At 62.7% G+C, this 230,686-nt stretch carries 202 protein-coding genes, 4 tRNA genes and 2 pseudogenes (1 of these 208 only partly in view); 87 read left to right on the top strand and 121 right to left on the bottom strand.

Annotated features, from left to right (window positions below; all coding sequences use genetic code 11):
• From DFR51_RS04505 to DFR51_RS04495, 3 genes are all read right to left on the bottom strand, one after another.
• Nucleotides 1-1,086, bottom strand: partial view of an RtcB family protein gene (locus DFR51_RS04505; RefSeq protein ID WP_121047804.1) — the 5' portion only. 144 nt of this gene lie to the left of the window's left edge; the window shows 1,086 of its 1,230 coding nt (coding positions 1-1,086); the start codon lies at nt 1,084-1,086; the stop codon falls past the left edge of the window.
• A 438-nt stretch (nt 1,087-1,524) separates the two neighbouring features.
• Nucleotides 1,525-3,072, bottom strand: a complete 1,548-nt coding sequence (locus DFR51_RS04500) for a vWA domain-containing protein (protein WP_121047803.1) — start codon at nt 3,070-3,072, stop codon at nt 1,525-1,527.
• Nucleotides 3,073-3,088: 16 nt separating this feature from the next.
• Nucleotides 3,089-3,165, bottom strand: a tRNA-OTHER gene (locus DFR51_RS04495).
• A 245-nt stretch (nt 3,166-3,410) separates the two neighbouring features.
• Here DFR51_RS04495 and rtcR point away from each other — a divergent pair.
• The 3 genes from rtcR to DFR51_RS04480 all read left to right on the top strand — a co-directional run bounded on the left by rtcR (nt 3,411) and on the right by DFR51_RS04480 (nt 6,575).
• A complete protein-coding gene (gene rtcR / locus DFR51_RS04490; protein WP_121047802.1) occupies nt 3,411-5,006 on the top strand; it encodes an RNA repair transcriptional activator RtcR in 1,596 nt (531 codons plus the stop codon).
• 432 nt (nt 5,007-5,438) lie between these two features.
• Complete coding sequence (locus DFR51_RS04485; protein ID WP_126494688.1) at nt 5,439-5,957, top strand: DUF5946 family protein; 519 nt, start codon at nt 5,439-5,441, stop codon at nt 5,955-5,957.
• A gap of 426 nt (nt 5,958-6,383) precedes the next feature.
• Nucleotides 6,384-6,575, top strand: a complete 192-nt coding sequence (locus DFR51_RS04480; protein ID WP_121049777.1) for a DUF736 family protein — start codon at nt 6,384-6,386, stop codon at nt 6,573-6,575.
• On the opposite strand, the gene DFR51_RS04475 is transcribed toward DFR51_RS04480, so the two are convergent.
• The 7 genes from DFR51_RS04475 to DFR51_RS04445 form a co-directional block, all read right to left on the bottom strand.
• A tRNA-Glu gene (locus DFR51_RS04475) sits at nt 6,535-6,610 on the bottom strand. The genes DFR51_RS04480 and DFR51_RS04475 overlap by 41 nt on opposite strands.
• 63 nt (nt 6,611-6,673) lie before the next feature.
• Nucleotides 6,674-8,254: an alkyl hydroperoxide reductase subunit F gene (gene ahpF / locus DFR51_RS04470; RefSeq protein ID WP_121047800.1), complete on the bottom strand. Its 1,581-nt coding sequence runs from the start codon at nt 8,252-8,254 to the stop codon at nt 6,674-6,676.
• 95 nt (nt 8,255-8,349) lie between these two features.
• Nucleotides 8,350-8,913 carry an alkyl hydroperoxide reductase subunit C gene (gene ahpC, locus DFR51_RS04465; RefSeq protein ID WP_121047799.1) on the bottom strand — a complete coding sequence of 188 codons (564 nt, stop codon included), beginning with the start codon at nt 8,911-8,913 and terminating at the stop codon, nt 8,350-8,352.
• Nucleotides 8,914-9,016: 103 nt separating this feature from the next.
• Complete coding sequence (gene recJ / locus DFR51_RS04460; RefSeq protein WP_243445375.1) at nt 9,017-10,807, bottom strand: single-stranded-DNA-specific exonuclease RecJ; 1,791 nt, start codon at nt 10,805-10,807, stop codon at nt 9,017-9,019.
• Nucleotides 10,779-11,756: a class II fructose-bisphosphatase gene (glpX, locus tag DFR51_RS04455; protein ID WP_121047798.1), complete on the bottom strand. Its 978-nt coding sequence runs from the start codon at nt 11,754-11,756 to the stop codon at nt 10,779-10,781. The genes recJ and glpX overlap by 29 nt, the downstream gene beginning before the upstream one ends.
• A 55-nt stretch (nt 11,757-11,811) precedes the next feature.
• On the bottom strand, nt 11,812-13,104 hold the full coding sequence (locus DFR51_RS04450; protein ID WP_121047797.1) for a homoserine dehydrogenase: 1,293 nt from the start codon (nt 13,102-13,104) through the stop codon (nt 11,812-11,814).
• 37 nt (nt 13,105-13,141) lie between these two features.
• On the bottom strand, nt 13,142-14,356 hold the full coding sequence (locus tag DFR51_RS04445; protein WP_121047796.1) for an LL-diaminopimelate aminotransferase: 1,215 nt from the start codon (nt 14,354-14,356) through the stop codon (nt 13,142-13,144).
• Nucleotides 14,357-14,486: 130 nt separating this feature from the next.
• On the opposite strand from DFR51_RS04445, the gene DFR51_RS04440 reads away from it, so the two are divergent.
• Entirely contained in the window at nt 14,487-16,259 is a 1,773-nt protein-coding gene (locus DFR51_RS04440; RefSeq protein ID WP_121047795.1) for a PHA/PHB synthase family protein, read from the top strand.
• A gap of 30 nt (nt 16,260-16,289) precedes the next feature.
• On the top strand, nt 16,290-17,276 hold the full coding sequence (locus DFR51_RS04435; RefSeq protein WP_121047794.1) for an SEC-C metal-binding domain-containing protein: 987 nt from the start codon (nt 16,290-16,292) through the stop codon (nt 17,274-17,276).
• Between the two features lie 255 nt (nt 17,277-17,531).
• Here the strand turns inward: DFR51_RS04435 and DFR51_RS04430 are convergent, their stop codons facing one another.
• Complete coding sequence (locus DFR51_RS04430) at nt 17,532-18,128, bottom strand: GcrA family cell cycle regulator (RefSeq protein ID WP_121047793.1); 597 nt, start codon at nt 18,126-18,128, stop codon at nt 17,532-17,534.
• Nucleotides 18,129-18,206: 78 nt separating this feature from the next.
• Here DFR51_RS04430 and DFR51_RS04425 point away from each other — a divergent pair, with 78 nt between their 5' ends.
• The 4 genes from DFR51_RS04425 (at nt 18,207) to DFR51_RS04410 (ending at nt 21,505) form a co-directional block, all read left to right on the top strand.
• Nucleotides 18,207-19,073 (top strand): ABC transporter permease, encoded by an 867-nt coding sequence (locus DFR51_RS04425; RefSeq protein ID WP_121047792.1) that lies wholly within the window; start codon nt 18,207-18,209, stop codon nt 19,071-19,073.
• A 124-nt stretch (nt 19,074-19,197) separates the two neighbouring features.
• Nucleotides 19,198-20,127, top strand: coding sequence for an ornithine carbamoyltransferase (gene argF, locus DFR51_RS04420; RefSeq protein WP_121047791.1), 930 nt, complete (start codon nt 19,198-19,200; stop codon nt 20,125-20,127).
• Nucleotides 20,106-21,032 (top strand): Hsp33 family molecular chaperone HslO, encoded by a 927-nt coding sequence (locus DFR51_RS04415; RefSeq protein WP_243445374.1) that lies wholly within the window; start codon nt 20,106-20,108, stop codon nt 21,030-21,032. The genes argF and DFR51_RS04415 overlap by 22 nt, the downstream gene beginning before the upstream one ends.
• An 86-nt stretch (nt 21,033-21,118) precedes the next feature.
• The gene (locus tag DFR51_RS04410; RefSeq protein ID WP_121047790.1) at nt 21,119-21,505 is read left to right on the top strand and encodes a hypothetical protein; all 387 of its coding nucleotides are present in this window, start codon (nt 21,119-21,121) and stop codon (nt 21,503-21,505) included.
• A 1-nt stretch (nt 21,506) separates the two neighbouring features.
• On the opposite strand, the gene apaG is transcribed toward DFR51_RS04410, so the two are convergent.
• Together apaG and metZ are read right to left on the bottom strand one after the other, a co-directional pair.
• Nucleotides 21,507-21,914 carry a Co2+/Mg2+ efflux protein ApaG gene (gene apaG, locus DFR51_RS04405; protein WP_121047789.1) on the bottom strand — a complete coding sequence of 136 codons (408 nt, stop codon included), beginning with the start codon at nt 21,912-21,914 and terminating at the stop codon, nt 21,507-21,509.
• Nucleotides 21,911-23,119 (bottom strand): O-succinylhomoserine sulfhydrylase, encoded by a 1,209-nt coding sequence (gene metZ, locus DFR51_RS04400; RefSeq protein ID WP_121049768.1) that lies wholly within the window; start codon nt 23,117-23,119, stop codon nt 21,911-21,913. The genes apaG and metZ overlap by 4 nt, the downstream gene beginning before the upstream one ends.
• 78 nt (nt 23,120-23,197) lie before the next feature.
• On the opposite strand from metZ, the gene DFR51_RS04395 reads away from it, so the two are divergent.
• From DFR51_RS04395 to DFR51_RS04385, 3 genes are all read left to right on the top strand, one after another.
• A tRNA-Gly gene (locus DFR51_RS04395) sits at nt 23,198-23,271 on the top strand.
• Nucleotides 23,272-23,318: 47 nt separating this feature from the next.
• The gene (locus DFR51_RS04390; RefSeq protein WP_121047788.1) at nt 23,319-24,641 is read left to right on the top strand and encodes a dicarboxylate/amino acid:cation symporter; all 1,323 of its coding nucleotides are present in this window, start codon (nt 23,319-23,321) and stop codon (nt 24,639-24,641) included.
• An 88-nt stretch (nt 24,642-24,729) separates the two neighbouring features.
• Nucleotides 24,730-25,707 (top strand): NAD(P)H-dependent flavin oxidoreductase, encoded by a 978-nt coding sequence (locus DFR51_RS04385; protein WP_121047787.1) that lies wholly within the window; start codon nt 24,730-24,732, stop codon nt 25,705-25,707.
• Nucleotides 25,708-25,770: 63 nt separating this feature from the next.
• Here DFR51_RS04385 and DFR51_RS04380 read toward each other — a convergent pair whose 3' ends face one another.
• The gene (locus DFR51_RS04380; RefSeq protein ID WP_121047786.1) at nt 25,771-27,033 is read right to left on the bottom strand and encodes an SAM-dependent methyltransferase; all 1,263 of its coding nucleotides are present in this window, start codon (nt 27,031-27,033) and stop codon (nt 25,771-25,773) included.
• A gap of 50 nt (nt 27,034-27,083) precedes the next feature.
• Nucleotides 27,084-28,454, bottom strand: a complete 1,371-nt coding sequence (locus DFR51_RS04375) for a cryptochrome/photolyase family protein (RefSeq protein WP_121047785.1) — start codon at nt 28,452-28,454, stop codon at nt 27,084-27,086.
• A gap of 85 nt (nt 28,455-28,539) precedes the next feature.
• On the opposite strand from DFR51_RS04375, the gene DFR51_RS04370 reads away from it, so the two are divergent.
• Nucleotides 28,540-29,409, top strand: a complete 870-nt coding sequence (locus DFR51_RS04370; RefSeq protein ID WP_121047784.1) for a D-amino-acid transaminase — start codon at nt 28,540-28,542, stop codon at nt 29,407-29,409.
• A gap of 10 nt (nt 29,410-29,419) precedes the next feature.
• Here the strand turns inward: DFR51_RS04370 and DFR51_RS04365 are convergent, their stop codons facing one another.
• The 7 genes from DFR51_RS04365 to DFR51_RS04335 form a co-directional block, all read right to left on the bottom strand.
• On the bottom strand, nt 29,420-30,046 hold the full coding sequence (locus DFR51_RS04365; protein ID WP_121047783.1) for a periplasmic heavy metal sensor: 627 nt from the start codon (nt 30,044-30,046) through the stop codon (nt 29,420-29,422).
• The gene (locus DFR51_RS04360; protein ID WP_121047782.1) at nt 30,043-30,525 is read right to left on the bottom strand and encodes a hypothetical protein; all 483 of its coding nucleotides are present in this window, start codon (nt 30,523-30,525) and stop codon (nt 30,043-30,045) included. The genes DFR51_RS04365 and DFR51_RS04360 overlap by 4 nt, the downstream gene beginning before the upstream one ends.
• Nucleotides 30,525-31,052, bottom strand: coding sequence for an RNA polymerase sigma factor (locus DFR51_RS04355; protein WP_160119161.1), 528 nt, complete (start codon nt 31,050-31,052; stop codon nt 30,525-30,527). Before DFR51_RS04355 ends, DFR51_RS04360 begins: the two co-directional genes overlap by 1 nt.
• A gap of 126 nt (nt 31,053-31,178) precedes the next feature.
• Nucleotides 31,179-31,985 (bottom strand): hypothetical protein, encoded by an 807-nt coding sequence (locus tag DFR51_RS04350; RefSeq protein ID WP_121047780.1) that lies wholly within the window; start codon nt 31,983-31,985, stop codon nt 31,179-31,181.
• 573 nt (nt 31,986-32,558) lie between these two features.
• Nucleotides 32,559-32,735 (bottom strand): DUF4169 family protein, encoded by a 177-nt coding sequence (locus DFR51_RS04345; protein ID WP_121047779.1) that lies wholly within the window; start codon nt 32,733-32,735, stop codon nt 32,559-32,561.
• Nucleotides 32,736-32,763: 28 nt separating this feature from the next.
• Nucleotides 32,764-33,786 (bottom strand): 2-oxoacid:ferredoxin oxidoreductase subunit beta, encoded by a 1,023-nt coding sequence (locus DFR51_RS04340; RefSeq protein WP_121047778.1) that lies wholly within the window; start codon nt 33,784-33,786, stop codon nt 32,764-32,766.
• Nucleotides 33,783-35,657: a 2-oxoacid:acceptor oxidoreductase subunit alpha gene (locus tag DFR51_RS04335; RefSeq protein ID WP_121047777.1), complete on the bottom strand. Its 1,875-nt coding sequence runs from the start codon at nt 35,655-35,657 to the stop codon at nt 33,783-33,785. Before DFR51_RS04335 ends, DFR51_RS04340 begins: the two co-directional genes overlap by 4 nt.
• Before the next feature lie 190 nt (nt 35,658-35,847).
• Here DFR51_RS04335 and DFR51_RS19120 point away from each other — a divergent pair, with 190 nt between their 5' ends.
• From DFR51_RS19120 to DFR51_RS04325, 3 genes are all read left to right on the top strand, one after another.
• Nucleotides 35,848-36,834: an alpha/beta hydrolase gene (locus tag DFR51_RS19120; RefSeq protein ID WP_197723595.1), complete on the top strand. Its 987-nt coding sequence runs from the start codon at nt 35,848-35,850 to the stop codon at nt 36,832-36,834.
• A complete protein-coding gene (locus DFR51_RS19115; protein ID WP_276330556.1) occupies nt 36,831-37,313 on the top strand; it encodes an RNA pyrophosphohydrolase in 483 nt (160 codons plus the stop codon). Before DFR51_RS19120 ends, DFR51_RS19115 begins: the two co-directional genes overlap by 4 nt.
• Nucleotides 37,314-37,411: 98 nt before the next feature.
• Nucleotides 37,412-39,193: a tetratricopeptide repeat protein gene (locus DFR51_RS04325; protein WP_121049762.1), complete on the top strand. Its 1,782-nt coding sequence runs from the start codon at nt 37,412-37,414 to the stop codon at nt 39,191-39,193.
• A 45-nt stretch (nt 39,194-39,238) separates the two neighbouring features.
• Here DFR51_RS04325 and DFR51_RS04320 read toward each other — a convergent pair whose 3' ends face one another.
• From DFR51_RS04320 to thiS, 3 genes are all read right to left on the bottom strand, one after another.
• A complete protein-coding gene (locus tag DFR51_RS04320; protein ID WP_121049759.1) occupies nt 39,239-39,649 on the bottom strand; it encodes a VOC family protein in 411 nt (136 codons plus the stop codon).
• Nucleotides 39,650-39,740: 91 nt separating this feature from the next.
• Nucleotides 39,741-39,923, bottom strand: a complete 183-nt coding sequence (locus tag DFR51_RS04315) for a CsbD family protein (protein ID WP_121049755.1) — start codon at nt 39,921-39,923, stop codon at nt 39,741-39,743.
• 93 nt (nt 39,924-40,016) lie between these two features.
• The gene (gene thiS, locus DFR51_RS04310; protein ID WP_121047776.1) at nt 40,017-41,006 is read right to left on the bottom strand and encodes a sulfur carrier protein ThiS; all 990 of its coding nucleotides are present in this window, start codon (nt 41,004-41,006) and stop codon (nt 40,017-40,019) included.
• A gap of 95 nt (nt 41,007-41,101) precedes the next feature.
• Between thiS and aroQ the strand changes: the two genes are divergently transcribed.
• The 7 genes from aroQ (at nt 41,102) to DFR51_RS04275 (ending at nt 48,182) form a co-directional block, all read left to right on the top strand.
• On the top strand, nt 41,102-41,542 hold the full coding sequence (gene aroQ, locus DFR51_RS04305) for a type II 3-dehydroquinate dehydratase (protein WP_121047775.1): 441 nt from the start codon (nt 41,102-41,104) through the stop codon (nt 41,540-41,542).
• Nucleotides 41,543-41,596: 54 nt separating this feature from the next.
• The gene (gene accB / locus DFR51_RS04300; protein ID WP_121047774.1) at nt 41,597-42,049 is read left to right on the top strand and encodes an acetyl-CoA carboxylase biotin carboxyl carrier protein; all 453 of its coding nucleotides are present in this window, start codon (nt 41,597-41,599) and stop codon (nt 42,047-42,049) included.
• Nucleotides 42,050-42,051: 2 nt separating this feature from the next.
• Nucleotides 42,052-43,401, top strand: a complete 1,350-nt coding sequence (gene accC / locus DFR51_RS04295) for an acetyl-CoA carboxylase biotin carboxylase subunit (protein ID WP_121047773.1) — start codon at nt 42,052-42,054, stop codon at nt 43,399-43,401.
• Nucleotides 43,402-43,484: 83 nt separating this feature from the next.
• Nucleotides 43,485-44,978: an amidase gene (locus DFR51_RS04290; protein ID WP_121047772.1), complete on the top strand. Its 1,494-nt coding sequence runs from the start codon at nt 43,485-43,487 to the stop codon at nt 44,976-44,978.
• A 16-nt stretch (nt 44,979-44,994) separates the two neighbouring features.
• Nucleotides 44,995-45,378, top strand: coding sequence for an arsenate reductase family protein (locus DFR51_RS04285; RefSeq protein ID WP_121049752.1), 384 nt, complete (start codon nt 44,995-44,997; stop codon nt 45,376-45,378).
• Between the two features lie 36 nt (nt 45,379-45,414).
• Nucleotides 45,415-47,997 carry a type I DNA topoisomerase gene (gene topA, locus DFR51_RS04280; RefSeq protein WP_121047771.1) on the top strand — a complete coding sequence of 861 codons (2,583 nt, stop codon included), beginning with the start codon at nt 45,415-45,417 and terminating at the stop codon, nt 47,995-47,997.
• A 5-nt stretch (nt 47,998-48,002) separates the two neighbouring features.
• On the top strand, nt 48,003-48,182 hold the full coding sequence (locus tag DFR51_RS04275) for a hypothetical protein (RefSeq protein ID WP_121047770.1): 180 nt from the start codon (nt 48,003-48,005) through the stop codon (nt 48,180-48,182).
• Nucleotides 48,183-48,189: 7 nt separating this feature from the next.
• On the opposite strand, the gene DFR51_RS04270 is transcribed toward DFR51_RS04275, so the two are convergent.
• Both DFR51_RS04270 and DFR51_RS04265 read right to left on the bottom strand, forming a co-directional pair.
• Nucleotides 48,190-48,555, bottom strand: a complete 366-nt coding sequence (locus DFR51_RS04270) for a type II toxin-antitoxin system RelE/ParE family toxin (RefSeq protein WP_197723593.1) — start codon at nt 48,553-48,555, stop codon at nt 48,190-48,192.
• Entirely contained in the window at nt 48,545-48,790 is a 246-nt protein-coding gene (locus DFR51_RS04265) for a type II toxin-antitoxin system ParD family antitoxin (RefSeq protein WP_121047768.1), read from the bottom strand. Before DFR51_RS04265 ends, DFR51_RS04270 begins: the two co-directional genes overlap by 11 nt.
• A gap of 160 nt (nt 48,791-48,950) precedes the next feature.
• On the opposite strand from DFR51_RS04265, the gene DFR51_RS04260 reads away from it, so the two are divergent.
• Nucleotides 48,951-49,268: a DMT family transporter gene (locus DFR51_RS04260; protein ID WP_121047767.1), complete on the top strand. Its 318-nt coding sequence runs from the start codon at nt 48,951-48,953 to the stop codon at nt 49,266-49,268.
• A 40-nt stretch (nt 49,269-49,308) separates the two neighbouring features.
• Nucleotides 49,309-51,519, top strand: coding sequence for a ribonuclease R (gene rnr, locus DFR51_RS04255; RefSeq protein WP_121047766.1), 2,211 nt, complete (start codon nt 49,309-49,311; stop codon nt 51,517-51,519).
• A gap of 3 nt (nt 51,520-51,522) precedes the next feature.
• Here the strand turns inward: rnr and DFR51_RS04250 are convergent, their stop codons facing one another.
• A complete protein-coding gene (locus DFR51_RS04250) occupies nt 51,523-51,771 on the bottom strand; it encodes an Hpt domain-containing protein (RefSeq protein WP_121047765.1) in 249 nt (82 codons plus the stop codon).
• A gap of 299 nt (nt 51,772-52,070) precedes the next feature.
• On the opposite strand from DFR51_RS04250, the gene rpmG reads away from it, so the two are divergent.
• Nucleotides 52,071-52,238, top strand: coding sequence for a 50S ribosomal protein L33 (gene rpmG / locus DFR51_RS04245; protein ID WP_121047764.1), 168 nt, complete (start codon nt 52,071-52,073; stop codon nt 52,236-52,238).
• Between the two features lie 36 nt (nt 52,239-52,274).
• On the opposite strand, the gene DFR51_RS04240 is transcribed toward rpmG, so the two are convergent.
• Complete coding sequence (locus DFR51_RS04240; RefSeq protein ID WP_121047763.1) at nt 52,275-52,637, bottom strand: response regulator; 363 nt, start codon at nt 52,635-52,637, stop codon at nt 52,275-52,277.
• Between the two features lie 104 nt (nt 52,638-52,741).
• Here DFR51_RS04240 and DFR51_RS04235 point away from each other — a divergent pair, with 104 nt between their 5' ends.
• The 5 genes and pseudogenes from DFR51_RS04235 (at nt 52,742) to DFR51_RS04215 (ending at nt 56,018) form a co-directional block, all read left to right on the top strand.
• On the top strand, nt 52,742-53,020 hold the full coding sequence (locus DFR51_RS04235; protein ID WP_121047762.1) for a DUF3572 domain-containing protein: 279 nt from the start codon (nt 52,742-52,744) through the stop codon (nt 53,018-53,020).
• Nucleotides 53,017-53,628, top strand: coding sequence for an HAD family hydrolase (locus DFR51_RS04230; RefSeq protein ID WP_121047761.1), 612 nt, complete (start codon nt 53,017-53,019; stop codon nt 53,626-53,628). The genes DFR51_RS04235 and DFR51_RS04230 overlap by 4 nt, the downstream gene beginning before the upstream one ends.
• Nucleotides 53,629-53,661: 33 nt before the next feature.
• Nucleotides 53,662-54,123 carry a RidA family protein gene (locus DFR51_RS04225; RefSeq protein WP_121047760.1) on the top strand — a complete coding sequence of 154 codons (462 nt, stop codon included), beginning with the start codon at nt 53,662-53,664 and terminating at the stop codon, nt 54,121-54,123.
• A gap of 10 nt (nt 54,124-54,133) precedes the next feature.
• Nucleotides 54,134-54,880: a glycerophosphodiester phosphodiesterase family protein gene (locus DFR51_RS04220; RefSeq protein ID WP_121047759.1), complete on the top strand. Its 747-nt coding sequence runs from the start codon at nt 54,134-54,136 to the stop codon at nt 54,878-54,880.
• A pseudogene (locus DFR51_RS04215) lies at nt 54,877-56,018 on the top strand (GNAT family N-acetyltransferase). The gene DFR51_RS04220 and the pseudogene DFR51_RS04215 overlap by 4 nt, the downstream one beginning before the upstream one ends.
• Here the strand turns inward: DFR51_RS04215 and DFR51_RS04210 are convergent.
• From DFR51_RS04210 to panC, 4 genes are all read right to left on the bottom strand, one after another.
• Nucleotides 56,000-57,301 (bottom strand): GGDEF domain-containing protein, encoded by a 1,302-nt coding sequence (locus DFR51_RS04210; protein ID WP_147423394.1) that lies wholly within the window; start codon nt 57,299-57,301, stop codon nt 56,000-56,002. The pseudogene DFR51_RS04215 and the gene DFR51_RS04210 overlap by 19 nt on opposite strands.
• A gap of 195 nt (nt 57,302-57,496) precedes the next feature.
• A complete protein-coding gene (locus DFR51_RS04205; RefSeq protein ID WP_121047757.1) occupies nt 57,497-57,784 on the bottom strand; it encodes an SEL1-like repeat protein in 288 nt (95 codons plus the stop codon).
• Between the two features lie 87 nt (nt 57,785-57,871).
• Nucleotides 57,872-58,885 carry a sensor histidine kinase gene (locus DFR51_RS04200; RefSeq protein ID WP_121047756.1) on the bottom strand — a complete coding sequence of 338 codons (1,014 nt, stop codon included), beginning with the start codon at nt 58,883-58,885 and terminating at the stop codon, nt 57,872-57,874.
• Between the two features lie 127 nt (nt 58,886-59,012).
• A complete protein-coding gene (gene panC, locus DFR51_RS04195; protein ID WP_121047755.1) occupies nt 59,013-59,858 on the bottom strand; it encodes a pantoate--beta-alanine ligase in 846 nt (281 codons plus the stop codon).
• Between the two features lie 89 nt (nt 59,859-59,947).
• Between panC and DFR51_RS04190 the strand changes: the two genes are divergently transcribed.
• The 10 genes from DFR51_RS04190 to DFR51_RS04145 all read left to right on the top strand — a co-directional run bounded on the left by DFR51_RS04190 (nt 59,948) and on the right by DFR51_RS04145 (nt 68,596).
• The gene (locus DFR51_RS04190) at nt 59,948-60,745 is read left to right on the top strand and encodes a division plane positioning ATPase MipZ (RefSeq protein ID WP_121047754.1); all 798 of its coding nucleotides are present in this window, start codon (nt 59,948-59,950) and stop codon (nt 60,743-60,745) included.
• Nucleotides 60,745-61,149 (top strand): J domain-containing protein, encoded by a 405-nt coding sequence (locus DFR51_RS04185; RefSeq protein WP_121047753.1) that lies wholly within the window; start codon nt 60,745-60,747, stop codon nt 61,147-61,149. Before DFR51_RS04190 ends, DFR51_RS04185 begins: the two co-directional genes overlap by 1 nt.
• Nucleotides 61,150-61,187: 38 nt before the next feature.
• Nucleotides 61,188-62,570, top strand: coding sequence for a phosphoglucomutase/phosphomannomutase PgmG (gene pgmG / locus DFR51_RS04180; protein ID WP_121047752.1), 1,383 nt, complete (start codon nt 61,188-61,190; stop codon nt 62,568-62,570).
• Nucleotides 62,571-62,692: 122 nt separating this feature from the next.
• Nucleotides 62,693-63,490 (top strand): phasin family protein, encoded by a 798-nt coding sequence (locus DFR51_RS19110; protein WP_160119159.1) that lies wholly within the window; start codon nt 62,693-62,695, stop codon nt 63,488-63,490.
• 128 nt (nt 63,491-63,618) lie between these two features.
• Nucleotides 63,619-63,951 carry an ATP-dependent Clp protease adapter ClpS gene (gene clpS, locus DFR51_RS04170; protein WP_121047750.1) on the top strand — a complete coding sequence of 111 codons (333 nt, stop codon included), beginning with the start codon at nt 63,619-63,621 and terminating at the stop codon, nt 63,949-63,951.
• 101 nt (nt 63,952-64,052) lie between these two features.
• A complete protein-coding gene (locus tag DFR51_RS04165) occupies nt 64,053-64,532 on the top strand; it encodes a Dps family protein (protein WP_121049749.1) in 480 nt (159 codons plus the stop codon).
• A gap of 60 nt (nt 64,533-64,592) precedes the next feature.
• A complete protein-coding gene (locus tag DFR51_RS04160; RefSeq protein ID WP_121047749.1) occupies nt 64,593-65,936 on the top strand; it encodes a flavin-containing monooxygenase in 1,344 nt (447 codons plus the stop codon).
• A 10-nt stretch (nt 65,937-65,946) separates the two neighbouring features.
• On the top strand, nt 65,947-67,140 hold the full coding sequence (locus DFR51_RS04155; RefSeq protein ID WP_121047748.1) for an acyl-CoA dehydrogenase family protein: 1,194 nt from the start codon (nt 65,947-65,949) through the stop codon (nt 67,138-67,140).
• 10 nt (nt 67,141-67,150) lie between these two features.
• Nucleotides 67,151-68,269 carry an acyl-CoA dehydrogenase family protein gene (locus DFR51_RS04150; protein WP_121047747.1) on the top strand — a complete coding sequence of 373 codons (1,119 nt, stop codon included), beginning with the start codon at nt 67,151-67,153 and terminating at the stop codon, nt 68,267-68,269.
• A 54-nt stretch (nt 68,270-68,323) separates the two neighbouring features.
• A complete protein-coding gene (locus DFR51_RS04145) occupies nt 68,324-68,596 on the top strand; it encodes a hypothetical protein (protein ID WP_126494680.1) in 273 nt (90 codons plus the stop codon).
• 25 nt (nt 68,597-68,621) lie between these two features.
• On the opposite strand, the gene DFR51_RS04140 is transcribed toward DFR51_RS04145, so the two are convergent.
• The gene (locus DFR51_RS04140) at nt 68,622-69,848 is read right to left on the bottom strand and encodes a serine hydrolase domain-containing protein (RefSeq protein ID WP_338068289.1); all 1,227 of its coding nucleotides are present in this window, start codon (nt 69,846-69,848) and stop codon (nt 68,622-68,624) included.
• A 119-nt stretch (nt 69,849-69,967) separates the two neighbouring features.
• Here DFR51_RS04140 and DFR51_RS04135 point away from each other — a divergent pair, with 119 nt between their 5' ends.
• The gene (locus DFR51_RS04135; protein WP_121049747.1) at nt 69,968-71,344 is read left to right on the top strand and encodes an MATE family efflux transporter; all 1,377 of its coding nucleotides are present in this window, start codon (nt 69,968-69,970) and stop codon (nt 71,342-71,344) included.
• On the opposite strand, the gene DFR51_RS04130 is transcribed toward DFR51_RS04135, so the two are convergent.
• From DFR51_RS04130 to cysD, 3 genes are all read right to left on the bottom strand, one after another.
• Nucleotides 71,303-71,734: an acyl-CoA thioesterase gene (locus DFR51_RS04130; RefSeq protein WP_121047744.1), complete on the bottom strand. Its 432-nt coding sequence runs from the start codon at nt 71,732-71,734 to the stop codon at nt 71,303-71,305. The genes DFR51_RS04135 and DFR51_RS04130 overlap by 42 nt on opposite strands.
• An 89-nt stretch (nt 71,735-71,823) precedes the next feature.
• Nucleotides 71,824-73,728: a sulfate adenylyltransferase subunit CysN gene (gene cysN / locus DFR51_RS04125; RefSeq protein ID WP_121047743.1), complete on the bottom strand. Its 1,905-nt coding sequence runs from the start codon at nt 73,726-73,728 to the stop codon at nt 71,824-71,826.
• Complete coding sequence (cysD, locus tag DFR51_RS04120) at nt 73,728-74,630, bottom strand: sulfate adenylyltransferase subunit CysD (RefSeq protein WP_121047742.1); 903 nt, start codon at nt 74,628-74,630, stop codon at nt 73,728-73,730. The genes cysN and cysD overlap by 1 nt, the downstream gene beginning before the upstream one ends.
• A 217-nt stretch (nt 74,631-74,847) precedes the next feature.
• Here cysD and DFR51_RS04115 point away from each other — a divergent pair, with 217 nt between their 5' ends.
• Nucleotides 74,848-75,210 carry a hypothetical protein gene (locus DFR51_RS04115; RefSeq protein WP_121047741.1) on the top strand — a complete coding sequence of 121 codons (363 nt, stop codon included), beginning with the start codon at nt 74,848-74,850 and terminating at the stop codon, nt 75,208-75,210.
• A 6-nt stretch (nt 75,211-75,216) separates the two neighbouring features.
• Here the strand turns inward: DFR51_RS04115 and DFR51_RS04110 are convergent, their stop codons facing one another.
• From DFR51_RS04110 to DFR51_RS04045, 14 genes are all read right to left on the bottom strand, one after another.
• Nucleotides 75,217-75,681 (bottom strand): hypothetical protein, encoded by a 465-nt coding sequence (locus DFR51_RS04110; protein WP_121047740.1) that lies wholly within the window; start codon nt 75,679-75,681, stop codon nt 75,217-75,219.
• Nucleotides 75,678-76,385, bottom strand: coding sequence for a type II secretion system protein N (gene gspN / locus DFR51_RS04105; RefSeq protein ID WP_121047739.1), 708 nt, complete (start codon nt 76,383-76,385; stop codon nt 75,678-75,680). The genes DFR51_RS04110 and gspN overlap by 4 nt, the downstream gene beginning before the upstream one ends.
• On the bottom strand, nt 76,382-76,858 hold the full coding sequence (gene gspM, locus DFR51_RS04100) for a type II secretion system protein GspM (protein WP_121047738.1): 477 nt from the start codon (nt 76,856-76,858) through the stop codon (nt 76,382-76,384). Before gspM ends, gspN begins: the two co-directional genes overlap by 4 nt.
• Nucleotides 76,858-77,949 (bottom strand): type II secretion system protein GspL, encoded by a 1,092-nt coding sequence (gspL, locus tag DFR51_RS04095; protein WP_121047737.1) that lies wholly within the window; start codon nt 77,947-77,949, stop codon nt 76,858-76,860. Before gspL ends, gspM begins: the two co-directional genes overlap by 1 nt.
• The gene (gene gspK, locus DFR51_RS04090) at nt 77,946-78,941 is read right to left on the bottom strand and encodes a type II secretion system minor pseudopilin GspK (RefSeq protein ID WP_243446537.1); all 996 of its coding nucleotides are present in this window, start codon (nt 78,939-78,941) and stop codon (nt 77,946-77,948) included. Before gspK ends, gspL begins: the two co-directional genes overlap by 4 nt.
• On the bottom strand, nt 78,938-79,546 hold the full coding sequence (gspJ, locus tag DFR51_RS04085; protein WP_121047736.1) for a type II secretion system minor pseudopilin GspJ: 609 nt from the start codon (nt 79,544-79,546) through the stop codon (nt 78,938-78,940). The genes gspK and gspJ overlap by 4 nt, the downstream gene beginning before the upstream one ends.
• Entirely contained in the window at nt 79,543-79,908 is a 366-nt protein-coding gene (gene gspI, locus DFR51_RS04080) for a type II secretion system minor pseudopilin GspI (protein ID WP_121047735.1), read from the bottom strand. Before gspI ends, gspJ begins: the two co-directional genes overlap by 4 nt.
• Nucleotides 79,895-80,365, bottom strand: a complete 471-nt coding sequence (locus DFR51_RS04075; RefSeq protein WP_160119303.1) for a GspH/FimT family pseudopilin — start codon at nt 80,363-80,365, stop codon at nt 79,895-79,897. Before DFR51_RS04075 ends, gspI begins: the two co-directional genes overlap by 14 nt.
• A complete protein-coding gene (gspG, locus tag DFR51_RS04070; protein ID WP_174234223.1) occupies nt 80,337-80,780 on the bottom strand; it encodes a type II secretion system major pseudopilin GspG in 444 nt (147 codons plus the stop codon). The genes DFR51_RS04075 and gspG overlap by 29 nt, the downstream gene beginning before the upstream one ends.
• A gap of 8 nt (nt 80,781-80,788) precedes the next feature.
• Entirely contained in the window at nt 80,789-82,015 is a 1,227-nt protein-coding gene (gene gspF, locus DFR51_RS04065) for a type II secretion system inner membrane protein GspF (RefSeq protein WP_121047732.1), read from the bottom strand.
• The gene (gspE, locus tag DFR51_RS04060) at nt 82,002-83,522 is read right to left on the bottom strand and encodes a type II secretion system ATPase GspE (RefSeq protein ID WP_121049741.1); all 1,521 of its coding nucleotides are present in this window, start codon (nt 83,520-83,522) and stop codon (nt 82,002-82,004) included. Before gspE ends, gspF begins: the two co-directional genes overlap by 14 nt.
• 4 nt (nt 83,523-83,526) lie before the next feature.
• Nucleotides 83,527-85,599, bottom strand: a complete 2,073-nt coding sequence (gspD, locus tag DFR51_RS04055; RefSeq protein ID WP_121047731.1) for a type II secretion system secretin GspD — start codon at nt 85,597-85,599, stop codon at nt 83,527-83,529.
• Nucleotides 85,596-86,381, bottom strand: a complete 786-nt coding sequence (locus tag DFR51_RS04050; protein ID WP_121047730.1) for a type II secretion system protein N — start codon at nt 86,379-86,381, stop codon at nt 85,596-85,598. Before DFR51_RS04050 ends, gspD begins: the two co-directional genes overlap by 4 nt.
• 95 nt (nt 86,382-86,476) lie before the next feature.
• Nucleotides 86,477-87,265, bottom strand: coding sequence for a prepilin peptidase (locus tag DFR51_RS04045; RefSeq protein ID WP_243445615.1), 789 nt, complete (start codon nt 87,263-87,265; stop codon nt 86,477-86,479).
• A 59-nt stretch (nt 87,266-87,324) separates the two neighbouring features.
• On the opposite strand from DFR51_RS04045, the gene DFR51_RS04040 reads away from it, so the two are divergent.
• The 3 genes from DFR51_RS04040 (at nt 87,325) to DFR51_RS04025 (ending at nt 92,596) form a co-directional block, all read left to right on the top strand.
• Nucleotides 87,325-88,101 (top strand): PDZ domain-containing protein, encoded by a 777-nt coding sequence (locus tag DFR51_RS04040; protein ID WP_121047729.1) that lies wholly within the window; start codon nt 87,325-87,327, stop codon nt 88,099-88,101.
• Nucleotides 88,102-88,306: 205 nt separating this feature from the next.
• Nucleotides 88,307-89,830 carry a hypothetical protein gene (locus DFR51_RS04030; protein WP_160119157.1) on the top strand — a complete coding sequence of 508 codons (1,524 nt, stop codon included), beginning with the start codon at nt 88,307-88,309 and terminating at the stop codon, nt 89,828-89,830.
• 81 nt (nt 89,831-89,911) lie between these two features.
• Nucleotides 89,912-92,596 (top strand): TonB-dependent receptor domain-containing protein, encoded by a 2,685-nt coding sequence (locus tag DFR51_RS04025; RefSeq protein ID WP_121047726.1) that lies wholly within the window; start codon nt 89,912-89,914, stop codon nt 92,594-92,596.
• Nucleotides 92,597-92,644: 48 nt separating this feature from the next.
• On the opposite strand, the gene DFR51_RS04020 is transcribed toward DFR51_RS04025, so the two are convergent.
• The 4 genes from DFR51_RS04020 to DFR51_RS04005 form a co-directional block, all read right to left on the bottom strand.
• Complete coding sequence (locus DFR51_RS04020) at nt 92,645-93,268, bottom strand: prolyl hydroxylase family protein (protein WP_121047725.1); 624 nt, start codon at nt 93,266-93,268, stop codon at nt 92,645-92,647.
• A complete protein-coding gene (locus tag DFR51_RS04015; protein WP_121049735.1) occupies nt 93,243-93,485 on the bottom strand; it encodes a DUF3297 family protein in 243 nt (80 codons plus the stop codon). Before DFR51_RS04015 ends, DFR51_RS04020 begins: the two co-directional genes overlap by 26 nt.
• A 133-nt stretch (nt 93,486-93,618) precedes the next feature.
• Complete coding sequence (locus tag DFR51_RS04010; RefSeq protein WP_121047724.1) at nt 93,619-94,143, bottom strand: glycine zipper 2TM domain-containing protein; 525 nt, start codon at nt 94,141-94,143, stop codon at nt 93,619-93,621.
• 176 nt (nt 94,144-94,319) lie between these two features.
• Nucleotides 94,320-94,640, bottom strand: a complete 321-nt coding sequence (locus DFR51_RS04005; protein WP_160119156.1) for a UrcA family protein — start codon at nt 94,638-94,640, stop codon at nt 94,320-94,322.
• Between the two features lie 121 nt (nt 94,641-94,761).
• On the opposite strand from DFR51_RS04005, the gene DFR51_RS04000 reads away from it, so the two are divergent.
• Nucleotides 94,762-95,649, top strand: a complete 888-nt coding sequence (locus DFR51_RS04000) for a LysR family transcriptional regulator (RefSeq protein ID WP_121047722.1) — start codon at nt 94,762-94,764, stop codon at nt 95,647-95,649.
• A 558-nt stretch (nt 95,650-96,207) separates the two neighbouring features.
• Here the strand turns inward: DFR51_RS04000 and cobT are convergent.
• From cobT to DFR51_RS19285, 3 genes are read right to left on the bottom strand one after another with little or no spacing between them, the layout of a single operon-like run.
• Entirely contained in the window at nt 96,208-98,067 is a 1,860-nt protein-coding gene (gene cobT / locus DFR51_RS03995) for a cobaltochelatase subunit CobT (protein ID WP_121047721.1), read from the bottom strand.
• Nucleotides 98,064-99,008, bottom strand: a complete 945-nt coding sequence (cobS, locus tag DFR51_RS03990) for a cobaltochelatase subunit CobS (RefSeq protein WP_121049732.1) — start codon at nt 99,006-99,008, stop codon at nt 98,064-98,066. The genes cobT and cobS overlap by 4 nt, the downstream gene beginning before the upstream one ends.
• 42 nt (nt 99,009-99,050) lie before the next feature.
• Nucleotides 99,051-99,419 carry a J domain-containing protein gene (locus tag DFR51_RS19285; RefSeq protein WP_243445614.1) on the bottom strand — a complete coding sequence of 123 codons (369 nt, stop codon included), beginning with the start codon at nt 99,417-99,419 and terminating at the stop codon, nt 99,051-99,053.
• 342 nt (nt 99,420-99,761) lie between these two features.
• Between DFR51_RS19285 and DFR51_RS03980 the strand changes: the two genes are divergently transcribed.
• From DFR51_RS03980 to DFR51_RS03970, 3 genes are all read left to right on the top strand, one after another.
• Nucleotides 99,762-100,613: a CPBP family intramembrane glutamic endopeptidase gene (locus DFR51_RS03980; RefSeq protein WP_121047720.1), complete on the top strand. Its 852-nt coding sequence runs from the start codon at nt 99,762-99,764 to the stop codon at nt 100,611-100,613.
• 30 nt (nt 100,614-100,643) lie between these two features.
• Complete coding sequence (locus tag DFR51_RS03975; RefSeq protein ID WP_121047719.1) at nt 100,644-100,922, top strand: BolA family protein; 279 nt, start codon at nt 100,644-100,646, stop codon at nt 100,920-100,922.
• 43 nt (nt 100,923-100,965) lie between these two features.
• A tRNA-Thr gene (locus DFR51_RS03970) sits at nt 100,966-101,041 on the top strand.
• 302 nt (nt 101,042-101,343) lie between these two features.
• Here the strand turns inward: DFR51_RS03970 and DFR51_RS03965 are convergent.
• The 14 genes from DFR51_RS03965 to DFR51_RS03895 form a co-directional block, all read right to left on the bottom strand.
• Nucleotides 101,344-102,348 (bottom strand): dipeptidase, encoded by a 1,005-nt coding sequence (locus DFR51_RS03965; RefSeq protein ID WP_121047718.1) that lies wholly within the window; start codon nt 102,346-102,348, stop codon nt 101,344-101,346.
• Nucleotides 102,349-102,831: 483 nt separating this feature from the next.
• A complete protein-coding gene (locus tag DFR51_RS03955; RefSeq protein ID WP_121047716.1) occupies nt 102,832-104,010 on the bottom strand; it encodes a DmpA family aminopeptidase in 1,179 nt (392 codons plus the stop codon).
• Nucleotides 104,011-104,102: 92 nt separating this feature from the next.
• Nucleotides 104,103-105,785, bottom strand: coding sequence for a DUF885 domain-containing protein (locus tag DFR51_RS03950; protein WP_121047715.1), 1,683 nt, complete (start codon nt 105,783-105,785; stop codon nt 104,103-104,105).
• Nucleotides 105,782-107,260, bottom strand: coding sequence for a M81 family metallopeptidase (locus DFR51_RS03945; RefSeq protein ID WP_207790671.1), 1,479 nt, complete (start codon nt 107,258-107,260; stop codon nt 105,782-105,784). Before DFR51_RS03945 ends, DFR51_RS03950 begins: the two co-directional genes overlap by 4 nt.
• A gap of 13 nt (nt 107,261-107,273) precedes the next feature.
• Nucleotides 107,274-107,774 (bottom strand): hypothetical protein, encoded by a 501-nt coding sequence (locus DFR51_RS03940; RefSeq protein ID WP_121047714.1) that lies wholly within the window; start codon nt 107,772-107,774, stop codon nt 107,274-107,276.
• Between the two features lie 12 nt (nt 107,775-107,786).
• Nucleotides 107,787-109,232, bottom strand: coding sequence for an amidohydrolase family protein (locus DFR51_RS03935; protein WP_160119154.1), 1,446 nt, complete (start codon nt 109,230-109,232; stop codon nt 107,787-107,789).
• 40 nt (nt 109,233-109,272) lie between these two features.
• A complete protein-coding gene (locus DFR51_RS03930; protein ID WP_121047712.1) occupies nt 109,273-110,256 on the bottom strand; it encodes a dipeptidase in 984 nt (327 codons plus the stop codon).
• A 14-nt stretch (nt 110,257-110,270) separates the two neighbouring features.
• On the bottom strand, nt 110,271-111,653 hold the full coding sequence (locus DFR51_RS03925) for an MFS transporter (protein ID WP_121047711.1): 1,383 nt from the start codon (nt 111,651-111,653) through the stop codon (nt 110,271-110,273).
• A 63-nt stretch (nt 111,654-111,716) separates the two neighbouring features.
• The gene (locus DFR51_RS03920) at nt 111,717-113,975 is read right to left on the bottom strand and encodes a S9 family peptidase (RefSeq protein WP_160119153.1); all 2,259 of its coding nucleotides are present in this window, start codon (nt 113,973-113,975) and stop codon (nt 111,717-111,719) included.
• Between the two features lie 185 nt (nt 113,976-114,160).
• Complete coding sequence (locus DFR51_RS03915) at nt 114,161-116,809, bottom strand: TonB-dependent receptor (protein ID WP_121047709.1); 2,649 nt, start codon at nt 116,807-116,809, stop codon at nt 114,161-114,163.
• Nucleotides 116,810-116,935: 126 nt separating this feature from the next.
• Entirely contained in the window at nt 116,936-118,048 is a 1,113-nt protein-coding gene (locus tag DFR51_RS03910; RefSeq protein WP_160119152.1) for a membrane dipeptidase, read from the bottom strand.
• A gap of 2 nt (nt 118,049-118,050) precedes the next feature.
• Nucleotides 118,051-120,033, bottom strand: a complete 1,983-nt coding sequence (locus DFR51_RS03905; protein ID WP_121047707.1) for a S9 family peptidase — start codon at nt 120,031-120,033, stop codon at nt 118,051-118,053.
• A gap of 213 nt (nt 120,034-120,246) precedes the next feature.
• Nucleotides 120,247-121,215 (bottom strand): FecR family protein, encoded by a 969-nt coding sequence (locus DFR51_RS03900; protein ID WP_121047706.1) that lies wholly within the window; start codon nt 121,213-121,215, stop codon nt 120,247-120,249.
• Entirely contained in the window at nt 121,212-121,820 is a 609-nt protein-coding gene (locus DFR51_RS03895) for an RNA polymerase sigma factor (RefSeq protein WP_243446536.1), read from the bottom strand. The genes DFR51_RS03900 and DFR51_RS03895 overlap by 4 nt, the downstream gene beginning before the upstream one ends.
• Before the next feature lie 187 nt (nt 121,821-122,007).
• Between DFR51_RS03895 and DFR51_RS19590 the strand changes: the two are divergent.
• A pseudogene (locus tag DFR51_RS19590) lies at nt 122,008-122,225 on the top strand (IS5/IS1182 family transposase); the annotation flags it as partial.
• Nucleotides 122,226-123,047: 822 nt separating this feature from the next.
• On the opposite strand, the gene DFR51_RS03885 reads toward DFR51_RS19590, so the two are convergent.
• Nucleotides 123,048-123,479 carry a cupin domain-containing protein gene (locus tag DFR51_RS03885; protein WP_160119151.1) on the bottom strand — a complete coding sequence of 144 codons (432 nt, stop codon included), beginning with the start codon at nt 123,477-123,479 and terminating at the stop codon, nt 123,048-123,050.
• A 790-nt stretch (nt 123,480-124,269) separates the two neighbouring features.
• Here DFR51_RS03885 and DFR51_RS03880 point away from each other — a divergent pair.
• Entirely contained in the window at nt 124,270-125,265 is a 996-nt protein-coding gene (locus tag DFR51_RS03880) for a helix-turn-helix transcriptional regulator (protein WP_243446535.1), read from the top strand.
• A gap of 19 nt (nt 125,266-125,284) precedes the next feature.
• Here the strand turns inward: DFR51_RS03880 and DFR51_RS03875 are convergent, their stop codons facing one another.
• The 6 genes from DFR51_RS03875 to DFR51_RS03850 form a co-directional block, all read right to left on the bottom strand.
• A complete protein-coding gene (locus DFR51_RS03875; RefSeq protein WP_121047704.1) occupies nt 125,285-125,827 on the bottom strand; it encodes a sarcosine oxidase subunit gamma in 543 nt (180 codons plus the stop codon).
• A complete protein-coding gene (locus DFR51_RS03870; protein ID WP_121047703.1) occupies nt 125,820-128,798 on the bottom strand; it encodes a sarcosine oxidase subunit alpha family protein in 2,979 nt (992 codons plus the stop codon). The genes DFR51_RS03875 and DFR51_RS03870 overlap by 8 nt, the downstream gene beginning before the upstream one ends.
• Nucleotides 128,795-129,079 carry a sarcosine oxidase subunit delta gene (locus DFR51_RS03865; protein WP_121047702.1) on the bottom strand — a complete coding sequence of 95 codons (285 nt, stop codon included), beginning with the start codon at nt 129,077-129,079 and terminating at the stop codon, nt 128,795-128,797. Before DFR51_RS03865 ends, DFR51_RS03870 begins: the two co-directional genes overlap by 4 nt.
• A gap of 8 nt (nt 129,080-129,087) precedes the next feature.
• Nucleotides 129,088-130,341: a sarcosine oxidase subunit beta family protein gene (locus tag DFR51_RS03860; protein ID WP_121047701.1), complete on the bottom strand. Its 1,254-nt coding sequence runs from the start codon at nt 130,339-130,341 to the stop codon at nt 129,088-129,090.
• Between the two features lie 26 nt (nt 130,342-130,367).
• Nucleotides 130,368-131,678 carry a serine hydroxymethyltransferase gene (glyA, locus tag DFR51_RS03855; protein WP_197723712.1) on the bottom strand — a complete coding sequence of 437 codons (1,311 nt, stop codon included), beginning with the start codon at nt 131,676-131,678 and terminating at the stop codon, nt 130,368-130,370.
• A gap of 187 nt (nt 131,679-131,865) precedes the next feature.
• Nucleotides 131,866-132,906 (bottom strand): dipeptidase, encoded by a 1,041-nt coding sequence (locus tag DFR51_RS03850; protein ID WP_160119150.1) that lies wholly within the window; start codon nt 132,904-132,906, stop codon nt 131,866-131,868.
• Between the two features lie 82 nt (nt 132,907-132,988).
• On the opposite strand from DFR51_RS03850, the gene DFR51_RS03845 reads away from it, so the two are divergent.
• Nucleotides 132,989-134,113: a GlxA family transcriptional regulator gene (locus DFR51_RS03845; RefSeq protein WP_207790670.1), complete on the top strand. Its 1,125-nt coding sequence runs from the start codon at nt 132,989-132,991 to the stop codon at nt 134,111-134,113.
• Here the strand turns inward: DFR51_RS03845 and DFR51_RS03840 are convergent.
• From DFR51_RS03840 to DFR51_RS03750, 19 genes are all read right to left on the bottom strand, one after another.
• Nucleotides 134,060-136,162, bottom strand: a complete 2,103-nt coding sequence (locus tag DFR51_RS03840; protein ID WP_121047697.1) for a serine hydrolase domain-containing protein — start codon at nt 136,160-136,162, stop codon at nt 134,060-134,062. The genes DFR51_RS03845 and DFR51_RS03840 overlap by 54 nt on opposite strands.
• 52 nt (nt 136,163-136,214) lie before the next feature.
• Nucleotides 136,215-138,026 (bottom strand): CocE/NonD family hydrolase, encoded by a 1,812-nt coding sequence (locus DFR51_RS03835; RefSeq protein ID WP_243445613.1) that lies wholly within the window; start codon nt 138,024-138,026, stop codon nt 136,215-136,217.
• Nucleotides 138,027-138,058: 32 nt separating this feature from the next.
• The gene (locus DFR51_RS03830) at nt 138,059-140,497 is read right to left on the bottom strand and encodes a GcvT family protein (protein ID WP_121047695.1); all 2,439 of its coding nucleotides are present in this window, start codon (nt 140,495-140,497) and stop codon (nt 138,059-138,061) included.
• Nucleotides 140,498-140,825: 328 nt separating this feature from the next.
• Complete coding sequence (locus DFR51_RS03825) at nt 140,826-143,102, bottom strand: TonB-dependent receptor (RefSeq protein WP_121047694.1); 2,277 nt, start codon at nt 143,100-143,102, stop codon at nt 140,826-140,828.
• Between the two features lie 693 nt (nt 143,103-143,795).
• Nucleotides 143,796-144,047 (bottom strand): DUF4240 domain-containing protein, encoded by a 252-nt coding sequence (locus tag DFR51_RS19585; RefSeq protein WP_420853154.1) that lies wholly within the window; start codon nt 144,045-144,047, stop codon nt 143,796-143,798.
• A 213-nt stretch (nt 144,048-144,260) separates the two neighbouring features.
• Entirely contained in the window at nt 144,261-145,361 is a 1,101-nt protein-coding gene (locus DFR51_RS03815; protein ID WP_160119149.1) for an alpha/beta hydrolase, read from the bottom strand.
• Between the two features lie 49 nt (nt 145,362-145,410).
• Nucleotides 145,411-147,903, bottom strand: coding sequence for a TonB-dependent receptor (locus DFR51_RS03810; protein WP_170151742.1), 2,493 nt, complete (start codon nt 147,901-147,903; stop codon nt 145,411-145,413).
• Between the two features lie 187 nt (nt 147,904-148,090).
• Nucleotides 148,091-149,071, bottom strand: a complete 981-nt coding sequence (locus tag DFR51_RS03805; RefSeq protein ID WP_121047690.1) for a FecR family protein — start codon at nt 149,069-149,071, stop codon at nt 148,091-148,093.
• A complete protein-coding gene (locus DFR51_RS03800) occupies nt 149,068-149,637 on the bottom strand; it encodes an RNA polymerase sigma factor (protein ID WP_121047689.1) in 570 nt (189 codons plus the stop codon). The genes DFR51_RS03805 and DFR51_RS03800 overlap by 4 nt, the downstream gene beginning before the upstream one ends.
• A 372-nt stretch (nt 149,638-150,009) precedes the next feature.
• Complete coding sequence (locus DFR51_RS03795; protein ID WP_121049714.1) at nt 150,010-151,167, bottom strand: alpha/beta hydrolase family protein; 1,158 nt, start codon at nt 151,165-151,167, stop codon at nt 150,010-150,012.
• Nucleotides 151,168-151,177: 10 nt separating this feature from the next.
• Nucleotides 151,178-152,212, bottom strand: coding sequence for an aromatic ring-hydroxylating oxygenase subunit alpha (locus DFR51_RS03790; RefSeq protein ID WP_121047688.1), 1,035 nt, complete (start codon nt 152,210-152,212; stop codon nt 151,178-151,180).
• On the bottom strand, nt 152,209-153,267 hold the full coding sequence (locus DFR51_RS03785) for an SMP-30/gluconolactonase/LRE family protein (RefSeq protein ID WP_121047687.1): 1,059 nt from the start codon (nt 153,265-153,267) through the stop codon (nt 152,209-152,211). Before DFR51_RS03785 ends, DFR51_RS03790 begins: the two co-directional genes overlap by 4 nt.
• Nucleotide 153,268: 1 nt before the next feature.
• On the bottom strand, nt 153,269-154,045 hold the full coding sequence (locus DFR51_RS03780) for a cyclase family protein (protein ID WP_121047686.1): 777 nt from the start codon (nt 154,043-154,045) through the stop codon (nt 153,269-153,271).
• Nucleotides 154,046-154,047: 2 nt separating this feature from the next.
• The gene (gene kce / locus DFR51_RS03775; RefSeq protein ID WP_121047685.1) at nt 154,048-154,974 is read right to left on the bottom strand and encodes a 3,5-dioxohexanoate:acetyl-CoA acetone transferase; all 927 of its coding nucleotides are present in this window, start codon (nt 154,972-154,974) and stop codon (nt 154,048-154,050) included.
• The gene (locus DFR51_RS03770; RefSeq protein ID WP_121047684.1) at nt 154,974-156,002 is read right to left on the bottom strand and encodes an aromatic ring-hydroxylating oxygenase subunit alpha; all 1,029 of its coding nucleotides are present in this window, start codon (nt 156,000-156,002) and stop codon (nt 154,974-154,976) included. The genes kce and DFR51_RS03770 overlap by 1 nt, the downstream gene beginning before the upstream one ends.
• Before the next feature lie 10 nt (nt 156,003-156,012).
• Nucleotides 156,013-157,152 carry an FAD-dependent oxidoreductase gene (locus DFR51_RS03765; protein WP_121047683.1) on the bottom strand — a complete coding sequence of 380 codons (1,140 nt, stop codon included), beginning with the start codon at nt 157,150-157,152 and terminating at the stop codon, nt 156,013-156,015.
• Nucleotides 157,152-158,144, bottom strand: coding sequence for a VOC family protein (locus DFR51_RS03760; protein WP_121047682.1), 993 nt, complete (start codon nt 158,142-158,144; stop codon nt 157,152-157,154). The genes DFR51_RS03765 and DFR51_RS03760 overlap by 1 nt, the downstream gene beginning before the upstream one ends.
• Before the next feature lie 7 nt (nt 158,145-158,151).
• Nucleotides 158,152-160,185: a TonB-dependent receptor gene (locus DFR51_RS03755; protein WP_170151741.1), complete on the bottom strand. Its 2,034-nt coding sequence runs from the start codon at nt 160,183-160,185 to the stop codon at nt 158,152-158,154.
• 207 nt (nt 160,186-160,392) lie between these two features.
• A complete protein-coding gene (locus DFR51_RS03750) occupies nt 160,393-161,343 on the bottom strand; it encodes a LysR family transcriptional regulator (protein ID WP_121047680.1) in 951 nt (316 codons plus the stop codon).
• 321 nt (nt 161,344-161,664) lie between these two features.
• Between DFR51_RS03750 and DFR51_RS03745 the strand changes: the two genes are divergently transcribed.
• Nucleotides 161,665-162,408, top strand: a complete 744-nt coding sequence (locus tag DFR51_RS03745) for a 2OG-Fe dioxygenase family protein (protein WP_243445612.1) — start codon at nt 161,665-161,667, stop codon at nt 162,406-162,408.
• A gap of 174 nt (nt 162,409-162,582) precedes the next feature.
• Nucleotides 162,583-162,993: a hypothetical protein gene (locus DFR51_RS03740; RefSeq protein WP_121047679.1), complete on the top strand. Its 411-nt coding sequence runs from the start codon at nt 162,583-162,585 to the stop codon at nt 162,991-162,993.
• A 4-nt stretch (nt 162,994-162,997) separates the two neighbouring features.
• On the opposite strand, the gene DFR51_RS03735 is transcribed toward DFR51_RS03740, so the two are convergent.
• The 4 genes from DFR51_RS03735 to DFR51_RS18700 form a co-directional block, all read right to left on the bottom strand.
• Nucleotides 162,998-164,350 carry a sensor histidine kinase gene (locus tag DFR51_RS03735; protein WP_121047678.1) on the bottom strand — a complete coding sequence of 451 codons (1,353 nt, stop codon included), beginning with the start codon at nt 164,348-164,350 and terminating at the stop codon, nt 162,998-163,000.
• A gap of 9 nt (nt 164,351-164,359) precedes the next feature.
• Nucleotides 164,360-165,046: a response regulator transcription factor gene (locus tag DFR51_RS03730; RefSeq protein WP_121047677.1), complete on the bottom strand. Its 687-nt coding sequence runs from the start codon at nt 165,044-165,046 to the stop codon at nt 164,360-164,362.
• Nucleotides 165,021-165,422, bottom strand: coding sequence for a PDZ domain-containing protein (locus tag DFR51_RS03725; RefSeq protein ID WP_121047676.1), 402 nt, complete (start codon nt 165,420-165,422; stop codon nt 165,021-165,023). Before DFR51_RS03725 ends, DFR51_RS03730 begins: the two co-directional genes overlap by 26 nt.
• Before the next feature lie 93 nt (nt 165,423-165,515).
• The gene (locus DFR51_RS18700; RefSeq protein ID WP_126494674.1) at nt 165,516-165,728 is read right to left on the bottom strand and encodes a hypothetical protein; all 213 of its coding nucleotides are present in this window, start codon (nt 165,726-165,728) and stop codon (nt 165,516-165,518) included.
• 252 nt (nt 165,729-165,980) lie between these two features.
• Here DFR51_RS18700 and DFR51_RS03715 point away from each other — a divergent pair, with 252 nt between their 5' ends.
• From DFR51_RS03715 to mprF, 3 genes are all read left to right on the top strand, one after another.
• The gene (locus tag DFR51_RS03715) at nt 165,981-167,387 is read left to right on the top strand and encodes a virulence factor family protein (protein ID WP_160119148.1); all 1,407 of its coding nucleotides are present in this window, start codon (nt 165,981-165,983) and stop codon (nt 167,385-167,387) included.
• On the top strand, nt 167,384-167,914 hold the full coding sequence (locus tag DFR51_RS19480; RefSeq protein ID WP_276330554.1) for an AcvB/VirJ family lysyl-phosphatidylglycerol hydrolase: 531 nt from the start codon (nt 167,384-167,386) through the stop codon (nt 167,912-167,914). The genes DFR51_RS03715 and DFR51_RS19480 overlap by 4 nt, the downstream gene beginning before the upstream one ends.
• Before the next feature lie 270 nt (nt 167,915-168,184).
• Complete coding sequence (gene mprF, locus DFR51_RS03705) at nt 168,185-170,710, top strand: bifunctional lysylphosphatidylglycerol flippase/synthetase MprF (RefSeq protein ID WP_121047673.1); 2,526 nt, start codon at nt 168,185-168,187, stop codon at nt 170,708-170,710.
• On the opposite strand, the gene DFR51_RS18695 is transcribed toward mprF, so the two are convergent.
• Nucleotides 170,685-170,951 (bottom strand): hypothetical protein, encoded by a 267-nt coding sequence (locus DFR51_RS18695; protein ID WP_145987964.1) that lies wholly within the window; start codon nt 170,949-170,951, stop codon nt 170,685-170,687. The genes mprF and DFR51_RS18695 overlap by 26 nt on opposite strands.
• Nucleotides 170,952-171,366: 415 nt before the next feature.
• Between DFR51_RS18695 and DFR51_RS03695 the strand changes: the two genes are divergently transcribed.
• From DFR51_RS03695 to DFR51_RS03620, 17 genes are all read left to right on the top strand, one after another.
• Nucleotides 171,367-172,332 carry a LysR family transcriptional regulator gene (locus DFR51_RS03695; RefSeq protein WP_160119147.1) on the top strand — a complete coding sequence of 322 codons (966 nt, stop codon included), beginning with the start codon at nt 171,367-171,369 and terminating at the stop codon, nt 172,330-172,332.
• A 263-nt stretch (nt 172,333-172,595) separates the two neighbouring features.
• On the top strand, nt 172,596-174,947 hold the full coding sequence (locus DFR51_RS03690) for a TonB-dependent siderophore receptor (RefSeq protein ID WP_121047670.1): 2,352 nt from the start codon (nt 172,596-172,598) through the stop codon (nt 174,945-174,947).
• A gap of 18 nt (nt 174,948-174,965) precedes the next feature.
• A complete protein-coding gene (locus tag DFR51_RS03685) occupies nt 174,966-176,759 on the top strand; it encodes an ABC transporter ATP-binding protein/permease (RefSeq protein WP_121047669.1) in 1,794 nt (597 codons plus the stop codon).
• The gene (locus DFR51_RS03680; protein WP_121047668.1) at nt 176,756-178,105 is read left to right on the top strand and encodes a TldD/PmbA family protein; all 1,350 of its coding nucleotides are present in this window, start codon (nt 176,756-176,758) and stop codon (nt 178,103-178,105) included. The genes DFR51_RS03685 and DFR51_RS03680 overlap by 4 nt, the downstream gene beginning before the upstream one ends.
• The gene (locus DFR51_RS03675) at nt 178,102-179,559 is read left to right on the top strand and encodes a metallopeptidase TldD-related protein (protein WP_121047667.1); all 1,458 of its coding nucleotides are present in this window, start codon (nt 178,102-178,104) and stop codon (nt 179,557-179,559) included. Before DFR51_RS03680 ends, DFR51_RS03675 begins: the two co-directional genes overlap by 4 nt.
• Complete coding sequence (gene trxA / locus DFR51_RS03670) at nt 179,556-179,927, top strand: thioredoxin (RefSeq protein ID WP_276330553.1); 372 nt, start codon at nt 179,556-179,558, stop codon at nt 179,925-179,927. Before DFR51_RS03675 ends, trxA begins: the two co-directional genes overlap by 4 nt.
• Nucleotides 179,924-180,814: a hypothetical protein gene (locus DFR51_RS19275; protein ID WP_243445609.1), complete on the top strand. Its 891-nt coding sequence runs from the start codon at nt 179,924-179,926 to the stop codon at nt 180,812-180,814. Before trxA ends, DFR51_RS19275 begins: the two co-directional genes overlap by 4 nt.
• Nucleotides 180,815-180,830: 16 nt before the next feature.
• Nucleotides 180,831-181,799 (top strand): thioredoxin-disulfide reductase, encoded by a 969-nt coding sequence (trxB, locus tag DFR51_RS03665; protein WP_243445608.1) that lies wholly within the window; start codon nt 180,831-180,833, stop codon nt 181,797-181,799.
• 1 nt (nt 181,800) lies between these two features.
• Complete coding sequence (locus DFR51_RS03660; protein ID WP_121047664.1) at nt 181,801-183,858, top strand: M3 family metallopeptidase; 2,058 nt, start codon at nt 181,801-181,803, stop codon at nt 183,856-183,858.
• The gene (locus tag DFR51_RS03655; protein ID WP_121047663.1) at nt 183,858-184,388 is read left to right on the top strand and encodes a GNAT family N-acetyltransferase; all 531 of its coding nucleotides are present in this window, start codon (nt 183,858-183,860) and stop codon (nt 184,386-184,388) included. The genes DFR51_RS03660 and DFR51_RS03655 overlap by 1 nt, the downstream gene beginning before the upstream one ends.
• Nucleotides 184,375-185,454: a PLP-dependent cysteine synthase family protein gene (locus DFR51_RS03650; protein WP_121047662.1), complete on the top strand. Its 1,080-nt coding sequence runs from the start codon at nt 184,375-184,377 to the stop codon at nt 185,452-185,454. The genes DFR51_RS03655 and DFR51_RS03650 overlap by 14 nt, the downstream gene beginning before the upstream one ends.
• Before the next feature lie 387 nt (nt 185,455-185,841).
• Entirely contained in the window at nt 185,842-188,058 is a 2,217-nt protein-coding gene (locus tag DFR51_RS03645; protein ID WP_243446534.1) for a TonB-dependent receptor, read from the top strand.
• 25 nt (nt 188,059-188,083) lie between these two features.
• Nucleotides 188,084-189,712, top strand: coding sequence for a carboxylesterase/lipase family protein (locus DFR51_RS03640; protein ID WP_121047660.1), 1,629 nt, complete (start codon nt 188,084-188,086; stop codon nt 189,710-189,712).
• Nucleotides 189,709-191,274 carry an AMP-binding protein gene (locus DFR51_RS03635; protein WP_121047659.1) on the top strand — a complete coding sequence of 522 codons (1,566 nt, stop codon included), beginning with the start codon at nt 189,709-189,711 and terminating at the stop codon, nt 191,272-191,274. Before DFR51_RS03640 ends, DFR51_RS03635 begins: the two co-directional genes overlap by 4 nt.
• Before the next feature lie 111 nt (nt 191,275-191,385).
• Complete coding sequence (locus DFR51_RS03630; protein ID WP_197723710.1) at nt 191,386-192,018, top strand: TetR/AcrR family transcriptional regulator; 633 nt, start codon at nt 191,386-191,388, stop codon at nt 192,016-192,018.
• 83 nt (nt 192,019-192,101) lie between these two features.
• A complete protein-coding gene (locus DFR51_RS03625; RefSeq protein WP_121049708.1) occupies nt 192,102-192,995 on the top strand; it encodes an SDR family NAD(P)-dependent oxidoreductase in 894 nt (297 codons plus the stop codon).
• Between the two features lie 60 nt (nt 192,996-193,055).
• Nucleotides 193,056-194,723: an MFS transporter gene (locus DFR51_RS03620; protein ID WP_121047657.1), complete on the top strand. Its 1,668-nt coding sequence runs from the start codon at nt 193,056-193,058 to the stop codon at nt 194,721-194,723.
• A 5-nt stretch (nt 194,724-194,728) separates the two neighbouring features.
• Here the strand turns inward: DFR51_RS03620 and DFR51_RS03615 are convergent, their stop codons facing one another.
• On the bottom strand, nt 194,729-195,895 hold the full coding sequence (locus tag DFR51_RS03615; RefSeq protein ID WP_243446533.1) for a hypothetical protein: 1,167 nt from the start codon (nt 195,893-195,895) through the stop codon (nt 194,729-194,731).
• A gap of 210 nt (nt 195,896-196,105) precedes the next feature.
• Here DFR51_RS03615 and DFR51_RS03610 point away from each other — a divergent pair, with 210 nt between their 5' ends.
• The 5 genes from DFR51_RS03610 to DFR51_RS03585 all read left to right on the top strand — a co-directional run bounded on the left by DFR51_RS03610 (nt 196,106) and on the right by DFR51_RS03585 (nt 201,856).
• Nucleotides 196,106-197,749 carry a carboxylesterase/lipase family protein gene (locus tag DFR51_RS03610; protein ID WP_243445606.1) on the top strand — a complete coding sequence of 548 codons (1,644 nt, stop codon included), beginning with the start codon at nt 196,106-196,108 and terminating at the stop codon, nt 197,747-197,749.
• A gap of 258 nt (nt 197,750-198,007) precedes the next feature.
• A complete protein-coding gene (locus DFR51_RS03605) occupies nt 198,008-198,520 on the top strand; it encodes a hemerythrin domain-containing protein (protein ID WP_121047656.1) in 513 nt (170 codons plus the stop codon).
• 155 nt (nt 198,521-198,675) lie between these two features.
• Entirely contained in the window at nt 198,676-200,043 is a 1,368-nt protein-coding gene (locus DFR51_RS03595) for an NAD(P)/FAD-dependent oxidoreductase (RefSeq protein ID WP_160119146.1), read from the top strand.
• A gap of 219 nt (nt 200,044-200,262) precedes the next feature.
• Nucleotides 200,263-201,234, top strand: a complete 972-nt coding sequence (gene trhO, locus DFR51_RS03590) for an oxygen-dependent tRNA uridine(34) hydroxylase TrhO (protein ID WP_121047653.1) — start codon at nt 200,263-200,265, stop codon at nt 201,232-201,234.
• Nucleotides 201,224-201,856: a glutathione S-transferase gene (locus DFR51_RS03585; protein WP_276330551.1), complete on the top strand. Its 633-nt coding sequence runs from the start codon at nt 201,224-201,226 to the stop codon at nt 201,854-201,856. The genes trhO and DFR51_RS03585 overlap by 11 nt, the downstream gene beginning before the upstream one ends.
• 10 nt (nt 201,857-201,866) lie before the next feature.
• Here DFR51_RS03585 and DFR51_RS03580 read toward each other — a convergent pair whose 3' ends face one another.
• From DFR51_RS03580 to DFR51_RS03535, 10 genes are all read right to left on the bottom strand, one after another.
• Nucleotides 201,867-202,070, bottom strand: coding sequence for a hypothetical protein (locus DFR51_RS03580; protein WP_121049699.1), 204 nt, complete (start codon nt 202,068-202,070; stop codon nt 201,867-201,869).
• Between the two features lie 118 nt (nt 202,071-202,188).
• On the bottom strand, nt 202,189-203,370 hold the full coding sequence (locus DFR51_RS03575) for a CaiB/BaiF CoA transferase family protein (RefSeq protein WP_174234237.1): 1,182 nt from the start codon (nt 203,368-203,370) through the stop codon (nt 202,189-202,191).
• 75 nt (nt 203,371-203,445) lie between these two features.
• On the bottom strand, nt 203,446-205,980 hold the full coding sequence (locus DFR51_RS03570) for a TonB-dependent receptor (protein ID WP_121047650.1): 2,535 nt from the start codon (nt 205,978-205,980) through the stop codon (nt 203,446-203,448).
• Between the two features lie 74 nt (nt 205,981-206,054).
• A complete protein-coding gene (locus DFR51_RS03565; protein ID WP_121047649.1) occupies nt 206,055-207,227 on the bottom strand; it encodes an acyl-CoA dehydrogenase family protein in 1,173 nt (390 codons plus the stop codon).
• Nucleotides 207,228-207,238: 11 nt separating this feature from the next.
• Nucleotides 207,239-207,748, bottom strand: a complete 510-nt coding sequence (locus DFR51_RS03560; RefSeq protein WP_121047648.1) for a MaoC family dehydratase — start codon at nt 207,746-207,748, stop codon at nt 207,239-207,241.
• A complete protein-coding gene (locus DFR51_RS03555; protein ID WP_121047647.1) occupies nt 207,741-208,559 on the bottom strand; it encodes an HpcH/HpaI aldolase/citrate lyase family protein in 819 nt (272 codons plus the stop codon). The genes DFR51_RS03560 and DFR51_RS03555 overlap by 8 nt, the downstream gene beginning before the upstream one ends.
• 3 nt (nt 208,560-208,562) lie before the next feature.
• The gene (locus DFR51_RS03550; protein WP_160119145.1) at nt 208,563-209,369 is read right to left on the bottom strand and encodes an alpha/beta fold hydrolase; all 807 of its coding nucleotides are present in this window, start codon (nt 209,367-209,369) and stop codon (nt 208,563-208,565) included.
• Nucleotides 209,362-209,988: an isochorismatase family protein gene (locus tag DFR51_RS03545; RefSeq protein ID WP_121047645.1), complete on the bottom strand. Its 627-nt coding sequence runs from the start codon at nt 209,986-209,988 to the stop codon at nt 209,362-209,364. The genes DFR51_RS03550 and DFR51_RS03545 overlap by 8 nt, the downstream gene beginning before the upstream one ends.
• A gap of 3 nt (nt 209,989-209,991) precedes the next feature.
• Nucleotides 209,992-211,914: a hydantoinase B/oxoprolinase family protein gene (locus DFR51_RS03540; RefSeq protein ID WP_121047644.1), complete on the bottom strand. Its 1,923-nt coding sequence runs from the start codon at nt 211,912-211,914 to the stop codon at nt 209,992-209,994.
• Nucleotides 211,915-211,930: 16 nt separating this feature from the next.
• A complete protein-coding gene (locus tag DFR51_RS03535) occupies nt 211,931-213,988 on the bottom strand; it encodes a hydantoinase/oxoprolinase family protein (RefSeq protein ID WP_121047643.1) in 2,058 nt (685 codons plus the stop codon).
• Between the two features lie 224 nt (nt 213,989-214,212).
• Here DFR51_RS03535 and DFR51_RS03530 point away from each other — a divergent pair, with 224 nt between their 5' ends.
• Entirely contained in the window at nt 214,213-214,950 is a 738-nt protein-coding gene (locus DFR51_RS03530; RefSeq protein WP_160119144.1) for a GntR family transcriptional regulator, read from the top strand.
• A gap of 3 nt (nt 214,951-214,953) precedes the next feature.
• Here DFR51_RS03530 and DFR51_RS03525 read toward each other — a convergent pair whose 3' ends face one another.
• The 5 genes from DFR51_RS03525 to DFR51_RS03505 all read right to left on the bottom strand — a co-directional run bounded on the left by DFR51_RS03525 (nt 214,954) and on the right by DFR51_RS03505 (nt 220,124).
• On the bottom strand, nt 214,954-216,078 hold the full coding sequence (locus DFR51_RS03525; RefSeq protein WP_121047641.1) for a CaiB/BaiF CoA transferase family protein: 1,125 nt from the start codon (nt 216,076-216,078) through the stop codon (nt 214,954-214,956).
• Nucleotides 216,079-216,089: 11 nt separating this feature from the next.
• The gene (locus tag DFR51_RS03520; protein WP_121047640.1) at nt 216,090-217,244 is read right to left on the bottom strand and encodes a CaiB/BaiF CoA transferase family protein; all 1,155 of its coding nucleotides are present in this window, start codon (nt 217,242-217,244) and stop codon (nt 216,090-216,092) included.
• A 70-nt stretch (nt 217,245-217,314) separates the two neighbouring features.
• Nucleotides 217,315-218,631, bottom strand: a complete 1,317-nt coding sequence (locus DFR51_RS03515; protein ID WP_197723709.1) for an amidase — start codon at nt 218,629-218,631, stop codon at nt 217,315-217,317.
• A 586-nt stretch (nt 218,632-219,217) separates the two neighbouring features.
• Nucleotides 219,218-219,628: a VOC family protein gene (locus DFR51_RS03510; protein ID WP_121047638.1), complete on the bottom strand. Its 411-nt coding sequence runs from the start codon at nt 219,626-219,628 to the stop codon at nt 219,218-219,220.
• On the bottom strand, nt 219,618-220,124 hold the full coding sequence (locus DFR51_RS03505; protein WP_420853149.1) for a pyridoxamine 5'-phosphate oxidase family protein: 507 nt from the start codon (nt 220,122-220,124) through the stop codon (nt 219,618-219,620). The genes DFR51_RS03510 and DFR51_RS03505 overlap by 11 nt, the downstream gene beginning before the upstream one ends.
• A gap of 184 nt (nt 220,125-220,308) precedes the next feature.
• On the opposite strand from DFR51_RS03505, the gene DFR51_RS03500 reads away from it, so the two are divergent.
• Together DFR51_RS03500 and DFR51_RS03495 are read left to right on the top strand one after the other, a co-directional pair.
• Nucleotides 220,309-221,202 (top strand): LysR family transcriptional regulator, encoded by an 894-nt coding sequence (locus DFR51_RS03500; protein WP_121047636.1) that lies wholly within the window; start codon nt 220,309-220,311, stop codon nt 221,200-221,202.
• A gap of 489 nt (nt 221,203-221,691) precedes the next feature.
• Complete coding sequence (locus DFR51_RS03495; RefSeq protein ID WP_170151739.1) at nt 221,692-224,526, top strand: TonB-dependent receptor; 2,835 nt, start codon at nt 221,692-221,694, stop codon at nt 224,524-224,526.
• Between the two features lie 142 nt (nt 224,527-224,668).
• On the opposite strand, the gene DFR51_RS03490 is transcribed toward DFR51_RS03495, so the two are convergent.
• The gene (locus DFR51_RS03490) at nt 224,669-225,115 is read right to left on the bottom strand and encodes an Lrp/AsnC family transcriptional regulator (protein ID WP_121047634.1); all 447 of its coding nucleotides are present in this window, start codon (nt 225,113-225,115) and stop codon (nt 224,669-224,671) included.
• A 118-nt stretch (nt 225,116-225,233) separates the two neighbouring features.
• Between DFR51_RS03490 and alr the strand changes: the two genes are divergently transcribed.
• From alr to dinB, 4 genes are all read left to right on the top strand, one after another.
• A complete protein-coding gene (gene alr, locus DFR51_RS03485; RefSeq protein ID WP_121047633.1) occupies nt 225,234-226,385 on the top strand; it encodes an alanine racemase in 1,152 nt (383 codons plus the stop codon).
• A complete protein-coding gene (locus DFR51_RS03480) occupies nt 226,382-227,638 on the top strand; it encodes a D-amino acid dehydrogenase (protein WP_121047632.1) in 1,257 nt (418 codons plus the stop codon). The genes alr and DFR51_RS03480 overlap by 4 nt, the downstream gene beginning before the upstream one ends.
• Nucleotides 227,639-227,663: 25 nt before the next feature.
• Nucleotides 227,664-228,011: a RidA family protein gene (locus tag DFR51_RS03475; RefSeq protein WP_121047631.1), complete on the top strand. Its 348-nt coding sequence runs from the start codon at nt 227,664-227,666 to the stop codon at nt 228,009-228,011.
• A gap of 179 nt (nt 228,012-228,190) precedes the next feature.
• On the top strand, nt 228,191-229,303 hold the full coding sequence (dinB, locus tag DFR51_RS03470; RefSeq protein WP_121049696.1) for a DNA polymerase IV: 1,113 nt from the start codon (nt 228,191-228,193) through the stop codon (nt 229,301-229,303).
• A gap of 437 nt (nt 229,304-229,740) precedes the next feature.
• On the opposite strand, the gene DFR51_RS03465 is transcribed toward dinB, so the two are convergent.
• Nucleotides 229,741-230,686, bottom strand: a 946-nt coding sequence (locus tag DFR51_RS03465; protein WP_147423397.1) for a dipeptidase, incomplete at its 5' end; no start/stop codon positions are given.

Genomic DNA, 230,686 nt, shown 5'->3' with positions numbered 1-230,686 from the left:
CGTATCGGCGATATGCTCGTCGAGCGAGACCAGCTTCTTGGCCTGGGTGCGTGACATCACACGCCCCGCGCCATGGCTGCAGCTCTCGAACGATTCCGCATTGCCGAGACCGCGCACGATGAACGATTTCGCGCCCATCGAACCCGGGATGATGCCCATCGCGCCCTTCGCCGCGCGCACTGCGCCTTTGCGGGTCACGAGCACATTCTCGCCGAAATGGTTCTCGCGCGTCACATAATTGTGATGGCAGTTCACCGCTTCCAGCTCTGCGTCGAAAGGCTTAGCGATCTGGCCGCGCAGCGCCCGGATCACGTTCGTCATCATCATCCGGCGGTTCAGCGCGGCGAAGTCCTGCGCCCACTCGACCGCTTCGACATAGTCGTCGAAATGGTCCGTCCCTTCCGGGAAGTAAGCCATATCCTCGTCAGGCAGGTTGATGAACCACTTGCGCATGTCCTGCTTGGCCAGCTCAATGAAGAACGTGCCGATTGCATTCCCCACACCGCGCGATCCCGAGTGGAGCATGATCCACACGCGCTGCTCGGTATCGAGACAGAGCTCGATGAAGTGGTTGCCCGTTCCCAGCGTGCCGAGATGGGTCAACTGGTTCGTGTTCTTGAACCGCGGGTACTTTTCCGTGATCCGGTCGAAACGCTCGATGAGCGTCGCCCAGGCCGCCACAATCTCGGCCGGCGGATCACCCCACGAGCCGGTATCGCGCTTGTTCCGGTTGACGCTGCGCCCATGCGGCACGGCGCGCTCTATCGCCAAGCGTACGCCCTCCAGATTGTCCGGAAGATCGCTTGCCGTGAGCGACGTGCGCGCGGCCATCATGCCGCAGCCGATATCGACCCCGACCGCTGCTGGAATGACGGCACCCTTGGTCGGGATCACCGAGCCAACGGTCGCACCTATGCCGACATGCACATCCGGCATCGCCGCCACATGTTTGAACACAAAGGGCATCTGCGCCGCCTTGCGGAGCTGCTCATGCGCCTTCTCGTCAACTGGCACACCGCGCGTCCACAGCTTGATCGGCTTGCCGCCTTCGACGTGTTGAATGTCGTAGGTTTTACTCTCGGTCATCTCGACCTCCTTACATGGTCATGGTGCCGGCGACGAGTTTTGGCGAGACATCCCGGATTGCTCCGGGGCGGATTCGAACCGCTCGGCCTTTCGACCTCAACCGTGTAGTCCCACCGGCATTCGCCAGCTTCAATCGGTGCCATGGCGACAAGGGGGTCGTGAAACAGTTTCATGCTCTATCCACTGAGCTACGGGATGCACCCGGACGGATTCGAACCGTCGACCCTGAAATCCATGTAGTTCCACAGGCATTCGCCATGATATTCTGGTCGGGTCGTGGCGACGAGGGACGGCAAGACGCGGCCCTTAAGCTACGTGTCGGCGGCGGGGTTCGAACCCGCATCTCCCTTCCGGCACAACTGCCTTTCGGGCGCTTTACTCGTCGGGCCTCCTCTGGTGACATGTAGTCCTGCCAGCATTCGCCACGACCCTGTTCGTTCAGACCTCCACTTGTTCGACGATGCTCACCCAGTCGTGCGTCTCGCCGGAGACGAAACGCGCGATGGTGACGAACACCGCGTCGGAGAAGCCTCCGACGTTCAATATATCCCGCCGGCTCGCTGCCTGCGTCGTGCCGTAAGGCGCGATGTCGATGCAGACGAGTTTTGCCTGCGGATTGCGCTTCGCCAGCTTCGTCCACTCCTGCATCGTCGCAGTTGAACCGCCCCGCGTCGCATCGACCCAGGACTCGTTGTCCGAGACGATAATGACGAGATCGACCGCCGCCTTCTCCTTGTTGAGGAGAGCGAGAGGCGCAGAGACATTCGTCCCGCCACCGCCGACTGCAGCCAGTGTCGCAGCATTCACCGCGACCCGGTCAGTCGCCCTCAGCATCACCGGCACAATGGCCTGCTCGAATGGGATAACCCGCGCCTGGCCGTTGGACCGCAGCATCGCCGCCGTGACGAGAGCCGCGACATCAATGCAGCGCACCTTCGACGAAGCGCCCCTGCGGTAGCCCGTTACCGGCGATTTCATCGACCCGGACACGTCGGGACAGACGACCACGCGGCCCGGCACCTGTGGTACGCTCCGGAGCGAGAGCTCCAGCGCGTCCTCGAGCGCTGCATGCACCTTGAGCGGCACGCCGTCACTCACCTGCCCCAGCGCCAGCATCAACTGATAGGGCATGGGCCGCACGGCAAGGAGCGCATTGCGGTCGGCAAGCCGACCCGCGACCTTCTCGGTGAACCCCTCCACCCCAAACGCGCCTGCGCGCGCGAGGGCGTTGAGGTTCATCCGCAGCGCCTGCCAGCCCATGCGACCGGCGAGCTCCGCCCACTGCTCCGCGCCCAGCGGATAAGCAGTCAGCCACTCGAACGGAACCTGTGGCAGCGGCAGCGTGCGATCCTGTTTCCAGGTCTCGAACGCAGCGATCTCGGCGGGCAGAGCGGTAACGTCATAGGGACGACCGATCAGCCAGCCATAGAAAGCCTTGCGCTGCGCATCAGCGGGACGCGGGTGGACCATCTTTACGATGTCCGCCAGGCTCGGCGCATTGCCGGTCGCGGCCTGCATCAGGTCACGCATCGATGCCTGCTCCAGCCACTGCTGGACCAGCCGCTTCGGCCGCGTGCCAAGCGACGTACGCCCGACCTGCCCCGACCGCATGATTTGTACGAAGCTGCGCAGCATGCGACCGCTGTTCACGACCTGGCCGAAGACCCTGACCGCAAGGTCAGGATCGGCAACCGTCAGATATGCTGCCAGCAAAGCCGGCATATCCTTCATCGCGCCGGAGGTGCGGGCATAGATCGCAGTCTGGGCAACAAAGTACGGATCGACAACGCGAGCAGCATCCAGCACATCGGCAAGCTGCGTCTCCGCCGCGCCGTAGAAATTGTCGGCCAGCGTGCCTGTCGCCGCGAGTTGGGCGAGCTTGGCCTTCGGTCTATAGGCATAGGCCGGCGCGCCCTCCCGGTTCAGCGTATCGGTGCGCGGCAGCAGCTTCGCCACGGCGCTCGCAAATAGTCCCTTGTTGGCCATCGTCCAACTCCTCATCTGGTCAGGGCGGCAGGATTTGAACCTGCGGCCTCCTGCTCAAAGGCAGGCGCTCTGCGCAGACTGAGCTACGCCCTGTGAATTTCCGGTCCTTGGGGCGGCCAGCCCATTCCGACCGCCCCAGTTCCGCCTGCCGACCGAACAATCAGCTCGACCGACGAAAATCCATATCGCAGGAGGCGTGCCAACTTGCTGGCAAGAAACCATAAAATTCTCATTCCATTGATATGGAACGGTTTATTTTTTGGACGCGCGCCATATCTCGCTGGACGACGATTAAATTCTTTATCGCAACAGATACGATTTTATCCTACAATATAAAAATGAAACCCCTCACCGTCATTGGATTCATTGGCTCTACACTCGATGCGAGCAAATTCGGGCCATCACGCTGGAACAAGTGGCGGCCGACGGTCGCGCTCACGATGCATGAGGATTTGCGGATCGATCGATTGGTGCTGCTCCACAGCACAGCCCACCGGCGCCTAGCTGAATATGTCGCCGAAGACATCGCTTCGGTCTCGCCCGAGACCCAGGTCGACATGCGAGTCCTTGATTTCCGCGACGCTTGGGACTTCGAGGAGGTCTATGGAAAGCTGCTCGACTTCGCGCGCGCCGAGCCGTTCGATCCGGACGAGCAGGATTATCTCCTCCACATCACCACTGGCACGCACGTCGCGCAAATATGCCTCTTCCTGCTGACCGAGGCGCGCTATTTGCCGGGGCGCCTGCTCCAGACCCAGCCGGCCAAACGTGCCGAGGATGGCGGGGCGCCCGGCCGCTGGAGCATCATCGACCTCGACCTGTCGCGCTATGACAGCATCGCCACCCGTTTTGCCGTTGCGAGCGCGGAGAGCACATCTTACCTCAAGTCCGGCATCGACACGCGCAATGCCGCCTTCAACCGCATGATCGATGAGATCGAGCAGGTTGCGCTGCGGTCCCGCGCGCCAGTGCTGCTGATGGGGCCGACTGGCGCGGGCAAAAGCCAGCTTGCGCGAAGAATCTACGAATTGAAAAAAGCCAAACACCAGATCGCCGGGTCATTCGTAGAGGTGAATTGTGCGACGCTGAAGGGCGACAGTGCGACGTCGGCTTTGTTCGGCCATCGCAAGGGCGCCTTCACGGGTGCCGTCGCCGATCGGCCGGGTCTGCTCCGGTCTGCCGACAAAGGCATGCTGTTCCTCGACGAGATTGGCGAACTTGGTGTCGACGAACAGGCGATGATCCTCCGTGCTATTGAAGACAAACGCTTCCTGCCTGTCGGCGCCGACAAAGAGGTCGCATCTGATTTCCAGCTCATCGCCGGCACCAATCGAGACCTGGGTGAAGCGGTAGGCGCCGGCGCCTTCCGCGACGACCTTTATGCGCGCCTGAACCTTTGGACTTTCAGTTTGCCCGGCCTTGCTGACCGGCGTGAGGATATAGCGCCCAATCTCGACTATGAACTCGACCGCTTCGCCGAACGCGAGGGAAATCAGGCGAGCTTCAACAAGGAAGCACGCCAGCGCTATCTTGCGTTCGCGACGTCAGGCGAAGCACGCTGGCCGGGGAATTTTCGTGACCTTGCGGCAAGCGTGACACGCATGTCCACGCTCAGCCCGAAAGGCCGTATTGATGTGGACTGCGTCGACAAGGAAATCGAGCGGCTGCGGCGCCTTTGGTCGGGGCAGACCGACAATCCTGCCGGCATTCTTTCCCAAGTATTGGGCGACGACAGAATTGCCAATCTCGACCTGTTCGATCGCGTGCAACTTGCCGAAACGATCCGTATATGTCGCTCCAGCCGATCGCTCTCGGAAGCGGGGCGAACCCTGTTCAACGCCTCACGAGCGCGCCGCAACAGCTCGAACGATGCCGACCGGCTAAGAAAGTATCTCGCTCGCTTTGGATTGGATTGGGCATCACTAGGTCCGTGATCGCCGACATAGCTGACGTCCAGGGACTCAGATTGGGTCGCCGAAAGCTGCCACTGGTTAAGGTGCATGCTGAAGGCAGAGATTGGGCCGATTCCAGTCTGTCTCCTTCTGGCAGAGAATCGTGCGAAGCGGTCGTTCGGCTTCCGCCCCAATCGCGGTCGTTCAGCAGACCGGCGCGGAACCCGAAAACCGGCCATTCCGTGACCCGCGAGATTCCCGTTTCTCCATGTCCCACGGACCGTTTCGGGAAAACGCAATCGGGAACAGATTTTGGGAAAACAACCTAACTCGGAGACATTCCGAGCCCGATCTTGCCTTGGCCGTCCCGTCACAGGTTCCCAATCGGGAAAGCTGATCCTTCGCCACTCTGGTGGCGTTGATTGCGGCGCGCCGTGGCAAAGGATATTCGTCGTGTCGATACGGAGACGTGATGTGGCCACAGACAGCGTTATCGAAACCTCTTTGCAGAAATGCTTTGGCTGTGGAGGCCTATTTCCCGAAATGTCAGGCACGACGCATAAATATATGCTGTCCACCGCAGGTTGCTGGTCCTCATACGGCGATCTGCTGGCGCGGGAATATGAAAATCCGGTGCTTTTCGGGGCCGTTCATAGACTTACTGTTGACGCTTATGCGCTACAGCATCCGGGCGATACCAACGACCGTCGAGCTGTCCAGTCGGTGTGGGTGCATTATGCGGCCCTCCAATTAGCTTTCGAGCATAAACGTCCGCTCGCGGATATCCCGCCCGTCATGCAGAAGTTAGCGGGGGGTAGCTTCCCGCCCTTGCCGACGATCCCCGGGCGATTTGCGGTTACTCACGCCGACGTGATCGCTCGGCCAATCGACAACCATTCCGCTTTGGTGCGTGATTGGGCGCATTGCGCTTATGACGCTTGGAGCCATCTAAATCAGCCAACCAAGGAGCTTCTCAATCAGATAGGGCTCTGATCGCACTACGGTCGCGACTTTCCCGATATTCGATCGTTTTTTGGGACGGCAGCTATCTCAATCTGTCTTCCATAACCCGCCATTCCGGTTCCCACCCACTTCCTGCCGACCGTGCGATCGCTTGGCAATGTCGGCTTTCGGGACGAAGTTCGAGACGGTCGAATGGCTGATTATGGGGCGCTTTGCTGACACTGGTGTCGATCACTTGGAACGGCAGCTTATGCCTCTTCGCGTTCCGTAAGCCGCCTTTCCGGATCGTCCCAAACAGCCGACATTACCCGCGAAGGAATAAATCGGAAAATTCTATCCCCGTCTCCGGTCCTCCGCGTTCGCTGCGGCCTTACAGGTCCGGCAAGGGCGCTGACGCCGTTCCTCAGGCTGGCCATCGCCCGCGAATGGTCGCCGTCGAGACACAGGAGAGAAATTATGTCTGCAATCGGCTACGTCACCCGCGAAGGCGACAGCTTCAAGGGCCAGCTTCGCACCCTCACGATCCGCGCCGCGATCGAGATCACGCCCAACCCGTCCAAGGCCAACGACAGCCATCCCGACTACCGGGTGTCGTCCGAAGGCTTCGTGGTGACCCCAACGGGACTCGAACCCGTGTTTTCGCCGTGAAAGGGCGACGTCCTAGACCGCTAGACGATGGGGCCAGCGCCGGTTGAGGCGCCTCCACTAATGGGGACGCCCCGGTCGGTCAAGCAGCATATGAAGCTTTACGCTGCCTGCGTTTCTTCCGCAGGCACGGTGCGGATCAGATAGTCGAATGCGGAAAGCGCTGCCTTCGACCCCTCGCCCATTGCGATCACGATCTGCTTGTAGGGCACGGTGGTGCAATCGCCGGCCGCAAGTATGCCCGGCTGGCTCGTTTCGCCGCGGTGATCGACCTCGATCTCGCCGCGCGGAGAGAGCGCAACCGCGTCCTTCAGCCACTCCGTGTTGGGCACGAGGCCGATCTGCACGAAAATGCCTTCCAGCTCGATCTGGTGCAGATCGTCGCTATTCCGGTCCTTGTAGGTGAGCGCCGTCACCTTTTCGCCGTCGCCCAGCACTTCGGTGGTCAGAGCGGACGTGATGACCTTCACGTTCGGCAGGCTGGCGAGCTTGCGCTGCAACACCGCGTCCGCGCGGAGCTGGCTGTCGAACTCGATCAGCGTGACATGCGCGACGATCCCCGCGAGGTCGATCGCAGCTTCCACGCCCGAGTTGCCGCCGCCGATCACCGCGACGCGCTTGCCCTTGAACAGCGGCCCGTCGCAGTGCGGGCAATAGGCCACGCCCTTGTTGCGATAGTCGTTCTCGCCCGGCACGTTCATCTGCCGCCAGCGCGCACCGGTGGCGAGCACAACCGTTCGCGCTTTCAGCGATGCGCCGTTCTCCAGCCGGACTTCGTGCAGCCCGCCCGCCGCGCGTGCCGGGATCAGCTTTTCGGCCTTCTGAAGGTTCATGATGTCGACGTCATAGTCCTTCACGTGCTGCTCAAGCTGAGCCGCGAGCTTGGGGCCTTCGGTGTGCTGCACGGAAATGAAGTTCTCGATGCCCATTGTGTCGAGCACCTGTCCGCCGAAACGCTCGGCCGCCACACCCACACGGATGCCCTTGCGCGCGGCATAGATCGCCGCCGCCGCACCGCCGGGGCCGCCGCCGACGACGAGCACGTCGAACGGCGCCTTGCCGTTGATCTTCTCCGCCGCGCGCGCCTGCGCGCCCGTGTCGATCTTCGCGACGATCTGCTCCAGCTCCATGCGGCCCGAAGCGAACGGCTCGCCGTTCAGGAACACCGTCGGCACCGCCATCACCTTGCGCTCGTCGACCTCGTCCTTGAAGAGCGCGCCATCTATCGCGGTGTGTTTGATGCGGGGATTGAGCACCGCCATCAGGTTCAGCGCTTGCACCACGTCCGGGCAATTCTGGCACGACAGCGAGAAATAGGTTTCGAACACGAAGTCGCCGTCCAGCGCCTTCACCTGTTCGATCACGTCCTGCGCGGCCTTCGACGGATGTCCGCCGACCTGCAGCAGCGCGAGCACAAGCGAGGTGAACTCGTGGCCCATGGGGAGGCCTGCGAAGCGCACGCCGATATCTGTGCCGACACGGCGGATCATGAAGCTGGGCCGCCGCTTGTCGTCATCCTTGCGAGCGACGCTTACCTTTTCCGAAAGCGCTGCGATTTCTTCGAGGAGCGTGTTCATCTCCGCGGATTTCGCACTGTCATTCAGCGACGCCACCAGCTCGATCGGCTGCGTGATGTTCTGCAGATAGGCTTTCAGCTGCTGTTTCAGGTTGTCGTCCAACATGGATACGCTCCGGAAAATTCAGTTTTTTGGCCGCGAGCCCCCGGGGAGGCGGCGCAAACCGCCGCCCCGGGAAACCCCTGCGACCCAGGGGGTCCTTAGATCTTGCCGACGAGGTCCAGCGAAGGAGCAAGCGTCTTCTCGCCCTCTTCCCACTTCGCCGGGCACACTTCACCCGGATGGCTCACCCAGTACTGAAGCGCCTTGATCTTGCGCAAAAGCTCGGCTGCGTTGCGGCCCACGCCTTCCGGCGTGATCTCGACGAGCTGGATCACGCCCTCGGGATCGACAACGAACGTGCCGCGATCGGCAAGGCCGACGCCCGCGCGCAGGATCTCGAAGTTGTTCGAGATGTCGTGGTTCTGGTCGCCCAGCATGTAGTAGTTGATCTTGCCGATCGCGGGCGACGTGTCGTGCCACGCCTTGTGGCAGAAGTGCGTGTCGGTGGAGACGGAATACACTTCGACGCCGATGCTCTGCAGCGTCGGGTAGATGTCGGCGAGGTCTTCAAGCTCGGTCGGGCACACGAAGGTGAAGTCGGCCGGGTAGAAGAAGAAGATCGACCATTTTCCCTTCACATCCGCTTCCGTCACTTCGACGAACTTGCCCTGCTTGAAGGCCTGCGCTTTGAACGGCTTGATCGGGGTATTTACGAGGGACATGTACGCTCCATTGCTGTGGGTTACTGGGGGATGGCGACCCTTTAGCAACGCACGGAGCAAAGGCGAAATTACTTTTTTGAGACAGACAGATTGATTTTATCGATCAGTCGGCCCACGCGGCATCGTCGAGATGCAGCTCCGCGCGCGGCGTCGAGCCCCAATCGTCCTGGCTGACACGCCCCGACACCCAGAGCCTGCGTCCGCCGGCCTGCATCAGCGCCGCGCCAAGCGGTGTATCGACGCTGCGGAATGCCACCGCTTTCACGCGCGCGCCGTCGGCGCCCGCCAGAATCACCCTCACGTGTCCGGTGCCGACGATGTCGGCCTTCACAACCGAAACCGGCCCAGCCGCGACCCGGGGCCCCGGCCAACCTGCTCCATAGGGTCCCGCGGCTTCCAGGGCCTCGGCGAGCGACACCGTAACCCCCGCCGGCGCCAGCGCGAGGTCGAAGGAGAGCGCATCGACAGCGCGTGCGCGCGCCACATCTCCTTCCAGTCGCTCGCAGAGGAAACGCGCGAGGTCGTCGACACGCTCGCGCGCCACCGTGACACCCGCCGCCATGGCGTGGCCGCCGCCCGCGCTGATGAGCCCCGCGTCGCGCGCCGCCAGCACCGCCGCGCCGAGATCGACACCGGGGATCGAGCGGCCCGAACCTTTGCCGGTGCCCGCCTCGTCGATGCCGATCACGAGCGCGGGCACACCGAAGCGGTCCTTGAGGCGGCTGGCAGCGATGCCGATGACTCCGGGATGCCACCCGTCACCCGCGATCACCGCAATCGGCGCGTTGCCCGCGCGCTCGCACGCCGCGATTGCAGCTTCCGTCACCATCGCCTCGATGGCGCGGCGTTCGTCGTTAAGCCGGTTGAGCTCATCCGCGAGGGCAGTGAGTTCGCCTCCCTCCCCGGTCAGCAGCCGCACGCCGAGATCCGCCTGCCCCACGCGGCCACCGGCATTGATGCGCGGTCCGAGCGCGAAGCCGAGGTCGGACGCACGCGGCGCGCGTTCCAGCCGCGCTGCGGTGGCAAGCGCGGCAAGGCCCGCGTTGCGCCGCGTCGCCATCACCTTGAGGCCTTGCGAGACATAAGCGCGGTTGAGGCCCGTAAGCGGCACAACGTCCGCTACCGTGCCAAGCGCGACGAGATCGAGCAGTTCGGTGAGCTTCGGCTCAGGACGGTCCGCGAACCAGCCCCGCCGTCGGAGTTCACGGTTCACCGCGACGGCGACGAGGAATGCCATGCCGACCGCCGCGAGATGCCCGAACGCGGCACCTTCGTCTTCATCGATGCGGTTGGGGTTCACGATGGCGACGGCGGGCGGCAGCAGTGTCGAAGCCTTGTGGTGATCGACGACGATCACGTCGAGCCCCGCATTCTTCGCCGCCTCCAGCGCTTCGAAGCCCTGTGTGCCGCAATCGACGCACACGACAAGCTCCGCGCCCGCACGCTTCAGCGCCACCAGCGCCTCCGCCGAGGGGCCGTAGCCTTCGAGCAGCCGGTCCGGGATGTAATGCGAAACCGTGCCGCCGACGGCGCGCAGGAAGCGGATCAGCACGGCAGCGCTCGTCGCCCCGTCGACGTCATAGTCGCCGAAGATCACCACGGCCTCACCGCGCGTCACCGCGTCCGCCATGCGCGACGCAGCCGTGTCCATGTCGCGGAAGATGGAAGGGTCGGGCAGCAGATCGCGGATGGTCGGCTGCGCGAGGGCGGCGATGTCCTCAACCCGCACGCCGCGCGCCGTGAACAGGCGCGCGGTCACGTCACTGATGCCGAGCCTCAGCGCGTCGGCGGCATCACCCGGCGGGCCGCCCCGCCAGCGCCACTGCCGCCCGGAGACCGAGCGGCTGACGCCGAAGACAAAGGCGTCAGGCGTCGGAACGGCGATGCTCGCCACGCACCCACCTGACCGTGCCCGAAGACGCGCGCATCACGACCGATTCCGTCGTCACCAGCCCGCCCTTGAGGCGCTTCACGCCGTCGAGCAGCGAACCGTCCGTCACGCCGGTCGCCGCGAAGATCACGTCGCCCTTGGCCATGTCCTCGGTGTCGTAGATGCGGTCGAGGTCGGTGATGCCCCACTTCGCCGCGCGCCGCCGCTCGTCGTCGTTGCGGAACACGAGCCGGCCCTGGATCTGGCCGCCGACACAGCGCAGCGCCGCCGCCGCGAGCACGCCTTCCGGCGCGCCGCCCTGGCCGAAGTAAATGTCGACAGTGGTCTCAGGGTTCGTCACCGCGATCACGCCCGCCACGTCGCCGTCCGGGATCAGCACAACGCCGCAGCCGATCGCGCGCAGTTCGGCGATCAGCTTCTCGTGGCGCGGGCGATCGAGCACGCAGGCGATGATCTCGTTGGGCTTCACGCCCTTCGCCTTGGCAAGCGCTTCGACGTTCTCGGTGACGCTCTTGTCGAGGCTGACAAGGTCCTTCGCGTAGCCCGGCCCGATCGCCAGCTTTTCCATGTAAACGTCGGGCGCATTGAGAAGGCAGCCTTCTTCGGCGATCGCGAGCACGGCAAGCGCGTTCGGCCCGGCCTTGGCGGTGATCGTCGTGCCTTCCAGCGGATCGAGCGCGATGTCGATCTTGGGACCGGTGCCGATCGCGGCGCCGACCTTTTCACCAATGTAGAGCATCGGCGCCTCGTCGCGCTCGCCCTCGCCGATCACGATCGTGCCGTCGAACGCGAGTTCATTGAGCGCATCGCGCATCGCATCGACGGCGGCGGCGTCTGCCGCCTTCTCGTCGCCGCGTCCCACGAGGTGCGAAGCTGCCATCGCGGCGCATTCCGTCACGCGCACCATTTCCAGAACGAGCACGCGGTCGAGCACGTCGCTGCGGTTCACCATCGGCCTTGAACTCCCATTGATTCGAATATGCGCTAAGGCTGGTAGCCCCCTCGCCTCAAAAGTCCAGAATATGCATCAGCATCGGCTCGCCGAGCACGCTGCTGCTCGCGCGCATCGCCTCGATGGCTTTGCGGACTGCACTTTCGTCGGTTTCGTGCGAAACGATGGCGATGAAGACACCCCCCGCATCGGCCTGACCGCGCTGGATGAGGCTATCGATTGAAACACCTGCATCGCGCAGCATTGCCGCAAGCTCTGCAAGCACGCCCGTTTCATCGGCGACCGACAGGCGCAGGTAATAGCGTCCGCGGCGGTCGCCCGCCTCGCCCGCGCCGATCGGCTCCAGATGGTGCGAAGGCATTGCGAACGCAGGCCCCGCCTCGCCGCGCGCGATGTCGATGAGGTCGGCAACGACGGCGCTTGCCGTCGGCCCCTCGCCCGCGCCGCGCCCTTCGAAGAACAGCCGCCCGACGAAGTTGCCTTCCGCGACCACGGCGTTCAGCGAACCCGTGACCTTGGAGAGCGGGTTGGTGAGCGGGACGAGGCACGGGTGCACGCGCTGGTGGATGCGGTCCCCGACCACCTCTGCGAGCCCGACGAGCCGCACGCGGAAACCAAGCTCGGCCGCGTGCGCGATGTCGGTCGCCGCCACGGCGCGGATGCCGGTGGTGCGCACGCTCGCGAAGTCGATCTCGCTGCCGAACGCAAGGCTCGCAAGAATGGCGAGCTTGTGCGCGGCGTCGATGCCGTCGATGTCGAAGGTGGGATCGGCCTCCGCATAGCCCAGCCGCTGCGCCTCGCCGAGCACGTCGGCGAACGCCGTGCCCTTCTCCTCCATCTCGGTGAGGATGTAGTTACAGGTGCCGTTGAGGATGCCGTAAACGCGGTCGATGCGGTTCGCCGCCGCGCCTTCGCGGATCGCCTTGATGATCGGGATGCCGCCCGCGACCGCCGCTTCGTATTTGAGCGCAGTTCCTGCCTTCTCGGCAGCGGCGGCGAGTTCGAGGCCGTGGTGCGCCATCATCGCCTTGTTCGCGGTGACGACACCTTTCCCCTGCGCGATCGCGCTGCGGACCAGCGCCACCGCCGGCCCGTCCGACCCGCCGATCAGTTCGACGACGACATCAACGTCGTCCCGGTCGGCAAGCGACGACGTGTCGTCGACCCATTCGAATCGGCCGAGATCGATGCCCCGGTCCCGCATCCGGTCCCGCGCGGAAACCAACACGATCTCGATCGGCCGCCCCGAACGGCGCGCGATCAGGTCGCGGTTCTCGTCCAGAAGTTTGACAACGCCGGCGCCGACCGTACCGAGCCCGGCAAGCGCGATGCGCAAGGGAGAGTTCACTGCTTAACCCCGATTCTCAAGACATTCCGACAGGCGCTTATTCGCCGATGGCCTTCTGCTGGGCCGGCGTGTTTACACCCATCGATTGAAGATAGCGTTTCACGTTGCGCGCCGCCTGGCGGATGCGCTGCTCGTTTTCCACCATCGCGATGCGCACGAAGCCCTCGCCCTCCTCGCCGTAGCCGACACCCGGCGCCACCGCGACGCCCGCGTGCGTGAGGAGCTGCTTCGAGAACTCGAGGCTGCCGAGGTGCGCGAGCGCGGGCGGCAGCGGCGCCCAGCAGAACATCGATGCGCGCGGGCTCGGAATGTCCCACCCGGCGCGGGCGAAGCTCTCCACCAGCACATCGCGGCGACGCTTGTAGAGCTCGCGGTTCTTCTCGACGATGTCCTGCGGGCCGTTGATCGCCGCGACGGCCGCCGCCTGGATCGGCGTGAAGGCGCCGTAATCGAGGTACGATTTCACGCGCGTCAGCGCAGCGATCAGCGTCTTGTTGCCGACCGCGAAGCCCATGCGCCATCCGGCCATCGAATAGGTTTTGGACATGGAGGTGAACTCCACCGCCACGTCCTTCGCGCCCGGCACCTGCAGGATGGAGGGCGTCGGCACGCCGTCGTAGTAAAGCTCCGAATAGGCGAGGTCCGAGAGGATCCACAGCCCATGCTCCTTCGCGAACGCGACGACGCGCTCGTAGAAGGCGAGGTCCACGACCTCCGCCGTGGGGTTCGAAGGATAGCCCATCACCAGCACCGAAGGCTTCGGTACGGTGAACTTCACCGCGCGCTCCAGCGCTTCGAAATAGCGCTCGTCAGGCGTCGTCGGCACGCTGCGGATCGTCGCGCCCGCAATGATGAAGCCGAAGGTGTGGATCGGGTAGCTCGGGTTCGGCGCCAGCACGACGTCGCCGGGCGCCGTGATCGCCTGCGCGAGGTTCGCGAGCCCTTCCTTGGAGCCGAGCGTCACCACGACCTCGCTCTCCGGGTCCAGCTCCACGCCAAAGCGCCGCGCGTAATAGCCCGCCTGCGCCTTCCGCAGCCCCGGAATGCCCTTCGATGCCGAATAGCCGTGCGCATCGGGTTTCCGCGCCACTTCGCACAATTTGTCGATCACGTGCTGCGGCGGCGGCAGGTCGGGGTTGCCCATGCCGAGGTCGATGATGTCCTCGCCTGCCGCACGTGCCGCTGCCCGCATCGCGTTCACTTCGGCGATCACATAGGGCGGCAGGCGCTTGATGCGGTAGAAGTCTGACATTGTCTCCTCTTCGGGTCTTTCCCGTGTATGGGCCGCTGGATCGCGGCGGCGCCGTTATAGCGACCGCCCTTGGCGCTTGGCGAGCGCTTGTTTATCGTCGGCTTCAGTTGCTGCTCCCGGGGAGATCGTCATGGTTGCCGCCGCCGACATTGAAGGTCTTGCCGAGCACGTCCAGCGCTGGACCTGGCTTGCGGGCAAGATGCAGCAGATGATGATGGAATTCCTCGCAAAAGAGGCGACGGACGGCGTCGTTCTCGGCCCCGATCCGCTCGGCCTTGTCGAGACGTGGAGCAAGATGGCGACCGCGGCGATGACCGATCCGGCTCGCCTTGCCCAGCTTCAGTCGGATTACTGGCGAGATGCGATGACACTCTGGCAGGCCTTCGCCACGCCCGGCGAGGTGCAGCCCCCGAAGCTTCCCGCCGACAAGCGCTTCAAGGGGCAGGCGTGGTCTGAAATGCCCGCCTTCGATTTCCTGAAATCGTCCTACCTCCTTGCGAGCCAATATATCCTCCAGCTCGTCGGCGGGCTCGACGGGCTTGAAGACAAAGAGCGGCAGAAGGCGATCTTCTACACGCGCCAGTTCATCGACGCGCTCTCCCCCTCCAACTACGTGCTCACCAACCCGGAGGTGCTGAAGGCCACCGTGGAGAGCAAGGGCGAGAACCTGCTGAAGGGCACGCAGCACCTACTCGACGATCTTCAGCGCGGCCGCATGACGATGACCGACGAGAAGGCGTTCGAGGTCGGCCGCAACGTCGCCGTCACCCCCGGCAAGGTCGTGTTCGAAAACCGGATGTTCCAGCTCATCCAGTATTCGCCGAGCACAGCGAACGTTTACGAAACGCCGCTCCTCATCTTCCCGCCGTGGATCAACAAGTTCTACATCCTCGATCTCACGCCGGAGAAAAGCTTCATCCGCTGGGCGGTGGCGCAGGGTCTCACCGTGTTCGTCGTGTCGTGGAAGAACGCCGACGAGAGCATCGCGGACGCGACCACCGCGACCTACATCGAAGAAGGCTTCACCACCGCGATCGATGCGGTGCTGAAGGGCCTCGGCGTCAAGTCCACGCACACCATCGGCTACTGCGTCGCGGGCACCACGCTCGCGATGACGCTCGCCTTCCTGGCAGCGCGGGGCGAGGCGGAGAAGGTGAAGACGGCGACGTTCTTCACGGCGCAGGTCGATTTTTCCGAATGCGGCGAACTCGGCGTGTTCGTGGACGAGGACCACCTGAAGGCGGTGAAGGAATTGTCGGAAAGCAAGGGCTATCTGGACGGCCGCTACATGGCGACCACGTTCAACATGCTCCGCGCGAACGACCTCATCTGGAACTACGTCGTCAACAACTACCTGCTGGGGAAGGATTATTTCCCCTTCGACCTGCTCTACTGGAACTCGGACGCGACGAACGTCCCCGCCAAATGGCACGCCGAGTATCTGGAAGGCCTCTACCGAGACAACCGCATGATCAAGCCCGGCGCCATCGTCATCGACGGCACGCCGATCGATCTCACCAAGGTAGACACGCCGGTCTATATCCAGGGCGGCAAGGAAGACCACATCGCCCCTGCCCGATCCTCCTACAAACTCACCCAGCACTTCGCCGGACCGGTTCGTTTCGTGCTCGCGGGCAGCGGCCACATCGCGGGCGTCGTCAACCCGCCCGACGCGAAGAAGTACCAGCACTGGACCAACGACACGCTCCCCGAGCGTTTCGAAGACTTCGCCGCCACCGCCACCGAACACCCCGGAAGCTGGTGGCCCGACTGGATAAAATGGCTCACCGCCCAGTCCGGCAAGGAAGTCCCCGCCCGCACCCCCGGCAAAGGCGCCAAAGGTGGTGCGCTCAAGGTGATCGAGGACGCGCCGGGGCGCTATGTGCGGGAGCGGGTTGGGTAGGGGCGCCCGCGAACATCTAAAAAGAAACTGATGCCCCTCCGGAATAACCTCTGTGCCTGTGGCAGCGGCAAGCGCCACAAACACTGCCACGGAGCAGTTGTTGAAAGTCGTGAGATCGAAAACAATGTAACAGATCAGGCCTTGATTGCTGCCCTTAAGCGCGCCGATGATGAAGGGATACGCTTAGGACAAGAGCCTTCCGCGCGTAGCTTATTAAACATTGGCAGGGCGCTTAGAGAGTTTGGATACGAAGAGTTCGTTTTGATAGGCCGAAACAAGCCATCCATCGTCGAACGTGCGCAGAAATTCAACAATATGCTCTTCGTACCGAAAGAATTAAAAATGGGCTGCATGCACCTTGGCGCGTTCCTTTTTCGTGATATGTTTTGCAGGCTTTACACTCCGGTCTCTGTTGGAGAAGTTCGAATTGATTTTTGGGAGATGCTTGATCTTTCAGATTTCCAAAAGAAGTGGTTGACAGAAAATCCAGACGATCTTGCGTGCTTTACTGATCAATCCGCTGATATTTTGGACTTCGGCTATGGCTGTTATGAATTCGGCCACCAGCGCAAAATTGATTCACGTGGTCAGGACCTCATTTGGCGTGCCCACACTCAGCTTGAAGCCGCAGCCGCTACTGCCACTTCTGCATATGACTTTCGTGGAACTATTCAGAGCGCACTCTTGGGGACTGAGCTAGCGTTAAAAGCAGGACTTGCCGCTTTTGGTGTCTCCGACGCAGAACTCAGGACGGATATCGGTCATAATCTATGCACAGCAGCAATCCGGCTCAGCAAATTTTGTCCTTTATTTGAAGTCGATCGCGTACAGCGCGTCGTTGGCACCTTCCCCCGTTTTGTTGCGAGCAGATACAATTTGCCACCTCCAAGCCGGACGGAAACGGGTCACATTCTAATGGGCGCACAATACGTAGCCTCTGAGGTAACACGTCAATTTTCCGATCGCGATTGTCGCAGGGACAATCCCGCAATGAGCAGTAGACAATATCCGAGCTGAGTCGGAACGGCCGGGACAAATCGCGCCTCAAAGTGCGCAGTTCACACTTCTGAAATAGGAAAAGCTATGCCAGCCTCGCCGCGCTCTTTGAAGCGCGTCGCCCATCGCTGGTTCGCGCGTTGAAAATGAAAAACCTCGTCCTCGGCACGCGCTTGCACGCGCTGCGGACAGCCGCTAGCGCCGCGCGTTTCGAAAAAAAACGCTCCATTGTCTCAACTTCATCAACTTCGCTCGGCTTTCGCCGCCCTCAGCGGGCTAGCGAACCCGCGGTAACGGCGGCATCGGCGCTCTGGAGGGCCGGTTGCGGTCGCGCGGGAGCTGGGCCTGATAGGCCTCGGCGCAGTGCGGGGTGCAGTAGGGGAAGCCGGGGTTCACCGGGCGGCCGCAGAACTGGAAATCGGGCTCGCCGGGGTGACCGATCGGCCACTTGCAGATCTTGTCGCTGAGATCGAGCAGCGTCACCTTCTCGCCGGGCGCACGCGGCTTCACCGGCGCGGCGGGCATCGCGGTGCGCACGGGGATCGCCGGCTTCGGTGCGGCTGCGGGCGCCGCCGTCGGCGTCGCCTTGGCTTCGGGGGCCGGACGCGGCTGCGAGGCCGCGGCTTCCGGCGCGGCGGCTTCGGGCTTCGGCTTGGGCGCCGCGGGCGCGGCGGCCTTCTTCGCGGTCTCGCGCGGTGTGCCGTCGCTATCGCCCTTCACGGGAGACGGGCGCGCCTTCAGGCCCAGCCGGTGTGCCTTGCCGATCACCGCGTTGCGGCTCACGCTGCCGAGCTTGTCGGCGATCTGGCTCGCGGTCAGCCCCTTTTCCCAGAGGCTCCTCAGCGTCTCGATCCGTTCGTCCGTCCAGGACATCGCGTTCCCACTTCCAATCTTCAAACAAAAGAGCCGACCGGCTTGCGGGGCATGGCCACAGCCACTACTCCCACGCAGATGCACGATCAGCTTGCAAAGCCTTCCGTAGCGAAACCGGCCGCGCCGGTCCACAGCGAACCCGCCCACAGCGAACCCGGCGTGCCGATCATCGGCCGCATCAACTGGCCGGGCCTTCGGACCCTCTATGTGAAGGAGGTGAGGCGGTTCTTCAAGGTGCAGTTGCAAACCGTGTGGGCGCCCGCGATCACCACGCTCCTGTTCCTCGCCATTTTCACCGTGGCGCTCGGGCGCGGCAACCTCACGGTGCTCGGCGTGCCGTTCAACAGCTTCCTCGCGCCGGGCCTTATCGTGATGGCGATGATGCAGAACAGCTTCGCCAACACCTCGTCCTCGATTCTCATCGGCAAGGTCCAGGGCACGATCGTGGACATATTGATGCCGCCCCTGTCGCCGGGGGAGCTTTTGGTCTCGTTCGTCGCGGGCGCCGTGACGCGGGCGTGGCTCGTTGGTCTTGCCGTATGGGGCGCGATGGTGCTGTGGCCGGGCGTTTCGGTGGCGATCCACAACCCACTCGCCGTCGTGTTCTACGGCACGATGGGCGCGGTGATGCTGGGGCTGCTCGGGGTCATCACCGGGCTGTGGGCGGACAAGTTCGATCATGCCGCCGCCGTCACCAACTTCGTCGTGCAGCCGCTGTCGCTGCTTTCGGGCACCTTCTACTCGATCGACCGGCTGGCGGGCGTGTGGAACACGGCGAGCCACTTCAACCCGTTCTTCTACGTGATCGACGGCTTCCGTTCCGGCTTCATCGGCATCCACGACGGCCCGGTCATCGGCGGCGCGATCGCCCTCGCCCTCATCAACACGGCGCTGTGGACGCTCTGCTACTGGGCGCTTCGTACTGGCTGGCGCACCCGCCAGTAACATTGACTTGGCGGCGTGCGTGCGTCATGGAGGCGCACGAGTCCGAAGGGCGGTCAGATTGGCCGCCTTTTTCCGTTTCGAAGGCCGGTTTCAGGGCCATTCACGAACGAGGTTTTGAAGGGCGATGCGGCATTTTCTCGATCTCGAAAGCACGGGCGCTGAAACCCTGCGGCTGATCCTCGACGAGGCGAAGCGTCGCAAGCAGGCCCGCGCCGGCCGGCCGAAAGGCGCGGTCGACGACGACGCCCCGCTCGCCGGGCACATGCTCGCCGCGATCTTCGAGAAGTCGTCCACGCGCACGCGCGTCTCCTTCGACATGGCGATGCGTCAGCTCGGCGGCTCGGCGATGGTCCTGTCCTCGGCGGACATGCAGCTTGGCCGTGGCGAGACGATCGAGGACACCGCGCGCGTTCTCTCGCGCTTCGTCGACGTCATTTCGCTGCGTACCAACGGCCACGACAAGGTGGAAGCGCTCGCCGCGGCCAGCGGCGTGCCGGTGATCAACATGCTGACGGACAGCGGCCACCCCTGCCAGATCGTCGCCGATCTGATGACCGTGGAGGAGCGCCTCGGCCGCAGTGTCACGGACACGGTGTGGACGTGGCTCGGCGATGGCAACAACGTCTGCTACTCGCTGATCGAGGCCGCGGGTCTGCTCGGCTTCGAGATGCGCCTTTCAGTACCCGCCGCCTACGACCCGGACGACGCCGTCGTCGCCCGCGCCGAAGCACGCGGCGCGCGGATCGTCGTGGAGCGCAATCCCGAAGCGGCTGTGGCCGGGGCCGATGTCGTCGTGACAGACACGTGGGTCTCGATGGGCCAGTCCGGCGAGGCGCAGCGCATGGTTGCGATGGGGCCGTATCAGGTGACCGAAGCGCTGATGGCGAAGGCGAAGCCTTCGGCACTCTTCCTGCACTGCCTTCCCGCTCACCGCGGCGAGGAGGTCGTCGACACCGTCATGGACGGCCCCCAGTCGGCCGTGTGGGACGAAGCCGAAAACCGCGTACATGCACAGAAAGCGATCCTGCTCTGGTGTCTGAACAAACTCGGCTGAACGGCAACGGCGCCGCAGGCGCGCCGCAAACAGGGCGCGTGCTGCCGTTCACGATCCCGGCGCGCAGCGCACGTGGGCGCGTCGCGCGGCTTGGCCCGGCGCTCGCCGCGATCCTTGGCGCGCACGACTATCCGGCCCCGCTCTGCCAGCTTCTCGGTGAGGCGTTGATTCTCACCGTGCTCATCGGCACCACGGTCCAGAAGGGCGAAGGGCAAACAACCGTACAGGTACAGTCGAAGGGCGGCCCGATCGACCTTCTCGTCTGCGACTACCGCGCCGGTGAAATCCGCGGCTATCTGCGCTTCGACGCTGAGCGGCTCGGCGAGATCGTGCCCGGCGCGCTACTCCCGGACCTGTTCGGCACAGGCTATCTCGCGATCACCATTGATCAGGGCGCCGCCGATGAACGTTATCAGGGCATCGTGCCGCTGGAAGGCGACACGCTGTGTCACGCGGCCGAGCGCTATTTCACCGACTCGGAGCAGGTGCCGACACTCGTGCGCGGCGCAGTGCGACAGACGGAGGACGGCGCGTGGGAGGCCGGCGGGCTTCTGGTCCAGCACCTCCCGCACGGCGAAACGGGCGGCCCGCGCCTTACGGCGCGCACCGACACGCATGACTGGGAGCATGTGCTCGCCCTCGCCTCCACGATCACCGAAATGGAGCTGACCGACAGCCATTTGAGCGAGGAGGCCCTGCTCTGGCGGCTGTTCAATGAGGACGAGGTCCGCGTCTCGCCGTCCATTGCCCTCACCCGCGGTTGTCGCTGCACCGTGCAGCACTTCCGCGAGGTGCTCGGCCGCTTCCCGGCCGAAGAACTCGCCGAAATGCGCGGGCCCGAAGGTACGATCGATGTAAACTGCGAGTTCTGCTCGCGTCTGTTCCCAATTGATATGGGGGATTAACGTCCCGGATATGCCTTATTCATCTGTCATCGTTATAGTGTGACTATCTTCGGACAGCCGGAGATTTGACAGGGAGTGAAGCGCTCATGCGCCGTAGTCTGGTTCTTGCTGGTGGTGCCCTTGTTGCGGCAACAGCTGCGTTTGCGCAGCCGGTGACGCTATCGCTGTTCGGCGGCGGTGATTTCCAGCCGGGCTCGTACAGCGTTTCGGGCGGCGCCAATCGCTGTATCATTTCGCCCGAATCGCTGATGCACGTCGGCCTCGAAGCCGCGGACGGCAAAAGCTGTGTCCACACCATCGTCGAGGATACCGCGGAACGCGCCACGGTGGCCTACAGCTGCCGCGGCCTCGGCAGCGGGCGCACGACCATCGTGAAGGACAATCGCAACCACTTCACGATCGACGCACAGGGCATTCGCGGCCGCGAGCCGTTCGCAGTGCGTCAGGAATTCAAGCGCGTCGGCGACTGCTGAGTCAGTGAGCGGCGCCGGCCGCTGCAGGACTCGTCAGCAGAAACAGCGGGATCGCAACGTCGAAGCCCTGCCCCTTTTCATCCAGCATCTGGAACGAACCCGCCATCGTGCCCATCGGCGTTTCGAGCGGACAGGCTGAGACATAGTCGTAGGCCTCGCCCGGCGCGATCACCGGCTGCGCCCCTACGACGCCCGCGCCGCGCACCTCATGCACGTTTCCCGTCCCGTCTGTGATGATCCAGTGCCGGCTGATGAGTTGCACCGGCGCATCGCGCCCGTTCTCAATCCGTATGTGGTAGGTCCACACATAGTGGTCCCGCTCCGGCAGCGAGCGCTCCGGCAGGTAGGACGGGTTGGCGCGCACGGTGACACCGGCGGTCGTGGCAGAGGCTGCGAAGAACTCCTTCACAACCCCACCGCCGAGAGCGCCCGGTCGAGATCGTCGATGACGTCGGCGGGGTCTTCGAGCCCCACGGAGAGGCGCAGCATCGACTCCGTGACGCCCATCTCCTCACGCACCTTCTCGTCGAGCCCTGCGTGGGTCGTCGAGGCCGGGTGCGTCATCAGCGTGCGGGAGTCTCCGATGTTGTTCGAGATATCGACGAGGCTGAGCGCGTCCAAGAGCCCGTGCGCCTGTTTGCGCCCGTCTGTAACAAACAGGCTCATGATCGTGCCGCCGCCCGACATCTGCGCCATCGCGAGGTTGTGCTGGGGGTGTGAAGGCAGCGCGGGATAAAGCAGGCGCGGCACGCGCGCATCGAGGAAGCGGGCGACTGCGAGCGCATTCTCGCACTGCTTGGCCATCCGGAGTTCGAGCGTTTCCAGGCCTTTCAGCACCACCCATGCATTGAACGCGGAGAGTGTCGGCCCCGTATTGCGGGTGAAGGCGAGCAGTTCGCCCTCGATGAAGTCTTCCGAGCCGAGCACGGCGCCCGCGAGCACGCGGCCCTGCCCATCAAGCATCTTCGTTGCCGAATAGGCTACGATATCCGCGCCGCACTCGAGCGGACGCTGGAGGACGGGCGTTGCAAAGGCGTTGTCCACGACCACCACTGCACCCGCGTCGTGCGCGATGTCGGAGATGGCGCGGATGTCGCAGATGTCGAGCGTCGGGTTCGCGGGCGTTTCCATGAAGAACAGCTTGGTGTTCGGCCGTACCGCCGCCTTCCAGTCGTCGACCTCGCGCCCGTCGACAACCGTGGTTTCGACACCGAACTTGGGGAGCAGCGAATCGACGAGCCAGCGGCAGGAGCCGAACAGCGCGCGGCCCGCGACGACATGATCGCCGGCGCGCAGCTGCGAGAGCAGCGCCGCCGTCATCGCCGCCATGCCGCTCGCCATCGCGCGGCATGCCTCGGCCCCCTCGATGAGCCGCAGCCGTTCCTCGAACATCGCGACGGTCGGGTTCTGCAGGCGCGAGTAGGTCATGCCCTTCTCGTCGCCGCGGAAGCGCGCGGCCACCGTTTCGGCGTCGTCGTAGCAATAGCCGGACGTCAGGAAGATCGCCTCCGAGGTCTCGCCGAACTCGCTGCGCATCGTGCCGCCGCGCACGGCGCGCGTGGCCGGACGCCAGCCTTTGGTTTCTTCCCTGTTCGCTCCGCTCATCCGTTTCATGGCGCGTGCATCGCAGCCGCGCGCGTCCGCGTCAACGCCTCTTGACCAGCGAAGGCGCGCCATTCAAATGGGCGGCGTGCGGGTGTAGCTCAATGGTAGAGCAGAAGCTTCCCAAGCTTACGACGAGGGTTCGATTCCCTTCACCCGCTCCATCCGGAGAACGCCCTTGATCCAGCCGCAATCGGTTCCGACTCCGGCAATGCGGCGGCCGTTTTACGCGCACCTCTATTTCCAGGTCCTGCTCGCCATCGCGCTCGGCGGGACGATCGGTCATATCTGGCCGGAATTCGGCGAGAGCCTGAAGCCGCTCGGCGACGCCTTCATCAAACTGGTGAAGATGATCATCGGCCCGGTGATCTTCCTCACCATCGTCACCGGCATCGCAGGGATGCGCGACCTTGGGCGGGTCGGACGGGTGGCGGCGAAGGCCTTCATCTACTTCCTTGTCTTCTCGACGCTCGCCCTCATCGTAGGCCTTATCGTTGCCAACGTCATCCAGCCGGGGCGTGGGCTCAACATCGACCCCGCCACGCTCGACGGCGGCGCCGTTGCCCAATATTCGAAGGCAGCACACGACAACAGCATCGTCGGCTTCCTGATGCACATCATTCCGAACACGCTCATCAGTGGCTTCGTGGATGGCGACATCCTTCAGGTCCTGTTCGTCTCCATTCTTTTTGGCATCGCGCTTACACTTGTCGGTGATACCGGCGCGCCGGTCGTCAACTTTCTGGAAGCACTCGGTGCCGCGGTGTTCCGGCTCGTCGGCATTCTGATGAGAGCAGCGCCGATCGGGGCGTTCGGCGCCTTCGCCTTCACGATCGGCGCATACGGTATCGGCACGGTGGCGAACCTCGCCGCCCTGATCGGGACCTTCTATCTCACCTCCCTGCTTTTCGTGCTCGGCGTCCTTGGACTGGTCGGGGTCGCGAACGGCTTCTCGATCCTGAAGCTGATCCGCTACCTCAAGGAAGAACTGCTGCTCGTCCTCGGAACATCGAGCTCGGAAGCCGCTCTCCCTAGCCTGATCGCAAAGATGGAGCGCGCGGGCGCTTCCAAATCCGTTGTCGGACTCGTCGTGCCGACGGGATATTCGTTCAACCTCGACGGCACCAACATCTACATGACGATGGCGGCGCTGTTTATCGCGCAGGCGCTGAATATCGATCTCAGCCTTGAAGAGCAGATCCTCCTCCTCCTCGTCGCAATGCTGAGTTCGAAGGGCGCAGCGGGCATCACCGGCGCCGGCTTCATCACGCTGGCGGCCACGCTTTCGGTGGTGCCGAGCGTCCCCGTCGCGGGCATGGCGCTTATCCTCGGCATCGACCGCTTCATGAGCGAATGCCGCGCGCTCACCAACTTTGTTGGGAATGCGGTTGCGACAATCGTCGTCGCGCGCTGGGAAGGCGAACTCGATCGTGAAGCGCTGAACGCTGCGCTCGCGGGGCCATCGCTTCCGATTGCGGCCAAGCCCGATCCCGCCGCGGGTCCTGGCGACGACACCGCGGTCACCGAAGACTGATTCGGACCCGCGCGCACCTGCCCAAAAATGCAACTTGCTCATATATATCTAAAAGTCATATTCTCCTGAGAAAGATGAGGAGGACTTGATGAAAACACGCATCACCGAGCTTTTTGGCGTCCAGCACCCGATCATTCAGGGTGGTATGCACTTCGTCGGTTTCGCGGAAATGGCAGCGGCGGTTTCGAACGCCGGCGGCCTCGGCATCATCACCGGCCTCACCCAGCGCACGCCCGCAGATCTTGCGAACGAGATCGCGCGTTGCCGGGACATGACGGACAAGCCCTTCGGCGTGAACCTCACGTTTCTCCCCGTCGTCAATACGCCGGACTACCCGGGCTACGTGCGCGCGATCATCGAGGGCGGCGTCAAGGCAGTCGAAACAGCAGGCAATAATCCGCAACAGGTTCTTCCCTATCTTAAAGACGCGGGCATCAAGGTCATCCACAAGTGCACGTCGGTGCGCCATTCGCTGAAGGCCCAGTCGATCGGCTGCGATGCCGTTTCGGTGGACGGCTTCGAGTGCGGCGGCCATCCGGGCGAGGACGACGTGCCGAACTTCATCCTGCTGCCGCGCGCCGCCGATGAGCTCGAAATTCCATTCGTAGCGTCGGGAGGCATGGCGGACGGGCGCAGCCTCGTCGCAGCCCTCGCGCTTGGCGCGGAAGGCATGAACATGGGAACGCGCTTCATCGCGACGAAGGAAGCGCCCGTGCACGAGAAGGTGAAACAGGCACTTCTCGCCGCGAGTGAACTGGATACGCGCCTGGTGATGCGCCCGCTTCGCAACACCGAGCGCGTGCTCAGCAATGCCGCCGTCGAGCGCCTGCTGGAAAAGGAGAAGGTGCTGGGCGCGAACCTCAAATTCGAGGACATCATCGAAGAGGTCGCTGGCGTCTATCCACGCATCATGAAAGACGGCGACATGGATGCGGGCGCGTGGAGTTGCGGCATGGTTGCCGGACTGATCCACGACATCCCAACCTGCCAAGAGTTGATCGATCGGATCATGGCCGAAGCAGATGCGATCATCCGTCAGAGACTGACGGGCTTCGCGAACGCATAGCAACCCCGGGTTTTCAAAGAACACGGGGTTCGTCCCACGACTTTCCCTATTTGGGAAGCGCTTTCAAGGCCGCCTCAACAGCGTCTGCACGACGTCGATCCCGCCTGACCGGAAGCCGCCTTCGCAATACATCAGGTAGTAGCGCCAGATGGTATCGAAGGCGGCATCGAAGCCGGGCGGAAGGCGCTGCTCCTGCCGCGCCGCATCATAGCGGAGCCGCCACTGGCGGAGCGTTTCGGCATAGTGCTGCCCGAACGCCTGCGCGCCTTCCCACCGGAAGCCAGCTTTTTCCGCCGACGTCCGCAAGCGCGGCTCGCTCGGCAGGATTCCGCCGGGGAAGATGTAGGTCTGGATAAAATCCGCGCCTGAGCGATAGGCGGGAAACACCGCTTCGTCGATGGTGATGACCTGCATGGCCGCGCGTCCGCCCGGTTTCAGGGCGCGGAAGGCCGAGCGCATGAAGGTTTTCCAGTAGCGGGCACCGACCGCCTCGAACATCTCGACGGATGCCATGTGATCGAAACGGCCGATATCCTCGCGGTAGTCGGCGATGCGCAGGTCGACGCGATCCGAAAGTCCGGCGGCGGCGATCCGGCGCTGCCCGTACTCCAGTTGCTCCCGGCTTAGCGTGATGCCGGTGACGTGGACGCCGAATTCCTTCGCGGCGATCTCGGCGAGGCCGCCCCAGCCGCAGCCGATTTCCAGCAGACGCTGGCCCGGCTTCATCTCCAGCCGGTCGAGCAGCAGGCGCACCTTTCGGCGCTGCGCCTCGGCGAGCGGTTCGTCCGGCGCCCCGAAGATCGCCGATGAGTATGCCATCGTCTCGTCGAGCCAGGCAGCGTAGAAATCGTTGCCGAGATCGTAGTGGAACTGGATGTTGCGGCGCGCGCCGGTGAGCGTGTTCGCCTGCAGTGCACGCATCAGCCGGTTGAAGAGGCGTCCCGGAAGCGCGCCGCGTCCGGTGTTGCCAAGCTCTCGCCGGTTGAGCATCATGACTTCGAAAAAGGCGGGCACATCGGGGCTCGTCCAGTCCCCATCGAAATACGCCCGCGCCCAGCCCGCCGACCCGCCCGCCGCAAGCCGCAGGAACGGACGCCAGTTGATGAGGCGAAGCTCCGCCTGCGGACCTGGGGCACGACCGCCGAGCCGCTGCACGCGGCCGTCCGGCTCCACAAGCGTCAGCGTACCACGAGCGAGGCCGGCATCGACACGTTCGATCAGACGCTGGCGGCTTCCGGCGAACAATCGTGCAGGAAGGCCGCCGATCCAGAACCGGCGATCCGCTTCGACGACGTGCGCGCCGCGTGCTTCCGGATGTGTTGCCATCCGCCTCTCCCAAGCGGCGATTATGCTGCATTTTCATGCGAATTCAAAGCCTAGCGAATCGTGGAGAGGGCTGCGAGCGCACGCTCCCGCGCCGCGCGGTGTCCGATGCGCTTTGCGGGATAGGCCGCGGGCCGCGCGTCATGCTCCTCCGGATCGTGGATCACGGCATCGTCCAGACCCGAAAGTTCGGGGACCCAGCGGCGGATATAGTCCGCCGCGCCGAACTTTGGGGACTGGGTAAGGGGAGCCATGATGCGCACGAACATGTTCGCGTCGATTCCCGTGCCCGCCGTCCACTGCCAGTTGACGCTGTTGCTGCCGTAATCGGCATCGACGAGCGTGTCCCAGAACCAGCGCTCGCCCTCGCGCCAGTCGACGAGGAGATGCTTCACGAGAAAACTCGCCGCGATCATCCGCACGCGGTTGTGCATCCAGCCCGTGGCCCAAAGCTCACGCATCCCCGCGTCGACGATCGGATAACCGGTCTCGCCCCGGCACCAGGCCCGAAAATCCGCAGCGACATCGGGGTCCGCCATGTCACGCCAGGGAAACGGATCGAACACAGGAAGGCCGTTCGCCTTGCCGTAGTCCGGGCGGGCAAGGATGACATTCTGCGCATAGTCGCGCCACGCGAGTTCGCGCAGAAACGGCTCTGCGCCGGGCCGCGCGGCAGCGCGGCGCCAGACCTCGGCGACGGAAATTTCCCCGAAATGCAGATGCGGCGACAGGTACGAGACGCCCTCCTCCGACGGCAGGTTTCGTGTCGCATCGTAGGCCGCGACGTTCGGGAGAAACGCTTCCAGCCTTTCCGACGCTCCGGCTTCGCCTGGCATCCAGACATCGAAGCCGCCCGCCCAGTCGGGACGGGTGGGCAACAGCGCCCAGTCCGCAAGCGTGTCGGACGCGGGCCAAACTTCCGGTGCAGTGAGACGCTCGGGCGCGGGGATGGATGCGGCAGGCGGCATCCGGTCGCGGAGTGCGCGCCAGAAGGGCGTGAAAATCTTGTAGAGATCGCCCGCCCCTGTCCGCACTTCGCCCGGCGGCAGCAGGCAGACGCCATCGTGGAGGACGAGATCGACCTTGCCGCCGAGCGCGCGCTCGGCATTGCGCCACCACGGCGCGTAGTGGCGGAGGGCATGAACCCGCCGGGCACCGGTTTCCGCGGCGAGATCGGCAAGCACGTCCGCCGCCACCCCGCGCCGCAGGATGAGGCGCGAACCGAGGGCGCGGAGATCGGCATCCAGACTTGCGAGGCTGTGGTGCAGCCACCAGCGCTGGGCACCGCCGATGCGGCGGTGGCGGGGCGTTTCATCGTCGAGGACGTATACCGGAATCACCCAGCCCTCGCGCGCCGCGGCGGCAAGGGCGGGCTGGTCGGCGAGGCGGAGATCCTCGCGGAGCCAAACGATCGTACCGCTCATGCTTTTCCCTTCATCGCCGCTTGTTCTTCCCTGCCCCGACCACTACTCACAAGCTCGAAAAACACCCCGGAGTCATAACGATAGAATGTCCCGTCTCGCCTACGTCAACGGTCGCCTCGTTCCGCTCGCCGATGCCACGGTTCACATCGAAGACCGGGGCTTTCAGTTCGCCGACGGTGTCTACGAGGTTGCAGCATCTCTGAACGGCCGAATGCTCGACTGGCCGCAGCACGTCGCACGGCTCGGCCGCAGCCTTCGGGAACTTTCGATCGCCGCGCCCATGAGCGACGCAGCGCTTTCGATCGTCGCCCGCCGCGTGCTTGCCGCGAACCGCATTCGCGACGGCCTGCTGTATGTGCAGGTGACACGCGGCGCGGCGCGGCGCGACCATCCCTTCCCCGCCAATACCACCCCGACGCTGGTGATGACAGCGCGCCCGTTCGACTTCCGGGTGCGGGTCGCACAGCAGAAAACCGGCATTTCCGTCATCACCCACCCCGAAATCCGCTGGCAGCGCCGCGACATCAAATCCATCGCGCTGCTGCCGAACGTGCTCGCCAAGCAGTCGGCCCGTGAAGCGAAGGCCTTCGAGGCCTGGTTCGTTGACGCCGACGGCACCGTGACCGAAGGCTCCTCCACCAACGCCTGGATCGTCCGCAAGGACGGCACCATCGTCACCTACCCGGCATCCGAAAACATCCTGCACGGCGTGATGCGCGGCACGCTTCTCGCACTTGCCCGCGAACACCAGATCCGGGTCGAGGAAGCGCCGTTCACCGCTGCCGATGCGCTGGACGCCGCCGAAGCGTTCCTGACCTCGACCACCGCGCCCTGCCTGCCGATCGTCAGCATCGACGGCAACCGGATCGGCGACGGCACGCCCGGCCCGGTAACGGCGCGGCTCGCCGAAGCGCTGTGGAGCGAGGTCGAACGCCAAACCGGCTGGCGCCGCTAGGCCCTGCCCTTCAGCCGTGCCGGTCGGGATCGACCGGTTCGGGCGGAACGACGGGCGGAACCGGCTGCACCGGAGGGATCACGATCCAGAGACTGCCGGTTTCCTTGGCATTGCGCAGCATCTCCTTGCGCATCTTTTCCATCTCGCGCTTCATGCGATCCGCATCCATGCGGCTGCGTTCCTGCGCGTCCCTCATGCGTTCGCGGGCGCGGGCGAGGTGCTGCATCATGCGCTCCTCCTGCTCGCGCATCCCTTCGGCGAAGGCGCGGCGATCCTGCAGCGACAGCCGCTGATAGGCCTTCAGCATCTTTTCCTGCGCGCGGGCATGCTCCTTGATCGCGAGCGACCTCTCCTCCGCCTGCGCCTTGCGGATCGCATCGAGATCGAGCTTTTCCGCCGAAATCAGATCGAGCACCTTCTGGCGCGCCCGGCGCACCTCCTCGGCATTGGAGGGCATGCGCTGCGCCTGCATCGCCTCTGCAATGATCGCCGCGCCCTGCGGAGACATATCCGCGAACGGCGCCTTCCATTCGAAGCGATACGTCTGCCGCTGCGCGCGGACATCATCGCCCGCGGAAGCGGCCGCCGCGCCGAACGCGGCCACGGCCAGCATCGCGCCTGCCAGCGCCATTCTCATAACACCATCTCCTCTTCAGGCGTGGGCGTGAATACGTTTCCCCACACCAGCATGTCGTGCGCCGCCTGCGCATCCTCGCCAGGCAGTTCCCCGAGCGCGACCTGAACAGCCGGCTTTGGAGCCTGCACGGGAGTCGGCACGGCATCGGGCCGCGACAAAAGCACGGCGCCAATCGCCAGCGACGCGGCAATCGCACCGCCGAACGCGGCACGCATCCACCAGCGACGCGGCGCGCCAGACCTGTAAACCTCGGCAAGCGCGCGCTCCGCGGCGGCATCGGCCTCCGCATCGGTCGTCGGGACGAGTTCGCAGGCCCAATCACGCAGCAGCCGATCCACACTGCGCGCATCGTTCATCAGGGCGATCAGCGCCGAATCCGTCATGGCAAGCCGCTCCGCCGCCGCGCGTTCATCCTCGGGCCACGCGGCGGGGGAACCGCCGTAAGCCTCGATGATCTCGATCACTCTTCCCCGTTCCATCACTTCACCTCATCGGCCAGCGACCGAAGCCGCTCCGCAAGCTCGGCGCGCGCCCGCGCCAATAATCCCTCCACAGCCTTCGGCGTCGTCTCCAGCGCCTCGGCAATCTCGTTCATCGTCGCGCCCTCCCCATAGAAGAGCGCGATGGCGGTGCGCTGCCGCGCGGGCAGATGCCCCATCGCCTCGGATATCCGCCGCGACCGGGCGCTTTGCCCCGCCAGCTCCTCCGGATCGGGCGCGTCGCTCGCCCGCTCAGCCACCAGTTCGAGCGGCTGCACCGGCTTCAGCGACCGTTTCCGATCGATACAGGCGTTGACCACGATGCGGCGGAACCAGGTTTCCACCTTCGCCTTGCCCGCATCGAACGACGCCGCCTGCCGCCACAGCTTCACAAGCGCCGCCTGCACCGCATCCTCGGCCTCGCTGCGGTCGCCGAGAACCTTGGTCGCGACGCCGATCGCAGGCCCGTAAAGGCGCCTTGTGAGCAGGCGAAAAGCATCCTCGTCGCCGTTTTGCACGGCAACCATGAGCCCCCCGGGCTCGTCCGATCGCTCGGCGCCCCTATTCACCTGCAGCATCGAGAGGGGATACGCGCGGCAGCGCCGAACTCCCCCGCAGGTTTTTCAGCCGCCCCTGCGACAGGGCCGAAACGCTCAGGCCGAAGTTGACGAAGTTGAGACATGCCAGGGCGTTTCGCCGGGACCGGCGCCCTCGTCGTCCACATCGTCCTCGTCGTCCTCTTCCGCATCGAATTGCCCTATCGCATCCACAAGACCGCTGCGATAGGCGCGTTCCCACTGGTCTGTGCTCCACGCCCCGAACGCGCCGGGATCGAGATCGGACGTGTCGATGTCTTCGGGGCGCATCGCGGCATAGGCGCGCAGCCGATCCGCTGCGGCGAGTGAGAGCATGAGCTCGCTGTCGACAAACGGAACCTTAAACGGCGCATTCGGAGACGCGCACGGCGCCGGCCGGTGCGCGGCAACGAACGCGGCTTCGGCCTCCGTATCGCCCGCTTCCACGCAATCGAGCAGCGCCTCGAAATCCTCCGCGACGGCAGTGACAGTACGCGCGGCATCGTCGAACTTCTCCGCCTCGCGGTCCAGCCGGGTGAGCATGGCCATCGACAAGCGGTTGTCGAACCGGTGGCGCGTGATGATTTCGTCGCCGCGCTCCACCGTTTCGGTGCAGCCGTGCATGGCGCGGGAGAGAAGCTCGTCCGCCAGCCGCTCCCGCGCATGGCGGAGCGCCGCGGCCCAGCCGAGCGCGAACAGCGCGCCGGACGCCCGCTGACGCAGCGCATAGGCGCTTGCGGGACTCATCCCCGCAGCGCGGCAGGCATCCTGCACGGTGCCGCATTCAGCGAGCTTTTCGAGGAAGATGCGCTGGCGTTCGGGCGTCCAGCCATCGTGGCGCTGGGTTTTCGGGTGGGGTGCAAGGGATGCGGGGGGTTGGTTCATGTGCCGGAGGGAGGCACAGGTGTTCCTATTTTGGAAGGTTGGGGTTGTACGATTAGAAGATGTTGCCGATTGTTGTTGCTTCAACTGTTTTGTGTCGCCCTTCGACTTTCGCTTAACTCGGGAGCGAATTGCCGTGAAACCTTGGACTTATGAGAAGCGAAAAAGACATCGCCTGAGAAGGTCTAAGCGCGATGAACGACCAAGCCTGTTTCGCTTCAGAGCTTCTCTTCCCGACGTTGGCGGCATCGCGCGTCTTCTCAGGCTACATGGGTTTAAAGTGTCCATTCCTACTCGTGTTTCTGCCACGCAGTGGACAATCAGAGCCAGCGTCCCAAAGGAGCTTAGCGCTGATCGCCTGCTCCGATTGTGCAACTATATTGATCGCACACGCTCTCTACATCTGCTGGTGAGCGTTAACGTTCGCGTATTCCGTTGGCTAGGCAAGGACAGGCGGCAACCTGTCCGCTGGTATCGCAACAGGTGAGACCTATGGTCTTCACAGCGTAGGCTGGCGCCCATTTGACCGTTGCATGGATACCGGCCTTCGCCGGTATGACGGGTGGGAACGCGGGGTTAGTCCTCGCGCTTGTGCGCCTCGACGTGCTTTTCCAGACGCGTGGCTTCGTCCTTCGCCGCGCGTTTTTCGGCGAGGGTTCTTCCGTGAAGGTGGCGATTTTGGGCGGCTTTGACCTCCGCCTCGGCGCGGGCTTTTGCCTTGCGCCTTTGGCGGAGGTTTATGAGTTCGGCCATGCGGGTCTGCCCTCCCCGCCCGCTCGGCTCAGTCGCGCTTTTCGGCGACTTCCCACGTCTGGCCCTTGCGGATCAGCGCGGAGAGGTCGGCGATCTTGCCTTGCGTCAGCGTCTTCGCCTGTTCGACGAGTGCGCTTTCGTAGCTGGGCGCGGGCGAGCAGAAGATGACGCCGAGCGCGATCGGAAAACCGGGGAACGGCATGTCCACCAGCATCTGCGCGACGCCCTTGTTGGTTTCGTCGTGGACGATGACGCCCGCAGCTTCCCAGTTGCCGTCCGCAACCTCGACGACCTCCAGACGGAGTTCCTGACGGTTGAGCGTGAGGCCCTTGGTGCCGCCCGCGAACAGCATCGGCTTGCCGTGTTCCAGCCAGATCTGGCTCTCGGCGGCATTCGCCTTCGCGGTGAACGGCTCGAACACCGCGTCGTTGTAGACGATGCAGTTCTGGTAGAGCTCGACGAAGCTGGTGCCCTTGTGCGCGTGGGCGCGTTTCAGGATGCCGGGCATTTCCTTCTGCGAGGTATCGATGCAGCGCGCGATGAAGCGTGCGCCCGCGCCGATCGCGAAGGCGCAGGGGCTCGCGGGACGGTCCACCGAACCGAACGGCGAGGTGGGCGTGCGCGTGCCGACGCGGCTGGTGGGCGAATACTGGCCCTTGGTGAGCCCGTAGATCTCGTTGTTGAACAGCAGCACCTGGCAATCGAGATTGCGGCGCAGCAGGTGCAGCATGTGGTTGCCGCCGATCGACAGGCCGTCGCCGTCGCCGGTGACGAGCCACACGTCGAGTTCCGGGTTGGCGAGCTTCACGCCGGTCGCGATGGCGGGCGCGCGGCCGTGGATGGTGTGGAAGCCGTAGGTCGCCATGTAGTACGGGAAGCGCGACGAGCAGCCGATGCCGCTGACGAACACGGTGTTTTCAGGCCGCGCGCCAAGCTCCGCCATCGTGCGCTGCACGCCTTTCAGGATGGCATAGTCGCCGCAGCCGGGGCACCAGCGCACTTCCTGATCGGTGGCGAAGTCGGCGGGCTTCAAAGGGGTCTGGACGTTCATGCGAGGGCTCCCTCGATAGCGGCCTCGATCTCGGCGATCTTGAAGGGCTGGCCGGAGACCTTGTTGAGCGGTTTCGCATCCACGAGATACTGATCGCGCAGCACGGTCTTGAGCTGGCCGGTGTTCATTTCAGGCACGAGAATCCGGTCGTAAGACTTCAGAAGTTCGCCCAGATTTCTGGGCAGCGGCCAGATGTGACGGACGTGGATGTGGGCAACGCTCGCACCCTTCGCGCGGGCGCGGCGCACGGCCTGATGGATCGGGCCGAAGGTCGATCCCCAGCCGACGACGGCGAGGCGTTCGCCCGGCGCGCCGAGGCAGACGTCCTGCTCCGGAATGTCGTTGGCGATGCCGTCGATCTTCGCCTTGCGCGTGTCGGTCATCTTCTGGTGGTTTTCGGGCGAATAATCGATGTGACCCGAATTGTAGCTCTTCTCGATGCCGCCGATGCGGTGCATCAGGCCGGGCGTGCCGGGCTTGATCCAGACGCGCGCGAGCTTTTCGTCGCGGGCGTAGGGGTTCAGCTCCGTGCCCTCTGGCGGCAGTTCCTCGTGGAACGTCACCGGGAACTCTTCATAGGTGCCGATGTCCGGCACCTTCCACGGCTCGGCGGCGTTGGCGATGTAGCCGTCCGTCAGCAGCATCACCGGGGTCATGTAGCGCACGGCGAGGCGGCAGGCCTCGATCGCGGCATCGAACGCATCGGACGGTGAGCGGGCGGCGATCACGGCGAGCGGCGCGTCGCCGTTGCGGCCGTAGACCGCCTGATAGAGATCCGACTGCTCGGTCTTCGTGGGAAGGCCCGTCGACGGCCCGCCGCGCTGGCTGTTCACGATGACGAGCGGCAGTTCGGTCATGATCGCGAGGCCGAGCGCTTCACCCTTCAGCGCAATGCCGGGGCCGGACGACGAGGTGATGCCGAGCTGGCCCGCATAGGACGCGCCGATCGCGGCGCAGATCGCGGCGATCTCGTCTTCGGCCTGGAAGGTGGTGACGCCGTACTCCTTGAGACGCGCGAGCGTGTGCAGGATCGAGGAGGCGGGCGTGATCGGGTACGAGCCGAAGAACAGCGGCAGATGCGCGAGGTTCGCGCCGACGACGAGACCGAGGCTCAGCGCCTCCGCGCCCGTGACGGTGCGGTAGAGACCCGCCTCGGCAGGCGCGGCATCGACATGATAGCGCGCGAACGTGCCCATTTCCGCCGTTTCGCCGTAACCGTGACCGGCGTTGAGCGCGGCGATGTTCGCGTCGGCGAGGACCGGGTTCTTCGAGAACTTGGCGTTCAGCCAATCGATGAGCGGCTGGCGGTCGCGATCGAACATCCAGAGCGCGAGGCCGAGCGTCCACATGTTCTTGCAGCGCAGGGCTTCCTTGTTGCCGAGGCCGAAGTCGGCGACCGACTCCATGGTGCGCGCGGAGATATCGAAGGCGACGACCTGATAGTCGGCAAGGCTGCCGTCTGTCAGCGGATCGACCTCGTAGCCCGCCTTCTTGAGGTTGCGGGCGTTGAACTCGCCGGTGTCGGCGATGATGAGCCCGCCCGGACGCAGCGCCTTGAGGTTCGTCTTCAAGGCGGCAGGGTTCATCGCGACGAGGATGTCGGGCGCATCGCCCGCAGTTTCGATCGCGGTGGAACCGAAATTGATCTGGAATGCCGAAACGCCGAAGGTCGTGCCCTGCGGCGCGCGGATTTCCGCCGGAAAATCCGGGAAGGTCGCGAGGTCGTTGCCCGCGAGCGCGGTGGACAGCGTGAACTGCCCGCCGGTGAGCTGCATGCCGTCGCCGGAGTCTCCGGCGAAACGAACAACGACCGCGTCACGCGCGATCGCCGCGCCCTCGGTGGGCATGGGGTCTTTAAGCTTGGTTGCCATTGGCGGTCCCGGGACTGTGTATGCTTGTTCGGGGAATCTCTAAGCCCCCGAGCCCGTGCCCGCAAAGTAGATTTTATGTGAGGCTCCCAAGGTCAGGCTTGCTTGACCATCCTCTCGATAGCGCGACTTGCGGCGGAGCGCGCCTCAGCGGATAGTCCGCGCCAAATCCATTTGGGAGGGAGAATCGGCGATGAGTTTCGTTCGTCCAGACGTGCAGGCGTTCCTCGATATGCTGAATGCGCAGCCCGGGCCGAAGCTGCACGAGCTTGATCCCGGCACGGCCCGCCAGATGATGGGCATGATGGTGCAGATGGCCGAAGCGCCGCGCGGCGAGATCGCGCGGGTGGAAGACCTTGCCATCGACGGCCCGCACGGCGACCGCATTCCGCTGAGGCTCTACAGCCCGCGCGCGGCGGGCGGCGCGCCGCAGAGCGTGCTGATGTACTTCCACGGCGGCGGATGGGTGGTCGGCGACCTCGAAACGCACGATGGCCTGTGCGCCGAAATCGCGCGCAGCCTCGACATCACCGTGATTTCGGTCGACTATCGGCTCGCTCCCGAGCACGCGTTCCCCGCGGCGGGCGAGGACTGCCTTACCGCGACGCGCTGGGCGGCCGCCTCGCCCAAGGAGATCGGGCACGCGGTGACGAGCATCGTCGTGGCGGGCGACAGCGCGGGCGGCAACCTCGCGGCCATCGTGGCACAGGAACTCTCCGGAAAGATGCCGGTGCCGATCATCGCGCAGTGGCTGATCTATCCGGGCGTCGACATGACCGCGAACACGGGATCGATGGAGGACTTCGCGGACGGCTATCTGCTGACCGCAGAGAGCATGGCGTGGTTCATGCGCCACTATATCGGGAATCTCCCCGACCATACCGATCCACGCGCTTCGCCGCTGCATTCGCCGGCGCTCGACAACCAGCCCGCCGCGCTCGTCTTCACCTGCGGACTCGATCCGCTGCGCGATCAGGGCCGCGCCTATGCCGCGAAACTGATCGCGAGCGGCGTGCCGACGGTGTTCCGCGAAGCCAAGGGCCAGATCCACGGCAGCATGACGCTGCGGCAGGCGATCCCGTCGGCGCAGGGCGACCTCGCCGGGTGCCTGTCGGTGCTGCGCGACATCATCAACGAGGCGGGCGCCGACCTCACCATGATGAAAGCCGCCGCCGAGTGAGCGAACGCGTCCACCCCTCCGGGCTCCCGTATCGGCCCTGCGTCGGCATCATGCTGCTCAACACCAAGAAGCACGTCTTCGTGGCAAAGCGGCTCGATATGATCGCGGAGGCCTGGCAGATGCCGCAGGGCGGCATTGACCCCGGCGAAGAGCCTGTGGAGGCGGCAGTGCGCGAACTCGGCGAAGAGATCGGCACGACCAAGGCCGAGATCATCGCCGAGAGCAGGGGCTGGCACTGGTATGACCTTCCCGACGACCTGATCGGCAAGATCTGGAAGGGCCGCTACGCCGGACAGCGGCAGAAATGGTTCGTGATGCGCTTCACCGGCAAGGACAGCGATATCGACATCGAAACCGAGCACCCGGAATTCAGTGAGTGGAAGTGGGCAAAACCTGCTACGCTCCCCGATCTGATCGTGCCGTTCAAACGGCAGCTTTACATTGATGTGTTGCGTGAGTTCGAACCCATCCTCGCGTGAAGGGCGGCGGCGGAATTGATCCGCCTTTTGTGATCCTGTATTCGTCGCGGTGCGAGGAAGAGCAGCGCGGGGCAACCCGCGCAAACAGGAGGTTTGCCATGAGCATATCCACTCGCGTTCCCCTTGCCGTTTTCTCGCTTGCCGCGCTTGCAGCCATACCCGCCGCCGTTCCCGCTTCCGCAACCCTGACGCCTGAAGCCTTGCGGCTGCTGAACCCGGCCACCGCGTTCAGCCAGGCCTGCGGCCAGGGCAAGAAGCGCTCTCTGCTGCCGCAGCGCATCCAGTACGCGATGGCGAACACGCTGCCGCAGTTCGACAGCGAGCCGCCGCTCTACGAGGGGCTGGGCAGTACGAACTTCCAGATCACGACGAAGAGCCCCGAGGCCCGGGCCTACTTCAACCAGGGGCTGATGCTGGTTTACGGCTTCAACCATCAGGAGGCGATCCGCGCCTTCCGTGCCGCCGCCCGCCGCGACCCCGACTGCGCGATGTGCTACTGGGGCGAGGCCTATTCGCACGGCTCCAACGTCAACGCGCCGATGGACCCTTCGACCAACGAGGCGACCTGGGCGGCGCTGCAGAAGGCCGTGGCGGCGAAGGACAAGGTGAGCCCGCGCGAGCGCGCACTGATCGAGGCGCTGCAGACCCGCTACGCGGAAACCCCGCCCGCTGACCGCAGCGGCCTCGATAAGGCGTTTTCGGCGGCGATGATGAAAGTGGCAGCCGCGTACCCGATGGACAACGACATCGGCGTGCTCGCGGCGGAATCCGCGATGACGTCCTCGCCGTGGGACTATTGGGAGCCGGGCGGGCTGACCCCCTACCCGCATATGGTGCCCGCGATCCGGCTCGTTGAGCAGGTGATGGCGCGCGATCCGTATCACCCGCAGGCGGCGCATCTTTATATCCACCTGCTCGAAGCCTCGGCGCGCCCTGCGCAGGCGGAAGCGGCGGCGGACCGGCTTTCGAAGCCGCTGGTGCCCGCGGCTGGCCACCTCGTCCACATGCCGGGGCACCTGTTCTACCGCGTCGGGCGCTATGCCGATGCAATCCGCGTCAATGTGGATGCCGCGAAGGCCGATGAGGACTATCTCAAATCCTCCCCGCTCGCGGGCATCTACCGGTTCGGCTACTATCCGCACAATATCCACTTCATCGTCAGCGCCGCGCAGATGGCGGGCGACATGGAGACGGCGGTCTCGCAGGCGACGAAGCTGCGCGAGCTGCTGAACCCCGACGTGACCGTGACGATCCCGTTCGTGCAACCGGTGGATGCCGCGCCCTATCTCGCCTACGCGCATTTCGCGACGCCGAAGGAGATCATGGCGCTGCCCGCGCCCGATCCGCGCCTGCCCTATGTGCAGGCCATGTGGCGCTACGCCCGCGCTGTGGCACAGGCAGATGCAAGGAATGACAAAGGCTTCAAGGCCGAACTTGATGCGATGCGTGAAATCGGCCGCACGACCGACTGGAAGCCGCTGACCGACGGGCTGGTGCCGGTTCCGGCGCTTCTGGAGGTCGCGGAGAACGTCGCGCTCGGGCGGCAGGCAATGGCGAAGAAGCGCTACAAGGAGGCGATCGCCTTCTACCGCAAGGGCGCCGAGGCGGAGACGCGGGTGAACTACACCGAGCCCCCCTATTGGTACTATCCCGTCAACCAGTCGCTTGGCGGTGCGCTCTACATGGCCGGCGACTACAAGGGCGCCGAAGCCGCGTTCCAGAAGGCGCTGGTGCAGTATCCGGGCAATGCCTGGGCGCTGTGGGGCCTCGGCGAAACGCAGGCGCGCACGGGAGATAGCGCGGGCGCGACAGCCACGCGCACGGCGTTCGCCAAGGCGTGGATGGGGAAGAAAGACTGGCTGACGATGGCCAAGCTCTAGGACGCGGTCGTCCCTCTGTCCCGACGGGGGAGGGACGACGCTGGTTCAGGGTTTGAGCGGACCGCCGATCGACCAGACGTGGCCGAACGGGTCAGCGAGTTGACCGTAGCGCTGTCCCCAGAACTGGTTGTCGAGCGGGAAGCGCACCGTGGCGCCCGCCGCGACGGCCTGCTCCCACGCCGCATCGGCATCGGGGACTTCGATGTGAAGCACGACGCAGGCCGGAGGGCCCGACGGTTTGCCGCCCATCATTTCGGGAAAATCGTCGTGGAGCATCAACCCGCCGCCCGCGATCGCGAGACGCGCATGCATGAGACGGACGCCGTCGTCGGCGGGGTGACGGAAAAGCTCCTGCGCGCCGAATGCCTTTTCGTAGAACGCTATCGCGTCCTTCGCCTTGTTGTCCCGGATGGTGAGATGGGGGGTTACGCCGGTAAGCTCTGGTGTATCCGACATTTTTGCCTCCGCAAGCATGAGCGCCGCGGATCATAACATAGAAAACGGCCGGGCCCGAAGGGACCCGGCCGTCTCCCTCACGCACAAGGCGTCAGATGCGGTCGCCGAGGGCGCCCTTCACCTTGCCTTTTGCGTTCTGGACTTCGCCACGGCGTTCCTGGGCGATGCCTTCGCCTTCGAGACGCGGGTTGTTGGTGGCCCGACCGACCGCCTGTTTGACGTTGCCGGCGGCCTCGTTGGCGAGACCTTTCGCGCGATCCTTGAGTTCACCCATGATGTTCACTCCTGAAATTACTGTGCGTCGGGGGATGCGCACATCAGGAGAATGCTTGGGACGGCTGAGGGGTTCCGCGGTTCGTCGCAGGCGTCAGATCAACCCGCCGAGTGGACTGGACGGATCGGCGTAGAGCCGACGCTGCATCCTTCCAGCGCGGTAGGAGAGACGCCCGGCCTCTACGGCGCGGCGCATGGCGCCCGCCATCATCACCGGGTCTTTCGCCTCGGCGATCGCCGTGTTCATAAGGACACCGTCGCAGCCGAGTTCCATCGCGACCGCTGCATCCGACGCGCAGCCGACGCCCGCGTCGACGAGCACGGGCACCTTCGCCTGCTCGACGATAAGGCGGATCATCACCGGGTTCTGGATACCGAGGCCCGAACCGATCGGCGCGCCCAGCGGCATGATCGCGGCGGCGCCCGCGTCTTCCAGCTTCTTCGCGGCGATGGGATCGTCCGCGCAGTAGACCATGACATCGAAGCCGTCGTTCACGAGCTCCTTCGTCGCGCGCAGCGTCTGCTCCATATCCGGATAGAGCGTCTTCGCTTCGCCCAGAACTTCGAGCTTCACAAGATTCCAGCCGCCCGCCTCGCGCGCGAGGCGCAGCGTGCGCATCGCCTCATCCGCCGTGAAGCAGCCCGCCGTGTTGGGAAGATATGTATAGCGCTTCGGATCGACATAATCGGTGAGAAGCGGCTGCGAACGGTCCGTGAGGTTCACGCGGCGCACGGCGACGGTAACGATCTCAGCGCCCGAAGCTTCGACCGCTGCGGCGTTCACCGCATAATCCTTGTACTTGCCCGTGCCCACGATCAGGCGCGAGGAGAACCGGCGTCCGGCGACTTCCCAGCCGTCGTCCTCGCTCCCGCCAGCGCTGCCGCCACCGACGAAATGCACGATCTCCAGCCGGTCGCCGTCCGCAAGCGCGATGTCGGCATAGGCGGACTTCGGGACGATCTCGAGGTTGCGCTCCACGGCCACGGCCCTGGGATCAAGATCCAGCTCGGCTACAAGCGCCGCAATGCTGGCGCCGGGGAGGATGCGGCGCAGTTCGCCGTTCACGGTGATGCTGATGGTCATCGGTCCTTATTCTTCTCAGGCTTCCCTGTGGCGCGGAGCGTCCATATAAGGACCGCTTTCGCCGCAGGCCAGTGTCTGGGGCAAAGGGGCTTCGAATGGCAGAAACGCCGCTGGTGCTGGTCCTCAACGGGCCGAACCTCAACCTGCTCGGCACGCGCGAGCCGGAGATATACGGCGCCGACACGCTTGATGACGTGGCGGTGATGCTGGAGGACCGGGCCAAAGAGCTCGGCCTTGAAGTCGACGTGCGCCAGTCGAACCACGAAGGGCACCTCGTCGATTGGCTTCACGAGGCGGCTTCGCGGGGGGCAAAGGCCGTGATTCTGAACGCCGGAGCCTATACGCACACGTCGATCGCGATCCGCGACGCCATCAAGGCGATTGCGGTTCCGGTCATCGAAGTCCATATTTCCAACCCTCACGCCCGTGAGGCCTTCCGCCACCTGAGCCATGTGGCGCCGGTCGCGAAGGGATCGATCACGGGTTTCGGTATCCACGGATATGCGCTGGCGCTCGACGCCGCCGCACAACTTTAAGACCTTACAGAACAACAACATCGGGGACGCAACGTGACCAATGGTAAGACGGGCATGAACGTCGATACGAAGCTGGTGCGCCAGCTCGCGGAATTGCTGGATGAAACAGGCCTCACCGAGATCGAGGTTGAGGACGAAGGGCGCAAGATCCGCGTTGCGCGGCAGATAAGCGGCGTTGTCGCCGCGGCGCCGGTGGCTGCGGTCGCAGCAGCCCCGGCCGCCCCTGCCGCCGCTCCGGCAGCCGCACCGGCCCAGGCCGACCTCAAGAGCCACCCCGGCGCCGTGAAGTCGCCGATGGTGGGCACCGTGTATCTCTCCTCCGACCCCAGCGCGCCGCCGTTCGTGACGGAAGGCGCCACGGTTTCGGCGGGTGACACGCTGCTGATCGTTGAAGCCATGAAGGTGATGAACCCGATTCAGGCGCCCAAATCCGGCAAGGTCGTGAAGATCTGCGTGGCGAACGAACAGCCCGTGGAATACGATCAGCCGCTGGTGGTCATCGAATAACGATGTTCGACAAGATCCTCATCGCGAACCGCGGCGAAATCGCGCTTCGCGTCCATCGCGCGTGCCATGAAATGGGCATCAAGACGGTCGCGGTCCACTCGACCGCCGATTCCGACGCCATGCACGTGCGCCTTGCCGACCAGGCCGTGTGCATCGGGCCGCCGAGCGCGACCGAATCGTACCTCAACATCCCGGCGATCATATCGGCCGCCGAGATCACGGGCGCGGACGCGATCCACCCGGGCTACGGCTTCCTGTCCGAGAACGCGCGCTTCGCCGAGATCGTGGAAGAGCACAAGCTCGCCTGGATCGGGCCGAGCCCCGAGCATATCCGCATGATGGGCGACAAGGTGGAGGCAAAGCGCACCGCCGCGCGCCTCGGCCTGCCGCTCGTGCCGGGCAGCGACGGGCCGATCACGGACCTTTCGGAAGCCGAAACGGTGGCGTTCGAGATCGGCTATCCCGTGCTGGTGAAAGCCGCATCGGGCGGCGGCGGACGCGGCATGAAGGTCGTCGACAGCCCCGAAAAGCTCGGCACGCTGATCGCGCAGGCGCGCGCCGAGGCGAAGGCCGCGTTCGGCGACGACACCGTGTACCTTGAAAAATACCTCGGCAATCCGCGCCATATCGAGTTCCAGGTGTTCGGCGACACGCACGGAAACGCGGTCCACCTCGGCGAGCGCGACTGCTCGCTGCAACGCCGCCACCAGAAGGTGCTGGAGGAGGCCCCCTCGCCCGCGCTCAATGCAGCGCAGCGCGCGGAGATGGGCGAGATCGTGCGCAAGGCGATCGCGGGCCTCGGCTATCGCGGCGCGGGCACGATCGAGTTCCTGTACGAAGACGGGCGCTTCTACTTCATCGAGATGAACACCCGCCTGCAGGTGGAGCATCCCGTCACCGAGATGATCACGGGCATCGATCTCGTGCGGGAGCAGATCCGCGTGGCGGCGGGGCTGCCGCTTTCGGTGAAACAGGAAGATATCCGCTTCGCGGGCCATGCCATCGAGTGCCGCATCAACGCCGAAGACCCGGCGACGTTCGCGCCCTCGCCCGGCAAGGTGGAGCACTATCATGCGCCGGGCGGCCTTCATGTGCGCGTCGATAGCGCGCTCTACGACGGCTATCGCATCCCTTCGAACTACGACAGCCTGATCTCCAAGCTGATCGTCTACGGATCGGGCCGCAACGACTGCCTGATGCGGCTGCGCCGCGCGCTGGAGGAATACATCATCTCCGGCCCCAAAACGACGATCCCGCTGCATCAGGCGCTGATCGAAGACCCCGAGTTCCAGAACGGCGACTACACGATCAAGTGGCTGGAAAGCTGGCTGGAGAAGCGGCGCGAGGGCTGAGCGACCACCCCTCTCAATCTGCCAGATTGCATACCGGCGCGGTGGCTGAGACAGTCAGCCGTCTGATTCGGGGGAGGTTTCGTATGGCCTTTGTTTCACGCCGCGGTTTTCTGGGAACGGGCGCGGCGATTGCCGCGCTTTCCGCGTGTCGCCAGACGACGTCGGCCAAGGCGCCGTCCAGCAACTGGACGGACGCCGTTTCGCAGGCGAAAGCCGTAAGCGAGGGCAAGGCGCAACCCGCCGCGCTGGTCGAGACCGCGATCAAGCGGCTGGAAAGCGTGAACGGCAAAATCAACGCCGTGAAGCTTCCGAACTTCGAGCGTGCCCGCGAAATGGCGGCGAACGGCGTCAAAGGCCCGCTCGCGGGCGTGCCGACGCTGATCAAGGACAATGTCCACCAGAAGAGCCTGCCCTACACGCAGGGCTGCCGGGCGCTCGCCGGGACGGTCGCCGACAACACCGACGCCTATCCGGCGGCGATCGAGGCGGCGGGCTTCATTTCCATCGGCCGCTCGACGCTGCCCGAATTCGGCATCACCGCAACGACCGAGCCGCTGCTGACGGGCGTGACGCGCAATCCCTGGAACCTCGACCATTCGACGGGCGGCTCTTCGGGCGGCAGCGCGGCGGCCGTTGCGGCGGGCGTGGTGCCGGTGGCGCATGCCAACGACGGCGGCGGATCGATCCGCATCCCGGCAAGCTGCTGCGGGCTTGTGGGCCTCAAGCCCTCGCGTCGGCGGATGGCGGGCGATGCCGCATCACCGGACGTGGCGACGCACCTTGGCGTCGAGGGCTGCGTATCGCGTACCGTGCGCGATACGGCGGCGTGGTTCCATGCGACGCAGGCGAAGGGCGAAGGCATCCCCTTCCCCGAAGCGCCGCTCGTGACCGGACCATCGAAGGACCGGCTGCGCGTGGGGCTTCGGCTCAACCACCCGTCGGGCGGCCTGCCGCATGAAGAGGTTCAGCGCGTGTTCGGCGAGGCCTCCGCGCTGCTTCAGAAGCTCGGCCACAAGGTGAAGGACGTGCCGGCACCCTACAAGGGTGACGTGGTGATCCCCGCCTTCATGGCGCTGTGGGAATCAGGTGCGGGACAGGTCGTCGCCGAGATCACCAAGATGGCGCCGGGGGTCGACCCTTCGACGCTGCTGGAGCCGCTGACGCTGACCATGGCGGCGCAGGCCGCAACCTATACGACCGAGCAGATGCAGGTCTCCACGGCAGCGCTCGACGAGGCGATGGCTTCGTACCGCGCGCAGTTCAAGGACATCGACATCTACATGACGCCGGTGCTGGGGCAGCCTGCCGCGCCTATCGGCTACATCGCGCCGACGATCCCGTGGCCCGAGCAGCGCGAACGGCTGATCGCCTATGCAGGCTTCACCGGCGTGGAGAATGTGGCGGGCGTCCCCTCGATCGCGCTGCCGATCGGCGAATCGAAGGACGGCATCCCCATCAGCATCCAGTTCGCGACGGCGCCGGGGGGCGAGGCGAGGCTCCTTGCGCTCGCCTATGAACTCGAACGCGAACTTTTATGGTATGATCGCAGGCCCGGTGTATGGGCCGGTGAAATCTGAGGCAAGTGGAGGCATGATGCGCGTTATCGTCTGGTACAATCCCCGCTGCGGCACCGCCCGCAATGTGCGCGACTATCTGAACGAGCACGCCATCCCCTTCGACCTCCGCGAGTATCTGGAAGACGTGCCGAGCCGCGCGGAAATCGAGGATGTGCTGCGGAAATCGGGCATGGCGGCGCACGAGCTGCTGCGCGCCAAGGAGCCGCTGGCGAAGGAGCTCGGCCTCCTCGAACCCGGCGTTTCCGAGGAGCATATCATCACCGCGATGCACGAGAACCCGATCCTCATCAACCGGCCCGTGGTGATCGACGGAAAGCGGGCGAAACTGTGCCGCCCTTCCGGGGTGATCGCCGAGTTTCTTCCGCCACCGGACTTGCGGCGCCCCGGCAAAGCAGTGTAACGGCCCCGACCCTATGAGGTCGGTGAGGGTCTCCACATGCAACTTGTGATCGTCGAATCCCCGGCGAAGGCGAAGACGATCAACAAATATCTGGGTTCGGACTACAAGGTCCTGGCCTCGTACGGCCATGTCCGCGACCTGCCGCCCAAGGACGGATCGGTCGACCCCGACCATGACTTCAGCATGAAGTGGGAGGTTTCCGCCGACCGATCGCGCCAGCTGAAAGAGATAGCCGACAGCGCGAAGACCGCCGATACGCTGATCCTCGCGACCGACCCTGATCGCGAAGGCGAAGCGATCAGCTGGCATCTTTATGAGCATCTGAAGGCGAAGAAGGCGCTGCCGCCGAAGGTTCAGCGCGTGACCTTCAACCAGATCACCAAAACCGCCGTGACGCAGGCGATGGCGAGCCCGCGCGAGCTCGACACGCCGCTGATCGACGCCTACCGGGCGCGCCGCGCGCTCGACTATCTCGTCGGCTTCACGCTCTCCCCCGTGCTGTGGCGCAAGCTGCCGGGCGCCAAATCGGCGGGGCGCGTGCAATCGGTGGCGCTGCGGCTCGTCGTGGAGCGCGAGCGGGAGATCGAGGCGTTCAAGTCGCGCGAATACTGGACAGTCGACGGCCAGTTCCAGACCGCGACCGGACAGACCTTCACGGCACGGCTGACACACTGGCAGGGCAACAAGCTCGACAAGTTCTCGCTGAACAACGCGGCGCTGGCGAACGAGGCGCGCGCAGACGTGGCCGCGGGCGATTATGTCGTCGCGTCGGTCGAGAAGAAGCCGGTGTCGCGGAACCCCGCCCCGCCCTTCACCACATCGACATTGCAGCAGGAAGCCGCGCGCAAGCTGGGACTTTCCGCGACGCAGACGATGCGCACCGCGCAGACGCTGTATGAAAGCGGGCTCATCACCTACATGCGGACGGACGGCGTCGACATGGCGCCCGAAGCCATCGCCGCCGCGCGCGACGTGATCGCCGAGGACTTCACCGGACGCCACCTGCCCGAAAAGCCGCGTTTCTACACGACCAAGGCGAAGAACGCGCAGGAAGCGCACGAGGCGATCCGCCCCGTGGACATGCGCCGTCGCCCTGCGAAGGCCGGGCTTTCGGGCGACGAGGCCCGTCTTTACGAGCTGGTCTGGAAGCGCACGCTGGCAAGCCAGATGGCCGCCGCGAACCTTGAACGCACGACCGTGGACCTGAAGGACAAGAACGGCCGCGCCGATCTTCGCGCGACCGGACAGGTGACGATCTTCCCGGGCTTCCTGGCGCTCTATCAGGAAACCGCCGACGATCCCGACGACGAAGAGGGCGACGACGGCAAGCGCCTGCCCAAGATCGAAAAGGGCGACACGCCCGCGATCCAGGGCGCGCATGCCGACCAGCACTTCACCGAGCCGCCCCCGCGCTATTCGGAAGCGAGCCTCGTGAAAAAGATGGAGGAGCTCGGCATCGGGCGTCCCTCCACCTACGCCTCGATCCTGCAGGTGCTGAAGGACCGCGCCTATGTGCGCATCGAGCAGAAGCGCTTCCATCCCGAGGAAAAGGGCCGGCTCGTCACCGCATTCCTCGAACGCTTCTTCGAACGCTATGTGAGTTACGACTTCACGGCGGGGCTTGAGGAGCAGCTCGACGAGATTTCCGCCGGGAGCATCGACTGGACGGCTGTGCTGCACGCCTTCTGGAAGGACTTCCAGCCGAAGACCGCCGAGATCCTGGAGCTGAAACCCTCCGAGGTGACGACGGCGCTCGACGAATTCCTGGAGCCGCTGCTGTTCCCGGATACCGGCGACGGCAAGGACCCGCGTGTCTGCCCGGTGTGCGGAAACGGGCGGCTGAGCCTGAAGACCGGCAAGTTCGGCGCGTTCGTCGGCTGCTCCAACTACCCCGAGTGCCGCTTCACGCGGCCGTTCGCGAGCGAAAACGGCAACGGCAACGGCACGGGCGAAGGCGGCGACCAGCCGCGTCTGCTGGGCGAAGACGCGGGCGAGCCGATCACCATCCGATCGGGCCGCTTCGGCCTGTTCATCCAGCGCGGCGAAGGCGAGAAGCCGCCGCGCGCCTCGATCCCGCGCGACGTGGACGCGGCGACGATCGAACTCGACATGGCCGTGAAGCTGCTCGCTTTGCCGCGCGAGGTGGGAACGCACCCGGAGACAGGGCAGCCGATCACCGCCTCGATCGGTCGCTATGGCCCCTATCTGATGCACGAGGGCAAATATGCGCGCCTGACTTCGACCGCTGAGGTGTTCGAAATCGGCATGAATGCCGCCGTCGTGAAACTGGCCGAGCAGAAGAAGGGCTTTGAGCGCAAAGCCCCCGCCGCACTGAAGGAACTCGGAGCGCACCCGACATCGGGCGCCGCGATCAAGGTGATGGACGGCCGCTACGGCCCCTACGTCACCGACGGCACAACCAACGCGACGCTGCCCAAGGGCACCGACCCGCAGGCGCTGACACTGGAAGCCGCAGCCACGCTCATCGACGAGAAGGCGGCCAAGGGCCCGGCGAAGGGCAAGGGCAAACGGAAAGCGCCCGCGAAGAGCGGCGCGAAAACGGCCGCGAAGAAGGCCCCGGCGAAAAAGGCTCCCGCAAAGAAAAAGGCGGCGAAGTAACGGCAATGGCTGAACGCTTCGAACGCCACAAGCAGCCCTGGACCGCCGCAGAGATCGACAAGCTGCACACGCTGGCGAAGAAGGGCATGGCGTTGAAGGCGATCGCCAAGGCGCTGACACGCAGCGAGGAATCGGTGAAGGATCGCGCCAAGGCGGACGGTCTCAGCATCGCGCGGTTGCGGTAGCGCTCGACTATTCGAGGTGCTGCTCCACATCCATCCGCTGGTGAAGGATGCGCACAATCACAATGTCGGCTTCGGTTTCGCGATAAAAGACGAGATGTGAGCCGACCACGTATTTGAGATATCCGCCCAGGATTTCGACTGGGCGTCCCGAGCGCTTACCCTCGCCAAGTCTTTCCAGCCCCGCCATCAAACCCGCATGATAGTCTTCGGCCTGCATGACCGACCAGCGCTGGACCGTGTAAGCGAAAATGTCTTCGAGGTCGGCTTCGGCGCGCGGCGTCAGGCGGAAACCTCCGCCCCTAGCTGTTTGTTGTCGCATCGCTTTTTGCGGAAAACCGGTTCCCACTTTTCCGCGCGATGCTCTACCCGCCATGCCGGGCGCGCATCCGGTTCAGGAAAGCCGTATTGTCGAAGGGTCGCGGATCGCCTGAGGCTTCCCCTTCCGCAAGCGCAGCCTGCAATGCGCGCACCCTTGCCTCGCGTTCTTCGAGAAGTCGCAATCCCGCGCGTATGACATCGCTCGCAGAACCATAGCGGCCGCTGCCGACCTGCATATCGATAAAGCCGCTGAAATGTTCGCCGAGAGAGATTGATGTATTTCGCGCCATGTCGCCTCCATTGATGCCAATATATACCAATATCTGGTAACTTCAACGCAGCTTGACCGCTGAAGCCGACAGCGCCAGATAGGCGCCCGCGAGGCCACGTCCTCCCCCTTCACGGGTAGAAGTCCGGGACGGCCCGGCTCTTTTGAAGAGGAGCGCCGTCATGGCCTGGGTATATCTTGGAATCGCGGGGCTGCTTGAGGTCGTCTGGGCCTTCTCCATGAAGCAGTCGGACGGGTTCACGCGGCTTGCGCCAAGCATCGTCACCATCATGGCGATGATCGCGAGTTTTGCGCTGCTGTCGATCTCGATGAAGTCGTTGCCGCTCGGCACCGCTTATACGGTCTGGACCGGGATCGGCGCGGTGGGCGCGTTTCTGGTTGGCGTCGCGGTGCTGGGCGAAAGCATCAGCCCGATGCGCGTGCTTGCCGCGTTGATGATCGTGGGCGGGCTCGTGCTGATGAAGCTTTCGACGCGGTAAGGGCTTGCCGCGAGGGGCGCGAGGCCCGACATGCATGGGAATGGCGAAACGTCCCTCCCCCGGCCTCCCGACCCGCGAACAGATCCTGAGCTTCGTCGAGGAGTCCTCCTCGCCCGTCGGCAAGCGCGAGATCGCCAAGGCCTTCGGGCTGACCGCGCAGGACAAGATCCTGCTGAAAGCGCTTCTGAAAGACATGGCGAACGAAGGCCTGCTCGATAGCGGGCCGGGCCGCGCCTTCCACAAGGGCGGTGGGCTGCCCAAGGTGACGGTGCTGAAGATCGTCGGCATCGAGGGCGGACGCGCGGTCGCCGTGCCGGAAAACTGGCCGAACGACACGCCCGCGCCGAAGGTGCGCGTCGTCGAAGGGCGGAAACGTGCGGCGCTCGGCATGGGAGACCGCATCCTTGCGCGCATCGAGGAAACCGGGCGCGGGCACCTTGCGCACGTGATGAAGAAGATCGGCGCATCGTCCGAAGACGCGATGCTCGGCGTGCTGAGGCGCGATGCTTCTGGCTGGTTCCTCGTGCCGACGGACAAAAGACTCCGTTTCGACCTGAAGATCACCGATATCGGCGAGGCGGACGCAGGCGACCTCGTGCTCGCCGAGCAATCCGGGCGTGGCGCGCGCGCAGCGGGCCGCGTCGTGCAGCGGCTGGGCGATCCGATGGCGCCGCGCAGCTTTTCGCTGATCGCGATCCACGAAAAGGGCATTCCGAACGCCTTCTCCGAGGAAGCGGAGGCCGAGGCGGCGAAAGCGGCGAAGCTGCCGCTGGGCGACCGCGAGGACCTGCGCGATCTGCCGCTGCTCACCATCGACCCCGCCGACGCGCGCGACCACGACGACGCGGTGTGGGCGGCTGCGGACGACGATCCCGGCAACACCGGGGGCTTCAAGGCGATCGTGGCGATCGCGGACGTGAGCTTCTACGTTCGCCCCGGCAGCGCGATCGACCGCGAGGCGCGCGAACGGGGGAACAGCGTATACTTCCCCGACCGGGTGGTGCCGATGCTGCCCGAGGCGCTTTCAACCGATGCGTGCTCGCTGAACGCGAACGAAGACAAAGCGGTGCTCGCCTGCCACCTGACGATCGCGAGCGACGGCACGGTGAAGGACTGGCGCTTCACACGGGCGGTGATGCACGGCGTCGCGAACCTTGCCTACGAGACGGTGCAGGAGGCGATCGACGGGAAGATCGAGCACGCGCTGACCGAAGGCGTGCTGCGGCCGCTGTGGGCGGCGTGGACGGCGCTCAAGGCGGCGCGAGACAAGCGCGATCCGCTGGCGCTCAACATGCCGGAGCGGCGCGTCATCCTCGACGAGAAGGGCCGGATCGCGGAAATCCGCGTGCGCGAACACTTGCCGTCGCATCAGCTGATCGAGGACTTCATGATCGCGGCGAACGTCGCAGCGGCGAAGGCGCTGGAGGCGAAGGCATCGCCGGTGGTGTACCGCACCCACGAACGACCGAGCCGGGAGAAATTGGTCGCGCTGTCCGATTATGTGAAGTCTTTGGGGCTCAGCCTCTCGCTCGGGCAGGTGGTGACGCCGACGACGTTCAACCGGCTGCTCGCGCGGATCACCGAGCCGGCGCTGCTCGAACAGGTCTCCGAGCAGGTGCTGCGCAGCCAGGCGCAGGCGTTTTACGGCACCGACAACCTCGGCCACTTCGGCCTCGCGCTCGGCAGCTACGCGCATTTCACCTCGCCGATCCGGCGCTATTCGGACACGCTGGTCCACCGGGCGCTGGTGCGGGCCTACAAGCTCGGCGAGGGCGGGCTGACCGACGAGGAAATGCGCGCCCTGCCCCGCACCGCCGAGCACATCTCGATGACCGAGCGGCGGGCGATGGAGGCGGAGCGCGACACGATCGACCGATACGTTGCCGCCTACCTCGCGCAGCATGTGGGCCAGATCGTCCGCACGCGGATCAGCGGCGTGACCCGCTTCGGGCTGTTCGCGAGCGTTGAGGGCGTGGGCGGCGACGGGCTGATCCCCATGTCGATGCTGGGCGCGGAGCGCTTCCACTTCGACGAGTCGACCAAGACGATCGAGGGGCTGACGACGGGCGTGACTTACCATGTTGGTCAGCGGCTGGAACTGAGGCTCGCGGACGCGAATCCGATCAGCGGCGCGCTGCGCTTCGAGTTTCCCGATGGCCCGGCGCCGCGTGCCGGAAAGCGGCCGCCGCCGCAGCGCAAGGGGCGCCCGCCGCTGCCGAAGGGCACGGGCAAGGTACGACGGAAACGGTAGGACTTACGCCGCGTCGAGCAGGCGGAACATGCGATCGATGCGCGGCTGCAGCGTGGTGACGTTCGCCAGCGTTTCCTCCGCGGCGTGAACTTCCGCGGCGAAGTCGCTGAAACCGAACGCCTTCGCGAGACCCTTCAGCGAATGCAGCTGGCGCCGCACCTCGGCATGGCTTCCCGCGAGCAGGAGAAGCTGGATATCCTCCAGCTTGTCGGAAAGCTCCTGATGGAGCGATTCGAAGTCTTCGTCGATCATGCGCCAAGCTTAGTGGGAAAGTCGTTAGAACACGGTTAAGCAGCCAGCCTTGGCTTTCCTCCCATGCGCTCGAGGGCCATCAAAGTCGCATAAGGACCGGTGAACGTGCCGCATGTCCGAATAGGGGATGCTGATTGCAGGCGTTGCGGTTCTTCCCGTCAAGGCGCTTGCGGCACGGATGCTGTGACTTCGCTTGACTCAAGAGCGTGTTTTCGGCATTAGCCCGCCGGTAAGCGCGGCGCTCAAACGCCGCGTTCTTTTTTGAACCACCAGAGATCAAGCGCAAGGACTGCCGCGCCATGGCCAAACCAACGACCGTCAAGATCAAGCTCGTCAGCTCCGCCGACACCGGCTTCTTCTATGTGACGAAGAAGAACCCGCGCACGCAGACCGAGAAGTTCACCTTCCGCAAGTACGATCCCGTCGTGCGCAAGCACGTGGATTTCAAGGAAGCGAAGATCAAGTAAGGCGGCCTCGCCGCCTTTCCTTCCCGCCCGGTCGCTCTAAGCGTACTGGCGGACGGTTTCGATAAAGCGCATCACCGAGATCGGCTTCGCGATATACGCTTCGCAGCCGCCGGCCTTGATGCGCTCTTCATCGCCCTTCATCGCGAACGCCGTGACCGCAACGACGGGAATGTCGCTCAGCGCCGCGTCGCTTTTCAGCCAGCCGGTGACCTCCAGCCCCGAAACTTCGGGAAGCTGAATGTCCATGAGGATGAGATCGGGGCGGTCCGCACGCACCAGATCGGGCACGCTGCGCCCATCGCGCGTTTTCATCGTGCGATAGCCGTGCGCTTCCAGAAGGTCGCAAAACAGCTTCATGTTGAGGTCATTATCCTCGACGACGAGGACGGTCTTCTGCATGGTCCCCTCTTCGCAAGCCTGTGCGCGTAAATTGGCCCCGCGGATAGGCTTGCTGAACAATCGCCTTGGCGAATGGTTTATACAATCCTAATTGTCCAGAGTTAATGACCTCTTACCAAACAGTCTTAACGCCCGAGGAGGCCGAGGTTATGGCGCTGCATGCCCTGGCGTGGGTCGCGAGCGACGATCGGCTCGGGCCGCGCCTTCTGGCACTGACCGGACTCGACGCGTCAACGCTGCGCGCGCGCGCCGGAAGCGCGGAAATTCTAGGCGCGACGCTCGATTTCCTTGCCGCGCACGAAGCCGACTTCATTGCCTGCGCCGAAGCGATCGGCACCGAGCCTGCCCGACTCGCGTCGGCGCGCGGGATGCTCGGGCAATGACGAAGCCGCTTCTTATTTGTGACTGCGACGAGGTACTGCTGCACTTCGCGGCGCCATTTCGCACCTATCTCGACACCGCCCACGCGCTCGAACTAAACTTCGAGAGCTTCGCGCTTTCCGGCAACATCCGGCGCAAGGCCGACGGCAGCTTTGTCGACAAGACGGACGTGCGCACGCTCGTCGACGGTTTCTTTGCAGACGCGATGGAGGGGCAACCGGTCGTGGAAGGTGCGGTCGAGGCGCTGGCCGCGCTTTCCGACCCCTACGAGATCGTCATCCTCACCAATATCCGCGACGCTTACCGCGACCGCCGCCGCGCCCAAATCGCCGCGCTTGGGATGCCCTTCCCCGTTTACGTGAACGACGGCCCCAAAGGGCCTGCCGTGACCACGCTGATGCGCGAGCACGGGCGTGACGCCGCGGTGTTCATCGACGACTTGCCGCCGCACCACAGTTCGGTAAAGCGGGATGCACCGCACGTGCACAGGCTGCACATGGTCGCTGATCCGGAGCTGAGGCCCCTGATCCCGGCCGCAGACGATGCGCACGCACGGATCGATATCTGGTCTCAGGCATTACCGTACCTGCTGCGGCAGGCGGCGCGCTGACGACCCGAAAGCAACGAAGGGAAATTTCCGGTTATGAGTATTGAAGCGCGTCTCGCCGAACTTGGAATCACGCTGCCGAAAGCCGCCGCTCCGGCGGCCAATTACGTGCCGACGGTTCTGCACGGGAACATGCTCTACATCTCCGGCCAGCTTCCCTTCCGGGAGGACGGCACGCTCGTTCTCGGCCGCCTTGGCGAGGACGTGGACGTTGCAGCCGGTCAGGCGGCGGCGCGTCTCTGCGGCATCGGCATCCTTGCGCAGGCACAGGCGGCGCTCGGCAGCCTCGACCGCGTCGAACGCGTGCTGAAGCTCGGCGCATTCGTTTCGAGCACGGCCAATTTCTTCGACCAGCCGAAGGTTGCCAACGGATGCAGCGACTTTATGGTCGAGGTTCTCGGAGACGCGGGACGACACGCGCGCAGCGCAGTCGGCGTCCCCGCCCTGCCGCTTGGCGTTGCGGTTGAGATCGATGCCGTGATTGCCGTGAAGGTCTGAACGGAACCGGATGCTGCGACACACCACCCGCGACCTTGATTTCCTGACACGCCGGCCCTTTGCACACAGGGGACTTCACGGCGCGGAGGCCGTGCCCGAAAACAGCCGGGCCGCGTTCGAACGCGCGATTGCGGCGGGCTATGGCATCGAACTCGATGTCCGGCTGACCAAGGACAAGGACGCGGTGGTGTTTCACGACGCGGAGCTGCCGCGCCTCGTCAACGCCGGCGGACGCATCTCCGACCTGACGACGGGCGAACTCGCCGCGTTTCGTCTTTCCGGGACCGACGAGCCAATCCGCACGCTGCGCGAGGTGCTGAGCGAAATCGGCGGGCGGGTTCCCACACTGGTGGAGGTGAAATCGCCCGGGCGGCGGGGCTATGGCAGCCTTTGCCGCGCGGTGCGCCGGGCCCTGGAAGGATCGAACGGATGGACGGCGGTGATGTCGTTCGATCCGCGCATCGTGCGCTGGTTCCGCGAGCATAGCCCCCAGACCGTGCGCGGGCTCGTGGTGACGAAAGACGGCAGCGGCAACGCGGGGCTGCGCGGATGGCTTTCCCGCACTCTCGCCACCCGTGCCACGCGGCCGCACTTCATCGCCTGCGATATCAATGCGTTGCCCTTCGGCTTCGCCGAACGCCAGCGCCGCAAGGGCCGCCCGATACTGACCTGGACGGTGCGCGACGACGAGGAGCGTGGGCGGGCACAGGCGTACGCCGACCAGATCATTTTCGAGGACACCCCGGAACACGCATGACCGGCACGCCGGCGACTTTCCGGATCGTAACGTCGGCAGCGGACATTTCCGCGGCCGAATGGAACGCCTGCGCGGGGGACAATAATCCGTTCACGCTGCACGCCTTCATCCGCGCGCTCGAGGAATCCGGGAGCGCGGTTGCCGCCGCCGGATGGCAGGCGGCGCATGCAGTGCTGGAAGATGCGGACGGCGGCGTCCTTGGCATCGCGCCCGCCTATGCGAAATCGCACTCGCAGGGCGAATATGTGTTCGACCACGGCTGGGCGGACGCATTCGAACGCGCGGGCGGGCGTTATTACCCCAAGTACCAGATGGCGGTGCCGTTCACCCCGGCAACAGGCCCCCGCCTGCTGCTGAAGGATGCAGCCTTCGCGCCCGCGCTGATCGCCGGGATCGAACAGTTCTGCGCGCGCCAGCAGATCTCGTCCGCGCACGCCACCTTCATCGCGCCCGAGCAGGTGCCGCTGTTCGATGCGGCGGGCTGGCTGATCCGGCACACCGAGCAATTCCACTGGCACAACGCGGGATACGGCAGCTTCGAAGACTTCCTCGGCAACCTCGCGTCGCGCAAGCGCAAGACCATCCGTCGCGAACGGCGTGAAGCGGCGGAGAGCGGCCTTCGCATCGTGGCGCTTTCAGGCGCGGACATACGCGAGGCGCACTGGGACGCGTTTTGGGAGTTCTATCAGGACACGGGCAGCCGCAAATGGGGACATCCCTATCTGACACGCGCGTTCTTCAGCCTGATCGGCGAACGGATGGCGGAGCGCGTGCTGCTGGTGCTCGCCATGGACGGCGACACGCCCGTGGCGGGCGCGCTCAACTTCATCGGCGGGGACTGTCTTTACGGGCGCTACTGGGGGCGGTGCGCGACCTGCCATTCCTGCACTTCGAGCTCTGCTACTATCAGGCCATCGACTACGCGATCACGCACGGCCTCGCCCGGGTCGAGGCTGGCGCGCAGGGACCGCACAAGCTGGCACGGGGCTACGTGCCTGTGGTGACGACCTCGGCGCATCATATCGAGCACCCGGCGCTGAGACGTGCGATCGAGGACTATCTGGACCGCGAACGCCCGGCGATCGCGGCGGACATACGCGCGATGGAAAGCTTCACGCCCTACCGGCGCGGTTCATAGAGCCGTGCGCAGGCGCGACCCGCCTGCTTCGCCATGTAGAGCGCGACATCGGCGGCCTTGGTGAGATCCGCCGCATTTCCCGCGTGATCGGGGTAGAACGCGACACCGACGCTGGCGGTGCTTTCCCCCGGCTCTCCGCTGTCGGTCGTTCCAGCACGAACCGCCTGCGCCGCAAGCGCCATCACCTCCTCGCTGTGCCGTCCCGCATCCGGAAGGAGGATGGCGAACTCGTCGCCGCCAAGACGCGACACCGAGCCGGTCGTAAACGCATCGCGAAGCCGCCGGGCGGCGCGGCGCAGCAGCGCGTCCCCCGCATCGTGGCCGAAACCGTCGTTCACCGCCTTGAAGTGATCGAGATCGACCAGCATCAGCGCCATGCGGCCGCCGCGCGCATCCGTTTCGCGCATCGCTGCGAGCAGAAGCTCCTGAAAACGGCCACGGTTCGGCAGCTCTGTGAGTACGTCGTGCGCGGCGAGCCAGCGCAGACGTTCGTCACGCTCGCGCTGATCGCTGATGTCTGTGCGCGTGCCGATCATGCGCAGCGCACGCCCCTGCGCATCGCGCTCGACAACGCGGCTGCGCTCAGCGACCCAGACCCATCCGCCATCCTTGCAGCGCAGGCGATGTTCGAGGTTCACCATCGGCTGCTCGTCCTTGAGGCACGCGGTGATCCTGCGCGTATGCTCCTCAAGATCGTCGGGGTGAATATAGTCGGAGAAGCCCGCAGCGTGGCCCTTCACCTCGCCCACGGCATAGCCCTGGATCGCGAGCGCGCTGTCGCTGAGCCAAACGTCGCCCGAGGCGATGTCCCAGTCCCACACACCAACGCGGGTGCCATCAAGCGCGAGTGAAAGCCGCGTTTCGAGGTCCTGCAGCGTTTCGGTGGCGGCGCGGCGCTCGCTCACATCCATGACGGCGCCGACATAGCCATCGTAGCGGCCGCATTCATCGAACTTGGGCGCGCCGACGTTGAGCACCCACGCGATCGTGCCGTCGGCCTTCAGGATGCGATATTCGATCGCGAACCGCTCCCGCCGGTCCGCCGCGGCATGGATTTCGCCCGGCACGGTGAGGCGATCCTCCTCGTGCATCGTGAAAACCCAGCTTTCGAGCTGATCGGGTCCCGTGCCGGTGATCGCGTACCAATTGTCGCTGACGAAACGGAGGCGGCGATCCGCGTCCGCCATCCAGATCACGACGGGCAGCGATGCGGAAAATTGCCTGAGCTGCGTTTCGTAGCGCTTGCGAAGCGCTGTCTCGCGGGCCAGTTCGGCGCGCAGCACGGCAAGCTCGCCTTCAAGCGACTCGGAAGGCGATAGCGGAAATGTTTTGATTTCCGAGACTTTTCCGGAAAATCGCGTTGCCAACGCGCCCGTCCTCCTGCTGTTCACGCCAGCAGGTGTAGCAAGCGGCCATTTCGCTTTATTTGCAAGCCCCAAGCGCCTGATTTCTCAGGCTTGCAGCGATTCGGACAAATGCTAGTGGCGAGTCTGCATCAGGAACGCACGGGCCTCGCGCTGTGCCGCGGCGACCTCGGCGGGCGTCATCGACGCCGCAACCTCGCTGCGATCTAGCTGGGCGCGCTCGTCGCCGGACATGGCGGCGAGATTGAACCATTTGTGCGCTTCGACGAGATCGATGTCGACGCCATTGCGGCCGACCGCATAGGCAACGCCGAGTTCGTAATACGCATCGGGCTGACCGGCCATCGCCGCCGCCATCTGCGCGTGAATAAACTGGACTTCTGTGACTGGATGACTTGCCATTCGAAAATCCCCCTCAACGTGGGAAGATTTGGCGTGGCTTGTTCAAGAAATGGTTAACACCGAAAAATTACGGAAATCAGCCGCGAATCAGCCGAACAGCGAATTGGCCCGGCGGAACGCGAAGGCTTCCTGACGGCCGCTGTGCGCCAGACGCACGCGCCCGGGCGGCATGGTGACCACGGCGCGGGTGCCCCTGCCCGGCGAAGAAAGCAGCTTGAAGCTCGCCTCGTGCAGCTCCGCGAGCGCCTTGACGAGCGGCAGGCCAAGGCCGCTGCCCGCCAGCATGTTCTTGTCATCCTGCCCGCGCGCGAACGGCTTCATCGCCGTTTCCATCGCGCGGGGCGACATGCCCGGGCCGTTGTCGCGCACTTCTATGAGCATGCGATCCGCACGGTCGACACGCGCGGCGATGGTGAGCTTCACCTTCTCGCCGCCGTACTTGAGCGCGTTGCTGGCGAGATTGACGAGGATCTGGCGAAGCATCCGCGCGTCGGCATGAAGAGACGGCAGATCCGACGCCATCTCGATCGCGACACTCGCACCGCGCGCCTCGGCCATGGTCGCGAGCATACGGAGAACGGACGCGGCAAGCTGGCGGAGATCGACATCGGTTTCGTTGAGCGGCGCGGCGTCCGCCTCTATGCGGGCAAGATCGAGAATGGAATCGAGCGTCGAGAGCATGCCCTGCGCCGCTTCCCAGATCACCGCGTTCTGGCTGGCCGCAGCGTGCGTGCGACCGTTTTCGAGGCCGAGCGCGATGAGCTCGCTGTAGCCCGCGATGGCGTTGATCGGGGTTTTGAGTTCGTGGCTGAGATTGGCGGCGAGCATCCTGCGGTCGCGGCGGAGGCGGCGCACCTCGTCGCGCGCGCTGCGGGCCTCGCGCTCCCCGGCGTCCACAGCGCGAGCAAGCACCTGCGCAAGCTGAGGCCCGGAAATGCGGCCGATCGGCTCCGAGCCCATCACGACGGCAACCCCGCCGGTAAGGCAAAGCGCGATGTCGGCGCGGGCGAGAAGCTCGGCGGGCCGGATCGCGGCATCGATCGCCCGGCCGGGAAGATCCTCCCCCGGGGGCTCCATGACATCCGCCAGCCAGTCCTGCATCGAGAATGCTCCGCTGCAAACGGCTGGAATCCTGCATGATCGAGGATATCCGCCGGGCCTCCTGCAACGGCGTTAATAGTTATTGAGAATTCCTAATGAAAAGTTAACGCGGGCGGAAAATGGCGCGTTAGACGGCCAGATTGTCGATAAGACGCGTTGAACCGAGTCTTATTGCTGACAGGATGCGCGCCGGGCGATCCAGAGCAGTCACCGGCAACAGTGTTTCGGCATCGCGAAGCGCTACGTAATCAGGCAAGAACCCCGCCGCGCGCAGCGCCGCTTCGGCCTCCGCGAGCACGGTTTCGACCGCCGCCCCGGCGCGGATCGCATCGCGCGCGGCCATAAGCGTCTTCGGGAACAGCGCGGCGCGGGCGCGTTCCTCCGCCGAAAGGTATGCATTGCGCGACGAGAGGGCGAGCCCATCCGCCTCGCGCACGGTGGGAACGCCGACGATTTCTGTCGGGATGTCGAGGTCGGCGGCCATGCGGCGGACCGTGAGGAGCTGCTGATAGTCCTTCTCGCCGAACATAGCGAAATCGGCCCCGGCCTGATTGAGGAGCTTCGACACCACGGTTGCCACACCGTCGAAATGGCCGGGCCGGTGCGCGCCGTCGAGCTCGGCGGTGAGGCCGGCGACCTGAACGCTGCTTGCAAAGCCCGCCGGGTACATCTCCTCAACCGCAGGCGCGAACAGGAGGTGGCACCCTGCCCCGCCCAGCGCCGCTGCATCCTCTGCCTCGCGGCGTGGATAGCGGGAAAAATCCTCGTTCGGACCGAACTGCGTGGGGTTTACGAAGATGCTGGCGACGACCCTGTCAGCGCGGGCGAGACCAGCCGCGACGAGCGCGAGATGCCCGGCGTGGAGCGCGCCCATCGTGGGCACCAGCGCCACGCGCTGCCCCGCCGCATTCCATGCGCGTACGCGCGCGCGGAGTGCGGCGACCGTCCGTACGGTTTCGAAAGCCTCCGGAATCTTGCCTCTCCTCGATTGACTCCCCGGCGCCCGTGCATGAAACAGTCCGCCGTTAAACGGAATCCAGCCATCGGGGGCGCGTTCGTTTTATGGCCAAAGCCCATGTCATCGTTCTTGGCAATGAAAAAGGCGGGACCGGCAAGTCCACGACCGCTGTCCATATCGCCGTCGCGCTGATGCACAGCGGCCGCAAGGTCGCCGCCATCGACCTCGATTCGCGCCAGCGCACGTTCACGCGCTACATGGAAAACCGGCAGAACTTCTCGGACGGACACGGCCTCGGCCTCAAGACGCCACGCCTTCAGGTGATCGACGACAACGACAGCCACAGCGAAACACTGCTCCGCACCACGCTCGATGCATGGGCGCCGGTGGTGGACGTGATCGTGGTGGACACGCCCGGCCGCGACAGCCCCTTGTCCCGCGTCGCGCTCGGCCGCGCAGACACGCTGATCACGCCGATGAACGACAGCTTCGTCGACTTCGACCTGATCGGCCAGGTCGACCCGGAAACATTCAAGGTGAAGCGCCCGAGCTTCTACGCCGAACTGATCTGGGACGCGCGCAAAGCGCGCGCAAAGACCGACGGCGGATCGGTGGACTGGGTCGTCGTGCGGAACCGCATGTCCTCGCTCGCCGCGAAGAACATGATTCGCGTGGGCGGCGCACTCGACGAGCTTTCCAAGCGGATCGGCTTCCGCATCGCGCCCGGCCTTTCCGAACGCGTCATCTACCGCGAACTCTTCCCGCGCGGCCTCACTCTGCTCGACATCGGCGTCATCGACGATGTGAACATGAGCCACATCGCCGCGCGCAACGAGCTGCGCGAGCTTATCGCGAGCCTGGCCCTCCCCGAAGCCGAAGAAGCCCAGAGCCTCGCCAGCTGATGATCGTGGTCCTCGCCCTTGCGGGGGGAGCGCTCGGCGCGCTGTGGTATGCAGGTGCACTGACAGCGGCGCGGCTGCGCTGGGTCGGCGCGGCGGCGGGCGTGGCACTCGCGCTGCGCCTGCTGTTGACCGGACAATGGCTCGGTGCGCTCATCGTTGGCGCCGTGACCGCGTGGCTGGCGGCGGGACAGCGCGTACGCCGCTCACAACCGGACATCTCACCCGAAGAAGCGGGGCGGATGCTCGGTGTCTCCCCCGGTGCCGGCGCGGTGGAGATCAATGCGGCATGGCGGCGGCTGATCGCCGAGGTGCACCCGGACAAGGGCGGCTCCGCCGAAGCCTCGGCACGGGTCAACGCAGCGAGGGATACGCTCCTGAAACATCTTCGCTCTAAAGGCCGTTGACGCAATAGCTTCGCGATTCTGACAATAAGGGCAGTAACTTGGACCGGCACGACTTCCACCCGACCTCGCTTCGGGAATACGACATTCGCGGCATCATCGGTGAAACGCTGGGCGAAAACGACGCCTACGCGATCGGGCGCGGCTTCGGCACGCGCGTGCGCCGCGCGGGCGGGAGCAAGGTCGCGGTCGGCTATGACGGGCGCCATTCCTCGCCGTCCCTGGAAGCGGCACTGGTGCGCGGGCTTGAAGACACGGGCTGCGAAGCGCTGCGCATCGGGCTCGGGCCGACGCCGATGCTCTACTTCGCCGTGCACCATCTGGATGCGGACGGCGGCGTGATGATCACCGGCAGCCACAATCCGCCCAACTACAACGGCTTCAAGATGATGATCGGTCACGGGCCGTTCTACGGCGCCGACATCACGGGCATCGGCACGATGGCCGCCGCGGGCGACTGGGAAACGGGCACGGGGTCCAATCGCACGGTCGATGTGTCCGAGGCGTATGTGCAGCGCCTGCTGGGTGACGTACCGGCGCGGGGCTTCCGCATCGCGTGGGACACGGGCAACGGCGCCGCCGGGCCGATCGTCGAGCGGCTTACCGCCGCGATGCCGGGAGAACACCACCTGCTGTTCACGGACGTGGACGGCAACTTCCCGAACCATCACCCGGACCCGACCGAGGAGAAGAATCTCGCCGACCTCCGCCGCGTCGTCGCTGAAAAAGGCCTGGATTTCGGTCTCGCCTTCGATGGCGACGGCGACCGCATCGGCGCGATTGACAGCACCGGGCGCATCATCTGGGGCGACCAGCTGCTGATGATCCTGGCCGAAGACGTGCTGCGCGACGTGCCGGGCGCGACGATCATCGCCGACGTGAAGGCGAGCCAGGCGCTTTACGACCGCATCGCCGATCTTGGCGGCAAGCCGCTGATGTGGAAGACCGGCCATTCGCTGATCAAGGCGAAGATGAAGGAAACCGGCGCGCCTGTGGCCGGCGAGATGAGCGGACACATTTTCTTCGCGCACCGCTATTACGGCTTCGACGATGCGATCTATGCCGCCGTGCGCCTGATCGGCGCGGTGGACCGGAGCGGTCGTTCGCTCACCGACCTGCGCGGCGCGATGCCCGCAATGGTGAACACGCCCGAGCTGCGCTTCCCCTGCTCCGAGGAACGCAAGTTCGCGGTGATCGAAGACGTGCTGGCGCGGCTGGAAGCCAGCGGCGCGGACGTGAACCGCACCGACGGCGCCCGCGTCAACACGCCCGACGGCTGGTGGCTGCTGCGCGCTTCAAACACGCAGGACGTGCTCGTTGCGCGTGCCGAGGCCGTGTCGGAGGAGGCACTCGACCGGCTCGTCGCAGCGATCAACGCGCAGCTCTCCGCCTCCGGCCTTGCCGCACTGTCGGCGTCGCACTGAGTTCGATCGACCCTGAGCGGGCCTCACATTTCACTTATGTTGCAGTGCACAAAAAGCCTTGACGAGTCGAGGTGACATCTCTATGTTGCAGTGCAGCATAAGGTGCGCCCATGGAGGTCACGATGGCTGAAGCAGCAAAGGTGGAAGTGAAAGTGGAACCCGTCACCGCGGCGCCGGCGAAGCCTGCCGCCGCTCCGAAGGCAGAAGCCGCACCCGCCGCCAAGGTTGAAGCGAAACCGGCGCCGAAAGCCGCCGCGCCCGCCCCCGCCGCGAAGCCGAAGGTGAGCCCGAAGGCCACCGCGAAAGTCCCGGAGAAGCCGGCGAAACCGGCTCCCGCAAAGGTCGAGGCAAAGGTCGCGAAAGCGCCCGCGCCGAAAGCCGCCAAACCCAAATCAGTGGTCGCCGCAGATGTATCCGCGAAGACCAGCGTCCCCCCGAAACAGAAGGCATCCATCATGACGATCAATGAAAACGTGAAGAAGCAGACCGAAACCGCGATGGCGCAGGGCAAGGCCGCCGTCGAGCAGTTCCAGACGAAGACCCGCGAAGCGATGGAAAAGAGCACGAAGGCCGCCGAAGAGCTGAACAGCTTTGCGCGCGAGAACGTCGAAGCGTTCGTCGAATCCGGCAAGATCGCCGCGAAGGGCTTCGAAACGCTGACGCAGTCGGCGCTCGAACTCGCCAAGAAGAACGGCGAAGCCGCCACGACGGCCTTCAAGTCGTTCTCGTCGGCCAAGAGCGCCAACGAGCTTCTGCAGCTGCAGAGCGATTTCGCCCGCACGCAGTTCGACAAGTTCATCGCTGACAGCAGCAAGATGACCGAAGCTTTCGTGAAGCTTTCGAACGACATGTTCGAGCCGATCTCCAGCCGCTTCGCGGTTGCGGCCGACAAGTTCAAGACGGTTGCGGTCGCCAAGTAAGCGTACCCACGGCGTTTTTGTGAAAGGGCGGTCGCGATTGCGGCCGCCCTTTTCGTTCATGGTCTTGTTATCGCTGCCGCACCTGCAATATCATGGCGGTGTGCGAAACTTCGTGAGTGAGCGAATGAATGACTGATCGCGAGTCAGACGACCGGAACGGTTCCGGCACGGACACCGGCGTCGCGACCAAGGCCAAGCCCAAGACCAAAAAGCCGGCGCTTTACAGGGTCTTGATGCTGAACGACGATTATACGCCGATGGAATTCGTGGTGGAAACGCTGCGGCGCTTTTTCCGCATGTCCACCGAAGACGCTACGCGCGTGATGCTGCAGGTCCACCACAAAGGCGTCGGCCTGTGCGGCGTGTTCACCTACGAGGTTGCCGAAACCAAGGTGAACCAGGTGCTCGATTTCGCACGGCAGAACCAGCACCCGCTGCAATGCACGCTGGAAAAAGCCTGAAACGATTTTGTTTCATTGAAGTTTTTGATTGCAGTCAATGAGACAATCCATTGGCGGTGGTTTCCGGTTTCCACGACTATGCAGCGACGAAAGGAAACATCATGTCCGACACTGAATCCAACATCGGCATCGCCCCGGAAGGCCGCGCCAAGATCGCTGACGGCCTCGCCCACGTGCTTGCCGACACGTACTCGTTGTACCTGAAGACCCACAATTTCCACTGGAACGTCACGGGCCCGATGTTCACGTCGCTGCATGCGATGTTCATGACGCAGTACAACGAGCTGTGGCTTGCGACCGACGAGATCGCGGAACGCATCCGCGCGCTCGGCCACTTCGCGCCGGGCGGATACAGCGCGTTCGGCAAGCTTACCAGCATCAAGGAAGCGCCCGAGCAGCCGCCCGAAGCCATGGAAATGGTGAAGCAGCTCGCCGAGGGCCACGAGGCGGTCGCGCGCACGGCGCGCAAGATTTTCTCCACCGTGGAGGACGCGGGCGACGAGGTCTCGGTCGATCTGCTCGTTACACGGATGCAGTACCACGAGAAAACCGCGTGGATGCTGCGGTCAATCCTCGGCTAGGCCCTCCCCTATTGATTCGGGTGAGTTGACGCTTCGGGCGCCTCACCCGAATTTGGGGGCATGGGAGCTTCCGCACCAAAGGTCTGCATCATCGGCGCCGGTTGCAGCGGTTTCACGACCGCCAAGCGGCTCGCCGACCACGGCATCGCCTTCGACATCTTCGAAAAGTCCGACCGCGTCGGCGGCAACTGGGCCTATGGCAACCCGAACGGCGTTTCCGCCTGCTATCAGTCTCTGCACATCGACACATCGAAAACGCGGCTGCAGTTCGAGGATTTCCCGGTGCCGGCGGACTGGCCGGACTTTCCGCACCACAGCCTGATTGACAGCTACTTCAACGCCTATGTCGATCGTTTCGGGCTGCGGGAGCGCATCCGCTTCAACACCGAGGTGACGGCGTGCCGGCCGCTTGAGGGCGGCGGCTGGGAGGTCAAGGCCGGCGGCGAGACGCGCCGCTACGACGTGCTGGTGGTCGCGAACGGGCACCACTGGAAGCCGAACATTCCCGCTTTCCCCGGCCATTTCGACGGGGCGCAGATCCACAGCCACAACTACCGCACGCCGTTCGAACCCGTGAACATGGTGGGTAAGCGCGTGCTCGTTGTCGGGCTCGGGAACAGCGCCGTGGATATCGCCTCCGAACTTTCGCAGCGGCCGATGGCGGCGAAGCTGTTCGTCGCCGCGCGGCGCGGCGTGTGGGTGCTGCCCAAATATCTGGGCGGCAAACCTTCGGACAAGCAGGCGCTGCCGGAATGGATGCCGATCGGTCTCAAGCGCCGCCTCGCCGCGTTCGTGGTGAAGCGCGCGGTGGGAAGCATGGAAAGCTACGGTCTCCCCGCCCCCGACCATGCGCCGCTCGAAGCGCACCCGACCGTCAGCTCCGAATTCCTGCTGCGCTGCGGTTCGGGCGACATCACGGTGAAGCCGAACATCGCGGCGCTCGAAGGCGACAGCGTGCGCTTCGAGGACGGGAGTAGCGAGGCGATCGATGCGATCGTCTACGCGACCGGCTACCAGATCGCGTTTCCGTTCCTGAGCGACGCGGATGCGCCCGTGGTCGACAACCACATCGGGCTTTTCAAGCGCATGATACGCCCCGAACGGGCGGATCTCTGGTTCATGGGACTCGCGCAGGCGCTGCCGACGCTCGTGAACCTCGCCGAGCAGCAATCGAAACTGCTCGCCGCATGGCTTACCGGCGACTACGGCCTGCCGGATGCGGACGCAATGCGTCGCATGATCGGCGAGGACGAAGCGCGGCACCAGGGCCATTACTACGCCTCGCGCCGCCACACGATGCAGCTCGATTTCGATGTTTATAAACGCGAGATCGCGCATGAACTGAAAGCCGGCAGCAACCGGCGAAAAGACTGGCCGGCGGCAACGACCGCCGCTGCCGCCTGAGGAGGATAGAATGGACCTGTCGTTCAGCCCCGAGGACGTCGCCTTCCGCGAGGAGGTGCGCCGCTTCATCGACGAAAATTACCCTGAAAACCTGAAGGGCAAACTCGACGAAGGCGAGGAATGGTCGAAGGAAGACTATCTCTCGTGGCACCGGATTCTCGGCAAGAAAGGCTGGGTCGCGCCCGCGTGGCCGACCGAGTACGGCGGGCCGGGCTGGAGCGCGACGCAGCGCTACATCTTTTCCGAAGAACTGGCGCGCGCGGACACGATCCCGATCCTGCCCTTCGGCATCAGCATGGTCGCACCCGTGATCTACACGTTCGGCACGCCCGAACAGAAAGCGCGCTTCCTGCCGCGCATCCTTTCGGGCGAGGACTGGTGGTGCCAGGGCTATTCGGAGCCCGGCGCGGGGTCCGACCTCGCCTCGCTGCGGACCAAGGCCGAGCGCGACGGCGACCATTATGTCGTCAACGGGCAGAAGACGTGGACGACGCTCGCCCAGCACGCCGACTGGGGCTTTTTCCTGGTGCGCACCGATGCTTCGGTGAAGGCGCAGGAGGGTATATCCTTCCTGCTCATCGACATGAAAACGCCCGGCATCACCGTGCGCCCGATCATTACCTTGGGCGGCGAGCACGAGGTGAACGAGGTGTGGCTGGAAAACGTGCGTGTGCCGGTGGAAAACCGCGTGCATGAGGAGAACAAGGGCTGGACGTGCGCGAAGTTCCTGCTCGCGCACGAACGCACCGGCATCGCAGGTGTCGCGCGATCGAAGCGCGGCATCGAGAAGCTGCGTGCGATCGCGGCGGCGGAGCTGGACGGCGACCGGGCGCTGATTGAAAACCCGTTTTTCAAGCGCAAGATCGCCGAGCTGGAAATCGATCTCGCCGCGCTGGAGTTCACCGAGCTGCGCGGGCTGGCGGCGCTTGCGGCCGGGAAGCCGCCGGGGGCGGAATCCTCGCTCCTGAAGATCAAGGGCACCGAAATCCAGCAGCGCATCACCGAGCTGACGCTGGAAGCGGTGGGCCACTACGGCGCGCCCTACTTCCGGGGCTTCGGCGACAGCGACAACGAACACGCCATCGGGCCGGACTATGCGCTGCGCGCCGCGCCGACCTATTTCAACATGCGCAAGACCTCCATCTACGGCGGATCGAACGAGATCCAGCGCGGCATCATCGCGAAGATGGTTCTGGGGCTCTAGGGGCAAGATAATGGACTTCAGCTTCACCGAAACGCAGACGATGGTGCGCGATACGCTCGCGCGCTTCCTTGCCGACCGCTACGACCACGAAACGCGCATGAAGATTTCGCGCGCTGACGGCTGGTCGCCCAATATCTGGAAGGCTTTCGCAGAGGAACTCGGCATCCTCGCGGCGCCTTTTGCCGAAAGTCTCGGTGGGCTCGGCGGCGGCGCGGTCGAGAACATGATCGTGATGGAGGAACTGGGCAAAGCGCTGGTTCTGGAACCCTATCTTTCAACCGTGGTGATCGGGGGCGGCTTCGCGCGCGAGACGGGACGCACCGACCTGATCGAGAGCATCATCGCGGGTACGACGACCACGGCATTCGCGTGGGCCGAACCCAAGGGCCGCTTCGATCCGGCGAACATCGCGACCGCCGCGAAAAAATCGGGCGGCGGCTGGACGCTTTCGGGCCACAAGGCGGTGGTGCGCGATGCGCCGTTCGCGAGCCACCTGATCGTCACGGCGCGCACCGGCGGCGGGCAGCGTGAGCAGGCCGGCGTGAGCCTGTTCCTTGTCGAAAGCGGCGCGAAGGGCGTGGTGCGGCGGGATTACCCGACCGTGGACGGCGGACGCGCCTCCGAGGTTTATTTCGAGAATGCCGAAGTGCCCGGCGATGCGCTGCTCGGCGAGGCGGACGGCGCCTTCCCGCTCGTCAGCCGGATCATCGACGAGGCGACAACGGCGCTCTGCGCCGAAGCTGTGGGTGTGCTCCGCGAACTCCACCGGCAGACGCAGGACTATGCGCAGCAGAGGAAACAGTTCGGCCAGCCGATCTCGAAATTCCAGGTGCTCCAGCACCGCATGGTCGACATGTTCATGGAGGCCGAGCAGGCGGCATCGATGGCGCTGATGGCCACGCTCAAACTCCCCAACCCCGCCGCCGTTTCGATGGCCAAGGCGAAGATCGGCAAAGGGCTGACGCTGAGCGGACAGGAAGCCATCCAGATCCACGGCGGCATGGGCATGACCGACGAACTCGCCGTCGGCCACTACTTCAAGCGTGCAACGATGATCGAAAGTCAGTTCGGGAATACGGACTGGCATTTGCAGCGCTACGAGGCGCTGGCGTTCGGGGAAGCGGCGTAGGGCTTCCGCTTTCGTGTGTTATCAAATCTCTCTATGCGCCGCCGGCAGCGGCAGGTGAAAACGTCGATGGTACAATATCGCTACCTGTCCGCTGGCGAGACAATGCCAGAAATGGCTGACGATGAGCTGTGGCTGGAAATCGAAGCGAGCTTTGACGGTCGCTTCTTTGGTACAGGTTGCGGGCGCAAGCTGTCTGGCGAAAGCGTGTTTTACATTTCTCTGCCAGAGGACGATGTGAACTTGAAAACGGCGCTCAGCGCTGCGACAAAATGGGCCGGTGAGCACGGCGTTACCTGCATCTGGGTGCAAACAACACCAGCGCTCTAAATCATCAACCCGCCCTTGCTACACATCAATCCTCAATGGCGGCGTAGACCATCGTCTTCAGTTCGCGGCGGACGGGGTAGGAGGATGACGGGATGAGCTGTGTCATGAAGATGCAGATGAGGTCTTCGACCGGGTCGATCCAGAAGGCGGTGGAGGCGGCGCCGCCCCAGAAATAGTCGCCGGCCGAGCCCGGGATCATCGTCTTGGCCGGGTCCATCGTTGTCGCGAAGCCGAGGCCGAAGCCGATGCCGTTGTAGTTCGCTTCCGAGAACAGCGACACGGACAGCGCGGGCAGATCGACGCCGCCCGGCAGGTGGTTCGCGGTCATCAGGTCGAGCGTCTTGCGGCTGATGTAGCGGCGGCCATCCGCCTCGCCGCCGTTCAGGAGCATCTGCGCGAATTTCAAATAGTCGTGCGCCGTGCCGACGAGGCCGCCGCCGCCCGAGACGAATGCGGGCGGCTTCAGGAAGCTGGAAAGCGCAGGATCATCCTGCAGGATCGTACGCCCGCTCGGCGTAAGAGCGTAGCAGCCGGCGAGGCGCCCGTCCTCGCCCGCACGAACCTGAAAATCCGTGTCGATCATGCCGAGCGGCGTCAGCAGGCGTTCGCGCAGGAAATCCTCGAAGGCCTGCCCGGAGATGCGCTCGATCAGATAGCCGAGCACATCGGTCGACACCGAATAGTTCCACTTTTCGCCGGGCGAGAATTCGAGCGGCAGTTCGGCAAGCCCGGCGATCATCTCGGCGAGCGTGATCGTGCCCTTCTCGATCTCGCCGATGCCGCGCACACGATATGCCGCATCCACATTGGTGCGGTTCTGGAAGCCGTAGGTGAGACCCGACGTGTGGCGCAGCAGATCGATGATCAGCATCGGCCGGGCGGGCATCGTCGTCTGGAAGCCGGTCTTGTCGATGCCGCCCGTGAAGACCCCGAGACTTTTCCATTCGGGGATGAAGCGGTGGACGGGATCATCGAGCGCGACGCGCCCCTCCTCCACCAGCATCATGAACGCGACCGACGTGATCGGCTTCGTCATCGAATAGATGCGGAAGATCGTATCCTCCGCGATCGGCGTGCCACGCTCCCGGTCCGCGAGGCCGCGCACGCCGACATGGGCGATCTCGCCCCGGCGCGCGACCAGCGTGAGCGTGCCGGCCATCTTGCCCGGCGCGACATACGTCTGCTCCAGGAAGTCGTCTATGCGGGCGAGCCTCGCCGCCGACATGCCATGTCCCTGACCGATTTTCAGCACCAACAGGGCCTCCTTAAACGCACCCGTGTCTTGTACGACGCCATCGTACACGGATGCACTCGCCAATGTCATCGGTTTCGCGTATCCGGGCCGGCTGTTTTGAAAACGGTTCGATGATCATGCTGAATACCCCTGCCGCCGCGCGCGGAAGCCTCTCTGAACTGCTGGCGCTCGCCTCGCCGGTGATCCTGTCGCGCCTCGGCATCATGATGATGGGGCTGACGGACGCGATCGTCGTGGGGCACCACAGCTCGATCGAACTCGGCTACCACGCGCTCGGCTGGGCGCCGACGATGATCGCTCTGACAACGGGCGTCGGGCTGCTGACAGGCGTTCAGGTGCTGACGGCGCAGCGCATCGGCGAGGGGCGCCCCGAGGATGCGGGCGCAGTGCTGCGGCGCGGGCTGCTTTTCGCCGCCGCAGTCGGCGTTCTTTTCGGCACGGCGCTGTGGTTCGGCGCGGCGCCGGCGATGCACGCCATCGGCCTTGAACCGGCACTGGCCGAGGGGGCAGCGAGGGTTTCCCGCACCTTCGCGCTCTCGACGCCCGCCTACCTGCTCTCGATCGCGCTGACCTTCTGGCTGGAAGCGCTCGGGCGCCCCGGCCCCGCCGCGGCGCTGATGTGGGGCGCGAACATCGTCAATCTTGCGGCGAACCTGTGGCTGGTGCCCGGCACGTCGCCCATTCCCGTCGAGGGCGCGGTGGCATCCGCGACGGCGACGTTCATCGCGCGCACCGCGCTCGTCGCGGGGCTCGCTGCCTATCTGCTGTTGTGGGCTGATGCGCGGCGGAAATACGGCCTCTTCGCCTCTTCGCCCGGCGCGCCGGGGTGGAAACCGCTGATCTGGATCGGCGGCGCTTCGGCGGCTTCGCTGTTCGTCGAAACCAGCGCCTTTGCGGGCATGAACGCCATCGCGGGCCTGCTCGGCGGGCTGCAGGCGGCGGCGTGGGCGGTGGTGTTCAACGTCTCCGCGATCGTCTTCATGGTGCCGCTCGGCTTCGCCACGGCGATCGCCGTTCTTGTGGGGCGCGGCTTTGGCGAGCGCTCGCCCGTGGCCGTCCGCCGGTCGGGAATGCTCGGCTTCGCGGCGGCCGGATCGGCGCTCGTCGTAATCGCGTCGGTGGTGGCGCTGCTGCCGGAAACGATCGTCAGCGCCTACACGACCGACCCCGCGCTCGTCGTGCTCGCGGTTCCGGCGATGGCGCTTTCGGCGCTGTTCTTCGTCGCGGACGGGCTGCAGGTCGTTGCCGCGAACGCGCTGCGTGCCCGCGACGACGTCTGGCTGCCGACGCTTACCCATACGATCAGCTATGCGGGCGTCATGCTGCCGCTTGGCTATGTGCTCGCGCTACCGCTCGGCATGGGCCTGATCGGCCTTGTCTGGTCGGTGGTGATCGCCAGCGTGATCTCGGCGGGCTTCCTGCTCGCGCGCTTCTGGTGGCTCTCGCGCCGCTCATTCGGACCGAAGGCGGAGGCTCTCCAGAGCCTCGCGTAGGAGCGGCGGCAGCGGGGCGCTGCCGTGTTCGTCGCGGTGGACGAGCACCGAATCGCAAAGCCCGATGCAGGCGCCGCGCTGGAACATGGCGAGGCCGAGCCGGTAAGACGACCCGCCGATGTGAACAACGCCGACGCCGATCTCGACCGGATCGGGCCAGTGCCCTTCGGCCAGATAATCGATGGCGAGATGCGCAATGAAGCCCCGGAAGCGATCGAGGCCCGGCCGGTGGTGCAGATCAAAATGAAAACGCACGCGCCCCTCTTCATAGAAGCGCGCGACAGCGACGTTGTTCAGATGCTTGTTGAGGTCCATGTCGCCGAAGCGCGGCACCATTTCGATCCGAAACGGATAGGCGGCCAAATCCCGGCGGCGCGGATCATCCCTCATGCATCACCCTTCCAACGTCGAATCGGCGTTAGACATGGCAGGTCGGAGCCGCCGGGTCCGCCCTTCAATCGAAGAGGGTCCGCCGAAGATCAGGCTTCCAGCAGCCGTTCCACGATGGCATCCGCCGCCGCCTCCGGCGACATGTGCGTGGTGTCGATGCGGATTTCGGGGGCTTCTGGGGCCTCGTAGGGACTGTCGATGCCGGTGAAGTTGCGCAGCTGACCGGCGCGGGCCTTCTTGTAGAGGCCCTTCACGTCGCGCTTTTCGGCCTCGGCGAGCGGGGTATCGACGAAAACCTCGATGAAGTCGCCCTCCGGCAGCATCGCGCGAACCATCTGCCGCTCTGCGCGGAACGGCGAAATGAAGGCGGTGAGCACGATCAGACCCGCATCCGTCATCAGCTTCGCCACTTCGCCTACGCGGCGGATGTTCTCCACGCGGTCGGCCTCCGTGAAGCCGAGGTCCTTGTTGAGACCGTGGCGGACGTTGTCTCCGTCGAGAAGGAAGGTGTGCTTGCCAAGCGCGAACAGCTTTTTCTCGACGAGGTTGGCGATGGTGGACTTGCCCGCGCCCGAAAGCCCGGTGAACCAGAGCAGCTTGGGCTGCTGCGCCTTCTGCGCGGCGTGCGCCTCGCGCGTAATATCCGCCGCCTGCCAGTGGATGTTCTGCGAGCGGCGCAGTGCGAAATGGATGAGGCCGGCGCCGACGGTGGCGTTCGTCATCCGGTCGATAAGGATGAAGCCGCCGAGTTCGCGGCTTTCGGCATAAGGCGCGAACGGAATCGGCTTGCCGAGCGCGATATTGACGACGCCGATCGCATTCAGATCAAGCGTCTTCGCGGCAAGGCGCTCGAGCGTGTTGACGTTCACCTCGTACTTCGGCTCGGTGATCGTCGCCGAGACGGTCGTGGTGCCGAGCTTGAGCCAATAGGGTCGACCAGGCAGCATCTTCGCGTCCGCCATCCAGACGACGGTCGCTTCGAACTGGTCGGCGACTTCGAGCGGCGAGTCCGCCGACACGATCACGTCCCCGCGTGAGCAATCGATCTCGTCGGCAAGCGTGAGCGTGACCGACTGGCCCGCCACCGCCTCGTCAAGATCGCCGCCCGCCGTGACGATACGCGCAACGCTTGAGGTCTTGCCCGAGGGCACGACGCGCACCGCGTCGCCCGGCTTCACGCTTCCGGCAGCGATCTGTCCCGCAAAACCGCGGAAATCGAGGTCCGGCCGGTTCACCCACTGCACGGGCATCCGCAACGGGCCCTCCTGATGCGCGGTGCCGTCCACCTCGACCGTTTCCAGATACTCGACAAGGCTGGGGCCATCGTACCACGACGTATTGTCGCTGCGGCTGCCGATATTGTCTCCAGCGAGGCCGGAAATCGGGATCGCCTTGAAGCGCGTGACGCCGATCTCGGTCGCGAAGGCGCGGTAATCGAGCACGATGCGATCGAAGGCGGCGCGGTCGTAGCCGACGAGGTCCATCTTGTTGACCGCGAGCACCAGGTTCCGGATGCCGAGCAGGTGCGCGAGATAGGTGTGGCGGCGCGTCTGCGTCAGCACGCCCTTGCGCGCATCGATAAGGATGATGGCGAGGTCCGCCGTGGACGCGCCCGTGACCATGTTGCGTGTGTACTGCTCGTGGCCGGGCGTGTCGGCGACGATGAACTTGCGCTTGTCGGTCGCGAAAAAGCGATAGGCGACGTCGATGGTGATGCCCTGCTCGCGCTCGGCGGCGAGGCCATCCACGAGCAGCGCGAAATCGAGCGCGCCGCCCTGCGTGCCCACGGTCTTCGAGTCCGCCGCAAGCTTCGCGAGCTGGTCTTCGAAGATCATCTTGCTGTCGTAAAGCAGCCGGCCGATCAGCGTCGACTTGCCGTCATCCACCGAGCCGCAGGTGATGAAGCGCAGCAGCGACTTGTTCTCGTGCTGCTCAAGATACGCTTCGATGTCGCGTTCGATGAGGTCCGAGGAGCCGTAAACTTCGAGGGCCATCAGAAATACCCCTCCTGCTTCTTCTTTTCCATCGAGGCGGCCTGATCGTGGTCGATCGCCCGCCCCTGCCGTTCGGAGGTGGTGGTGAGCAGCATTTCCTGGATGATCTCCGGCAGCGTCGCCGCCTTGCTCTCAACCGCGCCGGTCAGCGGATAGCAGCCGAGCGTGCGGAATCGGATCGAGCGCATTTCCGGCGTTTCACCCTCGGCGAGCGGGAAGCGGTCGTCGTCCACCATCAGCAGCAGGTCGCCGCGCCGCACCGTTGGGCGCTCCTGCGAGAAGTACAGCGGCACGATGGGGATGTTCTCGCGGTGGATATATTGCCAGATGTCGAGCTCGGTCCAGTTCGAGATCGGGAAGACGCGGATGCTTTCGCCCTTGTTCTTGCGGACGTTGAAGAGGTTCCACAGCTCCGGACGCTGGTTCTTCGGGTCCCAGCGGTGCGTCGATGTGCGGAAGCTCATGATCCGCTCCTTGGCGCGGCTCGCCTCTTCATCGCGCCGTGCGCCGCCGAAGGCCGCATCGAAGCCGTAGTGGTCGAGCGCCTGCTTCAGGCCTTCGGTTTTCCACATGTCGGTGTGGAGCGCCGAGCCGTGATCGAACGGGTTGATGCCCCGCTCCTTCGCCTCCGGATTGTGCCAGACAAGGAGATCCATTCCCGCATCCGCAGCGGACTTCTCGCGCAGGTCGTACATGGCGCGGAACTTCCACGTCGTGTCGACATGCAGCAGCGGGAACGGCGGCGGCGCCGGATAGAACGCCTTCTTTGCCAGATGCAGCATCACGGCTGAATCCTTGCCGATGGAATAGAGCATCACCGGCTTCTCACACTCCGCGACAACCTCGCGGAAGATGTGAAGGCTTTCGGCTTCAAGGCGATCGAGATGGGTCAAGGGCTTCATGGCAACGCTCTATGCGCGAACAGACCTTACCAAACAAAATACAAAGTCTTGTGCACCGCCTAGCTGTGTTTTCCAGCCCGGTTTTTCGGCCTTTCCGCCCGGCTGTCACAAAACTGTAATAATTCATTTACGCGACTGTCATAAAACTGTAATGTGCGAACAAAGAGGGGTTCCTGAGTCGCATCAACCGGGGGACCAGTACCGAGGGAGTGTCGCCATGAAACTTGCATTTGTCGCCACCGCTGCCGCCGCGCTCCTTGCCGGCTGCACCACGTCGCCCACCCAGCAGGCCGAAATCGGCTATACGCCGGGCTCTCTCGGCTATGCTGCGATGACAAAAGGCGACTGGCAGAAGGCTGAGTCGCAGCTGATGCGCACGGATCGGGACGATCCCGCCCGCCTTCTCAACCTCGCGCAGATCTACCGCGTGACCGAGCGCGATCTCGCCGCGCGCGATCTTTATGCGAAGGTGCTGGAGGAAGACGACATGAAGCTTGTGCTTTCGGACGGCAGCGTCGTCTCGGCACATGCCGTCGCAAAGTCCGCACTGCAGACGACCGCGACCGCCGCGCGCAACTAAGCGCGGCTAACGGCAGCCGATAAGGCCAAACACCGGAAGGACGACCGAACCGCGCGCTGACTGCGAGGTCAGCGTGCCTTCGGGAATGATCGCGCCCGCAGTCAGGCCTTCGCGCTGCTCCATACGGACATCAATGGTGACGCTGTGCCCAGCGCCTGCGAAGCGCTGCACGGGCGCGTGGCGGACGACGGGATCGCCCTCCGATGCGGTCCGCGCCAACACGATAACCTTGCCGTCATCTACGATGCGGATCGTCGCCGGCTCATCCAGAACAAACGCGATGCGGCGTGCAGGCTCGGTGCGCTGCCAGAGCGCCATACCGCACTGGCCCTGCTGAAGGTCCTGCTGCGGGAGCTCTGCAAGCGGGCGGGCGGCAGAAACATTGGTCGCCAGCGGACGCGGCGCGGGGCCGCCGGCCCCGCCGCACGAGGCCGCGGCAAGCGCGCCGAGCAGAATCGCGGCGCGCCTCATTGCAGGCGCCCCTCTCCGCGCAGCACGATATTGCCGCCTTCGCGCACGAAACCCGCGGCGAGAAGCCCCGCATCGGTGTTGGGCGCGCCCGATACCTTGATCTCGTAGGTGTAGCTCGCATCGCCCGCGACGTGGACGAAGAGGCTGGCATCACCCGCGGGAGTGCGCCCCGTGAGCGGCAGCAGGAGGCGCGGACCGGCGCACGCCGCGGTGCCCGCGAGCGACATGCCCGCAGTCTCCACGCGCACCTCGGCTGTGACGGCGCCCGATGCTGTGCGGCACGTCTTGTCAACGAAGGCGACGCTGAAATCCTGAAGCGAAAGTGTAGCGGCAACGCCCGGCACGAGCGGCGGCATCGGAATGGCGGCGGTGACGTCCTCCGCAGCGAAAGCGCCGCGCGCAGCGACAAGCGCGCCCACGGGTGCGGGCCCTTCCGCTTCCGGCGCGAAACGGAAACGCGCCTCCCCGGTGAGAAGCGCAAGCGGCGACAGCGACAAGCGCAGATCGCCAAGTGAAGCGCTGCCAAACCCCGCACCCGCAGCGTGGCCTGACCAGATCGACCCCGAAACGCTGCGCGCGTGGAACCCCTGCGCCGGAAGCGGCGACAACGAGAGCGCAAACGCCAGCGGGAACAGGATCAGCAAGAACAGAATCAGCGCCGTGGCGAACACCGCGACAAGCCTGCGGGCCGGAAGCACCGTCATGCCGGGCCGTCCGTAAAACCGATCTCGGCCGAGACGGTCGAATCATCGTTGCGCTGCACGAGCACGCGATCGGCGACGACGCCGTCTTTTTCGAGCCCCGCGGTCCAACCGAACAGGAAGCTCGGCTTCACCGCTGCGATGCCCACGCGCACGCCGCCGCCATCTTCGGGCTGTATCGAGGTAAATTCGAGCCCCGCCGCGCTCGCCGAGGCGGCGACGATGTCGCGCACCGCTCGCCCGTCTTCGCTGGCCGGGGCTCCCCCCTCCGCGGCAATCCCCGCAGCCGCCGCACGCACCGACGGCATCTGGGCCGCGATACGGTCGTGACGTTCAGCCGCGTTCTCGCGGAATGCCGCGAGTGGCCGCAGAATCGCGAGCCAGAACAGCATCGCGAGAAGGAGGGCGGCAAGAACGCCAAGCAGTCGCTGTTCGCGCGCGTCGCGACCGTGCCACCATGTTAACGCTGTTTGCATCACAGGCGCGACACCTCGACATCGATACGCTGGCCGTTGTCGCCGCTGCGCGAGGCACCCTCGACAAGGTTCAGCCCGTCCGCCGCCATGCGCTGCTTCACGGGATCGACCGTAGCGCCCATCGGCGCGATCAGCGTGGCACGCATCGCGCCCGTCGGCTCATAGCGCAGCGATTCGAGCCGGATCGTGCCGCTCGCCTGCAACGCGCCGAACAGCGATGCCGCCATGCCGGTGAAGCCGCCGCCGGACGCGGACGCGGCATAGCGCTGCTGAAGCTGAAGCGCCGGATCGGTGATCGCCACACCCGGCAGCGCCTTCGCCGCGAGCGTATTCATTTCCGCCTCCAGCGCGTTCGCCGCGAAGTGGTGACGGAGCGCAAGCGCGAGATCTGCGCCGAGCCACGCCGCCACGATACCCGCCGCAAGAAGCGCCATACGCCGAATGTCCGCGCGGCTGACCGCACGTGCAGCCGCCTTGCGAAATGCCCCCTGCCGAAGATTAAGCGGCGTTTCCGGATAGGTGGGAAGATCAAGAATATCGCGAAGGATCGGCCGCAGCGGCCGGCCACCAATCAGCATCTCGGCGAGCGCAGGCTCGGTCTCGAGCGCAAGATCGGGCGCGCGCACGAGCAGCATGTCCCCCGCGCGAAGCGTGCTGACAGCATCCTCGACGACCGGCAGCAGCAGTGGCGCGGGCACCATTTCATCGGGATCGAGTTTGTGGTGCGCGAGCGCGGCGAGCCAGCCCTCCATCACGGTTTTGTCGACGATGCCGATCAGGCGCCGGCCCTCGGCGTCCGCCGTCTCCGCCGCTGCGACATGCTGATCGGCGATGGGCGCAGCGACGAAATCGGCAGCGAGGTGCCGCGCCGCGGCAGCGGCCTGCGCGGCGGATGCAGCGGCAAGCTCCACCCAATGCAGCGACACGGCGCTGCCCGGCACGATGGCGGTGACGCGCGTATCCTCGTCGATCTGCGCCTCCGCATCATCGACGAGCAGCCCGGAGGCGAGCGTACGCCCGTCCTCGCCCTGCGTCCGCCAGCGCAGTGCCGTCCCCGAGGCGGGGAGCAGGACGAAGAGGCGCCGGCTCATTCCTCGACCGTCCAGCGGCGCTCGACAACGCGCGTGCGATCGCGCGAGACATCGAGCAGCGCGGTTTCGGTGAGCGTATAGCCCGCTGCATCCATATCGATCTCAAGCGCGAACCAGCGCGAGGTGAGCTTCACCTGATCCAGCTCCTCGCTCGACGGCGACAGCGCCGCAAGCACGGGATGCTCCCAGAAATCGAGAACGTCGGTCCAGCCGCCCGCGGGACGACCCGCCATCACCTGACGCGCCGCATCGGGCGTGAGCCGCCCAGGCATGATCATCGTCAGAAGCGGCGCCTGGGCCGCTTCGAGCGTGTTGACGTTGATCGGTGAAAGTTCAGTTGTCGGCAAGGCGCATACCCAAGGTCTCACGACTTCATAGATTTCCGGCGTGATCCCCGCAACCGCGCGCAGTTCGCTGACCTCGGCAAGCATCGTATTTCCGGTGCGATAGGCGGGCGACAGGCGTGTATACGCCTCATCCTCGCCGCCGAGCGGCAGCGGCGACGTATCCGCGTCGATCCAGTCCGCGAGCGAAAAGGCGGCGCGGCGCGCGCCGGCTTCGGAAATGCCGAGTGTCGTCATCAGCGCCGTGAACTGCGCAATGCCGCGCGGCCGCGCGCGTAGGGTTGTGGGGGAACCGCCGTCCGCGACGCTGTTGAGGTTGAAGCAGTTGCCGCCGTCCGAGACGCGCGCGCGTATGGTTCCGGTCTTGTCCGGCGTCGGAAACGTGAATTCGCGGCCGCTCCAGCCCGCAGGCAAACGCTCGCCCGCCATGCCGACGAGCGAGGCGATGCGTTCGAGCGCCATCACTTCCGCGCCGAGCACGGTGTATCGCGCCTGCATGGCGATGCGGCTGTTGCCGGCCATGCGCACCGAGCGGTTGATGGTTTCAAGCGCGGTCGCCGTCAGCGCGCCCATTACCGCCACGAGCATCAGCACTGTGAGCAGCGCCATGCCGCGTTCGCGCGGCGGAAGCTTCAAAGGCCGCTTCACAGCGGCACCTGCGTCAGGAAAAGTTGGCGGACGACGCCGAAGCGCGCCGTGGTCGCATCGATACGGACAGCGAGCGGCAATATCGTCGGCTGCAATGGATCCCACGCTGCGCGCCAGTCGGCGGTCGCGACAGCGCCCGGCGCCGGGTCCGGCGCGGCGCGGTAGGCGACATCGACGCTGCTGATGCCCTTCGCCAATACCGCGGGCTCGCCAAACGCCGCGCCATCCACCATCGGCCGGGCGCGACGCACGATGGCACCGTTTTCCAGCCGGTATTCGACATATTGCAGCGAAGCGCGCGGCGCGCCGCCGGGGTTTTCCCAGCCACGCCGAACGAACGCGAACAGGCGTCCGTTGCCGTCGCCCCCTTCGAACGCCGGGCGCGCCTCTCCCGCTTCGCCGCGCGGCATACGCTCGGCAGCCTGCGCGAGATCGGCGCGGAGCGCAGCGCGCAGGCGCTGGAAATCCTGCACCGACGCGGACACATCCGCCAGGCGAAGCTGCGCGTCGGCGGAGTTGCCGAGCACGACGACGGCCGCCGCCGCGAGCAGCGAAAACACGAAGAGCGCGACCAGCGTCTCGACAAGGGTGAAGCCGTTCTTCACTGGGCGGCGACGCCCCGGAAGGCGGTAAGATCGCCCGCCGCGCCGCCGGGGCCGCGCACAGTGACGGAAATACGGATGAGGCGCGCGTTCTCGGTGCGCGCGACCTGCCGCGTCACGGTCCAGTTCACGCCGGCATTCACCACCGTGCCGCTGGTTTCGCCGAGCGCGGGCGGCTCCGGCTGCGTGAGCGCATCGACGATCGCGTTCTCTGCAACGATGTCGGCGAGGAGCACGTCCTCGACGCGGCCCGCCGTCAGCGCGTTTGCGGCGCCAAGGCGAATGAGCGCAAGCACGGCAAGGCCGAGCACGGCCATCGCGACCATGACCTCGATCAGCGTGAAGCCGTCTTCACGCGCCGCCATCGACCCTCACCTCACCCGAACCGAGCACGCGCACGACGGTGCGCCGGTCGTCGTTCATCAGCGTCAGCGCCTGCGCCTCGCTCATGCCGACACTGTCGAAACTGACGCGAAGCTCGCCGTTTTCGGGAAGCGCGGGGATGGTGCCGCCGCGCCATGCCGCATCTGCGAGCGGATCGTCGGCAAGCGGTTTCCATGTCTTTCCCTGCCGTTCGACGAAGCGGTAACCGCGCGTATCGAGGATCGCAGAGGTTTCGCGGTTCGAAAGAATGGCGTGATCGCGCGCTGCGAGCAGACGCGCCGCAAGCCGTTCGCTCTCGCGCGCCAGCGTCGATTCCGAAGACGGCAGGTTCACCACCACGACCGCCGTCATCAGGCCGACAATCGCCAGCACCACCATCATCTCGACGAGGGTGAAGCCGCGCTCGGCGCTAGTTTTGCCAGTTGCCGAGATCGGCATCGTCCCCTTCCCCGCCAGCCTTGCCGTCCGCGCCGAACGAAAAGATGTCGAAGCGCCCGTGAGTGCCGGGGAACGCATACTGATACGGGTTGCCCCACGGATCGTCAGGAAGCCGCTGCAGGTAGCCGCCGGCGCGGTAACGATCCGGCCGCGCCAGCGTGGCGGGCGGCGTCACGAGCGCCTGAAGGCCGTCTTCCGTGCGCGGATAGGTCATGTTGTCGATGCGGTACATTTCCATCGCCTGACCGATCAGCGCGATGTCGGCGCGCGCCTTTTCCACCATCGCGCGGTCCTGGCTCGGCAGCACGTTGATGACCACGAACGTCGTCAGCAGGCCGATGATGGCGAGTACGACCATCAGCTCCACCAGCGTGAATCCGTCTTCGCGTTTCTTTTTCTTTTCGGGCGTCTGCACGGGGAACCTCACTTGATGGCAATTGTGTCGAGCTGCAGGATCGGCAGCAGGATGGATAGCACGATTGTCGCGATCACGCCGCCCATGATGACGATGATGAGCGGTTCGAGCAGGCTGAGCGCGCTTTTGGTGAAGGCATCGAACTCGCGCTCCATGTAGTCGGCGGCGCGGCCGAGCATCTGCGCGAGCTTGCCGCTCGATTCGCCCGATGCGGTCATGTGGACGAGAAGCGGCGGGAAGATGCCGGTACGGCGCATCGAACCCGACAGGCTGCCGCCCTCGCGGATCGATTCCACCATGTCCTCCGTCGCGCCGCGCAGCACCCGGTTGCGGATGGTGCGCGAGGTGACCGCGAGGCCGTCGAGCAGCGGCATCCCGTTATCCACCATCGTGGAAAGCGTGCGCGCGAGGCGCGCGGCGTGGAGATCGCGGAGCAGGCGGCCGATGAGCGGGATGCCCAGCAGCCAGCGATCGACCTTCAGGTGGAAATCCTCTCGCTGCATCATCCGCCCGAAAACGACGACACCAAGGGCGATCAGCGCGAGCACGATGAGGCCGTAGCTCGTCATGAACTCGGAAATGCCGATAACGATGCGCGTGAGCAGCGGCAGTTCCTGTCCCATGTCGTTGAACTGCTCGACGACCTTGGGGATCACGTAGGTCATCATGCCGATGACGATGAGCAGCGCGACGAGCGCGAGCATCGCCGGATAGGCGAGCGCGGTGAGGATCTTGCCGCGCACTTCCGCTTGCCGCTCGTGAAGATCGGCGAGGCGTTCGAGGATTTCGGTCATCCCGCCCGAGCCCTCGCCCGCCGCGACCATCGCGCGGTAAAGCGGCGGGAAGCTTGCGGGTTCGAGCGCCATCGCATCGGCCAGGCGGCGACCTTCCACGACACCGCCATGCACGCGCCAGACGATGTCGGCGACCTTCTTCTGCTCCGCCTGCATGGCGATCGAGCGGAGCGACTCTTCGAGCGGCGAGACTGAGATCAGGGTTGCGAGCTGGCGTGTGAACAGCGTCAGCGCCTTCGAAGACAGTTTGCGGCGCCCGAAACCGGCGGCAAGCGTCGGCGTCGGTGCCGTGCGCGCCTCCGCAGCCGCAGCACCGAGACGGACGGGGAGCAGCTTGCGGCGTTCGAGGAGCGTGCGCGCGTCGCCTTCGCTCGCTGCGGTCAGTGTTCCCGTGCGCTCGCGGCCCGCGGTATCGAGCGCGAGATAATCAAAGGTCGGCATCGACCGCCGAGTCCCGGCGCATGATCCGCACCGCCTCTTCAACCGTAGTCTTGCCGTCGACGACGAGACGCCGGACCGCCGCCGCGAGATTCGGGGCACGCCCAAACGCCTGCCGCGCGATCACCGCCTCGTCCGCGCCCGACAGGATGAGCTGACGAATATCCTCGTCGATACGCACCGCCTCGTAAACGCCGATGCGCCCGCGGAAACCCGTGTTGGCGCACGAAGGGCACCCGGCCGCATGTCGGATGACGACGCCCGCATCGAGCCCCAGCGGCGCGGCATCGGCGGCGCTCGCCTGAACCGGCTGCGAACACACGCCGCACAGCCGCCGCACGAGCCGCTGCGCCACCACAAGGCGGAGCGAAGAGGCGAGCAGGAAGGTCTCGACACCCAGATCCTTCAGGCGCGTGATCGCGCCGACGGCATCGTTGGTGTGGACGGTGGAAAGCACGAGGTGGCCGGTCAGCGAGGCCTGCACGGCGATATCCGCCGTTTCGGCATCGCGGATTTCGCCGACCATCACGACGTCCGGGTCTTGCCGGAGAATGGCGCGGAGGCCGCCCGCGAAGGTCATGCCGACCTTGGTGTTCACCTGCGTCTGGCCGACACCGTCGATTGCGTATTCGATGGGGTCTTCGACGGTGAGGATGTTGCGCGTGCCGTCGTTCAGCAGCCGAAGGCCCGAATAGAGCGTCGTCGTCTTGCCCGATCCGGTGGGACCGGTGACGAGGATGATGCCGTGCGGTTCCTTCAGTGCATCGGAGACGATGCGAAGCAGGTCGGCAGGCATGCCGAGGTCTTCGAGGCCGAGTTCGGCCTGCTCCTTGTCGAGAATACGCAGCACCACGCGCTCGCCGTGGCGTGAGGGCAAGGTCGAAACGCGGACATCGAGCGCGCGACCACCGAGCGACAAACCGATTCGCCCGTCCTGCGGCAGGCGACGCTCCGCGATGTCGAGGCGCGCCATCACCTTGATGCGGCTGACGACGAGCGGTGCCACCTTTGCGGGCAGGCGCAGCGCCTCGCGCAGCACACCATCGACTCGCAGGCGAACGATCAGCGAGCTTTCGTAGGGCTCAACGTGAATGTCGGACGCGCCCTGCCGCACCGCTTCGGCGATAACGCCGTTGATCAGGCGGATGACGGGGGCATCGTCCTGCGTGTCGAGAAGGTCTTCGGCGGCGGGAATATCCTCCGCGAGCGCGCCCAGGTCGCCGACCTCTCCAAGCCGGTCGGACACCTGCTCGGCGCTGAGAGCGTCGGTCGCGTAGCCTTCCTGCAGCAGCCGTTCGAACTCGCGGCGCGGTACGAAGCGCACGACGATGGGGCGGCCGAGGATGCGGCGCACTTCGGTGAGCGCGCGCGGATCGTCGCCTTCGCGCAGGCCGACGCCGATTTCCGGGCCCGCATCCTCAAGCACGATGACGCCGAAGCGCTTCGCGAAGGCATAGGGAATCTGAATCGGGCGTTCGGAAGGCAGCGGTGCGGCGTCGCCGGCCGTCATCATCTTACTCCGAGGGCGGCGGCGCGGGGGAGCGCGCGACCGGGGGCGCAACCGGCGGGGCAGCACCCATGTAGTCGCGCACCAGCGCGTCGAGCGACGGTTCCTGCTTGGGATAGCGTTCCCGCTGCATTTCACGCGTGTAGTTGAAACGGCGCGCGCTGATCGCCTGGGCATCCTGCCGACTGCGCACGATCGTGGGGCGGATGAAGATCATCAGGTTGGTCTTCGTGCGGCTGCGCGATCGACTTTTGAAAAGCTCCCCGACCACTGGAATATCGCCGAGCAGCGGCACCTTCTCGATCGTGCGGCGCTCGTTCTCGTCGATGAGGCCGCCGAGCGCAATGATGTCGCCGTCGTCGACCGTCACAGTCGTTTCGATCTCGCGCTTGTTGATGATGAGGTCCGAGGACCCCGTCGCCACCGGCCCCGCGATCGAGGAAACCTCCTGCCGCAGGAACAATTTGATCGCGCCGCCCGCGTTGATCTGGGGCTTCACCTGCAACTGGACGCCGACGTCCTGCCGCTGCACGGTCCGGAAGGCGTTGTCGAAGTTGGGCGACAGCGCCTCGCCCGTCGTCATCGGGACTTCCTGGCCGACGAGAATCTTCGCTTCCTGATTGTCGAGCGTCATGATCGACGGTGTCGACAGCACATTGGAGGCGGTATCGGATTTCACGGCGTTGATCACGGCACCGAACAGCGCATCGTTGCCGATCTCGCCGCCGAAACCGAACAGCGAGCCGGAGACGCCGAGCAGCGACTGGACCGCCGCCTGTTCGAGAGCTTCGCCAGCCGAAGACGTTGTGCGGCCCGTCGTGGTGACGCCGTCGTTGGTCGTGGTCTGTGTTCTATCAAGTTCGCGCGCACCGATGGCCCCTGCAATCGCCAGCAGATTGGGCGCGCTGTTTGAATAATTTGTGACAGCGAACGGCACGCTGTTGCTTCCCGTGCCCGCAAGCAGGAACTGGACGCCCAGTTGCTTGGCCGCATTGTCGGAAACTTCGACGATAATCGCTTCGACGAGCACCTGCTCCTGCCGCACGTCGAGCTTGCGAATCACCTCGTTGAGCGAGCGCTGCACATCGGGCGGCGCGGAGATGACGAGCGCGTTCGCGCCTTCGTAGCGCGCGATGACGGCGCGGCCTGGGCCCGGGGGCGCGCTGCCCGCGGGCGTCGTGGAGACGCTGGGCGCTCCATTCGACATCTGCCCGTTCTCGCCGGACTGCGAAACGCTGTTCACAACCGTGACCTGCACCTGCTGCCCAGCGATCTGCTGGAGCACGGGAAGCAGCGCGCCCGCATCGGCGTTCTGCAGGAAGACGACCTGGATATCCGTGCCCGCCGAGGCGCGCTTGTCGAGATCGGAAACGATCGCCGCCATGCGCCCCACCGCTTCAGGGTCGCCGCGCAGGATGACGCTGTTCGAACTATCGACCGGAATCACCGAAACCGCGCCCGCGCCATCCGAACCTGCGGCGCGCGACACCGATTCGATCGCCGCCGCGATTTCGCGCGCGCCGGCATTGTCGAGCGTGATGAGGCGCATCGACGTGCGGTCGCGGTCGATATCCTTCAGCACCGAGCGCACGCGGGCGAGATTGTCCGCATAGTCCGCGATGACGACGGAACTGCCGCTCTTGCTCGCGCTGATCTGGCCCTGCGCGCTGACAAGCGGGCGCAGCGCCTCGATCGCGGACTGCGTATCGATCGACTTGAGGTCAATGACCTGCGTGACGAAACTGCTGCTGCCCCCGCGCGTCGGCTGCTGCGCGGCGTTCGCGGCGGGCGCGATGCGGAATGCGCCGCCATCCGTGGGGATCGCAATGAAACCGTTGGCGCGCAGCGTGGAGAGGAAAACTTCGAAATACTGCGTGCGCGAGAGCGGACGGTCGGCGACGACCGACACCTTGCCCTGCACGGCGGGGTCGATGATGAACGTGCGCCCCGTGGTGCGCGCAACGTCTTCGATATAAGCGCGGATATCCGCATCGCGCAGATTGATCACCTGCTGCGCGGGCGCTGGCACCGCAAACGCGAGCGCAAGCGCCGCGCCGATCAGGAAGCGGCCCGCCCTCACCGAACGATCTCGAACGTCACAGTCTGCACCTCGGCCCCACGCCTGATTTCCAGCACCGCGACATCGTTGTCGCCGATGAGGTTCGCGATGTTTCCGGGCGACGTCTCTGAATCGATTCGGACGCCGTTCACCGAAAGCAGCACGTCACCAGCCTCTAAGCCGATTTCGTTAAACAATCCGCCACTTCCCAACGGTTTCAGCGCAAGACCTTCGACCTCGCCGCCGTTGCGGACAAGCGTGCCGGTGATTTCGCGCGAAACGCGGTCGAGTGGAACCTGCGCCGCGGGCGCATCAGACACCGGCGAAGGCGGCGGTGAAACAGGGCGTGCAGGCACCGACTGATCGAGGAAAAGCTGCTCAAGCGAGCCGCCCCGGCTCACCGTGACGCTGTCGAACGCGACGCCGTGGAGCGTGACGCCGGGCATGATCTCCTCGCCGACGAGGAAGCTGCGCTGCGTGCCGTCGACGCCGATGATCGCCGAACCCCGACCGCTGACGTTGTCGACGCGGGTACCGTAGAGATCGATGGCAAGGTCGGAGACGACGGTCGGCCCGCCGCCGTCAAGCATCTGGAAAAACGGATCGAATCGGCCGAGCACAGCATCGGACCGAGCGGCGAGTGCGGGCGGCGGCGGCGCGCCGACCGGCCCGATCGGAACCAACAGCGCCCACACGAGCCGCGCAACGGCCAGGGCAAGCACCAGCGCCAGCAGAACTTGCGCTGCCGCCACGAGGCTGTGCGCGTTCAAGCGCTGCAGCCATTGCCTGTCAGTGAACCCCATTCCGTCCGGCCCGCCTTCACGAAATCGCCCCGCTAGGGAGTTAGCATGTCAGTTTGATGACGGCGAGCGCCATCGCGTGTCATATCGGGACATTGTTAAAAGGCGTATAGCAACGCCAGCGGAACGAAGGGAACACGCGCCGCCGCCGCCCAGACACCGATGGCCGCAATTGCGAGGCAGGCACCGAGTGGAATCCGCGTCGCCGCGCCCACCTCCACGCCGCGCAGTTTCCAGAGCGCAATGAGCGCGAATCCGACGAGCGAGGCGACGATCACCACGAACGGCAACGCCTGCCAGCCCATCCAGAGCCCGATCCCGCCGAGAAGTAGAGGATCGCCGCCGCCCATGCCCTCGCGTCCCCGCAGCGCGCGATAACCGAGGCGAACGGCTTCAAGGCCAAGAAACCCGGCCGCGCCGCCGATAAGCGAGGCCGCAACGTCCCCGTGCGTGGTGAACAGCGCCGCGATGCCCGACAGCGCGAGGAGGACGGTCAGCCGCTGCGGCAGCCAGTAATGCCGAAGGTCGAGCGCCGCGAGCAGCAGCAGCAGCCAGCCGAACACCGCCCATACGAGATCGGCAGGCACCCGCGCCAGCAGCACGGCGAGAAGCCCGACAAGCCCCGCGAGCAGTTCCATGATCCACGTGAACGCCGGGATCGCCGCGCCGCAGCCCCGACAGCGACCGCGCAGCGCGAGGGCGGAAAACAGCGGCACAAGCTCGAGCGGGCCGAGCGTCCGCCCGCACGCATCGCACGCGGAACGCCCGCGCACGACCGGGCGTCCCTCCGGCAGGCGCGCCGCGACAAGCGCAAGGAAGCTGCCGATGATGGCACCGGCAAGAAACCCGCAGGCCAGAAGCAATCCGGCGTTTCCGATAACCGGCAAGACCGCGCGTCCCTCTATTGTCGCAAATCTGTCATGCACCCGGCCTAACCGGCTTTCCCGTGGCTATCACAATCGGCAACAGGCTCAACCCCGGCATTGTCCGGCTGGCGCTGCTTTTCGCGGCGGGTGCCAGTGCTGCGGCAATCTTCGCGTTCTGGCCCGAAACCGCGCCGCCTCCGCCGGCCCCGCTCCCCATGCCCGCTGTCTTGCAAGCGCCCGCGCCGCCCGCGCCTCCTCCCGCACCAACGCTTACCCCTGCGGACGTCGCACAGGTACGCGTTTATGGAACGCTGGGGGACGCCGCGATCGTGTCAATCGGTAGCGACGCGCAGCAGCGCGTTTCGATCGGCCGTCAGCTCTTGCCCGGCATCACGCTGGAAAGCACCGCGCCTGGCCACATCATCCTCGCGCGCGGCGACACGCGATTGAAAGTGCCGCTGCTGACCTTCGACGGCACCGCCCCCGCAGCAACCCTCGTAAACGCGGAAACGAAGGCAAAGCCCGGCCCCGCCGCGAAGGCCCCCATCCTATCCCGGGCGGCGTTCAGCGGCGACAATCGCCGTCGCCAGACGCTCGCGTTCCAGCTCGGCCTCGTCCGCGAACAGCAGGGCGAGGCGATGCTCGGCTTCCGCGTGCGCAAGGTATCCACGATGCCCTTCTTCGCCCGTGCCGGGCTGAAGGACGGCGACATCGTCAGCACAATCAACGGCGGCGGCCTCCACGACGAGGAAAAGGTGATGGAACTCGCCGACGAACTCGCCCAATCGAAACGGGTCGTGATCGGCTACATCCGGGACGGCCAGACGCAGGAAGCCGTGGTCGATTTCACCGACTGACGCGATTGTGACAAAACTGTTTCAGTTTTGTTGAAATAAAGCGAAAGTATTACACAAAATTGTAACAATAGATGTTCGCAAAACATTGCGAAATCTGTAATATTTCCATCATGAATCACCCCTAGGCGTCCGGCTCGGGACAGCAGCCGCCACATCGGAGTCGTGGCGCCTGCCCTTCGGCCAACCACCACAAAGGGGTGCATCAATGTCACATTTCCGCAGTTTCCTGATGCTTGGTTCCGCGCTTGCGCTCGTCGCCTGCGGCGCTGACGACGTTGCATCCCCGGGCGAGGGCGTCATCGTGACGCCGACCCCCACACCGACGCCCACGCCTACCCCGACCCCCACACCGACACCGACCCCGACGCCCACCCCGACGGCAGATTGCCCGACCGGCACGGCCGAAGTCAGCTCGGTGGCGGGTCTGCGCACCTGCCAGGTTTCCGGCACGATCACGGGCAGCCTCGTGCTCCGCAAGCTCGACGGCGTCGTCTATTCGCTCTCGGGCGTTGTTCAGGTCGGCGTCGACGTCGGTTCTGATGGCACGGCCCCGGGCGGCACCGCAGGCGTGCTGACCGTCGAGCCGGGCGTCACCGTGTTCGGCTCCTCGGGCGCCGACGCGCTCGTCGTCAATCGCGGCTCGCAGATTTACGCCGAAGGCACTGCGACCCAGCCCATCGTCTTCACCAGCCGCGCCAATATCGAGGGCACCTCGACGGCGGAAAGCATCGGTCAGTGGGGCGGTCTCGTCATCCTCGGCCGCGCGCCGATCGGCACCTGCTCCGCGGGCGGCACGACGCCGGGCACCGCGGGCTGCCAGGCAGCCGTGGAAGGCGTCACCAACGCCTACTACGGCGGTGGTCTCGCCAACGACAACAGCGGCCGTCTCAAGTATTTCCAGATCCGCTATTCGGGCTTCGCGCTCTCGGCGGGCAACGAGCTGAACGGCATCACGCTCGCGGGCGTCGGCCGTGGCACCACCTTCGAGTACATCCAGGTCCACAACAGCTCTGACGACGGCATCGAGTGGTTCGGCGGCACCGTGAACGGCAAATACATTGTCCTGACCGGCAACGACGACGACTCGATCGATACCGACAACGGCTACACCGGCGTCAACCAGTTCGTGATCGTCACGCACCGCGCCACTTCGGGCTCGGCCGGCGGCGACTATGTGTGGGAAGCGGGTTCGGGCGACGGTTCGGTCAACGAAACCGTGCGCCAGGACACGCATCTCGCCAACGTCACGGCCGTGGCGAACGGCGGCACGGCGATCCTGCTGCGCGGCGGCGGCGACTATCAGTTGACCAATTCGGTGATCGTCGGCGCGGCCTCTTCCGCCTGTCTCGACATCGACGGCGCGGCGACCATCCAGGCCGCCGGTGCTGGCACGGACGAGAATGGACCGCCGGTGTTCAAGTCGGTGTTCTTCGCCTGCACGACGCCCTACGTTGACGATACGAACGTCACGGCAGCGCAGATCCAGGCCCTGTTCGAGGTCAGCGGCAACAACAACACCGCCACGGGCACGTCCACGCTCACCAACGTCTTCGTGAACGGCACCAACGAGAACAGCGTCCCTGCGGTCAACAATCTCGCGACCGTGAACAGCTTCTTCCAGAACGTCGACTACATCGGCGCCGTGCGGAACGCTGCCGACACGTGGTGGCAGGGTTGGACCTGCGGCCTCGGCACCGGAACCGCCTGCACCGTCAATCCGGCAAACTGATCCGTCCGTGAAGCATCTGGGGCGGCGGCGCGCATCGGCGGCCGTCGCCCCCCTTCAGTTCAGGAAGATGGGAAAGCCCGCATGACCAGACTCTCGTCACTCGCCACCCTGCTGCTGTCGAGCGCGCTCATATCCGCGCCCGCGCTTGCGCAGGACACACAGCCGCAGCCGCAGACGCAGCCCGATGAATCGATCGACGTCTCCGCGCCCGGCGTAAGCGCCAGCGACGAGGTGATCGTCGTGCAGGGCCGCTACATACCCGAACCCCTCCGTGCCACGCCGGAAGTCATCAGCGTCCTCTCTGCCGCGGAAATCGCGCGCACGGGTGAAGGCGACATCGCAGGCGCGCTCCAGCGCGTCACCGGCCTCAGCCTTGTGGGCGGCCGCTTCGTCTACGTGCGCGGTCTTGGCGAACGCTATTCGCTTGCGCTGCTGAACGGCCTCCCCCTGCCCTCGCCCGAACCGCTGCGCCGCGTCGTACCGCTCGACATCTTCCCGACCGACGTGATTGCAAGCTCGGTCGTGCAGAAAAGCTATTCTGCAAACTATCCCGGCGAATTCGGCGGCGGCGTCATCAACCTGACAACTGCGGCAATCCCGGAGGAGAGTTTCCTCAAGGTCGGCGGCAGCATCAGCGGCGACAGCGAAACCACCTTCCAGCGCGGCTACACCTATTACGGTAGCGACACCGACTGGACAGGCTTCGACGATGGATCGCGTGATATCCCGGCGAACCTGAAAGCCGCGATGAACAGCGGCAATCTTCTGGTTGTCGGCCCGAACTTCAGCCTCGATACGATGAAGGGCCTGACCGCGAGTCTGCTCAACGCGTCGACGACGCTCGTTCAGGGCAACAACGACATTCCGCTGAACGGATCGCTCGATTTCAGCGGCGGACTCAGTCTCGACGTCGGCAGCGACCGCTTCGGCATCATTGCCGCGTTCGGCTGGGACAACAGCTGGGAAACGCGCGGCGGCCTCCAGCAGCAGACGATCGGGCTTTCGGCGAATTCCGAAGGCCAGGACATCATCAAGCCGGACAGCAATTTCCGGTTCCTTTCGACCGAAAACCGCATCGTCGTGCACGGCCTCCTCGGCTTCGGCTACGAATTCGGCGAACACAAGCTGCGCTGGACGAACCTCTACATTCGCGACACCTCCAAGGAAGCGCGCATTCAGGACGGCGTGGACGAAATCAACGTCGGTTCGGATCGCCTGAACAAGAGCTACACAAACTGGTTCGAGCGTCAGCTGATCGACACGCAGTTCGTTGGTGAGTTCAAGATCAAGGACGTCGCGCTCGATGTGCGCGGCACCTATGCGAACACGCAGCGCGAAGCGCCCTATGAGCGTGCGTTCAGCTATCGCTACGACGAGGAAGTCGGCGATTTCCTGAACGACCTTCGGACCGGCGGCCAGAGCGCGACGATCTCGTTCTCCGATCTTTCGGAAGACGTGTGGGCGGGTTCTGCGAACGTCAGCTGGAAGCTACCGACCGAGCGTGCCATCACGCTCACGGCGGGCTATGCTTATGCGGACACGACGCGTACCTCCACGCGCCGCGATTTCGCCTACCTGCCGGAATCGAGCCTGGGCCTCGCCGTCGCGCAGCAGCGCCCCGATTATCTGCTCTCGGACTACAACATCTACACCTACGACATCGTGCTCACCGACCGTTCCGGTGCGGCCGGTGTCGCGAAGTACGATGCTGGTCTCGAAGTGCATGGCGGATATGTGCAGGCCGAGATCGAGCTGATGGAGTTCCTGAATGCAAGCATCGGCGTGCGTTACGAGGACGCAAAGCAGTTCGTGAACGCCATCGACCTGTTCGGCACCGGCGGAGCCGCCGGCCTGTCGACGCGTCTTGCCAACGATTATTTCCTGCCCGCCGCGACGATCACATGGAACTTCGCGGAAGACATGCAGGTCCGCATCGCCGCATCGAAGACCATCGCCCGCCCTCAGTTCCGCGAACTGGCGCCGCAGCAGTATTTCGATACGGAATCGGACCGCACGTTCATCGGCAACTCGTACCTGACCGACAGCAAGCTCCTGAACTTTGAAGCGCGCTACGAATGGTACATCGGCCGCAACGAGCGCGTGTCGCTCGCGGGCTTCTACAAGAAGATCGACAAGCCGATCGAGGCGATCGCCACGCAGCAGGGTCAGACGTTCTTCACGACCTTCGCGAACGCACCGGAAGCCCAGCTCTATGGCGCGGAACTCGAAGTGCAGAAGTATTTCGCACTTTCCGACTGGCTGCCCGGCAAGTTCTTCGAAACGCGTGATCTTCTGATCGCGACGAACTACACGTACACGAAATCGAAGATCAAGGTTGGCGCCGGCGACACCACGATCCCGACCGATACGGCCGGCGTGCCGATCGCGGCCTCGCTCGTGTTCAACGACGGCGCCAAGCTGACCGGCCAGTCGGACCATATCGTCAACGTGCAGATCGGGTTCGAGGACAGCGAAAGCCTGTCGCAGCAGACGCTGATGCTGACCTACGCCAGCAACCGCATCTCGAACCGCTTCTCGTATCAGGGCACGCCGATCGATTTCATCGAAGAGCCGGGCCTGCGTCTCGATTTCGTCGCGCGCCAGGGCTTCACGGTCGCAGGCCGCGAGCTTGAGGTGAAGTTCGAGGCGCGCAACCTGACGGGCGAGAATTACGAGGAGTTCCAGCAGTACAACGGCACGCGTGTCGACCGGAACACCTACGGGATCGGCCGCTCCTTCTCGCTGGGTCTCAGCGCGAAGTTCTAAAATTCCGGGTCAGACGGAAAGGGCCTCGCCACGTGCGGGGCCCTTTTTTTATCCCCACGGCCGTTCGCGGAACCACTTGGTGATGACGTATTTCACGCCGCTTCGCACCTTCATCGCGGCGTGCAGCGTCGCGGGATTGGGTGTGCCGTCAGGGCGGCGGTTGTTCCACGCGACGATCTTTCCGGTTTCCGGCTGCACGATCTTGTCGATCACCTTGAAGCGCGTCGCGCCGCCTGCGGCAGGCTCGTTGAGGTAAATCATCGCCGTCCAGGTGCGCTGTCCGGAGACCGCGCAGTAGCGATCATAATCGGGACCGTCGGGCTCGAAATAGTCGGTATGCTGCTTGAATTCCTGCCCAACGGCATAGCGCTGGCCCTGAACGGGCTCGCCGAACGCGGGATCGATGCCCATGTACGCGCAGATGCGGTCGTTGAGTGCGGCAACGACCGGATCGCTCCCATCAAGGTCGCAGGTCTCGCTGGTGCGATAGGCCGCGTAGCCCTGGTCGTCCGCCAGACCCGAAGGCCGACGCTTCGCATCTATCCGCGCGACGATTTCCGCACATTCCTCCGGCGTCAGAAAGCGCTTGCGGATATACAGGTCGAGCTTGGGGCTCGGAACCTTCTGCGCGCCCTCCAGCATCGGCTCAGCTCCGCCAGTACGCCTCGACATCGCCCTTCAGCGTGATGGTGAGCGGCTTGCCGCGTCGATCCACCTTCTTGCCGAGCGCTGCGCGGATCCAGCCTTCGCTGACGCTGTATTCCTCCACATCGGTGCGCTCGCGCCCCTTGAAGCGGATGCCGACGCCGCGTTCCATGGCGGCTTCGCTGAAAAAGGGGCTGTCCGAGTCCGCGCACAGGCGGTCGGGCGGGCTGTCGGTTTCGGTCATGATCTGGTCCTGCGGTTTCTTTCGCCCGCTTGTTAGCCTCTTTGGCGCGAAAGAAAAGAGCCGCCCGGCACTTGTCCGGGCGGCCCGTTCCACCGGCTGCGATGGGGTTCAATGCAAACCGGCAGCGCGGCCTTTAGTAGCAGTAGCGGCGCTTGCCGCCCTTGTCGTCGATCTCGTGGCCGATGAGCGCACCGAGACCCGCGCCGATCACGGTGCCGACGGTCTTGTCGCCGCGGCGTGCAATCTCGTTGCCGAGCACACCGCCGAGAACGCCGCCGATCAGCGTGCCTTCGATGTTGCTGTCCTTGCGGCAGCGATCGTAGCTCGAATAATAGCGCCCGTTCTGGCCATACCAGCCGCCGCGATAGTCGTTGGAGCCGCGGTAATAAACGGGGCGATAATTGTCGTAATAACGGCGCCCGTCATAGAAGCGGCCATCGCGATAGCCGTCGCGATACGCATAGCGGCGGTCGCGGCGATCGTCCCGGCGGTCGTACTTGCGGCCGTCGTGGTAGCCCTTGCGATACGCCTTGCGCTCGTCGTGACGGTCCTTCTGCCAATGCTTGCCGCCGCGATCCCAACGGTCGTTGTCGGCCATCGCCGGCGCCGCCGTCAGCATGGTCATCGCCGCAGCGGCCATCAGAATCTTGTTCAACATATCGTCTCTCCACTCTCTGCTCGCGGTCATCGGCGGAAGGGGAACTGGGACCGCCGATGACCACGAGGGAGAGACTGCGACTCGGCCCTTGAACGGGTTGTGAATGCGGTTGTCAGAGTTTGTTTAGGTGCGACGAACGGCTCACCGCAGGTGATGCTGCGGTGAGCCGCAGCGGCTCAGCGCTTGGGAGGACGTGCCGAGCCGGTTTCCAGAGCCGCGCTTTGCGTGGCAGCGCTGACCGGTGCGACTGCCGCATAAGTGCTTTCGCGGCAGCGGCGCACGTCGCGCTTGCCGACAAGGTCGGCGCTCGATGCCATGCCGCAGGCGCTGCGCACCGCGATCCCGATGCGGTGATCGAGCGTGCGACGCCCTTCATGGGTGGAAAGGTCGAGATCACCGTAAGGCACGGCGCGCGTTACGGGTTCGGCGGGTTCGGCGGCTGCGGGCAGCGCCCACAGGGCACCGGCGAGCGCGGAGAGCGCAAGCAGGGTTTTCATGTTTTCAGCTCCATGCGGTGGGAGAGGGTTCGCGGCGCCGCAGTGCCTGAATAGCGTGTTTGCGCCCACTCTCCGAACAACGATATTGCCAGCATGTTCTGCAAATGTGCAGAATGCGTCCATGTTCGACTGGAACGACCTGCGTCACTTCCTCGCCGTCGCGCGCACGGGCAGCACGCTCGCGGCAGGGAACGCACTGCGCGTGAGCCAGACGACGGTGGCGCGGCGCATTGCAGCGCTGGAGGCGGCGCTCGGCGTCATCCTCTTCGAACGGCGGCAAAGTGGCTATGCGCTCACCCCGGCGGGCGAGGCCCTGCTTACCCATGCGGAGGCGGTGGATACGGCCACGGCCAACTTCGCGGACGCCGCCAACCATCACATCCGGCAGGCCAGCGGCATGGTGCGCCTCACCGCGCAGGAAATCCTCACGGTGACCGTGCTCGCGCCGGTGCTGCGCGACCTCCGCCGCGCCTATCCCGCCATCACGATCGAGCTCGACACGACGGACACCGTCCGCGACCTCGCCGCAGGAGAAGCGGATGTCGCGCTGCGTTCGGCCCGGCGCATTCTCGGCGGTGGGCTCGTCTGCCGCCGCCTCGGCGATGAACCGTGGACGGCCTATTGCAGCCGCAGCTATGCGGCGTCGAACGGCGTTCCGCGCACCGTCGAAGCCCTGCGCGGGCACCCCCTGATCGTCGGCGGCGGCGGGCGGATATGGGAAATCTACAAGAGCTTTCTCGAACAGAACGACCTCGAATCCGCCGTCGCCATCCACCACGCCTCGGTCACGGGCATTCTCGCGGCAGTGAAATCAGGATCGGGCGTCGCCATCCTTCCCGGTTTCGTGGCAGACGCGGACCCGGACCTGATCTGCTGCATCCCCGTGCCCGGCGGCGTCGAACGCGGCGTCTGGCTGGTGACGCACGAACGCGTGCGACATGTGCCCCACGTGAGGGCGGTGATGGATTTCCTCGGCGAAGCGCTAGCGCGGCGGCCCGTGAGGGAGTGATTGGACGGGGATGTTGTGCGGCCCGGATCATGAGATGCTGAGCTTGGCGGTAATCAGCCTCTTGTTATTTCGTCTTCGCTCCACCATCGCAAATCCTGGGCCTTGCCGCTTTTCCGCAGTGTGCTTTCAAGCGCACTAGCAAGTAATTCGACCACCTCTGTGGTGGAAACACGCTTGAGCCATCGGCGAACATAGGGCTTCGATGGCTCAATGAAGCATAACATCCCGTCTTCAAGCTCGGGGTAAAAGCCACATCCGATCCAGAGGGGGAAAGCAGGGTGCGATATCTTGACCCGCCAACCCCAGTCTTCAGAGCTCATACCTTCGACGTGAAATCCTCGCTCAGGAAGACCACTTCTGAGAAGCTTAGCAACCTCTTGTCCTTGCGGTGCACCACCATCGTCATGGGCCCCGAGCAATTCGGAAGAGCGAAACTCAATGTGGGAGCGCATTATAACACGCTAGTTCAGGAAATATCTCTTTTCTACTCAATAATTACAATCTGACTTTAAAAAAACGCCGCTATTGACTGCCCGGCAATCCGAGTACCTGCCGCACCTAAGCCGCCCGGCGTCCCCGCCCCTTGCCTGCACCTTCTTCCTCGAAAAGCTGCGCGAGCTGTTCGATGATCGTGCCGCCGAGCTGTTCGGCGTCCATGATGGTCACGGCGCGGTTGTAGTAGCGGGTCACGTCGTGGCCGATGCCGATGGCGATGAGTTCCACGGGTGAGCGGCCTTCGATCCACTTGATGACCTGCCGCAGGTGGCGCTCCAGATAATTACCGCTGTTCACGGAAAGCGTGGAATCGTCGACCGGCGCGCCGTCCGAGATCACCATCAGGATGCGCCGCTCCTCGGGGCGCCCGATCAGCCGGTTGTGCGCCCAGAGCAGCGCCTCGCCGTCGATGTTTTCCTTGAGCAGCCCCTCGCGCATCATCAGGCCGAGGTTCTTGCGCGCGCGGCGCCACGGCGCGTCGGCGGTCTTGTAGATGATGTGGCGCAGGTCGTTGAGGCGGCCGGGCTTCGGCGGGCGGCCGTCGGCGAGCCATTGCTCGCGGCTCTGCCCGCCCTTCCACGCACGCGTCGTGAAGCCGAGGATCTCGACCTTCACCGCACAGCGCTCCAGCGTGCGCGCAAGAATGTCCGCGCAGATCGCCGCGATCGAAATGGGGCGCCCGCGCATCGAGCCGGAATTGTCGATGAGCAGCGTCACCACCGTGTCGCGGAAATCGGTGTCGCGCTCGATCTTGTAGCTGAGCGCGTGCTCGGGGTTCACCACAACGCGGGTGAGCCGCGCCGGATCGAGCAGCCCTTCTTCCTGATCGAAGTCCCACGCGCGGTTCTGCTGCGCCATCAGGCGGCGCTGCAGGCGGTTCGCGAGCTTCGTCACCGCACCCTGCAGGTGCACGAGCTGCTGGTCGAGATAGCCGCGCAGACGCGTCAGCTCCTCGGCGTCGCAAAGCTCCTCGGCGGTCAGCACCTCGTCGAACTTCGCGGTAAAGGCGTGATAGTCGAAATCGGGCGTCAGGTCGGTCGTCGGCGTGTTGGGGCGCCAGGGCACGACGCCCTCGTCGCCATCCTCCGCCATGTCTGCGTCGGACATCGCGTCGCTGTCCATCTCGGCGGTCTGGTCCGTCTCCTGATCGCCGCTCTCGCTCTCTTCGGCGCGGGTATCCATGCTCGAATCCTGCCCGGCAGAGCCTTCGTCGTCGCCCTCGTCGCTATCGCCTTCGTTCTGCTGCTCGTCCTCGCCGCTTTCCTGATCGTCCTGCTCGGGCTCCTCGCCCTTGTCCTCACCAAGGCCCAGATCCGCGAGAATCTGGCGCGTGAGCGATGCGAAGGCGGCCTGATCGTCGAGGTTTGCGGCAAGATCGTCGAGATGGCGACCCGCCTTCTCCTCGATCCAGTCACGCACGTGAGACAGGCCCGCGTCGGCGATGGCTGGCGACGGCTCGCCCGTCAGCCGCTCGCGCGCGATCATGCCGACCGCGCTCGCCAGCGGCACCTCGTCGAGCGAACGCGCACGGATCAGGGGGTCCGCCTTCACGCGGGCAAGGTTCATCTGCGAAAGATTGACCGCAACACCCGCCATGTCGCGGCCGCCGATCGCCTCGACGCGAGCCTGCTCCACGGCGTTGAACACGTCACGCGGCAATCCTGCCGGCGGCTGAAGCGCGGTATGGCGCTTCACATCATGGTGACGACGGCGGAGCGCGAAACTGTCCGCCCAGCCGCGCGCCTCGGCAACCTGGTCCGCGGGAAGCCCCCGCGCCGGCTGCGGCACCCGCGCCTGATTGCCCGAAGCACCCGGCCGGTCCGCCGTGTAGGTGAGATCGAATTCCGGCACATGCGACATTGCGCGCAGCGTCGCCGCCAGCGCGTGGCGGAAATCCTCGATCTTGTTCTCCGGCTTGCTCACGCCTTCTTCGCTATGCTCTCCGGCAACTCCTCGCCGAAGACGCGCTGATAATATTCGGCAACGATGCCGCGCTCGGCCTCGTCGCACTTGTTGAGGAAGCTGACGCGGAAGCCGAAACCAATGTTGTTGAAGATCTGCGCGTTCTGCGCCCATGTGAGCACGGTACGCGGGCTCATCACGGTGGAGATGTCGCCCCCGATGAAGCCCTGCCGCGTCATGTCGGCGACCTTCACCATGTTGGCGATGGTCTTCGCGTCGAAGCCCTTCACCTTGGCCGAAACAATCGCGGTTTCGGTTTCCTGCGGCAGGTAATTCAGCGTCGTCACGATGCTCCAGCGGTCCATCTGACCCTGGTTGATCTGCTGCGTGCCGTGATAGAGGCCGGTCGTGTCGCCAAGGCCCACGGTGTTCGCGGTGGCGAACAGGCGGAAGAACTTGTTCGGGCGGATCACGCGGTTCTGGTCGAGCAGCGTCAACTTGCCTTCGACCTCCAGAATACGCTGGATCACGAACATCACGTCGGGGCGGCCCGCGTCATACTCGTCGAAAACGAGCGCGGTCGGCGTCTGCAGCGCCCATGGCAGCAGGCCTTCGCGGAATTCCGTCACCTGTTTGCCGTCGCGCAGCACGATCGCGTCCTTGCCGATCAGGTCGATGCGGCTGATGTGCGAATCGAGGTTGATGCGGATGCAGGGCCAGTTGAGCCGCGCCGCCACCTGCTCGATGTGCGTCGACTTACCGGTGCCGTGGTAGCCCTGGATCATCACGCGGCGGTTGAAGGCAAAACCTGCGAGGATCGCCAGCGTCGTGTCGGGATCGAACACGTAGTCGGAGTCGAGATCGGGCACGCGCTCGTCGGCCTTGGAAAAGGCCGGGATTTTCATGTCCACGTCGATGCCGAATACCTGCCGCGCGTCGACTTCCAGGTCCGGCGCGTCCATCAGCGTCCCGTGGTGCTCGTTGTCCTTCAGCTGCGTCGCCACTTAACTCTTCCTGCTCTTCTGGTCGGCCGCGAAGGCCGGGCTTTCCTTAAGGTGCGTATAGGCATCGATCACGCGGCGCAACTCGGCTTCATGGGTGCGGTCCCCGCCGTTTGCGTCCGGGTGCAACACCCGCACCTTCTCCTTGTAGCGGGCGCGGATGTCCGTGAAGCTCGCGTTTTCGTCAAGGCCGAGCGTCCGGAGCGCCGCCACTTCGGCCTTGTCGAGTACGCGTCCGCCCCTCGCCTTGGGCGGTGCGAAGCCGCCCATGCGCGCTTTCATCACACCGATCGGGTCGTCGAAGGCGTCTGCGTAGGCATTGGAGGCAAACGCCTGCGTGCGCCGTTCCCAGCCCGGCGCGGCGTTCTGCACGCCGTCGTCCTGAAACGAGTAGGCCGCGTTGAACGCGCGGACGTGATCGAGGCACAGGTACTTCCAGCCCGCGCCGCCGCGGTTGGAAAGGGGTGCGCGAAACTCGCCAAGCTGGTCGCACCCCGGCTCCGCGCAAAGACGCGGCTCCGGCGCATCGACGCGGCCGTGGAAGCGTTCACGAGGTTTGCGGGGGACTGTGATGGGAGCGGTCCTGAGTCTGGTTTTTCGTCTATATAGGGAAGCGGAGTCGCGATAGCAGCCCCGATCCGGATCGGAGAAAATTCTCCTTTGAGAAAACTTCGGCCCGCCATAAGTTCCCCCATCGGCTTGGGGGAGCGGCACATGGAACAGCGGAAACTTGTCGGCGATATCCTGTTTTTTCTGGCGCTGACGCTGGCGATCAGTTGTATCTTTTACGTGCCGCTGGTGACGCTCCAGCCCTCCCCGGCCTTCATGCCCTATGTCACCGGCCTGATGTGGTCGCCCGCGATCGCCGCGCTGCTGACGGTGCGCTTCCGCCGTCTCGATCTCGCCTCGCTTGGCTGGGGCTGGTGCGAACATCGCTGGAACCTCACCGCCTATCTCGTGCCGCTCGGCTACGCGGGCCTCGCTTATGCAGCGGTATGGATCCTCGGCCTCGGCGGCTTTGCGGATGCGGAAAACATCAAGCAACTCCGCGCCTTCCTCGGCTGGAAGGACGCCCACCCCGCGCTTATCGTCATCGGCTACGCCCTGCTGATGGCCACAACGGGCATGGCGATTTCGCTCGCGACCGCGCTCGGCGAAGAAATCGGCTGGCGCGGTTTCCTCGCGCCGCGCGTCGCAAAGGTCGCCGGCTTCATGCCGAGCGTGTTCATCGTCGGCATTATCTGGGGGATGTGGCACATGCCGCTCATCCTGCTCGGCGGCTACAACGCCAAAACCGAATGGTGGGTCGCTGTCCCTTGCTTCATGCTGCTCGTGCTTGGCGTTTCGCTGATCGCCGCATGGCTGCGGCTGAAATCCGGCAGCCTCTGGCCCGCAGCAATCCTGCACGCCAGCCACAACCTCTTCATCCAGCGCGTGTTCACGCCGCTCACCGGGCCGCGCGGCGAGGTTACCCCTTACGTCATCGACGAATTCGGCATCGCGGTCCCGGTCGCGATCCTGATCTTCGTGGTCTGGTTCTGGCGGCGCCGCGCCGAAGTCGCCTGACACGCCGGAACATTGCTGTATAGAAGCAGCATGACAAGCATCAGCGCCGAAATCGAACGCCGCCTCGCAGCCCTCCAGCCCACGCATCTCGACGTCCGCAACGACAGCGACCGCCACCGCGGCCACGCCGGCCACGACGGCACGGGCGAGAGCCATTTCACCGTCAGCATCGTGTCGGAAGCCTTCGCCGGCAAAAACCGCGTACAGCGCCAGCGCGCAGTCTACACCGCGCTCGGTGACCTCATGGAGAGCATCCACGCCCTCGCCATCGCAGCCGCCGCGCCCGGCGAAACGCTGCCGGAACGCTGAAACGCTTGATTTGCGCCGCCGCCCGCAGCAATAGGGCGGGCACGCCGGGTTAGCTCAGCTGGTAGAGCAACCGCCTTGTAAGCGGTAGGTCGTCGGTTCGAGTCCGACACCCGGCACCAGGCGCCCTTCCGCGGCGGTCCATATTTTCTCGCAAACCAATTTAAAATAGAGCAAAATCGGACATCGGCCGTCCGCCGGCGTCCACTCCGATCCACCCCTTTCCGGGCGTTTTTGGCCCCCGAAACGGGAACGAAATCGGTGCCCCCAATGTCTCTAAGCCGCAGAAATCCGCGCCCATGCGCGTCGAATTTACAAATGCCGCAATGTGCGGAAAACATTTTGCGGACGTAATCTCGCCTATCCCGACATTTTTGTATCAGTTCCAAGATGCTTGATGTCAAATTGCTTGGGAACTTATCGCTCAGCGGCCCATGCCAGCCGGTTTCCATACGATATTTGCTATACGGACCATGTTTTTGCCCAAGATCTTGCAAATGTCGTTTTCAGGATAGCCGGCCTTGATCTGTAGTTCGACCAGTTCCTCGATCTGGGCAGGGGAAACAAGCTTCAAGCCTTCGCCGACTTCATAACCCAGGCCCGGCGGGAATGTGCGCTTCATTTTCTTTATATATTCATCGAGCTCCTGCCTATCGAATACATAGTCGAGACCGATCCCGGCATGATCGGCGCCCACCAATTGCACGACATGGTCGATATGCCGGAAGTAGGTCTCGGTCGAACTGTCGTTGGCGCCGAGGAAGATGCCGATTCCGTTCAGGCACACGACGCCGCCTGTCCCCGCACACGCGGTGATGAGGTCGTCGGGGATATTGCGCGGATGATCCCATATCGCGCGCGGGTTGGAGTGCGAGAAGATCACCGGCTTCTCGCTGTATTCCATAACGTCCCGCGCGGTGCGATAGCCGGTGTGCGTGCAGCAGGCGACCATGCCCACACGCGCCATCTCGTCAAGAACCTGACGGCCGAATGCGGTGAGGCCGCCGTCATCATCCTGACAGCCTCCGCCAACACGGTTGTTCCGGTTGTAAGCCATCAGCATCCAACGAACACCGAGATCGTAATAGGTGGAGATCAGGCTGATCTGATCGCCGATGCCATTGGCCCCCTCGATGTCAAAACCGATGGCAAGACGTCCCGTCTCACGCGCGCGCGCAATGTCGTCAACGGAGTCGATGAGGAGATAGCGGTCGCTTCGCGCGGAAATCCAGTGTCGGAAGTGTGCGATCATCCGGAAATGCTCTTCGACGCCCTGCTCGCCGAACCCGACATTGATCATCACAACATCGACACCGCTCGACCGATACAGTTCAAGCTGGGGCAGAAAATCCTCATCGAGCGGACGCAATGGCATGCAGCCGTGATTGTCCCATACAAGGCTCGAGGCGATCAGGGCTTTCGCGTTCATCTCTCGATCTGCTCCTGGTTTGGCATCGTGATCACGCCCACATAGACGTCGACGATGAGGATGGTCTGCAAACGAATACCCCGCCTGGTTGTGATATCGCGCGAGACTGACAGCGCCCTATCGGCCGCGAATGTTCCGGGTCGTGTAGCGGGATGTTCGCCGCCGCCCCGTGCCAAAGGCGCATCTCGGCGATGCCGTGTTCGTCGATCCGGTGCGTCATAAGTCGCGTAGAGGCCGGCGACCAATTGAGCGGGGAAGGAATGCCGACAATGGCTTCCATCGCCAGATGGACCTGAAGGTCATCAGAAATATAGGCATACTCGTTGAATTGCGGCCCATTGAGAAAGCGCCTGGGCCGCGCATAATCCTCGACTTTCAATCGCGACGGAACATGAATGTCAATCGCGACTCCACGCCGTCCCGATTCTGGTTCCGCTATCAAGACGATGTATCCCGACGGCAGACGCTGTGCCTATTCATCGATTAATCCTTCGCGGTCTCGGCAAGCAAATTATGCCCCGCCAGGATTTCACGCACCCGTTCGATCGGAAGCGCCGGCACGAACAGGCGGTTGACGCCTTCCATGGCATCGGCCGCGACCATGGCGTTTACGATCGCCTCCTCGGTCGCGTCGATAACCGCCTCGAAAAGCGATGTCATGGCCAGATTGGGATGCATGTCGATTGTGTAACTTCGCGCATTTTCGCCGCCTGCCTCGCCGACAGACTCATTCGCGGTTGAAACGGCGAGAAATATGTCACCTGAGGACGCCGATCCAACGCCGCCGAGACGACCGATGGCGAGCGCGGGTCGTTTCGCGAGGCGCTTGAGCTGATGCGGGAGCAATGGTGCGTCCGTCGCCACGATCACGATGATCGACCCCTCGCCGGCCTTGGGTGTGCCCTGGGTGTCGCCGCCGAGCCAACGGGCATATTTCCCCTGAAACTCGGGTGACAGGAGGCGTCGATCCATGAACTTCGGCATATCGTCAAGCAGTTGCTCGCCGACCTTGAGACCGCCGAGGCGCAGATGGCGCCGCTCGCCATAGTTCGACTGGACCAGGACCCCTACGATATAACCACCGTCGGTTTCAGATAGCTGGCGCGATGCCGTTCCTGTGCCTCCCTTGTATTCATACGTGATCATGCCGGTCCCGCCGCCGACATTGCCCTCCGGGATCGGCCCGCCGCGCGCGCCGTCCAGCGCCTCAAACACATGCTCGGACTTGATGTGCCCTCCGTCGATATCGTTCAAAAGACCGTCGAAGGTTTCCGCAACGATCGGCGTCGCGAACAGAAACTCGATCCCGCTTCGCCGCATCCACTGGATCGAGGCATCGCGGACGATCCCGACCTCATGTGTGTTGGTAATCAGGATCGGGCCTTCGTAGAGGCCTCGCTCGTCGAGCCAGACTGTTCCCGTCATCTCGCCGGCCGCGTTCAGCGTCTCCCAGGCCGCGAAGCATGGACGGGCGTCGTCTCGGCCTCGCGGCAAAATAGCTGTCACGCCAGTTCGAACGGGGCCTCGTCCGAGCTCGAGCTTGCCTTCGCCCTTCCGCAAAGTGGACATGCCGACCTCAAGACCCGGAACATCCGTGATTGCGTTCAACTTGCCTGGTGTCCCTGAAAAGGGAATTCCGACTTCACGGGCTCGCAAACGCATATTCAAAACCTTTCAAGGGTCATTGTCAGGAACAGCGATGCTCTTAACGTCGCGCACAAACTACCGGCAACGCGTTTGAGATCAGCGGCGATTCAGTTCCGAACCCTTTCGATCCATTCGTCCATCACATCGTCCAGAACCGGAAGCGTCACAGGCCCGGCCGCCATCAGCGCATCGTGAAAGTCGCGGACGCGGAAATCGTCTCCAAGCGTGTCTTCGCAGCGCCGCCGTATCTCACGAAACTTGAGATTGCCGAGCTGATAGGCAAGCGCCTGCGCGGGCATCGCGATGTAGCGGTCGACCTCGGCGGTCACCGTTTCCATCGGCATCGCCATGTTCTCCTCGAAATAGCGGATCGCCCTCTCCCGACTCCAGCCAAGCGCATGGATGCCGGTGTCGACGACCAGCCGAACCGCACGCCACATCTCGGTTTCCAGCCTGCCGTATATTTTCTGCGGCGTATCGTAGAAGCCCATCTCCTCGCCCAGCGCCTCGCAGTAAAGCGCCCAGCCTTCGAGGCACGCGGAATAGCGATCCGCGCCATACCGTCTGAACGCCGGCAAATCCTCCATTTCCTGGATCAGTGCGATGTGCATCAGATGGCCGGGCCAGGCTTCGTGCAGCGCGAGCGGGATATGCATGTAACGCGGGCATTTCGTCGGCATCGACGTCACCCAGTGCACGCCCGCCGCGCTGCCGTCCGCCGGGTTCGGCTGCGCATAAGCGGGGGGCAATTTCGCCGATACCGCTTCGGGAATGCTGGATATGCCATATGTCGTTCGCGGCGTGCGTCCGAAAAATTCGGGAATGAGCGCGTCGATCCGTTTGGAGAGGATTTCGAACTGCTCACGCAGCGCCTCGCCGCTCTCGGCGAACTGGGTGTTGTCGGCCTGCAATTGTCGCCGGAGCGCGGCAACGTCCGCGACATTCGCGGCCTTTGCAACGTCCGCCATCGCGCGCGTAATCCGCGCCACTTCGGCAAGGCCGAGCTCATGTATCTCCTGCGGGTCTTGCTCAAAGCTCGCGAACTGGCGGATGAGCAGGCTGTAATATTCGCCGCCGTCCTTGTCTTCCGTGCAGGCGAGGCTCTCCCGGGCCGCCGCCATGAGTTCGCCTTCGATGAACGCCCGGTAATCGCGATATGCCATGTAGACCGTATCCGCGATGAGCGTCCGCCCTTCCTCCGCCAGCGCCGCCAATGTTTCAGACCGGTTCGCCGCGCGCCTCAGCGGGCCGAAATAGGTGCTCGCCTCGACCGGGATCGAAGCGAAGCCGCGTAGCTGTTCGGCGGCCCGCTCCACAGCCAGCTTCGGGTAGCGGATGCCGCGTTCGATGCCCTGTTTCAGCGAAGCCGTAACGCCCGCCATCGCGTCCGGTATCTTCGCCAGCCGCGCCAGATAGCGGCGCGCCTCCTCCGCAGAGGCGATCGCGGTGGACCCCGCCCAGTACGCGATCAGGAAATCCGGGCCGCCCGGATAGAGCGTCGGCCGAAGATGCGCGCCCACCGCAACGCTGTCGATCAAGAGGCGCAGCTCATGCCGAAGCAGCGCTGCAGTCGCCTTTTGCTGAACGCCGAGCGATGCAGGATCGATCTCGTCCAGTTCGCGCAGCATGTCCCCGGCGAACGCCGCGCGCCGTTCATGGTCCGCCGGCGCATCGCGCAGCACCATGTCCGTACCCGGATCCTGACCCGCCTGAATCGCGGTGAGCGGAAACTCCTCGCGCTGAAAATCCCAGAACTGCGCGGCGAGCCGATCAATCCCGTTTTCAGTCACTGCTTGTCTTCCTTGTGTTTCATCGGGTCGGCGACACGCGGATAAAAACTCGTGTCGCGCTTGTGCTTGTAGGGTATCGCCGCGAAGTTCATCTGAATCGCCCCGGGCGTCGCCACCGAAATCACATGATCGGCAATCGGCCCGAAGTCGGCGCGAAAATGTTCGCTCGATTTCACCGCCAGCACATGCTTATCTTCAATGCCGATGCCGATACCCGTGAAGGCGTCGCGCCCTGCTATCTGTGTACGGAACGACGCGATCACCACATCGACATCGCCGATCCGCACCCACGCCGATGGCCCTAGCGGCGTGCGCAATCCTATCACGGATTGATAGTGATCGGCTTTAAGCGCCACGACCTCGACTTCGACATCGAACGGATCGCCCGAAATCACGCCAAGCTTGCCGCCAAGGCGCAGCATCACCTTCGCGCCGGCACCTGCCTCCTCGCAGATACGGACCGCTCCAGGATCGTAGACCGAAGCGAACGCGCACGGGCCGATTTTCGCGTCGATCAGCGCGCGCAGGAGGTGCGTTGTATCGCCGGGCGCACCGCCCCCGCAATTATCAGCCGTATCCGCCATCACGACGAGTCCGCTGAGCGCCCGCGCCGTGTCGATCGCTTCTGCGATGCTCGGCATTCTCGGCAGCAGCGCATCGCGCAGCGCATAAAGCTCGTGTCCCAGCCGTTCGGCGGTATCATGCGCCTTCCTGGCATCGCCGTCCGCGATCACCAGCACGCGCGTGCCCGCCTCGGGATGGTCGCCCCACGGAAATCCGTGCGCGAGGCTGACTGAAAGAATGCCCGGCTCCTGCTCCGTGTCTTTCATACGCTGTACGAAGCCCTGCATGGCCCCGAAGGTCGTGGGATAAAACCCCACCATGCGGCAGTCGAACAGCGCCGAGACCGGCTTTGCCCTTCCCTCCGCCTTGGCGGACAGGATCGCGTAAAGCTCTTCGGCGCGCTCGTCCCAGTCGGTGTGCGGATATTCCTTCATGATGACGATGGCATCGGCGTTCGCCACCATCTTTTCGGTCAAGTGGCAATGCGGATCGAGCACGGCACCAACCGGAACATCCGGCCCCACGATTTCGCGAACACGGGCGAGCACGTCGCCCTCGCAATCGTCGCAGTCGGACGCGATCATGGCGCCGTGCAGACCCAGCATCACCATGCCCACCGGACCCGCGGATTGCAGATCCTCCAGGATCATGCCGCGCAGCTCCTCATAAACCGGCTGCACGGTCACGCCCGATGGCTGCGCGAACGTATCCAGGCTCTCGATCACGGGCCGCCCGCCAGCCTCGCCAAGCTGCCTGAATATGTGGCGGGTCGCACCTTCCGCCAGGCTGCCGTCGCGCCGCGTCATGCCCCCCTCCTCGAAGGAAGCGATTCCTGTTGGAATCGGCGCAAAGCTGTTCGTTTCGGTCATCAAGGATGCCATGAACAGCGGCAGGGCGACGGACGTCGTCATCATCTGGTTCTCGTCACTTTTCGCATTCGAGCTTTTCCTTGGTCTTCTGCATCTTGTCACCCAGCGCATCGTCGTAGAACGCCGTCTTTTCGGCGATCTTGGCGGACAGGTCAGCCGCGCTCGCGCCTGTGGGCAACTCGATTTCCTCGCGCGTATGGCAATCTATCGAAAAGCGCGTCCCGCTTTGCGCGTCCTGCGCCTGATACGTCGCGTAGACAATCATGCCGCCCGGCACGGACAGGAACTCCGCGAAGACACTCAGGCGCCGCGCCGCCTCATCACGTTCGGTGAGACGGGCGACGCGCTCATCTAGCGCGCCGTTTTCATCGCGGGATGTCAGCCGATAGCCGCCCAGTGGAGCGTCCACCCCCTCGAGCGGCTCAACCGTGCCGACGCTGCGAAACCCTCTCGCTTCGCCGATCTCTTCGATAATCATCTTCCATACGATATCGGCCGCAACGGCGATGTCGATCGCGACGTGATTGACGATCGTAACAGGAATACGCTGGTTCATATCCGCCCTTCCTCAGTGCGCGACAATTGCGCAGGCCGTGCACATCGGGAACCGCTGGCCCTTGTGCGCGAAATGCTTGTAGTCCGCCTCCTCGGGCGCGGCCGGATCCAGCTCGCGGGTCAGGATACGGTTCAGCGGCAGCGCATCGATATCCACGACGGCGCCTTCCTTAACCACCCTACCGATGGCGCGGTAGTTCTTCGCGCTTTCAAGCGGGTTCTTGTCGAGAATCACGAGATCTGCAAACTTTCCGGCCTCAAGCGTGCCGAGATCGGCATCCTTCTTGTAGGCGACGGCGATGTTGCGGGTCGCGGCCCGGAGCATCTCCATCGGCGCCAGGCACTTTTCTTCCATCGCTTCCAGCCACACGAAGTGACCGGTCGCGAGCAGACCGAAATTCATCTCTTCGGGTGCGCCGACCCATCCCTTGGAAATCGCCGGTTCCGCCAGCAGGTCCTTCGGAAGGATGGCGCCGTCATTGGCCAGCATGATACGCGCACCGGCCTTGATCAGGTTGCGCGCATTGTTGTCGGTGGATTTCACCGTTGTCCAGGTGCCATCATCCATATTGTCGCGCATCCACTGCAGGCCTTTTTCGCTCCAGGGGAAGATCACCGCACCGCAATCCTGCTTCACCATCAGCTCGATCGTCTCGTCCGGAATTTCGGTCGGGCCAGTGATGTTGCAGTGCGTGATGAGGTCGCATCCCGCCATCACCGACATGTGCAGTCCCTCCACCGACATGGCATGCGACTGTGCCGTGATACCGGCACGGTGCGCCTCGTCGACGATGGTCCGCTGCACCCGTTCGGAGAAACTTATGAACGCGCCGAGCGACTGCGCGCCATGCTCGTTGGCGGCGTATTTGATGAAGTCGATGCCCTTTTCGATATAGGTACGCAGTTCCTCCGCCACCTGTTTCGGCGTCAGCCACATCAGGTGCCGGCCGGTATTTTCCACCCACGTCGCATTGATGCGGTTGACAAAGCGCGTGCTGAGCACCGTGGCATGCGTCGCTCCGAAATCGGGCGAATAGGGTCCATCGAAACCGATCACATTGCCCGCGCAGAAAACACGGCTGCCGATCACCTTGCCGTCATTGATGGCATCGCGCGTTGCCATCAGCGCGCGGCGCGGGCCCCATGTATCGAACACCGTGGTCTGCCCGCTCTTCAGCGCGACCTGCGCCGACTCCGCGATCAAATCCTCATAGCGCCCCTCATAGCGAAGCAGCGTTTCGGGCCTGATATCGCACAGCAGGTGAACATTGGCGTTCATCAGGCCGGGGATGACGTATTTTCCAGTCGCGTCGATGACGGTCGCGTCAGCCGGAACGGGCAGTTCGTCGCGGCGACCGATCGCCTTGATGCGCTTGCCCTCGATCAGGATCGCTTGCCCCTCGATGGGCTTGTCGGAAACAGCGTCCAGAATTGTCGCGCCGGTAATCAGCATTGTCATTTTGGTGCTCCTTGAATAGGGAAATTGGGTTTCGGGCGGTTCAGCGCCAGACCTGTTCGCAGATGCGCAGCCAGTTTCCGCCGATGATCGCGGCAATATCGGCATCCGAATAATTTCTGGCGAGCAACGCATCGACGATCGCGCCAAGCCGCTCGGGCTCGATCTGCTGCTGGTTGGGCATTGAATCGCCCTTCGGCAATCTGTCGGCTGCCTGCGCCATCATGGCTTCGAGCGCCGGCATGTCATAGACATAATCGAATCCGAAGCCGACATGCTGCAGCCCGACAAGCTGCACGATATGATCGATCTGCCGTATCAGCGCCGGCGTGGAGCTGTCGTTGCCACCCATGAACACGCCAAGCCCGGTCAGGCCGAACACACCGCCCGACCCGGCAATCGCACGGATCTGCTCGTCGGTGTAGCAGCGCGGGTGATCGCTGAATTTCTTCAAATTGCCATGACTGACGATCACCGGCGCCTTCGATGCAGCGATCGTATCCATCGAGGATTTGTAGCCAGTGTGCGCAACATCGACGATCATGCCGACGCGGTTCATTTCGGCGACCAGGTCATGGCCGAAGCCACTCAGCCCGCCATCGCTCTTTTCATAGCAGCCGTCGGCCACGAAATTCTTGTAGTTATACACCATCAGCATGTGGCGCACGCCGAGCGCGTAAAAGAGACTCACGAGATTGAGATCGCGTTCGACCGGCAGCGTTCCCTGAAAGTGAAAGCCAAGCGCCAGCTTGCCTTCGCGCTTGGCCCGCCTGATGTCGTCCACGGTTTCCACAAGGATGCTGTTGTCCGATTCCGCAATCATGCGGCGCGTCATCGCGATCGTGCGCATTGCGCCCGCCAGATCGTCGCCGTCGCTGGCGATTGTCAGCGAAACATAGGTCCAGCCGGAACTGCGATAGCGTTCGGGAAGCGCATCGCGCAGCGCCGGATTGCCGGCAGCTACCCATGGGCAAGTCATGTCGCAGGCAATGGCCTGATCGAGGATGGCAGCAGTCCTGTCGTTCATCGCAAAATATCCTGTCAGCTTGCGTTATGCGCCGCTTGAGCGCGGTCGTTGTCGTCGTCCCGGGGGATCAGCACGAATGGCTTCTCGGCCAGGCGAAAGCCCAGCGCCGCGATAAGCCACGCCGGCACCGCGATAATGCCCGTGGCGACCATCAGCATGCGCGACTCCGGTCCCAGCGCTGCGGAAATCCATCCGATCAGCGTAGGCGACAGGCCCGACAGCATGACCGTGGTGATCGTCCATATCGCCGACATGCGTCCGCGAAGATGGGAGGGCGCGAGATCCTGGATGATCGTCGGCATCGCACAGCCAGCGGCGGTAAAGGCGACCATCATCAATCCGTACAGACCGAACAGCTGCCAGTTCGCCTCGGCGAACGGAAACAGGAAGAAGATCGGCGTCGCACAGGGCAGCACGATCCAGAAAAAGCGAAGCGACGCAATTACGCCGAGGCGGGGTATCATGCGACGGACGAAAAACGTGCCGATGCTGACCCCGATCGTCAACCCGACCGCAGTCGCGATGCCCATCATTGTTCCGTTCTGGGCAGGCGTCGTTCCGAACATGCGCGTCGCGGCAACCGGCAGCCAGACCATGTAACCGCCAGAGCCGAGCGAGAAGAATCCCGTACCGATAAACACCGCCGTCACCGCGCGCCTGTGCTGGCGCAGGAAGGGCAGTACGTCGTTGCGTGGCTTCGCCTCGGCCTTGGCCACCGGTGCTCTCGAACGATAATGCAGGCGGGTATAGGCCAGCAGCAGCAGGAATATGGGCGTCGGTAGCACCACCAGGAAGAAGGCAAGCCGCCAGGGCTCCATCGTCTGTATCGATGCGGGAAGATCGGTGTGAAGATGTTCCATCAGTGCGATGGCGCCGCCGCCCAGCATAAGTCCGCCTGCAACACCGAGGTAGATGAAAAAATAGAACAGGCTGTTGGCAAGCTGCCGCTTCCGCCCCTTGAACAGTTCGGGCACGAAGGCGACACCGATCGGCGTCAGACCGGCCTCACCGGCAGCGATGAGGATCGCGGCCAGCAGCAGGTGCTCGAAATTCTGTGCGAGCCCACACATCGCTGTACCGAAAGACCACACGGATACGCAAATGCCGAACACCAGCCGTCGGTCGAACCTGTCCGCCGCCCACGCGATCGGATACACGGCAACAATCGCGAATATGGCAACGGCAAGCCCTTGAACCATACCCAACTGGCCGTCGGTCAACTTCAACGAAACGGCAAGCGGCGCTCCGGCAAGAACAAGAAGCTGCCGATCGAGATTCGAAACCAGAACCAGCAGCACCATGACCCAAAGCGTGTACCAGCCACCCTTCAACACACGATCTGCGTCAACAACGCCCTTCGGCGCGGTTTCCAGATCGAATTCACTTGTCGCCTGCATGACGGACCCCACCGAACTGGAATTGAGCGATCGACTGAACGTTAAGGCCCGCGCCGCAATTGATCAGCGCGGCGCCGCCGTCGTAAGCGGTGCGTTCGCCGGCGGTTTACTGCCCATCAGATTGCGAACGAAATAATCCATCATGCGCCGCGCGAAGTAGCGATTGCCAGAAACTGCATGCGCGTGATTTGGCAGCAGTAGCAGGTCATAGTCCTTGTTTGCGCGGGTGAGTGCGTCGATAAACTGTACGATCACTGCGGACGGCACGTTTTCGTCCATGTCGCCGTATGCGATCATCAGCTTTCCGGTAAGATTGGACGCCATGTTGGAGAGAACGATAGGTTCGCAATTATCGCTGCCCGGCTCCGGGGGGCCCTGCCATTTATCCATCATCATCGGGATGCCGGCACACATATCGAATATACCCGCGCTGGCCACACCGACCTTGTAGAATTCGGGAAACTTCAGCATCGCCAGAGCGGCGGCATAGCCTCCGGAAGACTGGCCGAGTACGCCGACCCGGTCCAGATCCATCTGCGGCACTCTTTGCGCAAGCTCGCGAATACCGGCAATATGATCGGGAAAACCTGGGCCATCCTGAAGATTGCCATAGGCCATGTCATGAAATGCCTTGCCGCGACCCGGCGTGCCGAAGCCATCTAGGTTGACGACGATGAATCCGAGATTGGCCAGTGCCTGACGCTGAAAATAGCCGAACGAAAAGGCTTGCACGTCCGGCACAATGAAGTGCGCACCTGGATACACCTGGTCTACAATCGGATATTTCTTCGTCTTGTCGAAGTTAGAAGGCAGATACATGGTTCCGAATATGTCGGTCTTGCCGTCGCGCGCCTTCACCACGAACGGTACCGGCCGCGTCCAGCCACCAGCCTCCGTCAGCACCGAATAATCGGCATCCTCTATCGTCATCAGCACGTCGCCGGTCTCGGCCGAACGCAGCACCGACTTCGGCGCCATATCGACCCGGCTGTAACGATCGACGAAATAGGCCTTGCTGGGCGACAGCGTCGATCGCATTCTTTGCCCCATTGTCGGACGCTCGCCCACACGGACGACCAGCACGGAATGATCCGCGTTTTCCGGCGTCAACAGCTTCAGGTCGGTGCCGTCTAGATTCACCCGATACAGGCTGTTCAGATAGGGATTGCGCCCCTCTTCCCGGCCCGCACCGAGGAAATAGACGACGCCGTGCGCCTCATCGACATCGACAATCTCGGTGACGACCCAAGGTCCGCTCGTCACGCGGTTGAGCAATTTCCCGCTTGTGAGATCGTAGCGATAGAGATGTCCCCAGCCGTCACGTTCAGAAAACCACAGCAGTTGACGACCTTCGTCGAAGATCTGCTTCGTTATGGATACGCCTCCGCCGTACCCCCCGCTCGTGCTGACGAACGTCTTGCTTGTCTCTTCCAAAAGCGGCCGGGCCTCGCCCGTCTTCGCATCGACGCGAAGAATGGCGATGCGTTTGTGATGAACGTCCCGCGCCAGCACATAAACCGCGCTTGAATCCGGCGTCCATTCCGCGAATGAAAGGCCCACGCCGAGCAGCGGATCGAGCAGCATGCCTTCAGGCACGTTCTTCACATCCACATGCTTGCCGCGCGCGGCGTCGAAGATCACATAATTCGTGATCGGCTGATGTGCCTCGCCCGGAAACGACTGCTTGTACATCGTGATCTTGGGACGACGCGAACCCTTCGGCGCGCCCTGCCACATGCTCATGTCGCCGACGAGCGTCTCATCGGTCCGATACGTCAGAAATTTCGATGAATCGGGCGACCACGATAACACAGGCGGCATTGTCCCGGGCGCGTTTTCGAGCATCACGTAGAATTGGGAGTTGCCCGAAACATAGGCATATTCGTTGAACTCCACACCGTCGGTGGTCAGCGCGCGTTCGGTGCCGTCGCGAGACTTCATCCAGAGGTTCCGGTCACGCCGGAAGACGGACTTCGAATCGTCCGGAGCAACCGCATGATCCGCTGGGAAAAGTGACGGCGTCGGGACGCAGGATGCATCGCTGAGCGAACACCGCCAGCTCGAACCAAACGCACGGAATTCGATAGTCTTCCCGTCCGCGTCGTAATCGAAGCTGGTGAACGGCAGGCTTTCCGCCGACACCTGCTTTCCAGAGGCGTGAGCGAGACCTTCGGCCACGCGCGCATGATCGAAAGCCGGCTCGCTTTTCGCCGACCGGGCATCGACTAGCCGAAACACAGCACCCTCAACGGTATCCTTTCGATACCAGAACCGGTCCTCTCCATCGACCCAGTTCGGAACGACCGCAGCATTGCGGATCATCCCGGGCTTCTGAGTATCGAGAAGCCGTATTGCCCCTTCGTAATCCTTCAGAGTCAACGCCCGCGGTGAGAATGGTTGGAGCATTCCGGCTTTTGGGTCCGCCGACACGGGTGTAGCAACCATCGTTACAATTCCTGCAATCGCGAATGCGCGCGCCAGTCCATTTTTCACCGCAGCGTGCCTCATCAGTAACGGATCGCGAAGTTCAGCCCGACCGTACGCGGGGTGAATGGACGGATACGCCGGTTGTCGCTACCCAGCGGCACAGGCGTACCTGCGATACCGAGCGTGAGATCGGCAAGAACGGCTTCTTCGTTGAACAGGTTGTTGACGAAGAGTGCGGCGTCCCAGCGATCCGAAACGATGCCGATCCGTGCGTTAACAACCTCGAAAGCGGACTTCCGACTGCTCGGCAAGCCCTGGAAGTCGAACTTCGTTGCGCTCTGATACTGGTAATCGGCACGGAAATAGCCATCGAACCCGCCGCCCATCGGAAAGTCGTACTGACCGTTTCCGGCAAACGTCCATTTCGGCGCGAGCGTGAAACTATCACCTTCGTTCAGGATCGACCGCGAGTCGCTCTCGGTGATCTTGGAGTTCAGATAGCCCGCAGCGAGACCCAGCGACAGGCCGTCGACAGGCCGTGCATCGACCGCCAGTTCAGCACCGTAGGAGCGCGCCTTGCCGGCATTGACAGAGAGCGCCATGCCGCACTGGAACGCAAAGGACTGCTGAAGGTCCGACCATTGGTTATAGTAAACCGCCACATCGACGAACAAACGCCGATCCAGACGCGAAACCTTGGCACCGCCTTCATACGACCAGAGCGTGTCGGACTTCAGCGGCACCACATCGCCGCGCGTCAGGCCGAATTCCGCCAGTTCGTCCGCGCAAAGCGGAGAAACGCCGCTGGTGTTGGTGAAACTGCCGGAGCGAAAGCCCTTTGAGACCTGCGCGTAGAGCATCGTATCGTCATCGGGACGAAAGCTGAGATTTACCTTCGGCACAAATCCGGAATCTGTCACCTTTCCGCGCGGCGCATTCAGTGCCGTGGGCACGAAAATGCTGGCAGAGCGGTCGGTGAGCACCTGCGCAAACTTGGACTGATACAGGCGCCCACCCACTGCGAACGTCAGCTTGTCCGTCAATTCGTAGCTAACTTCACCAAAAAGGCCGAGCTCTCGCGTGTCGACAACCGTAAAACGATTGATCACGATATCGCTGGAAAGCAGCGGAAACGGAACGATGCCCTGTCCCGGTACGTCCACCGATATCGTCGCGGCTTGGATCGCCGTCGGAATGCTGCCGAAATAATCGGCCAACGACGACGTATCCTGATAGAATCCACCGAGCGTCCAGTTGAGCGGCCCCTGTCCCTTCGACGAGAGGCGAACTTCCTGAACCCAGCGCTTCAGATGAATATCCGTGGTGTTCGATCCCGGCGCGAAGAACGTCATGTTGGGCGGGCTTACCACCGTGCTTCCTGCAGGTAGAACGCCGCCCGCAACGAGCCCGGCGACAACAGCCGGCGCCTGGGCGGTCAGCAGGCCGACGAAGAAATTGCCGAGAAGCGCGCGATCTTCGAACGTATAAGACTTCATGTCGTAATACGAAGTCGACGTCGTAACGTCGAATGCGCCGGCATCCGCGCGCAGCGTCAGGTTATAAAGCGAAAGCTTGTTTTCGTTGGGCTCGACCACCGGCGATAGGTTGCCGAAATTTCCAGTCACATCGCGGACGAATGTATCGTAGAGGCCGACGTCTGCAGCGTCCTGGTTCTCATGAAGCGCGCTCGCCTCGATATCCAACCACTCGGTCGGACGCGCGACGAGCGATGCGCGCAGTCCCCAGATCTTCTCGACGTTCGTGTCCTTGATGGTCGCGCCGAGATCGAGACCGCCCGCCGCGTCCGTCGCCGGAACCTTGTCGATAAAGCCGTCCTGACGAGTCTTGTAGCCAACGATACGCGCCGCCAGCTTGTCCTGAACCAGCGGCGCGTTGGCCATGCCGCTTACGTCGTAATTGAAACCACCGTGCTTGGTCGACGAAAGCGTCAGCTCGCCGCGCCCTTCCACCTCGCCCAGATTGGGGATGTTGGGCACGACCTTGACAAGGCCGCTCATCGAGCTGGCGCCGTACAGCGTTCCCTGCGGTCCCTTCAACACCTCGACGCGGTTGATGTCCACAAGCTTCAGGTTGGCGGTGGGGATCGGCGTTTCGCCGACATAATATCCGGTATCGGGCAGGCCGCGAACGCTTATCTGGGGACCGACGCCACGAAGCGGGGCTGCACCGAAGTTCGCAAATCCAAGGCCAGGAACGCGGAGCGCGTAATCGTTGAAGTCAGAGGCACCAATCTGTTCGAGGGTCTGGCTCGAAAACGCCGTGATCGCGGTCGGCACATCACGCAGCGTTTCACTGCGTTTCCGCGCGGTGACGAGAATTTCGCCGCCCACATCCGCAGCGGCGCTGTCGTCGGCATAGGCTGGCGCATTATCGATGCCGGGGTTGCCCGCATTCTCGCGAACGACCGCGACCGATCCAGCCTCCCCGGCGCGCGCACTGAAACCGGTACCCGACAGAACAGCTTCAAGCGCCTGATCGGCCTGCGCGTTGCCACGATAGCCCGCAGATTTCGCGCTGCGCACTTCATCGGCGCGGTAGATGATCGGGCGGCCCGATTGACGTCCATAGGCGTCGAGCGCCGCCTTGAGGCTGCCTGCAGGAATATCGTAACTTCTGAATTGCGGCTGAGTTTGCGCCGCGGCCGGAACCGCCAGCGCCGCAATGCAGGAACCGGTCGCCAGAGCAGCCGCGATAATACGAATATTCACGTATAGTTCCCCTTATTTTAAGACCACCCCCGAGCGGTCTGTTTGATGAATGAAGACAATGATGTTCCATTAAACTGTAATGCCGGCGCGAATTTTTTAGCGGGCGTTTTCGCACCGCGCCGGGTGCTAGGCATTCCAGGCCAACTGGTAGACCCGCATCCAGTTGCCGCCCAGAATCTTGTCGATATTTTCCTTTGAATAATTTCGCTTCACAAGACCTGCGCGGACATTGCCGAGCTTGCTGATATCCTCGAAACCCTGGACATATTCGATCCCGTCCTCGCCGAATGTCATCTCGATCGGAAACGAGAAGGATTTCGTTGGATCGACCTTGAACGATCCGCGCCCGTGCGTGAAATCCGGCCCGATCCCGATGTGGTCGGGACCAATAAGACGCATGAGATAGTCGATCTCGTCGAGGAAACGATCGAGTTTGGCAGTCGGCGGACGGTCGCGCACCCTGTCCTTGTTCACGTCCTTGTATCCCCATGTGAGGAAGGTGCTGATGGCATTCACACCGAACACGCCGCCCGTCCGCGCGATGCCCTCGATCACGCGGTCGCTTGTCGCGCGGGGATTGTCGTTCAGTGTCTTGGCGTTAGAATGCGTGCAGACCACGGGCCGCTTCGCCAGCGATATGATGTCAAGGCTGGATTGCTCGCCGGTATGTCCGCCGCAATCCATCAGGATTCCCATTTCCTGCATTTCCTGCGCGAGATACCGACCGGCCTTGGTCAAGGGCATCGTCGGATCGAGGCAGCCGCCGGCGAACTGGTTGCCGACGTTGTAGGCAAGCCCGACACAGCGCAGGCCGAGCTCGTAATAGGCGCGCAGGCCGTGCATCGGTGGCATCGTATCCCACCTGTTGCCTGCGGACGTCTGAAGGAAATCGGCGAACTGCCAGCCGAAGATCCAGGCAACCTTCCCCTGCCGCTTCGCTTCGGCGATATCGGTAAATTTCCGCACCAGCGCGATACGCGCATCGTGCCTTCCAATGAAATCAAGCGCCACGGAGAAATCGAAAAGGCTCGTGATGCCGTTGGCAAGAACCACGTCCACCCCGCCCGCATTCAGCAGATCGAGATACTGGACGCTCAGCATGGAAACGTCGCTGCCATCGACAACATAGTTCTTGAGCTCCGCCGCCGGCGCGGGCGCCACCTGCGCCAGCGATGCGGCACTCGCGGCCGAAGCGACTGCGCCTGCGCCCGCCAGGGTCAGGAAGGTTCGACGCTCCATGGTCATGCTTCCTTGAGATGCTGTTCGAACCAATCTACGAGCCGTGCGGAATAATCGGCGGCGGCGGGCAGGCTGCGAATGCCGTGGCCCTCTTCCGGATAGATCACGAGCACGGATTTCGTCCCGTTGATCAGCAGGGCATTATGGAACTGCACGGCTTCTTCCGGCGGCGTGCACTTGTCGAGCAGGCCGGCGATGTTCAGCGTCGGCGTCTTCACGTTCTGCGCGAACATGATCGGGCTGCGCGTGTAATATTTGCCCTCCGTGTTCGTGTAACTGTCCTGCAGGATCATGTCCATGAAGTGCGGAATGTTGGAGACAAGACGTTCGGTGACCTGATTGTTGTGCGGTGCTACAGGAACGGCGGCTGCGAAACGCGCGTCCTGCGTAATCAGCCACGACGACATGTTGCCGCCGTAGCTGCCGCCGGTGACGCCCAGGCGTTTGGGGTCGGCGATACCGCGTTCCACCAGCGCATCCAAACCGGAAAGATAATCATAGGTGTCGGCGCCGTTCAGATCGCCGAACACACCGCGTGTGAATTCCTGCCCGCGTCCCGAGCTGCCGCGCGGATTGGGATAGAAAATCGCGAACCCGCGCTTCAACAGCATGACGAAGGGAAGCGCGAGGCTGCGGCCGAGCCAGTTCTGCCGCCAGTGCCATACCGGCCCGCCGTGCACGTGCAGGATGACCGGAAACGGGCCCGAGCCCTTCGGTTTCAGGATGTATCCATGGATTTCGAGACCATCGGAAGCCGTCCACACGACCTGCTCTGCCGTGATGTCCTTGAGCTCCTCGGCAAATCCGATTTCCAGCGATTTCACCGGCTGATACGTGCCGTCGCGAATGACGGCGATTTCGGGCGCGCGCGTGAAGGTTTCGCCCAGCAGCGCGCAGTCGCCCTGATCGCCGAACCCGGCAACCTGAACGAAGCGGCCGCCCGTGGTGATCTCTTCGCTCGACCACACGACCTTGCAGCTGTTCGATTTCGCATCGTAAAGCGCCACGACCGCCTCGAAGGCGCGCTGACCGGAAATCAGCAGCGTGTCGTCGGATCGCCATTCCGTGTACGTGACATCGATGTTGTCCGTGTCGACCTTGCGGACGTCTCCGGTTTCCGTATCCACGATACGCAGATCGCCCGCGACCAGCCAGCGGTCGCTGCAGAAGGATTCGGCGATGGCAAGCCGCTTGCCCGAAGGCGAAGCGGAGGGCCAGCCGAGCTGATCGCCCGGCTTGTAAACCTCGCGGCTTTCGCGCGTTTCGATATCGATTACATGAAGCGTCGCATCGTACCACAGGCCTTCGCCCGGCCCCGGCGAAGCCACGGCGCCGATGGCATCCTTGCCGCACCAGTTCGCTTCCCAGATGTTCAGATTGTCCGGGTTCACCTGGCGCGCCGAATTGCTGGCGAGATCGTAGACGAACGCGCTCCGCCACCGGAAGCTTTCCTCGCCGGTCTGAACGTCCGGCGTCCATGAAGGCGTAGCCGTCTCCACCTGTTTGCTCGCGATCGCGCCCTGCCCTCCGGAAATATCGGCGCCATGCCCGGCAACGCCGAGCAGGATGCGCGTGCCGTCGGGCGACCAGTGAAGATATTCCACCCAACCATCGATCGTGGGCGTGGAAGACGCAGCGCCGCTCGCCGGGTCCAGAAGATAAAGCTGGAAATCGCCGGCCTTCCGCCTGTCCGACAGGAATGCGATGCGCCTGCCGTCCGGGGAGAATTTCGCCGAACGATCCGCGTTGGGGCCAAACGTCATCACGCGAATGTCGCCGCCAGCCGTATCCAACCGACAGATGCGTGTTTTCGGAAGCCCTTCGGACGTTTCCATCATCACGCCTGAAAAAATCACCTGCTTGCCATCGGGGGAAACGGCGATTTCGGCCGCATCGCAGATTTTGCCCGTGCCGGGCTGGCGCGCGGCGGCGAACATTGCCGTCGCCTCTTTGAACAAGGCCGTGTCGCGAATGTCGATTTTCATTTCGTCTCCAGAATTGCAAGTTTTCTGCGGCTACCGTGCTTTCTGCACCTGCACCGGAGCCCAGCCCCGTCCGCACAACAGCGAAAACAGGTCAGCGGCCCGCCAAAGACTCCGCCGGAATGATGCCGATGTTCATGATCCCCCCTCTTCACAGCCGCCTCCCAGCGGCCCCTCAAAGAGTGAAGACAATGCAGTTCTGTATTGCTGTAATGCTCAGTGCGAAATTTTTATCGCGTCGTCGGTTTCCTCGACCCGCAGGCCGTAAGCATCACGCAACAAAGACGCGAAGGCGCGCGGCTTCGATAACGGAAATGTTCCGCCGATCCGTATCTCCGCCGCTTCCGCGCCATCGATGATCAAACGCTTGCGATTATAGCGGTTGAATTCAGCGGCAATGTCTTCCAGCGGGATTTGATCGAAACTGAGTATGCCTTCCCGCCAGGCCAGCGCGCCTTCCACCCGCTGGTCGGACTTTGCCGTGACCAACGTCGCCTCCCCCTGCGCCACTGCGATGTCGCCGCCCGTGATAGTGGTGGAGCGACCGATACCAGGGCCACTGACCTCGTCGATGCGTACGCGGCCCTCCAACACGGAGACGGTAACTCTTTCACCGTCGCGGCGAACAGAGAACTTGGTGCCGAGCACGGTTATCTCGCGGCTGCCGGCGTGGACAATGAAAGGACGGCTCGGATCGTGCGCGATATCGAAAAAGGCCTCTCCCCGATCGAGCCATATCTCGCGCCGATCCGTATCGAGCGCGGCACGGGCCGACGAGGCGGTGTTGAGCTCAACCTTGCTACCATCCGCCAGTGCGAGTTGCCGGTGGCCACCCACGGGCGTGTGATATCCCGCCATGGTCTCGCTGACCGGCGCGTTGTTCCAGTTCAGCCCTACCACCACCATCAGTGACGCGGCGATCGAGGCAGGAAACAACCAGCGCCTTTTGGATGTACGATACACCAAGGGTGTAAATTCGGCAGGCGGCATTCCGGGCGCACCCAACGCGCGGATGCGGCCGGTCTGCCGCCAACCCTCGTCAAGCCGCAACCAGGCGACGCGATGAAGATCGGATGCGGCAAGCCACGCATCGAACGCCGCCTGGTCCTCGTCTGACCAACCGGGCTCCTCGCGCGCGACAATCCATTGCGCCGCGCGGTCCTGGGCCTCTCGCACGCCGCTCACTGGTCCGCCTCCTTCGGGGGTGCGGCAGAACGACGGCGAATGATTTTACCGGCCCCACCCAGCATGTGATCCGTCAGCGCCTTCATTCCCATCATCACCTGATGATTGACCGCGTCTTTGCCAATCCCTAACCTCTCGGCGGTTTCCCGAACGTTTAACCCCTCCACCTTGCGAAGCCAGACAATTTCGCGCACGCGGGGGGGCAGTTTTTCCAGGCCCGCCTGCACGCGGCGCAACGCCTCTCGCGCGCTCAAGTGTCGCTCGGTATCAAAAAGATCGGAGTGCCGGTCCATCGTTTCCAAATCGGCCACCAGATCGAATGAAACGATCCGCGCGCGCTTCGCGCGATTGATGAGATGGTTGCGCGCCACCGTAAAAAGATATTGGCGGGTATTCGCCGGCATGTTGGCGCGAGCACCTGAGAAGGCAAGCACATAGATGTCGTGTACGAGGTCCATTACCTCTTCTTTCACTCTCCAATTGCGCTGAACGAAGCGCGCAAGCGACCGTTCGAGAGGAAGCACCTCCCGTCGAAACCAATCGTCCAATGCGCTCTGATCAACCATTCTCGGCAGGCTCTCTCCTTCCCGTAAATGCTTCTTCATCCTAGAGACAAGCAAACGAGCCTTCACTGTAATGGAAATCAACAAAGACTTGAACGAATTTACGTTGATGATCAGGCCACATGCCTTGTTCCCGCCAATCAAACAGAACAAAGAGACACATCATGCCCGTAGGCTAAATCCGTAGCCTTTATTTAGCCCGATCGAAAATCAGGCGTAAAAGGCCGATCAGAACCAGGCCATAGGCCGCTCAAAAGGCGGTATGACAACCAAGGTTCTGGCCCTGCCCGATGTGCTGGGCAACCTTGGCCGCTTCCGCCTGATGCCCGGCAACCGCTTTGATACGATTGGCGTTGCTCCGCTCATCGACGGCATCGGGTCCGGCGCGCTGGTCGCCGATAAAGTTTCGATAGCAACGACATCGGCGCCGACCTCAATGAACGCGGCATCTCGCAGTGCCCACGTCGCGCCAAACCTTTTGACGTCGAACGAAACCTTAGGGAGCGTGCACGATCGATGCGCCCGCCGCTGCCGATGCGGAAATCATGCGTCTTCACGTCGGAGAAACCTCGGCACGCGTACCAACCTTGTAGGTGGCGAGGAACTGTTCGGTCCGCGTATCGCGTGCAGCGTTGAACAAGCGCGCGCAGCCGTGGATGTGGCGCAAGCGCTCTCGGCCCCTCGTGAATATGGCGATCGTGGCAGGAATCAATGGCATCGACGGCGTACTCATGAGCCGATCACTCGAGGAGCCGAAGAGAGGCTCGGCGCTTTCAATGCCGTAATGTCCCCCGCTTGAAATAGCAGGAATAGCCGGCGTCGAGCCCCCGGGACCCAATTGTTCCGACCCTGTATTGCTCGCGAGACATTCTAAATCGAGTAAAAGTGGATATCGGCCATCCACCGATGCCCACTCCGACCTCCCTTTCCGGACGATTTTGGGGCCACAAAAGGAAACAAAATCGATGCCGTCAAATTTTTCCGAAAGCTGCAGAAATCCGTACCTGTCAGCCACGCAAAACGCGTACAAAATGGCTGATGAAAGGGCCACTCCTTCTGACTCAACCCTCTGGAGTTCATCAATGTGCGTCTCGTCAGCACCGCTGGACAAGCCGGCCGCTTGCATGACGGTGAGGTGGCAGGCTGCAAAGCGTATGATGGCCTAATCGACCGACACGAGAAGATGCCAAATGCCCTACTTGCGGACAAGGGCTACAGCATTGATGCCATCCGAACTACTAAAATTAAATCCGAACCACTTTCACCCTGTCACCTCATTTTCGTCCGTTTTCCTTCGGGCGCCTTGTCAATGAAGGTCAGAAAGACACTAAGGGTGCTAGTCGATGACGAATTTTCGATGCCGTGGGGAACGCCGATCGGCGTATGGATATGGTCTCCGGTCGTCACTTCTATTCGCTCATCGCCAACCAGCATCATCCCTTGACCTGAGATGATGTAATAATATTCATCGAACACACCCTCGTTGTTGGTGTTGTCCTCTAGATGGACGTGTACGCCTTCGCTCGCATTTGGTGGGATGGTGTAAATCAGAAAGTGCGTGGGATCCGGGCCACCATCGAATGGGAAGAACTTGATTCCGAGTTTGCCGTTTCCCCCGTGGACATTCGAAACGTACATGACCTTTTCGGCTGCCCTGTCGATCGTGACGGCCCCCGTTTGGGTTGGGGCGCCCGGTTGCATGGCTCGCAACTCCTGCGCTCGCAAAAGGCCGACGCCACCCAAGGTTCCAAGCCCTAGAAGCGCTGTCCGGCGATTCACTATGTTATTCATTTTAGGCTGCCCTACGCGCGATCGTCGAGATTGAAGCGCGTGAGCGCCAAGGCCTTATAGCCATACCTTCCCGTCGATATACGACTGACGGCTGCAAGCATATTAAACCATCTTTCACGATCCTGCCTTCGTCCACCAATCTCACTCCTCTACTATCAAGTGAAGCTCCATAGGCGATTCGGTAGTGATTTTAGGACCCGCCATGCGACCTTACCGGCGTCAAAGAGCCGAACATCAGGCAACGCGCGCATAATGTCCAATAACCAGCCATCTATTAGCCTATTGACTTAAAGTTTCCGCCTGACTCCCTAAATTTGTTTTTTTGCGCCGCGCCTCAATGCTTGCAGAACAAGGGTTGGGGCGCCCGGATCACGCAGCCAATGACGTGGAAAAATTCTTGCCAAAGTCGTAGCGTCAGTCATGTCATCGCTCGGCTACCGCATGCGCCAGTCCTACCATGCGACACTGCGGCATAAATCAACGTAACGCAATCGTTCTGGACATTACAATACAGCGCTGTACCGTGACATGCACTAATGTCGACGACGCCGTGGAAACCACGAGCCTATAGGGTTCGGCCGATCGGAGGATGTGGATGAACAGGGGATTGATAGATGCAAGGGGCTCCCCTTGCGCGCCAATTTCGGTCCGTCAAGGTCGGTTCAGAGGGGCATCCTGCCTGCAGGACGTTTTCGACGACTTGGAAGAAAATCCGGATGGCTCAGTCGTTTCGACGTTGTTACGCCCGAGCAGTAAGCTGATTGGTACCCGGCAGCAATTCAGTTCGGATTTTGAGGCGGGCTCCTGCGGAGTAATTCGACTTTCTGACGATCTTTTCGTGCTCAACACGAACGTCTCGTTCACCAAAGGCGCCCTCGCGGCTGTCACCGGGCAGGATTTTATCGAACTTCATTTTCGGCTGTCAGGACGTTTAAGTCTTTACCCCGAGATTCCTGGGAATGAGACTGTGGACGTCGATAAGGGCGCACTCCTTGTCTGGCGTCAGCCGGAAGGCATGAACGTCATGGAGAGACTCGAGGCGAACGAGCCAGAAAGCTCGATGACAATATATCTGCGTCCTTCTGCGCTTGAACGCTATTTCGGCGATTATACAGCAACCTTGCCGAGTGCTGTCGCGACCGGGCTGGCGCCGCAAGGAAATGGGCTCTTTTTCTTGCGAATGGCCTGTTATCCAAAACTTATCGAGCTTGTCCGTGAACTCTGGTCGCTTGGAATCGAGACGGGTCGCGATCTTGTGCGCGGTGAGGCACTCGTCATGATGGTGTTGTGCGAAATCATGTCAATGCTTGAAGACGCCCACAATGACTCGACCAACATCTGTCGCCTTTCGGATATCGATGTACGATGCCTGAGGAAGGCACGCGAACATATCTGCAGCCAATATACCCCGCCGCCGACGATCGACGAGCTTGCGAAGGCGGTCGGGCTCAGTGCAACGAAACTCAAAAGCGGCTTTAAGGCTCTTTTTGGAAAGAGTATTTCGCAGTTCGCGAATGAGCTTCGTATGCAGCACGCGTTGGATTTGCTCCGCAAATCAGACAATTCGATCCTTTTCGTAGCCGAAGCGCTGGGCTACGAATATCAGAACAGTTTCACTGTCGCCTTCCGAAGGCATTTCAAGATATTGCCGAAGGACTATAAGCGGGATCCGCTCATCCTAAGCCACCGACGATGAAAAATGCGAACTTGGTTGGTCAGGCCTCGCTCTCGGCTTGGCGTACCAGCGCCTCGACGTAGCGCGCAAACGAGCGCCAAACTTCAAGGTGAAACCGGTCGGGCGCCTTGCGCCACAATACGATCTCGGCCTTGTGGTACATCGTGCGCGTGCACATCCCGACCGGGAAAGCAGTAATCGAAAGATCGAGCGCGCAACCATAGGCGAGGACGATTTCGGCCCGCTCGCCGCTGATCTCCAGCGCGACCTGGCGGTGGCTGACATCGACCAGCGAGCAGACGACATCTCCGAGTTTTTCCGTGATGCCCGCCATCCAGTCGAGGCCGTTGCCGAGGCCAGCTTCGCCGATCAGCAGCCATTCGTCGGGGCCAAGCCACAGCGCGCCCATTGCCGATCCGCCGGTCGCCGTGCAGGCCGCGATCGGCAAGGCCAGATCGAGCCGTTCGGAGGCGCGCGCGACGTCCTTCAAACCGACCCGCAAAATCGCGCGACTGAAATGCGGCAGCGGTCTGATCGTCTGGCTGAGACCGAGAAAGGGCGATGCAACGGTCGGGTCAGACATGGATACGCGCCCCTTCAGGATCGAGAAAAACGGGTTGGACGACCTCTGCCGTTATCGCACCGTCGGGCATCGGCACGTGCAGCGTGTGACCCATCCGCGCGCGACCGCCGCGCACCAATGCCAGGGCGATCGATCTGCCGAGGGCAACGCTGTGATACGCCGACGTTACATGGCCGATTGCTGCGCGCGGATCCAAAGGGTCCGTAATCTGGGCGCCTTCTTCGAGAACCGTGGCGGCATCGTGGGTCAGCAATCCGACCAGTTGCTTGCGATCAGGCGCAATCATCGCCGGGCGCGCCAGCGAGCGCTTGCCGACGAAATCCGGCTTGGCCTTGCCAATCGCCCAGCCGAGCCCGGCGTCGTCGGGCGTTACCGTGCCGTCGGTTTCCTGCCCGATGATGATGAAGCCCTTTTCCGCACGCAGCACGTGCATCGTCTCGGTGCCATAGGCCAACATGCCGTTCGAGCGCCCACACTCCCAAATGGCTTCCCACACCATGCGGCCATGGCCGCTCGGCACGTTGACCTCGAAACCGAGTTCGCCGGTGAAGCTGACGCGCATCAGCCGCATCGGGACGCCGCAGATTTGCGCATCGGCGATGCTCATGTGCGGAAAAGCCTCCGCGGACAGGTCTATGCCAGTGACGAGCGGGGCAAGCACCGCGCGCGCCTTTGGACCCTGCACCGCGATAACCGACCACTGCTCGGTCGTGGAGGTGAGCCAAACCTTTAGGTCGGACCATTCGGTCTGCAGATAGTCTTCCATCATGGCGAGTACGCGTGCCGCGCCGCCAGTGGTGGTGGTAACGTGGAACCGGTCGGGCGCGAGGCGACCGACGACGCCGTCGTCGAGCACGAAACCGTCCTCGCGCAGCAGAACGCCGTAGCGGCACCTGCCGACGCCCAGCTTCAGCCAGGCGTTGACGTAAAACCGGTTCATGAACTCCGCCGCATCGGGCCCGACGACCTCGATCTTGCCGAGCGTCGAAGCGTCGAAGATGCCCACCTGATTGCGCACCTGAAGGCATTCGCGGCCGACGGCAGCGTGCATGTCCTCGCCGTGCCGCGGGAAATAGCGCGCGCGTTTCCAGTTGCCGACATCCTCGAACACCGCGCCGTGTTCAGCTGCCCAGTCATGGATCGCGGTGACGCGCATGGGATCGAACAGGTCGCCCCGCGCCTTGCCGGCCAGCGTGCCGAACGTGACCGGCGTGTAGGGCGCACGAAACGTGGTCAGTCCGATCTCTGGGATTGAGCGCCCGGTCACGTTCGAAACGATACCCAGCGCGTTGATGTTGGACAACTTTCCCTGATCGGTCGCCATGCCGGTGGTGGTATAGCGCTTGACATGCTCGATCGACAGGAAACCTTCCCGCGCGGCCAGCGCGATGTCCCTGGCAGTGACGTCGTTCTGCCAGTCGACGAAGGCCTTGGCCCGGCTGAGGTCGGCGCCGGTCGGCACCGCACCGATATGTCCACCGCCGCCGCAGGCACGGGCGCCTTGCGCGGACGGGATCGGCAGGTCCATCGGCGAAAAGCCGGCGTCGCGCGCGGCGGATCGCCCGGCCTCGGCACCGTCGGCAAGCGCTTCCGAAAGAGCGAATCGGCCCCGACACGCACCTGCCGAGCGTTCGGCCTCGCCCGACTCGCCGGGGAGGTAGGCCTGTATGGCCTCGTCCCAGACCAGCTTGCCGCGCGATTGCGAGAAAAGGTGGACACTGGGCGTAAAGCCGCCTGCCATCAGCACGGTATCGCAGGCGAGCGTTTCGCGTTTGCCGTCGGCGGTTATCGTGATTGCAGAGACGCGCAGGCGTCCTCGGGTGCCTTCCACCTTGGCATCGCAAAGGACGCGCAACCCCGCGTCACGCGCACTCTGGGCCGCCGGTACCGGGCTGCGTATGTCGACAATGGCGGCGATCTCGATCCCTGCGGCGCGCAGTTCGTGCGCAACGCGATAGGCGCTGTCATGCGCCGCGACGATCACCGCCTTGCGCCCGACCATGACCCCATATTCCTGTAGATAGGTCCGGGCCGCATCGGCCAGCATGATTCCGGGCCGGTCGTTGTCGGGAAAGACCAGCGGGCGTTCGATCGAACCGGCAGCGATGACCACTTGCCTGGCGCGCACTTGCCACAGCCGCTCGCGCGGCTGGCCGGACGCGGGGTACGGCAGGTGGTCGGTCAGTTTTTCGGCAAGGCCGATCCAGTTGTGCGGATAATATCCGAAGGCGATCGTGCGCGGCAGCATCGTGACATTGGAAAGCGCCGCGAGCGCGGCGAGCGAACCCCGCAGCCATGCGCGCGCATCCTCGCCGTCGACCGTCGTGTCGGCCGCCGCGAGCAGCGATCCGCCCATCGCGGGCCGGTCGTCGGCGAGGATGACCCGCGCACCGCTTGCCGCCGCCTGCTGCGCCGCGGCGATGCCTGCGGGACCGGCACCAATGACAAGAATATCGGCATGGGCGTAACGCTGGGTATAGACATCGGGATCTGGCGCAGTCGGCGCGACGCCGAGGCCAGCCGCCTTGCGGATGCGCGGCTCGTAGAGTTTGTCCCACGCACCCTTGGGCCACATGAAGGTCTTATAATAGAACCCGGCTGGAATGAAGCGGCCAAGCAGCGTGTCGTTCACCGCCATGCAATCGTACTCGAGGCTGGGGTACCGGTTCTGACTCACGGCAGCCAGCCCGTCGTACAGCTCAACCTGCGTTGCCAGCAGGTTGGGCGTATAGCGCGCAGCATCGCGGCGAACGCCGACCAGCGCATTGGGTTCGTCGGCCCCGCTGCCCACGATGCCGCGCGGCCGATGATACTTGAACGACCGGCCGACGAGATGGACGCCGTTCGCAAGCAGCGCCGAGGCCAGTGTGTCACCATGCAGCCCCACATAGGCCTTGCCGTCGAACGTGAAGTTCACGGGGCGGTCGCGATCGACGCGCCCACCAGAAGCGGTTCGGAAACTGGAGGTCATGGCCTTGACACCTTGGGCGCGGGCTCGCCGACCTTGTAGGTGGCGAGGAAATGATCGGTGCGCGTATCGCGCAGCGCGTTAAAGAACCGGGCGCAGCCATGGATATGGCGCCAGCGCTCGGCGTGTACCCCCTTGGGGTTGTCGCGTACGTAGAGATAGCCGTTCCAATCCTCGTCGCAGAGATCGGCCGGATGTTGCGGACGGGCGATGTGCGCCTGCCCGCCATAGCTGAATTCCAGTTCGGGCCGCGCGCCGCAGTAAGGGCAATCGATGATCAGCATGGCATCCCTCAGTGCGCGACGGCGGCGGCGGCCGCCTCGTCGATCATGAAGCCGTCGCGAAAGCGTTCCATCGTGAATGACGCGTTGATCGGATGCGGCTCGTCGCGGGCAATCGTGTGCGCGAAAAGGTGCGCGGCGCCCGGCGTCGCCTTGAAGCCGCCAGTCCCCCAGCCGCAATTGATGTAGAGGCCCGGCACCGGCGTCTTCGCGATGATCGGCGAGCGATCGGGTGTGACATCGACGATCCCGCCCCAGTTGCGCAACATCCGCATCCGGCGAAACTGCGGGAACAGCTCGCAGATCGCTTCTAGCGTATGCGTCGCGATATGAAGCCCGCCGCGCTGGGTATAGCTTGTATAGACGTCGGTTCCGGCTCCAATGACCAGCTCACCCTTGTCGGACTGGCTCATGTAGGCATGGATCGTGTTCGACATGACCACGCAGGGGAACACCGGCTTGACCGGCTCGGAAACCAGCGCCTGCAGCGGATAGCTTTCTAGCGGCAGCCGCACGCCCGCCATGTCCATGATGACGCTGCTGTGCCCCGCAGCCGAAACGCCGATCCGGCGCGAGGCAATAAGGCCGCGCGTCGTCTCGACCCCGCTGACCGCGCCCGATGCGTCGCGGCGGATGCCGGTGACCTCGCAGTTCTCGATGATGTCGACGCCCAACGCGTCCGCCGCGCGCGCATAGCCCCAGGCGACCGCGTCGTGCCGTGCGGTGCCGCCGCGGCGCTGGAGCGCGGCTCCAAGCACCGGATAGCGAACCTTGGGATCGATGTTGAGCGGCGGGCAATACGCCTTCGCAGCTTCAGGCGTCAGCCATTCGTTGTCGACGCCGTTGATGCGGTTGGCGTGGATGTGCCGCTTGAACGACTGGATGTCGTGGACGTTGTGCGCCAGCATCATCACGCCGCGCTGCGAGAACATGACGTTGTAGTTGAGCTCCTTGCTCAGACCCTCCCACATCTTGACCGCATGGTCGTAAAGTCGGGCGCTTTCGTCGAAAAGATAGTTCGAGCGGATGATCGTCGTGTTGCGACCCGTGTTGCCGCCACCGATCCAGCCCTTTTCCAGCACCGCGACGTTGCGGATGCCATGCACTTTGGCGAGGTAATAGGCAGCGCCCAGCCCATGTCCGCCGCCGCCAACGATGATCGCGTCGTAAGTTGGCTTCGGGCTGGCCTGCCGCCATTGCGGCTTCCACCCCTGATGCCGGCCGAGGCCATGACGGAACAGCGAAAGAGCCGAAAAGCGCTGCATCGGATTATCCCCTTTGTCCGCCGGTTTCAGCCGCGTTCTGTGGCATAGATCGGAAAGCGTTCGCACAGCGCCGCGACCTGCGAACGGACGGTACGGGTGATGTCGGGTGAGACGTCACCCTGTTCGGCAGTGTCGAGGATACGGACGATCAGCTGGCCGACTTCGGCAAAGGCCGCGCCGTCGAAGCCGCGCGTGGTGAGCGCGGCGGAGCCGAGCCGGATGCCCGAAGTCACGAAGGGCTTTTCCGGATCGAACGGGATGCCGTTCTTGTTGCAAGTCATGCCGGCTTCGTCCAGCAGGCGCTCGGCCCGCTTGCCGGTCAGGCCCTTCGCGCGCAGATCGACCAGCACGACATGCGTGTCGGTCCCGCCCGAAACGATGGTGCAGCCGTTGTCGGCCAAGACACCGGCCAGAACCCGCGCATTCTCGACCACGCGGACCGCGTAGTCGGCGAATTCGGGACGCAGCGCCTCGCCGAAGGCGACGGCCTTGGCGGCGATGACGTGCTCCAGCGGGCCGCCCTGAATGCCGGGAAAGATCGCGGAGTTGACCTTTTTGGCGATGGCCTCGTCATTCGTCAGGATCAGGCCGCCACGCGGGCCGCGCAAGGTCTTGTGCGTTGTCGAGGTCACGACATGCGCGTGGTCCAGCGGATTGGGATGCGCGCCACCTGCGACCAGCCCGGCGAAATGCGCCATGTCGACCATCAGCGTGGCATCGACAGCGTCAGCGATCTGCCGGAAACGGGCGAAATCGATCTGCCGCGGATATGCCGAGCCGCCTGCAATTATCAGCCGAGGGCGATATTCGCGCGCCAGTTCCTCGACCGCGTCGTAATCAATACGCTGGTCGTCTTCGCGCACGCCGTATTGCACTGGGCGAAGCCAGCGGCCCGAGAATGTCGGCGCGGCGCCGTGGGTCAGGTGGCCGCCGTGGGCCAGGCTCATGCCCATGATCGTGTCGCCGGGCTGGAGGAGTGCATAGGCGACGGCCATGTTCGCCTGCGCGCCGGAGTGGGGCTGCACGTTGGCGAAGCCTGCGCCGAACAGTTCGCAGGCGCGGTCGATCGCCAGCTGCTCGGTTACGTCGACATGTTCGCAACCGCCGTAATAGCGTTTGCCCGGATAACCCTCGGCATACTTGTTGGTCAGCACCGACCCCTGCGCCTGCAGCACTGCGGTCGAAACAATGTTCTCGGATGCGATAAGTTCGAGCTTATCCTGCTGACGCTTGAGTTCCGCTCCGATTGCGGCACCGACGACGGGATCCGTGTCGCACAGCGCCCCGCCGAAGAACGGCGCGGCGGGCATGGTTTGGTGTGTGGAGGTCAATGCCATCAATATTCCTTTGAGGTGCAAGACCGAGGCCCGTCGGTGCGGTCGGCCGTCCCCATCTTCTCACGCAAATTTGAATGTGATGGATTGAATATTAACGACACATTCCATCATAAATACGACAATCAAGCCTTGATAGTCGCGCAAATACAAGAACTTTTCGGCGCATGCCCCGTAAGGAAGGTCAGGCCTACTTCCACACTTGCGATGCGACGCGCAGCCAGTTTTCACCGAGCACGCCACGAACCTGGTCGTCGGTCAGGCCTACGCGCGCGAGCCCGTCAGCGATCTCTCCGATCGCTTCTGGCGCGACCATCTGGATGCGATTCGACGTCGCAAGGTCTGCAGGGAAGAGATTGGGATTCTGCGCCACGAAGCCGGCGAACTCCGCCTCGTCGAAGACATAGTCGAGGCCGAGCCCGACATGATCGGGACCGACAAGATCGACGACGTAGCGGATATGGCGCAGCAATTCGTCGACCAGATTGTCCGCGACGCCGAGGAACGGCCCGAATCCGGTCAGCCCGACGACGCCGCCTTTCGTCGCGCAGGCGACAATCAGGTCATCTGGAATATTGCGCGGATGCGCGAAGGCCCCGTGCGGGTTTGAATGCGAGAAGATCACGGGCCCCCGCGCATAGTCCAGCGCCTCGCGCGCGGTGCGATGACCAGTGTGGCTGACGCAGAGCGCCATGCCGACCCGCTCCATCTCGTCGATAATCGCACGACCGCGCGCGGTCAGCCCAGTATCGTCATCGAGGCAGCCCGCGCCCGCGCCGTTCGCTCGATTGTAGGCCACCAACATCCAGCGCACGCCGAGATCGTAGAAGGTTCCGATCAGCTCGGGCCGGTCGACCACAGGGTCCATGCCCTCGACGTCGAAGACGATGCCCAGCACACCGTCCCGCTTGCACGCAGCGATATCCGCGATGGTCGAAACCAGCCTCACCCCCTCCTGGTGCACAACCCAGTGGCGCAACCAGGTCAGTATTTCGATGTGGCTGATCCAAGGCTGATCGGCATAGCCGACGTTGAGAGAGACGATCGTGGCGCCGGCGCTGCGGAAGCGTTCCAGTTCGGGTAGGAAAACTTCATCTCGCCGAAGCGGTACGCACGCATGATTGTCCCAGACGATTGCCGATTGCAAGATCGTGCGGCCACGCGACAATGGCGCCATGGTGCGGCGGGACACGTCCGGTAGTTGCGATCCTTCAAGTGTGCGTCGGTCCATGAGATACCCTTCATTGCCGCGGGTCGCGTATCGCCGCACGCTCGCCATTGAGTCACATTTACCGCTCCTTCGTGATCGCCGCGTGTTTCTTTCCGTCGATTTCTTGTATGATTTCGACATCGTGCGCGCTGACGGGAGCGTGGCGGCAAGCCCCGTCAGGCGAGCGAGAAAGGCAGAAGCTATGGCAAAAATGGCCGGAAAGCCACAGACCGAGGCCACGCCAGCCAAGGCAAGGCTGAGGGTCGGCTTCGTATTGGCGCCGCGCTTTACGCTCACGGCCTTTTCAGGTTTTATTGATGCGATACGGCTGGCAGCGGACGACGGCGATCGCAGCAGGCCGATCGACTGCAGCTGGGCAGTGCTGGGTGATGAAGATGCCCTGATTCCGTCCAGCTGCGCCGTGTCTGTCACGACGACTGCACCGCTGTGCGACCCTGCCAGCTACGATTATATCGCGGTGGTCGGCGGGTTGCTTCACGGCGGGCAGAAGGTGCTACCTGGCACCTACTCATTCCTCAAGGGCGCGGCCCGAGTCGGGGTTCCCCTGATCGGTCTGTGCACCGGGTCGTTCATCCTGGCTCGTGCGGGTTTGCTGGACGGCTACGAATGTTGCGTAAGCTGGTTGCACAGCGACGAATTCGTGACGGAATTTCCTGATCTGCGCGTCCAATCCAACCGGATGTTCATCGTCGATCGCGATCGCCTGACGTGTGCAGGGGGAACCAGTGTAGTGCACCTTGCCGCCCATCTGATAGAACGATCGTGCAGCCGCGCGCAGGCTATCAAGGCCCTGCGGATCATGATCGAGGAGCAACCCCTGCCCTCCGGCGCCTGGCAGCCCGAAGCGATCGTCACCCGGCAGGCGCGTGACGGTCTGGTTCGGCAGGCCATGCTGCTCGTCGAGCAGAATCTGGGCGAACCGCAATCGCTCGCCACGCTGGCGGCCACGCTGGGCATAAGCACACGCCAGATCGAGCGGCGCTTCATGGCCGATGTCGGCATCAGCCTACGCGAATACCGCCTGCGCCTGCGCCTATCGCGCGCTCGTTGGATGGTCGCACATACGGACCGTTCGATGACCGAGATTGCGCTGGAATGCGGCTTCAACGACGGTTCCCACCTCGCCCGCTTCTTCAAGGAGCACTTCGGCAAATCACCGTCCGAACATCGCCGCGAGCTGTGCAGCCAGGACCCCGTTGTGGGCTGAGAACGCCGAGGTCAGTAGTGCAGACTGACGCGGACCAAGTGGAACGCGACGGAGATGTAGAGGATTATCCCCGCGCCGACCAGCAGCAGCAGTGAACCGAACCGGCCACGCCAGCCTTTCGCCGCCCAACCGGACACGAAATCCCAAGCGGCGAGAACGACAAGACCGAACGTCGCGATTGCGGTGGTCACCTGCAGCACGATCAGCGGCACGTCCATCCCGCCGTTGAGCACCGACAGGTCGGCCAGCCCCACGGTCATGACGTAACACCAGCTGGCCATAGCCAGCAGGACAGCGACTGCGGTTGCTCGCGTCGCGTGATGCACCCAGCCGCGCGCGACCGACGCATCGGCCTTGCAACCCTGCCAGCGGCAAATGATCGGTAGCAGCGACCAACTCGCTGCGGCAAGGGTGATAACCAGCAGCGCCAGCTGCCCCGCCGGGATCAGCCACCGGGCCGAGAGAAACCACGGCACAGGCACGTAGTTGGCGTAAGGCAGGGTCGCGAAACGTTCCACCCTCCCATCGACGACGCGCGCTTCGAGTAGATTGCCCGTATCGCTGGCACGCCACAGTAGCGGTGCGATCTCGATCCACTCGCGCGGGCCGCCACCCAGGCTCCCGGTCTGGCGTCAGGCCTATCCCACCGTCGGTCGCGGTTACGGTGATTTGATCGAAAAGACTGTAAATTCTGAGAAAACTCGTGTCCGACCGCCAACTGGTCCAATACTGGCCGGCCATCAGCCGGGCGTCGCTGCGCGCCTGCTCGGGCAAGGGTTTGCGATAGGACGCGGCGATGTCGCCAGGGAAATAGCGATCGGCGAACTCCTTCAGGAACATGGTTCGGATCGCGGCCGCTGCATCGTCCTTGCCGGCGCTGTTCAGCGAGAGGAACACGCCGACGTCGTCATCGATAAACAACCAGACATGGCTATGGAACAGCATAGTATCGCCGGCGTGCGATCGCACCCTGTGCCCGTTGCGATCTTCCGCGAAAAAACCCAGTGCCATGCGGTTCCCGCGCGGTAGCATATCGTTGGTCGTGTCGTACATAAGGGCAGCGCTGGCGGGCTTGATCAGTGCGCCGGATCGCGACAGATAGCCGATCATGAATTTGCCGATATCGGTGCCCGTCGTGGCCATGCTGCCTGCGGGCGTCAACTGGACCACCTCGTAAGGCAGTGCGGCACCGCTTCCCAAGGCATATCCCTTCGACATGTCGGGCCGCAGCTGCGCCGGCAGGGGATAGCGGAAGGTGGACCGGTCCATGTCCAGCGGGGCAAAAATATGCCGTTCCACATAGTCCTCGAACGGCATCCGCGACGCACGCTCGACGATGTAGCCCGCCAGTCCCACACCGTAGTTGGAGTAGGCGCTAATGTCGCCGGGAGGGAGGATGCGTTTGGGCAAAGCCTCGCGCAGCACCTGGCCCAGCGGCTCGGGCGTGACCTCGCCAATCTGGATGAGCTTGCGCGCGCTGTCGTCGAAGCCCGTGGTATGATGCATCAAGTTCCGCAGCGTGAGAGGCTTTCCCTGATAGGGCGGGATGCGGAAATCGAGATAGCGGTTGACGTCAGCATCAAGGTCGAGCTTGCCTTGCTCGACTAGCTGCATCACCGCCGTCCAGGTCATCAGTTTCGAGATCGATCCGGGGCGAAACAACGTGCGCGCCGGCTCGACCGGCTTGCGATTTGCAACATCGGCATAACCGAATCCGCGGGCGGTCAATGGCTGGCCGTCCTTGACGACGACGACGACAGCTCCGGCAATATCCCCCCGGTGCAGCGCATAGGGCATGAGCCCATCAAGCCAAGCATCAACATCTTTCTTGTCCAGCGTGCGCGCACGCCTGGTCGCAAGCTCAGCGTTCGGAGGAACGATGGTGCCGCTTTCGCGGTCAGGAGCGGTGGCCGCTAGCGGGCCGGCTTGGGCGGCCACCATGTATATAGCCGCGCCGAGCACGATCATCGCCCTGACCCACCGATCGAGTGCGCGGTTCGACGCTTGGATGCGTGATGCAAAAATTGAGATGATACGGATGCGGGCCACGGCTAACCTCTTAGGAGGTAAATTCAATCAGGATATCGATTGTTGAGCTTCGTCAGCGGACGACCGGCAATTCGATAAACGATGCTCTGCCAGGTTCATGGTAGATGACGTTGCGCGCAACCAGCGGCTCACGCTGCTCATGATTGGCGTCTCCCCTCTGCATATTCCGCTCATATTGCGGAAAATTGCTCCCCGCAATTTCTATCCGAAGTCGATGCCCGGGAGCAAAATGCGATGCCGCGACCAATTGCTTAATATCGATTCTGTAAACCCGTCCGGGCTTCAGCGGTGCCTCGCGATCTATACCATCGCGATAGCGAAGCCGCTGTATGGTGTCCGTGATATTGAATGCGCGTCCATCGGGATAGACATCGACCAGCTTTATGGCGATATCCGCGTCCGGAACGGATGTAGAAAAATAGAACGTCGCGTTGATGTAACCCGCAATCTTTAGCGTCTCGGCCAGGGGCTTCGTCGTGTAGACGAGTACATCTTCACGTTCCTCAATGGCGGTCTGGTCGCGTGCAACATTGCGATCGCAGCATCCTCCCCCTAGTGTCGGAACCGGATTTAGCGGGTCGGCAATGAACTTGTCTGGCGGCCCACTACCGGCGGCGCTCGATAGCAGCCCACTGCCGGCCAAACCATTCGCGTTACCTCGACTATCGAGGTAGAGTCGGCGAACTGTCGAGCGCGGCGGCCAAGCTGGCGCGCTTTCCCAACGACTCGATGCCAATGGATAATACTGGACGCGGGGAAGGCCGAGTTCACCTTTACCGTCGTTCTTCAGCCAATGGTCGAACCAGCGTTCGACCTGGCCCGCGTAGTCGAATCGCGCGTCGCCTATGGGGCGCTCTCCAACCATGGTCTCCTCGGTTTCGGAGCCCATTGAACAATGGGCACCGCCGCCGATGATGAGATACTGGTCCGGAGAGTTCTTCGAAAGATACTCGAAGCCTTTCGCCGTCGGGAAAATCTCGATGGCATCGTACCAGCTATCTATGTGGAGCATCGGCACACGCGTGCTGTCACCTTCGTTGAAAAAATCATACTCGGCCCATCGTGGATCGTTTGGCTTCATGGTAATGAGGCGGTTGAATTCCGAGTCCGGCGTGCCGGCAGCCAACAGCACCTCAGCGCTGGGAAGATGCTTCGCCCAGTCCATCTCTTTCGAGATTGTGGCAGAGGCTGAATAGGACGACATTAGTCTTTCACGCTCTTCCTGGGAAATTCCAGAAGGAAGCTTGGGATGATAATAATGACCATAGGAGCGATACCACTGCGCCCAATTATAGGAAGGCACACCGCCGGTATAGAAGATACCTTGATCTACAAATCCTGGAATCCTGCCATAACCTGTTGCCGCAGCCATTGGCACCGTGGCTTTGAGGGCGGGCGGGTTGCGCTTCGCCAGAGCAAGCTGTACCTCACCGCTTGTCGAACAGCCAAATGTACCAACCTTGCCATTGGACCAAGGCTGCTTGATAATCCATTCGATACTGTCCTCGCCGTCATCCGCGGCGCCGATCATCCAGCGGTACTTTCCCTCCGACCATTGCGTTCCACGAATGTTTACAACCACGATCGCATAGCCGGCCCTTACAAGCCTAGGCAGGATAGTGGTGCCGAGCTTGAGTTCCGTATCGATTGAATAGGGCGTCTGGATCAGGATTGTAGGCAAACGTTCCTGGTCATTGACTTTCGGCATGATAATGGTCGCAAAGAGCTGTGTCCCGTCGCGCATGAGGACAGGAATGCCAGATTTTTCCGTTGCGATATTACGTGCATCGAGGATGTCGATTGCATCACGCGAGGGTCGTTGTTCTGCCGCATTCGCTGGGCACGACATAAGAACCAGCGCCAATAGCCTTTGCCAGGCTTGCAAATTCAGCCTCCTCATATTTGGCCCGTGACGAGCTCTGGCAATTCTATGGTCATTGGTTCAAGCTTTGGAAATGGAATCGTCACGATACGCGCTCGACACCTTTCCCCGAGAACCGAAACCTCAAGCGACGCGCCGGGTGCGCGCCCTTCCTCGTTAAGAAACGCCATCGCCATCGCATAGCCAACGGTATGCCCGTAATGACCTGAAGTTGTGTACCCGACATAGCGGTCCCCGACCCATACGGGCTCTTCTCCGACCGGATCGGCGTCCAGCGTTTCGACACGAAGTGCTGAAAGCCGAAATTCGGGTTCGTGAGCAAGAGATGCCATGGCCGCAGCGTGACCAACATAATCGGATCGTTCATGGTCCAAGAGATCATGAGAGCCACATTCCGCGACCGTGTGGTCCTGAGACATCTCACGCAGGGTCGTTCCGGGCGCTTGTTCCATGACAAGCGTGCTGAACGCTCGGATTCCGATGTCACGGACACCGAAAGCCCGCCCCGTAATGAGAATTTGGCGATAAAGCGCCTCTAGATGGACATTCGGTGTATAGAGTTCGAAGCCCCTCTCGCCGATCCGGTCGGACGCGACAACATGACAGGGAGCATAGCCGATCGCGGCCTCGGCAAGGTCTCCAGACTTGAGCGCAGTACCGATACGATAATGGGCACTGAGAGCGTCGATCAACTCCACCGCGCGCGGCCCGGCGACAAAAAGAGCGCCAAGCTCGTCAGTTGCATTGCGGAGCGTGACATCGAAATTGCGCGCGTGCTCCAGAAAACAGCGTTCGTATACCGCCTGCATGAAGGTCGGCGCTGTCAGGAAATATCGTCCATCGGCACGGCAACCGACGTTGAGATCGCCAATAATTCGGCCGGCGGCCGATAGGAGCAGCGCAGGGACGGTCCGCCCGATGGACGGCAAAGGCGACGCGACTACTTTACGAAGGAAGGCTTCGGCATCGGGCCCGGAAACAAAGAACTTCGATACAGCGGACAGATCGACGACGCCAACAGCAGATCGGAGAGCCCGGCACTCGGCCCCAATGATGTCGAAGGCGTTGGAACGCCGAAACGTTGGCTGCTCCTGGAAGGGTTGACCGGCGGGTGCGAAATAGGCCGGCGCCTCGAAACCAAAACTGCTGAGGAATACCGCCCCCTTGGCTTCATGCGCAGCGTACAGCGGCGAGGTCTTGTACGGCCGGCCGGCAAGCCAGGTCTCGTTCGGGTAGGGAATATCGAAGCGGCGCCCGTAAAACTCGCGGGCGCGAGCAATGGTGACAGATTGAGGAAGACGCGTATCAAAGCGGGCAATATCCATTCCGAATACGTCGACGGATGGTTGGCCATCAACCATCCATTCGGCGAGCGATCGCCCGACGCCGCCACCCTGCACAAACCCGGCCATAACGCCGCAAGCCACCCAGTAGTTGGGAAGGCCCGCGACAGGACCGACGAGCGGATTGCCATCGGGCGAAAATGTAAACGGTCCGTTCACGATTCTCTTGATGCCGGCACTGGCAATCGCCGGATAGCGTTCGAAGCCGCGCGTCAAATCCTCGCCCAGCCGGTCGAGGTCGGGAATGAGAAGTTCGTTCTCGGCATAATCCCAAGGCGTGCCGGCGACTGCCCACGGCACGGCATTGCTTTCATAAACACCCAGCAACATGCCCTGATGCTCTTGACGCAGGTAAAGACCACCGTCGAGGTCCGCTATGGATGGCATCTCCGGCAGGCCATTGAGCTCGGGCAGATCATCAGTGATGAGATAATGGTGCTCCATCGGAACAAGCGGTAGATCCACGCCTGCCATCTTTCCGACCTCGCGCGCCCATAGGCCACCAGCATTAACAACATGCTCGGCGACAATGACACCCTTATTCGTGCGAACTTCCCATTCACCGCCGGGCCGGCGAGCCAGGCCCTCAACCATTGTATGGCGGTAGATTGTTGCACCTGCGGCCTTGGCGGCCCCGGCATAGGCATATGTCGCGCCCGATGGATCTAAATACCCTTCAAGCGGGTCGTAGATTGCGCCTATCACGTCTCGCGTATCCATGATCGAACACAGTTTCTTGATTTCCGCGGGCCCAAGAAGTTCCGATTCGATTCCGAGCACATGGTGTCTGGCGTGCTCGGCTCTCAAATATTCCCAGCGCTGATTTGTGGCGGCGACCAGAAGGCCGCCGACATAATGCGCCCCAACATCCTGACCCGAAAGCTCCTGAATCTCCTTGTAAATACCACAGGTGTAAGCTTGCAGACGTGCAATATTGGCATTGCCATTGATGGTGTGGAACCCGCCCGCCGCATGCCAGGTGGAGCCAGCAGTCAATTCCTTGCGCTCAAGCAGGACAACGTCCGTCCACCCCTGCTTCGTCAGATGGTAGAGGACACTACACCCAATAACGCCGCCACCGATTATGACCACTCGCGCCTGCTGCAACATTCCTCACCCCTATAATCTGACTTCTATCTCAACTGCCGCCCTGCTGGGAGGCATTGTTCAGCAATAGTCTCTTGAAGCGACGAAGTCGGTTGCGATCAGACTTCTTTTTATTGAAAATTCAACCTGGGAGTATCGAGACCCAATGAACATCCCGAAAATTCGTTCTACTGGGAGCATGGCCTCGTAGCCATCAACAGTGACTAGAAAGCTCGAACAGTGGTGAGCTCTTTGAATTGGGGATTGAAGGAACCGGAATTGTCGACATCACAAATCCCGGTTCCTTTACAATGACAGGCCATGAACACCGGCAGACGCCTTCACGCATGCGCTAGAACTGCTTCTTGACCCTCAATCCCACCGTTCTTGGGCGACCAACTGTGAGGGTATCTCCGGGCTGAATAGCTGGATACGCGTTATTATAAATACCCTGGATGACATATTCGTCAGTCAGGTTTTTCGCAAACAGCGAAACCGAGAAGCTGTCAGCCTCCAACGTGATTGCCGCGTTGAAAACATTCGATGCGGGAATGGTACGATAGCCCAGGTCGGCGGGATTGAACCGCGTTCCCGTCGAACTCCGGTAAGTATAATCTCCCTGCAAGATGAGATTCGTACCCTTCAGCGGAATTTCATACTCCGCTCCGATGCTCATAATATATTTTGGAAAGTAGGGAACACGTGCGCCGGCAAAGGGTGCAATATTGGGATTTATATCTCGGGTTTTCGCGTCGGTATAACTTCCGCTCGCCGTCAACGACAAATTGTCGGTGGGCTGAACGCGCGACTCAATTTCCAATCCCTTGCTCCGTATCCGACCCGAGTTTTCCGTGAAGTTGTATCCACAGGAGTCGAGATTGCGGCGGGTTTGCACATCGTTCCAGTTCGCCAGGAACGCAGCAACGTTCAATGTCACTTTACGATCAAGAAACTGAGCCTTCTCGCCGATCGTATAGCTCCACAGTTTGTCAGGACCAAAATCGATCGGGGCAGCAGCCAACCCCTGGGCCGCGAGCGCCGGTCCGCAAAAGTCGAGCGGGACAACCTGGTTAATTCCGCCGTAGCGGAAGCCACGTGCGGCTTCGGCATAGATCATGACGTCATCAGTCACATGATAGGAGGCCGCTGCGCGGGGATTAAAGCCGTTTGCCTTCGAATCTCCCGCTAGTGTAAGCGGCTGGCCTGAAGCATCGACGCCAGCTAGGCCCGCTGTAAGCAACGTGTAATGTTGGCTCCAGTCGAAGTAGCGGAGGCCAGCCGTGAGATCGAGCGCCGGCACCGGTGAGTAAGCCACCTCTCCAAAGAAGGCCAATTGCTTGGTCTTCGTATTGGTGTCGGAACGAAAAATCTGATCGGGCGCCTCGGCGAAAAAGTCTAATGAGTCGATACCGAATGCACTATCAAGACCGGGCCAGACGTTGCTCTGGTCATAGTGTCGTGTCTGCCGTTCATAAAACGCCCCAAGCTGTACCCTCAGAGGGCGACTTTGATCGGTTGTCACTCTGAACTCTTGCGTGAAGTCGGTAATGTCATTGACCGTCAGCGCAGCCGCTTCAGGGGTGTCCAAACCCAGAAGGCCGGCGGAAAAGAATTCCTGAGAGTCGAAGAATGTGTATTTCCGGGAAATGTATGATGTAGAGGAAAAAAGCGTTATCGACCCGATTTCCAATTGAGGAGCAAAGTTGAATATATGGAATCGGTCTTTTAGTCCTGACGGATTGTTCGCCTGAAATTCGTACTCCTCCAGACCGTCATAAGCAAAACTCCTGGCCGAACTGTCGACGTTTCCATACAGATAGCTCAGATCTGCGGTAAAGTTCGACTGATTCTGGTAACGAACAATTGACCTGACCTGGGTCATGTCAAGGTCATTGAAGTTGTCAGCACCAACCACGTTATCGATGTAGCCGCCATCCTTTCCACGATAGGCGGTGACACGAAGGCCGAGTTGGTCCGTGACGAGCGGAACATTGATCATTCCACGGACACTGTAGCTGTTATCGCCGCCACGCGTAGTGGCCAAAGATCCTTCTGCCGAACCTTCAAAGCTGCTTAGCCCGGGCTTGCGCGTAATATACCGCACGGTACCCGCCATCGCCCCGGCGCCGAACAGCGTACCCTGAGGACCGCGCAAAAATTCAACACGTTCCAGATCATACACCCGAATATCCGGTGTGGAGCCCTGGATCGAGATCGGCACATCGTCGAGATAAACCGAAACAAGCGCATTCTCAGCCGTATCCGTCTGATTGATGCCGCTCGTAGCGTTAATACCACGCATGACAATCTTGTTTTGTCCGCCCCCTTGCTCCTGAATGAACAAGCCTGGAACCGCGCGACTTATGTCTGAAAGGGCGTCATTGCCCTGGCGTTGCAATGCTTCAGGATTAAGTGCGGTGACGGAAATAGGGACATTCTGAATGGACTGTGCGCCCGAACGGGTAGCAGTGACGACGATTTCGTTGCTATCGACGCCCCCAATGGCACTCGATTGCTCTGACGGAAATTGATCTGCCAACACAGCATTGGAGGCCATCAATGTGCACGCCGTAGCACCCAACAACACAAATCTAATTGATGCGGTTGTTTTTTCTTTGTTTGGAAACATTTTTATCCCCTTTTCTTAATTTTTTACTTAATAAAATTAATATAAAATGTTTCGCCGCGATCTATTTTTGCAGAGTGAAGTATCAATAAACTCCGGCCTGCTATCGGCAATAATAATTTCATGCGGCAATAGAATACGATTAAGGCGAGGAAATTTTTGGCCGTAGCGTCAACGTTCAAGCCACCCTCTCATTTCAAAGCCCACTTTGAGGGCAGCCCTTTCCGACCATTCCCCCCCCATAAACCGGAAATGACCCTCGCCCATCATCCAACCGGCCACACTTTTGAAGCATTCGGACGATATTATCGCGCAGCTCCGATGCAGTCGTGTTGGCAAAGGAGATCCCCAATCGGTCCCGATTCTGGTTCAATGTTGCTCTTCGGGAGCATTCATGGGCCGTGGGGATTGCCGGACGCGGTATGGGAACTGAACGGGCACTTCTGCCAGTCGAGCGCGAACGATGGGCTTGTCCCGCAGGCGATAACCGGCGATTTCTCCGTGACATGCTTCATGTGTTGCCGGCTGGCGGCCGTAGGCGCCAAATGCACGAGCTACGGCATGTGGAACTCGGTCTATGTATCGTTCCGACACTATGCCGAACCAGGCGTCCGGCATGCCCTACTGCAAACGCTGGTTGATCTCGGGCCTACCCCCGTTGCATCATCCTCGAAACCGGAAACGATAGCTTCCTGTTCAAGGGCAGCTTGGCCCAAAAGCCGGAACCAGGAGCCCATCCGCGGTGTCCGCTGCCAGCATCTCCGCCAGGCTGTCAGGGTTAACGGAAACCACTTCCAACACGCGCCGGCCCTGGGAAATTAAACGGCATCGAAAATATTCGAGGCCGTCGCCAGATGCGCCGCCATTCGAAAGATATGCCGCTCCCCAGAGATCCAATGAATACGAATCTCGTACTGCCTCATTGAACAGACTTTCGAAGTCGACGATCCGGTCCAGGGTAACTGGGCGAACGACGCCGGGAGATCGGCGACCCGCGCGTCAGGATGGGATTCAGTGGCTTCGTCTGGCACATGCGCACGATGTTCCCGCAACGTAGCATCGTCGCCGGACCAATACCGCCGATAAAACGGGCGTTCCGGGCTTTGAAGAAAAAGGAGCGCCTGGCGTTCGTTCACCTGCGCAGACAAACTGCCCGGATGATTACCGATCGCGACGTTGCGGTCCGGTCTTGCCCTTGGGCCGAACTTCTCGAGGCACAGCCCCGGCCGCTCCGGCTCGCATTGTGTCGATCGCATCCAGCACGATCCCTGGCTGGTCCAGGTAAATATAGTGCGTTGCATCTGCCACGGTTCGACGCGTACCTCTCGACGAGACCTGCGCGATCTCATCGTGCATCTTCCACCATTCAGCCTGCATCAACGGCACATCCTCCTTCGCCTCGCCTTCCAACGGGATCGGCGGCGGCAGACCCGCGCTCAGGACAGTGACCGGAATATCCCCCAGGTTGCGCCATGCCGCACGCAGCTGCCTGGAATCGACCCCGGAGAACATCGATTGAAAGAGAGAAAGCTGGCTTCGCTTAGCTGCGATCAGACCATCTCGCTGTTGCATCACCTCTCGAAGCTCGATCGGGTATTCTTTTGGGGGGACGGCAACGCAGTCCGGATTGGAAACCCTCTCTTGTTCGGCCGCGCCGTCGATGCACGCCTGCAGCCCCGCCATCGCACCCTGCTGGAATCCATCGATCAGCTTATAGAAGAATGGTGCCGCCCGTTTCAGCCGTACATCCTGATCCGGTGCGGAAGGATCGACCAGCACGACCCCGGCAACGCGCGCGCGATGACGAAAAGCGTACATCAGCGTTTCAAAGCTTCCGAGCGAATGTCCCACAAGGATGAAAGGCGGCTTCAGCCCCGCGCCCGACAGCACCCGCTCAAGATCGTCTGTGCGGTGATCCACATCCTGCGGAAAGGGGCTCGGGTCACTGAAACCGAAGCCGGCTCGATCCCACGCGCAGACCGTGCCCCCTTCGGCCAACCTGGACTGAAGCGAGCGCCAGGTGAGGGATTGATCACCGCCACCCGCAGTCAAGACAACAACCGGACTGCCAGCGCCAACACAACGTATGTTGAGCTTTCGTCCGCCAGGCGCACTGACGAGCGTCCCGGCGCGGGCATAGGTATCAAGCGGGATATCTCCGCCGCTGTCTTGCGAGAGCGCGGCGGAACTGATCAGCCCGCCTGCCGCAAGGGCGAGTCCGGCACAAATCGCCGCTCTCAATGAATAGCCTCGGCTTCTCATGGTTCGTGCCCTTGCGGCTCTGGTTGGCAGGCGTTCGTTTCGTTGAATGTCAGAAATTGCGGGCAAAAATGACGCCGATCGTCCTGGGCTGCACGAACGTCGCGCTGGTCGCCGGAGAAAGACCCTGGCTGTCGGAAATGGAAACGATGCCCCGGTCGTTCGTAACATTGCGGGCAAACAGCGTGGCCTCCCAATCACCATCCGTCAGCGTCACATGCATATCCACGACATCATAGGCCGGAACACGGAGCGCATCGCTGCGTGCCGCCGCAGCAGGCGTGGCCAAACGCAGAAGCGAGTTGCGGTTGCCGACATGGCTCCAGTTCGCGCCCAGTTCGACGCTCCAGCGATCGCCCAGCTCCACCGTCTTCGCCACGCCCAGATTGCTTGCGAAACGCGGCGTCAGGGGCAGTTGTGTTCCCTTGGGACCAATAACCAGGTAGGTGCCCGCCGAGGACGGCACGATCGTCTCCGTCAAGACCGCGTCGGTGTACGTGGCGTTGCCGTTGACCGACCAGCCTCCACCCAGCCGCCACTCGCCCGAAAACTCGACGCCGCGGCTGCGTGCGGCCCCACCGTTCGTCAGGATGTTCAGCCCGGCGGCTGTCTGGCCGGCCAGCTGGATATCATCCCAATCGATCCAGAAGAGGGATGAGTCGAGCGTGACCTTGCGATCCGCCAGATATCCTTTCAGCCCCAGTTCGTAGTTGTTGACGCGGTCTGGTCGGAACGTTGCGCCGGCCGCCGCCGCGGTGTTGGCACCGCCCGGACGATAGCCGCTTGCGAAACGGCCATAAATCATCAGATCCTCGTTGAAACGATAGCGCGGCGTGACCAGCCAAGTGAAGGAATCGTCCCCGGCCCGGAATACCGGCGCGTTGACGCTGCTGGGGCCGAACAGCCCCACGGCTACGTCGCCCGTGATCTGGTTCTGCTGGAACCGCTGCTTGTTCTCGCTGTATCTGCCGCCGACCTGAACATCGAAGTGATCATTGAACTTGTAGGTGAGGCTGCCGAAGATCGCCTTTTCCGTGAAACGCTGCGGAACTGGAAAGGCAACGATCAGTCCAAGCTCGCCGCCAGACGGGTCTAGCGCGCTCAAAGCCTGTCGCAGAAGCGGATGTTCCCTGGTGTAGAACCCCCCGACCAACCAGCTGAACCGCGCTTCGGGATCGGAAGCCAGCCGAACTTCCTGCGAGAATTTCTTATTCTCGAGGATATTGCTAAGATCGACGCTGGAGCCGGCGGGCGCACCCGGAAACAGTGGGCCAAGCCCGCCGATATCGGAGAAGACAAAGGGGAAGTTGAGCGTTTCGTCGCTGTTGGAATTGTTCGCGAACTTGCTCCACCCGCTGACGGACGTGAGCGTGCCGAAAGGCAGTTCATATTCTGCCCTGAGACTGATGATCCGGGTCAGGCTTTCCGCTGCCCCCGGCACGATATCGATGGCATCGTAACCATTCAGCGGTCGGTAGTCGGTCGGGTACGGAGTCACCTGCACCGTTCCGCCGCCGCTGGATTTGACTGTCTGCCGCAGATAGGACGCATTGATGGTCAGGTCGTCGAACGGCTTGAAGACCAGCGCCGCGCGCCACCCCTCTGTGCTGGACTTGTTCACGTCCTTCCCGGCATAGATCGGGTTGATGTTATCGAGCCAGCGCGGGTCTTCCCTCTTGAAGCCGCTGATCCGAACGCCGAGGCGATCCTGCCATACGGGAATATTGATAGACGCTCGCGCCTGCCAACCCTGGTTCCCATGCAGAACATCGCTTCCGCCGAGTTCGACCCGGCCGGAAAATTCCGTCGTGTCCGGCGTGCGCGAAACCAACTTGATCAACCCGCCGAGGCTGGAGGCGCCGTATAGCGTACCCTGTGGCCCGCGCAGCACCTCGACACGGGAAAGATTTGCCGGGTCGATATCCGGAAAGAAGGGGCCGCTGAGGCCGATCGAACCAGTGACCGGCAGATCATCGAGCGTGACGGCAACAGTCGGATTGCTCCCGCTGCTACCCGCGTTGATCCCGCGGATGGAGATCGCGTCGAGATCGTTCCCGGCCACAGTGAGCCCGGGAACGCGACGCGCGTAATCCGCGAGGCGCACAAGATTTTGCTGGATGAGATTGGAACCGCTCAGCGCCGTGACCGGGACAGGCACGTCCACCAGTCGCTCATTTCGCTTCTGAGCGGTAATAACGATTTCGCCGCCTTCCCTTTCGGAGGATGCCGTTTCCGTTAAAGAATCCGCGAGCGCGCCATCGCTAGCGCCGGGTCCGCCGTTTCCCACCTTCACGATCGCGACTGCACCCGATCCAACGATTCGTGCTGTAAAAGGCGTTCCCGCCAGGATCGCATCGAGCGCCGCCTGGGACGTTGCCGTTCCGCGAAAACCGCGCGAACGATTTTCTTGAACCTCGTCCACCTTGTAGATAATCGGCTTGCCGGACTGACGACCGAATGCATCGAGTGCCGATCGCAGAGTGCCGGCTGGGATATTATAGGTTTGCTCCTGGACCTGCGCCTGCGCGGGCACCACCAACGCCATCATGCAAACGCCTGCAGCGAACGCGCCCAATCCATTTATCCGCATAAAGCCCCCCTCTGTTTGGGGCGCACATCGCACCCTCTTGGAGGGTTGAGACAGCCGATCCACCTATCTATGTAATCAAAAAATCGACTTTCGCTCTCGACCCGATTGCGAGCTCGGCAATGATGGCAGGCGGCGTACGCTATCAGTTCGTGATCCTGACCTCGGTCGGTGTTTCTTCGACCTTGAGCCCGTAGGCTTCGCTCAGCACCCGCACGAAAGCATCGGGATCGTTCGAAGGAAACATTCCGCCAATCCTGAGCGCGGCAGTCTCTGGATCGACGACGACGAGCTTCTTCGCGTTGTAGCGGTTAAATTCAGTGGCGATCTCGCCGAGGTTCGACCGATCGAAGCTCAGCATACCGCGCCTCCATGCAAGTGCATCCTCTACCTTCTGCTCCGAGTGCGAGGCAACGAGCGTCGCAGACCCACGCGCGATTGCAATGTCGCCGCCGACGATAACCGCAAAGCGTACAGCCTGACCTTGTTCGATCTCATCGACACGGACGCGCCCTTCAAGCACCGAAACCGTCACTTTTTCTCCATCGCGGCGTACCGAGAATTTGGTTCCGAGAACTGTAATCTGACGATTCCCCGCATAGACGATAAACGGCTGATCTTCCTTGCGGGCCACTTCAAAGAAAGCCTCGCCTTGATCCAGCCAGACCTCCCGACTTTTGGGTCGCACCGCAGTGCGCACCTTCGAGGCCGTGTTGAGCTCCACTTTGCTCCCGTCGGTGAAGGCGATGATCTTGCGGCTACCGACCGGCGTCGCATAGCTGGCGCCAAGGACCTGCTCGGTCTCCGGCTGCAGCGCCTCTGGCCGGTAGAGATAGGTGCCGCCAAGCGCGAGCACGATTGAAGCAGCAATGCCAAAAGGCACATACCGGCGCCAAGGCGGACGATATGCGACGCGTTCGGCAGGTTCGGGAAGGCTCCGACCCAGCGCCGAGATACGATCGGCTTCACGCCAGCTATGACGCAACCGTAGATAGGCCGTGCGGTTCCCATCACTCTCGCTCAGCCAGGCGTCGAATTCGGCCTGGTCAGCGGCACTCCAGCTCTCTTCTTCCTGCGCCAGAACCCAGCGCGCCGCGCGGTCGGCGGCATGTTCGGCCCGGCTCATGATTGCTCTCCGCGCCCGCGCGCGCCGTAACGCGGCCGCACGACCCGACCAGTGCCGCCAAGCATATGGCTCGCGAGCGCCTTCATCCCCATCACCAGCTGACCGCTGACCGCGTCCTTGCCAATGCCGAGCCGATCAGCGGTTTCCTGCGGGGTCAGGCCCTCAATCTTTCGGAGCTCGACGATTTCGCGCACCCGCGGCGACAGCTTTTCGAGTCCAGCAAGCACACGGCGCAGACTTTCGCGCGCTGTCAGGTGACGCTCGGCTTCGAACAGATCGATGTCGCTATCGACCGTCTCGAGGTCTGCAACATGCTCGAACGAGACAATTCGTGCACGCTTGGCCGAATTGATCAGATGGTTGCGCGCAATCGTAAACAGATATTGCCGCGTGTTCACCGGCAGTTCCTTGCGTGCTCCGGTGAACGCCCGTTCATAGACATCGTGCCTGAGATCCATCACGTCGTCGGCAACCCGCCAGTTTCGGCGGATGAAGCGCGTGAGAGGGCCTTCGAGAGGGAGCACCTCCCGGCAAAACCACTCATTCAGAGCCTCATCATCGACCATCTATCGGGCTAGGTTACCCCTCACATCATGCGTGACACGGGTCCAAGACAAGTGAACGCCGATCCAATGTAATCCCAAAATGACGATTGCCACCCGGAAAAAATCATCGCGCCAGCTTTCGGCTATAATCCTAGCGCTTCTTATCTCCAAGTGGTTGTGTTCCGTGGATTATATCCTTGCATCTCCGCCATAATCGATCATGCGGCATATTGGACATTTTTCAGTACATTTCATCGTTCCGAAAGCGAACATCGATTCATTGCGGGAGCGTCTGAATGAGGCCACCTCTTACTGACGATTCGCGTGCTTTTTTTCAGAACGGATCGTGTTGATTAGCGCTGTCAACCCACCAACCGGCGCGCGCACATGGCGTCAACTCGCTTCATCAAGCTCAGAGAAACGGTCCCGCACCCAATCCGCGATGTAGGATTTGACGGGCTCCATATTATCGGCGCTGCAATGTTCCACACCCCCCTCTCGCTCGGAGAACAATCTGAGTTCCACACAAGGACTGTTCACGGCTTGATCGCGGCTTTGGTAGGCATATTCGCGCGGTATCTGCCTGTCGTTTGACCCGTGCGTGATAAGGAACGGCACGGTCATCTTGTCCATATGACCGTTTAACGTCACCTTCGGCATCAAGGCCATGAAGGTTTCCATGTCCGGCTGGCCCCACACCCACATGACGTGATCCCAATAATGGGGCACCGGGTTTTCGCCTTCGTTCTTGAGCCGGCGCGACTGGAGTTCGCCCCAGTTGTGGTTGGCGCCCCATGCGACGCACAGCTTGAAGCGCTTTTCATAGATGGAGGCACGCGGCGCGTAATAACCGCCAAGCGACCAGCCCATCATACCGATGGCGTCCTTGTCTACATCGCCCCGGAATTCCAGAGCATCGACGGCCGCACCAGCCCAGCGCTCTGTATCGTGGATCGCGGGCAGCCCATTGAGGCGCAGCGCCTCGCCGACGCCCGGCTGATCGACCGCGAGAACCGAAATGCCGCGCCGGGCGAAGGTATCGCCGATCGACAACGCGATCATTTCCTTTACGCTGTCGAGACCGTTGCAGAAAACCATGGTCGGGCGCGGCCCCTCGCCTTCCCCCGGGATGAACAGTGCGGGAAAGTGCGCGCCTTCAAACGGGATTTCGACGCGTTCCCAGCCCAGGCCAGACTTGTCGATCGCGCGCTGCATCGTCTCCAGCATCTTGCGATACATTTGTTTGCGCGGTTCGTAGTCACGCGCCTGCATGCGCTCCGCAGTCATGTAATAAGCGGTGGCACGGCGGTATTTTTCGCCCGCGCTCAGATCATGACCAGCCGCTTCGCATTCCTCGCCAAGTTCAACCAACCGATCAGCCATTCGGCCCCAGCTTTCGAAGAACGCCGCCGTTCCCTTGTCAGCGCCCTCGCGCGCGATTTCGCGCACTTCGTCGTTAGCGCGGTCGATCTCGCCGATAGCGCCGCCCATACAAAGGCAAATATTGACGCCGAGATTCCAGACGTAGTTTCCAGGGAACGGTTCGTACATCGTGTTTCCTTCAGACGCGTTGAGATGATGCAGCAGCTTCGTCCGCCACAAGCCGCTGATAGATGCGTCGCGCGCGCGTCGAACCGTTGTCGATGGCAAGTAGCGCAGGCTTTAGATCGAACAGTTCCGCATCGCCGAGCGCTCGCTGCTGCGCCTCGATCATCGGCTTGTCCTCCTGCTCGAAGGCGGTGCGTAGTCCGGCGGCCATCGCCGCGTTGTATGCGGCGTCGTCCGTTTTGTAGTTCCTCGAATTGCAGTAGAAATAATGCGACGTGGTCAGCGTTTCAGGCGTCATGATGTGCGCGTTCCACGTATCTATGCCCTGTTCGGGCGCGCGGCCGAGCGGTGTCGCGCCAACACGCAGGATCATCACGCCGTTTGGATGCCAGACCACCTCGGTCCACATGTCCGTTTGCATCATCGGATCAGGCATTTCCGGACGGAATATCGGAATCGCGGGTTCACCGCTCGTGAACCAGCGCACGAACACGGTGTGGCCGCGTTCTTCAACCTTTGCGCGTGAGCGCGTGATCGATCCCCCGCCCAGCGTATCGGGGTGGAGATAATCGGCGTGGGAGAGATCGAGTATATTGTCTTCAAGCAGTTTGTGGCCGGCTGCCGTGTACATGTAGCCCTTGCTGAACGCGTGCTCGCCGGCATTATCGATGAAGCTCATGGCGGGGACATCATCCGGGTCGGCCCGTTCGGGGTCACCCATCCAGATCCAGACGATTCCATGACGTTCCAGACACAGATAGGTGCGAATCGAAAGTACGCTTGTCGCTGAGCCATGTGGGTTGTGCGTGCATGCCCCCGAAGCACCATTGAACACCAGCCCATGATAGCCGCAGCGCACCGTGCCACCGTCTACTAAGCCCATGCTCAGCGGAGCCAGACGGTGCGGACAACGATCGGCGACGGCAAACAATCTGTTATCGGCGCGCCAGAACAGCACCGCATCGCCAATGATGGTGCGCGCGAGCATGCCGTCATTCAATTCGTCGGCCCAAGCCGCGACATACCAGCAGTTCCTGAGGAAACTCATGCGACGCTGCCTCTCCGGGGGCCGATGCCTTCATTCCAGTGCACCATCGGCAAACCGGCGACGGGACTCGTGAATGCGGGTATCCGCGTTGCTCGTAGACCGCCGAGATAGACCGTGCTGAGGTCGGGGCCGCCGAAGGTTATGCTGGCGAGCCACGGGCAGATCGTGCCGCCGCACGCCATCAGCGTGTCGAAACTGACCGGTGACCCGGACGCGAATTCGGCCTCGAAGCGGGCTGTTGCGGACGGATTGCCGTCTGCAAGCAGTTCGAGGAGGTCGCCTTCGGGCGTAATTGCCACGAGGCGGTCGGCGAAAACCATCGTGGCCCAGAGATTGCCGTAGGCGTCGAACGCGATGCCATCGATTGCGCCGTCGCCGAGGCTGGAGGGACCGTAAACCTCGCGATCGGTCAGCGATCCGTCGGGCTGCACGCGCAGGCGCGTGACACGCTTGGCCGTCGTCTCAGCGACATAAAGCCATTCTTCCGCCGCGTCGAAACGGATTTCATTGGTGAAATGAAATCCGTCCGCAACGGTGCGCGAGCCTTTTTTGTCGATCAGGCAGATGCTGCCGTCCGCCAGCGCGGGAGTGACCGCGTCGCTCCATGGATTGATGTTCGTGGAGATCGTCACCCACAGCCTATCGCGGCTATCGCGCAGCACGAAATTGACCTTGCCCATCGGCTTGCCGTCGATGCTGTCGGCGAGCACGCGGGTCCTGCCGTCGCGCGTCATTACCTCCAGCCGGTCGGTTCCGAAATTCGAAATGAGAATATCGCCATTGCGTGCGAAGGCGAGACCGTTTGGCAATGTACCGCCGAGCAGGCTCCCGGCAGCGTCAACGGAAATATCGAAATGCGGGTCTGCTTCCTGGACGACGAGCTGCTGTGAGCCGTCGCTGCCGATGCGCATGACGCCTCCCCGCGCGTCCGCGCTCCACAGCGTGCCGTCCTTCTCGGCAAGAATGCATTCGGGGCGCTGGAGATCCCGGCCGAGATAGCGGATTGCCGACGGATCGACACGCCAATCGCGCAGCGGATTATCGGCTCGTATCATGTCAGTCCTCGATGATTGCGACAGCACGCGTCCAGCCTGCGGAAGCGGCGCGTATCTTCATCGGGAAGCAGGCGATGGTGAAGCCGGTCGAGGGTAAGACTTCGAGATTATGCAGTTTTTCGAGGTGGCAATAGCCGATGTCGCGCCCGGCCTTGTGGCCTTCCCAGATGAGGCCGGGATTCCCCGTCTCCAGGTATTTCTCCCGCGTATGGACGAACGGCGCATCCCAGCTCCACCCGTCGGTACCTGTCAGGCGAACGCCGCGCTCGAGCAGGTACATCGTGGCCTGGTAACCCATGCCGCAGCCGGCGGTCACATAGTCGTCCTGCCCGTAGCGCTTGCCTGCAGCCGTGTTGACGACAATGATTTCGAGCGGTGAGAGCCTGTGACCGATCCGGTCCAGCTCCGCTTCGACATCGGCAGCCGTCACGACATAGCCGTCATCGAAATGGCGGAAATCGAGCTTCACGCCCGGCTGAAAGCACCAGTCGAGCGGCACCTCATCGATCGTGATAGCACGCTCGCCCTTGTTCATCGTCGAGGCGAAATGCCAGGGCGCGTCCAGATGCGTGCCATTATGCGTGATGAGCTCGATTCGCTCGATCGCCCAGGCCTCACCATCTGGTAGATCCTCGGGTTTCAGGCCCGGAAAGAACCCCGCCAGATCGGGCACGGATGTCTTGTGATCGATATAGTCGATCTTCGGCCGGAACGGAGGCGGATCGGAAATCACGTCGTTTTCGAGATAGATTGAGAGATCGATTATCTTGCGCCCCATGATCAGAACTCCACCCTGTCGCCGCCCTTCAGGCCCAGCATCTCGCGGGCCTCGGCGGGTGTCGCAGCTTCATGGCCCATTTCGGCGAGGATACGCCTTATCTTCTCGACCTGCTCGGCATTGGATGCGGCGAGCACGCCGCGCTCGATGAACAGGCTGTCCTCCAGACCCACGCGGACGTGACCACCCAGTAGCGCAGCCTGGGTGAGGAACGGCATCTGGTGCCGCCCCGCGGCAAGCACAGACCATTGATAGCGGCCCTTGCCGAACAGCCGATCGCAAGTCTGCTTCATAAACATGAGGTTATCGAGATCGGCGCCGATTCCGCCCAGAATGCCGAACACCATCTGGACGAAGAAACCCGGCTTCACCAACCCCCGATCGAGGAAATGGGCAAGCGTGTAGAGATGGCCGACATCGTAGCATTCGTGCTCAAAGCGCGTGCCCGCGTCCGCCATCGTTTCCAGGATATAGGCAATGTCGCGGAAGGTGTTTCGGAAGATATAGTCATCCGAATTCTTCACATAGGCCTCTTCCCACGGATGCTTCCAGCTCTTGATCCGCGCCGCTGCAGGAAAGAAGGCGAAGTTGATCGATCCCATGTTCAGGGAGGCGATCTCGGGTTTAAACCGCGCCGCCGCCGCCAGCCGCTCCGCCACGGTCATTGTGACGGCGCCGCCCGTCGTGATGTTGATCACGGCGTCGGTCGCCTGTCTGATGACGGGCAGGAAGCGCGCATAAACGTCCGGATCACCTGTCGGACGCCCGTCCTCTGGAACGCGCGCATGAAGGTGCAGGATCGCCGCGCCCGCCTCGGCGGCTGCGATCGACTGGTCGGCGATCTGCTGCGGCGTCAGCGGTAGCGCATCCGACATGCTGGGAACGTGCGCGCTGCCCGTCACCGCGCAGGAAATGATGATCTTCGCCATTATCCGGCTACCTGTTCGTCTTTGATAAGCTTGCGAAGGATGCGCCGCGCGCGCACCGCCCCGGCGTCACCTTCGAGAATGACCGGATGTAGATCCCAGAAGTCCTCACCGCCGATGGCACCGTGCTGCGCCATGATCATCGGCTTGTCCTGCTGTTCGAACGCAATCTGGAACCCCTCATCAAGCGCCGCGTGCAAGGCTTCGTCGTCGAGCCGGAAATCGCGGGCGTTTGACCAGAAATAATGGGTACTTTCGTCCGTTTCGGGGGTCATCAGATGCACGCCAGGCGTTTCCCGGCCGATCCGTTCGGGCTCGCCAGCGGCCGTCACGCCAACGACAAGCTGCATGTTACCGGGCGGATACCAGGTCACATCGAGCCAGCGATCCACCGGTTCGCCGCTGGTCTCGTAAAGCACTTCGAGCGCCATCGGCAGGATCTCGTTGCGCGTCAGCCGATTGGAATGAACGACGTTTCCCTCCCGCGCCACGTCGACCTCTGCGTGGCGCACGGCTTCGCTGCCGAGTAGCCCCTTGTGAAGGAACTCGATGTGACCGAGGTCCATGATATTGTCGGTCATGTATTCGTAATTGGCGGGCGTATGCATGTAACCGCGGTTTATCGCGAAGCGTCCGGGATCGAGGCCGACGAGATTGGGAATCGTCGACGGGTCCGCTTTGGCTGGCTCGCCCATCCATATCCACGCCAGCATATGCCGCTCGACAACAGGGTAGGTCTGCACCCTGGCATTGGGTGGAATCTGCCCGCCGCCGTGCGGGTTCAGCACGCACTGCCCGTTCAGATTGAATTTCAGCCCGTGATAGGCGCACTCGATCACGTCGTCGACGCGTTCTCCCAGGCTAAGCGGGGCGAAGCGATGTGGGCAACGGTTACGCATCGCGCGCAACATGCCGTCGTTGCCGCGTGCAAACAGGATATCATCGTTTAGAATACGTCGGTTGAACGTACCTTCGTCGGGAACCTCATCGCTCCACGCCGCGACGTACCAGCAATTTCGGAGAAAGGGCATGTCCACCTCCTCAATATTCCGCCATCAGGGCATGCGTGGCACGATGCAGCAAACCGCCCTGATCTGCATCCGGATTGTGGACTCCGCGCCATTCCTCCAGCTCCCACTCCACAAGCTGGTCGCAGGTATCGACCACATATTTTACCCGGCTGAAACGGCGACGCATGAATTCCGCCAGCGCAGCATCGAGCGATTCCGCGCCACCGAGAAGCTCACCGAGAAGAACGGCATCCTCAATGGCCATCGCCGCGCCTTGCGCGAGGTGCGGCGTGGTGGAATGCGCGGCGTCCCCGGCGAGCAGGATACGCCCCCTGTACCAGGGATCGTCGACCAGATGGTTCATCATCGGCCGATAGACAACGCCAGCCGGATCAGTGATGAGCTGGGATAGGCGCGCGATCGGCCCGGCATAACCGTTGAGGCGCGAGCGCATCTCCTCCGCTGCGGTAGGACCGTCATACCAGCGGCTGTCGGCCTCCGCCGTCACGATGAACATGTACATGAGTGTGGGCGACATCGGCACGAGGCCAACCTTGGTCTCGGGCCCGAAGTAGACTTGGCCCGTATCGACATCCTCCGTTCGCTCAAAATTGTACCGCCACACACCTTGGCCGTTGAAGCGCGGTTTGTAGGTGTCGCCGAACAGCATTCGGCGGGTTTCTGAAAACACGCCGTCGTAACCGACCACCAGGTCGTACCGGCGCACGCTGCCATCGCTAAAGGTTACGTCGACCCCCGATCCGTCGTCGCGAAATGAGATCGCGGTAGTGCCGAGCCGGATATCCGTCCCCACCTCCTCCGCGCCCCGGATCAGGATATCATGCAGTCTCGGCCGAGTGATGCCGTTGTTGGACGGTAGATGAGGCGCCGCGCTGTTGTCGCCGGGGGGATCGAGCAGGACATTACCGTTCGCGTCGTGAATGCGCCAGCCGCCGAAGGCACCTCCCTGCTCCAGGCAGCGCTGCGCCAGTCCGACGCGGTCGAGTGCCCGCAGGGCATTGTTCGGCTGGATGATCCCGACGCCATAGACGGTCCAGCGCGGTTCACGTTCGATCAGATCGACCGCGATGCCCCGCTGTCGCAGCGCGCGCGCCGCAACCAGTCCGCCGATGCCGCCGCCGATGAGCAGGGCTTTCTCGATAACGGCCATTACTGCTTGCCCCCGGACACCTGCGGCGTCTCTTCTGTCATGTAGCGGACGTTCCAGGCCGGCGGCTGCTGGAGGAAAGGCGGCAGGTTGTGAACGAAATGCGCGAAGCCGAAGAGCGGCTCCTGCCAGTCACGCGGGACCCAGTTGTCGTCCACATAGTCGGCATCGGCGCCGTATTCCGCCTCCCCGCCAGCGGGACAGGGTAGATAGTAAAAAAGCGCTGAGTCGATGCGGTGTCGGCCAAGCCCGAGGTGCGAATGCGCCCAGCCCTTGCGAACCATGTGGTTCGCACCGGCCATGATCTCGTCGATATCTTCCACGCCGAAATTCGCGTGATGGAAGCGCAGCTTGCCGTCCATGTCGGGGAATGGCGCATTGGCGTTGAGCAGAAACAGGTTGTGATGATTGTTCGATCCGTCACAGCGAAGATACATGCCGAACCCGCGCTGACTGTCCGACAGACGAAAACCGAGCTCGTCGCGCATGAAGGCATAGCCGGCTTCATAATCGGGCACAGCGAAGACGACATGCGAGATCACCTTTGGACGTGCCCGTTCCCGCCATTTTCGATGCTGGTTGAGCCGATTGATGCGACCGGGCGCATTCACCGGATCGGGTGCATAAACGACCGGCTTCCGGTTGAAATGCCGCAGCCCCATAGCAAGCCCGAAACTGGTGTGGAAACGGACGGTTCCCTCCGCGTCACGCCGCACATCGCAGGATTTCGCGAGGCTGGCCGCGAGCGCTTCCAGCGCATCCGGCGTATCCACGCCCCAGACGACTTCCCTCACCCCGATGCCTTCCATCGCCGTGGTGGGCAGTGCGGGGTCCTCGCGGTGGCGGATGACGACGCTCGACCCTTCGTTCAGCACGAAGTGCCCGAGGATTTCGGACCGCTCTTTCAGAGGCAGCCCGAAATCCTCGAAGAAACGCGTGGCAGACGCGACATCGTCGACGCCGTAAACTAAAGACTCGATACCCGTGATCGCCATTGCAGCCTCAGAATTTCACTTTGAAGTCGACCCCGTAAGTGCGCGGATCGCGCAGATAGGTGAGGCGCGGATATCCCCAGAAATCCGCGGAGATGAGCTGGTTCGAAACGATCGTCCGATTGGTGAGGTTTCGGCCCCAGAGCGTTACCGTCCACCACTGACCGCTGTCGTAGGTCAGGGACGCGTTATAGGTCTCGTAGGAGGACTGATAGGACCCGCTGTGCTCGTACGGGTCGAAGAACATATCGCCCGAAAAGAAGACATCGCCGTTGACGCTGAACATTGAAGCATCGCCGATCGGGATGTCGTATTGCGCGCCGATCCGTGCCGTATACTCGGCAGAACCTGGCAGGCGGTTGCCTGCGAGCGAGATCGGGCCTGCAGCTGGGTTGAGCGGATCGGGCGTGGTGAAACTGTCGAACTTCGCATCCAGAAGCCCGAGCGAGGCATCGATACGCAACCGATCCGTGGGTCGCGCGGTGAGTTCGAATTCGATGCCGTTGATCGTCGATTTTCCGGCATTCTCCTCCACGGTCTGCGCGCCCACGATGCGGGTCACAACCATGTCCTTGTAATCATACCAGAAGGCGGCGACATTCGCGGTCAAATGGCGATCGAAGAGTTGCGCCTTGGCTCCGACCTCGTAGCTCAACAGCTTCTCGGGATCGACGCCAGGTCCCGGTACGCCGATCGTGAAGCCTCCGCTCTTGAAGCCCTTAGAAACGCCGCCATAGAGCGTTAGATTATCCGAAGGCTCGAACTGCAGCGTGGCCTTCGGCGTAAACGCGTTGAAGCTCTTGCGCCCGCCTGTCGGAATTGGGTCAAAAGGCGCGGTAAACACGCCCTCGGACGTCCGCTTTTCATGGCTGTAGCGTGCACCGAGAACCAGCTTGAGCGTGGGCACGAACTCCCACGAACCGTGCGCGAACACGGCATAGGCCTTCGTGTCGCCGGTCCCGCGCTGATCGAACTGCGCGGCCGGATCAAAGAACAGCGGAATATGTATGAAGCCGTCGACCTTTTCGGTGAAGTAGTAACCGCCGAGAATGAAATCCCACCCGGTGCCGTCAGCGAGAAGCTGGACCTCCTCGCTGAACTGGTGCTGTTTTTCGAGCTGTGAAATCGCGCCCATCGACGGATTCGTCCCAATCAGCTCGTCAAGAGCGGTGAAGCGCGATTTGCGATAGGCGGTGATCGACCTCAGTGATATGTTGTCGGTGACGTCGAGCGTCGCCGTTCCCTGAATGCCCCAGGCCCGGATCGTCCGGTTCGGATCGACGCCGGAGACGACGTTGCGGATGCGGCTGGGGAAATTTCCAAAGGCCTCGGCAAGCGTCAGCGCGCCAGGGATGCCGCTGCCGGCCTGATGAACAACACCCCACGCGTCGTCAGCATGAAAATAATCGGCGATGATCTCGATCGACAAGGGTTCGCTCGGTGTCAACTCGACCGTCAGCCTGCCTGCCTGTTCCTTCCGGTTATCGACGTCCCGACCGGTCGCGTCGTTCGTTCCGTAACCGCCACGGTCCATGATGAACCCGGCCGCGCGGACCGAAACCTTGTCGGGCACCACCGCCCCGCCGACACCGAATTCACCTTGCACCAGTCCGTAGTTTCCGATGCTGAGCGTGGCATTCGCGGAAAATTCGTCGCTTGGCTTGCGGGTGATGACATTGATTGACCCGCCCGTAGCGTTGCGCCCGTAGAGATCGCCCTGTGGGCCGCGGACGACCTCGATCCGGTCAACATCGAAATAGCTCATCACCTGTGCACGGGGGCGGGCGACGTAGACACCGTTGGCGTGGTAGGCGACGTTGCTGTCGATGCCGAGCCCAAGGAAATTGTTCCCGACGCCGCGCAGATAGATGTAGGTCACGCCGCTGTTGGTCTGCAGGTTGAAGTTCGGCACGGTGGCACCGAGTTGCAGTGGATTGCTGACACCCAATCGGTCAAGTGCCGCGCCGCCGACCGCGGAAACGGCCAGCGGTACATCCTGCACGCTTTCGGATCGTTTTTGCGCGGTGACGATGATCTCGTCCACGCCCAATCCATCTTTGGATTCAGCTTCCTTATCGATCTGGGCTTGAACGGCACTCGGCCATGCAAGGGCGACAATACCCGCAATTGTACGGAAACGAATCGATCGCTTCATTGTTGATCACCTCCCTCAAGCTTTTCTTATTGAGGAAGAGCATGAAGTCGGGTCCGATGAGGCGGAAACTATATCGGCGGATGCCTCATACAAATTTCAGTTGTACCTGCGAGGCGGCTCCTCTCCCAGTTCGCCGATGACGCGTTCGAAGGTCTCTCTGATAAATACCCGAGCGGGATCCTGTTCCGTGCGTTCATGCCAGAACAAGATCTCCTGAAGGAGCGGCAATTTCATTGGACATTCAGCGACGGCAAGGCCGAGACGCGGCGCAAGCGTATTGGCAAGGCGTCGCTGCGAGGTCGCCACCAGCGGCGTTCCGGGAAGCATGAAGATCTGTGCGGCGAAATTGGGCACCATCACCGCGATGTTGAAATCGGTCTTTGCTTCTGCCCATGCGCTTTCGACGATCGTTCTAAGATCCTCGCCGAAATCAACCGTGTTGTGACGGGCCTTCCGATATGTTCGGAGCGACATACCATTGGCGATATCGACGTGGGCAGGGTCGGCAACACAAACGAAATCATCGCGAAAGAGCGCCATCGTGCGAATATGTCGACTCGGCCTGTGCGATCCATAGAGGCGCATATCGTGCGCGGTGAGACAGAAATCGAGCTCTCCCATCTCCAGACGTTCGAAACTCGCAGGAGTCAGCGTTTCGACCATGCACCGTAATTGTGGCGCCGTCATTGTCAGATGCTGAATAAGGTGAGGCAGGACGACATGGAGGCAATAGTCACTCATAGCGATGCGCCATGTGAAGGCTGCAGTCTCCGGGTCGAACTGGGGCCGCGTCCTGAGCGCCGCCTGCACATTCAGCAGCGCCTCGCGGACGGGCATGACAAGGGAAACAGCGAGCGGCGTAAGCTCCAGGTTGCGTCCCACACGCGTCAGCAATTCATCATTGAAATGCCGCCGCAGACGTTGCAGTGCGCTGCTCGCGGCCTGTTGGGTTACGCAGAGCCGCCCGGCCGCGCGGGTGACGTTGCGTTCAGCCAGCAATATGTCAAGCGCACGCAAAAGATTGAGGTCGAAATGACTGAGCTGCATTCTGGACCCTCCTCCCCAATTGTCTTATTCGACAAGAGCCCATTTCATGCCTAGCCGAGAGTATGCCATTTCTCAATCAAGTCTTCTACGCGAGCGCCTACAACCTTCGATCAATCGCTCCATTGCGATGCCGGACGTGATGAGGATTTTCAGACGATTCGCGAGGTGTTCAGGGAGAAGGAGGTCGCCGACTCCACCATCGCGATCGGAATGATGAAGCGTTATAGTCACTTGGCGATCGGCTTCCGCCGTCCGGTCCGGGGGTCATGTCCGAACCCGCCTGACCGGGCCGAAGCCCGAAACTGCTGCTGGAGTAAGCGTTTGAACGATGTCAACTCATTGCCGCCGGGGACGACGCGGGACGCCATCCTCGATGGGCTGCGCGATCCTGGCTTCGTCCGGCTTGGCGCGGCGACGATGCTGCGCCTGCTGGGCCAAGACACCGTCGCACACTGGGAAAGTTTTGGCGCGCTGTGGGACGATCTCGGCCAGGATCGCTATATGGCCGATGGTGGGCGCTATCGCCGGCGGCGCTATGCCGCCTTCACTCATGCCGATGGGCAGCTGACCCGCAAGCCGCATCAGCCGCATTTTCAGAGCCGGGACTATAATCCGCTCAATGGAGAAGTGCAGCGCTGGTTCGATCCGGTGCTGGCCGAGACCGAGGAGCATCCCGTCACCTGCGCGCTCCTCGCGCTCTGTTCCGAGCTCTTCTCAGCAGCGGACACCGGAACACCCGACTCACGCTGGGGTATCGAATTCCATCAGTTCCGGATCGAGACCACGCCCGGCCATATCGGCAGACCGACCCCGGAAGGGCTCCACCGCGACGGGGTGGACTGGGTGTTCGTCATTCTACTCTGCCGGCGGAATGTACGCGACGGCCTGACCGTGATCAGAGCGCCGGACGGAACAAACCTCGGAAGCTTCCTGTTGAGCGATCCCGGCGACGCCGTACTGCTCGACGATCACCGTATCCTGCACGGCGTGACGGAGATAAATGCTGTCGATCCGGCGCTTCCCGCTTATCGTGACGTACTGGTGGTCACCTTCACCCGCGAGTGATGCGGTACTTCGAACGCCATAGAATTCTCTCTATTGTTCCGAATAGCAACGTACGAGAATGACCAATTTTCGCACTTGCTTCAATTGATGAATCTTTTTTCATGTTGAAGTCATCGTCGTGGAAAGAACGGAAGCGCACTCTAAGCCGAGTTCAGAACGAAAAGGAACGTCGTCATGAAAAGATCTTTCGTATTCCTTCTCTCCGGCGCGATTCTGGCGTCCAGCACAGCCGTGAATGCGAAAACGCAAACGCCTGACGAGCAACTCGCGCGCGCGATCGAGGGGCGAGTGGAAGGAAAGGCCCAGGACTGCCTTATGCAGCGAGACATTCGTTCATCTCAAATTATCGACGGCAAGGCGATCGTCTATAAAATGGCGAACGGTACGGTCTATGTGAACCAACCTGACTCTGGTGCTTCCTCACTACGCCGAGATTACGTGTTGGTGACGAACACACACTCCGACCAGCTTTGCTCCGTGGACATCGTGCGGCTGCTCGATTCCGGTACGCACATGGAGGTCGGTTCGCTCGGGCTCGGAAAATTTGTCCCTTACGTGAAGCCCGCAAGGGCAGCGAAACAGTAAGACCCTAAACGTCAAGCCGCAGAACGGCACGTAGGCCAGGTGCATTATCCTCCAGCGACAACGCACCCCCATGCAAGCGCGCGACAGCCTCCACCAGCGACAAGCCCAGCCCGAACCCGGCAACATGTCGCGCCGGGTCAAGCCGACCGAAGCGACGAAGTGCTCGCTCCCGGTCCTGCACCTGAATGCCTGGACCATCATCGGCAACGTCTATGCGCATGGTGTGTTCTTCACGGGCTCCCGAAAGGACAATTCGGCTGCCCCCTTCTGCATATTTCAAAGCATTCTCAATGAGATTGCCGATCGCCTGACTGATGAGCTCGCGGTGCAAGGCCGCACGCAGCGGCGCATCCTCTCGCACTTCGATCACGAACCCCTGTTCCTCGGCGACCGGGCCATAGATTTCCGCAAGATCGCACAGCAGGGATGAAACATCTGTGTCCATGAAATGATCGCGTCCGATGCCTGCCTCGGCGCGACTGATGACGAGCGCCGTGGTCAGCATGGACAGCAAGGTCTCGGCCTCCACGGAAACACGCTCGAGCGCCCCCAGGCTGATGGGATCGCGCACCTCGAGGATCGCGCTTTCGAGAACGGATTTCATGCGTGTGACAGGCGATCTCAGGTCGTGTGCAAGCCCGTCCGTCATCATCCTGAGCTGCGATACGAGTGCTTCTATGCGATCCAGCATCGCGTTGATGGCACGCGACAGAGAATCGAATGCGTCGTCGCTGCCGGTAATGCGCACGCGTTGTGCAAAGGCGCCGCCCTCGACTGCGGAGGCTGTCGCAGCTATGGTTTTCAGCCGCCGTGACAGCAAGCGTCCAATACCGAGCGCACTGACGATCGCGAGCGCAGCGCCGACCAGCAGCGCAGCGGCGAGCGTATCGCCGTTGACAGCCTTCAGCCGTGTAACGGATGTGATGACCCGCCCTGCCAGAAGACGTTCTCCCCCGGGCAGGCGCAATGTCGCGACACCCATCGGTTCGGGCGCTTCAGCGCCGATCCGATATAACTCTATCGCGCGCCACGATGCGGAATCGGGAAGCACGGGCGGCCAGCCGCCGATATTTCCGGCAATGCGCCTGCCCTCCGGCGATGCGAGCAGGATCACCACGTTTCCGCCTTCCACAGCGCCAAGGCGTTCCCGAATGACGCGCTGCAGCTCCGGAAGGCCTCCGGCATTATAGGCAAGCTTCAGCTCATCACGCAGTTCGGTAACGAGATCCCGTTCCTCGGCGGCAAGCACGCGCTGGCTGGCTTCCTGTACGAACAACACCGCAGCGCAAGTGACAAGGAACTGGAACAGGAAGGCAAGGGCAGTGAACCGCGCGATCGTTGAGCGTGGCAGGCGCATGGATGCCGTTCAGCCCGCACTTCCGAAACGGTAGCCCGCGCCGCGGATCGTGTGAAGCAACGGCGTGTCAGTCGTGTCCTCAAGCTTTCGCCGAAGCCGGCTTATGTGAACGTCGATAACGTTCGTGCCCGGGTCGAAGTGATAATCCCAAACGCCTTCCAGAAGCATCGTGCGGGTGATCACCTGATCGGGATGGCGCAGGAAATACTCCAGGAGCCGAAACTCCCTGGGCTGCAGATCGACTGTTCGGCCGGCGCGGCGCACGTGCCGTGACAAAAGGTCCATCTCCAGATCGTCATAGACGAGACTGGTAACGACGACGGTGCCCGCGCCGCGCTTTCTAAGGAGCAATCGTACGCGCGCCAGAAGTTCGGCGAAGGCGAAGGGTTTCACCAGATAATCGTCGGAGCCGGCCGTGAGCCCGGTCACACGGTCTTCCGCCGTGCCGAGTGCCGAGAGGATGATCACCGGTGTTTCGATACCTGCCGCGCGCAGCGCGCCGAGTACCGCCATGCCGTCCATGCCAGGCAACATCCGGTCAAGGACGATCGCGTCGTAGCCGCCGTCGCTGGCGAGAAACAGGCCGTCGCGACCGCTTGTTGCCGTATCGACCGTAAAGCCCTCTTCGGTCATGCCCTTGGCGATATAGGAAGCGGTCGGCGCGTCGTCCTCAACCAGCAGAATTTTGTGCACCATACCTGCGATCTCCGTCCCGCCGGATCAGTACGGATCGGACGGCACCATCATGAAGAACACGCAGCAAGACCATGTTCTCCGGCGTATTATGCAGATGCTGCCTGACCTGGTCCAGTGAGGTCATGGGGAGCGAATCAACGGCGAGGACCTGATCGCCGACCGAAACGCCTGCCGCGGCCGCGATACTGCCTGATCCGACACTGGTCACGACAAGGGCTGGTTCGGATGCGACGGCGTTGTCGAACGTGAGGCCGGGAACAAGTGCGCCACTGCCGCCGGTGTTGATCACGCTCTGGCCCAGCGCCGCGTAAAGGAGAAGGCCGAGCGTGGCCGCTGCCCCTGCGGTGATCCAGGCGCGTGAAGGGTGCGCGATCATGGCCGGGTCTCCGAAGCCGCCGAAGCAGCGCTCCGGCAGGAGTGATCTCCGGGGGCGATGCTGAACCCCCGGAGATCTCCGCAAGTCGGGGGGCTACTCGCGGGCTGGGGACTTCTGGGTTGTGTTCGCAGTCTTGGCGTTGCTCTTGTGCGCCGATCCTTTCGCGGCATGCGCGTCGGTGCAATGGTCCTTCACCGTTTTCGAGCAGACCGGGAGCGGCGCGCTCGCAGGTTGGGCCGGGGTCGCGGCGTTCGCCATTCCGGCAACGCCGAACATCAATGCGGAGGCAATCAGAACTGTTCTCATGACCGTTTCCTCTTTGTGTGCGAGGCGGTCTGCAGGGAGCTCAGCCGCCTCGCCGAGAGAAAACGTGCGGCAGCCCGCGGGGCGAGTCACGTTAAGCTTTGGTAATCTTGCCTCCATGCCGGGCCGCCTTGGCCGCTATCCTGGCCTCCATGTCGGGCGGCTATGTCACGTGAACATTTTTTCACCTCTGCCTCATCTCCGGACAATGCGGGCTGCGCCATGCTCTCAAGGTATCAAACGGGGGTTCCGGCAATGCCAATAAAAAAAACCAGCCTTGCTTTCGCGGCGGCGCTCGCGCTTGTCGGCAGCGGCTGTACGCGCCCGGCGACAGATCCAGTCGCGGCGACACAGATGAACCTGCCGCCCGTCGGTCGTGTCGATACCTATCGCCCTGTCGGGGCCTTGCGCGGCGTCGCTCTCTTCATGGTGCCGCGCGACCGGATAACCGGCGCATATCGAAAGACAGCGGTGTCGCTTGCATCCGAAGGGTTCGCCATTGCCGTCCTGCCGACCGAAGCAATCGTGAGCGCATTGCCCGCGCGCGTTTCGTGCACCAATCCAAACAGCGTGCTTGCCAGAGTCGTTCAGTCCTTCGAACACGCGCTTGAACTGAACCGTTATGTAAGGCCCGCCCTCGTCGGGTATCGGAGTGGCGCAGCGCTCGCTTACGCGTCCTTCGTGCAGGCGCCCCGCGGTGTTTACGGAAGCGCCATATCCATCGATTTCAATCCCGAGACCACGGGTGCAAAGGCCTGGTGCGCCGGAAAGGGGCAACTTACCGCCGTACGCACGGGCGATACGGCAAGTCCGCGCTGGCGCTTGATGCCTGCTTCCCGGCTATCAGGATGGACCGCGCTCGATCCGGAAGACTCCGCCGTTTACGCCGCGACCGCGCGCTTCGTATCGGCCATCCCCGGCGCGCGCAGCGCCAGCTACACTGGTGGCGACCGGGGCATCGACGATGCCACGCCCGCGCTTGTCGGCCTCATGGCACCCATGCGGGCTCCCATGGCGCTGGATCATGTAGACAGAAGCAGGGCGCTGGGAGACCTGCCCCTCTCGTCGGTTTTCGATCCACACGCGCCGCGCACCGATACGATGGCGGTGATGTATTCGGGCGATGGCGGCTGGGTCGGCTTCGATCACCAGATCGCTGCGTACATCGCTTCACGGGGCGTGCCCGTCGTCGGGGTCTCGACGCGTGACTATTTCTGGACACGCAAGGCCGCGGCCACGGCGAGCCGCGACCTTGAACGCATCATCCGGCATTATGGCGGGCAATGGGGTCGCAAGCGGGTTCTGCTCATCGGCTATTCATTCGGGGCTGACACGCTGCCCTTCATGGTGAACAGGTTGCCGCAATCTCTCAAGGCTGCGATCTCGCGGATCAGTCTTCTCGGCCTCAGCAAAGGCGCGGACTTCGAGTTTCATTTGTCGTCCTGGTTCAACGTCGAGCGCGGCGACGCCGTTCCCACGGCGCCCGAGGTCGGACGCCTGGGCGGGCTGCAGGTGCAGTGCATCCGCGGCGCAGATGAAAACGGCAGCGCCTGTCCGGACCTTGCGGCGCCTGTCACGCAGGCCATACTGCCGGGCGGTCATCACTTCGATTCAAATGCAGGCCTTGTCGCGCGCACTGTTCTTGCCGGGATCAAACGATGAAGACATGGATCACCGGATCGATACTGCTGCTCGCCGGGGCCCTCTGTTGGTTCGGCTATATAGGCTATTTCGGAGGCCCCGTTTTTTTCGAAGTTCCCGCCGCTGCAACTGCCGGAAAGCCGCGATGTTCCGCGATCGTCCTTTCCGGAGACATGGGGTTCCGCGTCGGAATGGCGCCGCGGATCGCGCAGCGACTGGCAGAGGACGGAATTCCGGTTACGGGCGTCAGCTCTCTCACCTATTTCCACAAGGAGCGCTCACCCGAAGAGACCGCGGAACTGATCGACGCCGCCGTGCGGCGCGCCCTTGCGCGAAGCAAAACCGATCGTCTGATCCTGATCGGGCAGTCGTTCGGCGCAGACATGCTGCATGTCGGCCTTGCGCGTATGCCGGCCGCACTGAGGGCGAAGATCATCATGGTCGGCCTCATCGTGCCGACGCGGACTGTCTTCTATCGTGCGTCACCTGCGGAGCTTTTCAACTGGCGACACCCGACGCACCCGCGCTCGACACAGCGGCCAGCCTGAATTGGGTACCGACGCTATGCCTCTATGGAGAGGATGAAACGGAAAGCCTGTGCCCGCTCCTGCCTCAGCCAAACGTGCTTTCCATTGCGCTTCCTGGTGGCCATTATCAGCAGGGCCATATCGAAATGGTCTTCAGATTGCTGCGAACTGCAATAAGCCTTGCAGAAACGAGTGCCGGACAGAATCAGGGCCTCCGCCAAGATTCTCCGGCACGGTAGGAAACAGCCGATGACGATGGAGAAAAGCCCGTACGGTCAGACGTTATGGCATATGGCGCGGCGGCCGGCTGTCAGGGCTACCGCCGTTATCGTCCTCGCTGCATTTGTCTTTGCCGCCCTTCACCATCTGATCGCCGATGTGAAGGTACACGACGTCACGCAGGCGTTCGATGCCGTGACAGGACGGCAGATCGCCGTCGCTGCCGTGCTCACCGCTGCGAGCTACACGATGCTGACCTTCTACGACGTGCTTGCACTGCGTTTGATCGGACTGCCCCTGCCCTATCGGACGGCGGCACTTGCCTCGTTCACCAGCTACACGCTCAGTCACAATTTCGGCTTTGCTCTTCTGACGGGCGGATCAGCGCGCTACCGCATCTACAGCAGCTCGGGGATCGGGGCGCCGGATATCGTCCGCATCATCGCCGCCGCGGGCGTCACCTTTTGGGCTGGTATCTTCATCGTCGCTGCCATTGCGCTCTCCGTGCATCCTTCGGGACTTCATGTCGAAGGATGGCTGATCAGCGAATCCGCTCTCCGAGGAACGGGAATCACGATCCTCGCTGTATGCGCGCTGCTTGTCGCCAGTTTCGGCAGAAAACCTGGCACGCTCCGCATCTGGAAGTGGTCGTTTCCCCGCCCCTCTACGGCGCAGGCCTGCGCCATGATCGCGGTTGCTTCTCTCGACCTCGCTGCAGCGAGCGCGGCACTGCTCGCCCTGGTACCGGGTGCGGGGCTTGGTGACTTTCCATCCTTCTTCCTGGCCTATGCCCTGGCGATCATCGCTACGCTGCTCAGCCACGTTCCTGGTGGTCTTGGCGTGTTCGAAACAGTGATCCTCGCCGCTATGCCAGGAATTGACCAGCCGGCGCTGCTCGCCGCGCTCGTGATGTACAGGATCATATATTATCTCGTACCGCTCGCGCTCGCCTCTGTGCTTCTCGCTTTCCATGCGCGGCGATCTATTTCCGGACCGATCGCGGTTACCATGGAAGCGGCCGGTGGCGTGTTGCGCGGCATCGCGCCGACATTCCTCGGCGCACTCGTCTTCGTCGGCGGGATGGTGCTTCTCGTTTCGGGCTCGCTGCCGGCGCTGCATGATCGTCTCTCCGGGCTCCGCGCATTCCTGCCTCTCCCGTTCGTAGAGGCTTCGCATATCGCGGCGAGCCTCGTCGGAACGGCGCTGTTGCTTCTCGCACCCGGCCTCTACCGCCGTCTGGATGCCGCCTTTCTGCTGTGCCGTGCGCTGGTGATCGCGGGCGCGGTCTTCTCGCTCGCAAAGGGTCTGGACTATGAAGAGGCGCTGGTCCTTATGGGCATCGCGGCGCTGCTCCAGCTTTCGCGACCGGCCTTCTATCGGAAAACGGCGCTCACGGCGACAATCGGTTCGCCGCAGACGCTGACCGCGGTGGGCGTCGCGCTGGCGCTGGTGGTATGGATCGGCTTCTTCGCATACAAGCACGTTGACTACCAGAACCAGCTCTGGTGGCAGTTCGCATGGCATGCTGATGCATCGCGTTTTCTTCGGGCGAGCTTTGCAATCGCCATCGCTCTCGTCATCTTCCTCGTGCTGCGGTTTTTCGGGCACGCGAACCCGGCAGACGAGATCGTGACGGACGCGCCGCCGACGCTCGAGGCAAGCAACCGCGCCGAAGCCATGCTCGTCCTCACCGGTGACAAACAGGTCCTCCGTTCGCAGGACGGCGGTGCGTGGCTGATGTATCGCATTCATGGCCAAAGCTGGATCGTGATGGGAGACCCCATCGGCCCCGAACGTGAATGGCCGGATTTGCTGTGGACGCTGCGCGAACGGGCGGACCGGGCACAGGGGCGTCTGCTGCTCTATCAGATTTCGCTGCGTACGGTTCCTGTTGCCATCGATCTCGGGCTGCGCCTGATCAAGTATGGCGAAGAGGCACGCGTGCCGCTGGCATCCTTCGCGCTTGATGGACCAGGCATGAAATCGCTGCGTTATGCCGAACGGCGCGCGGCACGTGACGGCGCCGTCTTCGAGATTATTCCGGTTGCGGATTTTGCTGCCCATCTGACAGAGTTGCACGCTGTTTCCGATGCCTGGCTTAAGCAGAAGGGCAACACGGAAAAGGGCTTTTCCGTTGGCCGTTTTGATCCGACCTATCTCGGCCACTTTGATACTGCGGTCGTACGACGAGAGGGAAAGATCGTCGCTTTCGCGAACATCTGGGCGACAGACGATCGCGAAGAATTGTCGGTCGATCTGATGCGGCACGTCGAAGACCTCCCCTATGGAGCCATGGATTTCCTTTTTGCTCACCTGATGGAATGGGGTCGAACGCAAGGTTTCCGCGGGTTCAATCTCGGCCTCGCGCCGCTTTCAGGCATTGAAGCGCGCCGACTTGCGCCGTTCTGGGCGCGCGCCGGCAGGCTTCTCTATCGGCATGGCGGAGCCCTCTACGGCTTCGAAGGTCTTCGCGCTTACAAGGAAAAGTTTCAGCCCGTTTGGGAAGCGCGGTACATAGCCGGACCCGACGGTATCGGCTTCGCGCGCAGCCTCGTCGATCTCCTCACGCTCATCAATACAGACTCGGCGAAGTTGTGACAGGATCCAAAATTTGTCGCGACTGTAGCTTCGAGCCAGCCCAGCCACTCTCGCGCCGCATGCTTGATAAACTCAGGGCGTAGTCGGACCTGATCCTCGACGAAGTCGTAAGAGCCTCCTGCCGCCAGATGCGTTCCACCGCCGACACGCTGACCTGCCAGCTTGCATGGCCGAGCAGCGCACGGGTGCCGCTGTAGGCGTACCGGCCATAATCCCCGCCCAGCACGATGATGCCGCCCATCAGACGCTGTTTCACCAGAACACGGCAGGCCGGTCCCTCCAATGCCGGGAGTACCCTGCGGATCTGCTTGATCGCTTCACGGCAACGGGAGAATTTCTCATCTCGATGGGATAGACTTCGCGCGTGCCTGATTTATGCAGGAACATGCAACGATGACGGGCGGTGCCTTGCGCAACGTACTCGAAGCGGGTGCCCCGCAGCATCTGCCTGCCACCCCGGGCGCAGTTGCGAGTGATTATCTCGGAGAACATTGGCTGGCGAGCTTGACCACGCGCGTGCTCACGCGCTTTGGACTAGGTTGTCATATTTCCTTGATTCCGTATGGTGTCCACAAGCATCCGCTTGGGCAGATCGGCGTCGGTTGGCCGCCATGCCTGATGTCGAAAGGCGCGCCTCGATGGGTTCCGAGCGATCGATGGAAACGAAGAACGATTTGCACTCCCTTGCCGAAGAACGGCCGATGCATCGTCTCAACTTGAATCTTCTCTATCCGCTCCATGCAATCCTGCACGCTCCGACGTTAACAGAAGCAGGACGTCGCGTTCGGCTCAGCCAGTCCGCAATGAGCCACGCACTGCGGCGTCTGCGCGACCATTTCGGCGACGACCTCGTCACGCATTCCGGCGGAGATCAGTATCTGACGCCGCTCGGCATGGCATTGCGCGCCGAGGTCCGGCGTGTGATGCACGAGGTTGAGGGGACTTTTAACTACGCACTTGATTTCGACCCGCTCACGAGCACGCAAACGATCACCATCGCTACGCCAGAGGCAATCGAGCAGATGGTGCTGGGCCCTGTTTTACGTGGACTGTCCACCGATGCCCCCAACTTATCGGTCAAGATTCTCCCTCTCGATCTGGAACGGCCACAGCGTTCCCTGGAGCAAGGCGCCGATCTACTGCTACTCCCAAGAGAATCGGCCATCGATCGGCTTGAGACGCTGCCGATCCGAACTGATCATTCATCGTGTATGGTCTGGAACGGGCATAGTGAACTCGGCAATGGCTATGAAATCAGCGAGGAACAATATCTGGCGGCGCGTCATGTCGTCACGATGGGCGAAGCAACATCTATGCTTGCGATAAATGATGAAGGCCACCGGATGTTGAGCGCCCGGCGCATCTGGGTACGAACGACATCACAGGCGACACTCCCCGCCATTATCATCGGTAGCGATCTGGTTGCTACTGGCAGCGCTTGGTTGTTCCAATATTATGCTTCGATTATGCCCCTGAGGGTTATTACTGCGCCTTTCCCGACGAGAGAAACGGTATTCGTCGCGCAATGGGCAAACCATCGGCGACGTGATCCGATGCTGGCATGGTTCGTCAAGCGCATCGAGGAGCAGGCCGTGCATCGGCGCTCCACATTGGCCCCATAGGCATCGATATTCCTCATGCCGACCATGAACACTTAGAATTTGCGTGTCATGAAGGTGACGCATAGCCTCAATCCGGACAGGGAAATTCGACCGGCGCGTTAGCGTTAAGAGCCGGAAGCCTGTCAGCAGGAAGGGCGGCTTGGGGGGTGATGTCCACTCGGGGGCCATCGTGTTCTTACGCCGAAAAGCGTGTCCGTTTTTAGTCACAGGGTTTCGCTCGATCGAGTGTGTAGCTGTTGCTGCGCGCAGGACGAGGCGCTGCCTTGGAAAAGGGGGATTTCATGATTGGTATGACTGCAAATGCACGTTGCTTGTTGGGTGCCGCGAGCTTTGGCGCAATCGCGATCCTCGATATAATCTCACCGTCGCCCGTATTCGCACAGGCTGAGCGCAACGTCGAAATCAACGTGCCTGCCATGCCGATGGCTGCTGCACTCCAGAGCATCAGCACACAATCGGGCGTCGCCATCAATTCCGATCCCGATGCGGTCAAACAGCTCACATCTCGACCAGTCCGTAGAGCAACGTCTGCGCGCCAGGCCCTTCAGGCGGCGATTGCCGGGATGGACCTTGCCATCGTCCAATCGCCAAACGGTACGTTCGAAATCATCAATGACATTGTCGTCACCGCTAAGCGGGACGAGGCCGAGACCAGCGTGCTCGTCCGACAGGCATCGACATCCGACCGCAGCGGCCTGAGCCTACGGGATCAGCCGCGCAACAGCCAGGTGATTTCCGCCAAAATGATTGAGGACCAGCAGGCGCTCGACATCACGGATGTCCTGCGCAATGCTGGCGGCGTTTCGGTACAGGCGAACAATCCAAACACCGGAGCCAGCTATACGGTTCGCGGTTTCAGCGCGGCCGGGCTGGTGAACGGCCTCGCGGGCGGGTCGCAATATGGCGTCCAGTCCGGTGCCAACCAGCCGATCGCGAACATCGAGCGCGTCGAGGTGCTGAAGGGCCCCGATGCACTGTTGTCCGGCTTCGGCAACCTTGGCGGCAACGTCAACGTCGTGACAAAGAAGCCCAGCGCCGAGGAGCGGCTGGCGGTTTCGTTCGACACCGGCTCGTTCGGGCTTATCCGCGGCGTCATCGACGCCAACAATGCGATCACTGCCAACAAGAAGCTGTCGGGCCGTGTCATCGCCAGTGCGCAGACGATGGATCACAATTATGGCGGCTACCAGGGGAATGATGATTACCTCTTCGCGCCTTCGATTCGATTCAAGGATCGGCTGACCGATATCGTGATCGGCGCCAGCCTTTCGGAATCGAAGGCAGGTATTGGCGCCTACACGCTTTTCGACAACCAGACCTTCAAGATCATCGACCGCGATCCATCGGTACCGATCTATTCCCCCGATCAGGGTATTCGCATCAACACCAACCGCTTCTATTTCGATTTGACACGCAAGATTTCGTCCGGAATCGATCTTGTCGTGCGTGGTATGCACGACGAAAACGAGCTGACGCTGCAGGTATATCAGCTCGGCTACAACCGGGCCGGCAATCTCACGCTGGGCGTCGGCGGGTCGCAGCAGAAGGGCAAGTCCGATGCGCTCGACAGTTACGTGCGCGTCAAGACAGGTCTCGGCGATGCCGTGAAGGCGACTTTCAATGTCGGCTACAACTACAGCAAGGGCTTCACTGATCAAAGTAGCGGCACGATCTTCACCGTTGTCCCCAACCCGCCGCTAGGGGCCAACACCAGCCTTCCCGTCATCCCGTTCTCGCCGCTGGGCGCCGTGCAGATTCGTACGGAAGGCAAGCAGCAGGGAGTCTACGGGCAGGCGCTGATCGAATTCTGGAAGATCAAGTTGCTGGGTGGTGTGCGCAAGAATTGGTTCGAGACAAGCACGCAGTTCTTTTTTCCTGGTGTGCCGCCGCAACCGGCACAGAAGAAGAATGGGGTTTCTCCCAGTGGCGGCATCATCTTCGACGTTACGAACGATCTGTCACTGTTCGCCAACTATACGCGAGGCGAACAGGCGATCTTCAATGTTGATCGAGATGGAAATTTCCTGCCCAATATCATCACCACCAACAAGGAAGCGGGCATCAAGCTCGACCTGTTCGGCAAGCGCGCAACGCTCAACGCGTCCTACTTCAACATTCTGCAGGATAACACCATCCTCTTCAACCCGACCCTGGGGGGCTTTACGTCGGAACCGGGCCAACGCGGACGCGGCATCGACCTGAACATCGCGGGCCAGTTGCTGCCGGGGTGGACGGTGACCGGCTCCTACACCCGGACCAATTATGCGCAGCTGACCCCGACGCCCACGCAAACCACCGTCGCGCGCCATCCGCGGGATACCTACAGCCTCTATTCTAATTACCGTACCAAGATCGCCGATGGCATCACCGGTGGCGCATCCGTGGGTCTTTACGGGCGGTCCAGTTCGTTCGCCACTGTCTCGGGCGATTATGTCGTTCCCGGCGCACGACAAATCGACGTAAACGGCTTCCTCTCGGTCGCCGGTTTCGACGTCAATCTGGGCATCCGCAACATCTTCGATCGCCGCAATTACAACACGACGAGCGTCAATAGCTACGTCCCGGTTGACGAACCCCGTAACGTGCGCCTTTCTATCTCCAAGCGCTTCTTCTGATAGGTTTCGCTGATTGTGATGCCGCCACCTGCCAATGTCGAGGAGACCCGCCGCGAGGCGGGCCTCCGCACGACTCAGCCTGCCCGCGAACGCTTCGCACACGCATGGCGGTTGACGACACGTTATTACGTGTCCGAAGACTGGAAGGCGGCGTGGCTTCTGCTCATTCTATATGCCGCCATTTCCTTTGGCGGGGTCTATACCTTCATACAGTTGAACCACTGGCAACGCGAGTTCTTCGACTCGATCGAACAACGGCAATCCAGTCTGTTCGTAACCCTTATCTTCACCTTCCTGATGATTTCGGCGCTGCAGGTCGGGGTTATCGTCGCGAACAACCTGGTCAGCTGGACACTGTCGATCCGCTGGCGAAACTGGCTGACAAACTGGTACATGGACCGTTGGTTCGCCCGCGATCGGTTTTACGAAATCGAGCGCCTCCGCATGATCGACAATCCCGATCAGCGTATCGCGGAAGACATCAAGAACTTCACGCTGGTCACCCAGGGCAATTCGCTGGTCGGGATCGCCGTTGGCCTTGCCGGAAGCTTGGCCAGCGCGATCAGCTTCGGTTATATCCTTCTCCAGACATCTGGATCCCTCGTGATACCGATCGCCGGCTACAGGATATCGCTTCCAGGCGGTGATCTGATCTGGTTTTCGATCTTCTATGTGCTGTTCGGGTCGGTCGTCATCACCTGGATCGGCAGGCCATACATCCGGCGCCGGATGCGCGAGCAGCACTATGAAGCCGATTTCCGCGCCAATCTCATTCATGTGCGCCGAAACAGTGAACAGATCGCCTTTTCGCGCACGCAGGATAACGAGCGGGGCGGGCTGTTAGCGTCTTTCGCCAACATACGGCGGAACTGGTATCGCCTGATGTGGGCGAACATCGGCCTGAGCGCGGGAAGCAGCATCTACGAACGGGTCATGACCGTGATCCCGCTGTTCCTGACCGTGCCAAAATTTTTCGCCGGTCAGATCAGCTTTGGTCAGGTCATGGCGTCACGAGATGCCTTTACACAATTCAGCTCGTCCCTGTCTTATTTTGTGCAGGTTTATCCTGGCTTGGCGGAGCAGATCGCCAATATCAACCGCCTCAAGGCGCTGGATGATTCGATCGATAGTGAACGGCCGCGCGGCATTGCTTTCCGACCGGGAGAAGCTGACGAAGGCATCTCGATCGATGTCGAGAAGCTGGAGCTGCGCCGCCCGAATGGCGAGCCGTTGCTCGCACTTGACGAATGGAAGGTTCGTGACGGCGAGCGGTGGGTGATCGAGGGGTCGTCGGGAGCGGGCAAGACCACGTTGCTCCGGGCGATCGCCGGGCTGTGGCCCGATGGCGCCGGGTCGGTCGCGATGACCCGGCACGGCGTTGCCATGCTGGTACCACAGCGCCTCTACCTGCCGCTGGGCTCGCTCAAGAACGCGATCTGCTTCCCCGATCGCGCCGAAGACCATGACGACGAAACGATTGCGGCCTTGCTGGAGAAGGTGCGGCTGGGCGCTCATGTGGACGATATGCATCAGGTCCGCATGTGGCAGGACGAACTGTCGCCCGGCGAGCAGCAGCGTGTCGCGCTGGCTCGTATCCTGCTTCAGCGCCCGACCTTACTCGTGTTGGACGAGGCAACGAGCGCGCTCGACGCCGATAATGCCGCGCATTTCTATGAAGCCGTGCGTGCGGCGATGCCCGACGCCACCATCGTCAGCGTCGTGCATAACGAGAAGCTCGCCGCCTATCATACGCATCGCCTGCAATTGCATGACGGCCATGCCACCGCTTCGATGATCGAGGCGGGGGCGTGAGTGAGTTGCTGACTCATGACGAAGCGGCGTTGCGCGATGCCGCGGCGCTAGCGGTGGACCTTGCGGTTAGGCGCGGTGCGAAGGCGCGCGCCTCGGTCCATCATGAAGGTTTCGCCAAGATCGCGGTGCGCAATGGCGAGGTCGAGACGGCCGAGCGCAGCGGCAGTCAAGGACTGGGCATCACCGTTTTCCACAATGGTCGGCAAGGAGCGGCATCGACGGCAGGGTTCGACCGCGCAGCCATCGAACGGGTGGTCGAAGAGGCGATGCTGATCGCGGGACATGTCCAGCCCGACGCGGATGCCGACCTGCCACCGTCGGACTGGCTCGCCTTTTCCGGCCCTGCGCCCGAACTTTATGCCGATAGCCCGCGCAGTCCCGATGTGCTGCTAGATGCTGCGCAGGCGATGGGCCGGGCAGCAAGCGAGATTGTGGCCTCGGACAGTCGGCTGCGAGCGGGCGAATCCGTCGCGGTCGCGACTGAAGGCCTCTGGACGCTGGCGACCAGCGATGGTTTCTGTCGGAGCATTCAGCGCTCCAATGATGCGCGCTGGGCGGTGATGCTGGCGCAGGATGAGGGCGGCAGCACGTCGGCCTTCTGCCAGTCGAAGGAGCGGCGGGTCGATGCGCTGCTGCCCCCTGCCCTTCTTGTCCAAAGCGCCGCCGACCGGGCGCGTCAGGCGCTGGGCGCGCGCACGATTGGGAGCCGAGGATGCCCCGTGCTGTTCGACCCGCGCACGGCGTCGACGCTCGTCGGCGAACTTTCTGGGGCGCTCACTGGCCATGCCCAGTATCGCAAAATGAGCTTCCTGCCCGACCCCATTGGCCGCAGCGTCGCGGCAACGCATCTCGACCTCCGCGAAGATCCCTTCGAGCCGCTGGGATTGGCCAGCGGCGGATTTGACAGCGAGGGCATTGCCGGGTCGCCGCGCGCGATCCTGCGCCAGGGCGTCGTCGAAGGGCTGTTCCTCTCGACCTTTTCGGCGCGCAAGCTGGGCATGGCATCGACCGGCAATGCCGACGGCTTCTACAATCTGCGCCTGACCAGCTCGGCGGCAAGCGGGGACTGGCAGGACATGCTGGCGCTGCTCGGCACCGGCCTCGTCGTGACCGAATTTCAGGGCGGAAAGACCGATCCAGCCAGCGGCAATTGGACACAGGCAGTCAAGGGTTTGTGGGTCGAGGACGGTCAAGTGCTCCACGCCGTCACCGATGTGACGCTGGCCAGCAATATGCCCGCGATGCTGACCGGCATCCGCGCGGTGGGCCATGATGTCGAACGCCAGGGGGCGATCCGCACCGGGTCCATCCTGATCGATGACATGCAGGTTGGAGGTTCGGCATGAACGGCGGCGATCTTGCGATCGAGCGCGCCCGCGCCGTGCTGCTCGGTCCAGCGGGGCTGGACGAAGCGGCAATCGGCCGGGCCTTGGGCCAACTGGCCGGAGGCGGCGCCGATCTGGCCGATCTGTTCTTCGAGACGACGAGCCTGCGTAGCTGGCGGCTGGAGGGTGGCCGCGTGACCAATGGCGCCTTTTCCATGCGTCAGGGCGTCGGTGCGCGGGCGGCGCATGGCGGCCGTGTCAGCTTTGCGCATTCGGCCGATATGCGTGAAGGTGCGCTTCAGGACACGGTCCGTGCGGTCCGCGCTTTGGCACGTGATGGCGACACGGTGCATCCGCAAGCCATTGCGCTCAACCGTCGTATGGGCGGCCATGATCTCTACCCCATCATCGACGCGGTCGCGGTCGAAGATGCGACTGCCTGGATCGCCCTGCTGGAACGGATCGACAAGATCGCTCGCGGCCACGATCCACGGATCGTTCGCATCGACGCCAATGTCCGGGCGCAGGATACCACGCTTCTGGTCGCCGATGCCGATGGCCTGATGGCGGGTGATGTTCGGCCGATGACCATATTGGCGGTCATGGTCGTCGCCGAAGCGGACGGACGGCGCGCGCGCGGTCAGGCGGGACTGGGGCGACGCACTGGACTGGACGGTTTCGATACCGCGTCGGTCGAAACGATGGTCGCCGCCGCCGTGCGTATGGCGCTCCAGAATCTCGAGGCGATCCCTGCACCCGTCGGCGAAATGCCGGTGGTGCTGGGGCCGGGCTATCCCGGCGTGCTCTTCCACGAAGCGGTCGGGCACGGGCTGGAAGGTGACCATCATCGCAAGCATATGTCCGCCTTTGACGGCAAGGTCGGGGAGTGGGTCGCGGCGCCGGGCGTCACCGTGATCGATGATGGCGGAATTGCCGGACAACTCGGCTCGCTGGGGATCGACGATGAAGGCACCGCGCCGGATCGCACCATTCTGGTCGAGGACGGCGTGCTGACCGGCCTGATGCAGGACCGTCTCAACGCCGGGCTGATGAATGCGCGGTCGACCGGCAACGGTCGCCGTCAATCCTATGCTCATCTGCCGATGCCGCGCATGACGAACACCTTTCTGGCGAACGGCCAAGCCGATCCAGCCGACATCATCGCTTCGATCGATCGCGGCATCTATGCGACCGAATTTGATGGTGGGCAGGTCGATATCGTCACGGGACGCTTCAATTTCACCACGATCGAGGCGTGGCTCGTTGAAAAGGGAAAACTCGTTGCGCCCGTGCGCGGCGCGACGCTGATCGGCGTCGGCCACGAGGCGCTGCGCCATATCTCGATGGTCGGTAACGACCTGGCTTTCGACACCGGCATGGCGACCTGCGGCAAGCAGGGGCAGACGCTCAGCGTCAGCGTCGGCCAGCCGACGGTCCGTATCGATCGGATGATGGTCGGCGGGCAGGCCGGTTGATTTTTCTCCAAACTCCCCATTCTTCCAAAGGAACAACCGCCATGCGTAATGTGACCGAACAGGATTTCGACGAAATCGTCATGAAGAACGACAAGCCCGTGCTTGTCGATTTCTGGGCACCCTGGTGCGGACCATGCAAGGCGCTGGCCCCGACGCTCGACGAACTGGCGGAAGAATATGCCGAAGAAATGGAGGTGGTGAAGGTCGATATCGAGGCCAATCCGGCTCTGGCGACGCGGTTCGGCGTGCGCGGCATCCCGCTGCTGATGGTCGTCAAGGACGGGGCAGAGCAGGCGCGCACCGTGGGCACGATCTCGCGCAGTCGGCTGGACGCGTTCGTCGAAGCGAATGTTGGAACGGCAGGATGACTGACATCGCTTTTCTAGGTGATCCCGCCATCAAGGCACAGGCGCTCGTCCGCCTGCGCAGCCATATCGCGGCCGGGACGTTCGTGATCTTTCCTGCATGGGAGGACGGCAAGGCGAATGTGATCGGGGCACTGGTCGAAGCCGACGACAAACAGGCTTTTGCCGATCAATATGGCTACCCTCTTGCACTCGCGACGACGCTGGAAGGGATCGTCAACGCTTTCGGATTCAGTCCGAACGCGGAGGCTTTTGTCGAATCCTTGCTGGAGCGCACCCCTGTCGGAGCGGATCTTTCCCGCGTCGTGCCACAGGTGCTCGTCTACCTTCTCGATCGGCCGGACATCGTCGCGCTGACGGCCCGACACCCAGAAGTGGAGCAGTGTCGCCGCGCGATCGTTGCACTCCACCAACGCCTGATCGCTGGAGATGAACCCGACCGCAAGGAGTGGAAGTCCGCCCGCATGGCCTCCGTTGCCGCGAGTGACACCATCACGGATGACACATTGCTGCACATGGCGAGCCTGATCGTCGAGGCTGCGGCATGGCCCGCGACGGCACGTAGCGTGCTGCACGACACGCTGGGCGCCTGTGGCCGCCTGGAGAGCCAGAAGATGATGGATCTTATCGGTTGGACGGAGGCGGATGAGAGCCGCGTCTTCAAGATCCGGGATCAGGCCGAAGCCGACGGGCGCATGGCCGAACTGGAAGGTCTGGACCGGGTCCTGGCCCTGCTCGACCATGACGACCCAGAACTGGCGCGCGGGTTCCGGGAGCGGCTCGAACGGTTCAGCAAGCTTGGGGAAACTTACCGAACCGTCGGATGGAAGGTTGTCGAACTTGTCGAACAGGCGCCTATGCCGGTTTCGTCCGGCGCGACGACGGCCTGACCCGGAAGGATCGGACGTGCGCAAGGATAAGACGCCGGCAACCCGGCACAGCAAGGTCCTGATCATTGGGTCGGGTCCGGCCGGATATACCGCAGCGGTCTACGCCGCCCGTGCCGCGCTGGCCCCGATCTTGATCGAGGGGCCACAGCCCGGTGGCCAGTTGATGATCACCACGGATGTGGAGAACTGGCCGGGCGACACAAGTGTCCTTGGTCCCGACCTTATGGCGCGAATGGGCGAACAGGTGCGAAAGACCGGAGTCGACGTGGTCAGCGACCTGATCGTATCGGTCGACCTGTCCCGCGCACCCTTCCTCGCCATCGGCGACCGCGGGACGCATTATACCGCCGATACGATCGTGGTGGCGACCGGCGCATCGGCGCGCTGGCTGGGGCTGGACAGTGAGACCGCCTATCGAGGCGGGGGTGTGTCGGCCTGCGCGACCTGCGACGGCTTCTTCTATCGCGGCCGTGTCTGCGCCGTCGTGGGCGGCGGTAATACGGCGGTGGAGGAAGCGCTGTACCTGACCAACTTCGCCGAAAAAGTCTATCTGATCCACCGGCGCGACACGCTGCGCGCCGACCGCACCAATCAGGCGCGACTGGCGGCCAATCCGAAAGTCGAGATGATCTGGAACGCCGAGGTCGCAGACGTCGTGGGCGACGGTACGGTTGTGACCGGCATATCGCTGCGCGACACGCGCGACGGTAAGGTGACGTCCCTGCCGGTCGAAGGTCTGTTTGTCGCGATCGGCCACGATCCCGCCACCGCCCTGTTTACGGGGCAGCTCCAGATGGACGATGAAGGCTATATCCTGGTCACACCCGGCTCTACGGCGACGAGCGTCCCCGGCGTATTTGCCGCGGGGGATGTTCAGGACAAACTGTTCCGACAAGCTGTCACGTCGGCCGGTATGGGCTGTATGGCGGCGCTGGAAGCGGAACGCTATCTGGCCGGGCATACCAGCCACGCGATTGCCGCCTAATATGCATGAGATGACGATGAACGCCTTGCTCAATACCCTTGACCTGCCGCACTTCGGAGACATCCGGCCCGATCAGATCGAGCCTGCGCTCGACAAGGTGATCGCCGATCATCAGATGGTCGTGCGCACGCTGGTGGAGACCAAACCCCGCAGCTTCGCCGAGGCGTGGATGCCGCTGGAGCGGGCGGATACCGCGATCGCAGGCGTCTGGTCGGCGGTTTCGCATCTTCATGGCGTAGCCGACACGCCCGAACTGCGCGCTGCCTTTGTGGCCGGGCAGGCACGGCTGGTCGAGAATCATCTTCAGGTCATGCAGAATGAAGGCCTGTACGATGTGCTGGTCGCACTGACCACAACGCGCGAGTTCGCCGCATTGCCTGAAGCGGATCGGGCGGCGGTGGAGCATATGCTCCGGGATTTCAGGCTGTCGGGCGTGACGCTGGATGCCGAGGCGCGCGCGCGCTTCGCGGCGATATCGGTGGAATTGTCCACGCTGACGACCGCGTTCGGCAACGCCGTTCTCGACGCGACCGATGGCTGGTTCGAACATGTCGAGGATGCTGCCCTGCTGGCTGGCATTTCCGACGCCGACAAGGCGATGTTCGCCGGGGCCGCCAGCGCCCGCGGACTACACGGTTGGGTCGTGACGCTGCAAATGCCGAGCGTGAACGCGATCCTGACCTTCGCCGAGGATCGTGGACTGCGTGAGCGCGTGTACACAGCCTCTGGAACCCGCGCGTCCGACCAGGGGCCGCTCGCAGGCCGGTTCGACAATTCCGAGCGGATCGCTTCCATCCTGGCTTTGCGACGAGAGGCCGCCACATTGCTGGGCTTCACCGATCCGGCTGCATGGTCGCTGGCCACCAAGATGGCATCGAGTGCGCAGGAGGTACTAGCATTCCTGCGCGATCTGGGCCGTCGGGCGAAACCGGCGGCCGAGCGGGAATTCGCCGCGCTGACCGCCTATGCCGCCGAGCATCTCGGCATTGACGACCTCCAGCCCTGGGACGTGGCATTTGTGTCGGAGCGGCTGCGCAAGGCGCGCTATGCGGTCGATGAGCAGGAGGTGCGCGCCTATTTCCCGGTCGAACGCGTCATTGCGGGCTGGCAACAGTTGCTCGACCGCCTGTTCGGCATTCGTCTGGTGGCCCGCGCGGACGTGGCCGTCTATCATCCCGACGCCTGCTATTATGATGTGACCGACGAGACCGGAGAGGTATTCGCCGGTGTCTATGTCGATCTCCACTCACGCTCTGGCAAGCGCAGCGGCGCATGGATGGCGCAGGCGCGGCCGCGCCTGAACGACGGCAATGTCCGGCGCGTTCCTGTTGCTTATCTCGTCTGCAATTTTTCGCCCAGAACCGATAGTAATCCCTCGCTCTTGAGCCACAGAGAAGTGGTGACCTTCCTTCATGAGACGGGACATTGCCTGCATCACCTGTTCACGAGGGTCGATCGCCCCGGTATCGCAGGTACCAACGGCTTTGAGTGGGACGCCATCGAACTGCCAAGTCAGTTGATGGAGGACTTCGCCTGGGATCGTCAGGTGCTGCAAGACATGTCCGGCCATTACCGGACAGGAGTGCCGCTGCCCGACGCGCTGTTCGACAATTTGCTCGCCGCCCGTCAGTTTCTGTCGGGCATGTTCATCGTGCGTCAGGTGGAATTCGCGCTGTTCGACCTGCTGCTGCATCTGGGAACAATGGGCACCGATCCGATTGAGGTGGCCGAGGCTGTCCGTGATGAGGTCGCGGTGGTGCGTCCGCCTGCCTGGCATCGCTTTCCGCACGCCTTCACGCATATCTTCGGCGGCGGCTACGCGTCGGGCTATTACAGCTATCTTTGGGCAGAAGTGCTGGCCGCCGACGGGTTCCAGCGCTTTGCCGAGGCGGGGTTGATCGATCGGTGGGCGGCTACGAAGTTGCGCGACGAAGTCCTGTCACGCGGTGCCAGCCGTCCTGCGGCCGACAGCTTCCGGGCGTTTCGCGGGCGTGATGCGGACCCGCAGGCCATGCTGATCCGCCACGGACTGACGGACGATGCCGTCGTCACGCGATAATGACCGGCAGCCCTACATTCGAAACCATCTTGTACCGACAGTTGAAGTCGAGAGATGCCGAGATCTATCACGCGCTTTGGCTCGATGCGCTGCGCCTTGCTCCCTCATCCTTTGGCAGTTCGCTTGAGGAGGAGCAGGCAAAGGATACAAGCGAATTTGCTCGTGCGATTGAACGCAATGCGATCTTTGGCGCCTGGAACGGCACCCGCGGCCTGGTCGGAACGGCGGGGCTGTCCGTAAAGGCCGGGGCGAAAACTCGCCACAAGGCGGTGCTCTTCCGCCTGTTCGTCGCGCCCGACTGGCGAGCTAAGGGTATCGGGTACACCTTGGTCCAACATGTCATCCGCGAGGCCCGACCCTTGGTGGAGGCGGTGCAACTGGCCGTCGCGACCCACAATACCGCTGCTGTCCGGCTCTACGACACCTGTGGCTTTCGCGAATACGGGCTTGAACGTCGAGCCCTGAAGGTCGGCGACAACGACTATGTGGACGAATATTTGATGGAGTTGACGTTCGATGACGGCCGATAGCAACGATGCGACCGCACGCGTCTGGCGCGCGGAAGCTGTTCGCAGGATCGAGGCGGACTATAACCGGTCGGCTGACACGCATCTCATCCGGCTCGATCTGCCGCGTCATCCCGGGATCAAACTGTATCTGAAGGATGAGAGCAGTCATCCGACGGGGAGCCTGAAGCACAGGCTTGCCCGATCGCTCTTCCTCTATGCGCTGTGCAATGCCTGGATCGGGCCGGACACCTGCGTGATCGAGGCGTCCTCAGGCTCCACCGCCGTCAGCGAAGCCTATTTCGCCCGGATGCTGGGGCTGCGATTCATTGCCGTCGTGCCCGCCGCCACCGCCGCGCCGAAGCTCGATGCGATCCGATTCCACGGTGGTGAAATTCATGCCGTGGATGATCCACGGACGGTGTACGATGTCGCGCATCACCTCGCCCGCGAAACGGGCGGCCATTATATCGACCAGTTCACCTATGCCGAACGCGCGACCGACTGGCGCGGCAACAACAACATCGCGGAAAGCATCTTCGCGCAGATGTCGGCTGAGGAATATCCTGTGCCGACGTGGGTGGTATGTGGCGCCGGCACGGGCGGAACGTCCGCCACGATCGGTCGCTATATCAGCTATCAGCGCCATGCGACGCGGCTTTGCGTCGCCGATCCGGTCCACTCCGTCTTCCACCGTCACTTCGCGGATCGCACCGCCGTTTCCTTGCCGGAAGGCTATGCCAGCTGCATTGAAGGCATCGGGCGCCCCCGAGTCGAGCCTAGCTTCATCCCGTCGGTGATCGATCGGATGATCGCGGTGGACGACGATGCCAGTATCGGCGCGATGCGTGCGCTATCTCACCGCCTGGGCCGCCGGGTGGGTGGATCGACAGGCACCAATCTCGTCGCCTGTGCCCAGCTGATCGACGAAATGTCCGCACAAGGTGAGCACGGATCGATCGTCACGATTTTGTGCGATGGTGGCGAGCGCTATGGATGCACTTATTATGACAATGACTGGCTGTCAGCACGCCAGGTGAATTGGCAGCCGCCCGAACTTCGCATGCGGACCTTGCTTTCTGCCGATTAACCTGGGCACGGCCTTCACCAAGGTCGAAATGAACAGCCTGTCGGTGACCTTGGTTTCCGCCCACCGACAGCCCAAGCCCGATGAAGTTGACGGCCCCTGAGACAGGGGTATCGCTTCGTGCCGGGACCACGCTGCCGGCGATCCTCAACACCGGCGGTACGGTAAACCGCCCTCGCTGCATTCAATGGCTCACACTCTTGTCCAAAAAACGCCGTCCACTATTTCATTCACACACTGCATAGTGAATATTGACTCGGTCGTGAGTATTTCGGATAAACGGCCTCAGATCGGCGGTAATAAGCGCCGACGGGGAGGAGAGGTCTTATGAAAGCTGGACTTTTTGCGTCCGTCTCGGCGGCCGCGTTTTTTGCATCGTCCGTAACTGCCATGGCCCAAACTACCGGCGCAGAGGCCTCGGCAGAGAGCACCGCGGCACGGGATATCAGGCGCGACGAAGATATCATCGTCACCGCGACCCGCCGAACGGAAAAACTTCAGGATGTTCCGCTCAGCGTCACAGCCTTCGGGCAGGAGGATCTCGATGACCTCGGCATCGTCGGGTATGAGGGCATTGCCCAGAATACGCCCGGCATCGTCGTCAATCGGCCCACTCAGAATTTCAACAATTTCACGAGCCGCGGCATCAACACCAACGGCTACAGCGCCGGACTGCAGAGCGCGGTGGCCATCTATGTTGACGAACTGCCGATTTCCGCAAACGGAAACTCAACAATCCTCGACCCCAACCTCTACGATGTGGAACGGGTCGAATTCCTGCGCGGCCCACAGGGTACATTGTTTGGCTCGAACTCGCTCGCGGGCGCCATGCGCATTCTGACGCGCAGCCCCGACCTTGACGAATTCCAGGCGTCCGCCAGCGTCGACCTTGGCCTGACGGGTTCGAGCTCGGTGCGCCAACGCTATAATGCAATGCTCAATGTGCCGCTCATGACCGACCAGCTGGGCCTGCGTGTCACCGGCTACTATCGGAACGAAGACGGCTGGATCGACAACGTCGGTACAGGCATCAAGGATTCGAACAGCCTCGAAGCCTATGGCGGGCGCGCGATCCTGCTGATGCAGCCGAGCGATCGCATGAAGGTGAAGCTGCTCGCATCTTACGAGAACAGCAAACCCGCGGATTCTGCGCTGACCAACCCTACGCTCGGCCGATTCACGCGACGGTCCGACCGCCCCGACCTGTTTCAGGGCAAGCTTACGAACTACAATGTCACAGTCAATTACGAGTTCGATTTCGCCGAATTGATCAGCTCGACCACGTTGTCGGATTATGATGCGTCCTTCTACGTCGATCTCGCCGGGACTTTCGCGCAAACGATTCCCTTCGCGCTCGACGCTTATGGTTATGATGATCTGTTCGTCCAGGAAACCCGGCTGGTTTCGCGTGCATCCGGGCCCATCCAGTGGGTCGCGGGTTTCTTTTATTACGACAAGCGGCGCACGGTCGATTTCGCCTATCGCTCCACGCAGGAGTTTCTCGACGCTCGCGGCCTGACCGGACTTCCAGACGAATATTATCAGCGTTTCAACAGCTACACGGATCAGACAGAGATGGCCGGGTTCGGCGAAGTCTCCGTCCACTTTACCGACAATTTCTGGATCACGGGCGGACTGCGCTATGGACGAACCGAGGTCCAGTCCTTCACTCGCGGGGGCGGTTACAACAGCAATTACCTGACCTACGCCCTTTTCGGCGTTACCAACGCTCCGCTGACGGTAACACCCGTCAACCCCGCGACGGGATTGAAGGTCTCCGACGATCGCGTTTCCTACAAGGCAAGTGTCTCGTGGAAGCCGATGCCTGACCTGACCACCTATGCGACAATCTCGACGGGATTTCGCACGCCTGTCGTGAACGCCCGCGCGGGCCTCGTCAGTGCAATCAATCCGAGCGACATCGTCATTCCCGCCGGTGCGAAGTCGGACGGCGTAACGAACTACGAGGTCGGCATCAAAGGCCGCTGGCTGGGCGGCGATCTTACCACCAACTTGGCGGCCTATTACATTGATTGGAAGGACATTCAGGTTCAAGCGAACCGCGTGTCAGATTCGATCCAGTTCGCGACCAACATCGGCGGCGCAGAAAGCTACGGCCTCGAGTTCGAGGTTGTTGCAAAGCCGGTCCAGGGCTTGAGCCTAGCCTTCAACGGCTCCTTCAACAGAGCCAAGGTAACCGAATTGTCGGCGATTGAAGCCGCGATTTCCGGTGCGGAGCCCGGTGTCCGACTTGCCTCGCCGCGCTTTCAGGGTTCGAGCACGCTGCGCTACGACTTCTCGATCGGCAATGACAGGAACGCATTCGCATCAGTCAACGTCTCTCACACGGGCGCGTTTCCGAACCAGTTCCCCAACGTGCCGGGCAATCCCAACGCGGCAAGCCCCACTTACGATTACACCGAGGCGTGGACGAACGTGAATTTGTATGCGGGCGCGAAACTCGGAAGCCTCGACCTCACGGCGTATGTCGAGAACCTTTTTGACGACAGTTCGATCACGTATGTTCATCCAGAAGCCTTTCTCGATGGTCGCTATGCCCGGCTGCGGCCGCGTACGGTTGGCGTCCGCGCCAACTACCGCTTCTGATGCACACGGAGCGAAGGAGGGTTCGATGATCCGTCTGCGCGTCGCGCTCATACTGATGGCTCTGGCCGCCGATCCGGTCGTTGCCGCCGAACCGGTGGTGGATGCTCCGGCAGGCGTGCTTCAAGGGGCAAGTGATCGCGGCGTGCGGGTTTTTCGCGGGATTCCATATGCGCAGCCGCCGCTGGGTGAACGCCGTTGGCGTCCGCCCGGCGCGCTGCCGCGTTGGGACGGCGTTCGCGATGCATCGAAATTCGGCGCCGCGTGCATGCAGCCCAAGCCACGCGCCGCCAGCATCTACGCCTGGGCTCTGCCCGCGATGAGCGAGGACTGTCTGTCGCTCAGCATATGGGCACCGGATACGGCAAAGCAGGCCCCGGTCTTCGTATGGATTCACGGGGGCGCACTGACGACCGGGTCCGGAAGCGATCCGATTTACGACGGCACGGCGCTCGCGAAACGCGGACTGGTGGTGGTGTCGATCAACTACCGGCTCGGCGTGCTTGGTTATCTCGCGCTTCCGCAGCTCAGTGCGGAATCCCCGGACGGTGTTTCAGGCAATTATGGCCTTCTCGATCAGGTGGCGGCGCTCGATTGGGTGAAGCGCAATATTTCGGCCTTCGGCGGTGACCCTGCCAATGTCACGGTCGCGGGAGAATCCGCAGGCGCGCTCAGCGTCATGGCGCTCATGGCCGCCCCCGCCGCGCGCGGGTTGTTCCACAAGGCGATTGCACAAAGCGCCTACATGGTGTCCGCCCCCGCCCTGCGCGATCCCCTGAACGGCATGGTGCCCGCCGAGGACCAGGGCAGTAGCCTTGCTGCAAAACTCGGCTCAACCGATCCAGCCGCATTGCGCGCAATGGATGCGACCACCCTGACCGAAAACGCGGCAGGCACCGGGTATTTTCCGTTCATCACGATCGACGGCAAAGTCCTGCCGCACCAACTGGTCGATACGTTCGACCGGAACGCGCAGGCGCCGGTCCCGATCCTCGCAGGTTTCAACAGCGGGGAAATCCGCTCGCTGCGTTTCCTGTTGCCGAAGCCCCCTGCGAATGCAGCCGCCTACGAGGCCGCGATCCGTGCTGGCTACGGCGATCTCGCCGACCTGTTCCTCGCTCGTTATCCGGCGAAAACGATCGAGGAAAGTATGCTCGCCGCAACACGTGACGCCATGTACGGCTGGACCGCCGAACGCCTCGTTTCAAACCAGGCGGCGCTCGGGCAAGGCGCATACTTCTATCTCTTCGATCATGCCTATCCTGCGACGCAGGAATGGAATCTCCACGCCTTCCATGCCGCGGAACTGCCTTATATTTTCGACACGGCCGGCAAGACGCCACCGCTCTGGCCAAAAATTCCGTCAAGCCTTTCGGAACGCAAGCTGAGCGATGCGATGGGAGACTATTGGGCAAGTTTCGCCGCGACCGGCAAACCGCGGGCGAAGGGCTGGCCGGATTGGCCATCCTATGCCGAAAATCGGGGTTTCCTGCATTTCGCGGATGTACCCCGCGCGGGCAGCCATTTGTTTCCCGGCGTCTCGGCTCTGCACGAGGCGGTCGTGTGCCGCCGTCGCGCGGCGGGAGATATCGCGTGGAACTGGAATGTCGGGGTTGCAGCGCCACCCTTGCCGCCGAAAGCCAAGGGGTGCCAATGAACGACGGTTCGATGCAATATTATGGTCTGACGCTCGACAAGTTCCTCTCCCACGCCGCGAAATGGCATCCCAACGCCGAAGTGGTGTCGGCGGGAGCCGATGGTGTCCGGCGCATTTCCTATAGGGCGCTGCACACGGGTGCGCGCCGCGTTTCGGGCGCATTGCACGCGCTGGGCATCCGCGCCAGCGATCGGGTAGCAACCCTCGCGTGGAACACGCAGGGGCATGTCGAAGCGTGGTACGGCATCATGGGCATGGGCGCGATATGCCACACGCTCAACCCGCGCCTCACCGCGACACAGCTAGGCGGGATGCTCGCCCAGTCGCAGGCCGCGCTGCTGCTCGTGAATGCCGATCTTCTGCCTCTGGCACGGGAGGCGGCCCGTAATCTCCCCGCGCTGCGCCGTATCCTCGTGATCGATACGGATGAGGGCGCGGAAGATGCCGATGCGCTCGCGCCGCTCGTCGCGGCGGCAGCGCTCGATATCCCCTGGGGCGAATTTTCGGAAACGGCGCCGTCGGGGCTCTGCTTCACGTCGGGCAGCACCGGCGCGCCCAAGGGCGTCACCTACACGCACCGCGGCTGCTACCTGCACACAATGCGGCAGTTGCAGGCCGATGTGCTTGGCCCGACCTCGCGCGATGCGATCCTCGCCGTCGTGCCGATGTTTCATGCCAATGCGTGGGGGTTGCCGTTCGCGGCGCCTGCGGTGGGGGCAAAGCTGGTGCTTCCGGGACGCCACAGCGACGGCGCGCATCTGGCGCGACTCATTCGCGAAGAGGGCGTGACGGCCGCAGCGGGGGTGCCCACCGTCTGGCTCGGCCTTGTCGAGCATCTGGAGGCGGAAGGCGGGGATGTGCCGTCGCTTGAACGCATCCTGGTGGGTGGCTCTCCCATGCCGTCGGCGCTCATGGAGCGTATCGAGCGCCGCCTGGGCGTCGAGATCCAGACGAGCTGGGGGATGACGGAGCTGTCTCCACTCGGGACGGCAGCGCTACCCGGGGATACGCATCGCCGCGCCTCGCTGTCGGGCCGCCCCGCGATCGGCATCGATCTGCTCATCACCGACGCCGAAGGGTGCGCGCTTCCTGAACAGCGCGGAACGGAAGGCCATTTGCGCGTGCGCGGCGGCACGGTCGTAGAGCGCTATTTCGGTCAAACCGCGCCCGCCACCGACGCCGACGGCTGGTTCGATACGGGCGACCTCGCACGCATCGACGAAAGCGGAAATCTCACCATCACCGGCAGATCCAAGGATCTTATCAAGTCCGGCGGCGAGTGGATCAATCCCGCCGAGATCGAAGCCCTAGTCAGCGCGCTGCCGCGCGTGTCGCTCGCCGCCGTAATCGGGCGCGCCGACCCCAAGTGGGGCGAGCGGCCGATTCTGCTCGTGGAGACGTGCGGCGATTCGATCAGCGACGAGGAATTGCTCGCGCCGCTCGCCGGGCGTATCGCGTCGTGGTGGGTTCCCGATGCGATCATCCGCGTTGACGCAATGCCGCTCGCGCCGACGGGCAAGATCGATAAGATGCAGTTGCGGGCCGAATATGGTCAGGCTTAGATCGGAACGGCAGTGATGCGACGGGACGATTTCGAAAAGGAAGTGATTTTGGCGCCCAAGGGAAAGCCTCAAACAAAACGACCATCAAAGGCGGAGCAGCGCGCCGAAACGATGGAACAAATTCTCGACACTGCCGAACAACTGTTTTCCAAGCACGGCTTTTATGGTGTGACGCTGAAGGATGTCGCGAAGCGCGTGGGCGTTCATCATACGCTCCTCAACTATTATTTCGACGACAAGAAAACGCTGTTCGATGCAGTATTCGCCCGCCGCGCTGTCGTTACGATTGAAAAGCGCACGAAGGCGCTCGACGACTACGAAAAGGCCGCCGCCGGAAAGCCGACGGTAGAGGGCGCACTCCATGCGTTTCTCGATACCGACCTGGATCTCTACATCCAGGGCGGCGAAGGCTGGAAAAACTATGGCGCATTCGGCGCTCAGGCGTCGAACAGCCCCGAGGGCGCCGAATTCATGGACAAGTATTTCGATCCTGTCGTGCTGCGACTGATCGAAATCCTGAAAAAGGCACTGCCCGACGCCGCCGAAGAAGACATTTTCTGGGGGTATCATTTCGTAACCGGGGCACTGATGCTTACGCTGGCGCGCACAGGTCGTATCGACAAGCTCTCGCACGGGCTTTGCCACTCCAACGACTATGAAGCCGTCAAACAACGCATGGCGCGCTTCATGGCGGCTGGTTTTCGCGAAATCTGCGAGCAGCGAAAGGCCGAGCGGAAAGGCTGAACGGCTAGGCACCATGTCGGAACTGTCAGGCCTTTTTGATTAACTCACGTGTGAGTTATTATATGATGAGCGAGGAGAAGAGCATGAATCTGGCCGGGCGGGTGGCGATCGTAACAGGTTCTGGCGGAGGGCTCGGCCGTGCACATGCACTGCTGCTCGCGCGCGCAGGTGCACGCGTCGTCGTCAACGATGTTAACGAGGCTGCGGCGGCAGGTGTCGCTGCAGAGATCGTGGCCGCGGGCGGGAAGGCGCTATCCGTGCCAGCCTCTGTCACGGATGAGGTAGAAGTCGCGGCGATGGTAGACGCCACCACCAAGTCCTGGGGCGGTGTCGATATCCTGGTCAACAACGCGGGCATCCTGCGCGACAAGAGTTTTGCAAAGATGGACATCGCCGATTTCCGGCTGGTCGTCGACGTGCACCTGATGGGCGCCGCGATCTGTTCGAAAGCGGTGTGGGAGCAGATGCGCGCGCGTCGATATGGCCGGATCGTCATGACGACGTCGTCGTCGGGCCTCTATGGCAATTTCGGGCAGGCTAACTACGGCGCGGCGAAAATGGCGCTTGTCGGGCTGATGCAGACGTTGGCGCTTGAGGGTGAGCGCTACGGCATCCGCGTCAATTGCCTCGCGCCCACGGCGGCAACGCAGATGACGGGTGGCGTGCTCGCTCCCGAGGCGCTCGCGCGGCTGGCTCCGGAGGCTGTAAGCCCCGGCCTGCTCGCGCTGGTGAGCGAGGATGCGCCGACGCGTGCAATTCTTTGCGCAGGCGGGGGACATTTCGCGCGCGCCAACATCACGCTCACCGATGGCATCTTCATTGGAACCGGAGATGACGCTGCAGAACGCGTCGCCACACAATGGGAGCAACTCTCGGATCGGCGCGGCGAGATCGTACCCGCCTACGGCTTCATGCAGGCGGAACGCGAACTGGAAAACGCAGGCTACACCGAACAGACGGTGTCGGTCGCGCGCTGATAGCGAGCATGGCGGAGGGGCCGAGAAGAGCCCAAAGCTAATTTGGATGGGAGGAAGAATATGGCAACCGAGAGCGAAGCCTTGCCCGGCGAGGCGAAAGGTCAGAGCGACAAGCTCGTCATCACCGCGTCATCGCTGGGAACGGTGTTCGAATGGTATGATTTCTATCTCTACGGACTGCTCGCCACCGCGCTCTCCCGGCATTTTTTCTCGGGCGTCAATGAAACCACCGGTTTCATCCTTGCGCTGATGGCGTTTGCCGCCGGCTTTGCGGTGCGCCCCTTCGGCGCGCTGGTATTCGGCCGGGTCGGAGATGTCGTCGGACGCAAGAACACGTTCCTCGTCACCATGGCGATCATGGGCCTTTCGACGTTTGCGGTCGGTTTCCTGCCGGGCTACGACGCCATCGGAATTGCCGCCCCGATCATCCTGATGACACTCCGGCTGCTTCAGGGGCTCGCGATCGGGGGCGAATACGGCGGTGCCGCTGTCTATATTGCCGAGCATGCACCGCCGGGAAAACGTGGCTTTTATACGAGCTTTATCCAGACGACGGCAATGATCGGCCTGATCCTCGCCTCTACATTCGTGGTCGGGCTGCGCAATTTCATGGATGCGGAAACCTTTAACGACTGGGGTTGGCGCCTGCCCTTCATCTTCTCGATCGTATTGCTTGGCATCACCCTCTGGATACGGCTGCAGCTTGAAGAGAGCCCGGTGTTCCAGCGGATGAAAAAGGCGGGAGCGACGTCGAAGGCGCCGCTCCGCGAAGCATTCGGGGAATGGCGCAACCTCAGGCTCGTTCTCATCGCGCTGTTCGGCGCCGTCGCCGGTCAGGCGGTCATAGGCTTCGCCGCACATCTCTACCCGCTCTTCTATCTCGAAAAGATCGCGAGGGTGGATGGTGCCACCGCCAACTTCCTCGTCGCGACCGCGCTCCTGATGATTATCCCAAGCTTCGTCTTCTTCGGCTGGCTGAGCGATCGCATCGGACGCAAACCGATCATGATGACGGCGTGCGTGATTGCCGTTTTCTCGTATTTCCCGCTCTACAAGGCATTGGTTACGGCAGCCAATCCGGCAATGGCGGCGGCTGTCGAAAGCGCACCCGTGCAGGTCGTCGCCGACGCAGACGAATGCTCGTTCCAATTCGATCCGATCGGACGGAACAGTTTCGACACGACAAGCTGCGACATCGTGAAGACCTATCTCGCACGCGGCGGTATCAACTATGCAAATGTCGACGCACCACCCGGCGCGATTGCGGCTGTTCAGATCGGCGATGAAGCCTTTACCGCACCGAACCCTGCCGTGCTGAAGGGTAAAGCGAAAGCCGCCTCCGTCGCAGCGTTTCAGACTGACGTGCAGGCTGCGTTGTCACGAGCAGGCTATCCGGATTCCGCCGACCCCGCCTCAGTCGACAAGCTGAAGGTCATCGGCATCCTCTGTATCTTCGGTGTCCTTGCCACGATGGTTTATGGTCCGCTCGCGGCGCTGCTGGTCGAGCTCTTCCCGGCGCGCATCCGATACAGTTCGCTTTCTTTGCCCTACCATATCGGCAACGGCTGGATCGGCGGTTTCATGCCCACTATCGGCTTCGCGATGGTTGCGGCCACGGGCAACATCTATCAGGGCCTCTGGTATGCTGTTGTCATCGCGGCGATCACAGCCGTTGTCGGCATCCTGTTCCTGCCCGAAACCTACAAGCGCGACATCGAAGCCGATTGATAGCGTCAGGCCTTCGCCGCCGCCGCCAGAAACTGGCGGAAGGCGGCGATTGTTGTCGCGACCGCTCCGGGATCGATGCAGCGCGTCTCGTCGTCCTCGACATGGTGAAAGCGGTGCAACCCGAAAACGCCGGCGACCGATGGATAGCCCGCAGCGACGATTGCCGCGAGCTCGCCCGCCGAAAGCTCGGCGGCGGAATAAGGACTTTCGAGGCCTGCAAGACCCGCAAAAACGCGGCGGGCAAGCGGCAGGTGCTGGGGGCTGACGGCAAGATAGCGCTGCGAGTCCGTGCCCGCCAGCGGCGCGAGTCCGAATAGCCCTTCGTGCCAGTCCCGCGCGGCGAGATTGGCGCCGAGGTGCAGCCAGAAATCTGTATCCTCGGGCTTTGGCGCCACCGCCTTCAGCGCTTCCTCCGCGCCCAGATTTTCATACTCGTGCCCGCTGTTGCAGAGGAACGCGAGATCATGACCGGGCAGCGCTGCGGGCATCCGGCGCGCGAGGTCGAGCCATGCCGCGATGCCACCCCCGCGCTCGCCCGCGCACCCGAACCAGCCGGAACGCGGGGTGGAGACCACGAGCCAGCGCCCCTTGCCCCGATTGATCCGCCCGACCACGTTGAAGGCGGCGCGTCGTCCGCTCTTTCCAGTCAGCGTGAAGGTCGCCTGGCTATGCGTCATCGCGGCGGCAAGGAACGGCTCTGCGTCCAACGGCGCGAGCAGCGCCACTGGTCCCTTGAACATGGGCGTCTTCCCATCCGCATTGAGTGCGATGATCTTACCTGTCGGCCCGTTGGTGATGATGATCGCAGCCTTCGCCCCCGCTCCGAAGACCGCATGGACGGGCGTGCGTATCGCCTTCACCAGCGCGGAAGACCAGCGGCCATAGGGCAGATCGACAATTGCGATCGCGCCCGCGAGCGGTGCGTCGGCGCGGCCCGCCGCATCGACCCGCACGAGCGGACCGGAAACGCCCGATGCCGGTGTCGGCACCACAATCGGCTGCGGCCACAGCGCGGCCCGGGCGTCGCCGCAAACAATGTCGGCGCGCTGCGGTGTGAAGAACGGCACCGAGATGACGGGCTTCTCGACGGCAAACCCGGCCGCTTCGAGTTCACCCGCCATCCAGTGGCCCGCGGCCGTGTCACCCTGCCCGCCGGATTGCTTGTTCCCCAAGGCGATATAGCGCGAAAGATCATCGGCAACCGCAGATGTATTCGCTGAAACTCCCGCTGCCGTTGCCAAGGGCAAGGCTGCAGTTCCCGCCAGAAAGCCCCGCCGCGTCGAACCACTCATGTCGCTTTCCCGTGATCGCTTGATATTCACTCACGAGTGAGCGTAAGTTCGATGCAAAGCGATGGCAAGCGCTGCATGGGGAGAGAGAACGTGACCATTTTCGTGGCATGGCTTTGCGCGATCCTCATAGCGCTCGGCGTCGTGCGCTCCGCTTCTGCCGGTGAAAGGCCGGAGGTGACGGTCGAACAAGGCCGCCTCCTGGGAACGCAAATCGGGGCACTTCGCGTTTTCAAGGGCGTCCCCTATGCGCTGCCGCCTATCGGCGCGCAGCGCTGGCGTGCGCCCGCTGCCCCTGCGCACTGGAACGGCACGCGCGACGCAGGCGTTTTCGGCGCCAGCTGCGTCCAGCCCCCCTACCCTTCAACAAGCGTGTATTTCGAGGCTCCGCGCCCCATGAGCGAGGATTGCCTCACACTTAATATCTGGAGCCCGAAGGAGGCACGCAAGGCCCCCGTGATCGTCTGGATACACGGCGGCGCGCTGCTGCGCGGAACCAGCGCCAGCCCCATGTACGATGGTCGCGAATTTGCGCGGCGCGGCATCGTCTTCGTATCGGTGAACTATCGCCTCGGCATCCTCGGCTGGCTCGCGCATCCGGGCTTAAGCGCTGAGGCGCCGGATCGTGTTTCGGGCAATTACGGTCTGCTCGATCAGATCGCAGCGCTCGAATGGGTGAAGCGCAATGTCGGCGCGTTCGGCGGCGATCCGGCCAATGTCACGGTGATGGGAGAGTCTGCCGGGGCACTCAGCATCTCGTATCTCCTTGCCAGCTCTCGGGCGCGCGGGCTGTTCACCAAGGCGATCGTGCAGAGCACCAACGCGCGCGCGGTGCCACACCTGCGTGAAGCCGTCTTCGGCCTGCCGACTGCCGAGACGATTGGCACGGCGTTCGCATCAGCCGCCGGCGCGGCGAACGTGCAAGACCTGCGCGCCATGGACGCCGCGGTACTTACCAGCATCGCCTTGAAAACGGGATTTGTGTCGCAACCGATCATGGACGGGATTCTTATCCCCGATCAGCTCGTCAATATTTTCGATCGGGGTCAACAGACAAAGGTGCCGGTTCTCGCCGGCTTCAATAGCGGAGAAATCCGCTCTCAGCGCACGCTGATTCCTCAGATCCCGGACGACCCCGCAGGCTACGAAGCGGCGATTGCTGAGCGTTACGGCGACCTAGCTCCCGCTTACCTGAAACTCTATCCCGCATCCGATATCGCGGTGAGCCAGCTCGTATCGACGCGCGACATCGTTTACGGATGGGCGACCGAACGTCTCGTCCGAACGATGGCGGCGGCAGACCAGCCGAGCTACTTGTATATTTTCGATCATTGCAACGCGGCAACTCGCGCACGCGATCTCTGTGCGTTTCACGCAAGCGAGCTCCCGTTCGCGTTCGGCCTCGCCGGTGATCCCAACAGCACGCCCCCGAACTGGCCGAAAGCGAACACGGAAGATATTCGCCTTGCGCGCAACATGGTCGACTATTGGGCAAGCTTCGCCACAACCGGCGTGCCGCACGCCGACGGTGCGCCTGCCTGGCCGGACTATGGCAAGCGCGAAGCCTACATCCGCTTCACAGCCGCGCCCAACGTTGGGCTGAATCCGGAACCCGGCATGTTCGAGCTTCACGAGGACGTGATGCGTCGCCGTCGTGCCAACGGGCAGCAGTGGTTTCTAAATGGAGCGCCCATCGTACCGCATGATACACCAGGCCACTCCCACGCCGAAAAATGATCGAGGCGGCCATCGGGAAATGGGCGACGCCACCTCACACTGAAGTTCTGCCTTTCGCACCTCTAGAACCAGAGCGGCAGATCCCGATAACCCTCCCATCAAAACGACGCTGCTTCCGAGCCGCTGGCACCAAGACGCAAAGACCTCAGCGGCGCGTTTTCGCTGGCCGTTCGCCATTCGTCGCATTGCGAATCATTCGCATGGAACATCACCGACCGACGAAGCTTCTTCCTACAGGTCTGAACCAGGGAGCCCCCAATGCCTAAGGCAACGTACACCGACGCGATTGCGCTGTTGAAGGCGGACCACCGCAAGGTCGAGGATTTGTTCGAACAGTTCGAGAAGGCAAGGACCGATGATCGCAAGCAAACGCTTGCGCGCGAGATTTGCAGCGAGCTCAAGATTCACACCGCGATCGAGGAGGAAATCTTCTATCCGGCTTTTCGCGAGAAGATCGAGGCCGACATGCTCGACGAAGCCCATGTCGAGCATGATGGCGCCAAGGTGCTGATAAACGACATCGAGAGTTCGAGCCCGAGCGACGACTTTTACGATGCGAAGCTCACGGTGCTTTCGGAAGAGATCAAACATCATGTCCATGAGGAGGAAATGCCTTCCGAGGGCATATTCGCTCAGTGCCGCCGCACGGATGTTGACCTTGTCGCGTTGAGAGACCGGATGTTGATCCGTAAGCAGGAATTACAGGCGGAGGCTGAAAAAGGGGCGCTGCCTCCCGCGAAGCCGCGCACACTCAAGCTTGTTCTGGCCTGACATGGACGCCTCCGAAGAGGCGGAAGTCATTGTCATCGGTACCGGTCCGGCCATCCCTACCGCTGCCCATTATCTTGCTCCCTATGGCCGCGACGTTCCCGTCTTTCGCGATGGCAAAAGCCGGGCACTGAGGTTTCCGAAATCCTCAACAACCTTTGCTGTTCGATACCGTGGCGGTAATCCCCGCAAAGGACGTGACCTTTGGGAACGGGAAGCGGCGGTTAGCCTCGGTCAGACGGACCGACCACGGACATACGGAATTTGACCCAAGCGTTGCTGCGTGGGGAACGGATGGAGCACTTGTGGAGCTGACCGAAGCACGGGATTTGCGCGGCGGGCGGACCTGCTGGGTACCTGAGGGCACCCCTTCGATCGTGAGCGATCCGCCGAGCAAGACACGTGTCGACATCGCGATTGTCGGCGCAGGAATCATGGGCGCCATGCTTGCCGAGCGGCTCTCCGCCGCCGGGCGGCGGGTGGTGGTGCTCGATCGGCGACCGCCCGCGCACGGCAGCACGGCCGCCTCGACCGCCCTTGTCATGTGGGGCGCTGATGTGCCCCTCACCCACCTCGCGGAAAGGCTCGGCATTGATGAGGCCGCGCGGCGTTGGAAAAGGGTTCATGCAGCCGCGCGCCGGCTCTCTGACCGGATCGATGCCCTTGGCATTGCGTGCGGGCGTATCGACCGCCCCGAACTTTATCTCGCGGGAACCCTGCTCGACGAACGCGCGCTGGACGGGGAGGGAGAAGCGCGGCGCAAAGCCGGCTTACCCTCGGAATTCCTTGCAGCCGACGCAGTCGCCGCGCGGTTTGGGGTTGCGCCGCGCGCAGCGCTGCTGTCGGCGGACAGCTACGAGGTTGACCCGGTAAAACTGACGGAGGGGCTGCTGGCACTGGCATGCCGGCATGGCGCGGAAATTAGCTTCCCCTACGATGCCGTTGCTGTGGAGCAGCAAGCGGAAGGTCTTGCGATCCGTACAGCCGAGGGGCCCATGCTTTTGGCGAAAGAAGTGATTCTGGCGACAGGCTATGAGCGGGCGCGCTGGTATCTGCCCGCCGCATACGCCGTGCGCTCCAGCTACGCCATCGCGACACCGCCCGCGACCGCTCCGCTCTGGCGGGAGAATGCAATGATCTGGGAAGCGTCGGATCCCTACATCTACGCCCGTGCCACCAGCGATGGCCGGATTGTAGCCGGCGGCGAAGACGAAGACTTCGACGACGCCGATCGGCGGGATACCCTTATCGGCGCCAAGGCTGGCATATTGCAGGCCAAAACTGCCGCGATTATCGGCACAGACCCCTTGCCGCCTGACTGTGCATGGGCGGCAGCGTTCGGATCGTCACCGGACGGCCTGCCCGCAATAGGCCGGGCGGTAAATCACGACCACCTGTGGCTGGCGAGCGGGTTCGGCGGCAACGGTGTGACCTTCGCCGCGCTTGCAACCGAACTGATCACGGCCGCCCTTGACGGCACGCCCGATCCTGATGCGTCCTGCTTCGATCCGTATAGATTTGAATAAGGGGGGGGTTGTCCGCTGGCGGCACAGCACAACCCCGGATGACGAGACCAATAGGGGGCTCGCCCCGCTGGCTGTCCGAGAGACTGTAGCTTACCATGGCAATACCGGCTCGATCTCGATAGATGGGCTGCGAACTCATCGCACTTTGAGCAGGATTATGGCGCGCAGACATTCCAAACACGGCTCGTATGAAGACCGACAGAGCGGCGACGCCCGCTGATGGACCCTGTGCCCGTGACCGGTTCGTCTTCCCCTATTCGTGTGGCCGCGCTTTATAAATTTGCACGGCTGGAAGATTGCGAGGCTGTTCGCGGTGATCTGGCGCGGCTGTGCTGTGCCGCGGGGATCAAAGGCACGCTGCTGCTCGCAGGTGAAGGAATCAACGGCACGATCGCGGGATCCGACGATGCGATCGAACGCGCTGTCGCCTTTATCCGAGGCTTGCCGGGCTTCGCCGATCTGGACGTGAAGTACGCGTCTGCCGAAACCATGCCTTTCTATCGCATGAAAGTGCGCGTGAAACGCGAGATCGTGACCATGGGGCAACCGCACGTCGATCCCCTCGCCGGGACGGGACACTACGTATCGCCGCAGGACTGGAACGCCTTGATCAGCGAACCGGGCACGATCGTGATCGACACGCGCAACGACTACGAGGTCGCGGTCGGCACCTTTGCCGGCGCGATCGATCCAAAGACCGCCAGCTTCCGCGATTTTCCAGGCTGGTTCCGTGCCGAGCGCGAACGGCTTCTCGGCACGGGCGACCGGCCGAAGGTTGCGATGTTTTGCACGGGCGGCATTCGCTGCGAGAAATCGACCGCTTTCCTGAAGGCCGAAGGCATCGAAGATGTCTATCACCTCCAGGGCGGGATCCTTAAGTATCTGGAGACTGTCCCTGCCGACCAGAGCCTTTGGGAGGGCGAGTGCTTCGTGTTCGACCAGCGCGTCGCGGTCGGCCACGGTCTCGAAGCCGGCACCCACGTGCTGTGTCACGGCTGCCGCCGGCCGGTCAGCACCCAGGATCGCGCTTCGCCGCTCTATATCGCGGGCGTGAGCTGTCCTTCCTGCCATGCTTCCCGTACAGAGGCTCAGCGCATCGGCTATGCCGAACGCGATCGGCAGCAAAGGCTCGCTCAGGTGCGAGGCTCTGCGCATATCGGCCCGCGCACGGTCGAGCGCCGTGAGGGATAGACCCATCCTTTACAGCTTCAGGCGCTGTCCCTACGCCATGCGCGCCCGCATGGCACTGCTGATCAGCGGCACGGCCTGCCACATCCGCGAAGTGAAGCTCTCGCGCAAGCCTGAGGAGCTGATCGCCGCGTCTCCAAAGGCGACGGTCCCGGTGATCGTTCGCCCCGATGGCGACGTGATCGAAGAGAGCATCGAGATCATGCGCTGGTCACTGGAACGGAACGACCCCGAAGGGTGGCTGGAGCGAGAAGATCGTGCGCTGATCGAGGCCAACGACGGCCCGTTCAAGCATCACCTCGATCGCTACAAATACCCCGAGCGCCACGCTTCGGACCCGCTCGCGCATCGCGCTGCGGGATCGGCGCTGCTTGGGACGCTCGAAGCACGGCTCGCCGCGCAGGACAATCTCTGTGGGGACAGGAGAGGCATCACCGATGCAGCGATCTTCCCCTTCGTGCGGCAGTTCGCCGAAGTCGATCGCGGCTGGTTCGACGCACAGCCACTTCCCCGCCTGCAGGCATGGCTCCGTGGCCATCTTGCATCGATACTGTTCGTGACAGCCATGGTTCGCCTCGATCCGTGGCGACCGGGCGACGCTCCGCTGGAGTTTCCGGCAGCCTGACGCCCTCGCCTTACTGCTCGGCATTCTCCCGGATTTCACGATAGGCCTCTTCGCGCGCTTCGATCGCTAGAGACTGGAGATGGCGGGCAGCCTCCTTGTAGGTCAGGAAAGACCGTCCTGCGGCAGCAATGGGTGTTATCCGGCCGTTGAAGATCCGGCGGAGGAAGCGCCTTTGCGGACGGCTCAGCGCTTGCTCTTCTGTTTCTTCCGTCATCGTGCTTCCCGATTTCACCGTCGCTCATCTACCCCCTATTCCAAGGTGGTGACAAATCCGGTCTTTCAGCTGCACGATAATGAGTGGCCCAATATTGGCCGCTGAGAACAGCCTCTCGTCAGATCACGCCTTCGTCCTGTAGGCTGTTCATCTGCTGCACGCTCATCCCAAGAATTTCGCCGTAAATCTCTTCATTGTGCTGGCCGAGCGTTGGTCCCGCCCATGCGACTTCGCCCGGCGTTTCGGAGAGCTTGGGAAAGACATTCTGCATCCAGAGGTTCTGAAAGTGCGGATGCTGCACCTTGATGATGGCTTCGCGGGCCTTGAAATGCGGATCTTCCAGCATATCGGGTGCCTTGTAGATCTTCCCCGCCGGCACGCCGTGCGTCTCCAAATGCGCCAGAAGATCGGCGCTGGACCATGATTTCGTCCAGGCGCTGATCATGTTGTCCAGTTCAACCTGATGCTCGCCGCGCGCATGATGCGTGGCGAAGCGCGGATCGCTTCCAAGCTGCGGATGCCCCATCGCTTCCGCCATGCGCTTCCAGACGCTGTCCTGATTTGCGGCGATCAGAATTTCGCCGTCCGACGTGGAGTAGACATTCGAAGGCGCGACCTTGGGCAGCGTCGCGCCCGTCCGTTCCCGCGTGAAGCCGGCCTCGGTATATTCGGGAATCGTCGATTCCATCATGGCGAGCACCGCCTCGTAAATTGCGGAATCGACCACCTGCCCCTGCCCCGTGCGATGCCGATTCTGCAAGGCCATGAGCGCGCCAAGACAGGCGAACGTGGCGGCAAGCGAGTCTCCGATCGACAGGCCGACACGGCTTGGCGGCGTTGACGGATCGCCCGCGAGATTCCGAATGCCGCCCATGGCCTCGCCGATCGATCCATATCCGGCACGTCGTGCGTAGGGGCCGGTTTGTCCGAAGCCCGTCACGCGGATCATGATCAGCCCCGGATTGATGGCCGAAAGCTGCTCGTAGCCCAGATTCCACTTCTCCATCGTGCCGGTGCGGAAATTCTCAAGCAGGAAGTCCGACTTCTCCACAAGGCGCCGCACGATATCCTGACCGCGCTGATCGCGAAGGTTGAGCGTGATGCTCTTCTTGTTGCGCGCGACGACGGGCCACCAGACCGGCTTGTTCCGTCCCCACTCGCGCATCGGGTCGCCCGCGCCCGGCGCTTCGATCTTGATCACCTCGGCGCCGTGATCGGCCATCAACTGTCCGCAGAAGGGTCCGGCGATCAGTTGCCCCATTTCGACAAGTCGCAACCCCTGCAACGCTCCAGACGCCATCATTCACTCCTTCAGAGCTTCCGGATCAGCGTCAGCCGATCCGGAAGGCTTCCATTCCACGGCCAGTCGCCGGGGTCAGAACTTGTACGCCAGTTCCAGACCATAGCTGCGACGGATACCCGCCGTCAGGAAGTCGCCGCCGAATTCCGGCGCGGGAATGACTTCCGCCACATAGTTCTTGTTGAACATGTTTTCGGCAAAGGCACTGACCGACCAACTGTCCGACTTCAAGCCGACGCGCAGGTTGAAGATGCCGTAGGGATCGCGCTGCGAGTTCTTGAAGTTCGCGGCCAGCCCGAAGATCGTCGGCACGGTATTATCCTGGACGGTGTGGAACCAGGTCTTGCCGGTAATACGGTAATCGGCGCGCACCAACAGTGACAGTGCGTCGCTGAGGGGGGCATCAATCTGGCTGCCGATGTTGAGCGTGTAGTCCGCCGTGTAGGGAGACTTGTTGCCTTCCGTATACGGCCGCGCGTCGTTCCGCTTGATCTTGCTGTCAGTTACGTTGAACGAACCGAACAATGACCAGCCATCGATCAGGCGGAAGCTCGCCGAACCTTCGGCGCCGTACAGTTCCACCTTGTCGATGTTGGAGACGACGCGCAGCAGTCCGAACGGTCCCACGAAGAATTCGAAGAACTGCATGTCCTTCACGGTCGTATGATAACCGGCGAAGTCGAACGTCAGGCGCCCATCAAGCGCTTTACCCTTGATACCCGCCTCGAACGCGCTCGATCGTTCCTTCCGGTAATCGTCGAAGATCGACAGTCCCGAAGAGATCGTTGCGTTGAAGAAGTTGTCGATAACGGCCTCGGAACCACCGTTGTTGAAGCCGCCCGACTTGAAGCCGATGCCCCAGTTCGCGAACAGCGAAACGTCCGGACTGACCTTGTAGCTCAGCGTAACCTTGGGCTGCAGCTGTTTGTAGGTCTGGCTCCGGTCAGCAAGAATCCCGCTCGGGTTGTAAACCGGATCGAGGCCCGGGTTCAGATAGTAGTTCGCAGGCGTTGTCGCGGTGCCGTTCGGATTGCCTGTGAGAACATTGCCGACCCAGCGGGTCAGTCGGCCCGTGGGAACGTTGTTGCTCGTGCTGCGATCTTCAATGTCATAGCGAAGCGCAACGCCAATCTTGAAGGCTTCAGTCACATCGTAATCGACCGATCCAAAGGCCGCATAGACCTTGGTCTTGAAATTATCATCCACCAACGATTCGGTGCGGTTTGTCGGGTCGGTCGTATAACACTCGCGAACGACGCCCTGCCCCGTATCGAGGCCGAGGTTGATACAGGTCCGTCGGTCAAGCGACAGGAAGTATCCACCGAGCTGCCAGCGCAGTGAATCCGTTTCGCCGACAAGACGAAGCTCCGCGCTGAAATCTTCCTGATTGCGGCGCTGGTACTGTGTGCCGTCGCACGTTGTAGGCGAATACGGCTGAGCGCCGACAAACGCGCCCCCGAGATAGGCTTCATCGAATGGTGCCTGGTTCACAACAGGCACCGTTCCCGCCGCGGTCGCCTGACATGTTGATTCGTTTCCGAAGAAACCGAACGCGCCGCTCGTGCCATCAGCGTAGAAATCGTTCTTGATGTTGCTGTAGGCGACGTAGCCGATCAGATCGACCGCGCCGAGCGACTGCGTGAGGCGCGCCGATGCCTCGATGGTCTTCTGCGTGTTGAGCGGATCGATGTTCGGCGTGAAGATGAACTTGTGGTCGTTCACATCGATGTTGAAGACCTTGTCCGCACCCTCCAGCGCCGGAATCTGGAACGCCGCGTTGAACGCGATCGCGCCGCTGCGGACCTTGCCGTACCGCGCCTTCAGATCGACTTCCGTATCATCGCTAGGCGTGAATACGAGGCGGCCGTTCACATTCCAGCGTTCGTAATTGTCCATCGAGGCGGCTTTGGTGCTGTTGCCCGGATAGAGCGTCTTGTTGATATCGCTCGGCAGGAAGCTGTTACGGAAATAGCCGTCTCCCCTGCCGTAGTCGCCGTTCAGCACGAAGCCAATGGTGTCGCTGAGCGGCGCGGAGATCAGCGCGGCACCTTCCACCGTATCGTTGTTTCCGTAGCTCACGCGCGCGCTACCTTCCAGCGCATTACCCGGCTTCTTGGTGGTGATGATGACAGCGCCGGCAGCGGCATTGCGCCCGTAAAGTGCGCCTTGCGGACCTTTCAGAACTTCGATCTGCTGCACCGATCCCTGATCCTGGTTCAGCGATGACGTGTTCGATTTCTGAATGCCATCGACAACAAGTGCCACGTTGCTCTCGGCATCGCGCGCACCGTTGATGCCACGGATATTGATCTGCGTGTCGGCCGCCTCGACATTACCGGTGACGATGGTAACGCCGGGCGTCAACTGCACGAAATCGGCCGCAACCCGCGCGCCCGTGTTCTCGATGGCTTCCGCCGTCAGCACCGAAACTGCCGCAGGAACGTCCTGCAGTTTTTCGTCGAACCGGCGTGCCGTCACCACGATTTCGCCGCCGGCTGGCTCGGCGGTCTCATTCCCCTGTTCCTGCGCGTAGGATACCGCGGGAACCGAAAATACGATCGCAAAAGCGGTCGTGAGACACGTTGCAAGTTTAAGTTCGGATTTTGTCATGGTATCCCCCTTGTCCCTTTCCAATGCTGTTGCCCTGAACGCTTGCCTGCGGATTGATCCTGTTCTTGAAGCCTCTACGCGGAATGCCGTTTGACCCATTGTTTGGAGATGATGATCCGCTGCATTTCGTTCGTTCCCTCGCCGATGCACATCAGCAGCGAATCCCGGTAATAACGCTCGATCTCGTATTCCTTCGAATAGCCATAGCCCCCGAAAATCCGCATTGCCTCTTCGGAGTTCCGCACGGCGGCTTCGGATGCGAAATACTTCGCCATGCCGGCCTCCATGTCGCAGCGCTCGCCACGGTCATAGGCTTCGGCGGCATCCTGCGTCAGCAGCCGCGCGGCTTTCGCCCGCGTCACCATCTCACCGATCTTTAGCTGGATGGCCTGGTGTTCGCAGATCGGCTTACCCATTGTCTGGCGAACCGTCGCATAATCGGTGGCGAGCCGCAGCGCGCCTTCCGCAAGCCCAACGCCGCGCGAGGCAACATTGATGCGGCCGAGCTCAAGCCCACCCGTCGCCTGAAGGAAGCCATTGCCTTCAACACCGCCGATCAGATTCGCGGCGGGAAGCCGGTAATTGTCGAAAATGAGCTCAGCGCTGTCGATGGCATTGTAGCCGAGCTTCTTGATCTTCTTGCCGACCTCGAAACCAGTGATTTTCGGCGCGACGAACAGGCTCATGCCCTTATAGCGCGGCTCCGCCTTCAGGTCGGTTTTGACGAGCAGCGCGAAGCAGCTGCCGTGGATACCGTTCGATATCCATGTCTTTGTGCCGTTGATGACATAATCGTCGCCATCGCGTACCGCTGTCGTGCGGATCGCCTGCAGATCCGTTCCCGCATTGGGCTCGGTGAGTGCAAGACCGCCGCGAATTTCTCCGCTCGCGAACTTCGGCAACCATTCGGCTTTCTGCTCCGGGGTTCCGAAACGTTCAACGGCGGCCGCCAGCATCAGATGCGAGTTGAAGATCCCGGTGATCGCCATCCAGTATGAGGCGATCTTCGAAACGAGCTTTGAATAGGTGGTTGCGGGAAGGCCGAGGCCGCCGTATTCCTGCGAAATCGTTGCGCCGAACAGGCCCATTTCCGCCATCTGTCCGACCAACTCTGCAGGCCACAGATCGTTGTGATCGTGGTGCATCACGACCGGGCGCACTTCCTTCTCGATCCAGCGATCGATCGAATGCAGCAGCACGGCCTCTTCGTCGGGGTCGATCATTCGGGCTGCGTTTGCGGTTGCCATGTGCTTTCCCCTCAATCGTCAGCCGGGCCGAAGCCTTGCTTCCACACGAGGATCGACCGTTCGAATGTGCAGACGATGTCGCCCTTCTGGTTCCTGCCGGTCGTCTTCACGGTGACGATGCCCTGCTCCGGCCGCGAGCTTGACTCGCGCTTGCCCAGCACCTCGCTCTCGCCATACAGCGTGTCGCCGCAGAAAAGTGGATGCGTCATGCTGATATTCGTCCAACCGAGATTGGCCACGGCCTTCTGGGAAACGTCACTGACGCTCATCCCGACGAGAATGGCGACCGTGAGCGGCGAACAGACGAGCGGCCGTCCAAACTCGGTCTTCGCGGCATATTCATAATCGAAATGCAGCGGATGCGTGTTCATCGTCAGCAGCGTGAACGATACGTTGTCGGCATCGGTGATCGTACGGCCCGGCCGGTGTTCATAGATGTGCCCGACTTCGAACTCCTCGAAATACCGACCGAAGGTTTCCCGGAAACGCCCCGGCGCGACTTCGATAACCCCCTTACGCATTACGGCTTTCTCCAAATGCGGCGAGACGCTCCAAGCGGCGCATGAACGGCGCTTCCAGCATCCGGCCCTTGAACATGACAGCCTGTCCGCCCGCCGCCGCAAACGCCTGAACCGCGGCGCGAGCGTCTTCGATGTCGGATGGCTGCGGGCACAGCGCGCCCTGTATGATCCCCACCTGCGCGGGATGGATCGCGGCCTTCGCTGAAAAGCCGAGGCTCTTCGCGCGCCGGACCTCTTCGGCAAGCCCGTCTTGATCCGCGACATGGATGAAGGGCACGTCGATGGCGGGAACCCGCGCCCGTGCACAGGCAAGAATGAACTGCCCGCGCGCCACCGCGAGCGGTTCCCATTCAAGCGCGACACCTAGTTCTGCTGAGAGATCGCCGCCGCCGAACATCATCGCGACCACCGCTTCCATCGCCGCGATTTCCGCTGCCGCCGCCAGGCCGTTCGCGGTTTCGATCAGCGGCACGATCGCGGGCGCCCCGACGGCGTGTAGCGGCGCAAGCTCGCCAACGCTTTCAACCATCGGCACCAGCAGCAGCGGCAATAGTCCTGCATCCTTCAACGCAAGCAGATCGCGCAGTCCCGCTTCGGTGCGCATACCGTTCACGCGCACCGCGATCCGTTCACGCGGCAAGCCGGGGAGCGCGGCGATCACCGTCGCCCGCGCCTCGTCCTTTGCTGCGGCGGGCACCGCATCCTCCAGGTCGATACAAACGCGTTCCGCGTCCGTCGCCAGTGCCTTTTCAAAACGCTCCGGCCGGTTTCCCGGAACGAAAAGAAGGCAGGAGGCGGCAAAGCGTTCCATCGATCAATGCTGCGCGTAGAATTCGAAGAGGCGCTGCGAGAAGCGGCTGCGCTGATCCTTGCCGGCAAGAACATGCGCTGCGCCTTCCATCACGAAGCCGGTGGCATTGGGCAGCGCCTCTTCGATCGGCTTGGTCGTGCGCGGTCCGGTGATGGTATCGAGCGGCGCGTGCATGACGAGTGCGGGGGTCTGAACCTGCTTCAGGTCTTCCAGAACATCGTAATCGATGCTCGCATCGATGAAGCGGGCGTGCGTGTCGATCTTGCCCTGCAATTCGCGCCACGGCCCCTGCGGGCCGATCAACCGTTCCGCATTGGCGTTGTAATAGTCCGCGCTGAACGAATAGGCGCAGACAAGGCGCTGGAATGTCGCCCAGCCGGCGTCCCGGTGAATGTCCAGAAACAACCGCAACTGATCCTCCAGCAGCGGGTCCATCGTCGCCCATGCGCCGGTGTTCACCAGCGTCCGCGCAAGATCGGGGCGCATGATAGCGATCTGTTGGCAAACACACGCACCGATGCCGACCATGCCGAGCAGGTGGACGTTTTTCAGCCCGAGCGCATCCAGTACAGCGATGGCATCGTCCGCGTAGACGCGCATGGAGATCGGCGTGTCGGGATTGTCCGTGGATTCCGCCAGCCCGCGATAATCCATCAGGATCACGCTGTAGTGTTCCGTCAGCCCGAATGGCAGACCGGCAGTGTTGCCATGGCAGAACGTGCCCCAACCACCCAGGCACAGAACGGGGTCGCCCTCGCCCACCATCTCGTAGTGAATAACCGCGCCGTCGGGGCGCTTCAGTTCAGGCATCTTTATGCTTTCCGCTGATCGCTTGAATGACCTCTTCGAGATCGAGAATATCGGCGTAACGCCGCCCGACATCGGCAAGGTTCGCCTGATGCGCACCGATCTCCTGGTCGCCGCAGCAGGTTTCGGGAACCATGACCCGGTATCCGTATGAGAACGCATCGACGATCGATGCACGCACGCAGCCGCTCGTCGTGCAGCCCGTCACGATCACCGTATCCACACCCTGCCGCGTCAGGAAGGTTTGCAGCGGCGTGCCGAAGAAGATCGACGGCGCACCTTTCACGAAATGGAAGTCTGAAGGATCGGCGATGCGCGGATCAAGCTCCATGCCCGCGTCGCCGTAGAACATGTCCTTGTAGACCGAGCTGACCTTCCAGTAAGCCATGTCGCGCGGGCTGTTCCACCCGACGCTGCAGGTGGCGACAGGCACTTCGTTCGCCCGGGCGACCTTCAGCAGGCGCGCGGTGTTCTCAACTGCCTGATCGACATGGCCGGACCGGCCCATCGGGTAGGCGCTGTCGGTAAACGATCGCTGGAAATCCACGACGAGCACCGCCGGCTGCCGGCCGAACCCGATATTGCCTTTGTCGCCATAGCCCGCTGCGGAAAACCCGTTCATGCCTTACTCCGCCGCGTAACGCTGCGGCATCGGAACAGGTTCGCCGCGCTTGCTGAACCATGCGGTGGCTATCGGCGAGGCTACGGGATCGACTGGCGGCTGGAGACCGGTTTCCTCGAAACAGCTGGCGCGTAGCTCCGCGATCGACGGCCCGAACTCAAAGGCATTCACCTGCGGGCGGCTCTTGCGCATCTCCGCACGCAGCGTCTCGGTCGCCTCGCTATCCACCACCCCATCGGCCGAAATGACCACGCCATAACGCCGCGCCCCTTCCGGTGTAACGAGCCCTGCCTCCACGTCATAAGCAACGGCAGCGAGATCGCGCTCCAGCGGGTCCCCCCAGCCGCCACCGCCCCACGTATCAAAGATCAGGCGGTCCCCCGGCTGCACGAAAATGTGATCAATCTTCGACGGCAGTATCTTCTCCTCACCGTCCACCCGCACCAGCAGCTTGCGGCTGCGTTTGCCAGGCTGTCCACCCTTCACGCCCCACGGATAGGTCAGCCAGCGGTCGTCGTGGATGGAGATTTCGCCTTCCACGTCGAACACATATTCGGTGCGCACACCATTGCCGCCGCGATGCTTGCCTGCACCGCCGGTGTCCGGCAGGGATTCGAAGCGATCGATACGGATTGGGAAATACGCCTCGATATACTCGTTCGGCACGTTGCGGAATTTCGGCCACAGAGAATGCCCGTCCGGCCCGTCGCCACCCGGCTTGCCGGGGATGCCACCGAAGCCGATCTGGAACAGCAGGAACCAGTCATTGCCCTTGTTGAAACCCGAGTACATGAAGTGGGGGCTGTCTGAAAAACCAGCCGCGACGAGGAAATCCGGGTTCGCCGAACCGAACAACCCACTGATGATATCGAAAATGCGTCCAAGCGCGTGTGTGCGCCCATTGAGCGCTGCGGGCGCGATGGGGTTCAGCAGCGTACCCTTGGGAATACGCACGTCGATGAGATCGATGTAGCCGTCATTGAGAACGATCTGCGGATCGTACACGTTCACCATGAACTGCCCGCAGAACATCTTGAACATGCGCTCGTTCAGGTAGAAGTTCACACAACCTGCCGATTGCGGATCGGTACGCGAGAAATCGAAGATAAGCTTGTCACCTTCCCGCCACATCTCGCAGCCGAGCTTGTAGGGACCATGACCCCGCGCATCGTCGCAAATCCAGTCTTCGAACACGACCTTCTTTTCGGGCATCGTGGAAACGATCAGCGAACGCATCGCTTCCCGGTTGCGCTTCAGAAGCTGATTCTGCGCGGAGACGAGAACATCGGCGCCGAAACGATCCGCCATTTCCACGAGACGCGCCGCGCCCGTGCGACATGCGGAAAGGATCGCGAAGAAATCCGCCTCGTTCCAATCCGGTGTGCGCGTGTTGCGCATCGCCATGCGCAGCAGATCCTTCTGCAACTCACCCTTCGAAACGATCTTCACCGGCGGGATGACGATGCCTTCCTGCAAAAGATCGGATGAATTCACCGGCATGGATGCCGCCGTCATGCCGGAAATGTCCGACATGTGGCCGAACATAGCGGTCCAGCCGAGCAGACGGCCTTCGTAAAACACCGGCATACAGAACAGCCAGTCGTTCAGGTGGCTGATCGCGCCCTGGCAGGCGTAGGGATCGTTGGTGAGAAGAACGTCGCCTTCGGAAACCTCCCCGTCATAATTGTCGACAAACCCGTCGACCGGCGATCCGAACTGCCCCGCGAGCATCATGCCTTCACGATTGGTCAGCACCGGGAAGCCATCGCGCTGTTCCCGGATGATGGGCGATATCGCGGTGCGGAAGAGAATGGCGTCCATCTGCACACGGGCGTTCTGGAACGCGTTCTCGATGACATCGAGCGTGACCGGATCGACATCGATCGTCGGCCAGGGCGTGGTGTTGGTTTCGATGATCCTTGCCATCTTGTGCCTCCAGTTCTCAGCGGTCGTCGCGGATGAGCAGATTGCCGACGGCGTCGACCGTCGCGTGGCTGCCGGGCAGGATGAGCGTGGTGGAATCAAGCTCGGTGACGATGGCCGGGCCGTTCACGCGGTCCCCGGCGAGCAGCTTGCGCCTGTCGTAGATCGTTGCGTCGTGCCAGGCGCCGCTGTCGAAGACGCGCGCGCTGTGCACAGCGGCGCGCGCCGGATCACCGTCACCCTCCGCCAGTGTATTCTGGCCCACGTCGGCGCCCGGCCCCTGTGCGATGACGCGCAGGTTTACCAGCTCCTTCGCCTTGTCGAGACTGAAGCTGAACATCTGCTCGTGCAGGTGATCGAAGCGCTCGGAAGCCTTGGCGAGGCCATGCTCAGCAAATTCAGCAGGCGGCAGTGAGACTGTGATGTCTGCCGATTGGCCCGCATAGCGCAGGTCCACCTGATACACGATCTCCTGTGCATCTTCGGGAATACCTTCGACATCGAGCGTGGCGCGCACGCGCTCCTCAAGCTCATCGAGAAGTCCCTGCAGCTCGGCCACATCGATCCCGTCGACCGGGCGGATCATGGTGCGTGCCGCCTCGTCGCGCAGACGCGTCGTCGCATCGCCAACGGCGCACAGCACGCCGGGACCACGCGGCACGATAACGGGCCACGCCCCCAACAGGCGACCGAGCGCGTTCGCATGCAGCGGGCCCGCGCCGCCGAACGCCATCAGCGAGAAGTTGCGCGGGTCGTACCCCTGTTCCACCGAGACGAGCCGCAGCGCGCCGAACATGTTCTCGTTGACGATGCGGACGATACCTTCCGCGGCCGTCTCCAACGTGAGCCCCAGCGCGTCGGCAATCTTCTGCACGGCCTGCTGCGCGAGATCACGGCGGATCGTCATGTCGCCGCCAAGTCGCGCATCTGCCGGCAGATAACCGAGCACAACGTTGGCGTCGGTCACGGTCGGCTCCGTGCCGCCCTTGTCGTAGGCCGCCGGACCCGGGACTGCGCCTGCCGACTGGGGACCGACACGGAGCGCTTTGGTCAGCTCGGGAACGGTCGCGATGGAGCCACCGCCGGCACCCACCGTGCGCACGTCCACTGAGGACGCGCGGACAACGACGTCGTGCACGACCGTCTCGCGGCGCACCTGCGCCTCGCCGCCTTCAACGAGGCAGACATCTGTCGACGTGCCGCCCATGTCGAACGTGATGATGTTCGGGAAACCAGCCTGCTTCGCGACCCATATCGCACCCGCGACGCCACCCGCAGGGCCGGACATCAGCAGGTTGACCGGGAAATCCGCGGCGGAAGCTGCCGTCGCAAGACCGCCATCGGAACGCAGGATGGAAAGTTTCACTTCGCCGCTGGTACGTGCCTCAAGATTGGTCTTGAGATTTGAGACATAGCGCGACACCACGGGCTTCACGAACGCATTGGCCACCGTGGTGATGGCGCGCTCATACTCCTGCATTTCCGGCAGCGTGTCCGAAGATACCGAAATCGAAATGTCCGGCAAAACGTCGCGGACGATCTGCTCGACGCGCTTCTCGTGCGCTGCGTTCACGTAGCTGTTCAACAGCGAGATCGTGATGGAACCGACGCCGCTGCCCTTGAAACGCTGCAGGTCAGCACGCAGACGGGCCTCGTCGAGTGGACGGACGATCTCGCCGCTCGCACTGATCCGCTCCGAAACTTCAAGCGTGTGCTTCAGGGCCGCCATCGGCTTGCCCTTCACGAAGTTGATCCAGCCGGAAAGCGCGCCGGGCACGAAGCCGCGCGCCAGATGCAGAACCTGTTGGTAGCCTTCGGTGACGATCAAACCGACCGACGCGCCGTTTCCAGTCAAAACCGCGTTCGTCGCGACCGTGGTGCCGTGCATCACATGCGTGATCTCGGCCATGTTCAGACTGTTTTCGCGGCAGGCTTTCTCGATTCCGGCAATCACCGCTTCCGAAGGATCGGCCGGCGTCGACGGCACCTTCGCCGTGTATGTCCGGCTGGCCCCTTCATCGAGCAAGAAAATGTCCGTGAACGTCCCGCCGACGTCCACTCCAACCCGAAGACCCATACCACTCCCTCCACTCGCGAAACGGAATTCATCGTGCCGGCGCCCTCCCCAGGGTCTGGCCGCACGCGTCGCGCAACCCGTAAGCTGACAAAGGGCGGCAGGCAGGTCAATGGAAAAGTTCGAACTTTTCATTCGGTTAGTTTGATTTGTTGAATTCTTGTGATTTTCGAGCCAAGTACGAAACGCTGAAGCGGGCCGTGCTGGCGGCAACAAAGGAGAACAGAGTGACCAAGGTGAGCGCCGGACGGCGCCCGAGGTATGAAGGGGTTTATGCCGATCTGCGCGAACGCATCGATTCGGGCGAATTCGCAGTTGGCTCACCCTTCCCCACCGAAGTGCAATTGTGCGCCGAACTCGGGGCAAGCCGCTATGCCGTGCGCGGCGCTCTCCAGCAGCTTGAGGAGGAAGGCCTGCTCAGTCGCCGCCGCGGCGCGGGGACCACAGTGCTGCGCCACACACCGATCCAGACATTCCGCCACGCCATCGGCTCCCGTGCGGACCTTTTACATTACGCACACGCCACGCACATGCATTGGGAAGAGCAGGAACGCCTCAGCGCGGACGGGCAGCTTGCCCGCCAGCTTGGCTGCGACGAGATGCGCGAATGGCACACCATGCAGGGCGTGCGCTACGATGACCACGACATGCCGCTTTGTATCGTACGTGTATATGTGGATGTTACGCGGGCGACGCTGCCAGACGAAGACGGATTTTCGGACGAACCGGTCTACGAATGGCTGCACCGTGTCCACGGTATAAAGCCGTCGGGCCTGTCGCAGGATATACGCGCAAAAATGCTGACACCTGCCGAAGCGGGCAAGCTCGGCGAACCCATTGGCGTTTCTGCGCTCCAGATCATCCGGCGCTATTTCGATGCCGCCAACAGCATCTACCTGATTTCGGTGAATACGTTCCGTTCGCGCGATTTCGTTTACAACATGCGACTGGAACTGAAGGACTGAACCTCAGCTTCGCGTCCATCCCGAGGCGCGGATCGCAGCGCCGTCCGCGTCCAGCGTCGGCGCGCGTAAATGCACCTCGCCAGGCTCGTCGGCGAACTTGACCGGCGTTCCGACCACGCGTCCACCGATCCCGTCATCGACGAGCATCTCGCGGGCCGCCGCGTGCGGGTGATCGAAACCCTCGGCCATGTTCAACGCCGGCGCCCAGCTGACCTCCACGGTCGGCAGGAACGCGCACCAGTCATCGAAGTCGCGCGCACTGAAAATTTGCCGCAGTTCGCCGATCAGCTGTTGCTGGATAGGCCCGGGCTCGGCCTCCGCGAACGGGATCAACTCCTCCCGGCCGAGCGCCGTGAGCAGCGATCTCGCGAACTTCATTTCGCGGCCTGTGAGCGCGATGAAACGGCCGTCGCGCGTCTCGTAGAGATTGTAAAAGCCGGAACCGCCGATGGACCTGTGCGTCCGCGTCGTCGGCGGCAAACCGCCCGCCAGCACAGGTCCTGAAAGATGCGCCGTCCACGCCATCAGCGCGTCGTACATTGAGGCATCGACGATGTCCCCGTGCCCCGTCGTGGTGCGCCGATAAAGTGTCATCAGCACCCCGACGAGCCCCGTCAGCGCGCTTCCCATATCCGCAGAAGGAAGCCCAGGGACCACCGGACGTTCGTCGCCATTGTCGTTGATCGCCAGAAAGCCGGTGTAGGCCTGCGCGCCCATGTCGTGGCTTGCCTTGTGGGAGAGCGGGCCGGACTGCCCGAACGCAGACAGCGAACAATAGACGAGGCGCGGATTGCGCGCGCGCAGCGTCTGCGCATCGATGCCCAGTTTCGCCGCGACGCCCGGCCGGAACCCTTCGATGAAGACATCGGCCTCGTCCGCCAGGCGCAGCAGCACCGCCACGTCCTCGGCCTTCTTGAGGTCAAGAACGATACTGCGCTTGCCGCGATGGACGTTCTTGAACCAGATCGAAAGGCCTTCGGCATCATATGGCCCGAACGCACGGCTCGGTTCGCCGCCCGGCGGCTCTATGCGGATGACGTCCGCACCGTGATCCGCCATGATCTGCGTCATCACCGGCCCCGGCAGGAACATGCTGAGATCGACGACCTTGATACCTTCAAGCTTCACAGATTCCCCCTTCAGGCAGCGTCGGCGGAAAAGCGACCGCGCAGCGCCGGACCATCCGCATCCAGCCCGGGCGCAGCGCGCTGCGGAAGACGCGCGCCGTCGAAACGTAGTGGGTTGGCGAACATCCTGAGTGTGCGGCCGGCGGGGTGCGGCACGTCCCGCACCATGCCGACCTCGGCCACGAACGGATTGTCGATGGCCCCGTCCAGTGATTCCACGGGTGCCACGGGAATCTGGCCTTGCAGAATTTGCATCCATTCCGCGCGCGTTCGGGTCATGAACACGGCATCGAGCACATCGGTAAGCACATCGCGGTTCTCGCGGCGGCTGGCCAGATCGGCGAAGCGCGGGTCCGCGCCAAGCTCCGGCCGGCCGATCAGTCTTACAAGGATTTCCCAGAACTTCTGGTTCATGCAGCAGATGTAAAGCCAGCCGTCTGCCGTCTTGTAGAGCTGCACGGGCACGGTCGAAGGGTGCGCGGAACGCGGCGTCTGCGGCGTGATGACACCTTCGTTCAGATACCAAGTACCCTGATAAGCGAGCTGGTGGAGTGCCGCGTCGAACAGCGAGACATCCACATCCATGCCGATACCGCTGCGCTCCGCGCCCCGAATCGCGCTGACGAGGCCGAATGCCATCATCATGCCGGTCATGTAGTCGACCATCGAAAGCCCGACGCGCGTGGGCGGGCTGCCGGGGTCGCCGGTCACCGCCATGAAACCCGCTTCCGCCTGCATCAGGAAATCGTAGCCCGGCCAGTCGGCGCGCGATCCGGTGCGGCCATAAGCGGAAATGTGGCCGCAGACGATGCGCGGGTTCACTGCCGAAAGCGCGGCATGATCGAGGCCAAGCTTTGCAGGCAGGCTGCCGCGCAGATTGTTCACCACCGCATGCGAGTCAGCCACCAGCCGGTGCAACAGCGCCCGATCGGTGTCGGCCTTAAGGTCGAGGATGAGACTGCGCTTGTTGAGGTTGAAGCACTGGTAATAGAGGCTGTCGGCCTCGCCCAGCGTCAGCGGCCCGGTCTTGCGCGCATAGTCGCCGTCCGCGCCTTCCACCTTCACCACGTCGGCGCCGAGATCGGCAAGGAACATGGTTGCATATGGCGCGGCGCCATATTGCTCAAAACTAATGATTTTCAGGCCGTCGAGTGGCAACGCGGTCATGAGCCCTCCCCTTTTCGCGGCCGGAGACTGCCGAAAAGGCCGGACACAATCAATATAAATGTTCGAACTTTTAAATGAGATTGATCGGAGAGCGCCGATGATGATGCTCGGTCGCCGCCTCGAAGGCCGCCGCCACACGAAACAGCATCGCCTCTGCCCTCCACGGCGTCGTGAGTTGCATTCCGATCGGAAGATTTCGCCGATCGAAACCGCAAGGCACGCTCAGCGACGGCACCCCGGCTGCGCCAAGATCATAGGTGTTGCGCGCCACAAGTCGCGTCGTCGCGACCATGTCCGTGGCGTCGGCCCAAAGCGGCGCGGTGACGGGCGTTGTCGGTGTGAGCAGCACATCCATCCCGGCAGCGAATGTATCGCGAAGCGTCCGCTGAAACTGCTGGAGCAGGCGGATGCAGTGCGCGTAATCGGTGCCGCTCACCTGATGCCCAAGCTCTATGCGCCGCCGGACTTCCGCGCCGATCCGGTCCGCATGTTCGGGGTAAACATCGCGGCGCGCATCGGCGACATCGGCGAGCACGAAGCGGAACGCGCCGCCGGTGCGCAGCGTCTCCGCCTCCCCCAGCGGCACGTCGACGAGCGTGCAGCCGAGCCGTTCCAGCACGCCCGCAGCATCGTCCACGGCACGCGCCACGCAGTCCTCCAGGTTCTCGTAGAAGAACGCCCGCGGCAGTCCGATGCGCAGCCCCTTCACGCCCGCGTCCATCCCTTCCAGCAGCGCCGCCGGATCGGCGAAAGACAGGGGATCGCGAGGATCATAGCCGGCAATGGCCGCATACATCCGCGCTGCATCCGCAACGGTGGCGCCGAACGACCCAACCACATCGCAGATCGTGCTGACGTCCAGCACGCCATGATTGGAAACACGTCCCAGCGTCGGTCGCAGCCCCACGACACCGCAAAGCGCTGCGGGCACGCGCACCGAGCCGCCCGTGTCCGTGCCGATCGCCGCGGGTACGATCCCGGCGCCCACTGCTGCTGCCGATCCGCTGCTCGACCCGCCCGTGATGCGTGCCGTGTCCCAAGGATTGCGACAGTTGCCGAAGGCAGCGTTTTCCCCGGTCGCCCCGAAGCAGAACTCACTGAGGTGGGATTTCCCGATCAGCGTCGCACCGGCATCCCGCAGGCGACGTACCACCTCGGCGTCGACGATTGCTGGCGGCGCATCCCGGTAGACCGCGGATCCGTGCGTCGTCGGTCGCGCCTGCCAGTCGATACAGTCCTTGACCAAGACCGGCACGCCGCAAAGCGGGCCCGCACCGCTCTTCGCCTCCCGATCGAGCCAAAGCACGGCATTGACTGATGGATTGACCCGGTCGGCGGCATCCAGCGTCCGCGCAATGGCCTCCTCCGCGTGATGTGCCTGACCCACTTTCATCCTCCACCCTTCAGCCTTGGTCGAACCAACAACGCTACGCTTCCACCGATCGGCAGCACGACCCGCAGATGCGAAGGTCCCGCCATAGCTATGGAGTGGGGCAAGGCTGGCGGGTCCGACCAGACGCCCACCATGAAAAACAAGCCCCCCTGATAACCCACAACATAGGCCTCAACGCCAAAACCCTCAGCAACACACGGCGCGATGGGAGGCAGCACCAGCGCTCCTCCGGTTACCAGCAACTGGACGAGTACAATCAGAAAGAGCCCCTTATCTAAGTTACCCGCAACCCGATGTAAATTTTGTTCGAACAAATTTCACCCGTTTCCTCGCACATGGCGCGTTTGTCGTAAAGGCGGAGAAAATTTGCCAACAGAGATCATGGCCGTCGCTCCTATGGCCCATGAAGAACAGATCTTCTGCGACCCAATCGAGCGACCGGCTTTATCATCCTCCGCGGCATGCTGCTCGGCCCACTTTCGTCAGAACTGCCTTGCGACTGGTGATGATCCGAACCCGCCTTTCACCCAAAGACGTGCGGTTTTCTCTGCACGTGTCGGCGCTGCTCCAACCGTCGCGACTAGGCAAACGGCGTGGCGAACTCGATGCGTATGCCGCCCGGTATGAACACGAGGAAGTGACGCGTCGCCGATCCCTGGCGGATCGGCACTGGCGACACGTCGACGACCACGTCGGGATGCGCGCTCACCTTTTTCCATACCGTATCCAGAGCAGCGTCATCGGCGACGGCGAGAGACAGATGATGGAGTCCAATATTCGCTCGGCGATCGAAGGCCCGAGCGGCCAGCGGATCAGCCACGCGCCAGAGCGTCAGAAGCACCGCGCCGTCGGATACGAAGATTGAAGGATAGTCCGGCACGCCGCCAACCTCATCAAAGCCGAGCAGCCCGCAGAAGAACTCTCGCGCCTGATCGAGATCGGGCACCGTCAGCCCTATATGGTGAACACCGATCGTAAGCTTATCTGCCATGTATATTTCCTTCCAGTTCCTCGATCCGAGCGCGCAACCTCGCAAGCTCTTCAAGCAAAGGCTGCGCGCCCTTCTCGATCTCGGCTTCGGTGAAGCGCGGCGTAATATGTTGGGGGCAGTTCCAGTCGAACCCGACAATATCGATCAGGAAAGCGCGTTCCGGCACTGCTCGGTAATCCGGCACCACAAGCGCAGCGATGTCCGCTGGATCGTCGCTGGTATACGCATGGCCAATCAGCTTGAGCCGACGACGATTTGGATAATCCATCAGGAACAGGGAGACACGATCGTCCGCCGCCAGGTTCGCGGTCGAAAGATACTGCATATTGCCGCGATAATCCGCAAAGCCGATCCGGTTGCCTTCGATTCTCTTCAGGAAGCCGACAGGACCGCCGCGATGCTGGATGTAAGGCCACCCGGCTTCGCTAACGCTCGCCATGTAAAAGCTGTCACGCGCCAGGATGAACTCGACTTCCCGGTCGGTGAGGACGTCCACCTCTCCCGCGCCCGCCTCCATGCGGGCGTAGGAGGCGCGGGAGCCGGCCTCTTCCTGGAGCGCTCGGCTGCCGGGTCCGAACATCGTGTGAAGGAATGTCTGTGCCATGGGATGCTGGATAGCGCATTGCACTTCTCACGATAATGACCGAGAATTATCATTCATTATTTCAATTTTGAGAATTATGGATCGTTTCGAAACCCTCACTGCCTTCGTCGCCGTCGCAGATCAGCGAAGCTTTGCGGCTGCCGCCCGGGCACTCGCCATATCGCCGCCGGCAATCACGCGCGCGATTGCGTCGCTTGAGCGCCATCTGGAGGTGAGGCTTTTTCACCGTTCGACCCGGGCGGTCGCGTTGACGGACGATGGCGCGGCCTTTCTCGATCGTGCCCGCCGGATTCTCATTGATTTGCGAGAGGCCGAACAGATCGTCATGGGCGGCCGTTCCGTTCCGCGCGGGCAACTGTATCTGACGGCGCCGGTGATGTTCGGCAAACTGCACGTGCTGCCGGCACTCAGTGCATTGCTGGCCAGCCACGAAGGGCTGAGCGCTCGCATGATGCTGATCGATCGCAACGTCCGCATCGTTGAGGAAGGGATCGACGTCGCGGTACGGATCGGCACGCCCGCCGACAGCGCATTGCGGGTAGTGGCGATCGGATCCGTCCAGCAGACGATCGTCGCCAGCCCGGAATATCTGGCTGAACATGGCGCGCCTGCATCCCCGTCCGAACTGAAGGACCATCGCTGCATCATTGGGAGCGGCGTTCGCGCGGGGGGTGCGTGGGCATTTGGGCCAAAAGGCGAAACGATTATCGACGTCGCCCCCCGCCTGACGGTGAACACCGTGGACGCGACGATCGCCGCCGCCGAGGCCGGGCTCGGTCTCGCCAATCTGCTGAGCTATCAGACTGCGCAGGCCATCGCCGCCGGCAGGCTGGTACGGGTACTCGCGCATGATGCGCCCCCTCCCATGCCCGTGAGCCTGCTGTTCGAAGGCGGGCGTGCCGCGATGCCGGCCGTGCGGCTGTTCATCGAGGCCATGAAGGAGCGCGCGCGACAACGCGCTTGGGCGTGAGCGGCTTCGGTCTGTCGGCGGACACCGTGTTTTCCGGAGAATCCATGTAGAGTCGGCAGGTTGCGGCCAGCCCCAGATTTGCACAGTTCAGGCTGTGCGGAATTAACCTTTTGAGGTCCATTTGAGTGTACGTTTGGGCCACGCGGCTCACCACAAACACGAATTTACTCGAACAAGGCCGAAGGGGTGTCCAGCAAGCATGAGGCTGGGCCGATAATCGTCAACCCGTCCTAGAAGTGTAACAATGGGTTGCTACCGACCGTCGCGCAGACTGCCGGCAACTTTCGACGCACGGTCCATTCTCTGAGGCCCTCTTCCGCTGGCCCGGACCGGAACGCGCGAACCAGGGCTTAGAGGCTGCCCATCGCCAATCGCGGAGCGTCCGCATCAGCCATGCCGGCACCTGTCGGCATGAAGGGGGAAGTCATGTCCAGGTTCCGTTCCATCACCCGTTTGACAGCCTGCCTGCTCTGCAGCAGCGGCGCTTTTGTGATCGCACAACCGTCCCAGGCCTTCGCCCAGACCACCGGGACTGCGGAAACCGCTGACGCGGCCCTTTCTGGTCGGGTTTGGCAGGCAGCGACACAGGCCGCGCTTTCGGGCGTGATCGTTCGCATCCTTGAAACGGGACAGTCCACGACAACGGACACACAAGGCGGATATCGCTTCACCGGCCTTTCCGCCGGCACGTATACGCTGAGCTTTGACTACCTCGGTTATCCTACGCGGTCGGAAAGTGTACGGATCGCACCCGGCATGGTCGCGGCGCACGATGTCATGCTCGGAGAGGACGATGCGACCATCCTCGTCGTCGGCCAGCGCGGCGCACAAGCGCAGGCACTCTCCAGGCAACGCGCCGCCGACAACGTCCGCAACGTCGTCTCCGCAGATCAGGCCGGGCGCTTCCCCGATTTCAACGCAGCCGAATCGCTGCGCCGCGTGCCGGGCATTTCGGTGCAGCGTGAAGTGGACGCCGGCGAGGGTCGCTACATTTCGATCCGCGGCCTCGACAGCGGGCTCAACAACACGAAGATCAACGGCATGAACGCCGCGCAGCCGGAGAAGGAAAATCGCCGCGTTCCGCTCGACATGATCCAGACGAGCGCGCTTTCGAGCATCACCGTTCACAAGACGCTGCTGCCCGATCAGGACGCCGATGGCATCGGTGGGGCTGTCGTTCTGGAAACGGCGACGGCGTTCGACTACCGCGGTCCGGTCATCGATTTTACCGCAAGCGGCTTCTATCACGACCTCTCCGACAAGGTGCAGCCGATGGTGGAAGGAACGCTCGCCACCCGCTTCGGCGCCGACGACCGCTTCGGCATCCTCGTGTCGGGCGCATGGTCGAAGCGCAAGACGCGCGGCTTCGTCTTCTATCAGGACGAGGACTATCTGAGCTTCGTGGAAGACGATCCGGCGAGCGGGGTGACGCCGCTGCAGTACCACCTGACCGAATACGACAACGAACGCGAGAACATCTCGGCGAACGTCGCGCTCAACTGGGCGGTGAGCGATGCGACCGAACTGACCTTCAAGGGTAGCTTCAACCGGCTGTTCGACAAGGAACTGAGCCATGCGCTCTACTTCGAGGCAGGCACCGACGAATACGATGACGACGGCAACCTGATCCTCTCCGAGCCGGGCACGGCAAACATCTTCAACCAGTATGAAGAAACCGAACTGACGCAGCAGTCCTATGTGCTTTCCGGAAAATCTCGCGCCGGGACGGTGACGTTCGATTACGGTGTCGGCTATTCGACCGGAAAGCGCGAGGAACCGTTCGATAATGAAGTCGCGTTCACGAAGGAGCTGGAAAGCAACCTGCTGGGCTACGACTATTCCGGGCGTTTCCCGATACCCAACCTGACGCCCGCCGATGTGGCCGCGATTGCCGATCCGGACGGTTATGTGCTCGGCTACAACGATATCGATCAGGACGATTCGGAGAATACGCGCTGGGCCGCGAATTTCGACGTGACATGGGAACCTTCGGGTTCATGGCTGCGCACGGTGAAGGCCGGCGTGAAGGTCGAACGCTCGCGCCGGAAACTGTTCGAGGCGAACATCATGGAACTGACGGGGCCGCTGACGATGGAGGAATTCGGCGTTGGCCCGTTCATCGACCCGGCCGTGGTCGGCGCACCCTATGCGCCGTGGCTGTCGCTCGACATCGGCAATCTGATGCGCTGGCGGCAATATTCGCAGAGCCTCATCGACGGCAACCCCGACTTCGTGAACGAATATGTCGAGGACGGCGGCATCCCGATCGACGAGGACAGCTATACGAGCGACGAGGATACTTACGCCGGATACGTGATGGCGAAGGGCGTGTGGGGAAACTGGGACGTCGTCGGCGGCGTGCGCATCGACCACACACGCGTTTCCTCCACGAACTGGGAACTCATCGAGCTTGAGGACGAAGACCCCGTCTACAACCGCGTGAAGGGCAAGGCGAATTACACGAGCGTGCTGCCCCGGCTCCAGGTGAACTACCGGCCTTCCGACAACTTCGTCGTGCGCGGTGCCTTCTACACTTCGATCGCGCGTCCCGAGGCGCTCTACATTTCCGGCGCCACAGAGATTTCCGAGGAAGACGGCGAGGTCGATGTGACGATCGGCAACCCCGGCCTGAAGCCGGCCTATGCCTACAACTTCGATCTCAGCGTCGAACGCTATTTCGGGTCGATCGGCATTCTTTCGGCTGGCGTCTACTACAAGAAGATCGACCGCTTCATCTTCAGCGAGATCGCACCCGAAACCGAAGCCGACCGGACGCGTTTCGAGAACGATCCGCGGCTGGCCGGCAAGGTGATCGACGACGTCATCACCTATACGAACGGCAAAAGCGCGGAGATCTATGGGGTCGAGTTCAACCTCGTGCGGCAGTTCCCGGAGCTTCCCGGCGCGTTCGGCGGCCTTGGCGTCTATGCGAACGCGACGTTCCAGAAAAGCAAGGCCGACACCGGCCTCGACGGGGTGTCGAAGGGGGATTTCTTCAACGCGCCCGAGGCCATTGTCACCGGCGCGGTCACTTACCAGAAGTACGGGATCGAAGCGTCGCTCGCCTATAGCTGGCGCGATCGTCAGACGGCACGCTTCTCAAGCTACAACACGCGGATCGTGGAAGAAGCGCACGGGTCGCTGGATGGCCAGTTCAGCTACCAGTTCACGCCACGTTTCAAACTGTTCGTCAACGCGGTCGATATTCTGAACAGCGGCAAGGACCCGATCCTCGACGAACGCTATGGCGAGGGTTCACGCTATCTGGAAGGTGCAAGCTATACCGGACGCACGGTGACCTTCGGTGTCAATGCCAGCTTCTGATCGGAATTTCAAAAGTGAGATCGAAAGTAGGGCTCCGATGGCCCTCTTCAGAAAACCTCAATGGTTGTTTTAAGAAAGGTGCAGACATTCCTCGAAATTCCGCTTCGAGGTCGCGTTCAAAGTGTCCGAACGGAAGGCAAAACTATGCACGCCTGTGGCTGCGCATGGCGAAGCTCGATGTGATACGCGACACACCCGGCAGGCGCGAAAGCACCTCACGGTGGAATTGGCCATAATCGTCGATGCCGGCAATCTGGATACGCAGAATATAATCGCCCGCGCCGGTCATTAAGTGCCATTCCTCAATCTCGGGATGCCTGCGCAGCGCGGCCTCGAAGCGCGACAGATATTCCTCGGTCTGGCGATCGAGTTCGACCTGCACGATCGCGACCGTGCCTTCCTCGGGCAAGGCGCCCGTGACGATCGCCGTGTAGCCGCGGATAACGCCTGTTTTTTCCAGGAGGCCGACGCGGCGAAGGCAGGCCGACGGTGAAAGCCCAACCTTTTGCGCGAGCGCATTATTGGGAATGCGCGCGTTGAGGCGAAGCTCGATCAGAATTCTGCGATCGATATCGTCGAGCGAGAGCATGCACTTTCTTCCAAAACATCGAATATAATTTCAATACTTTGTATATATGCGCACTTGAAACATCACAGAAGCGGAAAATTCGAACTGGATGCGGATACACCCCCTTTCAGGAGGCGGCATGTCCGGACATATCAAAACAGCGTTTTCCAGGCTGGCACTCGATCTCGGCGCCGTCTGTGCCAATTATCGCACGATCGCGCGTCGCGTTGCGCCCGCCGCCTGCGGCGCTGTCATCAAGGCGGATGCTTACGGCCTCGGCGCGAGAGACGTTGCCCCTGCCCTCTACGACGAAGGCTGCCGCGTCTTCTTTGTCGCGCAGTTCAGCGAGGCCCTGAACGTGACGGATGTGCTCGGCGAGGACGCCGAGATCGTCATCCTCAACGGTCTCGAACCCGGTGCTGAAGCGGCCTGCGCCGCGCACGAGTTTCTGCCTGTCCTGAACGCTGACAGTCAGGTCGCGCGCTGGCGCGACCTCGCGCGCGCGAAGGGCACACCGCTTCCCGCCGTGCTACAGGTGGATAGCGGCATGTCGCGCCTTGGCCTCGACGCGTCAGCAGCGGCATCGCTGGCGGCGGACCCGGCATTCGCGCGGGAAGTACCGCTTCGACTGATCATAACCCATCTGGCCTGTGCGGACGAACCAGGCCACGCGGCGAATGCGGAACAAAGCGCGCGATTTCGGGCGATCCGGAGGCTGTTCCCCACAGTGCAGGCATCTATCGCCAATAGCGGTGGAGCTTTTCTCTCCTCCGCTTTCCACTGCGATCTCGTTCGGCCCGGCATCGCGCTCTACGGCGTGCAACCCCATTCAAGCAGTATTCTGATGCACCCCGTGGTCCGGCTCGACGCGCGTATCCTTCAGATTCGGGAGATCGAGGCAGGTATTCGCGTCGGCTACGGACTGGACTATGCCGCACCGTCACGCCGCCGCATCGCGACGCTGGGGATCGGCTACGCCGACGGCTGGCCGCGCTGCCTAGGAGGAACGGGAACGGGAACGGGATCGGCATGGCATGCGGGGCAGCGTCTGCCGATCGTCGGCCGCGTTTCGATGGACAGCATGACGATCGATCTGACCGCGCTTGCTCCCGATGCACTTGCAGAAGGCGACTTCGTCGAACTGCTCGGCCCTTCCCAATCGCTCGCAGACGTCGCGCGCGATGCCGGGACCATCGCTTACGAAATCCTCACACGGCTCGGCACGCGTTCGGAACGCATCTTTGCAGGGCATCAAACAGCCGCAGCCGCGGCTTTGGAGACAGTGCAATGAAGGTTGCTGTTCTTGGTGCAGGCATCGTCGGCATCACATCTGCCTATTATCTCGCAGAAGCAGGCCACGACGTTACAGTGATTGACCGCCAGCCTGGTCCGGCGCTCGAAACCAGCTTCGCCAACGCAGGCGAGGTTTCGCCGGGATATGCCTCGCCTTGGGCCGCTCCCGGCATCCCGCTAAAGGCAATGCGTTGGCTTTTTATGCACCATGCGCCACTTATTCTGCGCCCGAAGCCCGATCTTGCCATGGTGCGCTGGATCGCCGCCATGCTGCGCAACTGCACTGCGGCGCGTTATGCGCTCAACAAGAGCCGCATGGTCCGCCTTGCCGAATTCAGCCGCGACGAGCTTGGCGCGCTGCGCGAACGGCTGCGCCTAGACTACGACCAGCGCGCGCTCGGCACGCTGCAGCTTTTCCGGACGCAGAAGCAGCTGGATGCGAGCGCGGGCGACATCGACGTGCTCCAGTCCTACGGCGTGCCGTACGAAGTGCTGGATCGCGACGGCTGCGTACGCGCGGAACCCGGTCTCGCGGCATCGCGCGACCGCTTCGTCGCCGGGCTGCGTTTGCCCGGCGATGAAACCGGCGATTGCTACAAGTTCACGGTCTCGCTCGCGCAATGGCTCGAGGCTCAGGGCGTGAACTTTCGATACAATACCGGCATCGAGGCGGTGGAAACAGCATCCGGTCGGGTCAGCGCCGTGCGAACGACGCAGGGCACGATCGCCGCGGATGCCGTGCTCGTGGCACTCGGCAGTTACTCGTCGCGGCTGGTGCAGCCGCTTGGCCTGCGCCTGCCGGTCTATCCCGTGAAAGGCTATTCGGTGACGCTGCGAATCGCCGAGCCGGACCGCGCACCGGTTTCGACCCTGCTCGATGAAAGCTACAAGATCGCCCTCACGCGGCTTGGCGATCGCATCCGCGTGGGCGGAATGGCCGAGATTTCCGGCTACGACAACAGCCTCCCGGCCCGCCGCAAGGAAACGCTCCTGCACTGCGTGAACGATCTGTTCCCCGGCGCGGCCGATCTCAAGGAAGCCGGATACTGGAGCGGCCTCCGCCCGATGACGCCCGATGGTCCACCGATCATCGGCACGACGTCAGTTCCGGGCCTCTTCCTCAATACCGGCCATGGCACACTCGGCTGGACGATGGCCTGTGGCTCCGGCCGGCTGATCGCAAGCCTCATCAGCGGAACAACGCCCCCGATCGATCCGGAAGGGCTTGACATAAAACGCTATTCATCGTGACGGACAGAGCGAGAAGGAGATTTTCATGAGCATTCAGCGTTTGCATTCCGGCCCCCGCATGAGCCAGGCCGTGATCCACGGAGGAATCGTCTATCTGGCCGGTCAGGTCGCGCTCGGGCCCGACGTGTCGGAGCAGACGCGCGCCGTGCTTGCACAGATCGACAGCCTGCTCGCCGAAGCAGGTACGGACCGGTCCCGGATTCTTCAGGCGACGATCTGGCTTGCGGACATGGCCGACTTCGCCGCCATGAACGTCGTATGGGAGGAATGGATCGGCGGCGGCGGCGCGCCAACGCGCGCTACCGGCGAGGTTCGCCTCGCAACACCCGACTACAAGGTCGAGATCATTGTTACTGCCGCTCTGGGTGAATAAATAGGGCGGGACAACGGGACGAGAAGGTATCTGGCCAAGCGATCGACGTTCTCGTTTTAAGCCAGAGATGTTGGAAGCGCGATGGCCGCCGCGCTGTAGTCGAGCCGGCAGGCCTGCGGCGCGCCTCCTCCATGTGCACGCGAGGGCACATGGCGCCGAACGAACACAGTGTTCACATTATGTTCGTTCGGCACTACCTTGGCGGTGTGACCGCAGACGTGCGTAAAATCATCCACATCGACATGGATGCGTTCTTTGCATCGGTCGAGCAGCGCGACGATCCGGCGCTCCGCGGCAAACCCGTGGCCGTTGGCCACGGCGCAGCGCGCGGCGTCGTGGCGGCTGCCAGCTATGAGGCACGCGCATTTGGCGTGCGTTCTGCGATGCCATCGATCTCGGCACTGCGGCGTTACCCCGATCTCGTCTTCGTGGCGCCGCGGTTCGACGTATACCGCGCGGTCTCGAAGCAGATTCATGCGATCTTCTCCGACTATACCGATCTCATTCAGCCGCTTTCACTCGATGAGGCGTATCTCGACGTGACGACGAACCGGCGCGGCATTGTAACCGCGTGGGAGACGGCAAAGGATATCCGTGCGCGCATATTCGCAGAAACCGGCCTCACCGCATCGGCCGGCATCTCCTACAACAAATTTCTTGCAAAGCTCGCGTCTGATCATCGTAAGCCAAATGGCCAGTTCGCGGTAACACCTGAAATGGGTGCCGCGTGGGTGGAAACGCTCCCCGTCGCGCGTTTCCACGGCATTGGCCCGGTGACAGCAGCGAAAATGAAGCGCCTCGGTATCGAGACGGGCCTCGACCTGCGCGACAAGCCCCTCTCCTTTCTGCGTCTGCATTTCGGAAGCGCTGCGGAGTGGTATCACGCGATCGCGCGCGGCAAAGATGACCGGCCCGTCGATCCTGCGCGCGTTCGCAAGTCATCTGGCAGCGAGACCACATTCGCGCGGGACCTCATGGATTGCGCGGAGATCGAGTCCGGCGTGCTTGGACAAGCGGACGAAGTCTGGGCGTGGTGTGAGAAGGCGGAAGCTTTCGGAAGGACCGTCACCGTCAAGGTGAAGTACGCGGATTTTGCACAGGTCACGCGAAGCCGAAGCGATTCCGTGCCCATCAACAATCGTGCGCGTTTGCACGAACTCAGCCTCCGGCTAATCCGTAGCGTGCTACCGACCCCCAAGGGTATCAGGCTCGTTGGCGTCACCGTCGCGAATTTTGCAGCACCCGATACCGCGTCGGCGCACCTGCCCCTGTTCTGGCAGCCGATGGAGTAGTTCGAGGGAAGAACCCCCACCCCTTTCCGTCGGCTTGACCGTCTTGTCCCGCCCCTTCGCGGCTTTGATAGAAACGACGCTCAACCCGCGACGGTATCTCCCTTCCCACCCCGCGCGATATACCATCAAAAATATCATCAGACTGAGGATATGTGGCGGTCCATAGCGGGATGACCTGGGCTCAGGACACATTGAGTTTACACAGCTGACCCTCACTGAACGGGGAGCGGGTTCCGAAAGCCGTCCCGCGTTCATCGACCGGATCAAATGGCAATTATGTATTTAGGTTGGCAACCTCTTTGCACAAGCACAGTGGGGCCAATCCTGTTGATTATTACGATAGAAACTACAACATAAATCGTCTTATTATATTAAGCGCTGAGCGCAATATTTACCACCTGCAAAATCTCTAATATACTTATACTGAAATTATTCTACTATTCTACAACACCCGGCGTCACACCTCTCGCCTCTCTGCTTGCAATGCCGGCCGGTTTCCAGACAATATTTGCGACACGGACCAAGTTTCCGCCGAGAATCTTGGAGATATCATTATCATGATAGCCGGCCTTGATCTGCAATTCGATCAGTTCCTCGATCTGGGCAGGAGAGACAAGTTTTAAGCCTTCGCCGACTTCATAGCCCAGGCCCGGCGGGAATGTGTCCCTCATTTTCTTGATGTATTCATCGAGTTCCTGCCTGTCGAATACATAGTCGAGACCGATCCCGACGTGATCGGCGCCTACCAATTGCACGACATGGTCCATATGCCGGAAGTAGGTCTCGGATGAACTGTCGTTGGCGCCGAGGAAGATGCCGATTCCGTTCAGGCACACGACGCCGCCTGTCCCCGCGCACGCGGTGATGAGGTCGTCGGGGATATTGCGCGGATGATCCCATATCGCGCGCGGGTTGGAGTGCGAGAAGATCACCGGCTTCTCGCTGTATTCCATAACGTCCCGCGCGGTGCGATAGCCGGTGTGCGTGCAGCAGGCGACCATGCCCACACGCGCCATCTCGTCAAGAACCTGACGGCCGAATGCGGTGAGGCCGCCGTCATCATCCTGACAGCCTCCGCCAACACGGTTATTCCGGTTGTAAGCCATCAGCATCCAACGAACACCGAGATCGTAATAGGTGGAGATCAGGCTGATCTGATCGCCGATGCCATTGGCCCCCTCGATGTCAAAACCGATGGCAAGACGTCCCGTCTCACGCGCGCGCACAATGTCGTCAACGGAGTCGATGAGGAGATAGCGGTCGCTTCGCGCGGAAATCCAGTGTCGGAAGTGTGCGATCATCCGGAAATGCTCTTCGACGCCCTGCTCGCCGAACCCGACATTGATCATCACAACATCGACACCGCTCGACCGATACAGTTCT

This window comes from Sphingosinicella microcystinivorans (assembly GCF_003634215.1).
Classification (GTDB): domain Bacteria; phylum Pseudomonadota; class Alphaproteobacteria; order Sphingomonadales; family Sphingomonadaceae; genus Sphingosinicella; species Sphingosinicella microcystinivorans.
The sequence above is the reverse complement of the archived record's forward strand: the minus strand, read 5'-3'. Positions and strand labels throughout refer to the sequence as shown.

Excerpts from the sequence above, each read along its gene's own strand:
- DFR51_RS03800 (WP_121047689.1), bottom strand. The coding sequence starts at position 149,637 with ATGGTCGATGATGAGGCTCTGAATGAGTGGTTTTGCCGGGAGGTGCTC.
- DFR51_RS03825 (WP_121047694.1), bottom strand. The coding sequence starts at position 143,102 with ATGTTTCCAAACAAAGAAAAAACAACCGCATCAATTAGATTTGTGTTG.
- alr (WP_121047633.1), top strand. The coding sequence starts at position 225,234 with ATGTCCGGACATATCAAAACAGCGTTTTCCAGGCTGGCACTCGATCTC.
- DFR51_RS04435 (WP_121047794.1), top strand. The coding sequence starts at position 16,290 with ATGCCCCTCCGGAATAACCTCTGTGCCTGTGGCAGCGGCAAGCGCCAC.
- DFR51_RS04205 (WP_121047757.1), bottom strand. The coding sequence starts at position 57,784 with ATGGCAAGTCATCCAGTCACAGAAGTCCAGTTTATTCACGCGCAGATG.
- DFR51_RS03850 (WP_160119150.1), bottom strand. The coding sequence starts at position 132,906 with ATGGACCGACGCACACTTGAAGGATCGCAACTACCGGACGTGTCCCGC.
- DFR51_RS03630 (WP_197723710.1), top strand. The coding sequence starts at position 191,386 with ATGGAACAAATTCTCGACACTGCCGAACAACTGTTTTCCAAGCACGGC.
- DFR51_RS04375 (WP_121047785.1), bottom strand. The coding sequence starts at position 28,454 with ATGAGCGGTACGATCGTTTGGCTCCGCGAGGATCTCCGCCTCGCCGAC.
- DFR51_RS04230 (WP_121047761.1), top strand. The coding sequence starts at position 53,017 with ATGACGAAGCCGCTTCTTATTTGTGACTGCGACGAGGTACTGCTGCAC.
- DFR51_RS03620 (WP_121047657.1), top strand. The coding sequence starts at position 193,056 with ATGGCAACCGAGAGCGAAGCCTTGCCCGGCGAGGCGAAAGGTCAGAGC.
- DFR51_RS04020 (WP_121047725.1), bottom strand. The coding sequence starts at position 93,268 with ATGTCGAGGCGTACTGGCGGAGCTGAGCCGATGCTGGAGGGCGCGCAG.
- gspN (WP_121047739.1), bottom strand. The coding sequence starts at position 76,385 with ATGACGGTGCTTCCGGCCCGCAGGCTTGTCGCGGTGTTCGCCACGGCG.
- DFR51_RS03565 (WP_121047649.1), bottom strand. The coding sequence starts at position 207,227 with ATGGCAACCGCAAACGCAGCCCGAATGATCGACCCCGACGAAGAGGCC.
- DFR51_RS03560 (WP_121047648.1), bottom strand. The coding sequence starts at position 207,748 with ATGCGTAAGGGGGTTATCGAAGTCGCGCCGGGGCGTTTCCGGGAAACC.
- DFR51_RS03635 (WP_121047659.1), top strand. The coding sequence starts at position 189,709 with ATGAACGACGGTTCGATGCAATATTATGGTCTGACGCTCGACAAGTTC.
- DFR51_RS04010 (WP_121047724.1), bottom strand. The coding sequence starts at position 94,143 with ATGTTGAACAAGATTCTGATGGCCGCTGCGGCGATGACCATGCTGACG.
- DFR51_RS03910 (WP_160119152.1), bottom strand. The coding sequence starts at position 118,048 with ATGGAGCGTCGAACCTTCCTGACCCTGGCGGGCGCAGGCGCAGTCGCT.
- DFR51_RS04260 (WP_121047767.1), top strand. The coding sequence starts at position 48,951 with ATGGCCTGGGTATATCTTGGAATCGCGGGGCTGCTTGAGGTCGTCTGG.
- DFR51_RS03955 (WP_121047716.1), bottom strand. The coding sequence starts at position 104,010 with ATGCGTTTGCGAGCCCGTGAAGTCGGAATTCCCTTTTCAGGGACACCA.
- DFR51_RS03475 (WP_121047631.1), top strand. The coding sequence starts at position 227,664 with ATGAGCATTCAGCGTTTGCATTCCGGCCCCCGCATGAGCCAGGCCGTG.
- DFR51_RS04050 (WP_121047730.1), bottom strand. The coding sequence starts at position 86,381 with ATGGGGTTCACTGACAGGCAATGGCTGCAGCGCTTGAACGCGCACAGC.
- DFR51_RS04000 (WP_121047722.1), top strand. The coding sequence starts at position 94,762 with ATGTTCGACTGGAACGACCTGCGTCACTTCCTCGCCGTCGCGCGCACG.
- DFR51_RS04075 (WP_160119303.1), bottom strand. The coding sequence starts at position 80,365 with ATGCCGATCTCGGCAACTGGCAAAACTAGCGCCGAGCGCGGCTTCACC.
- DFR51_RS03795 (WP_121049714.1), bottom strand. The coding sequence starts at position 151,167 with ATGTACGAACCGTTCCCTGGAAACTACGTCTGGAATCTCGGCGTCAAT.
- DFR51_RS04365 (WP_121047783.1), bottom strand. The coding sequence starts at position 30,046 with ATGAGAATGGCGCTGGCAGGCGCGATGCTGGCCGTGGCCGCGTTCGGC.
- rnr (WP_121047766.1), top strand. The coding sequence starts at position 49,309 with ATGGCGAAACGTCCCTCCCCCGGCCTCCCGACCCGCGAACAGATCCTG.
- metZ (WP_121049768.1), bottom strand. The coding sequence starts at position 23,119 with ATGAAACGGATGAGCGGAGCGAACAGGGAAGAAACCAAAGGCTGGCGT.
- DFR51_RS03640 (WP_121047660.1), top strand. The coding sequence starts at position 188,084 with ATGATCCGTCTGCGCGTCGCGCTCATACTGATGGCTCTGGCCGCCGAT.
- accB (WP_121047774.1), top strand. The coding sequence starts at position 41,597 with ATGAACGTCGATACGAAGCTGGTGCGCCAGCTCGCGGAATTGCTGGAT.
- dinB (WP_121049696.1), top strand. The coding sequence starts at position 228,191 with ATGTTCGTTCGGCACTACCTTGGCGGTGTGACCGCAGACGTGCGTAAA.
- DFR51_RS03625 (WP_121049708.1), top strand. The coding sequence starts at position 192,102 with ATGAATCTGGCCGGGCGGGTGGCGATCGTAACAGGTTCTGGCGGAGGG.
- DFR51_RS03660 (WP_121047664.1), top strand. The coding sequence starts at position 181,801 with ATGCATGAGATGACGATGAACGCCTTGCTCAATACCCTTGACCTGCCG.
- DFR51_RS03675 (WP_121047667.1), top strand. The coding sequence starts at position 178,102 with ATGAACGGCGGCGATCTTGCGATCGAGCGCGCCCGCGCCGTGCTGCTC.
- ahpC (WP_121047799.1), bottom strand. The coding sequence starts at position 8,913 with ATGTCCCTCGTAAATACCCCGATCAAGCCGTTCAAAGCGCAGGCCTTC.
- gspM (WP_121047738.1), bottom strand. The coding sequence starts at position 76,858 with ATGCAAACAGCGTTAACATGGTGGCACGGTCGCGACGCGCGCGAACAG.
- DFR51_RS03875 (WP_121047704.1), bottom strand. The coding sequence starts at position 125,827 with ATGTCTGACCCGACCGTTGCATCGCCCTTTCTCGGTCTCAGCCAGACG.
- DFR51_RS04380 (WP_121047786.1), bottom strand. The coding sequence starts at position 27,033 with ATGGCAACACATCCGGAAGCACGCGGCGCGCACGTCGTCGAAGCGGAT.
- DFR51_RS04315 (WP_121049755.1), bottom strand. The coding sequence starts at position 39,923 with ATGGGTGAACTCAAGGATCGCGCGAAAGGTCTCGCCAACGAGGCCGCC.
- DFR51_RS03480 (WP_121047632.1), top strand. The coding sequence starts at position 226,382 with ATGAAGGTTGCTGTTCTTGGTGCAGGCATCGTCGGCATCACATCTGCC.
- DFR51_RS03730 (WP_121047677.1), bottom strand. The coding sequence starts at position 165,046 with ATGGTGCACAAAATTCTGCTGGTTGAGGACGACGCGCCGACCGCTTCC.
- DFR51_RS03980 (WP_121047720.1), top strand. The coding sequence starts at position 99,762 with ATGGAACAGCGGAAACTTGTCGGCGATATCCTGTTTTTTCTGGCGCTG.
- DFR51_RS04410 (WP_121047790.1), top strand. The coding sequence starts at position 21,119 with ATGCGCCGTAGTCTGGTTCTTGCTGGTGGTGCCCTTGTTGCGGCAACA.
- argF (WP_121047791.1), top strand. The coding sequence starts at position 19,198 with ATGCGGCATTTTCTCGATCTCGAAAGCACGGGCGCTGAAACCCTGCGG.
- DFR51_RS03555 (WP_121047647.1), bottom strand. The coding sequence starts at position 208,559 with ATGGAACGCTTTGCCGCCTCCTGCCTTCTTTTCGTTCCGGGAAACCGG.
- ahpF (WP_121047800.1), bottom strand. The coding sequence starts at position 8,254 with ATGTTGGACGACAACCTGAAACAGCAGCTGAAAGCCTATCTGCAGAAC.
- DFR51_RS03920 (WP_160119153.1), bottom strand. The coding sequence starts at position 113,975 with ATGATCCGCAATGCTGCGGTCGTTCCGAACTGGGTCGATGGAGAGGAC.
- DFR51_RS04200 (WP_121047756.1), bottom strand. The coding sequence starts at position 58,885 with ATGCAGGACTGGCTGGCGGATGTCATGGAGCCCCCGGGGGAGGATCTT.
- aroQ (WP_121047775.1), top strand. The coding sequence starts at position 41,102 with ATGGCAGAAACGCCGCTGGTGCTGGTCCTCAACGGGCCGAACCTCAAC.
- DFR51_RS04015 (WP_121049735.1), bottom strand. The coding sequence starts at position 93,485 with ATGACCGAAACCGACAGCCCGCCCGACCGCCTGTGCGCGGACTCGGAC.
- DFR51_RS04270 (WP_197723593.1), bottom strand. The coding sequence starts at position 48,555 with ATGGCGGGTAGAGCATCGCGCGGAAAAGTGGGAACCGGTTTTCCGCAA.
- DFR51_RS04500 (WP_121047803.1), bottom strand. The coding sequence starts at position 3,072 with ATGGCCAACAAGGGACTATTTGCGAGCGCCGTGGCGAAGCTGCTGCCG.
- DFR51_RS03550 (WP_160119145.1), bottom strand. The coding sequence starts at position 209,369 with ATGCCTGAACTGAAGCGCCCCGACGGCGCGGTTATTCACTACGAGATG.
- DFR51_RS04190 (WP_121047754.1), top strand. The coding sequence starts at position 59,948 with ATGGCCAAAGCCCATGTCATCGTTCTTGGCAATGAAAAAGGCGGGACC.
- DFR51_RS04390 (WP_121047788.1), top strand. The coding sequence starts at position 23,319 with ATGCGGCGGCCGTTTTACGCGCACCTCTATTTCCAGGTCCTGCTCGCC.
- DFR51_RS03870 (WP_121047703.1), bottom strand. The coding sequence starts at position 128,798 with ATGACCTCCAGTTTCCGAACCGCTTCTGGTGGGCGCGTCGATCGCGAC.
- DFR51_RS03655 (WP_121047663.1), top strand. The coding sequence starts at position 183,858 with ATGACCGGCAGCCCTACATTCGAAACCATCTTGTACCGACAGTTGAAG.
- DFR51_RS03580 (WP_121049699.1), bottom strand. The coding sequence starts at position 202,070 with ATGACGGAAGAAACAGAAGAGCAAGCGCTGAGCCGTCCGCAAAGGCGC.
- DFR51_RS03895 (WP_243446536.1), bottom strand. The coding sequence starts at position 121,820 with ATGAAGAAGCATTTACGGGAAGGAGAGAGCCTGCCGAGAATGGTTGAT.
- gspL (WP_121047737.1), bottom strand. The coding sequence starts at position 77,949 with ATGAGCCGGCGCCTCTTCGTCCTGCTCCCCGCCTCGGGGACGGCACTG.
- DFR51_RS03815 (WP_160119149.1), bottom strand. The coding sequence starts at position 145,361 with ATGAGAAGCCGAGGCTATTCATTGAGAGCGGCGATTTGTGCCGGACTC.
- DFR51_RS04370 (WP_121047784.1), top strand. The coding sequence starts at position 28,540 with ATGTCCCGTCTCGCCTACGTCAACGGTCGCCTCGTTCCGCTCGCCGAT.
- DFR51_RS04340 (WP_121047778.1), bottom strand. The coding sequence starts at position 33,786 with ATGAACGTCCAGACCCCTTTGAAGCCCGCCGACTTCGCCACCGATCAG.
- DFR51_RS03785 (WP_121047687.1), bottom strand. The coding sequence starts at position 153,267 with ATGATACGAGCCGATAATCCGCTGCGCGATTGGCGTGTCGATCCGTCG.
- DFR51_RS04225 (WP_121047760.1), top strand. The coding sequence starts at position 53,662 with ATGAGTATTGAAGCGCGTCTCGCCGAACTTGGAATCACGCTGCCGAAA.
- DFR51_RS04335 (WP_121047777.1), bottom strand. The coding sequence starts at position 35,657 with ATGGCAACCAAGCTTAAAGACCCCATGCCCACCGAGGGCGCGGCGATC.
- DFR51_RS04130 (WP_121047744.1), bottom strand. The coding sequence starts at position 71,734 with ATGAGGGATGATCCGCGCCGCCGGGATTTGGCCGCCTATCCGTTTCGG.
- DFR51_RS03765 (WP_121047683.1), bottom strand. The coding sequence starts at position 157,152 with ATGGCCGTTATCGAGAAAGCCCTGCTCATCGGCGGCGGCATCGGCGGA.
- accC (WP_121047773.1), top strand. The coding sequence starts at position 42,052 with ATGTTCGACAAGATCCTCATCGCGAACCGCGGCGAAATCGCGCTTCGC.
- DFR51_RS03945 (WP_207790671.1), bottom strand. The coding sequence starts at position 107,260 with ATGACGACGTCCGTCGCCCTGCCGCTGTTCATGGCATCCTTGATGACC.
- DFR51_RS03865 (WP_121047702.1), bottom strand. The coding sequence starts at position 129,079 with ATGCTGATCATCGATTGCCCTTACTGCGGCGCGCGGCCCGAACTGGAA.
- DFR51_RS04290 (WP_121047772.1), top strand. The coding sequence starts at position 43,485 with ATGGCCTTTGTTTCACGCCGCGGTTTTCTGGGAACGGGCGCGGCGATT.
- gspF (WP_121047732.1), bottom strand. The coding sequence starts at position 82,015 with ATGCCGACCTTTGATTATCTCGCGCTCGATACCGCGGGCCGCGAGCGC.
- DFR51_RS04235 (WP_121047762.1), top strand. The coding sequence starts at position 52,742 with ATGACCTCTTACCAAACAGTCTTAACGCCCGAGGAGGCCGAGGTTATG.
- DFR51_RS03940 (WP_121047714.1), bottom strand. The coding sequence starts at position 107,774 with ATGAACCAGCGTATTCCTGTTACGATCGTCAATCACGTCGCGATCGAC.
- DFR51_RS03885 (WP_160119151.1), bottom strand. The coding sequence starts at position 123,479 with ATGCAACCGGGCGCCCCAACCCAAACGGGGGCCGTCACGATCGACAGG.
- DFR51_RS04160 (WP_121047749.1), top strand. The coding sequence starts at position 64,593 with ATGGGAGCTTCCGCACCAAAGGTCTGCATCATCGGCGCCGGTTGCAGC.
- trhO (WP_121047653.1), top strand. The coding sequence starts at position 200,263 with ATGGACCCTGTGCCCGTGACCGGTTCGTCTTCCCCTATTCGTGTGGCC.
- DFR51_RS03905 (WP_121047707.1), bottom strand. The coding sequence starts at position 120,033 with ATGAAAATCGACATTCGCGACACGGCCTTGTTCAAAGAGGCGACGGCA.
- rpmG (WP_121047764.1), top strand. The coding sequence starts at position 52,071 with ATGGCCAAACCAACGACCGTCAAGATCAAGCTCGTCAGCTCCGCCGAC.
- DFR51_RS04115 (WP_121047741.1), top strand. The coding sequence starts at position 74,848 with ATGAAACTTGCATTTGTCGCCACCGCTGCCGCCGCGCTCCTTGCCGGC.
- DFR51_RS04240 (WP_121047763.1), bottom strand. The coding sequence starts at position 52,637 with ATGCAGAAGACCGTCCTCGTCGTCGAGGATAATGACCTCAACATGAAG.
- DFR51_RS04425 (WP_121047792.1), top strand. The coding sequence starts at position 18,207 with ATGCACGATCAGCTTGCAAAGCCTTCCGTAGCGAAACCGGCCGCGCCG.
- DFR51_RS03650 (WP_121047662.1), top strand. The coding sequence starts at position 184,375 with ATGACGGCCGATAGCAACGATGCGACCGCACGCGTCTGGCGCGCGGAA.
- DFR51_RS04220 (WP_121047759.1), top strand. The coding sequence starts at position 54,134 with ATGCTGCGACACACCACCCGCGACCTTGATTTCCTGACACGCCGGCCC.
- DFR51_RS03735 (WP_121047678.1), bottom strand. The coding sequence starts at position 164,350 with ATGCGCCTGCCACGCTCAACGATCGCGCGGTTCACTGCCCTTGCCTTC.
- DFR51_RS04440 (WP_121047795.1), top strand. The coding sequence starts at position 14,487 with ATGGTTGCCGCCGCCGACATTGAAGGTCTTGCCGAGCACGTCCAGCGC.
- DFR51_RS03695 (WP_160119147.1), top strand. The coding sequence starts at position 171,367 with ATGGAAACGAAGAACGATTTGCACTCCCTTGCCGAAGAACGGCCGATG.
- DFR51_RS19120 (WP_197723595.1), top strand. The coding sequence starts at position 35,848 with ATGAGTTTCGTTCGTCCAGACGTGCAGGCGTTCCTCGATATGCTGAAT.
- cobS (WP_121049732.1), bottom strand. The coding sequence starts at position 99,008 with ATGGACGCGCCGGACCTGGAAGTCGACGCGCGGCAGGTATTCGGCATC.
- DFR51_RS03500 (WP_121047636.1), top strand. The coding sequence starts at position 220,309 with ATGGATCGTTTCGAAACCCTCACTGCCTTCGTCGCCGTCGCAGATCAG.
- DFR51_RS04360 (WP_121047782.1), bottom strand. The coding sequence starts at position 30,525 with ATGGAACGGGGAAGAGTGATCGAGATCATCGAGGCTTACGGCGGTTCC.
- DFR51_RS04135 (WP_121049747.1), top strand. The coding sequence starts at position 69,968 with ATGCTGAATACCCCTGCCGCCGCGCGCGGAAGCCTCTCTGAACTGCTG.
- DFR51_RS03520 (WP_121047640.1), bottom strand. The coding sequence starts at position 217,244 with ATGACCGCGTTGCCACTCGACGGCCTGAAAATCATTAGTTTTGAGCAA.
- DFR51_RS19110 (WP_160119159.1), top strand. The coding sequence starts at position 62,693 with ATGGCTGAAGCAGCAAAGGTGGAAGTGAAAGTGGAACCCGTCACCGCG.
- DFR51_RS03965 (WP_121047718.1), bottom strand. The coding sequence starts at position 102,348 with ATGAACGCGAAAGCCCTGATCGCCTCGAGCCTTGTATGGGACAATCAC.
- DFR51_RS03975 (WP_121047719.1), top strand. The coding sequence starts at position 100,644 with ATGACAAGCATCAGCGCCGAAATCGAACGCCGCCTCGCAGCCCTCCAG.
- DFR51_RS03535 (WP_121047643.1), bottom strand. The coding sequence starts at position 213,988 with ATGGGTCTTCGGGTTGGAGTGGACGTCGGCGGGACGTTCACGGACATT.
- DFR51_RS03810 (WP_170151742.1), bottom strand. The coding sequence starts at position 147,903 with ATGGCGTTGGTGGTGCCCGCGCAGGCGCAGGTCCAGGAGCAAACCTAT.
- DFR51_RS03490 (WP_121047634.1), bottom strand. The coding sequence starts at position 225,115 with ATGCTCTCGCTCGACGATATCGATCGCAGAATTCTGATCGAGCTTCGC.
- DFR51_RS03925 (WP_121047711.1), bottom strand. The coding sequence starts at position 111,653 with ATGCAGGCGACAAGTGAATTCGATCTGGAAACCGCGCCGAAGGGCGTT.
- DFR51_RS04155 (WP_121047748.1), top strand. The coding sequence starts at position 65,947 with ATGGACCTGTCGTTCAGCCCCGAGGACGTCGCCTTCCGCGAGGAGGTG.
- DFR51_RS04285 (WP_121049752.1), top strand. The coding sequence starts at position 44,995 with ATGCGCGTTATCGTCTGGTACAATCCCCGCTGCGGCACCGCCCGCAAT.
- DFR51_RS04110 (WP_121047740.1), bottom strand. The coding sequence starts at position 75,681 with ATGAGGCGCGCCGCGATTCTGCTCGGCGCGCTTGCCGCGGCCTCGTGC.
- rtcR (WP_121047802.1), top strand. The coding sequence starts at position 3,411 with ATGAAACCCCTCACCGTCATTGGATTCATTGGCTCTACACTCGATGCG.
- DFR51_RS04025 (WP_121047726.1), top strand. The coding sequence starts at position 89,912 with ATGACCAGACTCTCGTCACTCGCCACCCTGCTGCTGTCGAGCGCGCTC.
- DFR51_RS04385 (WP_121047787.1), top strand. The coding sequence starts at position 24,730 with ATGAAAACACGCATCACCGAGCTTTTTGGCGTCCAGCACCCGATCATT.
- DFR51_RS03545 (WP_121047645.1), bottom strand. The coding sequence starts at position 209,988 with ATGAACGGGTTTTCCGCAGCGGGCTATGGCGACAAAGGCAATATCGGG.
- DFR51_RS04350 (WP_121047780.1), bottom strand. The coding sequence starts at position 31,985 with ATGAACCAACCCCCCGCATCCCTTGCACCCCACCCGAAAACCCAGCGC.
- DFR51_RS04320 (WP_121049759.1), bottom strand. The coding sequence starts at position 39,649 with ATGTCGGATACACCAGAGCTTACCGGCGTAACCCCCCATCTCACCATC.
- kce (WP_121047685.1), bottom strand. The coding sequence starts at position 154,974 with ATGGCGAAGATCATCATTTCCTGCGCGGTGACGGGCAGCGCGCACGTT.
- DFR51_RS04275 (WP_121047770.1), top strand. The coding sequence starts at position 48,003 with ATGGCTGAACGCTTCGAACGCCACAAGCAGCCCTGGACCGCCGCAGAG.
- DFR51_RS03930 (WP_121047712.1), bottom strand. The coding sequence starts at position 110,256 with ATGAACGACAGGACTGCTGCCATCCTCGATCAGGCCATTGCCTGCGAC.
- DFR51_RS03645 (WP_243446534.1), top strand. The coding sequence starts at position 185,842 with ATGGCCCAAACTACCGGCGCAGAGGCCTCGGCAGAGAGCACCGCGGCA.
- clpS (WP_121047750.1), top strand. The coding sequence starts at position 63,619 with ATGACTGATCGCGAGTCAGACGACCGGAACGGTTCCGGCACGGACACC.
- DFR51_RS04480 (WP_121049777.1), top strand. The coding sequence starts at position 6,384 with ATGTCTGCAATCGGCTACGTCACCCGCGAAGGCGACAGCTTCAAGGGC.
- DFR51_RS03510 (WP_121047638.1), bottom strand. The coding sequence starts at position 219,628 with ATGGCAGATAAGCTTACGATCGGTGTTCACCATATAGGGCTGACGGTG.
- DFR51_RS04325 (WP_121049762.1), top strand. The coding sequence starts at position 37,412 with ATGAGCATATCCACTCGCGTTCCCCTTGCCGTTTTCTCGCTTGCCGCG.
- DFR51_RS19275 (WP_243445609.1), top strand. The coding sequence starts at position 179,924 with ATGACTGACATCGCTTTTCTAGGTGATCCCGCCATCAAGGCACAGGCG.
- DFR51_RS03605 (WP_121047656.1), top strand. The coding sequence starts at position 198,008 with ATGCCTAAGGCAACGTACACCGACGCGATTGCGCTGTTGAAGGCGGAC.
- DFR51_RS03725 (WP_121047676.1), bottom strand. The coding sequence starts at position 165,422 with ATGATCGCGCACCCTTCACGCGCCTGGATCACCGCAGGGGCAGCGGCC.
- thiS (WP_121047776.1), bottom strand. The coding sequence starts at position 41,006 with ATGACCATCAGCATCACCGTGAACGGCGAACTGCGCCGCATCCTCCCC.
- DFR51_RS04150 (WP_121047747.1), top strand. The coding sequence starts at position 67,151 with ATGGACTTCAGCTTCACCGAAACGCAGACGATGGTGCGCGATACGCTC.
- DFR51_RS03575 (WP_174234237.1), bottom strand. The coding sequence starts at position 203,370 with ATGGCGTCTGGAGCGTTGCAGGGGTTGCGACTTGTCGAAATGGGGCAA.
- DFR51_RS03540 (WP_121047644.1), bottom strand. The coding sequence starts at position 211,914 with ATGGCAAGGATCATCGAAACCAACACCACGCCCTGGCCGACGATCGAT.
- DFR51_RS03830 (WP_121047695.1), bottom strand. The coding sequence starts at position 140,497 with ATGTTGCAGCAGGCGCGAGTGGTCATAATCGGTGGCGGCGTTATTGGG.
- gspE (WP_121049741.1), bottom strand. The coding sequence starts at position 83,522 with ATGACGGCCGGCGACGCCGCACCGCTGCCTTCCGAACGCCCGATTCAG.
- DFR51_RS03570 (WP_121047650.1), bottom strand. The coding sequence starts at position 205,980 with ATGACAAAATCCGAACTTAAACTTGCAACGTGTCTCACGACCGCTTTT.
- DFR51_RS03685 (WP_121047669.1), top strand. The coding sequence starts at position 174,966 with ATGCCGCCACCTGCCAATGTCGAGGAGACCCGCCGCGAGGCGGGCCTC.
- DFR51_RS18695 (WP_145987964.1), bottom strand. The coding sequence starts at position 170,951 with ATGGGCGGCATCATCGTGCTGGGCGGGGATTATGGCCGGTACGCCTAC.
- DFR51_RS04355 (WP_160119161.1), bottom strand. The coding sequence starts at position 31,052 with ATGGTTGCCGTGCAAAACGGCGACGAGGATGCTTTTCGCCTGCTCACA.
- DFR51_RS04265 (WP_121047768.1), bottom strand. The coding sequence starts at position 48,790 with ATGGCGCGAAATACATCAATCTCTCTCGGCGAACATTTCAGCGGCTTT.
- DFR51_RS04430 (WP_121047793.1), bottom strand. The coding sequence starts at position 18,128 with ATGTCCTGGACGGACGAACGGATCGAGACGCTGAGGAGCCTCTGGGAA.
- DFR51_RS04345 (WP_121047779.1), bottom strand. The coding sequence starts at position 32,735 with ATGGCCGAACTCATAAACCTCCGCCAAAGGCGCAAGGCAAAAGCCCGC.
- DFR51_RS03740 (WP_121047679.1), top strand. The coding sequence starts at position 162,583 with ATGAAAAGATCTTTCGTATTCCTTCTCTCCGGCGCGATTCTGGCGTCC.
- DFR51_RS04185 (WP_121047753.1), top strand. The coding sequence starts at position 60,745 with ATGATCGTGGTCCTCGCCCTTGCGGGGGGAGCGCTCGGCGCGCTGTGG.
- DFR51_RS03760 (WP_121047682.1), bottom strand. The coding sequence starts at position 158,144 with ATGGCGATCACGGGTATCGAGTCTTTAGTTTACGGCGTCGACGATGTC.
- DFR51_RS03780 (WP_121047686.1), bottom strand. The coding sequence starts at position 154,045 with ATGGGGCGCAAGATAATCGATCTCTCAATCTATCTCGAAAACGACGTG.
- gspI (WP_121047735.1), bottom strand. The coding sequence starts at position 79,908 with ATGGCGGCGCGTGAAGACGGCTTCACGCTGATCGAGGTCATGGTCGCG.
- DFR51_RS03790 (WP_121047688.1), bottom strand. The coding sequence starts at position 152,212 with ATGAGTTTCCTCAGGAACTGCTGGTATGTCGCGGCTTGGGCCGACGAA.
- glpX (WP_121047798.1), bottom strand. The coding sequence starts at position 11,756 with ATGGTGAACCGCAGCGACGTGCTCGACCGCGTGCTCGTTCTGGAAATG.
- glyA (WP_197723712.1), bottom strand. The coding sequence starts at position 131,678 with ATGGCATTGACCTCCACACACCAAACCATGCCCGCCGCGCCGTTCTTC.
- DFR51_RS18700 (WP_126494674.1), bottom strand. The coding sequence starts at position 165,728 with ATGAGAACAGTTCTGATTGCCTCCGCATTGATGTTCGGCGTTGCCGGA.
- topA (WP_121047771.1), top strand. The coding sequence starts at position 45,415 with ATGCAACTTGTGATCGTCGAATCCCCGGCGAAGGCGAAGACGATCAAC.
- DFR51_RS04165 (WP_121049749.1), top strand. The coding sequence starts at position 64,053 with ATGTCCGACACTGAATCCAACATCGGCATCGCCCCGGAAGGCCGCGCC.
- DFR51_RS03770 (WP_121047684.1), bottom strand. The coding sequence starts at position 156,002 with ATGCCCTTTCTCCGAAATTGCTGGTACGTCGCGGCGTGGAGCGATGAG.
- DFR51_RS03805 (WP_121047690.1), bottom strand. The coding sequence starts at position 149,071 with ATGAGCCGGGCCGAACATGCCGCCGACCGCGCGGCGCGCTGGGTTCTG.
- DFR51_RS04250 (WP_121047765.1), bottom strand. The coding sequence starts at position 51,771 with ATGATCGACGAAGACTTCGAATCGCTCCATCAGGAGCTTTCCGACAAG.
- DFR51_RS19480 (WP_276330554.1), top strand. The coding sequence starts at position 167,384 with ATGAAGACATGGATCACCGGATCGATACTGCTGCTCGCCGGGGCCCTC.
- DFR51_RS04030 (WP_160119157.1), top strand. The coding sequence starts at position 88,307 with ATGTCACATTTCCGCAGTTTCCTGATGCTTGGTTCCGCGCTTGCGCTC.
- DFR51_RS04445 (WP_121047796.1), bottom strand. The coding sequence starts at position 14,356 with ATGTCAGACTTCTACCGCATCAAGCGCCTGCCGCCCTATGTGATCGCC.
- DFR51_RS03860 (WP_121047701.1), bottom strand. The coding sequence starts at position 130,341 with ATGCAGCGCTTTTCGGCTCTTTCGCTGTTCCGTCATGGCCTCGGCCGG.
- DFR51_RS04005 (WP_160119156.1), bottom strand. The coding sequence starts at position 94,640 with ATGAAAACCCTGCTTGCGCTCTCCGCGCTCGCCGGTGCCCTGTGGGCG.
- mprF (WP_121047673.1), top strand. The coding sequence starts at position 168,185 with ATGGCGCGGCGGCCGGCTGTCAGGGCTACCGCCGTTATCGTCCTCGCT.
- cysD (WP_121047742.1), bottom strand. The coding sequence starts at position 74,630 with ATGAAGCCCTTGACCCATCTCGATCGCCTTGAAGCCGAAAGCCTTCAC.
- DFR51_RS03935 (WP_160119154.1), bottom strand. The coding sequence starts at position 109,232 with ATGACAATGCTGATTACCGGCGCGACAATTCTGGACGCTGTTTCCGAC.
- cysN (WP_121047743.1), bottom strand. The coding sequence starts at position 73,728 with ATGGCCCTCGAAGTTTACGGCTCCTCGGACCTCATCGAACGCGACATC.
- DFR51_RS03715 (WP_160119148.1), top strand. The coding sequence starts at position 165,981 with ATGCCAATAAAAAAAACCAGCCTTGCTTTCGCGGCGGCGCTCGCGCTT.
- DFR51_RS03750 (WP_121047680.1), bottom strand. The coding sequence starts at position 161,343 with ATGCAGCTCAGTCATTTCGACCTCAATCTTTTGCGTGCGCTTGACATA.